The 230,686-nt window shown below is 56.2% G+C and carries 213 protein-coding genes, 5 tRNA genes and 1 pseudogene (1 of these 219 cut by a window edge); 89 read left to right on the top strand and 130 right to left on the bottom strand.

Annotated elements, in window-relative coordinates:
• Nucleotides 1–82: 82 nt before the first annotated feature.
• Genes KP708_RS02070 through fliL form a run of 4 tightly spaced genes read right to left on the bottom strand, consistent with a single transcriptional unit; the run spans nt 83 to nt 2,921 of the window.
• On the bottom strand, nt 83–802 hold the full coding sequence (locus KP708_RS02070; RefSeq protein WP_202207149.1) for a MotE family protein: 720 nt from the start codon (nt 800–802) through the stop codon (nt 83–85).
• A 5-nt stretch (nt 803–807) separates the two neighbouring features.
• A complete protein-coding gene (locus KP708_RS02065) occupies nt 808–1,311 on the bottom strand; it encodes a DUF6468 domain-containing protein (RefSeq protein WP_215750074.1) in 504 nt (167 codons plus the stop codon).
• A gap of 18 nt (nt 1,312–1,329) precedes the next feature.
• Entirely contained in the window at nt 1,330–2,448 is a 1,119-nt protein-coding gene (gene fliM / locus KP708_RS02060) for a flagellar motor switch protein FliM (protein ID WP_252347344.1), read from the bottom strand.
• Nucleotides 2,448–2,921: a flagellar basal body-associated protein FliL gene (gene fliL / locus KP708_RS02055; protein WP_202207147.1), complete on the bottom strand. Its 474-nt coding sequence runs from the start codon at nt 2,919–2,921 to the stop codon at nt 2,448–2,450. The genes fliM and fliL overlap by 1 nt, the downstream gene beginning before the upstream one ends.
• Before the next feature lie 63 nt (nt 2,922–2,984).
• Between fliL and KP708_RS02050 the strand changes: the two genes are divergently transcribed.
• Together KP708_RS02050 and KP708_RS02045 are read left to right on the top strand one after the other, a co-directional pair.
• Nucleotides 2,985–4,226, top strand: a complete 1,242-nt coding sequence (locus KP708_RS02050) for a lytic transglycosylase domain-containing protein (protein WP_215750072.1) — start codon at nt 2,985–2,987, stop codon at nt 4,224–4,226.
• Between the two features lie 169 nt (nt 4,227–4,395).
• Complete coding sequence (locus KP708_RS02045; protein ID WP_215750070.1) at nt 4,396–5,811, top strand: amino acid permease; 1,416 nt, start codon at nt 4,396–4,398, stop codon at nt 5,809–5,811.
• 58 nt (nt 5,812–5,869) lie between these two features.
• Here KP708_RS02045 and KP708_RS02040 read toward each other — a convergent pair whose 3' ends face one another.
• Genes KP708_RS02040 through pstC form a run of 6 tightly spaced genes read right to left on the bottom strand, consistent with a single transcriptional unit; the run spans nt 5,870 to nt 11,199 of the window.
• Nucleotides 5,870–7,129 (bottom strand): cell wall metabolism sensor histidine kinase WalK, encoded by a 1,260-nt coding sequence (locus tag KP708_RS02040; RefSeq protein WP_215750068.1) that lies wholly within the window; start codon nt 7,127–7,129, stop codon nt 5,870–5,872.
• Complete coding sequence (locus KP708_RS02035) at nt 7,126–7,848, bottom strand: response regulator (protein ID WP_202207143.1); 723 nt, start codon at nt 7,846–7,848, stop codon at nt 7,126–7,128. Before KP708_RS02035 ends, KP708_RS02040 begins: the two co-directional genes overlap by 4 nt.
• Entirely contained in the window at nt 7,845–8,567 is a 723-nt protein-coding gene (phoU, locus tag KP708_RS02030; RefSeq protein WP_202207142.1) for a phosphate signaling complex protein PhoU, read from the bottom strand. The genes KP708_RS02035 and phoU overlap by 4 nt, the downstream gene beginning before the upstream one ends.
• 6 nt (nt 8,568–8,573) lie before the next feature.
• Entirely contained in the window at nt 8,574–9,344 is a 771-nt protein-coding gene (pstB, locus tag KP708_RS02025; protein ID WP_371822701.1) for a phosphate ABC transporter ATP-binding protein PstB, read from the bottom strand.
• A 17-nt stretch (nt 9,345–9,361) separates the two neighbouring features.
• A complete protein-coding gene (gene pstA / locus KP708_RS02020) occupies nt 9,362–10,234 on the bottom strand; it encodes a phosphate ABC transporter permease PstA (protein ID WP_215750066.1) in 873 nt (290 codons plus the stop codon).
• Nucleotides 10,231–11,199: a phosphate ABC transporter permease subunit PstC gene (gene pstC / locus KP708_RS02015; protein ID WP_202207139.1), complete on the bottom strand. Its 969-nt coding sequence runs from the start codon at nt 11,197–11,199 to the stop codon at nt 10,231–10,233. Before pstC ends, pstA begins: the two co-directional genes overlap by 4 nt.
• 273 nt (nt 11,200–11,472) lie before the next feature.
• Here pstC and KP708_RS02010 point away from each other — a divergent pair, with 273 nt between their 5' ends.
• The 3 genes from KP708_RS02010 to KP708_RS02000 all read left to right on the top strand — a co-directional run bounded on the left by KP708_RS02010 (nt 11,473) and on the right by KP708_RS02000 (nt 15,987).
• On the top strand, nt 11,473–13,998 hold the full coding sequence (locus KP708_RS02010) for a glycosyltransferase (protein WP_215750064.1): 2,526 nt from the start codon (nt 11,473–11,475) through the stop codon (nt 13,996–13,998).
• Between the two features lie 59 nt (nt 13,999–14,057).
• Nucleotides 14,058–14,597 (top strand): DNA starvation/stationary phase protection protein Dps, encoded by a 540-nt coding sequence (gene dps / locus KP708_RS02005; protein WP_046900719.1) that lies wholly within the window; start codon nt 14,058–14,060, stop codon nt 14,595–14,597.
• 163 nt (nt 14,598–14,760) lie between these two features.
• Complete coding sequence (locus KP708_RS02000; RefSeq protein WP_252347343.1) at nt 14,761–15,987, top strand: hypothetical protein; 1,227 nt, start codon at nt 14,761–14,763, stop codon at nt 15,985–15,987.
• Between the two features lie 45 nt (nt 15,988–16,032).
• On the opposite strand, the gene KP708_RS01995 is transcribed toward KP708_RS02000, so the two are convergent.
• Nucleotides 16,033–16,443, bottom strand: coding sequence for a hypothetical protein (locus KP708_RS01995; protein ID WP_215750062.1), 411 nt, complete (start codon nt 16,441–16,443; stop codon nt 16,033–16,035).
• Between the two features lie 209 nt (nt 16,444–16,652).
• Between KP708_RS01995 and KP708_RS01990 the strand changes: the two genes are divergently transcribed.
• Nucleotides 16,653–17,798, top strand: coding sequence for a hypothetical protein (locus KP708_RS01990; RefSeq protein WP_215757135.1), 1,146 nt, complete (start codon nt 16,653–16,655; stop codon nt 17,796–17,798).
• A 16-nt stretch (nt 17,799–17,814) separates the two neighbouring features.
• Here KP708_RS01990 and KP708_RS01985 read toward each other — a convergent pair whose 3' ends face one another.
• From KP708_RS01985 to KP708_RS01960, 6 genes are all read right to left on the bottom strand, one after another.
• Entirely contained in the window at nt 17,815–19,050 is a 1,236-nt protein-coding gene (locus KP708_RS01985; protein WP_215750058.1) for a glycosyltransferase family 4 protein, read from the bottom strand.
• A 142-nt stretch (nt 19,051–19,192) separates the two neighbouring features.
• Nucleotides 19,193–20,116, bottom strand: coding sequence for a hypothetical protein (locus KP708_RS01980; protein WP_202207133.1), 924 nt, complete (start codon nt 20,114–20,116; stop codon nt 19,193–19,195).
• Between the two features lie 170 nt (nt 20,117–20,286).
• Nucleotides 20,287–23,241 carry a glycosyltransferase gene (locus tag KP708_RS01975; protein WP_215750056.1) on the bottom strand — a complete coding sequence of 985 codons (2,955 nt, stop codon included), beginning with the start codon at nt 23,239–23,241 and terminating at the stop codon, nt 20,287–20,289.
• Nucleotides 23,242–23,247: 6 nt separating this feature from the next.
• A complete protein-coding gene (locus tag KP708_RS01970) occupies nt 23,248–25,020 on the bottom strand; it encodes a tetratricopeptide repeat protein (protein WP_215750054.1) in 1,773 nt (590 codons plus the stop codon).
• 63 nt (nt 25,021–25,083) lie between these two features.
• Nucleotides 25,084–26,547 carry an HlyD family type I secretion periplasmic adaptor subunit gene (locus KP708_RS01965; protein WP_215750052.1) on the bottom strand — a complete coding sequence of 488 codons (1,464 nt, stop codon included), beginning with the start codon at nt 26,545–26,547 and terminating at the stop codon, nt 25,084–25,086.
• Nucleotides 26,548–26,550: 3 nt separating this feature from the next.
• Nucleotides 26,551–28,773, bottom strand: a complete 2,223-nt coding sequence (locus tag KP708_RS01960; protein WP_371822700.1) for a peptidase domain-containing ABC transporter — start codon at nt 28,771–28,773, stop codon at nt 26,551–26,553.
• 343 nt (nt 28,774–29,116) lie between these two features.
• On the opposite strand from KP708_RS01960, the gene KP708_RS01955 reads away from it, so the two are divergent.
• A complete protein-coding gene (locus tag KP708_RS01955) occupies nt 29,117–30,571 on the top strand; it encodes a YdiU family protein (protein WP_215750050.1) in 1,455 nt (484 codons plus the stop codon).
• Between the two features lie 6 nt (nt 30,572–30,577).
• On the opposite strand, the gene KP708_RS01950 is transcribed toward KP708_RS01955, so the two are convergent.
• Nucleotides 30,578–30,781: a hypothetical protein gene (locus KP708_RS01950; RefSeq protein WP_046900711.1), complete on the bottom strand. Its 204-nt coding sequence runs from the start codon at nt 30,779–30,781 to the stop codon at nt 30,578–30,580.
• Between the two features lie 159 nt (nt 30,782–30,940).
• Here KP708_RS01950 and KP708_RS01945 point away from each other — a divergent pair, with 159 nt between their 5' ends.
• From KP708_RS01945 to mdoH, 7 genes are all read left to right on the top strand, one after another.
• The gene (locus tag KP708_RS01945) at nt 30,941–32,260 is read left to right on the top strand and encodes an adenosylmethionine--8-amino-7-oxononanoate transaminase (protein ID WP_371823796.1); all 1,320 of its coding nucleotides are present in this window, start codon (nt 30,941–30,943) and stop codon (nt 32,258–32,260) included.
• Nucleotides 32,257–33,438 (top strand): 8-amino-7-oxononanoate synthase, encoded by a 1,182-nt coding sequence (locus KP708_RS01940; protein ID WP_215750048.1) that lies wholly within the window; start codon nt 32,257–32,259, stop codon nt 33,436–33,438. Before KP708_RS01945 ends, KP708_RS01940 begins: the two co-directional genes overlap by 4 nt.
• Entirely contained in the window at nt 33,435–34,061 is a 627-nt protein-coding gene (locus KP708_RS01935) for an alpha/beta hydrolase (protein ID WP_215750047.1), read from the top strand. Before KP708_RS01940 ends, KP708_RS01935 begins: the two co-directional genes overlap by 4 nt.
• Entirely contained in the window at nt 34,054–34,824 is a 771-nt protein-coding gene (locus KP708_RS15665; protein WP_252347342.1) for a methyltransferase domain-containing protein, read from the top strand. The genes KP708_RS01935 and KP708_RS15665 overlap by 8 nt, the downstream gene beginning before the upstream one ends.
• Complete coding sequence (gene bioD, locus KP708_RS15660) at nt 34,821–35,471, top strand: dethiobiotin synthase (protein WP_244974357.1); 651 nt, start codon at nt 34,821–34,823, stop codon at nt 35,469–35,471. The genes KP708_RS15665 and bioD overlap by 4 nt, the downstream gene beginning before the upstream one ends.
• 168 nt (nt 35,472–35,639) lie before the next feature.
• Nucleotides 35,640–37,187 (top strand): glucan biosynthesis protein, encoded by a 1,548-nt coding sequence (locus tag KP708_RS01925; protein WP_215750045.1) that lies wholly within the window; start codon nt 35,640–35,642, stop codon nt 37,185–37,187.
• Nucleotides 37,163–39,337 carry a glucans biosynthesis glucosyltransferase MdoH gene (gene mdoH / locus KP708_RS01920; protein ID WP_202207125.1) on the top strand — a complete coding sequence of 725 codons (2,175 nt, stop codon included), beginning with the start codon at nt 37,163–37,165 and terminating at the stop codon, nt 39,335–39,337. Before KP708_RS01925 ends, mdoH begins: the two co-directional genes overlap by 25 nt.
• A 36-nt stretch (nt 39,338–39,373) precedes the next feature.
• On the opposite strand, the gene KP708_RS01915 is transcribed toward mdoH, so the two are convergent.
• The gene (locus KP708_RS01915; protein ID WP_202207124.1) at nt 39,374–39,796 is read right to left on the bottom strand and encodes a helix-turn-helix domain-containing protein; all 423 of its coding nucleotides are present in this window, start codon (nt 39,794–39,796) and stop codon (nt 39,374–39,376) included.
• Between the two features lie 106 nt (nt 39,797–39,902).
• Here KP708_RS01915 and KP708_RS01910 point away from each other — a divergent pair, with 106 nt between their 5' ends.
• Entirely contained in the window at nt 39,903–40,667 is a 765-nt protein-coding gene (locus tag KP708_RS01910; RefSeq protein WP_202207123.1) for an SDR family oxidoreductase, read from the top strand.
• A gap of 73 nt (nt 40,668–40,740) precedes the next feature.
• On the opposite strand, the gene KP708_RS01905 is transcribed toward KP708_RS01910, so the two are convergent.
• Complete coding sequence (locus tag KP708_RS01905; RefSeq protein WP_202207122.1) at nt 40,741–41,223, bottom strand: DUF2501 domain-containing protein; 483 nt, start codon at nt 41,221–41,223, stop codon at nt 40,741–40,743.
• Between the two features lie 232 nt (nt 41,224–41,455).
• Here KP708_RS01905 and KP708_RS01900 point away from each other — a divergent pair, with 232 nt between their 5' ends.
• Nucleotides 41,456–43,567 carry a S9 family peptidase gene (locus KP708_RS01900; RefSeq protein WP_252347341.1) on the top strand — a complete coding sequence of 704 codons (2,112 nt, stop codon included), beginning with the start codon at nt 41,456–41,458 and terminating at the stop codon, nt 43,565–43,567.
• A 40-nt stretch (nt 43,568–43,607) separates the two neighbouring features.
• Here the strand turns inward: KP708_RS01900 and KP708_RS01895 are convergent, their stop codons facing one another.
• Nucleotides 43,608–44,921: a lipopolysaccharide biosynthesis protein gene (locus KP708_RS01895; protein WP_215750041.1), complete on the bottom strand. Its 1,314-nt coding sequence runs from the start codon at nt 44,919–44,921 to the stop codon at nt 43,608–43,610.
• Nucleotides 44,922–45,149: 228 nt separating this feature from the next.
• On the opposite strand from KP708_RS01895, the gene KP708_RS01890 reads away from it, so the two are divergent.
• Nucleotides 45,150–46,265, top strand: a complete 1,116-nt coding sequence (locus KP708_RS01890; protein WP_215750040.1) for a hypothetical protein — start codon at nt 45,150–45,152, stop codon at nt 46,263–46,265.
• Between the two features lie 43 nt (nt 46,266–46,308).
• Here KP708_RS01890 and KP708_RS01885 read toward each other — a convergent pair whose 3' ends face one another.
• From KP708_RS01885 to KP708_RS01865, 5 genes are all read right to left on the bottom strand, one after another.
• Nucleotides 46,309–47,496, bottom strand: coding sequence for a lipase family protein (locus tag KP708_RS01885; protein ID WP_371822699.1), 1,188 nt, complete (start codon nt 47,494–47,496; stop codon nt 46,309–46,311).
• A gap of 129 nt (nt 47,497–47,625) precedes the next feature.
• Nucleotides 47,626–48,576 (bottom strand): HlyD family secretion protein, encoded by a 951-nt coding sequence (locus tag KP708_RS01880; RefSeq protein WP_215750038.1) that lies wholly within the window; start codon nt 48,574–48,576, stop codon nt 47,626–47,628.
• Between the two features lie 16 nt (nt 48,577–48,592).
• A complete protein-coding gene (locus KP708_RS01875; protein WP_016737852.1) occupies nt 48,593–48,793 on the bottom strand; it encodes a DUF1656 domain-containing protein in 201 nt (66 codons plus the stop codon).
• Complete coding sequence (locus KP708_RS01870; protein ID WP_215750037.1) at nt 48,787–50,796, bottom strand: FUSC family protein; 2,010 nt, start codon at nt 50,794–50,796, stop codon at nt 48,787–48,789. The genes KP708_RS01875 and KP708_RS01870 overlap by 7 nt, the downstream gene beginning before the upstream one ends.
• A 165-nt stretch (nt 50,797–50,961) precedes the next feature.
• On the bottom strand, nt 50,962–51,450 hold the full coding sequence (locus KP708_RS01865; RefSeq protein ID WP_237389903.1) for a hypothetical protein: 489 nt from the start codon (nt 51,448–51,450) through the stop codon (nt 50,962–50,964).
• A gap of 142 nt (nt 51,451–51,592) precedes the next feature.
• On the opposite strand from KP708_RS01865, the gene ykgO reads away from it, so the two are divergent.
• The 3 genes from ykgO to KP708_RS01850 all read left to right on the top strand — a co-directional run bounded on the left by ykgO (nt 51,593) and on the right by KP708_RS01850 (nt 52,681).
• Nucleotides 51,593–51,718, top strand: a complete 126-nt coding sequence (gene ykgO / locus KP708_RS01860) for a type B 50S ribosomal protein L36 (protein WP_007281615.1) — start codon at nt 51,593–51,595, stop codon at nt 51,716–51,718.
• Nucleotides 51,719–51,759: 41 nt separating this feature from the next.
• Nucleotides 51,760–52,386 carry a M48 family metallopeptidase gene (locus tag KP708_RS01855; RefSeq protein WP_252347340.1) on the top strand — a complete coding sequence of 209 codons (627 nt, stop codon included), beginning with the start codon at nt 51,760–51,762 and terminating at the stop codon, nt 52,384–52,386.
• 64 nt (nt 52,387–52,450) lie between these two features.
• Nucleotides 52,451–52,681 carry a hypothetical protein gene (locus tag KP708_RS01850; RefSeq protein WP_202207116.1) on the top strand — a complete coding sequence of 77 codons (231 nt, stop codon included), beginning with the start codon at nt 52,451–52,453 and terminating at the stop codon, nt 52,679–52,681.
• 48 nt (nt 52,682–52,729) lie between these two features.
• Here KP708_RS01850 and KP708_RS01845 read toward each other — a convergent pair whose 3' ends face one another.
• The gene (locus tag KP708_RS01845; RefSeq protein WP_252347339.1) at nt 52,730–54,931 is read right to left on the bottom strand and encodes a TonB-dependent siderophore receptor; all 2,202 of its coding nucleotides are present in this window, start codon (nt 54,929–54,931) and stop codon (nt 52,730–52,732) included.
• A gap of 109 nt (nt 54,932–55,040) precedes the next feature.
• Nucleotides 55,041–57,281 (bottom strand): primosomal protein N', encoded by a 2,241-nt coding sequence (locus KP708_RS01840; protein WP_215750035.1) that lies wholly within the window; start codon nt 57,279–57,281, stop codon nt 55,041–55,043.
• A 33-nt stretch (nt 57,282–57,314) separates the two neighbouring features.
• Here KP708_RS01840 and KP708_RS01835 point away from each other — a divergent pair, with 33 nt between their 5' ends.
• Entirely contained in the window at nt 57,315–58,265 is a 951-nt protein-coding gene (locus tag KP708_RS01835) for a tyrosine recombinase XerC (RefSeq protein WP_202207114.1), read from the top strand.
• Nucleotides 58,262–59,161: a retroviral-like aspartic protease family protein gene (locus tag KP708_RS01830; protein ID WP_215750034.1), complete on the top strand. Its 900-nt coding sequence runs from the start codon at nt 58,262–58,264 to the stop codon at nt 59,159–59,161. The genes KP708_RS01835 and KP708_RS01830 overlap by 4 nt, the downstream gene beginning before the upstream one ends.
• On the opposite strand, the gene KP708_RS01825 is transcribed toward KP708_RS01830, so the two are convergent.
• On the bottom strand, nt 59,158–59,442 hold the full coding sequence (locus KP708_RS01825; protein WP_215750033.1) for a helix-hairpin-helix domain-containing protein: 285 nt from the start codon (nt 59,440–59,442) through the stop codon (nt 59,158–59,160). The two genes, KP708_RS01830 and KP708_RS01825, sit on opposite strands and share 4 nt — an antisense overlap.
• A 77-nt stretch (nt 59,443–59,519) precedes the next feature.
• On the opposite strand from KP708_RS01825, the gene KP708_RS01820 reads away from it, so the two are divergent.
• Nucleotides 59,520–60,305 carry an SDR family NAD(P)-dependent oxidoreductase gene (locus KP708_RS01820; protein WP_215750032.1) on the top strand — a complete coding sequence of 262 codons (786 nt, stop codon included), beginning with the start codon at nt 59,520–59,522 and terminating at the stop codon, nt 60,303–60,305.
• Nucleotides 60,306–60,316: 11 nt separating this feature from the next.
• Here KP708_RS01820 and KP708_RS01815 read toward each other — a convergent pair whose 3' ends face one another.
• The 6 genes from KP708_RS01815 to KP708_RS01790 all read right to left on the bottom strand — a co-directional run bounded on the left by KP708_RS01815 (nt 60,317) and on the right by KP708_RS01790 (nt 67,414).
• Nucleotides 60,317–61,048, bottom strand: a complete 732-nt coding sequence (locus KP708_RS01815) for a hypothetical protein (protein WP_215750030.1) — start codon at nt 61,046–61,048, stop codon at nt 60,317–60,319.
• 59 nt (nt 61,049–61,107) lie between these two features.
• On the bottom strand, nt 61,108–61,650 hold the full coding sequence (locus KP708_RS01810; protein ID WP_215750028.1) for a hypothetical protein: 543 nt from the start codon (nt 61,648–61,650) through the stop codon (nt 61,108–61,110).
• A gap of 58 nt (nt 61,651–61,708) precedes the next feature.
• Nucleotides 61,709–63,052, bottom strand: coding sequence for an ammonium transporter (locus tag KP708_RS01805; RefSeq protein ID WP_256445246.1), 1,344 nt, complete (start codon nt 63,050–63,052; stop codon nt 61,709–61,711).
• The gene (locus tag KP708_RS01800) at nt 63,052–63,390 is read right to left on the bottom strand and encodes a P-II family nitrogen regulator (protein ID WP_029495718.1); all 339 of its coding nucleotides are present in this window, start codon (nt 63,388–63,390) and stop codon (nt 63,052–63,054) included. The genes KP708_RS01805 and KP708_RS01800 overlap by 1 nt, the downstream gene beginning before the upstream one ends.
• Nucleotides 63,391–63,539: 149 nt before the next feature.
• The gene (locus KP708_RS01795) at nt 63,540–66,065 is read right to left on the bottom strand and encodes a TonB-dependent siderophore receptor (protein WP_215750026.1); all 2,526 of its coding nucleotides are present in this window, start codon (nt 66,063–66,065) and stop codon (nt 63,540–63,542) included.
• Between the two features lie 170 nt (nt 66,066–66,235).
• Nucleotides 66,236–67,414: a mechanosensitive ion channel family protein gene (locus tag KP708_RS01790; RefSeq protein WP_252347338.1), complete on the bottom strand. Its 1,179-nt coding sequence runs from the start codon at nt 67,412–67,414 to the stop codon at nt 66,236–66,238.
• 442 nt (nt 67,415–67,856) lie between these two features.
• Here KP708_RS01790 and KP708_RS01785 point away from each other — a divergent pair, with 442 nt between their 5' ends.
• The 4 genes from KP708_RS01785 to KP708_RS01770 all read left to right on the top strand — a co-directional run bounded on the left by KP708_RS01785 (nt 67,857) and on the right by KP708_RS01770 (nt 75,311).
• Entirely contained in the window at nt 67,857–70,049 is a 2,193-nt protein-coding gene (locus KP708_RS01785; protein WP_215750022.1) for a TonB-dependent siderophore receptor, read from the top strand.
• A 65-nt stretch (nt 70,050–70,114) separates the two neighbouring features.
• The gene (locus tag KP708_RS01780; RefSeq protein WP_215750020.1) at nt 70,115–71,332 is read left to right on the top strand and encodes a UbiH/UbiF/VisC/COQ6 family ubiquinone biosynthesis hydroxylase; all 1,218 of its coding nucleotides are present in this window, start codon (nt 70,115–70,117) and stop codon (nt 71,330–71,332) included.
• Nucleotides 71,329–72,117: a serine O-acetyltransferase gene (gene cysE / locus KP708_RS01775; protein ID WP_202207107.1), complete on the top strand. Its 789-nt coding sequence runs from the start codon at nt 71,329–71,331 to the stop codon at nt 72,115–72,117. The genes KP708_RS01780 and cysE overlap by 4 nt, the downstream gene beginning before the upstream one ends.
• A gap of 245 nt (nt 72,118–72,362) precedes the next feature.
• Complete coding sequence (locus KP708_RS01770) at nt 72,363–75,311, top strand: TonB-dependent receptor domain-containing protein (RefSeq protein WP_215750018.1); 2,949 nt, start codon at nt 72,363–72,365, stop codon at nt 75,309–75,311.
• A 75-nt stretch (nt 75,312–75,386) separates the two neighbouring features.
• On the opposite strand, the gene KP708_RS01765 is transcribed toward KP708_RS01770, so the two are convergent.
• Complete coding sequence (locus KP708_RS01765; protein ID WP_215750016.1) at nt 75,387–76,547, bottom strand: aldose epimerase family protein; 1,161 nt, start codon at nt 76,545–76,547, stop codon at nt 75,387–75,389.
• 317 nt (nt 76,548–76,864) lie between these two features.
• Here KP708_RS01765 and KP708_RS01760 point away from each other — a divergent pair, with 317 nt between their 5' ends.
• Nucleotides 76,865–77,671 (top strand): VacJ family lipoprotein, encoded by an 807-nt coding sequence (locus tag KP708_RS01760; RefSeq protein ID WP_202207104.1) that lies wholly within the window; start codon nt 76,865–76,867, stop codon nt 77,669–77,671.
• A gap of 10 nt (nt 77,672–77,681) precedes the next feature.
• Complete coding sequence (locus KP708_RS01755) at nt 77,682–78,278, top strand: phospholipid-binding protein MlaC (protein ID WP_202207103.1); 597 nt, start codon at nt 77,682–77,684, stop codon at nt 78,276–78,278.
• A gap of 82 nt (nt 78,279–78,360) precedes the next feature.
• On the opposite strand, the gene KP708_RS01750 is transcribed toward KP708_RS01755, so the two are convergent.
• The 4 genes from KP708_RS01750 to KP708_RS01735 all read right to left on the bottom strand — a co-directional run bounded on the left by KP708_RS01750 (nt 78,361) and on the right by KP708_RS01735 (nt 81,204).
• Nucleotides 78,361–78,714: a pilus assembly protein N-terminal domain-containing protein gene (locus KP708_RS01750; RefSeq protein WP_215750014.1), complete on the bottom strand. Its 354-nt coding sequence runs from the start codon at nt 78,712–78,714 to the stop codon at nt 78,361–78,363.
• An 88-nt stretch (nt 78,715–78,802) separates the two neighbouring features.
• Entirely contained in the window at nt 78,803–79,300 is a 498-nt protein-coding gene (locus tag KP708_RS01745; RefSeq protein ID WP_215750012.1) for a GNAT family N-acetyltransferase, read from the bottom strand.
• 74 nt (nt 79,301–79,374) lie between these two features.
• Complete coding sequence (gene ettA, locus KP708_RS01740; RefSeq protein WP_064274625.1) at nt 79,375–81,054, bottom strand: energy-dependent translational throttle protein EttA; 1,680 nt, start codon at nt 81,052–81,054, stop codon at nt 79,375–79,377.
• Between the two features lie 76 nt (nt 81,055–81,130).
• A tRNA-Ile gene (locus KP708_RS01735) sits at nt 81,131–81,204 on the bottom strand.
• A 219-nt stretch (nt 81,205–81,423) separates the two neighbouring features.
• Between KP708_RS01735 and KP708_RS01730 the strand changes: the two genes are divergently transcribed.
• From KP708_RS01730 to KP708_RS01715, 4 genes are all read left to right on the top strand, one after another.
• Nucleotides 81,424–83,562, top strand: coding sequence for an FUSC family protein (locus KP708_RS01730; protein WP_215750124.1), 2,139 nt, complete (start codon nt 81,424–81,426; stop codon nt 83,560–83,562).
• A gap of 115 nt (nt 83,563–83,677) precedes the next feature.
• Nucleotides 83,678–84,079 carry an alcohol dehydrogenase gene (locus tag KP708_RS01725; protein ID WP_202207099.1) on the top strand — a complete coding sequence of 134 codons (402 nt, stop codon included), beginning with the start codon at nt 83,678–83,680 and terminating at the stop codon, nt 84,077–84,079.
• Between the two features lie 203 nt (nt 84,080–84,282).
• Nucleotides 84,283–84,804, top strand: a complete 522-nt coding sequence (ppa, locus tag KP708_RS01720; RefSeq protein ID WP_046900674.1) for an inorganic diphosphatase — start codon at nt 84,283–84,285, stop codon at nt 84,802–84,804.
• A gap of 189 nt (nt 84,805–84,993) precedes the next feature.
• Entirely contained in the window at nt 84,994–86,526 is a 1,533-nt protein-coding gene (locus KP708_RS01715; protein ID WP_215750010.1) for a carbohydrate porin, read from the top strand.
• Nucleotides 86,527–86,928: 402 nt separating this feature from the next.
• Here KP708_RS01715 and KP708_RS01710 read toward each other — a convergent pair.
• Together KP708_RS01710 and KP708_RS01705 are read right to left on the bottom strand one after the other, a co-directional pair.
• Nucleotides 86,929–87,003: transfer RNA gene (locus KP708_RS01710), tRNA-Gly, on the bottom strand.
• A 135-nt stretch (nt 87,004–87,138) separates the two neighbouring features.
• Nucleotides 87,139–87,213: transfer RNA gene (locus KP708_RS01705), tRNA-Gly, on the bottom strand.
• Nucleotides 87,214–87,428: 215 nt separating this feature from the next.
• Here KP708_RS01705 and KP708_RS01700 point away from each other — a divergent pair.
• Genes KP708_RS01700 through KP708_RS01690 form a run of 3 tightly spaced genes read left to right on the top strand, consistent with a single transcriptional unit; the run spans nt 87,429 to nt 89,234 of the window.
• Entirely contained in the window at nt 87,429–88,373 is a 945-nt protein-coding gene (locus tag KP708_RS01700) for a co-chaperone YbbN (protein WP_215750008.1), read from the top strand.
• 4 nt (nt 88,374–88,377) lie between these two features.
• Nucleotides 88,378–89,058 (top strand): LON peptidase substrate-binding domain-containing protein, encoded by a 681-nt coding sequence (locus KP708_RS01695; RefSeq protein ID WP_215750006.1) that lies wholly within the window; start codon nt 88,378–88,380, stop codon nt 89,056–89,058.
• Nucleotides 89,055–89,234, top strand: coding sequence for a Trm112 family protein (locus KP708_RS01690; RefSeq protein ID WP_046900670.1), 180 nt, complete (start codon nt 89,055–89,057; stop codon nt 89,232–89,234). Before KP708_RS01695 ends, KP708_RS01690 begins: the two co-directional genes overlap by 4 nt.
• A 13-nt stretch (nt 89,235–89,247) precedes the next feature.
• On the opposite strand, the gene KP708_RS01685 is transcribed toward KP708_RS01690, so the two are convergent.
• A complete protein-coding gene (locus KP708_RS01685) occupies nt 89,248–90,759 on the bottom strand; it encodes a globin-coupled sensor protein (protein ID WP_215750004.1) in 1,512 nt (503 codons plus the stop codon).
• A gap of 110 nt (nt 90,760–90,869) precedes the next feature.
• Nucleotides 90,870–91,232 carry a hypothetical protein gene (locus KP708_RS01680; RefSeq protein WP_215750003.1) on the bottom strand — a complete coding sequence of 121 codons (363 nt, stop codon included), beginning with the start codon at nt 91,230–91,232 and terminating at the stop codon, nt 90,870–90,872.
• A 104-nt stretch (nt 91,233–91,336) separates the two neighbouring features.
• Between KP708_RS01680 and KP708_RS01675 the strand changes: the two genes are divergently transcribed.
• Nucleotides 91,337–91,999: a tyrosine-protein phosphatase gene (locus tag KP708_RS01675; protein ID WP_211500487.1), complete on the top strand. Its 663-nt coding sequence runs from the start codon at nt 91,337–91,339 to the stop codon at nt 91,997–91,999.
• Nucleotides 92,000–92,007: 8 nt separating this feature from the next.
• On the opposite strand, the gene KP708_RS01670 is transcribed toward KP708_RS01675, so the two are convergent.
• From KP708_RS01670 to KP708_RS01650, 5 genes are all read right to left on the bottom strand, one after another.
• Nucleotides 92,008–92,526, bottom strand: a complete 519-nt coding sequence (locus tag KP708_RS01670) for a helix-turn-helix domain-containing protein (RefSeq protein WP_215750001.1) — start codon at nt 92,524–92,526, stop codon at nt 92,008–92,010.
• 57 nt (nt 92,527–92,583) lie between these two features.
• Complete coding sequence (lnt, locus tag KP708_RS01665) at nt 92,584–94,110, bottom strand: apolipoprotein N-acyltransferase (RefSeq protein WP_252347336.1); 1,527 nt, start codon at nt 94,108–94,110, stop codon at nt 92,584–92,586.
• Between the two features lie 55 nt (nt 94,111–94,165).
• Entirely contained in the window at nt 94,166–94,996 is an 831-nt protein-coding gene (locus tag KP708_RS01660) for a GNAT family N-acetyltransferase (RefSeq protein WP_174694812.1), read from the bottom strand.
• Nucleotides 94,997–95,070: 74 nt separating this feature from the next.
• Complete coding sequence (locus KP708_RS01655; protein ID WP_052750032.1) at nt 95,071–95,604, bottom strand: Fur family transcriptional regulator; 534 nt, start codon at nt 95,602–95,604, stop codon at nt 95,071–95,073.
• A gap of 100 nt (nt 95,605–95,704) precedes the next feature.
• Nucleotides 95,705–96,112, bottom strand: a complete 408-nt coding sequence (locus tag KP708_RS01650) for a MucR family transcriptional regulator (protein ID WP_202207091.1) — start codon at nt 96,110–96,112, stop codon at nt 95,705–95,707.
• A gap of 87 nt (nt 96,113–96,199) precedes the next feature.
• Between KP708_RS01650 and KP708_RS01645 the strand changes: the two genes are divergently transcribed.
• A complete protein-coding gene (locus KP708_RS01645; RefSeq protein WP_215749999.1) occupies nt 96,200–96,442 on the top strand; it encodes a sulfurtransferase TusA family protein in 243 nt (80 codons plus the stop codon).
• Here KP708_RS01645 and KP708_RS01640 read toward each other — a convergent pair.
• From KP708_RS01640 to KP708_RS01615, 6 genes are all read right to left on the bottom strand, one after another.
• Nucleotides 96,426–96,830 (bottom strand): GNAT family N-acetyltransferase, encoded by a 405-nt coding sequence (locus tag KP708_RS01640; RefSeq protein ID WP_371822695.1) that lies wholly within the window; start codon nt 96,828–96,830, stop codon nt 96,426–96,428. The two genes, KP708_RS01645 and KP708_RS01640, sit on opposite strands and share 17 nt — an antisense overlap.
• Before the next feature lie 38 nt (nt 96,831–96,868).
• Nucleotides 96,869–97,501, bottom strand: coding sequence for a tRNA (adenosine(37)-N6)-threonylcarbamoyltransferase complex dimerization subunit type 1 TsaB (gene tsaB, locus KP708_RS01635; protein WP_215757134.1), 633 nt, complete (start codon nt 97,499–97,501; stop codon nt 96,869–96,871).
• Entirely contained in the window at nt 97,486–98,124 is a 639-nt protein-coding gene (locus tag KP708_RS01630; protein WP_064274615.1) for a malonic semialdehyde reductase, read from the bottom strand. Before KP708_RS01630 ends, tsaB begins: the two co-directional genes overlap by 16 nt.
• A gap of 3 nt (nt 98,125–98,127) precedes the next feature.
• A complete protein-coding gene (locus KP708_RS01625; RefSeq protein WP_046900986.1) occupies nt 98,128–98,691 on the bottom strand; it encodes a NifU family protein in 564 nt (187 codons plus the stop codon).
• A 96-nt stretch (nt 98,692–98,787) separates the two neighbouring features.
• On the bottom strand, nt 98,788–100,140 hold the full coding sequence (locus KP708_RS01620) for an ATP-binding protein (RefSeq protein WP_215750120.1): 1,353 nt from the start codon (nt 100,138–100,140) through the stop codon (nt 98,788–98,790).
• 20 nt (nt 100,141–100,160) lie between these two features.
• A complete protein-coding gene (locus tag KP708_RS01615) occupies nt 100,161–100,925 on the bottom strand; it encodes a response regulator (protein ID WP_064274614.1) in 765 nt (254 codons plus the stop codon).
• Nucleotides 100,926–101,086: 161 nt separating this feature from the next.
• On the opposite strand from KP708_RS01615, the gene fbaA reads away from it, so the two are divergent.
• Nucleotides 101,087–102,160 (top strand): class II fructose-bisphosphate aldolase, encoded by a 1,074-nt coding sequence (gene fbaA, locus KP708_RS01610; RefSeq protein ID WP_215749994.1) that lies wholly within the window; start codon nt 101,087–101,089, stop codon nt 102,158–102,160.
• Nucleotides 102,161–102,188: 28 nt separating this feature from the next.
• Here the strand turns inward: fbaA and KP708_RS01605 are convergent, their stop codons facing one another.
• Nucleotides 102,189–103,766, bottom strand: coding sequence for an efflux transporter outer membrane subunit (locus KP708_RS01605; RefSeq protein ID WP_215749992.1), 1,578 nt, complete (start codon nt 103,764–103,766; stop codon nt 102,189–102,191).
• Between the two features lie 98 nt (nt 103,767–103,864).
• Between KP708_RS01605 and KP708_RS01600 the strand changes: the two genes are divergently transcribed.
• Complete coding sequence (locus tag KP708_RS01600) at nt 103,865–104,533, top strand: TetR/AcrR family transcriptional regulator (RefSeq protein ID WP_215749990.1); 669 nt, start codon at nt 103,865–103,867, stop codon at nt 104,531–104,533.
• Here KP708_RS01600 and KP708_RS01595 read toward each other — a convergent pair.
• The 4 genes from KP708_RS01595 to KP708_RS01580 all read right to left on the bottom strand — a co-directional run bounded on the left by KP708_RS01595 (nt 104,527) and on the right by KP708_RS01580 (nt 110,116).
• Complete coding sequence (locus tag KP708_RS01595) at nt 104,527–106,101, bottom strand: DHA2 family efflux MFS transporter permease subunit (protein ID WP_202207083.1); 1,575 nt, start codon at nt 106,099–106,101, stop codon at nt 104,527–104,529. The two genes, KP708_RS01600 and KP708_RS01595, sit on opposite strands and share 7 nt — an antisense overlap.
• A complete protein-coding gene (locus KP708_RS01590) occupies nt 106,098–107,195 on the bottom strand; it encodes an HlyD family secretion protein (protein WP_215749988.1) in 1,098 nt (365 codons plus the stop codon). The genes KP708_RS01595 and KP708_RS01590 overlap by 4 nt, the downstream gene beginning before the upstream one ends.
• Before the next feature lie 245 nt (nt 107,196–107,440).
• Complete coding sequence (locus tag KP708_RS01585; RefSeq protein ID WP_215749986.1) at nt 107,441–108,883, bottom strand: UdgX family uracil-DNA binding protein; 1,443 nt, start codon at nt 108,881–108,883, stop codon at nt 107,441–107,443.
• Nucleotides 108,884–110,116, bottom strand: coding sequence for a putative DNA modification/repair radical SAM protein (locus KP708_RS01580; protein ID WP_099211636.1), 1,233 nt, complete (start codon nt 110,114–110,116; stop codon nt 108,884–108,886).
• Between the two features lie 183 nt (nt 110,117–110,299).
• Here KP708_RS01580 and KP708_RS01575 point away from each other — a divergent pair, with 183 nt between their 5' ends.
• Complete coding sequence (locus KP708_RS01575; protein ID WP_252347335.1) at nt 110,300–111,772, top strand: flagellin; 1,473 nt, start codon at nt 110,300–110,302, stop codon at nt 111,770–111,772.
• Nucleotides 111,773–111,875: 103 nt separating this feature from the next.
• Complete coding sequence (locus KP708_RS01570; RefSeq protein ID WP_249206640.1) at nt 111,876–112,292, top strand: flagellar biosynthesis regulator FlaF; 417 nt, start codon at nt 111,876–111,878, stop codon at nt 112,290–112,292.
• Between the two features lie 83 nt (nt 112,293–112,375).
• Here the strand turns inward: KP708_RS01570 and KP708_RS01565 are convergent, their stop codons facing one another.
• Genes KP708_RS01565 through folD form a run of 3 tightly spaced genes read right to left on the bottom strand, consistent with a single transcriptional unit; the run spans nt 112,376 to nt 116,025 of the window.
• A complete protein-coding gene (locus tag KP708_RS01565) occupies nt 112,376–114,337 on the bottom strand; it encodes a M1 family metallopeptidase (protein WP_215749982.1) in 1,962 nt (653 codons plus the stop codon).
• Nucleotides 114,338–114,367: 30 nt separating this feature from the next.
• Nucleotides 114,368–115,117, bottom strand: coding sequence for a methylenetetrahydrofolate reductase (locus tag KP708_RS01560; RefSeq protein ID WP_215749980.1), 750 nt, complete (start codon nt 115,115–115,117; stop codon nt 114,368–114,370).
• Nucleotides 115,117–116,025: a bifunctional methylenetetrahydrofolate dehydrogenase/methenyltetrahydrofolate cyclohydrolase FolD gene (gene folD / locus KP708_RS01555; protein ID WP_086633491.1), complete on the bottom strand. Its 909-nt coding sequence runs from the start codon at nt 116,023–116,025 to the stop codon at nt 115,117–115,119. Before folD ends, KP708_RS01560 begins: the two co-directional genes overlap by 1 nt.
• A gap of 83 nt (nt 116,026–116,108) precedes the next feature.
• Here folD and KP708_RS01550 point away from each other — a divergent pair, with 83 nt between their 5' ends.
• The gene (locus tag KP708_RS01550) at nt 116,109–117,173 is read left to right on the top strand and encodes a low specificity L-threonine aldolase (RefSeq protein ID WP_215749978.1); all 1,065 of its coding nucleotides are present in this window, start codon (nt 116,109–116,111) and stop codon (nt 117,171–117,173) included.
• A gap of 70 nt (nt 117,174–117,243) precedes the next feature.
• Here KP708_RS01550 and KP708_RS01545 read toward each other — a convergent pair whose 3' ends face one another.
• Nucleotides 117,244–118,272 carry an MYG1 family protein gene (locus KP708_RS01545; protein WP_215749976.1) on the bottom strand — a complete coding sequence of 343 codons (1,029 nt, stop codon included), beginning with the start codon at nt 118,270–118,272 and terminating at the stop codon, nt 117,244–117,246.
• 191 nt (nt 118,273–118,463) lie between these two features.
• Between KP708_RS01545 and hflX the strand changes: the two genes are divergently transcribed.
• Entirely contained in the window at nt 118,464–119,816 is a 1,353-nt protein-coding gene (hflX, locus tag KP708_RS01540) for a GTPase HflX (protein WP_215749975.1), read from the top strand.
• A 112-nt stretch (nt 119,817–119,928) separates the two neighbouring features.
• Here the strand turns inward: hflX and pgm are convergent, their stop codons facing one another.
• From pgm to KP708_RS01525, 3 genes are all read right to left on the bottom strand, one after another.
• Nucleotides 119,929–121,575 (bottom strand): phosphoglucomutase (alpha-D-glucose-1,6-bisphosphate-dependent), encoded by a 1,647-nt coding sequence (gene pgm, locus KP708_RS01535; protein ID WP_215749973.1) that lies wholly within the window; start codon nt 121,573–121,575, stop codon nt 119,929–119,931.
• Nucleotides 121,576–121,765: 190 nt separating this feature from the next.
• A complete protein-coding gene (locus KP708_RS01530; protein ID WP_215749971.1) occupies nt 121,766–123,289 on the bottom strand; it encodes a Do family serine endopeptidase in 1,524 nt (507 codons plus the stop codon).
• A 113-nt stretch (nt 123,290–123,402) separates the two neighbouring features.
• Nucleotides 123,403–123,867 carry a nucleoside deaminase gene (locus KP708_RS01525; protein ID WP_215749969.1) on the bottom strand — a complete coding sequence of 155 codons (465 nt, stop codon included), beginning with the start codon at nt 123,865–123,867 and terminating at the stop codon, nt 123,403–123,405.
• Nucleotides 123,868–123,873: 6 nt separating this feature from the next.
• On the opposite strand from KP708_RS01525, the gene KP708_RS01520 reads away from it, so the two are divergent.
• The 5 genes from KP708_RS01520 to KP708_RS01500 all read left to right on the top strand — a co-directional run bounded on the left by KP708_RS01520 (nt 123,874) and on the right by KP708_RS01500 (nt 129,537).
• A complete protein-coding gene (locus tag KP708_RS01520) occupies nt 123,874–124,614 on the top strand; it encodes a gamma-glutamyl-gamma-aminobutyrate hydrolase family protein (RefSeq protein WP_215749967.1) in 741 nt (246 codons plus the stop codon).
• The gene (locus tag KP708_RS01515; protein WP_046900642.1) at nt 124,611–125,396 is read left to right on the top strand and encodes a pseudouridine synthase; all 786 of its coding nucleotides are present in this window, start codon (nt 124,611–124,613) and stop codon (nt 125,394–125,396) included. Before KP708_RS01520 ends, KP708_RS01515 begins: the two co-directional genes overlap by 4 nt.
• A gap of 3 nt (nt 125,397–125,399) precedes the next feature.
• On the top strand, nt 125,400–125,999 hold the full coding sequence (rsmD, locus tag KP708_RS01510; RefSeq protein ID WP_064274599.1) for a 16S rRNA (guanine(966)-N(2))-methyltransferase RsmD: 600 nt from the start codon (nt 125,400–125,402) through the stop codon (nt 125,997–125,999).
• A gap of 117 nt (nt 126,000–126,116) precedes the next feature.
• Nucleotides 126,117–128,825, top strand: coding sequence for a DNA translocase FtsK (locus KP708_RS01505; protein ID WP_215750118.1), 2,709 nt, complete (start codon nt 126,117–126,119; stop codon nt 128,823–128,825).
• Nucleotides 128,815–129,537 (top strand): RluA family pseudouridine synthase, encoded by a 723-nt coding sequence (locus tag KP708_RS01500; protein WP_215749965.1) that lies wholly within the window; start codon nt 128,815–128,817, stop codon nt 129,535–129,537. Before KP708_RS01505 ends, KP708_RS01500 begins: the two co-directional genes overlap by 11 nt.
• Here KP708_RS01500 and KP708_RS01495 read toward each other — a convergent pair.
• The 12 genes and pseudogenes from KP708_RS01495 to KP708_RS15655 form a co-directional block, all read right to left on the bottom strand.
• Entirely contained in the window at nt 129,528–130,265 is a 738-nt protein-coding gene (locus KP708_RS01495) for a DUF4097 family beta strand repeat-containing protein (protein ID WP_215749963.1), read from the bottom strand. The two genes, KP708_RS01500 and KP708_RS01495, sit on opposite strands and share 10 nt — an antisense overlap.
• Before the next feature lie 20 nt (nt 130,266–130,285).
• Nucleotides 130,286–130,696 carry a hypothetical protein gene (locus KP708_RS01490; RefSeq protein WP_099211614.1) on the bottom strand — a complete coding sequence of 137 codons (411 nt, stop codon included), beginning with the start codon at nt 130,694–130,696 and terminating at the stop codon, nt 130,286–130,288.
• A gap of 130 nt (nt 130,697–130,826) precedes the next feature.
• On the bottom strand, nt 130,827–131,237 hold the full coding sequence (locus KP708_RS01485; protein ID WP_211500470.1) for a hypothetical protein: 411 nt from the start codon (nt 131,235–131,237) through the stop codon (nt 130,827–130,829).
• 88 nt (nt 131,238–131,325) lie between these two features.
• Nucleotides 131,326–132,750, bottom strand: a complete 1,425-nt coding sequence (locus KP708_RS01480; protein WP_252347334.1) for a sugar porter family MFS transporter — start codon at nt 132,748–132,750, stop codon at nt 131,326–131,328.
• Nucleotides 132,751–132,834: 84 nt separating this feature from the next.
• Nucleotides 132,835–133,822: pseudogene (locus tag KP708_RS01475) on the bottom strand (asparaginase).
• A gap of 18 nt (nt 133,823–133,840) precedes the next feature.
• On the bottom strand, nt 133,841–134,302 hold the full coding sequence (locus KP708_RS01470; protein ID WP_215749960.1) for a hypothetical protein: 462 nt from the start codon (nt 134,300–134,302) through the stop codon (nt 133,841–133,843).
• Nucleotides 134,303–134,308: 6 nt separating this feature from the next.
• On the bottom strand, nt 134,309–134,848 hold the full coding sequence (locus tag KP708_RS01465) for a Fur family transcriptional regulator (protein WP_215749958.1): 540 nt from the start codon (nt 134,846–134,848) through the stop codon (nt 134,309–134,311).
• A 63-nt stretch (nt 134,849–134,911) separates the two neighbouring features.
• Nucleotides 134,912–136,789, bottom strand: coding sequence for a phosphoenolpyruvate--protein phosphotransferase (gene ptsP, locus KP708_RS01460; RefSeq protein WP_371822693.1), 1,878 nt, complete (start codon nt 136,787–136,789; stop codon nt 134,912–134,914).
• Nucleotides 136,776–137,060 carry an HPr family phosphocarrier protein gene (locus KP708_RS01455; protein WP_086633508.1) on the bottom strand — a complete coding sequence of 95 codons (285 nt, stop codon included), beginning with the start codon at nt 137,058–137,060 and terminating at the stop codon, nt 136,776–136,778. Before KP708_RS01455 ends, ptsP begins: the two co-directional genes overlap by 14 nt.
• Nucleotide 137,061: 1 nt before the next feature.
• Complete coding sequence (locus KP708_RS01450) at nt 137,062–137,502, bottom strand: PTS sugar transporter subunit IIA (protein ID WP_086633509.1); 441 nt, start codon at nt 137,500–137,502, stop codon at nt 137,062–137,064.
• Entirely contained in the window at nt 137,499–138,467 is a 969-nt protein-coding gene (gene rapZ / locus KP708_RS01445; RefSeq protein ID WP_211495539.1) for an RNase adapter RapZ, read from the bottom strand. Before rapZ ends, KP708_RS01450 begins: the two co-directional genes overlap by 4 nt.
• Nucleotides 138,468–138,516: 49 nt before the next feature.
• Nucleotides 138,517–138,981, bottom strand: coding sequence for an HPr kinase/phosphorylase (locus KP708_RS15655; protein WP_371822692.1), 465 nt, complete (start codon nt 138,979–138,981; stop codon nt 138,517–138,519).
• Nucleotides 138,982–139,107: 126 nt separating this feature from the next.
• Here KP708_RS15655 and KP708_RS15650 point away from each other — a divergent pair, with 126 nt between their 5' ends.
• Together KP708_RS15650 and KP708_RS01430 are read left to right on the top strand one after the other, a co-directional pair.
• A complete protein-coding gene (locus KP708_RS15650) occupies nt 139,108–139,458 on the top strand; it encodes an endoribonuclease L-PSP (protein WP_046900628.1) in 351 nt (116 codons plus the stop codon).
• Between the two features lie 171 nt (nt 139,459–139,629).
• On the top strand, nt 139,630–140,013 hold the full coding sequence (locus KP708_RS01430; RefSeq protein ID WP_215749954.1) for a UrcA family protein: 384 nt from the start codon (nt 139,630–139,632) through the stop codon (nt 140,011–140,013).
• A 154-nt stretch (nt 140,014–140,167) separates the two neighbouring features.
• On the opposite strand, the gene KP708_RS01425 is transcribed toward KP708_RS01430, so the two are convergent.
• Nucleotides 140,168–141,991: a stimulus-sensing domain-containing protein gene (locus tag KP708_RS01425; RefSeq protein WP_215749952.1), complete on the bottom strand. Its 1,824-nt coding sequence runs from the start codon at nt 141,989–141,991 to the stop codon at nt 140,168–140,170.
• 40 nt (nt 141,992–142,031) lie between these two features.
• The gene (locus KP708_RS01420; protein ID WP_086633513.1) at nt 142,032–142,802 is read right to left on the bottom strand and encodes a response regulator transcription factor; all 771 of its coding nucleotides are present in this window, start codon (nt 142,800–142,802) and stop codon (nt 142,032–142,034) included.
• 184 nt (nt 142,803–142,986) lie between these two features.
• Between KP708_RS01420 and KP708_RS01415 the strand changes: the two genes are divergently transcribed.
• The 5 genes from KP708_RS01415 (at nt 142,987) to infC (ending at nt 148,421) form a co-directional block, all read left to right on the top strand.
• Entirely contained in the window at nt 142,987–143,616 is a 630-nt protein-coding gene (locus KP708_RS01415; RefSeq protein WP_064274586.1) for a nucleotide exchange factor GrpE, read from the top strand.
• Nucleotides 143,617–143,698: 82 nt separating this feature from the next.
• Complete coding sequence (locus tag KP708_RS01410; RefSeq protein WP_215749950.1) at nt 143,699–144,607, top strand: glycosyltransferase family 9 protein; 909 nt, start codon at nt 143,699–143,701, stop codon at nt 144,605–144,607.
• The gene (locus tag KP708_RS01405; RefSeq protein WP_215749948.1) at nt 144,604–145,689 is read left to right on the top strand and encodes a glycosyltransferase family 2 protein; all 1,086 of its coding nucleotides are present in this window, start codon (nt 144,604–144,606) and stop codon (nt 145,687–145,689) included. Before KP708_RS01410 ends, KP708_RS01405 begins: the two co-directional genes overlap by 4 nt.
• A 111-nt stretch (nt 145,690–145,800) precedes the next feature.
• Nucleotides 145,801–147,738 carry a threonine--tRNA ligase gene (thrS, locus tag KP708_RS01400; RefSeq protein WP_215749947.1) on the top strand — a complete coding sequence of 646 codons (1,938 nt, stop codon included), beginning with the start codon at nt 145,801–145,803 and terminating at the stop codon, nt 147,736–147,738.
• A 161-nt stretch (nt 147,739–147,899) separates the two neighbouring features.
• Nucleotides 147,900–148,421: a translation initiation factor IF-3 gene (infC, locus tag KP708_RS01395; RefSeq protein WP_046900620.1), complete on the top strand. Its 522-nt coding sequence runs from the start codon at nt 147,900–147,902 to the stop codon at nt 148,419–148,421.
• Nucleotides 148,422–148,503: 82 nt separating this feature from the next.
• Here infC and KP708_RS01390 read toward each other — a convergent pair whose 3' ends face one another.
• On the bottom strand, nt 148,504–150,051 hold the full coding sequence (locus KP708_RS01390; protein ID WP_215749945.1) for a tetratricopeptide repeat protein: 1,548 nt from the start codon (nt 150,049–150,051) through the stop codon (nt 148,504–148,506).
• 349 nt (nt 150,052–150,400) lie between these two features.
• On the opposite strand from KP708_RS01390, the gene putA reads away from it, so the two are divergent.
• Complete coding sequence (gene putA / locus KP708_RS01385) at nt 150,401–154,057, top strand: bifunctional proline dehydrogenase/L-glutamate gamma-semialdehyde dehydrogenase PutA (protein WP_215749943.1); 3,657 nt, start codon at nt 150,401–150,403, stop codon at nt 154,055–154,057.
• 7 nt (nt 154,058–154,064) lie between these two features.
• On the opposite strand, the gene KP708_RS01380 is transcribed toward putA, so the two are convergent.
• The 7 genes from KP708_RS01380 to KP708_RS01350 all read right to left on the bottom strand — a co-directional run bounded on the left by KP708_RS01380 (nt 154,065) and on the right by KP708_RS01350 (nt 159,924).
• The gene (locus KP708_RS01380; protein WP_215749941.1) at nt 154,065–154,940 is read right to left on the bottom strand and encodes a hypothetical protein; all 876 of its coding nucleotides are present in this window, start codon (nt 154,938–154,940) and stop codon (nt 154,065–154,067) included.
• Nucleotides 154,941–155,027: 87 nt separating this feature from the next.
• The gene (locus KP708_RS01375) at nt 155,028–155,384 is read right to left on the bottom strand and encodes a thiol-disulfide oxidoreductase DCC family protein (RefSeq protein WP_215749939.1); all 357 of its coding nucleotides are present in this window, start codon (nt 155,382–155,384) and stop codon (nt 155,028–155,030) included.
• Nucleotide 155,385: 1 nt separating this feature from the next.
• On the bottom strand, nt 155,386–156,087 hold the full coding sequence (locus tag KP708_RS01370) for an SIMPL domain-containing protein (RefSeq protein ID WP_215749937.1): 702 nt from the start codon (nt 156,085–156,087) through the stop codon (nt 155,386–155,388).
• Nucleotides 156,084–156,434, bottom strand: coding sequence for a hypothetical protein (locus KP708_RS01365; RefSeq protein WP_215749935.1), 351 nt, complete (start codon nt 156,432–156,434; stop codon nt 156,084–156,086). Before KP708_RS01365 ends, KP708_RS01370 begins: the two co-directional genes overlap by 4 nt.
• A 58-nt stretch (nt 156,435–156,492) precedes the next feature.
• Entirely contained in the window at nt 156,493–157,905 is a 1,413-nt protein-coding gene (locus tag KP708_RS01360; protein ID WP_215749932.1) for a HAMP domain-containing sensor histidine kinase, read from the bottom strand.
• Between the two features lie 3 nt (nt 157,906–157,908).
• On the bottom strand, nt 157,909–158,589 hold the full coding sequence (locus tag KP708_RS01355) for a response regulator transcription factor (RefSeq protein WP_046900612.1): 681 nt from the start codon (nt 158,587–158,589) through the stop codon (nt 157,909–157,911).
• Between the two features lie 90 nt (nt 158,590–158,679).
• A complete protein-coding gene (locus tag KP708_RS01350) occupies nt 158,680–159,924 on the bottom strand; it encodes a S1C family serine protease (RefSeq protein WP_215749931.1) in 1,245 nt (414 codons plus the stop codon).
• Between the two features lie 221 nt (nt 159,925–160,145).
• Between KP708_RS01350 and KP708_RS01345 the strand changes: the two genes are divergently transcribed.
• Nucleotides 160,146–160,553, top strand: coding sequence for a DoxX family protein (locus KP708_RS01345; RefSeq protein ID WP_211515766.1), 408 nt, complete (start codon nt 160,146–160,148; stop codon nt 160,551–160,553).
• A gap of 68 nt (nt 160,554–160,621) precedes the next feature.
• Entirely contained in the window at nt 160,622–161,665 is a 1,044-nt protein-coding gene (locus KP708_RS01340; RefSeq protein WP_215749928.1) for a nucleoside hydrolase, read from the top strand.
• 6 nt (nt 161,666–161,671) lie between these two features.
• Here the strand turns inward: KP708_RS01340 and hrpB are convergent, their stop codons facing one another.
• The 6 genes from hrpB to KP708_RS01310 all read right to left on the bottom strand — a co-directional run bounded on the left by hrpB (nt 161,672) and on the right by KP708_RS01310 (nt 168,141).
• On the bottom strand, nt 161,672–164,158 hold the full coding sequence (hrpB, locus tag KP708_RS01335; RefSeq protein ID WP_215750116.1) for an ATP-dependent helicase HrpB: 2,487 nt from the start codon (nt 164,156–164,158) through the stop codon (nt 161,672–161,674).
• Between the two features lie 138 nt (nt 164,159–164,296).
• Nucleotides 164,297–165,112: an NADPH-dependent oxidoreductase gene (locus KP708_RS01330; protein ID WP_202207045.1), complete on the bottom strand. Its 816-nt coding sequence runs from the start codon at nt 165,110–165,112 to the stop codon at nt 164,297–164,299.
• A gap of 9 nt (nt 165,113–165,121) precedes the next feature.
• Nucleotides 165,122–165,661, bottom strand: coding sequence for an adenine phosphoribosyltransferase (locus tag KP708_RS01325; protein WP_215750114.1), 540 nt, complete (start codon nt 165,659–165,661; stop codon nt 165,122–165,124).
• Between the two features lie 65 nt (nt 165,662–165,726).
• On the bottom strand, nt 165,727–166,077 hold the full coding sequence (locus KP708_RS01320; protein WP_064275635.1) for a response regulator: 351 nt from the start codon (nt 166,075–166,077) through the stop codon (nt 165,727–165,729).
• 14 nt (nt 166,078–166,091) lie between these two features.
• A complete protein-coding gene (locus tag KP708_RS01315) occupies nt 166,092–167,345 on the bottom strand; it encodes a multidrug effflux MFS transporter (RefSeq protein WP_215749926.1) in 1,254 nt (417 codons plus the stop codon).
• A 103-nt stretch (nt 167,346–167,448) separates the two neighbouring features.
• Entirely contained in the window at nt 167,449–168,141 is a 693-nt protein-coding gene (locus KP708_RS01310) for a TVP38/TMEM64 family protein (protein WP_046900603.1), read from the bottom strand.
• Nucleotides 168,142–168,263: 122 nt separating this feature from the next.
• Between KP708_RS01310 and KP708_RS01305 the strand changes: the two genes are divergently transcribed.
• The 3 genes from KP708_RS01305 to KP708_RS01295 all read left to right on the top strand — a co-directional run bounded on the left by KP708_RS01305 (nt 168,264) and on the right by KP708_RS01295 (nt 169,885).
• Complete coding sequence (locus KP708_RS01305; RefSeq protein ID WP_215749924.1) at nt 168,264–169,088, top strand: PadR family transcriptional regulator; 825 nt, start codon at nt 168,264–168,266, stop codon at nt 169,086–169,088.
• Nucleotides 169,089–169,135: 47 nt separating this feature from the next.
• Nucleotides 169,136–169,513, top strand: coding sequence for a hypothetical protein (locus KP708_RS01300; RefSeq protein WP_215749922.1), 378 nt, complete (start codon nt 169,136–169,138; stop codon nt 169,511–169,513).
• Between the two features lie 78 nt (nt 169,514–169,591).
• Nucleotides 169,592–169,885 carry a putative quinol monooxygenase gene (locus KP708_RS01295; protein WP_215749920.1) on the top strand — a complete coding sequence of 98 codons (294 nt, stop codon included), beginning with the start codon at nt 169,592–169,594 and terminating at the stop codon, nt 169,883–169,885.
• A 7-nt stretch (nt 169,886–169,892) separates the two neighbouring features.
• On the opposite strand, the gene KP708_RS01290 is transcribed toward KP708_RS01295, so the two are convergent.
• Nucleotides 169,893–170,459, bottom strand: coding sequence for an NUDIX hydrolase (locus KP708_RS01290; RefSeq protein WP_064275640.1), 567 nt, complete (start codon nt 170,457–170,459; stop codon nt 169,893–169,895).
• A gap of 49 nt (nt 170,460–170,508) precedes the next feature.
• On the opposite strand from KP708_RS01290, the gene dinB reads away from it, so the two are divergent.
• From dinB to KP708_RS01270, 4 genes are all read left to right on the top strand, one after another.
• Entirely contained in the window at nt 170,509–171,648 is a 1,140-nt protein-coding gene (gene dinB / locus KP708_RS01285) for a DNA polymerase IV (RefSeq protein ID WP_215749918.1), read from the top strand.
• A gap of 65 nt (nt 171,649–171,713) precedes the next feature.
• Nucleotides 171,714–172,199, top strand: a complete 486-nt coding sequence (locus tag KP708_RS01280) for a DUF2501 domain-containing protein (RefSeq protein ID WP_202207038.1) — start codon at nt 171,714–171,716, stop codon at nt 172,197–172,199.
• A 155-nt stretch (nt 172,200–172,354) separates the two neighbouring features.
• Nucleotides 172,355–173,551 (top strand): MFS transporter, encoded by a 1,197-nt coding sequence (locus KP708_RS01275; RefSeq protein WP_215749915.1) that lies wholly within the window; start codon nt 172,355–172,357, stop codon nt 173,549–173,551.
• Between the two features lie 35 nt (nt 173,552–173,586).
• On the top strand, nt 173,587–174,141 hold the full coding sequence (locus tag KP708_RS01270) for a TIGR00730 family Rossman fold protein (protein WP_086633532.1): 555 nt from the start codon (nt 173,587–173,589) through the stop codon (nt 174,139–174,141).
• Between the two features lie 3 nt (nt 174,142–174,144).
• Here the strand turns inward: KP708_RS01270 and KP708_RS01265 are convergent, their stop codons facing one another.
• A complete protein-coding gene (locus KP708_RS01265; RefSeq protein ID WP_215749913.1) occupies nt 174,145–174,615 on the bottom strand; it encodes a GAF domain-containing protein in 471 nt (156 codons plus the stop codon).
• A gap of 105 nt (nt 174,616–174,720) precedes the next feature.
• On the opposite strand from KP708_RS01265, the gene KP708_RS01260 reads away from it, so the two are divergent.
• From KP708_RS01260 to KP708_RS01250, 3 genes are all read left to right on the top strand, one after another.
• A complete protein-coding gene (locus KP708_RS01260; RefSeq protein WP_202207035.1) occupies nt 174,721–175,323 on the top strand; it encodes a glutathione S-transferase family protein in 603 nt (200 codons plus the stop codon).
• A gap of 132 nt (nt 175,324–175,455) precedes the next feature.
• Complete coding sequence (locus KP708_RS01255) at nt 175,456–176,934, top strand: mannitol dehydrogenase family protein (RefSeq protein ID WP_215749911.1); 1,479 nt, start codon at nt 175,456–175,458, stop codon at nt 176,932–176,934.
• A 140-nt stretch (nt 176,935–177,074) separates the two neighbouring features.
• The gene (locus tag KP708_RS01250) at nt 177,075–177,821 is read left to right on the top strand and encodes a dienelactone hydrolase family protein (RefSeq protein WP_215749909.1); all 747 of its coding nucleotides are present in this window, start codon (nt 177,075–177,077) and stop codon (nt 177,819–177,821) included.
• A gap of 39 nt (nt 177,822–177,860) precedes the next feature.
• Here KP708_RS01250 and KP708_RS01245 read toward each other — a convergent pair whose 3' ends face one another.
• The 9 genes from KP708_RS01245 to KP708_RS01205 all read right to left on the bottom strand — a co-directional run bounded on the left by KP708_RS01245 (nt 177,861) and on the right by KP708_RS01205 (nt 187,131).
• The gene (locus KP708_RS01245) at nt 177,861–178,697 is read right to left on the bottom strand and encodes an aldo/keto reductase (RefSeq protein ID WP_202207032.1); all 837 of its coding nucleotides are present in this window, start codon (nt 178,695–178,697) and stop codon (nt 177,861–177,863) included.
• Nucleotides 178,698–178,895: 198 nt separating this feature from the next.
• Nucleotides 178,896–180,152, bottom strand: a complete 1,257-nt coding sequence (gene murA, locus KP708_RS01240) for a UDP-N-acetylglucosamine 1-carboxyvinyltransferase (protein ID WP_046900589.1) — start codon at nt 180,150–180,152, stop codon at nt 178,896–178,898.
• A gap of 14 nt (nt 180,153–180,166) precedes the next feature.
• On the bottom strand, nt 180,167–180,718 hold the full coding sequence (gene dcd / locus KP708_RS01235; protein ID WP_064275649.1) for a dCTP deaminase: 552 nt from the start codon (nt 180,716–180,718) through the stop codon (nt 180,167–180,169).
• A gap of 72 nt (nt 180,719–180,790) precedes the next feature.
• Nucleotides 180,791–181,693 (bottom strand): DMT family transporter, encoded by a 903-nt coding sequence (locus KP708_RS01230; protein WP_215749907.1) that lies wholly within the window; start codon nt 181,691–181,693, stop codon nt 180,791–180,793.
• 6 nt (nt 181,694–181,699) lie between these two features.
• A complete protein-coding gene (locus tag KP708_RS01225) occupies nt 181,700–181,876 on the bottom strand; it encodes a hypothetical protein (RefSeq protein ID WP_215749905.1) in 177 nt (58 codons plus the stop codon).
• Nucleotides 181,866–183,050: a glycosyltransferase family 4 protein gene (locus tag KP708_RS01220; RefSeq protein ID WP_215749903.1), complete on the bottom strand. Its 1,185-nt coding sequence runs from the start codon at nt 183,048–183,050 to the stop codon at nt 181,866–181,868. The genes KP708_RS01225 and KP708_RS01220 overlap by 11 nt, the downstream gene beginning before the upstream one ends.
• A gap of 194 nt (nt 183,051–183,244) precedes the next feature.
• Complete coding sequence (locus tag KP708_RS01215) at nt 183,245–185,464, bottom strand: pyrroloquinoline quinone-dependent dehydrogenase (RefSeq protein ID WP_215749901.1); 2,220 nt, start codon at nt 185,462–185,464, stop codon at nt 183,245–183,247.
• Nucleotides 185,464–185,844, bottom strand: a complete 381-nt coding sequence (locus KP708_RS01210; RefSeq protein ID WP_202207028.1) for a glycerol dehydrogenase — start codon at nt 185,842–185,844, stop codon at nt 185,464–185,466. Before KP708_RS01210 ends, KP708_RS01215 begins: the two co-directional genes overlap by 1 nt.
• 159 nt (nt 185,845–186,003) lie before the next feature.
• On the bottom strand, nt 186,004–187,131 hold the full coding sequence (locus KP708_RS01205; RefSeq protein WP_215749899.1) for a hypothetical protein: 1,128 nt from the start codon (nt 187,129–187,131) through the stop codon (nt 186,004–186,006).
• A 231-nt stretch (nt 187,132–187,362) separates the two neighbouring features.
• Between KP708_RS01205 and dnaK the strand changes: the two genes are divergently transcribed.
• Nucleotides 187,363–189,264 carry a molecular chaperone DnaK gene (gene dnaK, locus KP708_RS01200; RefSeq protein WP_099211549.1) on the top strand — a complete coding sequence of 634 codons (1,902 nt, stop codon included), beginning with the start codon at nt 187,363–187,365 and terminating at the stop codon, nt 189,262–189,264.
• A gap of 118 nt (nt 189,265–189,382) precedes the next feature.
• Nucleotides 189,383–190,525 (top strand): molecular chaperone DnaJ, encoded by a 1,143-nt coding sequence (dnaJ, locus tag KP708_RS01195; protein WP_215749897.1) that lies wholly within the window; start codon nt 189,383–189,385, stop codon nt 190,523–190,525.
• 149 nt (nt 190,526–190,674) lie between these two features.
• Here dnaJ and KP708_RS01190 read toward each other — a convergent pair whose 3' ends face one another.
• The 5 genes from KP708_RS01190 to KP708_RS01170 all read right to left on the bottom strand — a co-directional run bounded on the left by KP708_RS01190 (nt 190,675) and on the right by KP708_RS01170 (nt 197,108).
• On the bottom strand, nt 190,675–193,470 hold the full coding sequence (locus tag KP708_RS01190; protein ID WP_215749895.1) for a DUF4132 domain-containing protein: 2,796 nt from the start codon (nt 193,468–193,470) through the stop codon (nt 190,675–190,677).
• A 147-nt stretch (nt 193,471–193,617) separates the two neighbouring features.
• A complete protein-coding gene (lldD, locus tag KP708_RS01185) occupies nt 193,618–194,769 on the bottom strand; it encodes an FMN-dependent L-lactate dehydrogenase LldD (RefSeq protein WP_215749893.1) in 1,152 nt (383 codons plus the stop codon).
• Nucleotides 194,770–194,917: 148 nt separating this feature from the next.
• Nucleotides 194,918–195,481, bottom strand: a complete 564-nt coding sequence (locus KP708_RS01180; protein WP_215749891.1) for a histidine phosphatase family protein — start codon at nt 195,479–195,481, stop codon at nt 194,918–194,920.
• Nucleotides 195,482–195,605: 124 nt separating this feature from the next.
• Nucleotides 195,606–196,502, bottom strand: a complete 897-nt coding sequence (locus KP708_RS01175; RefSeq protein ID WP_215749889.1) for a fructose bisphosphate aldolase — start codon at nt 196,500–196,502, stop codon at nt 195,606–195,608.
• Nucleotides 196,503–196,637: 135 nt separating this feature from the next.
• The gene (locus KP708_RS01170; protein WP_215749887.1) at nt 196,638–197,108 is read right to left on the bottom strand and encodes an Rrf2 family transcriptional regulator; all 471 of its coding nucleotides are present in this window, start codon (nt 197,106–197,108) and stop codon (nt 196,638–196,640) included.
• 79 nt (nt 197,109–197,187) lie between these two features.
• On the opposite strand from KP708_RS01170, the gene KP708_RS01165 reads away from it, so the two are divergent.
• Entirely contained in the window at nt 197,188–198,366 is a 1,179-nt protein-coding gene (locus KP708_RS01165) for a globin domain-containing protein (RefSeq protein WP_215749885.1), read from the top strand.
• A gap of 4 nt (nt 198,367–198,370) precedes the next feature.
• Here the strand turns inward: KP708_RS01165 and KP708_RS01160 are convergent, their stop codons facing one another.
• Entirely contained in the window at nt 198,371–198,976 is a 606-nt protein-coding gene (locus tag KP708_RS01160; protein WP_202207019.1) for an FMN-dependent NADH-azoreductase, read from the bottom strand.
• A gap of 93 nt (nt 198,977–199,069) precedes the next feature.
• Here KP708_RS01160 and KP708_RS01155 point away from each other — a divergent pair, with 93 nt between their 5' ends.
• Together KP708_RS01155 and dapB are read left to right on the top strand one after the other, a co-directional pair.
• A complete protein-coding gene (locus KP708_RS01155) occupies nt 199,070–199,450 on the top strand; it encodes a helix-turn-helix domain-containing protein (RefSeq protein WP_202207018.1) in 381 nt (126 codons plus the stop codon).
• A 45-nt stretch (nt 199,451–199,495) separates the two neighbouring features.
• The gene (gene dapB, locus KP708_RS01150; protein WP_215749883.1) at nt 199,496–200,242 is read left to right on the top strand and encodes a 4-hydroxy-tetrahydrodipicolinate reductase; all 747 of its coding nucleotides are present in this window, start codon (nt 199,496–199,498) and stop codon (nt 200,240–200,242) included.
• Between the two features lie 24 nt (nt 200,243–200,266).
• Here dapB and KP708_RS01145 read toward each other — a convergent pair whose 3' ends face one another.
• Nucleotides 200,267–201,064 carry an SDR family NAD(P)-dependent oxidoreductase gene (locus KP708_RS01145; protein ID WP_046900570.1) on the bottom strand — a complete coding sequence of 266 codons (798 nt, stop codon included), beginning with the start codon at nt 201,062–201,064 and terminating at the stop codon, nt 200,267–200,269.
• A 287-nt stretch (nt 201,065–201,351) separates the two neighbouring features.
• On the opposite strand from KP708_RS01145, the gene metK reads away from it, so the two are divergent.
• From metK to KP708_RS01105, 8 genes are all read left to right on the top strand, one after another.
• On the top strand, nt 201,352–202,536 hold the full coding sequence (gene metK / locus KP708_RS01140; protein WP_064275660.1) for a methionine adenosyltransferase: 1,185 nt from the start codon (nt 201,352–201,354) through the stop codon (nt 202,534–202,536).
• Nucleotides 202,537–202,540: 4 nt separating this feature from the next.
• A complete protein-coding gene (locus KP708_RS01135; RefSeq protein ID WP_080951434.1) occupies nt 202,541–203,236 on the top strand; it encodes a tRNA (guanosine(46)-N(7))-methyltransferase TrmB in 696 nt (231 codons plus the stop codon).
• A gap of 41 nt (nt 203,237–203,277) precedes the next feature.
• On the top strand, nt 203,278–204,918 hold the full coding sequence (locus tag KP708_RS01130) for an electron transfer flavoprotein-ubiquinone oxidoreductase (RefSeq protein ID WP_202207015.1): 1,641 nt from the start codon (nt 203,278–203,280) through the stop codon (nt 204,916–204,918).
• Between the two features lie 106 nt (nt 204,919–205,024).
• On the top strand, nt 205,025–205,774 hold the full coding sequence (locus KP708_RS01125; RefSeq protein ID WP_202207014.1) for an electron transfer flavoprotein subunit beta/FixA family protein: 750 nt from the start codon (nt 205,025–205,027) through the stop codon (nt 205,772–205,774).
• Entirely contained in the window at nt 205,774–206,679 is a 906-nt protein-coding gene (locus KP708_RS01120; RefSeq protein WP_211502388.1) for an electron transfer flavoprotein subunit alpha/FixB family protein, read from the top strand. Before KP708_RS01125 ends, KP708_RS01120 begins: the two co-directional genes overlap by 1 nt.
• Before the next feature lie 121 nt (nt 206,680–206,800).
• The gene (gene lepB, locus KP708_RS01115; RefSeq protein WP_215749881.1) at nt 206,801–207,496 is read left to right on the top strand and encodes a signal peptidase I; all 696 of its coding nucleotides are present in this window, start codon (nt 206,801–206,803) and stop codon (nt 207,494–207,496) included.
• A gap of 59 nt (nt 207,497–207,555) precedes the next feature.
• Nucleotides 207,556–207,632, top strand: a tRNA-Pro gene (locus KP708_RS01110).
• A gap of 115 nt (nt 207,633–207,747) precedes the next feature.
• Nucleotides 207,748–208,206: an NUDIX hydrolase gene (locus tag KP708_RS01105; protein ID WP_215749879.1), complete on the top strand. Its 459-nt coding sequence runs from the start codon at nt 207,748–207,750 to the stop codon at nt 208,204–208,206.
• Between the two features lie 2 nt (nt 208,207–208,208).
• Here the strand turns inward: KP708_RS01105 and KP708_RS01100 are convergent, their stop codons facing one another.
• From KP708_RS01100 to KP708_RS01085, 4 genes are all read right to left on the bottom strand, one after another.
• Complete coding sequence (locus KP708_RS01100; protein WP_215749877.1) at nt 208,209–208,820, bottom strand: hypothetical protein; 612 nt, start codon at nt 208,818–208,820, stop codon at nt 208,209–208,211.
• Nucleotides 208,817–209,569, bottom strand: a complete 753-nt coding sequence (locus KP708_RS01095) for a hypothetical protein (protein ID WP_215749875.1) — start codon at nt 209,567–209,569, stop codon at nt 208,817–208,819. Before KP708_RS01095 ends, KP708_RS01100 begins: the two co-directional genes overlap by 4 nt.
• A 201-nt stretch (nt 209,570–209,770) precedes the next feature.
• Complete coding sequence (locus tag KP708_RS01090; protein ID WP_252347331.1) at nt 209,771–211,108, bottom strand: glycoside hydrolase family 68 protein; 1,338 nt, start codon at nt 211,106–211,108, stop codon at nt 209,771–209,773.
• A gap of 85 nt (nt 211,109–211,193) precedes the next feature.
• On the bottom strand, nt 211,194–211,472 hold the full coding sequence (locus KP708_RS01085) for a hypothetical protein (protein ID WP_215749873.1): 279 nt from the start codon (nt 211,470–211,472) through the stop codon (nt 211,194–211,196).
• A gap of 269 nt (nt 211,473–211,741) precedes the next feature.
• Between KP708_RS01085 and KP708_RS01080 the strand changes: the two genes are divergently transcribed.
• Nucleotides 211,742–212,113 carry a hypothetical protein gene (locus KP708_RS01080; RefSeq protein WP_215749871.1) on the top strand — a complete coding sequence of 124 codons (372 nt, stop codon included), beginning with the start codon at nt 211,742–211,744 and terminating at the stop codon, nt 212,111–212,113.
• Nucleotides 212,114–212,172: 59 nt separating this feature from the next.
• Here KP708_RS01080 and hemH read toward each other — a convergent pair whose 3' ends face one another.
• Complete coding sequence (hemH, locus tag KP708_RS01075) at nt 212,173–213,204, bottom strand: ferrochelatase (protein WP_215749869.1); 1,032 nt, start codon at nt 213,202–213,204, stop codon at nt 212,173–212,175.
• Here hemH and KP708_RS01070 point away from each other — a divergent pair.
• Both KP708_RS01070 and KP708_RS01065 read left to right on the top strand, forming a co-directional pair.
• Nucleotides 213,175–213,630, top strand: a complete 456-nt coding sequence (locus KP708_RS01070) for a hypothetical protein (protein WP_215749867.1) — start codon at nt 213,175–213,177, stop codon at nt 213,628–213,630. The two genes, hemH and KP708_RS01070, sit on opposite strands and share 30 nt — an antisense overlap.
• 40 nt (nt 213,631–213,670) lie before the next feature.
• Entirely contained in the window at nt 213,671–214,093 is a 423-nt protein-coding gene (locus tag KP708_RS01065) for a host attachment protein (protein WP_046900557.1), read from the top strand.
• 24 nt (nt 214,094–214,117) lie between these two features.
• On the opposite strand, the gene KP708_RS01060 is transcribed toward KP708_RS01065, so the two are convergent.
• From KP708_RS01060 to KP708_RS01040, 5 genes are all read right to left on the bottom strand, one after another.
• Nucleotides 214,118–215,218, bottom strand: coding sequence for an anhydro-N-acetylmuramic acid kinase (locus KP708_RS01060; protein WP_252347330.1), 1,101 nt, complete (start codon nt 215,216–215,218; stop codon nt 214,118–214,120).
• Between the two features lie 13 nt (nt 215,219–215,231).
• Nucleotides 215,232–216,119 (bottom strand): N-acetylmuramic acid 6-phosphate etherase, encoded by an 888-nt coding sequence (locus KP708_RS01055; protein ID WP_215749865.1) that lies wholly within the window; start codon nt 216,117–216,119, stop codon nt 215,232–215,234.
• Nucleotides 216,120–216,198: 79 nt separating this feature from the next.
• Nucleotides 216,199–217,242, bottom strand: a complete 1,044-nt coding sequence (locus tag KP708_RS01050; RefSeq protein ID WP_064275290.1) for an aspartate-semialdehyde dehydrogenase — start codon at nt 217,240–217,242, stop codon at nt 216,199–216,201.
• Between the two features lie 26 nt (nt 217,243–217,268).
• Nucleotides 217,269–217,907 carry a 2OG-Fe(II) oxygenase gene (locus tag KP708_RS01045; protein WP_215749860.1) on the bottom strand — a complete coding sequence of 213 codons (639 nt, stop codon included), beginning with the start codon at nt 217,905–217,907 and terminating at the stop codon, nt 217,269–217,271.
• A gap of 80 nt (nt 217,908–217,987) precedes the next feature.
• Complete coding sequence (locus KP708_RS01040) at nt 217,988–218,305, bottom strand: hypothetical protein (protein ID WP_215749858.1); 318 nt, start codon at nt 218,303–218,305, stop codon at nt 217,988–217,990.
• 203 nt (nt 218,306–218,508) lie between these two features.
• Between KP708_RS01040 and KP708_RS01035 the strand changes: the two genes are divergently transcribed.
• Together KP708_RS01035 and KP708_RS01030 are read left to right on the top strand one after the other, a co-directional pair.
• Nucleotides 218,509–219,483: an alpha/beta hydrolase gene (locus KP708_RS01035; protein WP_215749856.1), complete on the top strand. Its 975-nt coding sequence runs from the start codon at nt 218,509–218,511 to the stop codon at nt 219,481–219,483.
• 84 nt (nt 219,484–219,567) lie between these two features.
• Complete coding sequence (locus KP708_RS01030; RefSeq protein WP_215749854.1) at nt 219,568–222,213, top strand: 2-oxoglutarate dehydrogenase E1 component; 2,646 nt, start codon at nt 219,568–219,570, stop codon at nt 222,211–222,213.
• Between the two features lie 22 nt (nt 222,214–222,235).
• Here the strand turns inward: KP708_RS01030 and KP708_RS01025 are convergent, their stop codons facing one another.
• From KP708_RS01025 to KP708_RS01005, 5 genes are all read right to left on the bottom strand, one after another.
• A complete protein-coding gene (locus KP708_RS01025; RefSeq protein WP_215749852.1) occupies nt 222,236–222,394 on the bottom strand; it encodes a hypothetical protein in 159 nt (52 codons plus the stop codon).
• A 63-nt stretch (nt 222,395–222,457) separates the two neighbouring features.
• A complete protein-coding gene (locus KP708_RS01020) occupies nt 222,458–223,771 on the bottom strand; it encodes an ATP-dependent RecD-like DNA helicase (protein WP_215749850.1) in 1,314 nt (437 codons plus the stop codon).
• 198 nt (nt 223,772–223,969) lie between these two features.
• Nucleotides 223,970–225,013: an Ldh family oxidoreductase gene (locus KP708_RS01015; protein ID WP_215749848.1), complete on the bottom strand. Its 1,044-nt coding sequence runs from the start codon at nt 225,011–225,013 to the stop codon at nt 223,970–223,972.
• Nucleotides 225,010–226,323 carry a cation:dicarboxylate symporter family transporter gene (locus KP708_RS01010; RefSeq protein WP_215749846.1) on the bottom strand — a complete coding sequence of 438 codons (1,314 nt, stop codon included), beginning with the start codon at nt 226,321–226,323 and terminating at the stop codon, nt 225,010–225,012. Before KP708_RS01010 ends, KP708_RS01015 begins: the two co-directional genes overlap by 4 nt.
• A gap of 83 nt (nt 226,324–226,406) precedes the next feature.
• The gene (locus tag KP708_RS01005; RefSeq protein WP_215749844.1) at nt 226,407–228,743 is read right to left on the bottom strand and encodes a TonB-dependent receptor; all 2,337 of its coding nucleotides are present in this window, start codon (nt 228,741–228,743) and stop codon (nt 226,407–226,409) included.
• 38 nt (nt 228,744–228,781) lie between these two features.
• Between KP708_RS01005 and KP708_RS01000 the strand changes: the two genes are divergently transcribed.
• A complete protein-coding gene (locus KP708_RS01000) occupies nt 228,782–229,639 on the top strand; it encodes a GntR family transcriptional regulator (protein ID WP_371822690.1) in 858 nt (285 codons plus the stop codon).
• 119 nt (nt 229,640–229,758) lie between these two features.
• On the opposite strand, the gene KP708_RS00995 is transcribed toward KP708_RS01000, so the two are convergent.
• Nucleotides 229,759–229,834 (bottom strand) — tRNA-Lys (locus KP708_RS00995).
• Between the two features lie 133 nt (nt 229,835–229,967).
• On the opposite strand from KP708_RS00995, the gene KP708_RS00990 reads away from it, so the two are divergent.
• A complete protein-coding gene (locus KP708_RS00990) occupies nt 229,968–230,348 on the top strand; it encodes a DUF6525 family protein (RefSeq protein ID WP_064275282.1) in 381 nt (126 codons plus the stop codon).
• 36 nt (nt 230,349–230,384) lie between these two features.
• Here the strand turns inward: KP708_RS00990 and KP708_RS00985 are convergent, their stop codons facing one another.
• A protein-coding gene (locus tag KP708_RS00985) for a peptidylprolyl isomerase (protein WP_086634607.1) crosses the window boundary here: on the bottom strand, nt 230,385–230,686 show its 3' portion. The gene runs 184 nt beyond the window's last position; the window shows 302 of its 486 coding nt (coding positions 185–486); its start codon lies off the right edge, out of view; the stop codon is at nt 230,385–230,387.

Below are 230,686 nucleotides of genomic sequence, written 5' to 3'. Positions count from 1 at the left end.
GCACTCCCCGTAGACGGTAAAGCTGATGCGCTTTCTGACAGCATCAACACTATCAGCACACACAGGCATCTACGCCCCAGCATTACCCGTTATCCCCAACACGCATCCCAGGATGCGCATGAGCATTTGCGAGCATCTGTGTCGCCAGAATAGCCCTTTGTGGAGACATGGCTTCCATGATCGCTGAAGCCTTCCGCGGGCTCATACGGTTCAGAAGGCCCACGCCAACCCGCAAATCAAGAATATTGAAAATAGCGGCCGCATCGACGGGCTTCATCGCCTCATAAATCCTGACCAGTCTTTCCGCATCCTGGTTCAAAAGCTCGTCCGAATGTCGTGCTGTCTCTTCAAACTGCGAACGGGATGTCTGGAGTGCGGTCATCCGACGTTGCAGTTCTTCTTCTGCCGCATCTACCAGACGTTGCCGATCTTCCAACGCAGCGGCCTTGCGATCCAGTTCCTGCTGCCGTGCAGCCAGCTCTGCTTTCAGCCCGGGATCAGGCGTTATCGGCGCCATTTCATTTGCCGACTGAAGCGCTCCCTGACATCCCCCTGCCTTGCAAAGATCTGGAGAGGCAAGCTTCTGCTGAGCAGGTTTCCCATCCTGCGCCTCAGACGACTTGCTTGCAGTTCCTTCAGCATCAGCGTTCGGTGAGGCTTGTGAGGTGGTCGGCTGCGCCACGGCAGACGACATCAATGACGAATTGGTTGACGCATCAACATACCCAACCAGATCGTAAACTTTCGCGCCCAGCAAGATGATCATCAAACCACAGGCAATATGCAGCAAGCGGAAGAGCATGAGCGTTACACCTGCTTCTGACGAAGAGCACGCAACAGTTCCCGTTCTGCTGCAGTCTTACCGGATGGCGTTTTCAAAGTACTCGCCGCCAGCCATCGTCCTTCATCTGCCCTGACGCGTGCAGAGAAACGAGGGCTATCCATATCCGGCGCCTCTGCCTCCCTGACAGTCGCGGTATTGGCAGGGCGGCCAATTGACGCTGTTTTTTCCAAAATCTGAGCAACGGCTTCTGATCGTTCGCAGAGTATCGTCAGCTCATGTTTGAGGCTCTTTCCGCTCTCCACCGTTTTGCCAAGCGAACGACCAACCATTTCAGTCGTCTGACGCAGATGGTCGATACCGGCTTGAGCCTGCTGACTACTACTATGCAAACTCGCAATTAGGGCATCCAGCTCTCCCCGGTTTCGACGAATGACCGATAGCGCCCGCCCAAGATAGAGGCTGTAGAAAATCGTAATCAGCAGCAGGGCTGACAGAGCAACTTCAAGCACAATCTGGAACCTGTCCATGGAAACTGCTCCGCCTTTTCAGCTGTACGCAGAAGGGCGATCAGCGGCCCCTCCGCCAATAAGATTTTCTTCAATACGAACCGCGACATGACCCTGCTTCTTGCCAACCCGCCCCCGAAAGACCGTCTTTCCGCCACAGCGCAGTTGAACGAGAGCCGTAGGATCACGGCGCAGCACCAGCATCTCGCCCGGCGAAAGAGCCATGATGTCCTGCAAATTCATGCTCTGCTCTTCCAGAACGGCGTCGAGCGTGACGTCAGTATTCCAGAGCTCTTGGGCAAGATGACTTTCCCAGATGCCGTCATGGCCAAATTTTTCACCCATGAACTGTTGCAGCAGGATTTCCCGAACAGGCTCCAGCGTCGCATGCGGCAGAATGAGATCTACATCTCCGCCGCGTCCATCCATATCAATGCCAAACCGTGCCAACACGACGCCATTTGCGGCACGGGAAATGGTCGCAAAACGGGAGTTCAATTCCAGCCGTTCAAAGCGGAAGTTCACAGCGCATAAAGGGCTGAAACTCATGGAGAGATCGGAGAGGATCACACGGATCAGAGGTTCAACTAGCGCCCGCTCAATCGCCGTATGATGCCGTCCTTCTGTCCGCCTCTCGCCATCTCCGTGAGGACGAACACGATCACGCCCTCCCAGCAACGCATCAATGACGCTGTAAACAAGAGAAGAGTTGAGAACGAGAATTCCGTAATTGTCCCACTCCTCCGCCTTGAAGACGGCAAACATGGATTGCCCGGAAACATTCTCCAGATAATCCCCGAACCTCTGGGAAGCCAGACGATCCATTGAGACTTCAACGTTATCGCTGGTGAAGTTGCGTAGGCTGGTCGTGAGAATCCGGACGAGACGGTCAAAAACCACCTCAAGCATAGGGAGCCGCTCGTAAGAGACGAACGACGTGCTCAGCAGTTTTTCCAGACCACTTCCTTCGCCGCCACCGCTCACGTTGGCGTCGCTCCCGAAGAGGCTATCAATCTCGTCCTGGTTCAGAATCCGGTCCGCACCGTCATCTTCTGGAAAACCAAGATCATCCATAGAAAGGGCAAACCGCGGCATCGGCGCATCGTTTACACCGCCCTCCGACATCGGGGCGGCTTCTGCCTTCTGTGCGTCTGGCATCACTGCACCAGAACTTCCACAAAGAAGAGATCCCGCACGACGAGCGGCGCAAGAATGTTAGAAATCTGCGCCAGCATGGTTTCCCGCAGACGATAGATTCCCGCTCCGGTCAGTTCGTCCGGGCGCATCCCATGCAAGCAGGTCTGGAAGGCATCCTGTATCTGGGGCATGAGCGACCCGATTTTTGCCGTATCTTTGCTGTCTTCAACCTGAAGGCGCGCACTGATCCGGACATAACGCGCCCTGCCATCTCCGGTATCAAGGTTGGACACCAGCGTCGGGATGGTAATGAGTGTCAGGGATATCGGTTGAGACGCCGCTTTTACGGGACGGGACGCAGGATGTTGGAAATGTCGCCAAGCGAATACGCCGCCTCCAGCCAGCAGAGCACAGAGCACTGCTGCGATCAGGATAATCCTGCGTTTTCCGCCAGCTTTCGCCGGGATCTCAAGTTCCGGAGTCTCCGTCGTCACTGTCTGTCTGCCTTCTCTTTCGGACAGACGGCATCATTCGAGAAAAAGATTAACATTGGGTTTATGACGCGTCGGAAAAGGCCCCTTGTCCTGTACGCTGGAAGCCTTTGCCTGACAGGACTCCTTCTCGCTGGATGCGCCTCCCAACCCTCTCCCTACAATCGGTATTACGCGGCAAACGGCGCTTACAAAGCCCCCGGCACAGCCAGTGATCCCTGGGGGCCATACATTCAGCAGGCGGCCAATCGCTTCTCGATTCCCGAAGCGTGGATCAGAGCTGTCATTCATCAGGAATCGGGAGGACATCAGTATCTGAACGGCCAGCCCATCACATCCAGCGCCGGAGCCATGGGCCTGATGCAGCTCATGCCGCAAACCTATGCCGAAATGCAGAGCCGGTTCGGGCTTGGTTCTGATCCATATGAACCGCATGACAACATCATGGCAGGAACCGGCTACATCAAAATACTGTCTCGTAAATATGGGGCGCCAGCATTCCTAGCCGCTTATAACGCCGGGCCACAGCGCCTTGAGGACTATCTCTATCAAGGGCGCTCTCTTCCAAACGAGACCGTTAACTACGTCGCAAGCATCACGCCGCATCTGGGTACACAGATCGCTATGACAGGACCATTGGCAGCCTACGCGTCGTCACAGCAACTGAACGCATCTCCTATGGAGGTCGCAGAAGCACCTGATACCAGCACACAACTGGCCATGGCTCAGTCTTCCAGACAGTATGGTTCAACACAGCAGAGCGTTCAGCAGGCATGGTCCAGACGGCGCATTACGTCTGTCCCGTCAGATACAATGCCACCGGAACTGCCGCCTCTTGGCCCCTGTGACCCGGATGCCGCCTATGATCCAAGTATGGCCTGCACTCCCGTCTCCGTCCCCAACCGTCAACTTGCAGCCCCGTCTGCAACTGTCGAGCAATCGACAGTTGCCAGCACGCTCCTGCCTCCGGCTCCTGTCATTCCCACACCACCTCGAACACCTCGCGCCTCTCAGAGTCTGACACCCACAGCCGTCAGCTATCGCGCGCCAGGAACTTACGGAGACTGGGGCATTCAGGTCGGAGCTTTTGCGAATCCCGGACAGGCACGCTTTGCCGCGAACATGGCGCGACAGACGGCATTCTCTCCACTTCAGGCATCGCAAATCCAAATTCAGCCCACAATGTCTCATGGAACGCGCTTCTATAGAGCCCGTCTTGCTGGTATCAGCCGGGCCGGGGCTGCCAGTGCCTGTAGCAGTCTGACAGCGCAGGGCATGGCCTGCATGGCCGTTCCACCTGGACATTAAATGTCTCAAAAGTCTGAATTTTCGTAAGGAAACTCAATGCTCGTTGGCAATGAGAGGACTTTGCCGTATGTTCCCATGCAGATTGGACATACCTGCCACGCATGAAGTGTAGGTGACTCCCGTCCAGACATTGATTCACCCCGCCGATCCCGGCCCTCAGGATGCGCAGATGACGACCAGCCCTGCTCACGATCACACTCCACCATCGGAAGATGTCATCAGCGAGGAAGGGTATCACAAGGATCTTGGTCGTCGACACGTTCAGATGATCGCCATCGGTGGCGCCATCGGAACCGGACTGTTCCTTGGTGCTGGCTCCCGCCTTCAGGTTGCCGGTCCTTCCCTTGCGCTGATCTATGCCGTTTGCGGCGTTTTTTCTTTCTTGATTCTCCGTGCCCTTGGAGAACTGGTCATGTACCGCCCGACCAGCGGTAGTTTCGTGACCTATGCCCGCGAATTTCTTGGCGAAAAAGCCGCCTATGCTGCGGGCTGGCTCTCATTCCTCAACTGGGCCATGACGGGCATCGTCGATATCACCGCCGTCGCCCTTTACATGCACTACTGGGCCGTTTTCGTGGACGTCCCCCAGTGGGTTTTCGCTCTTGGCGCTCTCAGCATCGTTGGCACGATGAACATGATCGGCGTCCGCTATTTCGGTGAGATGGAGTTCTGGTTTTCGCTCATCAAGGTCGTGGCGCTTGCTGCATTTCTCATCGCCGGAACGCTTATTCTCGGCAGCCGGATGCCCGTAGCCGGGCACACCACGGGCCTTCATCTGATCACAGAGAACGGTGGCCTGTTCCCGCATGGAATCATGCCAGTCTTTCTGCTGCTGCAGGGTGTGGTGTTTGCCTATTCCGCCATTGAACTGATTGGCACTGCCGCTGGAGAATGCCACGATGCGCGTGAAATTCTGCCGCGCGCTGTGAACAGCGTCATCTGGCGTATCGGTCTCTTCTATGTTGGCTCGGTTGTCCTGCTCGTCTGCCTGCTGCCATGGACAGCCTATCATGCTGGCGTCAGCCCGTTCGTGACGTTCTTTCAGGCACTTGGAATTCCGGGCGTTGGCACGATCATGAACATCGTTGTCCTGACTGCGGCACTGTCCAGCCTCAATTCAGGCCTGTACTCCACAGGTCGCGTACTGCGTGCCTTGTCCCTTGGTGGATCAGGCCCTCAGGTGCTTTCGAAGATGAACAAAAGCTCCGTACCTTACATGGGTATCCTGACGACGCTTTCTGTTTATCTGGTTGGCGTTGGCCTGAACTACCTGATCCCTTCCCGCGTGTTTGAAGTGGTTCTGAACTTCTCGGCCATCGGAATCATCAGCACATGGGGTTTCATCCTGTTGTGCCAGCTTCGCCTACGAGCCGCTATCAATCGCGGCGAAATTGCTCCGACAACTTTTGCCATGCCTGGCGCCCCCTATACCAACTGGGCAACACTAGGGTTTCTGGCCTTTGTTCTTCTGATGATGGCTTTCGATTACCCGGACGGCACGATCACCATTGGTGCCATTCCTCTGATCGGACTTATCCTTGTAGGCGGATGGCTCCTTCTGGCGCGCACCCGAAAAGCCCACTGAGATACTAATAAAAAAGCACTCCTTATCGGGGCGCTTTTTTTATGAGCTCCTGTCGAAATCAGGAGTTCTCGACAGGCAGGGCGCCAACAGGCGGAAGCCACACAAGGCACGTCGTCCCGCGCCCCGGCGCACTGGCGACCCTGAGTCTTCCACCGTGTCGGTCAAGAATATGCCGAACGATAGACAAGCCAAGACCAGTGCCCTGTTTGGCCGGCTCTACCTTATCCACCACACGATAAAACCGCTCTGTCAGCCTGGGGAGATGATGCGCTTCCATACCGCGCCCATTGTCTTCTACCCCAAGCAGTACGCCTCCCTCTTCAGGCCAGCGGTCATCCCGATCCGGGGCCCGTCGGGCGAACAGAGTTACAGTGAAGGGGCGACCTTCTTCCTGGCCATACCGCAGAGCATTTTCGATAAGGTTCAGAAGCACCTGAACCATCTCATCCTCATCCGCCCGGATTGTCAGCTCGTCCTCAATGGCAATTTTGAGCGTACATCCTGGCTCATCAAACCGAGGAGCGACCTCTCCAAGTACAATCGCCATCAGATCTGCGATTTCAACCAGATCACGGGGCCGCTGATGCTCATGAGCCTGGACACGAGACAGATACAGCAACCGGTCGATCAGGCGTTTCAGCCGGGCAGACTGCTGAGCCATGATCTCCAGAAACTGCTGTCTCGTCCCTTCATTCATGCTGCTCCCCCCAGTTCGGAGGGCATCAATGAAGCCACTCAGAGACGCCAGAGGCGTACGGAGCTCATGACTGGCATGAGCTACGAAATCGACCCGCATCCTGTCCAGAACCTGCGCTTCGCTACGATCCGAGAGCATGACAAGCACGCGTGTATACCGGTCGTGCGGGGCAGAAATTCTTCTCAGTGAGAGATGAAGCGTACGAGGGACTGGAACGTCCAGCGTGAACGTGGTGGAACAGATTGAGGGCAAGCCATCCACATCATTGGGTGCAACGCGTAATGCGGCAGAGAGAGCCGAGCGTGCGGCAGGATGACGGAGGATAGCCCCTACACTATCCCCAAACTGGGTAAGTGCCTCCTCGTTGGCCTGAAGAACTGCCCCGAGCCGGTCCAGCAGAAGAACACTCCCGGGGAAGATCTCGATAGGAAGAATAGTCTCTGAAGCTGGTCCTGCGGAGGCCAGGGCTGAATGTTCGGTATGTGCAGGTAACGGCACAGAAGGACGCCGCAAAGCCAGAAACACACATCCCCATCCGGCAACCGCCACGCCCATAAGAACAAGCCCTGCCCAGAGAGGCAGACCTTCATGGGAGACGGCTACCAGGCTTTCAGCCTTCAAAGCCCGTCCGTGACAGGACCATCATCCAGTGCATAACCAGCGGCCCGGACAGTGCGCACCAGGTCCGGCTCGTTAGGACCATTGATTGCCTTGCGAAGTCGCCGGATATGCACGTCGATCGTGCGGATCTCGACATGGATATTTTGCCCCCAGATCCGCCGCAAAAGATCTTCTCGGGAAAAAACCTTCCGTGGATTACGGATTAGCAGATCCAGAAGACGGTATTCCGTTGGGCCGAGTGACAGCAGACGACCTGCCCGTTCAATCCGATGCGTTTCCGGGTCCAGCGTAATATCTGCAAAAGACAGCACATCGTATGAAGACTGATGTCGGCGCAGAAGGGCCCGCAGACGTGCATCCAGCGTATCGACGCTGCAAGGCTTGATCAGATAGTCATCCGCGCCTGTATCGAGCCCACGAATGGCGTCCTGCTCGCCCGAGCGAGCCGTTAGCAGCAGAACCGGAAGATCCCGCAGGGCCGGATTACTACGAATACGACGACACAGATCAAGCCCCGACATCCCCGGGAGCATCCAGTCCAGTACGGCAGCATCTGGACGGGCCGTCTCAAGAAACAGGAGAGCCGTTTCAGCATCCGCGGCAGTTTCGACACGATAACCCCGCTGTTCGAGGTTATAGCGCATCATCAGGAGCAAAGCGGGATCATCCTCAACAACGAGAATAAGCCCCTTTGCCCTGATCTGGGTGCTTCCGCTCACCGGTCGGGCTGTTCAGCAGCGTTATCAGCAGTTGCAGGCGCGCCCCGCGGACGCACGGCCGGCAGGTTGTCTCCCGTCACGGCATAGAAGACGCGTTCAGCAATATTGGTGGCGTGATCACCAATCCGTTCAAGGTTCTTGGCAATGAACAGAAGCTCCGTGCAGGCACGGATGTTCCGTGGATCTTCCATCATGTAGGTCACGAGCTCACGGAACAACGCCGTGTAATACTCATCCACCGCGCGGTCTGCGTGCCAGACTTCCATGGCCCGGTTGGAATCCTGCTGCGTGATGGCGTCGATGGACCGGCGCAGATTGTCCTGCACCAGACGCCCCATGCTCCGCAGACCGGACAGCGAAATCTGCCCGTCAGCGCCACGAATGCGGAGGGACCGACGCGCGATGGACGAGGCATAATCGCCGATACGTTCCAGATCGCCAGTGATTTTCAGCGCTGCAACGATCTCGCGCAGATCGCTGGCCATCGGGCTTCGCAGAGCCAGGAGGCGAATGGCAAGACTTTCGACGTCCCGCTCCAGCTCATCTACGTCCGGATCCTGACGGGCTGCGGCATCGGCAGCTTCCTCATTCCGGTCTGCGATGGCCGAAAGCGCCAAGGCGACCTGATTCTCTACGATGCCACCCATCTGGGACATCATGGACCGGAGCTGCCCCAGCTCCTGCTCGTAGCTTTTAACGATATGAGATCTGTCAGCCATGGCGGATTATCCAAATCTTCCGGTGATGTAGTCCTGGGTCTGCTGCTGGCGTGGATTGGTGAAGATACGATCTGCCGCATCCACTTCAATCAGCCGCCCCATGTAGAAAAATGCAACCTGATCCGCACAACGCGCAGCCTGCTGCATATTGTGTGTCACGATCGCAATGGTGAACTCTTCCTTGAGTTCGTCCAGAAGCTCTTCAATGCGCGCTGTAGAGATCGGGTCCAATGCGGAAGTCGGTTCGTCCAACAGCAGCACTTCGGGACGTGTTGCGATGGACCGCGCAATGCACAGTCTCTGCTGCTGACCGCCCGAGAGGCCGGCTGCCGGAGCATTCAGGCGATCCCGCACTTCATTCCACAGGGCGACGCGTGTCAGAACGTCCTGCACGCGCACATCCATGTCTGCTTTGCTCAGTCGCTCATGGAGGCGCACACCGAATGCGATGTTGTCATAGATCGACATGGGAAACGGCGTCGGTTTCTGGAACACCATGCCGATCCGCGCGCGCAGGATGTTCAGATCCAGCCCGGTTTCAAGAATGTTGCGACCATCGAAAATCACTTCTCCCGTTGCACGCTGTCCCGGATAGAGATCATACATCCGGTTGAAGATCCGCAGAAGCGTGGACTTGCCACACCCGCTGGGGCCGATCATCGCCGTCACTTTCCGGGCGGGAAAGTCGATGCTGATATCGTGCAGGGCATGGTTTTGCCCGTAGTAGAAGTTCAGATTGCGAACGGCGAGGGCCACTTGCGGCTTGGTCTCGTTCATTTTGAAATCCTGTAAAGTCATCCGCGCCGGGCCGAAAAACGAACGGCAATATTGATGGCCAGAACACCTAGTGTCACCAGAAGAGCACCAGCCCAAGCGAGCTGTACCCAGTCGTCATAGGACGCGCCCGCATACTGGTAGATCGTTACCGGCAGACTGGCCATCGGGTGGTTCAGGCTGAAGGACCAGTTCTGATTACCGAGAGATGTGAAAAGCAGGGGGGCTGTTTCACCACTCACACGAGCCAGAGCCAGAAGAATACCTGTCAGAACGCCGGTCTTCGCTGAGCGCAGACAAAGAAAGAGGGTTACACGCCAACGTGTTGCACCCAGCGCTGCTCCAGCCTCCCGCATTGCGACCGGCACAAGCCGCAACATGTCTTCCGTTGTGCGCACGATGATCGGCACGGCGAGAATGGCAAGAGCAACTGAACCCGCCAATGCAGAGAAATGGCCGAACGGTGCCACCAGAACCTGATAGACGAACAGCCCAACCAGAATGGACGGGACAGACATCAGAACATCAGAAACAAACCGCACACAGGAGGCGAAGCGGTTCTGTCTGGAGCCATACTCGGACAGATAAATGCCACAGCCCAAACCCAGTGGCGTTGCCATCGCGAGCGCCAGTGTCGTCTGGATCACGCTGCCAAGAATAGCGTTTGCCAGCCCTCCCCCAGAACCTGGAGGCCCCATAGGCCTGAAAAGCGCACTTGCCGACAAGCCAACAATGCCACGCGAGAGCAGGGTCCAGAGAATGGACGTCAGAACCAGCACGAGGATCGCAGCCGCAATCATACCCAGAATGGTGGCGACACGATCTTTCCGACGACGACGCGCGCCGCACGGATTGGGAGCCCAGCCGGGAGAATGCGTTGTCATGTTGCTCATTTTCTATCCCCCCGTAGCATCCTTGCGAGAGACAGGCTGGCAAACGACAGCAGCATGAGAATGAAACCAAGAGCCAGCAGAGACGACAAACGAAGCGACCCGGCCGGACTTTCCGGAAACTGGAGAGCAATCAGAGACGCGACCGTGCTTCTCGGAGCAAACAGGGACCATCCTACGGCCGTCACATTTCCGATCACAAATGTGACGGCCATTGTCTCGCCCAAAGCGCGCCCCATGCCCAGAACAACAGCTCCGATCATGCCCGAACGGGACCAAGGCACGACGACTTTCCACATCACGTCCCAGCGCGTCGCTCCCAGCCCATAGGCACTCTCGCGAAGCATACCCGGCATGGCACTGAAGACGTCCCGCATGACTGCTGTCATGAAAGGGGCGATCATCATGGCCAGTACCAGACCTGCCGTCATCAATCCCGTGCCAAAAGGCGCACCATGAATCAGCATATTGATCCCCGGGACATGCCGGAAATGATGCGTCATGAAGGGTTGGACATGTCGTGCCATGAAAGGCACGATCGTGAAGAAGCCCCACATACCAAAAATGATGGATGGCACTGCCGCCAGAAGCTGAACGGCAGTGCCAACAATGGCTGCAATTTTGGGAGGCGCGATGGCGGTCAGCCAGAATGCCGTACCAAAAGCCAGCGGCATTGCAATCAATACACCAATCAGAGTGCTGACGATTGTGCCGAACAGGGGAGCCCAGGCACCGTATTCATTCGAAACAGGATTCCAGACATCCCGGAACGCAAATCCAAGACCAAATGTCCTGAAAGCCTCCTGCCCACCAACACCCATCAGCACGACAAGGCCACCGAGGACAATCAGGACCAGCAGGGAGCATCCACCGACAACCGCCTGAAATGCGGTATCTGCGTTACTCCGTTTTTCCGGATGTTCGGAAACGGAAACCTTTTCGGGTTGCCTGGCTGGGGCAAGTGTCATGCGTCAAAGGCTCTGGCTGTGATAACTGGTGCAGACTGACGACAGGTGCCGCCACTTCCGTGCATTAGCCGTCCCGACCCGGAAGGACAACCGGCGCAGGCAAAGCAAGGCATGAAAGATTTATGTCACGCTCGATCCATTTTTTTTTTGGCACACCTGAGACTGGCTCCCCAAGACACATTTCAGCAATTGATTTAACCTTCCGGAAAACAGTCCTTTTTGCCTTTCAGAGAACACCCAAGGGCAGGAAAGAGGAGCAGGAAACCCGTGACGATGAAACAACCTCCGCTGCCGCCCCAGACGACTTCAGGCTTTTTCATGGGGTATTTCGATCTTTTCGAAGGGGGCAGAGCACGGGGTTGGGCCGTGGACATTCGCGGCCAAGGACCGGTCAGACTTCATATCCTGATTGATCAGCAGGAAGTCATGCAGGTTCTCTGCGACCATCAGCGGTCAGACATTCAGGCTGCCCTGAAGCTTCCGACTTCGAAAGTCGGGTTCGAATTTACGGTTCCTGAAAAATTCATGGATGGCGTCTCTCACGAATTCTCCATTCGCTTTCCGGACCGCTCGATCCTCCCACTCACGAATCCTTCTACTCCTGACGTTCCGCCTCTGCCGATCCTTCAGTTCACGGGAAAGCTGTTACCGGAATATCAGAGCTATATTGACGGCGTGAAACAGGGCGCTCTCCGTGGCTGGGTTCTTTGCTCGGACAAGCCTGGTGCAACAAAACACGGGCGATGCATGATCTCCGTCTTTGCAGACGGTGTTCCAATGGCTCAGGTTCGGGCCGATCGGTATCGCGGAGATGTCGCCGCAGCGCTGGGCTGCGATCCGAACTGTGGCTTCGAAATTCCCATTCCTCAGCACCTTCGTGGCAGTGGACCCCGGAAATTCCGGATCATTACCCTTCCTGATGCCGTAGAACTCAGTGGAAGCCCGCTTGTCACCTCTGTCGCAGACGATGCACTGGAATCACGCCTCGTTGATCTCCTGAGCGTCATCGACGGGCTGCATCGGAAACTTTCTGAATTGCGTCAGGAAGTCAGGGACCTGGTTCCTCGGCGCGGCTACAATCTCGGCGATTACAACCGCTGGGCTCATCGATATTATCCGCTCCTGCGAGAGCGAGTTGCCAAACAGCGTCAGTTGCCAGGCGGAAAAGGGCAAGAGGAGCCCCTGGTTTCCATTCTGTGCCCGACCTATCGCCCGCTCAAAAGCGACTTCGAGGCTGCCCTCAATTCAGTGCTGTCCCAGACCTACGCAAACTGGGAGCTCATCATCGTTGATGATGCGGGTCAATGCGCCCAGACGACCGCCGTAATTGAGCAGTTCTGCAAAACCGATCAACGGATCCGCGCTGTACCACTTGAGAAAAACGCAGGCATCTCTGGCGCAACAAATGCTGCCATGGATGCTGCTCGAGGTCAGTATGTCGTTTTCTTTGACCATGATGACCTCATGGTGGATGTCGCGGTTGAAGTGATGGTCCGTGCGGCTCTGGAGACGGGGGCGAAGCTCCTTTATTCAGACGAAGATAAAATAGACCAGGCTGGCTATTTCTTAGAACCCAATCTCAAGCCCGATTTCAATTACCGCTATCTGCTGGGCTGCAACTACATCTGTCATCTGACGATGGTTGAGGCAGAGACCATGCGTAGAATTGGCCACCTGAAGTCAGACTATGATGGCGCACAGGATCATGACTTTGTTCTACGGGCGACAGAAATCCTGTCTCCGGCGGAAATTCATCATGTTCCCGAAATTCTCTATCACTGGCGCAAAACCCCCAATTCCACTGCCGTCAATGTGGCCAACAAGACCTACGCCATTGAAGCCGGCGTCAGGTGTGTGCATGACCATCTCAAACGCAAGAAGGTCCGGGCCAAAGTCTCGTCCATCCGCGGGCTGACGCTGTATGGCGTGGAGTGGCTGACGAAAAAGGCTCCCAAAGTCACAATTATCATTCCGTTCAAGGATCAGGTTGAAACCACGCGCCAGTGTGTTGATGCCCTCCTTGATAAAACTTCCTACAAGAATTTTGACATCATTCTGGTCAACAACTGGTCGGTCGAGCATGAGACGGCTGACTTCATCGCTGAAATACAGAAGCACCCGAAGGTCTCCGTCCTGACAGTTGAGGAACCCTTCAACTATTCACGCCTCAACAATCTCGCTGTCGATCAGACGAATGCTGACTATCTGATGTTCATGAACAACGATGTCTTCGTTGAACATTCAAACTGGCTTCACATTGCGATTGGAGAGGCTCTGGCTGCACCAGATATCGGAGCAGTTGGCGCAAAACTTCTCTATCCCAATGATACAATTCAGCATGCGGGCGTCGCGGTGGGGCCGACTGGGATAGGCGCTCACGTTCACCGGGGTGATCCACTGACAGAATATGGCTACATCGGACGCACCATGCTTTCGCATGAGGTCACGGCTGTCACGGCAGCGGCCATGCTGGTTCGAGCAGACGTTTTTCGTGAAGTCGGTGGGTTCGACGAGAAAGAACTGACCGTCGCCTACAACGATGTCGATCTTTGCCTGAAAATCCGCGACGCGGGTTATCGGATCATCTTCTGCGCGGAAGTCATCGCCTATCATCATGAAAGTCTATCGCGCGGCAGCGATGATCGTCCGGAACATGAAGCTCGCTTCTTTCATGAAACCCAGACCATGCTGGCCCGTTGGAGTGACAATCCACTTTTCGAACGAGATCCCGCTTACCCGCGCTATTTCACGGTAGACCAGCAGCCATTCTTCGATCTTGTGGATCCGGAAACACTATGAAACCCATTCAGGATTTCTGCGTTTGACCGGATAACGAACCCTGTTGCAGGAGAACCATCATGGCCACGAAATCCAACCGCCATGTCACACAGAACGACACCGCAGACAACACGAAGAGCGTCTCGATTGAAACGCTCAATGCTCGTCTGGCCGATCTGATTGACCTCGCCCTGATCACGAAACAGGCCCACTGGAACCTTAAGGGTCCGCAGTTCATCGGCGTCCACGAAATGCTGGATGGCTTCCGTACGAGCATTGATGACTTTGTGGATACGACAGCAGAACGCGCTACGCAGCTTGGTGGCACGGCATACGGTACGGTGCAGGATGTCTCCAAGAATTCATCTTGCAAGCCATACCCGACCGACATCTATCGCGTCGCAGACCATATCGCGGCTCTGATTGATCGCTATGCCACTGTTGCAAACAACGTGCGTGAGGCCATCAAGATCACGGATGAAGCAGGCGACGATGACACGTCTGACCTTTTCACCGAGGTTTCCCGCGGTCTGGACAAGCACCTGTGGTTCCTGGAAGCCCATGTACAGGAACCGACCGGCCAGATGCGTGACGGTGACCATGAAGGCAAGCGAGCCTAATACGCGCCTGCATTACTAAGCCTGAAAACGGAGCGGTCTTGGGCCGCTCCGTTTTTTATTGTGGCACTTGCCCCTCAACAATATCGCGATTACCAATAAAGGCACAAAAGGCGCCGCCTGAGGTGAGCCTTGATCACGACTTTCCTGAAGCGGGACAACAGGCATGACTTCCGAAGATCAAACGACACACCAAGATAGCGCGGCTTGGGATCTGTCCGAATGGGAAGCCTTGAGAGAAGAAGATACGCCATCTTCTAATGCCGCCGAAGAACCCGCAGCGCCACCAGTGCCCGCTTCACCAGCACTACCGGACCCTCAGGCTGCCGCATATCTCGCACAGCATGGCGCAGACACTGTTGAACATGCTTTTGCGCTTGCCAATATCTTGCACACCAATCGCAGCGTAGCTGAAGCAGCAACATACTACGGCCGTGCGTTTGAACTGCATTCCAAGTCTCCCACGCAATATCCTCTGGCACAGTCACTTTTGCAGGTTAGGCTTCTTTGTCTGCTCAAGGCAGGCCAGCCCATTCCGCAACATGAACTCGCTGAGCTGCGCAGCCTGAACATCCCGTTTGCAAACTATATCGATGGGACATCCCACGCCTGGCGTGGAACGCCACCACGTGATGCCCTGAACATTATGGGTAATGCTTACGACGAATTCCATACGGGCGAAGAAGTTGATTCTGTCGCATTGGAAATCGCGCTTAGAGCCTCCCCCTCTATATTTTCAGCAACTCCGCAGGGCGACGATATCTATAATCGTATTCCACGGAAGATGTTTCTCTATTGGGATAAAAATCCGCCAGCAGAAATCCAGAAGAATTTTGACTATCACAAAGCGATCTCCAGCTTTGAAGTCAAAACCTTCAATAAGGAAGAAGCTGCTGAATGGCTTTACGATAATTACGGGATTGAAGCCCGCACACTGTTTCTGAGTGCCCGACACCCAGCTGAAGCCGCTGATTTTCTGCGGGTCCACGTCATCCAGCTCCTTGGTGGCTGGTGGCTGGATGCCGACATTCGCGTCAAGAGCGATGCAGCGCTCCAGTTCATGGCAGAGCGCAAGGAAGGTTCAGCCTTCTTCCTCACACATAACCAAGTCGTTCATAATGACTTCTTCGGATCGGTTGCTAACAGCGACGTACTGACGGACTGCCTGCTGTCCCTGTATCGAAACTGCTATCTGCACCAAGGGCTCTTCATTGCCTACAAAACGGGTCCTGGCATCTTCAACCGTGCATTGAACCGTATTGCCCATCGGTCCCTCCAGGGCCGGACACCTGCAAAATCCATCGAAATCTTTGACCACCATGTCTTCAACGACATAATTGAAGAATTCGATACACCTTACAAAACCCAGTTGCCTTCCTGGTACACAGCCTAAGAGCTTACTGGCCCCGAAAGCTCTTCTTTCGGGGCCAGATTTTCTTCACAGGCAGCGCTGGAGATGCTCTCTGGCAAAACGAAAAGCGTCCAGAGATGGTGCTTCATCTTCAATAGACACTTCATCGACATCATCGCCCAAAACAGACGCGCCTGAAGACTGCTGAGCCATTCCTTCAAGCGCCAGCATCACAAATTTCCGAAAATCTTCTTTTCCCAGCGAGGTTGGTACTTTGCCTCGCTCGCGCTGCACAACCCAGCCGCTCGTTAATGCCTGCAAGCTGCCCCAGCCATTTTCCACATCGCCCAGAGCGCGCTCTTTCAAGGTTTCGACGGTCGCCTTGGCCAGATCTTCAATATCGTCGCTGGTCATGCGCTGAGGAGCCAGCGTTGCATCTTTCTTGATGACCCAGCCCTCAACCAAGACCGCAAGGCCAGGAAGCATTTCGCCAGACATAAAATTTTCTCCCTGCTGCCTCCGAATCTATCATTTCGGAGGATTGCCGCCATTTTATTGGGTTTGGAAAATAGCATGCCTGAAGATCACAGGAAATGTGAGTTGCACCTCTTAGATATAATCAGCTTGAAGATCCTATTGCACCTGGCTTCAGAGTAGTCCTATCTGCAAAGAGACAAAGCTACGGATTAGCTCACACATTTGCGCAAGTGGTATTGATGACTGAGAATATTGACCATGAATCCGACAATGCTCCGTCCATCACAGCGGCGACCCTCGCAGGTGACGGACAAGCTCTCGCATATTTCGAGAAACATGGCGCTGATACGGTAGAGCATTCATTTGCCATCGCAAATATTCTCCATATCCATAGCAACGTTAAAGAAGCCTCATTTTTCTATAGACGTGCCTTGGATTTGCATGGCAAGAGCCAAACAGAATATCCCTTACCACAATCACTATTACAAGTTCGTCTTCTATGCCTCCTTAAGGCTAGCGAGTCGCTACCAGAAGAAGAAATACTTGAATTAGAAAAATATTCGTTCCCGCAGGCAAATTATATCCGCGGAATTCGGGCGGCCTGGCGTGAAAATAATTTCGATGAAAGCCTGAAACTGATTGGAAACTGCTTTGAGGAGTTTCACTCAGGCGAAGAGATCGATCGCCTTTATCTTGAAATCGCTCTCCGCTGGATCCGCTCTTTCGGTGAAGACGGCTTTCCAAAATCGCAGCCTGAAATACCCCACCACCTCTACATGTACTGGGACGCGAACCCGCCCGTAGAGATCAGCGAGAATATTGAATACCATCAGAACATGCTGGGAGATCGCTTTACGATCTTCACACGGGAAACAGCGACCAAGTGGTTGTACGACCACTATGGAAAGGAAGCATCCGACCTTTTCCAGCAGGTCCGTCATCCGGCAGAAGGCGCTGATCTTTTGCGCTTGCACGTCATTTTGGCAAAAGGCGGCTGGTGGATTGATGCCGACCTGCGCATTAAGTCTGATGAAGAATGGAATGCCCTCGCCACCATTCCAACGACCTGCCAGCTATTCACCACTGACAACTACGTCCTTCACAATGATTTCTTTGGAGCGACTGCTTCGCATCCGGTCATTGCCAATGCCTTGATGACGGCTTGGGCCAACATGTTCCGTCATCCCGGCCTCTACATTGCCTTTAAGACCGGCCCGGGCGTTCTGAATCGTGCCGTAAGTCGAGCGCTGTTCCAGAGCCTGGAACTCAAGGCACAGCTTCCCGTGCTTCGCATAGATGACCAAGCTCGTTTCAATGACTTCGTTGAAGAGTATGAAGTGCATTACAAGGGTAACGCATCCTGGCACAGTCAGTAAGAAACTGGCTTTATCGTCAGCGGTGATGCCCGCTGACGATCTCCTGCACCAGAGCGTCATAGCGCTTCAGATAACCCTGTAGACACAACTCAGCTTCAGCATAGCGACGGGCATCTTGGCCCAGACGTCGCGCCTGTTTGCGGTCTTCCAACAATTCCAGAACAACATCCGCAATACGATCGGGCTCAAGAAACGGCACCAGCCGACCGGTCAGGCCATCTGTAATGAATTCACTTACAGGTGCCGTATCACTGCCAATAATAGGGCATCCCGTTGCCATGGCTTCTCGCAGGGACCACGAGGCAACAAAAGGATACGTCAGATAGAGATGAGCATCTGAACGCTTCAGCAACGCACGGAAGTCATCATACGCAACCTTACCCACAAAATGGACCCGGCTTAGGTCAAGCTGGCCTTCAAGCTCCTTGAGCATAATATCACGCCAGCTACCCCGCCCTGGTGGAGGGGCGCCGTAGCTGACCTGATCTCCGCCCACCATGATGATATGGGCGTCCTTTCGTTCCGCAAGAATGCGCGGGAGAGCACGCATTGCGGAATGAAAGCCACGATACGGCTCCAGATTACGCGCAACATACGTAATAAGAACGTCCTTCGGGCTGATCTTGACGCCATTAATGAGAAGATTGCGCTTCCGAGCCTGCGGCTCCGGCTTGCAAAGATCGAGATTTACACCTTCACGAAGAAGCGAAATTTTTTCCTGAGCCCAGACGGGATAAGTTGATCTCTGGAATTCCGTAGGCGTCTGACCATAGCCATTCGTCAGGGAAAGAGCCTGCAGATTGATCGCATTCTTAATCCGAACTGCAGCGGCGAGGTCAGGACTGGATGGAAATTCGGGGTCGAACCCGACATCATTACGATCTGTATGATAGAAAAATTCGAAATATCCCAGCACCGGACATTTCGGAAAGACATCCACAAGATTGAGCAGTTCGCCCCAGCCATGATGCCCGATAATGATGTCAGGCTCATATCCTAGCTGCTTGAGAGTCTTAGCGGCTGTCGCGACAGCTTCTGCGCGCAGAATTCCGTATTCGAACTCTCGGAGATGGGGATGAGTAGATGATGATGGGAGGCGAGGCACCCGATAAATGACGCGCCTTACCCCAGGAACCTCACCTGCATTGGCCTCGGAAATGAAAACAATCTCATGCCCTCCCTGCTCATGCAGATGACGGACGAAATGCAGAAACTGGCCAGGAAAGTTCTGATGAACAAAAAGGTAGCGCACACCAAGTCCTGGCTGTTGAAGAGTCTCTGAGCCCGAAAATCCAGATACGCAAGATCTCAGGCATCTTAATTAATCGACCCTTGTCATTTCCAAGGATCACTAAAGGCGGCCTACATCGAAGAGTAGTCCGCCCTCATAAAATTCAAACTGCAGAACTCGCCTTACGCTTCGCAGGCGTTTTTGTTGTTTTAGCAGCCTTGCTCGGAGCGGCCTTGGTACGCGCCTTTGTCGGAGCGACCTCCGCGGCATCATTGGGAATGATTTCAAGCAGAAATGCCTCGAGCGGCGCGAGACTGTCTGCTTCAAGCGCATCCGTGCCATCTACCGGCCCCAAACGTGTTCCATCTGTAAAAGTGGAAGAGAGACGCACGTGATGTGTCTGCGCGGATTCACCCTTCAGACGCACCCGAAGCCCAAGAATAGGCAGAGCCATGCCACGGGAGCCGCAATACTGGCCACCTTCAGACCAAGGGGAGAGCCAGCCCTTTCCGAGCACGGCCTGATATTCGATATCCGAAGTCGGGATGCTGTTTTTCGGAGCGATGGCAAAACCTTCGATCCATGCCTGACTTCCCGGCGTGCCCATCCATTCTCCGATCGGAGCGGCGACATCACCACGGCGCTGAACATGAGCCGAAATCTCGGCTACCCCACCAGTGGCCTCGGGTGCAGGAGCGGCAGACTGCGCGGGGGCAACAGCAGCAGGAACTGCTGACGTCGGACCAGCAAGTTGCGCCACCTGAATTTTTGGAGCTTCAGCCTGGCTGTTCGGTTCCTGATATGTCGTGACCAGAACAGCTGCTGGGCCGCGCGTCACCCGGACCAGAGCGGCACCACTGGATGCGCCGATCCAACCATCTTCCTCAAAGGTGCTGACTGTCACGATGCCCGGCGGCGTTCCAGGCGCGCGGGAAATACGGACGCCTGGCAAACCAGCGGGACCTGGTGCAGGTTGCCCGGCGGCATGAAAGATACAGAAAATACCTGCATCCAGCACCATCATGTGAGCACCAGCCTTGAGGTCAATGACCCGATTTTGCGTTGGTGCTTCAGCCGTCTTTGACATTCCCTACTCCACTTGTTCCCGTCTGCCGGGAGAAAAAAATCTTCAGGTTCGCGCTACACCAGACACTCCGTGACTGGAGCCCAGTCTATGAACTGTCTGCAGAAAGAATGCTCTGCTTTTTTCCTGCTCTATATTTTACTCTTTCCAGTCGAAGCGTAAACCCGTTCATCTCAACTTCCCTCACGCCAGCAACGCAAAATAAAAGCCAAGATTAATCCAACGGGCATACCGAGAGGTACGACACCTCCCCGTCTACTCCGTCGCACACGCTCCGACTGGGCACCGATATCGAAACACACAACGGGCAGGCCGCTTTTCCATAATAACCCCAGCGCATAACACCAGGTTTCAGGCGCTACGGAAGGAATAAACCCTATGTCGGCATATTGTTCCCGAACAAGGCCCACAGCCTCATCTTCCCGATATTCTCCTGTAACTTTAACGCCGGCAGCAATCAAAGCATCATCATCTGGCGTGTGCCCGACAAGTATAAGCTCAATCTGAACCGGCATGGTTGAAACATGATGAGCCATTGCCAGCAGAACGTCATAGCCTTTCCATTGGCTCAGCCCACCGACAATACAGATTCGCAATGGCCGTCCCGGCACAATCATTGTTTTGTCAGGCAGGTTGGTCAGCAGGTGAGCATCGTCTTCCAGAGGCGTGACGCAAAAAAACATATCAGGAAAATGGCGTGACATGCGCTGCGCGGTATCCCGTGACGGGACCAGCAACTGCTCCGCCGCACGAAACTCCCGCTCAGAGCGCTCGATCAGTTCGGGAACTGTAATGCTTTCCCCCAGATATCCCCCCCACCGGTCAATACAAGCCTCACATCCGACGACCTCAGGCTCCCCACAATATCGGCCATCCCCATTCAGAAGCGAAATACGGGGACAAAACCAGATATGATCATGAATGAAGATGTCATATGGGACGTTGAGCATGTGATGCAGCGTCCGAATGCAGGGCGCATGCCCCACAAGGTGGTGCCACTCCACTTTCTGCACACTAAGCTGAGACAAGACATCCACAAGGAATGGTAACTCTTCCGGAAGCTTGAACGTGAGATTGGGAAAGAGCGTCTTTCCACCCGGCAGGTACTCCAACAAGCATCCTTGAGCCGTCGGGCGTAACCCGAGGGGTAACAGCCCCTGCCGCTCAAATTCGGCAGCTCTGTGATGAACGGCACGCCCTACACCGCCGCCAGCATCATGTTGGACAAGCAAAATCGAGGGCCTACTGCCGCGTTGGCGTTGCAGACGATCCACATCAAGCGCCCGCCTGAGTTCTAAAAGTGGGTCGGATTTCAAAAAAGCAGCAACTGCAACATCGTATCCTGGATGCAGAGCGTTCAGGATATCCAGGTTCCGCGCCATCAGCGCCTTCCGGCTGCTTCCGAACGACACGGACCCTACATGGGCAACATAGACATCGGGGGCCGGAAAATGCCGAAAGCCCAGAGCGGAAGCCCGTAGGCAAAAGTCGTTTTCTTCTCCATAGCCCTGCCCAAACAGGTCTTCTCGAAAAAAGCCTGTCTCAGCCAGACAGTGCGCCGTGATGGCCATGCAAAAGCCATTCCCCGTCGGGAGATCACTCTTTGCAGCCATCCCTGAAAACTGACGCAGACACAGGCGATCCAACTCTCTGGCTTCAGCCCGGCTGGGTACGTCGTTAACCTGATCCACCGCCGGATAGGACAGAATACTGGCGTCGTTTGAAAATGGCGTCAGTGTCCCAACATCCATTGTATTCATACGAGCGCGCAAGCGCTCAACCCACCCCGGGAATACGAGAGTGTCGCTGTTCAGAAGGATGACATCCCGACCACCCGCCTGCCGCATTCCGTCATTCGCGGACGTAGGAAATCCAAGATTACGTTCGTGACGGAGAAGCGTTATCTGACCTTTTGCTGCAAGGTTATCCAACGCTGCAGCCAAGGCCGGCTCAGGTGTAGCGTCATCCACTACAATGACAGCGACATCTGCAGGTACGGTTTTCAATACGCTCTGCAGACAGGCCAGTGTCCCTGCTTTATCGCGATAAACCGGAATAACAATCGCACATCCGGGACTCACACGATCATCGGCAGGGCGGTGTTTCCACGGCATAACTGGAACGGGACGCAAACGAGACGGAAGAGTGCCATCGCCTGCCAGTAGTTTCCCGATCAGCGGATCAACCGGCGCCCCAGACAAAGGCCTCCCATGGTCATCTGTGACCATCAGAAGACCGTTCCCCTCGGTTGGTAGCTCATTTTTCGGGATGGCAAAGACGCGAGGCCTTGAAAGGGGAACGTCACTATCCACGTTCGTTGCCAAGGCCGGAACCTGAAGGACGTCTCCATCTCCAAGCCTGATTGACGGCACATGATCTGGCTCCGCAGGATACCAGAGCCACCCTTCAAGCCCATTCGCCGTTGCCTGCACAAGCGATTCACAACGCGTCAAAGCCTGAATGTTGATCGGGCTGCCAAGAACATGTTTCCGCCCGGACCGCACCTCCAGACGACAAGCTTTTGGCCACCCAACGGGCAGGAAGTAACGCCCACTGACGCCCCGCCCAATCTCCATCCCGTCTAGCAGAATACGAAAAATGCCGGACGTCTGAACATCCACCCACCCGCCATTGGAAGCCGTACACCAGCCTGCCAATCCCGTCTGCTTTGCAAGATTTGTCGCGAGTTCCTGAAGCTCAGGCAGGATATGAAAGCACGAGAGGGTCTTTCCCAAACGAGCGGCAGCTTCTTCTGTCCGATTTTGCCTGGCCAAACAGACAGCAGATAGAAAAGCAGCCTCTCGTAGCCTGAACACATTATAAAGCTGCTCCATACGGACCAGACATTCGGCAATTCGGCCAACCTTCAGGTACGCGAGCGCCACAGCCCATGTCACGTTCGGGCTCTGGCGCGCCATACGCTCGGCCCGCTCCAGCCAGAAAAGACCGTCCTGCAAACGACCAGTTTGCATCGCTTCCTGACCACGCCGGAAGGCATTCTGCGCCCGGGCATTCATGACTTCCCGCCATTCGGCCCGTTCTTCGTCCGTAACCTCGTGACCATACCCCCCGAATGCCGCACGGGAGGTCGTACCGGTCAGGTCTGGGCGCTCTTTGTCAGAAGACACGTGAAATCAGTCGTCCTCATCAGCGCGGGCATCATCAAGATTGATAAGTTCGGCTTCGGCATCCTGAATGCCCTGGGCTTTGGCACGTTCCAGCCAGCTCCGTCCCTCAACCAGATCCGTTACGCCAGCAAGTCCACGCACAAGATATCGGCCCAGCATGAGCTGAGCCAGGCCGTTACCCCGCTGAGCAGCCTTTCGAAACCATTTCTGTGCATCTGCCCGATTTTCTTCAACATCATGCCCACCGCCATACATTGCAGCCAGTGAGAACATCGCATCCGTATTTCCGCTGTCTGCCGCTGCCTCATAGAGGTTCAGAGCCCGTACGTGATCGCGCCGACCGTTGATCTGCCCCGTCACCAGAAGCTGCGCAACCGCCACCTGAGCTTCAGCCATGCCCGCATCGGCGGCTTTTTCCATCCAATGCATCGCCTGGGTCGGGTCAGGTTGAACGCCGCGCCCTTCCAACAGCATCCGGCCGTACCAGAACTGCGCATTGACGACTCCATCGGTGGCTTTCTGCATCCAACGGGCGGCTTCTGCAGCGTCCTGCGTATCGCCAACACCTTCAGCAAAGCAGACACCCAGATTGAAAGCGCCAACCAAGTCGCCTTTCTCCGCAGCGCGCTCAAAACGCTCTTTCAGAGCCTGCTTCTGGTCATCCGTAGCGGCAGCGCCTGTCAAAATCAGATTGCCGAAATCAGCATCGGCATGATGGTCACCGGATTCCGAAGCCACGCGAAACCAGTGCGTCGCCACATCCGGGTCCCGGTGAACGCCGTTCCCGGTTAGGTAGAGCAGTCCAAGCGCACGTGCAGCACCGCCATGTTTCTGCTCGGCGGCCAACCGATACCAGGTCGCCGCTTCCATGAGATTCGGCGGTAACTCGCCACCTTTGGCATATAGGTCGCCCAAGAGCGCAGCAGATTCTGCATCCCCATTCAGGGCTGCACGCCGTAGCCAGGTTTCAGCACGACCATAATGCTGCTCAACACCGACACCCTCTAACAGGAACAGGCCATACCGTGCTTGCGCTCCGACGATGTTCCGCTCGGCCGCCTGACGATAATAGCGGGCTGCTGCTCCCATATCATGAGGAACACCAGCACCGGCCTCACTCATATGACCAAGAATATCGAATGCCGTCCCGAGGCCACCCTTGGTTGCCTCCTTTAAATGGGATGCAGCAATTTTCCGGGCATCCTCCGTCTCTGCTGAATGCAAAATTGCCAATGCCAGACCCAGATGCCCCTGAGAGCACCCGGCGGCGGCAGATTGTTCATACAAGGCACGAGCCCGAGGAAGATCACGTAGGTCTTCTGGACCGTTTGTTAGAATATAGCCCAACAGGGCCTGAGCATCTGCCGAACCCGCATCTGCGGCGACCTGTGCCCAGTGACGGCCCTGATGAAAATCCGGATGCCTTTTTCCAGAGACGGGACGGGCAGAAAGATCCAGTCCTGCTTTTTGTGCCCGGATTTCAAACCCTTCAGGAAGGCCAACCGTATAAAGCGTAGCCAGCACAAAGGTCGCTTCAACATGACCTGCTTCCGCGGCACTCAGAATCCAGCGAGCACCTTCTTCCAGGCTGGGTGGAACGCCAGCTCCGTCCAGATAGGCACGCCCGACGCGAAAGGACGCCTCCATATCACCTTGAGCCGCCATACGGCTCAACAGAGCGAAACCACGAACGGTTTCTCCCGTCTCCATCAAATGGATCGCCTGCTCCAGCTTTCCTTTGGAAGAGAGGAGAGACGTAATGCGGCGCTTGAATGTCATGTTGCTCAACTCAGGTACGGCAAAAATGTAAAACGCCCGGACTGGCCGGGCGTTTTCTCGGCCTTACGGCTCTCTCATGCCTTCTGTCAGGGTCGGCGTTATCCGACTGAAGAAGTATTGCAGGACTGTCCGTTTTCCGACGTCAATATCCGCTGTCGTCGGGACACCTGGTGCTGGATGGAAGAAACTCGGCTGCCCATGCAACGTGTAACGGTCGATCCGAAGACGGACGCGATAAAAGACGCCTTCACTTGCAGAGCCGGCAGCCCCACTGGCGTCACCACCCCCGCCGCCGGCGGCATCAGATTTATCGAAGGAATCTGCACTGATAACGCGCACCGTTGCTTCAGCACCGCCATACTGCGTGAAAGGAAATGCTGCGAACTTTACGAGGGCATGATCACCGACCTTCACAAAGGCTGCATCAGCCGCCCGCATGACAGATTCCATTTCGACCCCATAACCCGTCGGCACGAGGGTCATGAACTGATTAGCCGACTGAAGCACAGACCCAACGGACGCCTTTGCAATCGTAAGCACAACTCCATCTTCGGGAGCCTTGAGCAAGATCAGATCCTGCCGCAGACGCGCTTTCTCGTAAGAACTACTGTATTCATCGAGATGATGCTGGGTCTCGGTCAGGTTTGTGTAGACCTGCGCTTTCCAGTTTTCGATAAAACTTTCGCGCTCCGCTTTCATGGCGGCAAGCTTGTTCTCAGCGGAATTGGCACTCTGCTGTGCAGAGATTTCAGCCCGCTCCGCTTCCATCATGTCATTCTGTGCGGCCAGCGTGGAGAGACGTGATCCAACCTGATCTGCTTGCTCATGCTGACGCATCTTCAGGACTTCATCAGCCACCCGCATCTTGCTCGCATACATGGCAGCATTCGCGCGATACCCCTGCATGTCACTCTGCAAGCCGGCAATCTGCTGATCATAGTTCTGAATACGAGCGCGATATTCGCTACGACGACGCAGGAAAGCTGCCCCCTGCTGAACCGATGCAGGATTTGATGTGTCAGGATGATAATCCTGATCATCTGCCTCTGCCTTCAGACGATCACGCTCAGCCTGATAGGAATCACGCTGCAGAGCCATATTGGTGATGTCGGCTTTCGTGATGGTCGGATCCAGATGCGCAAGCACCTGACCCTTTTTCACATAATCGCCGACCTGAACATCGATAGACCGAACGATGGAAGTTTCCAGCGGCTGAACGACGATTGTCGGTTCCGTAGAGACCAGCCGACCAGTGGTGCTCACAATCCGATTGAGCGGGAAAAATGCCATTCCTGCCAGACATGCCAGGAAAAGACCGCCAATCAACCAGATCGTATAGCGTGCAGAGGCTGTTGCCGGCAGATTAACCAGACCGGCAGTCGGAGAATGAAACTCCAACAGCGCAATGGGTATGCCTTGCGGAGCGAATGGATCTGTCGCTGTCCGCGGGACATGGCTGGTGAAGCTCTCACTTCCATTGTCCTCAGGGGACTGATCGTTATTTGGAATAATGTCGGAGGAGCTCATGTCTTATTCTCCTTCGGCCAGTTGGTCTGCATCACTGGCAGCGGCAGACGCATTCATATGACGGTTCTGCTGCATCCAGAGGGTGCGATAGATTTCACAGCGTTCCAGAAGAACATGATGCGGCGCAATATCCATCAACTTGCCCCTGTCCATCACAGCGATCTGATGACAGTTGACCAGAGACGACAGACGGTGAGAGACGATCACCATCGTCCGGCCTTTACCAATGCGCTCCAGATTAGCATTCACCAATGCTTCAGATTCTGGATCAAGTGCAGAGGTTGCTTCATCCAGAATCATCAGTTTTGGATCACTGATAACAGCACGGGCAATTGCTAGTCTCTGGCGCTGACCACCGGAAATATTGGTCGAGCCCTCTTCGATCCAGGTATCATACCCGGCTGGCATTCTTTCGATAAACTCTTCAGCACCAGCCAGACGTGCAGCCCGGACGACATCATCAATCGTCAGTCCAGGACGGCCCGCTGTGATATTTTCGCGGATTGTTCCGCGGAAGAGGAAGTTATCCTGTAGAACCACACCGAAAGAACGACGCAGATGAGTCAGGTTGATTTCACGAAGATCAACACCGTCCAAGCGTAAATACCCGGTGTAATTACGGCTCACACCTTGCAAGAGACGGGTAACTGTCGATTTACCAGAGCCAGAACGTCCGACCAATCCGAGCATCGTTCCCGCAGGAATTTCGAACGACACGTCATCCAAGGCTTTGGTAGTCGAGCCAGGATAGGAAAAATTAACACCCATAAAGGACAGAGCGCCCTTGATGCGAGGCCGCATGCCCGTTGTCAGGGCTTTGGTCTCTGTCGGCTGGTTCAGAACTGCACCAGCTTCCCCGAGAGACACGGTCACTTCATTGATGGACTCCATCAACTTTGCCAGCCCCACCAATGGTGCCGCGACACGTCCACCCAACATCATGAAGCCGGCCAGAGCACCGGCCTGCATGTGACTTGCATTGGTGAGCACAAGATAGGCACCCACAAGGATCACGCCACGATTGATAAACGCATCAAACGGCATAACGAGAGTCTGAGGCCAGTTTGACATCCGTCCGGCTGCAAGCTTCCAGCGCACGACTTCAGCAGTTTTCTGGTCCCATTCCTCACGGCGAGTTGCCTCAAGAGCCAGTGTTTTGACAGTCCGGATGCCAGCAATGGTTTCATACAGCGTCGATCCGCGGCTCATTTCCGCACGGATCTGCCGTCCCATGACGCGGGTAACAGCCGGGAGGAACATAACCACAATCAGGCCGATACATCCGGCAGCAGCCAGCGTCATCCAGGCCAGGGTAGAACTGAGCAGAAAGAGAACTGGCAGGATCACGAGGAGTGTGAAGAGGTCCAGCATAGTGGACATCAACTGACCAGTCAGGAAGTCACGGACTTTGAAAATCGCGACAAAACGCCCGAGGATTTCACCGGTCTGTTCCCGCTCATAAAATTCCAGCGGGAGAGCAAGCAACCGATTGAATGCATGCAGCGAAATCCTTGCATCCAGCCGCGACGACAGAACCAGTGACAGTTCACGCCGAGCGTATGTCAGAAGTACTTCATAGAACGTCAGGATCAGCACAAACGACGACAACGATACCAGCGTCGCCATGGAATGATAATTTACGACCCGATCCAGAACCTGCATGACGATCAGGGCTGGGAAGATCTGTAGAATACTGAGCACCATGGAGGCAAAAGCGATATCCCGGAGGATCTTCTTCTCGCGCATTGCCATTTTGGCAAACCAGAGAAGATCAAACCGCGCATCAGACTCAGATTCATCACGACGACGCTTCACAAGAAGCACGTCACCCGTCCAGACCTGCGACAGGCGGAGTTCATCTACCGGGATCGGCGTGTCGCCATCCCCTCCCATCGGATCACGGAGCCAGACAACGCCCTTTTCAGGGTTCGTCGCGACCATGAGGCCGGCCGAGCCATCCTTGAACATCAGAACCACAGGAGGGGTATTCTGAAGCCGAACCAGGTAGCGCCATTTCAAGCGCATTCCCTTGGCAACAGCTCCCTGCTCATTCAACCAGCGCGCAAGAGATGCAGGGGAAGGAGAATCCTCTCCTGGCTCCGCAGCAAAATCTCGGATATCGAGCTCAAGCCCATGAAACCGGGCTGCAGCCAAGGCGGCATATAGTCGGATGACTGCCGGGCTTACGTCCCTTCCGGGGCCAGACACGCGCTGGGTTTGATCCACGAAACGTCCTCTATGCTGTGGTCCCGCACAGGCGGCATCAAAGGCAGAAATGCCCGTTCATACTTCATGAATAGAGAATACTATCTTTTCCGTCACCTCCCCCTTCTCTTCGCGAGGAAAAAATCTTTACAAAATACAGTCAGCCCACGACCGAATCTGCTCGGGTTTCCACAAAGATAAAGCCAATAACTGCACGTAGAGTTGTTATAACCAGACTTCTCCGCGTCCGTTGGGCGCATATTGCAAAGAAATAAGTGACCAGAAAATTTCTTGATTTCTTTTATTTTTCGGGCGGGGAACCTATCTCTCGAAGCTCTGTCCCACGGGCACACAAGGACCTTGCATGCAGATCTCCCGGCACTATGCCTCTCTGCCCGAGCGCTTTTCCAGCGCATTGGCCCCCCGCCCTTTCCGCAATCCACAACTGGTTGCTCTGAACGAACCGCTTGCAGCACGTCTGGGATTGGACAGTCACTGGCTTCGTCAAAAAGAAGGCCTTGCTTTCCTCAGCCAGGGACAGCGCCCTGACGGAGCGGCACCCATCGCTATGGCCTATGCCGGGCATCAATTCGGGCATTTTGTTCCTTCGCTCGGGGACGGCCGCGCAATGCTGGTCGGAGAACTGACGGACAGACAGGGCAAAGTGTGGGATCTGCACCTCAAGGGATCAGGCCCTACGCCATTTTCCCGTCGGGGAGACGGCCATGCGGCTTTGGGGCCTGTTTTACGGGAATACCTGGTCAGCGAAGCCATGACCGCACTCGGCATTCCCACAACACGTGCGCTTGCAGCCCTCACGACAGGTGAGAACGTCATTCGAGAGACGCTTATGCCGGGGGGCGTAATTGCACGGGTCGCCTCTACGCACGTCAGGGTCGGGACATTCCAGTTCTTCGCTGCACGCCAGGATCGGGAGGGCCTGACGCTCCTCGTAGATCATGTCATCGAACGACTCTATCCTGAGCTAGCAGACAGCCCAAACCGGGCCTTGGCGCTTTTAAATGCCGTCGTTGACCGCCAGGCTCGGCTGATTGCCCAATGGATGCTGGTCGGATTTATTCATGGCGTCATGAACACCGACAACATGTCCATTGCGGGAGAAACGATCGACTTTGGCCCCTGCGCCTTCCTTGATAACTACGATCCCGGAAAAGTCTTTAGCTTCATTGATCAGAATGGCCGGTATGCCTACGGGCAACAGCCGGATATGGCGCTCTGGAATTTGGGTCGTCTGGCAGAAGCACTTTTGCCATGCATTGATGCGGATACTGATCAGGCGGTCAGCCTTGCGACAGACACGCTGAGCCGTTTCGATAGCATTTTCAGGGAGGCTTATCTTTCCGGATGGCGTCGAAAGCTCGGCCTGTTCTCGGAAGGTCGGACGGATACGACCCTTATTTCTCGTCTTTTAACCATGATGCATCGTGCCGAGGCGGACTTTACGCTCACGTTCCGACACCTGAATACCGTGGCCCGCACAGACGACGCCACAGGTTTTCTGGCACAGTTCAAAAACAGGGAAGCTGCCACTTCGTGGCTACAAAGCTGGAAAGGAAGACTGGATACGGAAGATCAAACGGCTAACGCGCGTTTTGCGCTCATGCAGGCAAGCAATCCTCGCATTATTCCCCGTAATCACCGGATTGAAGCAGCCATTAAAGCCGCACTAACTGGGGATTATACCCTCTTCCACCAGCTCGCCGCGGCCCTCGCTTGCCCGTTCGAGGACGCCAATGACGGGCTCGATCTGCCACCAGCTTCGAACGAGCATGTCCGCAATACGTTCTGTGGGACCTGAAAATCTTCAGGCTGGCTGGAATGTCAGGCGACTGTTGTTGAACAGGCGTCTGACCTGACAGTACAGAGCCAGAAGATCCGGCATGCAGGTGTTGTGGAGTGCGCGTACACTTTCATGCGTTGCGTAGAACCGGAGAGTATCCATCCCACGATTCATGATGGCCGTGCCCAGAAACACGCCGTTCACATGAATAACCTTGGAATTCAGCATCAGTCTTGACCTCAGTTGCCCTTCCGCCCCAGGAAGAACCTATCTTTCCACGCCACTGACACCAGCCAGGGCGCTGCAATAACGGGGTTCATGCCAGATCGTTTCCCGTTAGAGCGTGACCTTTTTATGATAACCTGTGACAGCATCATGACCGGGGGGATGGACTTGCCTCCAGCCATGCGGGAAAACGCTGGCATGTCCTGCAAATCATCATCCGCCGGGGCGAACCGGTCCGCTGCCGACCTTCCCCACCTCTGGCTGCCCTACACCCAGATGCAGACGGCTCCTTTTCCTGTGGAAGCCATCCGCACGTCCGGAAGCCGGATTACGCTGTCAGACGGGCGCGAACTCGTGGACGGAGTCGCTGCCTGGTGGACCGCCTGCCATGGCTATAGCCACCCTCACATTCAGCAGGCACTCGTTCGGCAGGCCAGCGACATGCCTCATGTGATGTTCGGAGGAATGGTTCACGAACCGGCCCGGCGTCTAGCAGCACGTCTGGCTGAACTTCTGCCCGGCGACCTTGAACGCACGTTTTTTACAGATTCTGGCTCAGTGGCGATGGAAGTCGCCGTCAAGATGGCAGTTCAGTATCACATCAACCGTGGCACGCATGGCCGGACAAAGATGCTGTCGTTCCGGGGCGGCTATCACGGGGACACACTGGGCATGATGTCCATCTGCGACCCGGAAGAGGGCATGCACAGCCTTTTCGCGGGCGTTCTTCCCCGCCAGATCCTTGCGGATCTTCCAGTTGATGATGACAGCATGGCCAGACTTGAAGCCCTGCTGGACGCTGAAGGGCATACAGTAGCCGCTATCGTCACGGAGCCGCTGGTTCAGGGGGCAGGCGGAATGCTGTTCCATAGTCCGGACGTTCAACAGCGCCTTCGCAGCATTTGTGACCGATACGGCATTCTGCTCATTCTGGATGAAATTTTTACCGGTTTTGGCCGAACCGGAACGATGTTCGCCTGCGAGCAGGCCGAGATCGTCCCCGATATCATCGCCCTTTCCAAGGCTCTGACCGGCGGCACGATGGCTCTGGCTGCAACCGTGGCGAGACAAGGCGTTTTCGAAGCGTTTCTCTCCACAGAAGCTGGCAAGGCGCTCATGCACGGGCCAACATTCATGGCCAACCCGCTGGCCTGCGCCGTGGCGAATGCGTCACTGGATCTGTTCGAACAGGAGCCAAGACTGGAACAGGTTGCTCGCATCTCAGTTCAGCTCCAACGGGAGTTGGAACCATGCCGCGGACTTCCCGGCGTGAAAGATGTTCGCGTGCTAGGTGCAATCGGCGTGGTGGAACTGGAAAACATTGCGGACCCTGACGTCCTCCGCCGCGCGTTCGTGAACCAAGGGACATGGATCCGCCCATTCCGGAACATTGTGTATCTGACGCCAGCGTTCACGATTAGCGACGAAGATCTTTCTCTTCTGACAGCCAGCATTGTCACTGTTCTCCGGAACAACGCATGAGCCTGTTTGACGCCCACTTCACATCCGCCCTTCACGACCGCGAAACTGCGGGAACACGGCGAACATTGCGTCCGGTCACTCGGGACGGACAGACCGTCCTGCGAGACAGCCGTCGCATGATTGATGTGTCTTCAAATGATTATCTGGGCCTTGCCGACCACCCACTACTCAAAGAACGTGCCTCTGACTGGGCTTTGCGCTTTGGAACGGGGGCAAGGGCGTCCCGCCTTGTGAGTGGAACGCTGGAAATCCACCAGGCTGTCGAGCAGAAGATGGCGCGCTTCAAAGGATATGAGGCCACGCTGCTTTTTGCATCCGGCTGGCAAGCCAATGCCTCGGTGGTCCCTGCCCTGTGCGCCCTCTCGACTGCTCGGACCGGTCATCCGATGCTGGTTTTTTCCGACCGGCTGAACCATGCCAGCCTCCATCACGGCTGCGCAGCAGCGGGCGTACGACAGCATCGTTTTCGCCACAATGATCTTGCGCATCTGGAGACACTGCTCAAACGGGAAGCCACCAAGCCTGGCTTGCGGATGATCGTAACAGAGAGCGTGTTTTCCATGGATGGGGACCGCGCAGACATTCCCGCCCTGCGCGCTCTGGCCGATCGCTACGATGCGTTCCTGTATGTTGATGAGGCCCATGCCACGGGCGTTCTTGGAGCCCATGGGCATGGGCTTTCCGGCGGTTTGGCTGATCTGACAATGGGCACATGCAGCAAGGCCCTTGGAGGAATGGGGGCTTATATCGCGGGCTCCAGGCCTCTCTGTGACTATCTGCTCAATCACGCTTCAGGCTTTATTTATAGTACGGCCCTTCCGCCCGCTGTCCTAGGAGCCATTGATGCCGCGCTGGACATTATTCCGACGATGAACCGTGAACGGCAGACGTTGCTGGGTCAGGCAGCACACCTTCGAACGGTTTTGAACATGGCTGGTCTTTCGACAGCAGAGTCGTCCACGCAGATTGTGCCGGTCCTGATCGGTGAATCCCAGCGAGCGCTCGATGTTGCCAGCGCACTGGAAAACGAAGGTTTCCTCACCATAGCCATCCGTCCACCAACTGTACCTCAGGGAACAGCACGCTTGCGTCTGGCCCTTCACGCTGGACTGACAGATTCACAGATTACCCAGTTAGGCGAGGCCGTTGTCCGGCTGGTATGTGAGCACACGCCATGACCGTCTCCCTTTATCTCGTGCATGGCTGGGGGTTTGATGCATCTTTCTGGGCCCCAATGCTCCAGCACCTCCCCGATCTCAAAGCGTCCGTCGTGGATAAGGGATATTTCGGATGCCATTACGCAGCCCCCCGACCAGCGCAACCCTATTTGGCAATCGGCCATTCCGCAGGAACACTGGACCTGTTGGGACAGGATCTTCCCGGATGCCGGGGGCTCATCATGTTCAACGGGTTCGGACGGTTTTCTGAAAGCCATGACTTTCCGGAAGGTGTTCCCTTGCGTGTTCTGGAAAGAATGAAGCGCCAGCTACAACGCTCACCTAAAACAGTCCTGAACGATTTCCGGCAAAGATGCGGAACGGACAAGCCCATTCCGTCAGATCCTGTGACGGCCGTTTTGGATCAGGGTCTGGAACATCTGATTCAGAACGATGAACGGCATGAAGCGACCCGCTGGGGAAACCGGCTTCACTGGATGACAGGACTGTCAGATCCATTTCCTCCTGCACAGGCCGGCTTCACTGTTCCGGGGGAAAAGGTTGAAGGGGGGCATCTCCTACCTGTCGAACAGCCCGAACTCTGCGCTGATTTTGTGCTGCGTCAGGTCGAACAGCATGGATGAGCGCAAACGCCAGATCGTCACCCGGTTTGATCAGGCGGAGGACTATGACGCTGCGGCAGATATCCAACGCCGCTGCGCCGCTTTTCTGGCCGAGCGGATTGTCGCTGACCTGACCGAGACTCAGCCTGCCCATATTCTCGAGGTCGGGTGTGGCACGGGTTTCCTCACAGAGCATCTTTCCAGAGGCTTCCCCAACAGCGCTATTCTCGCCACCGATCTCGCCCCGACTATGCTCGCACGCACCAGATCGCGCCTTCACGGGCAGAAGAACATCGCCTTCAAGGTCATGGATGGAGAGCGCCCGGATGCGACGGGACCATTTGACCTGATCGCATCGAGCCTGTGCTTCCAATGGTTTGAAAACCGCAGCAAGGGGCTCGAACGTCTTTGCCGCTTATTGGCGCCGGGTGGCACTCTGATGATTGCAACGCTGCTTGAAGGGAGCCTGAAAGAGTGGCGCTCAGCTTGCCAGAAGACAGACGCCCCGTGCGGCGTTCCATCCTATCCCGGCGCCCCCATGCTTCAGCAGGAATGGCCCTCTGGAGGGCACGGCCAATGGCATACCGCAAACATGCAAGATCCGGTCCCAAACGCCAGAACATTCCTCCGCAGATTGCAACAGATCGGCGCGTCTCTCCCTGGCAAAGGAAGCACTCCTGCGGGAGTACATGCACTCAGGCGCGCCATGTCCTGTTTTGATAAAGAGCACACCAGCGTCACCTACGCCTTGGGGATCGGAATTTTCAGGAAGGATATGCCATGAACAGCTTTCGCGGTGTGTTCGTCACGGGTACGGACACCGAAATCGGTAAGACGCTTGTCAGTGCAATCCTGACGAAAGCCTGGACCGCGACGTACTGGAAACCGCTTCAAACCGGCCTTTCGGACGAAGCAGGCGATACCTCTACCGTCAAAACTCTAGCCGCCCTTCCGCCTGATCGGATTATTCCTCCGGCATATGCGCTTCAGGCCCCTCTCGCACCCTACGCAGCGGCGGCGCTGGAAAACGTTACAATCAATCCCGGACGTCTTGTTCTCCCCGCCGTCAAAGCGCCCCTTGTCGTTGAGGGTGCGGGCGGCCTGATGGTGCCTGTCCGAAGCGACATGATGATGATTGATCTCATGCAGCGACTGGACCTTCCCGTCGTTCTTGTTGCGCGCAGCGGACTGGGAACCATCAACCATACGCTCCTGAGTCTCGAAGCGCTTCGTCGCAGAGGCATTCCCGTTCTGGGGGTCGTCCTCAGCGGGCCTGAAAATCCAGGAAATGCACGCGACATTGCTCATTTCGGGAACGTTCGGATCCTTTTCAGCGTTCCACGTCTAGAGAGCATAAATGAAACCGTCGTTTCTGAAATTTCTGGCCGTGTACCGCCGCTTTGTGTCTTGCAGCAACAGAATTCACAATGATGTGTTCTTTTTGGGATGTGCCATGAAAAGAACACATCCGACCCTTGTGAAATAGCTGCGTAATCATAGAACGTCTCTTCGCAACGAAGTGCATCCGGCGTATCGCTTGATCAAAGACCGCCCTCTGATTTCAGGGGGAGGCATACAACTGGGACTGTTGGGAAAAGTATGAGTATCCTGCGTCGTGATTTGGTAAAGCTTGGGGCAGGCCTGTCCCTGATGGGAACGTCTGGCCGCTTCGCTTATGCCCAGTCCGCGCCGCCTGCCGCCAAGCAGGCTCCAAAGACTGTTCCGTTCGACAATGGAACTGTTCGCGCCATTGCGCAGAAACTGGCCAGATCTCCTTACGCTCCACCTCCGCAAAGTCTGCCCTCTGCCATTTCCAATCTGGATTTTGATCAGTTCCGAGGCATTACTTTCAACCCGGACCGGGCACTCTGGCATGGGCAAAGCCTGGCATTTGAGGTCGAATTTTTCCCGCGTGGCTTTCTCTACAAGCCCAAAATCGCGATGAATGAAGTCATCGGTGGTCAATCGACCCCGATTGCCTATGACCCGGACCTGTTCAGCTACGCCAACCCGATGTTGCGTGTGACAGATGATCTGGGATTTGCCGGTCTTCGTCTACGCTATGCCATCAACACACCAGGTCAAATGGAAGAATGCGCCGTGTTTCTTGGCGCATCCTATTTCCGTGCTGTTGCCAAAGGGCAGAACTACGGACTGTCTGCCCGGGGCTTCGCCAACGGCACGGGGAATTCAAAAGGCGAGGAATTCGCTCTGTTCCGTGAGTTCTGGCTGGAAAAGCCGGAACCTGGCGTTCAATCCGTTGTCATTCATGCCCTTCTGGACAGCCCGTCCGTCACGGGAGCTTTCAGCTTTACCATCCGCCCTGGCGACACGACTGTTTTTGACGTGCAATCCTCGCTCTTCCCGCGGCAGGATATTACCGAAGCCGGCATCGCCGCTCTTACGGGCATGTTCTATTTCGATGCCAACGAGCATAACCACATCGATGACTGGCGCCCGGCTGCTCATGACAGCGAGGCACTTCAGGTCTGGACTGGATCTGGGCAGCAGCTCTATCGCCCTCTGGTCAACCCGACCGACCTTCAGTTTTCGGCCTTCCAGGATAGCAGCCCGCACGGCTTCGGCCTGATGCAGCGCAAGCGCTCCTTCCATGACTACGAGGACCTTGCCCTCAACTACGAGAAGCGCCCATCCCTGTGGATCGAGCCTATTGGCAATTGGGGTGATGGAGCGGTGGATCTCGTCGAAATTCCGACGCCCAATGAGGTCAACGACAACATCGTGACATTCTGGCGGCCGAAAGACGCTCTGAAGGCCGGTCAGGAATACAGTTTCACCTACCGGATGTACTGGGGCTGGGATACGCCGTGGCCTACGGCGCTGGCACGTGTCGCTGGGACTCGGATTGGTGCCGTCACAGACCATGCTGATGCACGCATGTTCGTGATCGACTTTACAGGCGCACCGTTCCAGAACATTCCGCAGGATGCGCATTTCCACCTGATTTCACAGGCTTCACCCGGCACCATCCGGAATGTGGTGGTTGAGCCAAACCCGAACATCAAAGGCTGGAGGACAACCTTTGAATTCGTTCCTGGAGATGCCAAAGCCTCTGAACTCCAGGCTCAGCTTGCCAACGATCAGGGTCCGATCTCAGAAAAATGGATGTACCGTTGGACGCCGTAACCAATATGTCTCCGTCCGAAGCACCGTTCCTGCCTCATGAGGCTCCGCTCAGGATGGAGCCTCAAAACCTCCATCAGCAGCCTGACCGGCATGGTCGCCCTTTCCGGGTTCTGGACACGACGCCGAAGACGCTTTGGCTTCGACGGCTTTTCGTGTTCGGCTCAGCGCTCGCGCTGACCGGGTTTGGCATCTACAGGATCAATCAGGTTTTCAACTCGTTAGGCGTGTCTACGCTTGGCGTGATTGTGCTGATTCTGTTCGCCATTCTCGGTTTCTGGATCGCACTCTCCTTCACCTCAAGTCTTGGTGGGTTCGTCTCCCTGATCACACGCGGAGGCCTTGGGCTCGGCATTCATCGGGACGGTGCTCTTCCAATGCTGAAAGCACGGACTGCCGTGCTGATGCCGACTTATAATGAAGATCCGGAACGCGTTCTGGGCGGCCTGAAGGCCATCTATGACAGCATTCTTGCCACCGGCCAGATTGATGCGTTCGACTTCTTCATTCTGTCTGATACGACCAATCCGGACGTATGGTTACAGGAAGAGCGTGCCTTCCTTGCCCTCCGTCGGGCGACTGGTGATGATCGGCGCATTTTCTATCGCCGCCGCCATCAGAATACAGATCGCAAGGCAGGCAATCTGGGCGACTGGGTGATACGCTTTGGTAACTCGTACCAGCAGATGCTCACCCTTGATGCTGATAGCGTGATGGACGGCAGCCTGATCGTGCGTGTCGTTTCCGCCATGGAAAACCATGAGGGCGTCGGGCTGATCCAGACCCTTCCGGTTATTGTGGGCGGCCGGACATTATTTGCCCGCATGCAGCAGTTTGCAGGCCGCGTATATGGCCCACTCATTGCCCATGGCATTGCCTGGTGGCATGGCTCGGAAGGGAATTACTGGGGCCATAACGCCGTTATCCGGACACGGGCTTTTGCCGAACAGGCGGGCCTGCCGCATCTGAAAGGTAGACCGCCCTTCGGCGGCCATATTCTCAGCCATGACTTCGTCGAAGCAGCGCTCATGCGACGTGGTGGCTGGGCCATTCACATGGTGCCTGGCCTGTTCGGGTCTTATGAGGAAAGCCCACCGTCCCTGACGGATGTGGCCATTCGTGACCGCCGCTGGTGTCAGGGCAACCTCCAACACGCCAAGATCCTTGGAACCAAAGGCCTGCACTGGGTCAGCCGTACACACATGCTGACGGGCATTGGTTCCTACATCATGTCTCCGCTTTGGCTGTTGTTCCTGCTGTTCGGAATCCTGATTTCCCTTCAGTCGCATTTCTATCATCCGGAATATTTCGGCACGAAGCCGACGCTTTATCCGCACTGGCCGCGCGTCGATCCTGTACAGGCAAAGTTCGTTTTCATCGGCACGATGGGCATCCTTCTGGCGCCAAAATTCCTGGCGTTCATTGCCATGATGTTTGATCGCTCTGCCTTACGCGGTTCCGGCGGTGCTATCCGGCTTTTCCTTTCCATCATTCTGGAAACCCTGATTGGTGGCCTGATTGCGCCGATTGCCATGCTGATCCAGACGTCTGGGGTTATCTCCATTCTATTGGGCCGGGATTCTGGCTGGAATGCCCAGAACCGTGAAGACGGGCGGGTTTCACTCCGTGAAGTTGCACGTGGATACTGGGTTTATACAGTGTTCGGCCTTCTGCTGGCCGCAGCCGCCTGGTCCGTTTCACACGCACTCTTTCTGTGGATGACACCAGTGTTGCTTGGGCTTGTGCTGGCTATTCCACTTGCGGCCGTGACAGCCAGCCGCGATGTTGGACTAGGACTCCGTCGGGCTGGATTTCTGCTGATCGAAGAAGAAACGGCCCCCCCGCCTATTCTTCGTCTTGCAGAAGAGAACGAACGTCAGCGCACAGAGGCTCTGCACGCCCCTCATCAGCCGCCCAGCGAGGCATTCGCCCTTCTGCGGACGGATCGGACACTTCTAGACGCCCACCTTGGCGCACTTCCGCCAACCCGCAAGGCTGGCAGTGCGATTGATGCCAACCTGCTGGTTGGACTGGTCAAGCTGAAAGAGGCGCCCTCCATCAAGGCCGCCCTTTCCAAACTGACCCGACAGGAAAAGGCCTCAGTCCTCGGGGCGGCCGAAGGCGTCGCACTCGTCGAGAACCTTCCGGACTAACCCTCTCTGTGGCTGGCAAAGTATGCCAGCCACAGATTATTTGCTGTCAAAAGCATTCCGGGCGGCTTCCACTTCAGACAGATTTTTCTCTGCCCAGATCCACACCCCACAAAACGCTGCGCCCAGGCTTAGTCCCAGCGCTGTAAGACGATAATCCACCCGTGGCGGAATAACCGGGTGAATCGTACGGGTCACCATCCCGTCCCGTTCCATTTGCCGGAGTGTCTGGGTCAGCATCTTCTGGCTGATACCCTCGACTTTTCGTGCCAACTGCGTGAAGCGCAATTCCTTGTGCTCTTCCAAAACCTCCAGAATGATCATCGTCCATTTGTCAGCAACGCGACCAATGAGCTCCGTCACCAACCGCTCAACGCGCGCATCGCACTCCGTAGGTGGCGTTGCTTCGGCCAAACGCTTGGCACGGCGTTCAGGCGAGGCTTCGTAGGGGTTATCCGTCATAGGGGGTCACTCTCTTTTCGGTGCGTATAAATCTTTGAGGTGCCTTCTTTCGAATTGACGATAGCCCGCTAGATAGAGCGTTCCAATTCTCAATGGAGCAACTCCAATGAAACCGAGCGGAAACACAATCCTGATCACTGGTGGTGGCTCAGGCATAGGCCAGGCTCTTGCACAGCGACTGCATGATGCTGGCAACACGGTTGTCGTCGCCGGGCGTCGCCAGAATGCTTTGGATGAAACGATCGCCGGTCGAGCCAACATGCATGCACTAGTGCTGGATATTGAAAGCCCGGAGGGGATTGCTGATTTTACAGAACGGCTTCTAAGCGCATATCCGTCACTTAATGTTCTGATCAACAATGCCGGCATCATGCGATTTGAAGATTTGGCGCAGACGCATGATCTGGCGGATGCCGAAGCGACGATCACGACCAACCTCCTCGGGCCGATCCGCCTGATCAACAGCCTGACGGATCATCTGCTCAAGCAGCCGGATGCCGTCGTGATCAATGTGACATCCGGGTTGGCATTCGTGCCGCTGACGACAACACCCACCTATAATGCCACCAAAGCCGCGATCCATTCCTACACGATTGCCCTCCGAGAGGTTCTGAAAGGGAAAGTCGAGGTTATCGAACTTGCGCCCCCCGCAGTACAGACAGGCCTCACGCCTGGCCAAGAAACGCGCCCCGGCTATCAGCCCCTGACGGACTTTACGGATGAAGTCATGGCGTTGCTGACGCAACAGCCCACGCCACCGGAAATTCTTGTCGAACGCATGCGCTTTCTACGCTTTGCGGAGGCCAATGGTCAGTTCGATGAAACACTGACCAAGCTCAACGCTTTTGCCGCGCAAGCCCGCAACGGTTAAGAGGCCAATGCTCATAAAAAAAGCCCCGGGGCAGTTGCTCCGGGGCTTTTCTCAGGACGAAAACTCAAAAGATTCAGTTGCCGAGGCTCTGAGCCTTCTTGAAGAGATCACGGCAGACCAGAACCTGCTTGTCCTTGGGCAGCGTGGAGATGTCGAACGGCGTGTTGGTGCTGGTCTGGAGCAGACCACGGCCACCCAGTGAGTAGTACTGGTCGTTCTGAACATCAGAGCGCTTGGCAAGCTTGCGGGATGCCGAGCGCGGCCCTGTACCCAGCGAGAGCTTCTTATGGATGCAATAGGACGTCAGGCCTGCCACGTTGCCAGCCTGCGCATTGTCGATGGATGGCATGCCATTTTCACCAAGCGTACCAGGCGTTGATGCAGTTGCAATACCGTTGATACCACCGACGGCCTGCACGTGGTTAGGCGTGATCACAGCCTGAGTTCCTGGTGGAACAATCGGCTGTCCAGGCTGCGGAGCTGTCTGTGCAAAAGCAGCACCAGAGACAGCAAGGCCAAGAGCGGCAACGGCAGCAAAATACTTATTGGTATTCATGGATAGAGTCTTTCCATGTTCGATATTATTACACAGCGGCTATTCAGGAATATAATCACCAGAGCAATACTCTGCTGGCTATCTCACGGCCGTTCTCTAAAAACACTTGAGATCCGACTTAGTTTCTTTTCGAATCATCTTTCCCGATTTTATAACGCCATGAGGCCCCGCATTCAGGCAGTCCATTAACGCTGGATTGAGTCCCCGGCATTTCTGCGCCAAGGTTTCGGATATGTCAGACGCGATGCAATCCCTCCCCGTTCCGCCGGCTCCAAAGCAGGAGCCCCTGTCAACAACGCAGCTTGGCCGGACCAGAACTGACGCCTACGCCTGGATGAAGGACGAGAACTGGCAGCAGGTTCTGCGGGATCCGTCTGTCCTTCGTCAGAACATCACCGATCACCTCAAGGCAGAAAATGCGTACGCCGAAGCGGTGCTCTCTGGCATGGAACCGCTTCGCAAAGAGCTTCTGCAGGAAATGATCGGTCGTATTCCCCTTGCCGAAGAATCCATTCCCGTGCCTGATGGTCCTTGGGCCTATTACAGCCGCTTTGAAGATGGGGCTCAGCATCCTCTCCGGGCACGGCGCCCGCGCGACGGCGGAGAAGAGCAGATCCTTCTGGATGTGGACGCCCGCGCCAAACAGTTTGACTATTATGCGCTCGGCGGGACGGCCCATTCCGCGGATCATCGCTACTTTGTCTATTCCGAAGACGTGCAGGGCTCTGAAGTTTATCGCATTCAGGTCAAGGACCTGGAGACCGGAGAACTCTGCGCCGAAGCGGTTGAGAGCACGACCGGAAGCTTTGCTCTTTCCCCTGACAGTGCGTGGCTGTTCTGGATCTTCCGGGACGACAATGGCCGCCCATCACGGATTTACCGCCGTCCTCTGACCGGCGGGGCGGACGTACTCGTCTTCGATGAAACCGATGCAGGCTTTTTCCTCAGCATCGGCACCAGCGCCTCTCGCAAGTGGATCGTTATCGAACGCGGGGATCACGATACGAATGAGACGCTTCTGATTCCTGCTGCCGAGCCGACAGTAATGCCTGTTGTTGCAGCTCCCCTGGTCCGGGGAGAGCGCTATTCCTTCACGCACTGGAATGATCGTTTCATCATTCTCACCAACGCGGGCGGCGCTGTCGATTTCCAGTTCATGCAAACGCCAGATACGGCAACAGATCGGGAAAACTGGCGCCCATTCGTCCCGTATCTGGAGGGGCACTACCTTCTGGCGGCTACGGCGTCGCGTGATTATCTGGCATGGGCAGAGCGGAAAGACGGAAACGTTTATATCCGCGTCGTAAAGACAGGCGTAACAGGAGATGTTCGTGCGCAGGCCGCCACGATCGGAATGGACGAACCCGCATATGATCTGACCCTTCAGGGCATTCTGGAATATGACGGCTCTGTTCTGCGCTACGTCTATCAATCCCCGACAACGCCAGCGCATTGGTATGACTACAATCTGGCAACAGGCGAGCGAACCCTGAAGAAGGTTCGCGATGTCCCGTCTGGCCATGATCCAGCGCAGTATGAAACGCGGCGTCTGTTCGCGACGGCTGCAGATGGCGAGCAGGTTCCCATCACCGTTCTGATGCGGAAAGGCCAGCCGCTGGATGGCTCTGCCCCCCTTCTGCTCTATGGATATGGCTCCTACGGCATTGCGATGGATGCAGGGTTCTCCACAACAGTCTTCAGTCTCGTTGACCGTGGATGGGTTTATGCCATCGCGCATATCCGTGGTGGGTCCGAGAAAGGCTGGAACTGGTTCCTGCAAGGGCGCGGCAAGACCAAACCCAACACCTTCACGGACTTCATTGCTTCCACAGAGTATCTGGCCAAAGAGGGCTATGGCTCAGCAGGGCGCATCGTTGCTCATGGTGGCTCAGCCGGGGGCCTACTGATGGGCGCCGTGGCCAACATGGCACCCGACCTCTTTGCCGGGATCGCCGCGCAGGTGCCGTTCGTGGATATGCTCAACACCATGTCTGACACGTCCCTGCCACTGACCCCACCAGAATGGCCGGAATGGGGAAACCCACTTGAAGACGAAGAGGCTTACGATCTCATTGCCAGCTATTCACCGTATGACAACATTCAGGCGCGCCCCTACCCGCCCATTCTTGCCATGGGGGGCCTTTCAGATCCGCGAGTGACCTATTGGGAACCTGCAAAATGGATTGCCAAGCTCCGTGAAGTGGCCTCAGGCGGCCCATTCCTGTGCCGCATCAACATGGATGCAGGCCATGGCGGATCATCCGGGCGCTTCAAACGACTGGAAGAAGTTGCGCTGGTGCAGGCTTTCGCCATCTGGGCAATGGATCGCGCGCCTCTACGCTAAAGGGATGACAGTCTGGCCCACGCCTGCAGGGGGCCAGACATCACTCGGGTTTCGGCTTCCCGATCCGTCCGCCAAACATCCAGACCCCGGCAAACCGTGACAGTAAGATAGCCGCGTTACAGGCAGCCGTCGTCAGGCAGGCACCGGCGAGACCAAAATGCATAGTCAGAACATAGAGCGCGGGAAAATAGATCGCCATGATAGCCGTGCGGCTGGTCATCAGGAACTTCACATGCCCGACGACGATCAGCAGGGGCTCCAGCGGAATAACCAGCAGGCTGAAAACGGCGGCCATCAGCATGATGGAAATGTAAAGCGATGTGTGATGCACATGAACATGCAGCATCAGACGGAAAATCTTTGAGCCAAAAAACGCAGACAGCACCAGAAGCAGCAGGGACAGTGCGGTCAGCACGCCAAACATTTTCCATGTAACGCGCTTGAGGCCTTTCCAGTCCTGCTTGTCCCGCATCTTGACCAGTTCGGGGTACAGCACCGGCGAGATGAGCTGGGCAGGCGTAACAATCCCGTCTGCAATCTGGCGACAAACGCGGAAAACAGCAGCTTCCGCCGGGCCAAGGCCGTTACCGACCAGAAGCGTTGCAACATGCCCGGAAATGTTACCGAGTGTCTGGTTCACGCTGGCCGCACGCGTAAACTGCCACATGCCGGGGATCTGCCAGCGCCAACTGCGATAGGCTTGGAAATAGCGGAACCGGAACTTCCTTCGCAGGATATCCATCGCGTAATAGAAGTAGAAACCGTAATCGATGATGATCGCGAGCGCCCACATTGCAAGGAAATATCCAAGCTTCAGATGCAGGGCATATCCGACCAGAACTCCCACCGTCTTTACGAGCGCGGCACAGGTATCAATGATCGGAACAAGGTGAAATTTCCCTGCCATTCGCAGAATACCGTTGGCCCAGCCTGAATACATCAGTGGGCTCACAATCACGTACAAATCCGCCAGAAACCGGACATGCCTGGACCAGTGTGCCGTCACACCATAAATCTGCACGGCGACAAGCCCGAAAATAATGGACCCGGCCGCAGACATCGTATCCAGCCGGATACAGAAATGAACGACCTTCCGCAGCAGGTCCGTTTCGTTCTTGCTGAATGCATCACTGCCAAAGCGGATCAGCGTCTGCCAGGACTGCATCCGTGACAGAACGGATCCGGTCGAAGCCAGAGAATGAATGAGGATCAGCAATCCAAAGTCAGAGAGGCCCAAAGCGCGCACGGTGAACGCGATATAGACAAAGCTGCACAGGGCATTGACCACACGGCCAAGGGTGAGAACACTGACATTTCGGAAAATGGATCTGAAAACAGAGCGCTCGGCGGACATGCGGGCTTTCTGACCACAAAGCCCCGGGAGTGTCCATGCCGGAACATGCATCCCTGCGTTTTGCCGCGTTCTTGACAGCGAAGACCCGAAGACTATGAACAGGGCCCTATTCCGAGCCTCTGAGGTGTTTCAGAGGCACTTCATAACCGGGATGGCGCCCTTCCAGCAGACGGCGTTCCGGACAAGAGCAGCAGGCAGTCTGCTCCGGGCAGGACGCAAAAGACGCTCATGAAAATCGCCTTCATTTATATTGCCGAGCCTTATCAGTGCTACCACACCGCGTCCGTTGCCAGTGCACTTGCGGCAATACCGGGATGTGACGTCACGGAATACTACAGCTTTCCAGAGACCATTGATCATCTGGCCCGCATCAGACGCGCTCTGAATGTTCCGCCGCTTCCGCTGCTGCCATTTCCCAGATCCTGGAAAGCAAACATCCTGAAACGCGCACGCCGTCTGGATCAGGAGCGACTGGTCATTCTTCAGGAGAACGTTGAAGAGCTGAACCAGTACGATGTGGTTGTCGCAACGGAATATACGGCAGGCGTCCTGAAAGACATGGGGCTGAACGGCCCGAAACTCATCCTGCTGATGCATGGCGCCGGAGACCGTTACGTTAACGACGAGCATCTTGTTCGAGAGTTTGATCTGACGCTTGTGCCCGGTCCGAAAGTCGAGACTTACTTCCGGGACAAGGGGCTTATCCAGAATGGTGCATCACGCATCGTGGGTTATCCCAAATTCGACGTATTCGAAGCCGTCCGCCGGGAAAATGCCGTTTCTTTCAGCAACGAACGTCCCTTCGCGCTCTATAATCCGCACTATCAGCGTGTCCTGACATCTGCACCCACGTGTATGGACACCATCATTAAAGGCTTTAAGGCACAGAACGATTACAATCTGGTCGTGGCCCCTCACATCAAGATGTTCCACAAAGGCTTTGGCATCCGGGAGCGTCTGCTTCAACGCCAGCAAAGCCCCGAGGTGCTCGTGGACACTGGCTCAAATGCCATGCTGGACATGACCTACACGTCTCAGGCGGCCCTTTATATTGGGGATGTCAGCAGTCAGGTTTATGAATTTCTGGCCATCCCGCGCCCCTGTATTTTCCTGAATCCTCACAAGCTCCCATGGCGTGACGATCCGTATTTTTTACACTGGACACTCGGAGACGTGGTCGATGCCCCCGCAGACATCATGCCTGCGGTTGCACGGGCGGAAGAACGTCATGCGCTCTATCGGCCAGTGCAGGAAAAACTGTTCCGGGAAACGTTTGGGGAGCCCTTGCTCGGGGCATCGCAAAGAGCGGCTGACGCGATCGTCAGTTTTATGAACAACGTCTGAAAATCCCTGAGGAAGAGTGCTCTCCCTTAGGGTAATCATCTGATTATTGAGGAATCGGCGTGCACTGCGGTGTGACTGGCTCACCGGCCATCACAGCTTTTGTAAAGGCGGCTGAGTTCGGCAGGGACGCATTGACTGTCTGAGAGTGGTCCAGCCCTTTATACAAATGCGCCTGAACTGTTGATCCAGCTGCACAGGCTGCCTTGACCAGGCCTTCCTGCAGCTGTGGCGGAACGTCCTGATCCGCGGTGCCCGTTCCAACAAAAAGTGGCTGGGCCAGTTTCAACGTCGGGTACGTCATTGTTTTAAACGCGGGCGTCATGGCCTTTACAAACGTGGGCTGAAGCGCATTCGCAAGCGTCAGACCGTCTTTCTCCGCCATGTCTGAGAGGCCCGTCAGGCAGGAGGCAGCCGCTGCCTTGAAGGCCGGCATAGCCTTGGACGTAAAGGCATCTTCGGGATGGAAGGTCGGATGCAGACCGGCATAGGACGAACCAATCAGCAGCGTGTAAGCCACCAGCGGGCTATACCCCGATGACTTGCCAGCTTCCTGCAACAGGCCAGACAGTATTTCCGGCGTCATGTACGGGATGCCTGTCGCCACAGTCCCGCGCACATTGATATCCGGAGCGTAAGTCGGTGCAAACGCCGCAGAGGCAAAGGCTGCTCCGCCGCCCTGGGACTGTCCAACGATCATCACTTTGTTCTGGAGGCCCGGCACAGACTTCAGCGCAGCCCGCACAGAGTCCAGCACGCTATAAGCTTCAGCGCGCGTATTCAGATAAGGATGTACACCCGGTGTTCCCAGTCCCTGATAATCCGTTGCGACAATCGCAAAACCGCGCTTCATCCATTCGGACAGGTAATGAGTATTGCGCTCGCTGTAGGGGTTCAGAGACGGTGCGCAGCTGTCATCATTTCCCACCGTACCATGCGCCCAGGCGACAATCGGCCACCCGCCTGCGGGGGCTTCGCCAGCAGGAACAATGACTTCGGCAGTTACGGGGACAAGCCCCTTCCCCGTAACACCATCTGTGGAAAGATAGGTGATGCGCAGGGAACGAGCAGCATTCGGAAGGCTCAGGGTCTCTGCCAACGGAGCAGAGTTCAGCAGAACACCCGGCTTCTGTGCGCTGTTCTGAGGTGCGGCATTCGCCTGCGCTGAGATGGCGGCAATACAAACGCCACCCATAAACAGACTGATCGTCTTACGGGAAAAAGATACGCGCACAATTCTTCCTTACCTGAAATGCTCTGTGGGCCTGACGAAGTAAGGTACGGGTTCTGACGGAAAAAGTTGTATGAAAATCCTGTGCCCACCCCAATCGGGGCATTTTTGCCCCGGATATTGGAATTTCTCTTATTTATGACCAAAGAGATGACGAACATCATCACCGAAATGCTGAAAAGCATCCTGCGTTGAGCGATGGCGACGATTTCCCGTCTCTGAAACGACCGTCACGGTTGCTGTCATGCCAGCAGCCAATGTGAGATCGGACGGGACCTTATCGATTTTCACGCGCACTGGAATACGCTGTGCCAGACGCACCCACGTATAAACTGGATCAACTGTCGGCAGACCCTGCTCATTCACCAGTGCATTGTTACTGGCAATACCGCGCGTAATACTCTCGATGTGACCAAAAAGCGGGTCATGGTAGCCCATCAGATCCATGCGAACGAGATCACCCTCATCCAGATCATGCACCTTGGTTTCTTCGAAATAGCCGTCGATCCAGTATGAGTTGGTATCAATGACGTGCATGTTCACGACGCCGGCTGTTGCAAAGTCACCCGGTCGCATGATCAGGTTTGTGACAATACCGTCTATGGAACTGCGGACTTTTGTACGGTCCAGATTGATTTCTGCCTGACGCAGGTCCGCCTGAGCAGAAGCGTACTGTGCCGCTGCCTGCTGGGACAGTGCAACGTACTGCTTCTTTTCTTCCTGTGAGACCGCCACACCGGGAATGGCCTTACGCCACTCGGCCTGCACTTGCTTGAACTCCATGTCTGCCTTGCGTTCGGCGACCTTGGCCTTGGCCGCATCCACCGCGACCTGGAAATCGAACGGATCAATTTCGTACAGGACATCTCCATGGTGGACAGGCTGATTATCCTGCACATTCACATGAAGGATCTGACCTGAAACGCGCGGCGCGATATTGGCGACCTGAACACGCACCTGCCCGTTCCGGGTCCAGGGAGAGGCTGTGTAGTAATCCCACAGGATAACCACCACGACGGCAGCCACCACAAGGATGGAGATCGTAATGGTCAGGCGGATCAGACGATGGGCACTGGATAGCACTTGAAACGGCCTTGTATCAGAGGATCAGGGTATAGAGCCCGAGCAGGCAGATAAGGATGCCGAATTGGGCAAGCGGCGGATCCCAGACGAAACGCCACAGATCAAACCAGCCCATGAGCCAGCGAAGAATAGCCAGCGTCAGAAGTGACAACGCCAGATTGACGACGAACGCAGACACAAGCAAACCGCCAAGGTCTACGACCTGTCTCATCACCATCGTTTGCGTCCTATTCCATAATGATGAACAGCCGTCCGGTTCCGCAGCAGCATGACGCGCACGGCTTCCAGCCCACCCACACAGTTGAGGATCAGAATCTCCTCACTGGGGGCGCCAAGTCGCAGACGGTCAAGGAATTCCTGGGTCATATCTGCCAGTTCGCGCTCCAGAATACCCAGCCTGTCTCTTGCAAGGGCTTTGCGCGCGGGACGGACGAGATGCCGCAGGGAAGGCATACGAGCGGCCTGATCCAGATAAAGCTGGACGCGCGCAATCGTGCTGGACAGATCCTCAAGCGCTACAAGCCGCTCAAAGACATGCTCTGAAGAGGTGCCTCCCTTGGGTAACCTCCTCGTCCAGAGCAGAAGTTGACTCAGACGGTCATATTTCCGGCTGAGCAACGCAGGCCCCATCGTCTCACCATGGCCGCCGAGCTGTGATTCCAGATCCGAAGAGATGGCCACGGCAATCCGGAAACGATGCCGCCGCGCCGTCGGTGGCCACAGCAGAACCAGAAGAATGAATGAAAGAACCGCTGACAGAAAATAGAACGTATTACGCTCAAGGAAGGCCGCCGGATCGTAACTATGATGATTCCCCAAGCCCACGAAAACGAGAAAGAACGCACCATAGTGGAAGCCCACAGCGGCCGTTTTCGGATTCATCAAAAGAAGGCAGGCAATAACGGTCTGAGGCAGGAGAACAAAGGCCAGGCCCTGAAGGGTATAAACGTAGGGCAGAACCCAGAAGGACAAAAACCCTGCGGCAAAAATCCCGAGAGGCGTGCCAATCATCGCACCTTTACCAAACTGGGCTGTGTCCAAAGAAGACGATGCCAGCACAAGGACCAAAGCACACTGAGAGAGCGCAGTCGCAGAAGCTGGCAGTCCTGTTCCGATGCAGAATGCGGCTACAAAACTGAACCCGAGCAGCACACGCATACTGTTGATAAAGGCCGTAATGTAATCCGGGTTATTTGAAAGTGTTGCCAGCCTGAGCGCTTCTCCCGCCGGGGTCGCCTTCATGAGCGTACTGATACCAGTACGAATATGCAGCCGGTTACTCAGAAGCGTTGCGGCACGTTCCAGAAACCAGGCATCCCGAGGCGTGGGAAAGTACTCAGGGTCTTCTTTCCGGATATTGGACAGGATGGTGCCCATGGTTTCCTGACGGTTCGTGCCATCCTCCACCCGTTCGTGCCACTGACGCACATAACGCACCAGAATGTCCGTGACGCCCCCCTCTTTCAACAGGGCGGAAATGGCTCGGCTACAGGTCAAAACCGTCAGCATACCAATAATACTGAGCTTGGCGCCTGCCATGCGCAGTCGGCTACGATCCAGCTCCGTTCGGGCATAGGAGATCTGCGTCATCAGAGACAGAATTTCGGAGGCCAGTGCCGTGGTACCCTGCGCCGAGGGTGAGGGCTCTCCCATAATGGCAGAGTGACTCAGACCACGGATTCTCTGCCCCAGATTCTGGAGCCCCTTGGCGAGATTGCGCCAGGCCTGTGGTGAGCCAGACAGCAGATTGACGACAGCAATGGAGGCAACACCGATAGCGACCGTTGAGGCACGCGCTACACTGACGTGATAAATATTCTGGGGCGCATCAATGCTGGCAACTGCAACAAGGGCCACCATGTAGCCCGCCAGAAGCGCACCATACGCCCGGAAATCGCGTTCCAGTGTTCCGACGAAAGCACAGCCAGCCATCCAGAGCGCGACACCTCCGAGAAAGAGGCCACGATCCTGGCTGAACATGGAAATCAGAAGGATAGAAACGCCGACACCCAGCAGGGTGCCGAGAAAGCGGTAAAACGCTTTGGAAAGCGCCTGCCCCCGAAGGGGTTGCGCAAGAATCATGACAGTCACGCCAGCACCGGCCGGCGTGTCGACCTGAGCCCAGAACGCCGTGGCGAGAGCCAGAACGAGCGCAATCCAGGTTCGGAGACTGAACTGGATCCATCCCGGGCGAAAGACCGACTGTAACGTGGCGGTCAAGACAGATTATCCCTGCCAGGCAAACGGGTCATTCCGGCGCAGCTTACAGTTCCAGTCATCAACTCAGACTAAAAACCCTACTCCTCCCTTCAGAAGAAGGTTAGCCCCGGATTGGCCGTGACATGATTTGACGGATTTTATCGCCGAAACGTGATGTTCGACTCCTCAATCATCTTCATGAGGGAGAGCATGACAGGCTGCGGCGAGCTTTGGATTACTCTCGGCTGACTCCCTGCACAGCGTCCGTGCATCCGCACCACAGATCGTTGTCACGTCTTCCATGGTGGACGATGTCACGTCCCGCGCCACCTCGACGTCCTGATTATTCTCGTGCCCTTCTTCCTTGCTCAGTTGATCCTGTGCTTCATGCATCTCCTTGAGAGCATTGATACAGGCATCCGTAGCAGAATCGGGGTGAGTCTGCAGGACTTTGAGGACCTGATTGACCCCGATGCCCAACGCATTGATCGATGGGTCGTCATCATTGGTTTTGGCCCCTCCGTCCTCGGCATGAGCCAGGACCGGAAAGGCGAGCGGGACGGCCAGAAGGAGGGTGGCCACAAAGCGACGCTTGATCATGACGGCATGATTAGGGGAAAATAATCTCCGGACAAGCCTCATGGCATGATAGTCACACACCGTTGCAGAACGCATTCTGGCAGCTTTTCCGCGCTCCAGAACGCTGTTGACCTTGACTCCTTAAAGGACGGTCGTTAAGCGAGGCCATCCTTTTGCGGGCGTTCCGGCCCGCTATCCGGTCCATTGTGGGCCATACAGTCGAGAGCCTGGAAACATCATGAAGATCCGCAACAGCCTGAAGTCCGCAAAGGTCCGCGACAAGGACTGCCGCGTTGTCCGCCGTCGTGGACGCGTTTACATCATCAACAAGAAGAACCCGCGCATGAAGGCACGTCAGGGCTAATTGCTTTGATTCGCCGGATATCAAACAGACGGCGCTGGCTGATGGCTGGCGCCGTTCTGCTTTGTGCACCGGCCATTTCCTCTGCCACACCGCCGACCCCTGCCCCGTCCCAAACGTCCGGACCGGCCAGCGCTCCTTCCCCTGCAAAAAACGATTCCAGCAAGGCACATCCACACCACAAGACCGTTCAGGAACGTCTTGCTGAGGCGGAAAAGGCTCTCGCTCTCGCTGGAAATGAAAAAATTGCACGTCAGCTTGCTGATCAGGCTGAAAGCCTCCGCAGCCGCAGCCTGACAGGCGCTGTACGGATGCTTTTATCCGATTCGCAGGATGCACTGGGCAAACACGATTTCCAGAACGCGGAAGACGACCTCACCTCCGCCATCACCATCCAGCCTGACCAATCCATTCTTCGCCGTTATCGTGCTGCCGTGCGCCTTGCCGCGGGCGACAACAATGGTGCGATTTCCGATCTGGGCGTGGTTATTCAGGCAGACCCTGGTGACGCAACGGCATGGGGAATGCTGGCGGATGCAGAGCGGGAAAGGCACGAGCCAGACGCTGCCCTTCGTGCTTACAAACAGATGATGCAGCTTGATCCGCATGCTCCTGATGCAGACAAGCAACTCAAAATCCTTCAGACAGAGAAAGACGGACAGGAAGACTGACGAACACAACCTCTTGTATTCGTCAGCGTTCATTCCCTGATTCACTCTATTCAGGAGGACCTTCATGAAAACCAAAACAGTTCCCACCGATCAGGCTCCCGCAAAACAGGGTTGTTGCAGCAAAGTCAAAGCCTGTTGCAAGCATGCTGGCCGCGCCCGCGAAATCAGCCTGGCTGTCATGACCGGCATGGCGACAATCGGCCCCAAGCGTTTCCGCCCCTATTTCCAGCAGGCACTCGCCGTTATTTCCGTCGTGGCAGCAACAATCCAGTTCTTCCGTAACCGGAAAGGCTGACCATTCCTCTGGCCAGACTCTAACCCGGATCTCTGGCCAGAACCCTCTTCAGAATCGCTTTGTCAGACCACCCATAATCGTTCGTGGGGCTCCAACAACCGTTCGGCTTAAAGAAGCTGACGGGAAATATCGCTTGTCGGCTGCATTCTGAACGTTGACCTGCGCGCTCCAGGACCCTCTTTCATAATACGCAGCCAGATTGACCAGAGCATAGGCAGACGTTTTGTACGTCAGGCCATAGATGGGATCGCGTGGCGTGTAGTTATCGGCTGGGCTGGCCCCCTCAAAGTGCACACCCGCCCCAATACCAAGCCCCTTCAGCATCCCTGACGGGATGGAATACTTTGTCCAGACATTGAAAATATGGTGCGGAACACCCGCAAGCCACAGAGTTCCGCCATTGGGCAGGAGCTGGTTGTCTTTGGTGATTTTGGTATCGAGATAAGTATACGCAATATTGGCAGTCCAGGTCGGGAGAATTCTGAGATTGCCTTCCAGTTCAAACCCTTTGCTCGTCTGCTCACCCTGAGCAATTGAGTAAAGCGGATGAAGTGGATCTGTTGTCGCGACATTTGTCCGCGCCAGATCGAAAAGGGTGGCCATCCCTGTCAGCACACCGTTTCGCGTCTGCGCTTTGAGGCCAACCTCGTAATCCGTTCCTCTCTGTGGTGGCAGGATATTCTGCTGATAATCAACAGACGTCGTTGGCAGAAACGCCTTGGACCAGTTGAAGTATGCAGACATCCAGTCCGTAAAGGCCCAGGTAATGCCTGCGTGCGGACTAAAAGCCGTCGTTGGGGGATTGTTCCCGCCCCGGCCACTGGTCGCACGATCCCAGCGCACACCAAATGTCACCGCAACCTGACGGCCGATCTTCATATGGTCCTGAATATAGGCCCCGAACTGGTCCTGCCGTGTTTTGGAAATGACACCACTGCTCGCATAGTCGGGAACATCTCCATAGACCGGATTTGCGAGATTGAGATTTGTGGTGGTTGCAAAGCCGGTGGTGGAGTTGGTTCCATTCTGACCATAGTCGGTCCCGACCAGAAGGTAATGCGAGATTAGGTGTGTTGTATGGAATTTAAAATTAACGTTCGTATCAATTCGAACGTCAGTTCCGTGGTTATTATACGGTCCATAGTAATACCGACCAACCTGTGAAAGATCGTTCGAGAACCCCGTCGTTGCAAACAGCCATCTGTTATAGGTCTGACGGTACACCTGATACCGAAACCCTTGATGGAAGCCGATGTTCTCATTGAACTTGTGATCGAACATGTAGCCCAGATGAACATAAGTCTGTCGCTGCTGGGCAGGGTTTCCAACATCGTTAATGGCAAAATCCCTGGGTAGTTTTCCCCAGGGAGACGGCAGAACCGTCCCGTATGCCGGGATCGCCGTATAAGGGTGACCGCTCGTGCGATTATAACGGAACAAGAGCGTCAGATCGGTATGATCTGTCGGGCGAATTGAAATGGATGGCGCAACATAGAGCGTCTCCATATCCGAGGCACGAACGAAGTAATCCTGTTTCCGGTAAACGGCATTCAACCGTGCTGTAATCATCCCGTTGGATGTCAGCTTCCTGTTGATATCCGCGCGCCCTTCATAATAGGACCAAGATCCACCCTGAGCCGTGAAGGTGGCAAAATTACTGTCTGTCGGCCTCTTGCTGACCATATTGACCATGCCGGACAGCGGTCCCTGCCCAAACAGACCCGACGCCGGCCCTTTGATGACTTCCATGCGCGACAGGCCCACAGTCTCGTTCATGGAAAGGCTGTCGATGGTTTTCATGCCATCGAGATAGGTCATGCCGGATGTGCTGAAGCCACGCACGCGAATACTGTCATACAGGCCGTAGCTGTCCGCGTGTGACACGCCTGCCACGTTTTGCAGCGCATCCGACAGGCGGATGACATTCTGCTCATCCATCAGCTTGCGGGAAACGACAGAAATGATCTGAGGGTTTTCCAAAAACGGAATGGCCATCTTGGCGGCACTGACAGAAGCGGCCTGCTGCTGCCCAACCACCGTGACAATATCCTGCTTTCTGCGCCTGGCCGCAGAAGAAGGGCTGTTTTTACGAGCGTGGGCCGCAGAAGAGCTTTTCTGCTTTTCCGGTTTCTCTACCAGCGAGCCTGCACTGGCGGAAGAAGACAGCAACAACTGGGAAACGAACATCAACGCCATTGACTGAGTGCAACGAAACACACTCCGACCAAGGCTGGCTGTTGTAGGGCTCATTTGATTCGCATCTCGAAGAGTAAAGGTTTGATGCTAATGCGAGTCATTCTTAACAAATACAAGTGTCCGGACTTTTTTTGTCATAATCCGGATTGTCGTTATCAACGCTTCAGAGAAACGAGATAGGATCGATATCGATATCGATCCTGGCGCTTCCTTTGGGCCTGATGTCTTTCAGCCAGTCCCGCAAAATCGGCTGGACAGCAATTCCCCGCATGGTCCGCAGCAGTAACCGGCGCCGGTGCCGCCCGCGTAAAACAGCCAGAGGCGCAGGGGCTGGGCCTAACACCTGCACCCCTTCCCGTTCCGGTGCTGCAAAGGCTATCTCCTTTGCCAGAGCATCTGCCGCGTCTGCCGTCGCAGCACTGATGATCAGCGCCGCCAGTCGGCCGTATGGTGGCCAGAAAGAAGGGCGTCTCTGCTCGGCTTCCTGCTCCATGAAGGTCTGAAAATCATTGGAAACAAGCGCCGTCATGACAGGGTGCTCACCCACGTAGCTCTGAAGCAGGACACGGCCAGGACGCTCCGCACGACCCGCACGACCCGCGACCTGGTGCAAAAGCTGAACCGTGCGTTCCGCTGCCCGCAGATCGCCGCCACCCAACCCCAGATCCGCATCCACGACACCGACCAGCGTCAGCTTCGGGAAATGCCAGCCTTTGGCGACAATCTGGGTTCCGATGATAAGATTGACCTCGCCATCCGTGATCTTCCGCACAGCCTCCGCCGTAGCCGCCGGCGAGCCCAGTGTATCCGAAGACATGACCAGGATCTTTGCCTCAGGAAAGCGCAGCTTTGCCTCTTCCGTAATGCGCTCAATTCCCGGCCCAATGGGTACGAGCGAGTGTTCGGCGTGGCATTGCGGGCAGTCTGACGGAATACTCTCGGTGTGACCGCAATGATGGCATGTCAGGATACCACGCGCGCGATGTTCCACCAGCCAGGTGGAGCAGTTGGGGCACTGCATTCGGTGCCCGCAGGCACGACAGAGCGTCAGCGGTGCATAGCCACGGCGATTGAGGAACAGCATTGCCTGCTCCTCGTTCTTCAGGGTCTCATCAATGGCAGTGCAGAGCACCGGGGATAAAAAGAGCCCACGCTCTGGCGGATCAGCCCGCATATCGACCAGAGAGACGTCCGGCATCGTCGCTCCGCCATGCCGGGCAGTCAGCAGTTCATGATGGTACCGGCCGCTTTCCACATTCGCCAACGTCTCCAATGACGGCGTGGCAGACACAAGAATGGCAGGAGCGTTCGCCAGACGGGCGCGAACCACAGCCATGTCCCGCCCATGATACATAACGCCTTCTTCCTGCTTGAAGGCGCTCTCATGCTCCTCATCCACCACGACGAGCCCAAGATCTTCAAACGGCAGAAAGAGCGCTGATCGCGCGCCCACAACGACACGGGCCGTCCCGTCCGCTACAGCGCGCCATGTTTCGCGTCGACGCTTGGTTCCGAGGTCGGAGTGCCATACGGCTGGGTCTGCACCGAAACGACGGATAAACCGATCCGTCCACTGAGCTGACAGAGCAATTTCCGGCAACAGGACCAGAACCTGTTTCCCTTGCGCCAGACAGGCCGCGACAGCCTCGAAATAAACTTCGGTCTTTCCTGATCCTGTCACACCCTCCAGCAGAGTGACGTCAAAACGCTGCTCTTTCACCGGGCGGCACAGCTGCTCGGCAACGTCTGCCTGCTCTTCAGAAAGCTGCGGTGCACCGTGAGTTGGGTCCGGCGTTGCGAAAGGAGCCGCGACAGAGATGACGGCTTCCCGAAGGAGCCCCGCAGTCGCGAGCCCTCGGATCACAGCGGAACTGGCACCGCTGGCCGCCGCGAGATCAGACGTCGTCATCGGTGCATCGGAAGCCGCATTGAGGACGGAACGACGGGCCGGAGTGATGCGCAGGCCCTCTTCCGGTTGTTCTGTTCTGACCCAACCCAACGCAGGTTTTGGTGCGTCCTTCAGGTGAATGCGGGTTGCCATCGCCAGTACAAGCCCAGGCGGCGTCAGGGTATATGCAGCAACCCAATCAATAAACCGCCGCAGACTGCCCGGCAGGGGGCGTACGTCCAGCTTTTCGACAACCGGACGCAAACGGGACAGCGGAACCTCGCGCCCCGGAGCCGTCGCGAAGTCAGCAGGGACTGTGCTGGCCGTATCCCAGACACATCCGACCGTCTCCCGCTTTCCCAAGGGAATTGACACCAGATCGCCCGGTTGAAGCGCCATGGGTGCCAGATAGTCTAACGGCCCCGGAAAAGGCAGCGGAACGAGCACCGAGACACGCGTTCCGGTGGGGGGTGGCTTTCGCCAGAGGTCAGGCTTGGGTAGGCTGCTGGATGCCATGCCTGTGTCTAACCTCCCTGAGCCCGAAATGCCATGATGGCCCATGACGCATTGCGCGACTGGACCGAATGGCTGACCCATGAACGGCGCTCCAGCCTGCGAACGGTTGAGGCCTACCGCCATGATATCGTTATGGCCCTCTCCTTCTTTGAGCAGCATCTGGGGGGCGAGGTTGATCTGACTGCTCTGGCAAAGCTCTCCCTAGCCGATCTCCGGGCGTGGCTGGCTCATGAAACCGCCCGGAGCGAAAAACCCACACGTCGCGCCACAAATGCCGATGCGCGTGCTCGTTCCAGAGCACGACATGTTTCGGCCCTGCGATCGTTCTTTCGCTATCTGGCCATGCGTCATGACGTCTCGAATCCTGCACCGGGGCTCCTCGCGACCCCTCGACTGAAAAAGCGCCTTCCACGTCCTCTTGGGCAAGAACAGGCCTTGGCCGCGCCGGAAGGGATTTCCGACGATGCTTTTACGAGCGCTGCTGCCATCCGGGACAAAGCACTCTTTACGCTTCTGTACGGTACAGGCTTGCGGATTGGTGAAGCCTTGGCCCTTGATGTGCGGGACCTGACCAACGCTGGTGAGAACATGCTGCGCGTGGTGGGCAAAGGGGGGAAAGAACGTCTGGTTCCGCTGCTTCCGGCAGTCCGTGACGCGTTGGAGTTATGGAAAGGGGTTCACCCTTCTCCGGCCCCGGACGCTCCGCTGTTCTGTGGTGTGCGGGGGGGCCGCCTGAATCCCGGTGTCGCCCAGCGGGCCATGCGCGAGTGGCGCAAGGGAGAAGGTCTGCCGGATTCCGCCACACCGCATGCTCTTCGCCACTCTTTTGCGACCCATTTGATGGAAGGTGGCGCTGATCTGCGTGCCATTCAGGAACTCATGGGCCATGCCAGTCTTTCCACCACCCAGGCTTATACTCTGGCAGACGAAAAGCACCTGCTGGACGTCTGGCGCAAGGCACACCCACGGGCGGAGCAGGAATGAAAAGACTGACATGGGGCATTTTGGCTGCTCTTATGGCTCTGACCGGCAAGGCTGAAGCAGTGCCATGCCACACAGTACAAGCGGCCGTTCTGCCGCTGCGCGATGATGGTGGATATCTGAGCATTCCAGCCCAGATCAACGGTCATGCGGTCTCCATGATCGTAGACACAGGCTCACAGGGAAGTCTGATGACACCTCAGGGAGTTGCAGCGCTTCATCTGCCTCAGGACCCAGACCGCCACACTGTCATGCAGGGCCCCAACGGCACGCCACACCTCGTTGCCAATATCCGTATTGCAGACCTGCAACTAGGTCGCCTTTCTCTTGGTGCCGGCTCTATGCCCATAGGCTCTCTTCCCGGCTCCCCGATGATTCATCCTCCTATTCTGGGACTCCTCGGAGCAGATGTTCTGGATGGCTATGACCTGGAGTTTGACGTTCCCCATCAGAAGCTCATTTTCTGGAAGGTTTCCTCAAACAGCTCGTCCTGCCAGCTTCTGCCCTCTTGGAAAGGCCAATGGAGCACGGTCCCGGCCCGGCAGGTTGACGGGCGCCTGATGGTAACGTTCACGCTTGATGGGACGCGTGGAACCGCGCTTCTCGACAGCGGTGCGCGCTCCCATATTGTCAGCACTGACTTCGCCTATCGCCTCGGCCTCACGGACGAACTGCTCGCCCTCGATCCTGGGGGTATGACTGCCGGTGTGGACCTGCATGAACGCCGATACCACTGGCATCGCTTCAAGCGCTTTTCCATGGGGGGCACAGTCTGGGTCGATCCAGTTCTGACTGTCGCGCCGGTTCATGATCAGGCCGACATGCTGCTGGGCTCAGACTGGTTCGCAAAACACGACATCTGGCTCTCTTACGCCACAAACCAGATTTTCGTTCGTTAAGGAGTTGGGAGCGTACAGAACGTCCCGGCTTTCATCCGTTCCTTGCGAACAGGCGTGAAAGCCCACCAGTTCAGGGCTTCTCCTGTTTTCGCCTGATGGATGGTGGCCGCAAACACGCCATGCACACAGGGATCATGACGCTGCTGCGTTAATTGACAGAGCTTCAGATAAAGATCGTCCGGCTCACAGGATGCCAGCTGCGCAGTTGAGGTAATCCCCAATATGGCAAAATCCGCGAGTGCTGCTTTACCAACATTCTTCAGCATTGTGAGATCACTCATGCCTGCCCGCTCTTTATTTGAAGCAACCATTATAGCGATCGGCACTTTAAAGTCCTAGCAACAAAAGGACATGATTCATGGCGACGCAGGGACTATCACGTTTCACCGGCCGCAAGGTTCTCGTGACGGGGGCGGCATCGGGTATTGGTCACGCGACAGCCCTTCGTTTCCTTGACGAAGGCGCTCATGTCATTCTTGTGGACCGGGATCAGGAAAAGCTCGACGAGGTCATGAAGAGCCTCGACCCGAACAAAGCTACGGCCTCTCTGACAGACATTTCAAAACCCGACGAAGTTCAGAAACTGCTGGACCTCACCAAACAGACGTTCGGCACACTGGATGTGCTGGTGAACAACGCCGGCGTCACCACAATCGGCACCGTTCTGGACGGCGATCTGGACGCCTGGCAGACCGTGTGCGCCACGACCCTGACCGGAACCCTGAATGTCAGCCGCACCTTTCTGCCCTTGCTGATCCAGAGCAAAGGCAACATCGTCAACACGGCCTCCGTCTCTGGAATGAGGGGAGACTGGAACACGGCCTATTACGATGTTGCCAAAGGCGGCGTTGTGAACCTGACGCGTGTTCTGGCGATGGATCACGGAAAGGACGGCGTTCGCATCAATGCCATCTGCCCGTCGGTCACACGCACTGCCATGACGGCGGACGCCCTTAAAGATCCAGCTTTCGTCAAAAGCGTCGAAGACCGCGTTCCGTTGCGGCGTCTGGGAGAGCCGGAAGATATGGCCGCAGCAATCACATTTCTAGCCAGTGAGGATGCGGCTTACATTACGGGATTGATTATGCCTGTTGATGGCGGCGTGACCGCATCAAACGGGCAGCCACCATTCCCTATGAGCTGATCTACAGAACATTACTGTACGTCTCCGCGCCGGTCCCGCACGGAGACGTTTCCTGAATGTGTGGCGAAGAAATGCAGCCCCTGCCCTTTGGAAAGAGGGCGCATATGGACTGGGATGGCGAAATACATCCGGTTGTTTTCCAGGCTCCAGATGATGATTTTATCCGTGAAGAACGGAAGTCCCAGACTTCCAATTTCTACTTCATCCTGAAAGACAACTTTTTCATTCTCTATCGGCGCGCCGCCCATAAAAAGGTTTTTGACAAGCGCGCCCTGCCCCACACTCAGAAAATCATCATAGTGCGTGAATTTCTTCTGATCCCCCAGACCTTCCAGGTTTTCCTTTAGTGATGAAATCCAGAAAGACGAAAATGTCGTGTATGTCAGATCAGGATCAAGGCTGACGCGCTTCTTCTTTTCGCCAACCCGAATATGAACTGTGAAGTCATCTTCCATGTCCACGGAATGACTGTCATTCCCTAGGAATGTTTTAAACGCCAGCTTGCAGGTTTTCGTATCTTTGACATCAAGATACGCGAACTGTCTTTCCGGAATATCATCCAGAACCAGTTCATTAATTTTGGAATGAAAGGCGCTTTCCTTATAGGTGCCGTTAATGACGACTTTGGCGTCATCATAGCCCTTGGGAAACTGTATTTCTATCGCAGCGGGTTTACCGTTGATTTTCACCGGTATAAGTGGCGCATCTCCCTCGCCTCTCAGTAATGGGAGAATGACCGGCATAAAAACCTCCGTCCCGGTAAAGGAACGGAGGTTTCTGACACCCGCTAAGACGTAGGGGATTATTCGCCTTTGAGGCGGCTGTTGCACTGGGACCAGTACCCGCCACCTTTCTGGATCCATTTCAGGCTACCGTTACCGCCGTTCGCCTTGTTCGCATTGTACTGGGCAACACAGGTCTTCATGCGAGCCTTGCCAGCGGACAGGCTGGAGAACTGGGATGAAACGGCTGTCGGGAACACAACGTTTCCAGACGTGACCGGAGCATTCTTGGACGCAATCGGGGCCTTCGTGCCTGCCACGGACGAATCAGGCGGGTTCGCCTTACCCGTCGTAACAGGCGCCGTCGTTGTTGGTGCTGTGGCAGCCGTTGCCGGGGCAGAAGTTGTCGCAGGTGCGGCTTCAGCCGTTTCGCTACCACAGCTTGCAGCCTTGAAGGCCTTGTAGCTTTGACCGTTCAGGGTGCCGCCCTTCTTGGCGGACTGGAATGCAGCATGGCATTCCTTGGCCGTCATCGCGTGTGCAGGAACCGAGGCAAGACCGGCAGCCAGAACAGCGGCCAGGGAAAGGCGGGACAACATACGGCTGGAAACCATGAAAAACATCCTTGTCTGTCAACCGGGAAGTCGCAGCCTCCCGGTTCAGAAACGCCGGTGACTACGATCAGTTGATGCGTTCACCATGCATGGTCGTGTCGAGGCCTTCAAGTTCCTCTTCTGCAGAAACACGCAGACCCATGACACGATCCAGAACCTTCAGGATCACGAATGTCATGATGACACACCAGACAATCGTCACACAGACGGCCTCCGCCTGAGCCAGAAGCTGTGAAAGGCTTCCGACGGTACCAGCCGGATTAGCGTCCGTTGCAGAGAGCGGCCCATAAGCCAGAACACCTGTCAGCAGAGCGCCAACGATACCACCCGTACCGTGAACACCGAACGCATCGAGACTGTCATCATAGCCAAGAGCGTGCTTGAGCCACGTGGCACTCCAGAAGCAGACTGCACCGGCAATCAGACCAATCACCACAGCGCCACCCGGCAGGACAAAGCCCGCAGCAGGCGTAATGGCGACCAGGCCGGCAACCACGCCGGAAATGATGCCAAGTGCCGTCGGCTTACCCGTCCGTGCCCACTCAACAGCCATCCAGGCGACACCACCAGCGGCGGCAGCAAGCTGCGTTGTCAGCATGGCCATGCCTGCACGACCGTTAGCACCCAGCGCGGAGCCTGCGTTGAAGCCAAACCAACCGACCCAAAGCAGGGACGCACCGATAATGGCGTAGGTCAGGTTGAACGGAGACATATCATCCGTTCCAATGCCCCGACGCTTGCCAAGAACATACGCACAGACAAGGCCAGCCACACCGGAGTTGATGTGCACGACCGTGCCACCGGCAAAGTCCACAGCGCCCAGGCCAGCGACCCAACCCGTTGGGCTCCAGACCCAATGAGCGACAGGCGCATAAACCAGTAGCAGCCAGAAAATCGTGAAGATGCACATGGAAGAGAACTTCATGCGTTCCGCGTAGGCCCCTGTAATCAGGGCTGGCGTGATGACGGCGAACGTCATCTGGAACATCATGTAGACGCTTTCCGGGATCGTCATCGGAACAGCAGCTGCCGTTCCTGCCCCAAGTGTGAAAGCAGAATCAACGCCGTTGTGGAAATTTGCTGCCACACCATTCAGCAACGCGCGGGACAGGTCACCAATCCACGGCGTACCATTCGAGAAGGCCAGACTGTAACCCGCAACCATCCAGACGAGACTGGCGATACAACAGATGGCGAAAGACTGGATCAGGGTTGCAAGAACGTTCTTCTTGCGAACCATGCCGCCGTAGAACAATGCAAGACCAGGCACTGTCATCATCAGAACGAGTGCCGTGCTGATCAGCATCCAGGCCGTATCGCCTGTATCAATAGCCGCAGGTGCATCCGCCGCCATTGCCGAGGCGGGCAGAAGAGCCGCAGCGGCCATAAGTAAAAGACAGGAGCCCTTCATCACAGAGCGCCCTCCCCGGTCTCTCCCGTGCGGATGCGGATAAGCTGATCGAGATTGGAGACCATGATCTTGCCGTCACCGATCTTACCCGTGCGGGCTGCCGTCATGATTGCCTCAATGACGTCTTCCACGACAGAATCCGCCACTGCGATCTCGATCTTGAGCTTCGGAAGAAAACTGACGTGATACTCGGCGCCACGGTAAATTTCCGTCTGGCCTTTTTGACGACCAAAACCTTTGACTTCCGTCACGGTCAGACCTTGCACGCCCAGTGGCGTCAGCGCCTCCCGGACATCGTCAAGCTTGAAGGGTTTTATAATAGCGGTGACGAGCTTCACGAACGGCATATCCTCGTTGGGAATCAGAAGACTGGGGGCCAGTATGGCCCAGATTGTACCAGTTCAACAACAATATACGAAACAGCCCAGAGACAGCGGGAAACCGGCGTCTCTGGGCGTCTTTCTTCCATCCAGCCTCTGAAGGAGGATCAGAACGTGGCGTTGATACGGCCGTAGTAATAGCCACCAGCGATGCCGATACCGGAAGAGTCCGTGTCGTAAGCATTCGCCCCGAGGTAGTTAAGATACTTGGTCAGACGCCGTGGGCGCTGGTTGAAAATGTTATTGGCGCCCACGGCGAAGTGCCACATGTGATTGAGACGGTACCCAACCTCAAGATCCGTCAGCCAGACTGGCGTATTCTTGAACTGCCCCCAGCAGACATTGGAATACTGAAGGCTCTGCCCCTTGCAGGTCAGGCTTGCAGGCGTCTGATCCTGATAGGTCAGCATGGACGTGGTTTCGCCGTAGCGCGTCTGACGCACGTTCACATCCCACTTTCCGATCGTCCAATACGCATTCAGGATGATCTTGCTGCGCGGAGAGGTAGACGTCAGATACGCGATGCTCTGTTCATTCAGGTATGGGTTGCCCTGAGAATTCGTATTGATGTGATTGACGCGCGTCCGGTTCAGGTTGAGCGCCATGGTCAGATCCAGGTTCCCATACTGGTGCATGTGGAACATATAATCGGACTGGATATCGAGACCCTGTGTGCGGGTGCTTCCAACGTTTGCGAAGTAGTTTGCCGAAACGTCCGCATTCGTAATGCCTGTCGGCAGCGTAGCACCCGTCATGTCGATAGCGGAAATGGCCGTATCGCCATAAATGGAACCCGCACCGGAAATACGATCCCGAATATTGATCTGATAAACGTCTGCGGAAATGTGCCAGCCATTGACCGGCTCAAGCACCACACCACCCTCAGCACTTGTAGAGCGTTCTGGCTTCAGGTTTTGAGCGCCAAGACTACGCCCCGCAGCACTGGATGTGGCAAGGAGGCCCGAAGCGCCTGTCGGTGAGACGTTCAATGAGCTGAAGTGTTCTTCGGGGAGAGTTGGGGCGCGGAAACCATTGCTGATCGTGGCCCGAACGGCGATCCGTTTCGTAATGTCATACCGTGTGGAAACTTTACCATTCTCGGTATTCCCAACGTCCGTGTAGTGCTCGAAGCGGCCCGCAAAATCGAGATCCCAGTGCTTCAGCGGATGGAAGTCACCATCGAGGTAGGCGGCCCAGACGTCACGGCTCCACTTGCCAGAGTTTTCCGGCATCAGGCCCGCATAGCCCTGCGTTCCACCCTGGGTATAGGACGCAATTTCGCCCGGCCAGATCTGATAGGTCTCCAGGCGGTGCTCACCACCGAAGGCCACCGTCACAGGAACCAGGTTGGCAATTTTCAGCTGACGGCGGAAATCAAGGTTGTTCGTCCACTGAGACAGGCGATAGGTCTCGGCACGAACCGTCGTTGGGGAGGTTCCGGTTTCCGCAATCAGGTTCGGGTTAGCTGTGTGCTTGTTCCCGATATCATTTTCATCAGCACCATAAGTCGAGCTCAGATCCCAGGAAAACCCAAGGAAATTGTCACCTTTAAGCCCCAGGGTTGCGGCGTAATCGTTCTCCTCGATGGTTTCGAGCGGAGAAAACCCATACGGATACAGCGTCGGAGCCACAGACGGCATACGATAGTTTTCATAAGCCTCGGAATGACGGTGGGCATAGGTAATGAGGCCGTATCCCTTCACACCTTCCGTCAGCGTCTTCCCGAACTCGATGCTGAGGTTTTCACGAGTTTCTTCCGGTGTGCTCAGGATCTTGTTGGAGTTATGCGGAACATCAAATCCCTTGTATTCGGGATTCCCCGGAACCGTCCGAACGTCCGTCGTGTTCGGGACCATATGATCGGTGTGGTACATCTGCCCGCTGATATGGACATAACCGTCCCCCAGGAAACCGAAGCCACCATCAGCACCAAGCTGATACTGCCAGCCATCACCGTTGTAGGCATTCGCGCCAGTCTGGGCGGTCATATTCAGGCCATGCGGCGTCTTTTTCAGGATAATGTTTACAACACCGGCGATTGCGTCCGAGCCATACATGGCCGCCGCGCCGTCGCGCAGAATTTCAATATGATCAATTGCAGAGGCCGGGATCATGTTCAGATCGACCGGCGTTGAGCCCTGCTGCGGACCAGCATCAGCATAGATATTGGCTGTCGTATGACGGCGCTTTCCATCGACGAGAACCAGAACTTCGTTCGGGTTCAGACCACGCATCCGGATGGAGGACGTCAGGGCACCAGCGTCGCTTCCCATCGCGTTGACCGTGATGGACGGGTCAGTACGAACAATCGCGTCTGCGAGGTTCATCTGGCCAGAACGGCGGAGCGTCGCTGCCGTGAGAACACTGATCGGGCTCGTTGAATCCCGGGCGCGGCGGTTGAACGCATGCGTTCCCGTGACGATCATCTGCTCATTTGTATTGCTATCAACTGCATGAGGGCGGCGCGGCGTGGCGGCAGCCTGACGGACGACTGTTTTCTTCCCTGTGGTTTTGGTCGTCACCTTCGCAGGAACTGTGGTGCGGGTTGATTTATGCACGGCAGCAGAGGCCTGATGTACTGGGTGCATGACCGTAACGATTGTTGTAGCGAGAAGAAGTGACTTGAGGCGCATTCAGGCAGTCCTAATCAGATCTGGTGTTCAGTTCAGATTAGAAACGTTTTAAAGTGTGTCTACCGATTATTCCGGCCTTGAATGTATCACAAGATTTCTAGTGCATAAATGCCACACCCCAAGAGACCAAAACGAAACTTTTGGACCCCAGAGGGTGGCATCAGGAAATTTCAGGAAACTGTAGGAGCCTTCAGATCAGGACCGCAATATTGCCCATCGCCCGGGCGATTGACCGGAGGAGACATGAGGCTTTCGGGCCACGGCGTGTCAGACGGAGAATCCGATACGACCGCAGTTCGTCCACGAGGCAGACATTCCGGCATTTCTGCTTGAATGCGACGCAGCATGCGTTCGCGGATATCACAGGACAGGTTCCACATATTTCCTGCATCCGCAGCCCCTGCGATCATGCGGATGGAAATGACCTGAGCATTGCTGTCTGCAATCTGGCAGGCAATGGAGGAACGGTCCTTGTCCCAATCCGGGCAGTGCTCGATTTCTTCCATGAACATCGCCCGCAAACGGTCCATCGGTGTGCGATAATCCAGCCAGAGAAAGATGGAGCCGATCAAAGACTGCGAACTATGAGTCCAGTTCTGGAACGGGTTTTCGAGGAAATAGGAAATGGGCACGATATAACGGCGACGATCCCATGTCCGCAGGACGACATAAGTCGCATTAATCTCCTCGACCCAGGCCCAGTCCCCGTTCAGGATCAGCATATCTTCCATGCGGATCGGCTGGGTGATGGCGATCTGAATACCCGCGATCAAATTGGACAAAGCCGGCCGGGCGGATAGACCCACGATCAGGGAGGCCGCACCGGCAGAAGCAAAGAGCGAAACGCCAAATTTCTGAACGGAATTGAAAACCATCAGAGACGCGGCAACAGTCAGGACCCCAAAAGTGATCTCAATCAGGCGACGGAGCACCCGGATCTGCGTCTGATGAGAGCGGACCGTGATGTCATCCACATTCTCCTTGGAACTGATCCGGTTCAGGTACTGATCAGTCGCCAGGCGAAACGCCCTGATAATGCCGAAGCCAAGATTCATGATGAACAGGCAGGCCAGCACATGAGCGAGAAGCTTTTCTGTCTCGGGAGAGAAGCCTTCCGTCGCTGGCAAAGCTGCACTGGCGGCTATGATCATCAGAAAATAGCGGACATTCATCCTTAACCTGATGGTTAAAGCATGAATGAACTGGATCTTCCTTAGGCCCGGCAGGCGGGGCAGCGCATCCGTGATGATCCGACTGAACAGGAGGGCGAACAGCGCGGCTGCAATCAGCAGAAGAACAGAACCCAGCGGGTCAGGCAGCCAGTCGAACTGGTGACGAAGGCTGGACATTGAGTCCACATAATTCTGTCTGAACATTGGTCTCCCTAGACGATCACCTGTCATCCACCATCAGGTCACGCGGAGGCTGCATCCTGAGCGAATGAAATGCTGTTAGCGGTGTCCATCAGCACGCATTCGGCCAAGAACATCAGACTACAACCCCAGGCGGACCAAACTGTTCCCGAAATACGAACCGCTCTATTTTCACTATTTTAATAAGTTTTAATTTTTTTGAACGATGCATGTTGCCGAAATGAGACACTCACCTGCTGTCTTTTTAACCGTACTGAATACCAAACAGCCACAACAAAATTTTTGACTGAAAATCTATATTTTTCAGACTTTTCAATTCTTTATAACAACAAACCACAAACAGCGATTTATGTTGTTATTTAATGTTTTAAACATATTTTATTGGTTGTTTCATATTATAACTATTTGGTGTAGTTTTATGGCCGCCGCCACTTCCGTTCTGTCATCTGTGTTTTCCTTTGCTCTGCTCATGTCAGGTACCTCGGCCATTGCCCTGGCAGCAGACCTTCAGGACGCGCATTCTCAAGCCGGGCACAAGCCATCAGGGAAGCCCCGTCATAACGGACACTCCAAGCCTGCCCCTTCGCCCCACAAGCAACCCAACGCAAAAAGCGAAAGCGTTACGGTTCTCGGTCATGCCCATCAGGCTGACGGCGGAGCGCTAGGGACACGCCGTGTTCTGGATACGCCATTTTCAATCAAGGTCGTGACGGCAGCAGAACTTCAGGAGCGGCAGGTCAAATCGCTGGCACGCGTTTTCTCACAGGATGCATCGGTCATTTCAAACGGCGACACGTATTCGTTCAATGCCTATTCCGTCACGGTCCGGGGCGTACCGCTTGATGATTACAACGGCTACAAAATCAACGGCACACCCTTCTTCATGACGACCGTGGAACTCCCACTTGAGTCGTTCGAGGCGGTGCAGCTTCTCAAGGGCGCTTCCGGTTTCATGTACGGCTTCAACGCGCCCGGCGGCATCATCGACTTCCAGACCAAGAAGCCAACAGACGCGCGCACATTTTCCTTTGATGCAGGATACAGCTCAGGCGCTGTAGGCAGTCAGCACATCGACACAGGTGGGCGCCTTTTCCGAAACGATATTGTTGGATATCGCCTGAACCTCACCCACGAAAATGGCGAAACCTATAACGGATCGCACGTCACGCGCTTTTCAGGCTCCCTGTCCACGGATGTGCGGCTGGCTCACAACCTGCTGTGGACCGCTGACGCCATTTACCAGGACCGTCAGGTCCGTGGCGGCGTGCAGGACTTCTTTATTGATGATCCGTCAGCCTATGGCAGCAATCGTCTTCCCGATGCCATCAGCGGACACAAGAACCTGACGGCATCTCCGGCAAGCATGTTTACGTCCCACACCCTGTTTGTCTCAACCGGGCTGCATTGGGACATTACAAAGAACTGGACCGCGCGCATCGATTACAGCCACAGCATGGACTATCGCCGCTACCGCGGGGAGTGGATGTCCCTGCAGGATCAGGGTGGCAACTATGACACCTATATGAGCACCAATCCCGGAAGCTGGGCACAATATGATCAAGTTCAAGCCATTCTGGAAGGCAAGTTCCGGACGGGTTTTATCCGGCATGATTTCACGATGGGAGCGGCCTGGCAGGGACTTAGCAAATACCTCCCCTATGATTCCGATTATGTGAATATCGGAGGACAGAACCTCTACTCTCCGATCACAAGCCGCTCTTATAGCGGAAGCTGGGACACCGCGACCTATCGCAATTATCGTTCCGATCAGGTCGGTCTTTTCGGCAGCGACACCCTGACGTTTGATAAACACTGGTCACTCCTCGCCGGCATTCGCTTTACCGATTTTCATCAGCTGACATGGAAGTCTTCCGGAACAAAAACAGCGCTGCGCACTACACCTCTGACACCGACTGCCGCCCTGATGTTTCATCCATGGAAAGACACCACAATTTACGCCAGTTACGTTCAGGCACTGGAAAACGGTGGAACCGTGGGGGACACATACAAGAACGCGCGTGAAACTCTGCCGCCCATCCGTTCCGATCAGGTTGAAGTGGGTGCAAAGATCGCTCGCCAGAACTGGGATCTGACCGGTGCGCTCTATCGCATCACGCGTGGCGCGCAGTATGCAAACTCTGAGAATGTCTATGTCTCGAACGGCACAGTCACATATCAGGGGGCAGAACTCAGCGGCCATGTCGATCTGCCATTCGGCATTACCCTGACGGATAGCCTTGGTGCCGAAGGCGGCAAATACAGCAAGGCAGATGCCAGCGTTAAAGGGAACAAGATCGAGGGCATTCCGCTGTTCCAGAATGTGTTCCAGCTGACGGACCGTATCCCGGGCGTGCCTGGTCTCTCGGCAACTGCGGAAGTCCATTATACCGCGTCAATGTGGGGCGACAGTTCCAACGCCTTCCATGTTCCCAGCTATACGCTGCTCAATCTGCGGGCCAGCTATCGCACCAGCATTGGTCGTCACAAGGTGACCCTGCGTGCTGAACTCGATAACGCCACGAACCTTCATTACTGGGGCTTTCTGGCCTCTGATTACTTCTTTGTTGGCACGCCGCGCGCCGTTTTCCTGAACGCACGCTTCGATCTCTAATCTCTTCTGCCTCTCCCTGCCCTCTTCCGCTCCACACGTCACAGGAGTAGGACAGGGGCAGGGAGATGAGCACGATGACCAAGACACATTACGACCTGTGCATTAACGGAGCCGGTCCTGTTGGCGCGACACTGGCCTGTCGTCTGGCAGCCGAAGGTGTGCGGGTTCTGCTCATTGACCGTGCAGCTCTCCCAGGCATGGAAGACCCTTCTCTTGACGGCCGGGCCTACGCCATTGCGGAAGGCTCACGCCAGATGCTGGAAGCCGCGGGCATCTGGGACAATCTTCCCGGTGTTTCCCAGCCGATCCGTGAAATCCGCGTCTCGGATGGCCGCCCGCACGAGGCTCCCTCACCGCTTTTCCTGCATTTCGGTGTGGACGATGCCCCTGAAGGCATGAATTTCGGATGGATGGCAGAAGCACGCGATCTGCGTCTCGCCATTAACCGGACACTTGAACAATACGAGACGCTGGACGTCCGCGCGCCAGACACAGGAACCTTCACGTTTCACCCGGATCATGTGTCGATCCGTCTGGCATCGGGTTCGACCGTAACGGCCAAACTGGCTGTGGCGGCTGAGGGGCGTCGTTCTCCATTGCGCGACCAGGCCCGCATCGGCCTGACCAAACTTCCTTATCATCAGTGCGGTATCGTTGCGACAATTGCGCATGAAAAGCCTCATGACGGCGTGGCGCTGGAACAGTTCCTGCCCGAAGGACCTTTCGCCCGACTGCCAATGCCAGGAACGGCTGAACATCCGCATCGATCCGCTATTGTCTGGGCGGAAGGCGAAGGTCGCGCCCAGCGCTTCCATGACCTCCCCGATGAGATCTTTGCCCGCGAAATCCGTGCACGCATGGGCGATGAGGATCTGGGCGCCATCACACCTATTGGCCGCCGCTGGATTTATCCGCTGTCGGCGCAGTATGCGCAGACATATATTGCGCCGCGTCTGGCTCTCGTTGGAGATGCGGCTCATGGTATCCACCCGATCGCAGGTCAGGGCCTGAACATCGGTTTTCGGGATGTCATCGCTCTGGCAGACCTGCTGATTGAAGCCCATACGAAACGTACAGATCCGGGAAGCCGGGATCTTCTTGTCCGCTATCAGCGCCGAGCCCGGCCCGGCAATATGGCCATGCTGGCCGCCACGGACATTCTGGAACGTCTCTTTGGCAACGATAATCCGGTTCTGCGGCGCGTGCGTGACCTCGGCATTGCGGGCGTTCATCGCCTGCCCCGCCTGAGACGCGCCTTTGTTCGCAAGGCGATGGGCGTATGAGTTCAACCGTAAATCTCGTTAAACTCTGGCAGGAAATGCAGTCCCAGGCATGCAGTTGCCATGATCCGCTGATTCAGGATGTCTTCGCGACCAACATCGGGGATCATGCCGACTTCAGCTCAGCACTGGCTTCTCTACTAGGGACAAAGCTGGCTGACCGCTCCATTTCGGCCACAGCCATCACGCGTCTTGTTGCGTCAATTCTTCAGGACGTTCCGGCAATTGCAGAAGCCGCAGCGGAAGACATCCTCGCGATCCGGGATCGGGATCCTGCCTGCCCTGACCTTGTCACGCCTTTCCTGTTTTTCAAAGGCTGGCAGGCATTACAGGCTCATAGGGTCTCACACCATCTGTGGCAGAGAAACCGCCGACATCTAGCCTATCACTTTCAGAGCAGGGTAAACGAACTGTTCTCAATAGACATTCATCCCGCCGCCCGACTGGGACGCCGCCTGAGTATCGATCATGGAACGGGAATCGTCATTGGAGAAACCTGCATCATTGAAGATGACGTCTCCCTTTTTCAGGACGTCACGCTTGGCGGAACAGGAAAACTGAGCGGGAACCGCCATCCGATCGTTCGCCGGGGCGCCATGATCGGTTCCGGTGCAAAAGTTCTGGGCCGTCTTGTTATTGGTGAAAATGCCCGGATCGGCGCAGCCTCCGTCGTTCTGGAAGATATTCCAGCCAACGCAACCGCGGTAGGGAATCCAGCCCGGATTATTGGCACGCCAAAGGCAACGTCATTTCCTACGACAACCAACCCTGCTCACCCTGTCGCTTGACGGCGAGGAGCCGCAGGCTGCCTCTTCCTGCCCAGACGATTGTTTCGATATGAAACAGGAATGTATCCTTAATTAACTTTAGTAATCACTAAGAAACAGAGTGTGTATTACTGTTATCTGCGTATGATAATTATGCAACAGCGTGCCTTTATGGCATCCCTGCTGGTTATTTCCGGATAGACAAAGTTCTGAGACAAAAACATTACTAAGGAGATCTCAGAAATATAGTCTGACTGTGAGCCCACATGATTCTTAATCGACGCAGGGAGCTGCTTCTGTGCGCTTCCGTTCTCGCCATGGGACTGGAAGCGACTGCAACAGCGGACGCCCAGACCGCTACGAGCACGCATCACCGTGCGTCCTCTCATCGCACAACAACGCACGCCAAGGCGGCTGCCACGCCCAGGGTTACGACACAGGCACCGGTTCAGACAGCTGCACCAGCTGCGACAACGCCTGCCTTGACCGCTCAGGTAAATCGCCGTCGTGCCGTTACTTCGATCGATTCAGGCCGTTCTGAAAGTGTTGTCGTCACGGGCTCTGCCCTGAGCACGTCCAACAACTCAAACGCGAACCCGGTCCAGATCGTGACCAGCAAGCAGATTGAGCAGACAGGTGCCACCACGATTGGTGATTACCTGCAGCGCCTTCCGTCCATGGGCTCGTCTGGCACAACAAATAGCCAGACCAACGGCACAGGCGGCTCCTCCTGCATGGATCTGCGTAACCTTGGGCAAAACCGCGTTCTGGTTCTGATCGACGGCAAGCGTGCTGCCATCAATGGCAACAACAGCTGCTTCGACATGAACACGATCAACGTTCATCAGGTTGCCAGCATTGAAATCCTGAAGGATGGCGGTTCCGAGCTTTATGGTGCTGACGCTGTTTCCGGCGTTATCAACATCAAGCTTCGCCACGACCTCAACGATGCGAACCTCACGGTTCGTGGGGGTATTGGCACCGATCGCGGCGACGGCCAGACAGGCATGATTTCCGGCTATAAGGGCTGGAACTTCGATCATGGCAAGGGCAACGTGACGCTTTTCGGGTCTTACATGACCTCCAGTGGCATCCAGCAGCGCAACCGCTCATGGGCGAACCCCGTTCAGATCAACAACCCTCTGAGTGCATCTGGACTGTCCTTCGGGTCCGGTTACCCGACCGGTGGCCTGTATCAGACAGACAGCGGCAATTATGTTGGCAGCGAAAGCGGTGCGCTACACACCTATTCCAAGGCTGACCGATACAACTACGGTAACGATCAGTCCCTGACCAACTCCCTTCAGAACGCGACACTGTCGTTTGATGCTCATTACGACATCAACCGTCATTTCACGCCATATCTGAACTTTAACTACGCACACCGTAATTCGTCCACGACGATGGCCCCTATTCCGGTGGCTGGCAGCATTTACCCGTCCTCGCTGCCAACGGCGCTCTACATTCCCGCAAACGACCCCTACAACACGCTCGGTGAAGACGCTTACATGTCCAAGCGTATGGGGGAGTGGGGCAATCGCCGCAGCGAAACTGCCACGGATACCTACACGGGTATTGCGGGTGTGAAGGGTGAAATCACCCATGGATGGAACTACGATCTGTCCTACACCTATGGCTGGAACCAGGTCATGCAGCAGACGTCTGGCGTTGGTAACTACGCCAAGCTGCTGCAGACATACGGCCTGCAGCAGGACACCCCGGGTGATGCTGACAGTACGCTGAGCTACAATCCATCGGTTTGTAATGCTGCCGCCGGTTGCGTTCTGTCCAACCCGTTTGGCAAGCTTTCACCGGAAGCTGCAGCTTACTCCAACTACACATCGCATGATCACTACTATTACCAGCTGCGTGACCTGAACCTGCGCATCAACAACAACCATGTTGTTCACATGCCATGGAATAACGGTGGCGACCTGGGTCTTGCGCTGGGTATGGAGCATCGTGGTGAACAGCTTGCCTATCACCCGGATCCGCTGGTCGAAGCAGGTCAGACGCTGACGAACTCTGCGTCTTACACCGGCGGCGGCTTCAACGTTTCTGAAGGTTACATCGAAGGCAAGGCGACACTGCTGCACAACGCATTCCTCGCCAAAGATCTGACGATCGATGGTCAGGGACGGTACTCGGCCTACAATACGTTTGGTGGCACGAAGAACTGGAAGGTTTCCATCAACTGGGCACCGATTCAGGACATCCGCTTCCGCGCAACGCTCGGTACGTCTTATCGTCAGCCGAACGTTTATGAGCTGTATGGCGGTCAGTCCCTGGGATACGCCTCAGCAACGGATCCGTGTGATTCCGTACAGGCAGCATCCTACGGTGCACAATCTCCTGTCGTAGCAGCCACTTGCGCACGTCAGGGCATCAACAGCAGCACGTTCTCGTCCAACTTCTCCGGACAGTCCCCAACGTTGTATGGCGGCAACTCCAAGCTGCGTCCTGAGACGGGCCGGACCTACACGATCGGTACGGTGATCACGCCGCGCTGGATCCCGGGTCTGTCTGCGTCCGTTGAATACTGGCACTACACGCTCAAGAACATGATCACGTACCTGAGCAGCCAGTACATCATGGATCAGTGCTATACGGGCACGAACACGTCTTACTGTGATCGTATTACCCGTGTTGCAAGCACCGGGCAGCTGAATGCTGTGACGTCCATGTATGACAACATTGGCGGCCTGAAGACAAGCGGTATCGACTTCGACCTCGACTACCGTATCCGTGTCACGCAACACGATGTCCTGACGCTGTCCAACAACTTCCAGCAACTCGTCAGCTATCTGCAGCAGAATGAGGCTGGTGGTCAGTGGTACAACTATGCTGGCCGCATGATGTATCAAACCGGCAACGGCAACCCGCGCGTTCGTGACTATGCAACGGTTGGCTGGCAGCACGGTGCGTTCGGCGTGACGTACATGATGCAGTACATGGGCGGCATGGTCTGGAATGACGGCACGACAGATCTGAAGCGTGCCAACGGTTATGGCCGCACCAGCACCCCAGGCATCTTCTCACATGATGTGACGGTGTCCTATCGCTGGAAGAGTTGGAACTTCGAAGGTGGTGTGAACAACCTCCTCGACAAGAAGCCGCCGTTTGTTGCCAGCGCAACGGACAACAGTGCAGCTGCGCTGTATGGCAACCTCTACATGGGACGTTACGTCTTCCTGCAGGCAGGCGTGAACTTCTGACCCTGATCACTTAATCAGCAAAAAAGGGCGGTCCGAAAGGGCCGCCCTTTTTTTGTTATTGATACGCCCTGGAACTTACTGGTTCGAGAACCTGAACGTCGTTGTGTAGTCGAACGTCTGGCCCGGCTTCAGTTCCGTCGTGGGAAAAGACGGATGGTTTGGACTGTCTGGATAGTGCTCGGCTTCAAACGCGATAGCGTCTGTCTGGCGATAAGCATGGCCGGAAATCCCTGCATACCCACCGTCCAGTGAGTTGGACGTATAGACCTGTAGCCCCGGCTGGTTGGTCAGAACTTCCATGCTGCGGCCCGAGCGTGGGTCATAGACTTTTCCAGCCAGACGCGGAGCCTGTCCGTATGCTCCGTTAACGACCCAGTTCATGTCGTAACCACGTGCATACATCATCTGGATGTCATTGCTGCGGAGGCGTGCGCCCACTTCAGTTGGCTTGCTGAAGTCCAATGGTGTGCCTGCAACGGGGGCAAGCTGGCCCGTCGGGATCGAGGTGCTGTCGGTTGGGGTATAGCTGTCTGCGTTGATCTGAAGGATTTCCGGCTCGATGCTGCCAGAGCCTTCGCCATTCAGATTCCAGTAGCTGTGATTCGTTAGGTTCAGAACCGTCGGCGCATCGGTTGTCGCCACATAATGCAGTGACAGAGCATTGTCGTTGCCCAGCGTGTAGGTCACGCGCGTCGTCAATGTTCCGGGAAAGCCCTGGTCACCGTTCGGACTGACCAGCTTCAGCGTCACATAGGAGCCGCTTGCAGAGACGCCTGTCTTTTCAAGCGTCCAGACGTTTTTGTCGAACCCCTTTTTTCCACCATGCAGAGCATTTGGGGCAGCCGTAATGTCCGTGTGGTAGATTTTCCCGTCTACCGGGAAGCTGCCGCCTGCGAGACGGTTTGCGTAACGGCCGATAATCGCCCCGAAGAACAGTCCACCCTTGGCGCTATCGACGGTGTATCCCTTGAGATCGCCAAACCCGAGGACGATGTCCTGCGGGTGGCCATTACGGTCCGGCGTCTCAACAGATTGAATAATGCCGCCATAGGTAATGACGCGTACCGTCACATTATGGTCATTCTTCAAGGTGATGATACGAACAGGCTTCCCATCGGGCGTGTTACCCCATGGCTGAGAGAGTGAAGTTGGACGCGCCTGAGCAGCCCCAAGAGACAGGCCAACTAGGGCCACGGTGGCAAAAAGCGGTGCTTTGCAGGCAGAAAATCTGGACACTGGAAAATTCCCTGGTGTTGAGTTGCCGCCACACTGCTCTCAAAATATTTCAGCCGTCAAAGTCGCCGGAGTGTCCTTTTGACGTCTGGATCGTTAAAGGATCTCGTCCCTTCCCTGTGTCGTAATTTGGATACATAGAGGGGTGCAGCTTGGCACAGTATAGGCTATGACTACGGCCTTCCGCAGTTTTCCGCGACGGACGGCTCATGGCTCCGCCGGCGGCACACCAATTGAATGGGAACGGATTTCGAAAATTTCCGTTTTCAGATGAAGTCTTTGTGAGCACGCCCGCGGAGTGGGGTTTTTGAGGAATGGTTATGGACTCTCGGCAGGACAGAATCGGTATCAGGGCGACGCGCTCGCGTCGTGGCAGAGCCATTGCAGGCGTTTTGGCACTGCTGACGCTGGGGGCCTGTGGCTCCCTGCATAATCCCCCGCCGAAAGATCCGGACGACCTTGCTGATTACAAGGCTGCCAACGATCCGTACGAGCCGCTGAACCGGAAAATGTATAACGTCCAGATGTGGGCTTATCACGTGGCTTTGCGCCCCGTGGCCAAAGCCTGGATCTGGGCTGTTCCGAAACCGGTGCGGCATAGTATTTCCAACATCAATGAAACCTGGCGTGAGCCTGCGGTGTTCTTCTCTGATGTAGGGGCTGGAAAGCCTCGTCGTGCGGGTGATTCGTTCATGCGCTTCACGATCAACATGAGTGCGGGAGTGGCCGGTTTCTTCGATGTTGCCAGTCTGGTCGGGTACAAACAGCATGAGACTGACCCGGGGATGACCATGGGAACATGGGGCGTAAAGAGCGGCCCATACCTCTTCATTCCGTTCGTTGGTCCCAGCAACTTCCGCGATGGCGCAGGCTATGCGATTGGTCAGGCTCTCACCCCGATCAATTATGTGCCAAGAGGTTATGGCCTGCTGACATTCAACTGGGCCTACAATATTCTTGGAACGGTTGATGGCTTTGCCAACAGTGTGGATCAGATCGATCATCTGGAGCAGGACAGCCTTGATCCGTACTCCTACGTCCGCAGTGCCTGGCAGCAGAACCGCCAGAGCCAGATTGACGCTATGACGAACGATCACCGCGCCACCACCCCAGACTGGTACAACTGAGGACAAACGCATGCTTAAAGCCTTTTCGCGCCGGGCCCTTCTTGGTGCTTTTGCTGCAGCCCTCACTTTCGGGGCTGGCGTCGCTCATGCCAATCCGGCGACCGATTTCGTGAATTCCTTTGGTGGCCAACTGGTCAGCATCGTCAATTCTGGCAAACCACTGGGCGAAAAGAAGCGTGAAGTTCTTCCGCTTCTCCAGTCCAACGTAGATATTCAGGGCATTGCCCGCTACTGCCTCGGCCGCTACTGGCGCACCGCCACCCCGGCACAGCAGCAGAAATACCTTCAGCTGTTCGATCAGGTTCTGGTCAACACAATCACGGACCAGATCGGTAACTACCAGGGCGTGAGTTTCCGCGTGACCGGCACAAGCCCGACACCGGATGGCGAACGCGTCAACGCGCTGATTGACCGTCCGGGCCAGCCAGAAGTCAACATGCAGCTCATCATTGGTGGGAACCCACCGAAGGTGGTGGATATGTATGGTGAAGGTGCTAGCCTGCGCATGAATCAGCGCGGCGATTACAGCTCCTATCTGGCACGTCACGGCGGCGATGTTGGTGCACTCAACGCAGCTCTGGAGCGTCAGCTCAGCAATCATCACTGATTGCCATTCTCTCGAGCATGACGATAAGAAAAAGGCCTCCATAACAGGAGGCCTTTTTTGTGCTTTGTCTTACCAGCGAGTTTTATCGGGCAGGCCGCTGCACAGTGACGTGGAAACGATAGATTGTGTCTTTGCCCGTAAAGAGTACGTCTGTTTGTCCGTCATGATGGGCCAGAATTTCTGCGACCTTCTGGGACACGAGATTCACATGCACAACATCCGGCAAGCTGATGGATGCCGTCTGCAGGTTCGGGGGGAGCGCTACGATCTCTGTGCCTCCCACGGCTAAAACCAGCGTACGATCAATAATGTGCATGCCACCCACGACCGATTCAGGGGCCTTGGGGGCGTCAGCCCGTGCGTTCGACAAGACAGCCAGCCCCATGATGACGGCAGAAAATGCCGCTTTTCCAATGTTTTTCAGAAAATCAACCACACTTTATTCCTTAGGAAAAAAATACCGTATGGCTTCAATCAGTAATACCTGACGCGGCAGGAAACAAACGCTCGGTACCCTTTGCGTATCAAGCAGGGGTAATCTCGTAGAGAAACATCGTGTTGCCATCACGCGTAAAGGTATCAACATGCCGCATGCCGATACTGCCGAGTACGACGCGAGAGGCCAAATTGTCTTCCCGAGCCACAGCTACAATCCGTGGCTCCCCTTCATCCAAGACATACCGAATGGCAGCAGCAGCAGCTTCACGGGCAATGCCCCGGCCAGTAGCCCATGGGAAAATTGAGAATCTCAGTCCGATACCGCGCCCATCAGGGCGTTCGTGAACGCCTGTTATTCCGACGAAACGACCATTTTCACGAATAGCAAAGATACCAATGCGGCGCCTGGCCCAAAACGCAACGTCCTCGGCCATTTCCTTTTCCGTATCGAAGCAGCTTCGCACACCGCCAAGCATTTGCCCAAAAGCACCGGCATCAGCCTTGAGAGCAATCATGTCCTCCAGATCCGGCCAATTGACCGGAGTGAGAACCAGACGTGCAGTGCGGAGTTCACGCCCTAACAAGCGGGCCTCCTCAAACCGTCAGAAACCGGGACAGGCGATCCTGTCCCGGTGACGTGCAGAAGGAACGGTCCGTCTCAGCGGGCCAGCGGGCGATATTTGATACGGCTCGGCTCAGTCGCATCCGGACCAAGGCGACGTCGCTTGTCTTCTTCGTAATCCTGGAAATTACCCTCGAACCACTCGACATGACTGTCGCCTTCGAAGGCGAGGATATGCGTGGCCAGACGGTCAAGGAACCAGCGATCATGGGAGATGACCACAGCACAGCCAGCGAAGTCTGCCAGAGCATCTTCGAGGGCACGCAGCGTATCGACGTCAAGATCGTTGGTCGGCTCATCGAGCAGCAGAACGTTGCTGTCTTCCTTGAGCATCTTGGCAAGATGAACGCGGTTACGCTCACCACCCGACAAGATGCCGACGCGCTTCTGCTGGTCAGAGCCCTTGAAGTTGAACGCTCCGACATAGGCGCGGGACGGAACCGTCCGCTTGCCAAGCTGAATGACGTCCGTACCGCCGGAAATCTCTTCCCAGACGGTCTTGTTGCCATCCAGCGTATCGCGGGACTGATCAACATACCCGAGCTTCACCGTCTCGCCGACCTTCAGAGAGCCACCATCCGGCGTGTCCTGACCTGTGATCATCTTGAACAGCGTGGACTTACCCGCACCGTTCGGACCGATCACACCCACGATGCCACCAGGCGGGAGCTTGAAGTTCAGGCCATCGATCAGCAGACGATCGCCAAAGCCCTTCGTCAGGTTCTCGGCCTCGATCACCGTACCACCGAGGCGCGGACCCGGCGTGATAACGATGTCCGCCGTGCCACCAACCTTCTCTGAGTTGGCTGCCAGCATTTCTTCGTACTTGGTGATACGAGCCTGGCTCTTCGCCTGACGTGCCTTAGGCGAGCTGTTGATCCACTCCTGCTCGGCAGCAAGAGCGCGCTGGCGGGAGCTCTCTTCCTTCTCTTCCTGGGCCAGACGCTTGCGCTTCTGGGTCAGCCAGGACGAGTAGTTGCCTTCGAACGGATAGCCACGGCCACGCTCGAGCTCCAGAATCCAGTTCGTGACGTTATCAAGGAAGTAACGGTCATGGGTAATGACCATGACGGTGCCCTGATAGTCACGCAGCGTCTTTTCGAGCCAGCTGACGCTCTCGGCATCAAGATGGTTGGTTGGCTCATCGAGCAGCAGAATGTCAGGCTTCTCAAGCAGCAGGCGGCACAGCGCAACGCGGCGACGCTCACCACCGGAAAGCTTGTCGACCGGGCTGTCTGCTGGCGGGCAGCGCAGCGCGTCAAGAGCGATCTCAAGCTTCCGATCCAGCTCCCAGCCGTCACCGGCATCGATGATTTCCTGCAATTCAGCCTGTTCCGAGAGAAGATTGGTCATCTCCTCATCGGACATGGGCTCAGCGAACAGCATGGAAATTTCGTTGAAGCGATCGAGTGCGCGCTTGAGTTCACCAAAACCGAGAGCGACGTTCTCACCAACCGTCAGCTTTTCATCAAGCTGCGGCTCCTGCTCGAGGTAGCCGATCTTGACGCCATCAGCCGCCCAGGCTTCACCGCCGAATTCCTTGTCGATCCCGGCCATCACCTTGAGCAGCGTGGACTTACCCGCGCCGTTGACGCCGAGAACACCGATCTTCACACCGGGCAGGAAGGAAAGGGTGATGCCCTTAAAGACCTCACGTCCACCCGGATAGGCCTTCGTAAGATCCTTCATGACGTAGACGTACTGGTAGGCGGCCATGATGAGGTCTCCTGTTCGGTGGTGGAGTGCGGAATGAGCGGCGGCAGACAGGCTCGCCAGACAAAATAGAACACCGTGCGCCCGGAGGGACTCGAACCCCCAACCAAGCCGTTATGAGCGGCCGGCTCTAACCAATTGAGCTACAGGCGCGCGGTAGCTGCACGAAATCGCTCACCTGACGCATTTTTGCAAGGGCTGACATGGTGAAATGTCTTTTTTTGCATTATGTGTCAAAACGCCTCCCGTCCCCGACTGGCCTCAGAAGGCCATTGCCGCCGTTTCGAGAAGGCACCTACCGGTTTTCATTATTCTGGGGGAAGACGTGGCTGGACGCTCATTGAAACACATTACAACGCCGCACATTCGGTGATGCAGGCAAGCGCGACAGCTTTTCTGCAAAAATTCCGCTGGCTCTACAGCCCGGACCCGGTCATGGCCGGCTACGCTCTCCGAACTACTCTGACGTCCCTGCTCGCGCTGGGGATTGCCCTGAAGATGGAGCTTGGTAGCCCTCAATGGGCAGCCCTGACCGTCTGGATGGTCGCGCAGGGCACACGTGGGCGCAGTCTGGCAAAGGCGAAGTGGCATCTGTTCGGCATGGTACTGGGCGTGATCTGCGGCGTGATCCTCGTCGCATCCTGCCCTCAGGCGCCCTTGATGTTCATTCTGCTTCTGGCCGCAGGTATCGGGCTGTTCTGCCTGATTGGCACGTTCATGCCGGGGCCGGCTTCCATGACCAACTACCGCATTCACGGTATGCGGGCGACGGGCTTCACTTACGCCATTGTGTCCCTCGATGGGATCGCGGACCCACACCACATTTTCGAAATTGCCAGTTCGCGCGCGACATACATTGTGCTGGGCATTGTTCTGGAAGCATCAATTTCCGGGCTGTTCCAGCTCGGCCTCACGAAACGAACGCGCCAACAACTCACCAGCACATTTGAAGACACTCTAAAGCCAGCGCTTTCAACCATCGCAGACATTCTTGCAGGCAAGACTGATGCTCTGGAAACCATGCAATCTGTCTTCACCCGCATCACCACTTTGGGGGATCAGGTTGAATTCGCTGAGGTCGAGCTGGGACGACAGGATCATGCGGGCGATCATACGCGCGCCGCGCTTGCGAACATCGCTGTTCTCCTGGCGCGGGCCATGGACCTTGCCACGCTGATGCGTCTTCCCCTCAGTCAGGATGACGCGTTTCTCGAACAGGCTAAAGCGATTCAGCACATGTTTCTCGCCTTACCCGCGAGGCTGGAGAGCACCGAGAGCATGGACGCAATTTTGACCGACCTGCGAGACATCAGGCGGGACTGCCGACGCCGGGTCGTAGAAGATTTCGATACTGTTCTTCCCAAAGCAGAAGACCGCGCTGCCATGCTTCGCCATGGCATGTTGCAGCAGTCTCTGGTCGAACTGATTGATGCGTTGAGAATGGCCCTGCGGCAGTTCGAAGCCAGCCGCAATCCTCAGCCTCACGATCATTTCCATGAGCCCATCCGCTCCTACCGGGACTGGCGGCAGGCCATCGTTAACAGCCTCCGCTCATCGGTGACTGTCTTTGGGGCGGGCGTAATCTGGATTGCAACAGCGTGGCCCAGCGGCCTGACATTCATCATGTTTGTAGCGATTGCGTGCAGCCTGTTCTCAACACTGGAGCGCCCGGCCCTCGCCACACAGGCCTTTTTGCATGGCGCCTGCTGTGCCGTTTTGGCTGGGGGCGTGCTCGATCTGCTCTTGCTGGGAAAACCCACAACATTCGAAATGCTCGGAATGTGGTCTGGCGTTGCCATGATGCTGGGCGGGCTGGCCTTCGCCTACCCGCCACTGACGCTTCCGGCCGTCTCTTACAACCTGTTCCTGCCCATCCTTCTAGGCCCTTCCAATCAGGGCCGAACGGATGAAATCGTCTATTTCAATACGGCCATGCCGCTCGTTCTGGGCCTGCTTTACACATCATGGATGTACCGTGTTTTCCTGCCCTATGACCCAGCGCACCAACGCTGGACCATGCGCGAACACATCCTTCAGGACCTGCATCACATTGCAGAAGGGAAAACGAACGCCACGCTTGATACAGTGGTCTCACGCAACGTGGATCGCTTCGTTCGCCTGATGACCAATTCAGGAAATACACCGTCTCCTGTGGTCCACGCCTATCTGGCGGGAATTCTTTCCGCGATGCGCGTCATGCTGAACCTGCTTCGACTGCGCGCCATCGACCATGATGCGTCTCTCAACCCCCGTGCACATCAGGCGCTTGAACTGGTGCTGGCCCGGATGAGTCATTTCAGTGGTCGTTATCATGGACATTACGGACGGACGCTCCGCGCCACCCTCCTCGCCATTCAAAGACTGCGAGACTGTGAGACAACCGAATCGCGCCCCCGCCAGCGCTTCGTGTTGATTGCCGCCCTCACCGCTCTGGACGTCATTGCGACGGAACTGGACACCAACAAGATATTCTTTGACACAAAAAACCCCTATCTCGACCCGCCGGTTTGAGTGCTCACGAAGAAATGTTCTGAAATAGACTTTTCTTTTCACGAAAAGGGGGGAAATGTTCCGTTTCAACCGCGGAGTGCCGCGGGAAGACAGGGTCTTCAGAAAGGATACCGTCATGTTTCGTCGTATCGTGCCCGCTCTCGGCCTAGCTCTTGGCCTCGGCGTGATGTCCACGGCTGCTATGGCCCAGGAACAGTCGCCACCGCCTCCTGCTGCCGTTCAGGGCACGCCTGGCAAAGATTTCACGGGCGTCTCTCCTGCCAATCTTGCAGGAATCATGAACTACTGCATCGAACTGCAGTATCTCTCTTATGATGAAGGCAACCCGGCTCTTTACGGCCTGAGCGAAAAGTACAAGGCCACCGAACAGACGGTTGGCAATGAAGACTATGCTCTTGGCACCTCTGGTTTCTTCAACAGCAACGGCAAGCGCTATTATCTGGTGGCCTACACCAACGAAGATGACCGTCGCGCAGCCTGCCACAATGCCCTGAAGGCCGCACAGCCGCTTCTCTGACCCTGACTTTCCGAGTTTATCGGCTTCTACGAACGCTCCGGCCCTGTGCTGGAGCGTTTTGCGTTTCTGGCAATCTGCCGAGCCCTCTCAACCCCGCGATCAGCGCATCAGCTCCCCATCATGTTTTTGCTTCCGCTCTGGGCAGAAAGGCGCAGGACAGCTAAGGTTCCGCCGTCTTAAAACCAGTTCAGGACGTGAACATCATGGACGTTTCCAAGATCTCGCCCGGCAAAGACGTGCCGAACGACATTAATGTAGTTATCGAGATCCCGCAGGGCTCTCAGGTCAAGTACGAAGTGGACAAGGATAGCGGCGCGATCTTCGTGGATCGTTTCCTGTTCACGCCCATGGCCTATCCGGCAGCTTACGGCTTCATTCCTGGCACCCTCGCCGCTGACGGCGACCCGGCTGATGCTCTCGTTCTGGCTCCGGCAGCCGTCGTTCCTGGCGCCGTGATCCGTGCACGCCCGATCGGCATGCTGAAGATGGAAGATGAGAGCGGCCAGGATGAGAAAATCATCTGCGTCCCGCACGACAAGATCCATCCGCAGTTCACGGACGTGAAGTCCATCGACGACCTGCCAGAGATCACACGCAAGGCGATTGAGCACTTTTTTGAGCGCTACAAGGATCTTGAACCCAACAAATGGGTTAAGGTAACAGGCTGGGCTGGCAAAGAAGAGGCTGGTAAAGTCATCGAGGCAGCACTCGCAGCAGCCAAATAATACGATGTTGTGATCCGTTTTATACGGATTATAGTTTACATCGCTTGGTATAGGCTTTGTTTTTTCCTAAGAAATGAAGCCTATATCATATGAGCGTGATATTTTCGAAATTTATCTCATAATCTCTGTTCTTCATCCCGGAAAAAGTGTTACGAAGATCTCGCAACCTGATACCCGAGGATAAGAGACTTGTCTCGCCTGCATCTCTATGCCGCAGCCTGTGCGGTTTGTTTTACGCCCGCCATCGCCGCCGCTGAAGGCGCGACCAAGGCTTCCGCACCTGTCACGACCGTCGTTCAGTCAAAGGCTGGCGACAAGGTTACGACCGTGCGCGTTCTCGCGCCCATCACGGTTATGGACTGGCCAGACCAGAACTCGGAAAACCCGAGTGTTCGCGTTAACACCCCGCTTACAATCATGTCGTTCGACAAGGAGCAGGTGCCACCGCTTCCCAAGCCTGAGGCATTGTTGACCAACCCGTTCGGCTGGAACAAATGGCTTCGTGACCGCGGTATTGCGATCATGATGGACAACACCAACGAATACACGGGCGCCATCACCAAGCCGACACCAGGTTACGGGCTTCGTCAGGGTAGCAGCAACGCAGGCCAGTACAGCCTTGAGAACGATATCGACTGGGAAAAGCTTGCTGGTATCCGCGGCTTCTCAACCCATGCCGTTGTTGTCGGTCGTTACGGTATTCCGGCAAGTCGCATGTTTGGTGACAACCTGAACCCCAGCTCCGAAATTTACGGTGCAGGCGGCAACGTGGTGGTGCACCTTGTCTATGCCTATGGTGAAGAAACGCTTGCAAATGGTCATTTTGACGTCGCTGCCGGACGTATTCCGTTCCTGAACGACTTCTCCGCCAACCCGCTGTACTGCAACTTCCAGAACAATGCCTTCTGCGGTAACCCGAAGGCATCGTCTGATAATACCACCCATTCGTCCTACCCTGATGCAGTGTGGGCAGCCCGTATCCGCGTCCGCCCGACAAAAAGCACATACATCCAGACCGGCGTGTATTTCGCGCAGGCAGGCATTTACAACAACGTTCAGTACCGGACGGGCTTCAAGTTCAACGGTGCGGACATCAATGGTGAAGCCGTGCCAGTGGAAGCTGGCTGGGAGCCACTGGTGGGTAAGGATCACCTGCCAGGCCACTACAAGGTCGGCTACGCCATCGACAATGCGCCTCACAAAGACAACTACTATGATGTCAACGGGAACCCGTATGTCATCACGGGCCAGACCCAGCGTACGGTCAATTATTCCTGGGCAGCCTGGTTCCTGGCGGATCAGATGGTCTGGCGCCACCATACGCCCGGAAACCCGGACGCTGGCCTTGTCGTGCTGGGTGGCTTCTACGCCAACAGCCCCCGCACCCAGACGCGTGCCCAGCAGTATGAAATCGGGTTTGTGGACAGCGGATTCTGGAAGGCTCGCCCACTGGACGGCATCGGTGTGAACTTCACCTATGTTCGTGTTGCAGGCAGCGTTTCCGACACCCAGCGCCTACAGCTTGCTCGTGGGATGTCGCTTATGAATGGCTCTTACGGGATTCAGAGCTACGGCGAAGTGCTCGAAGCGAACTACCGTATCCATGTGATGCGCGGCGTGACCTTTGCACCGGACTTCCAGTACTACTTCCGTCCTGGCGGTCAGGCTGCACTGCACAACGCAGCAATGCTGGGCTTCAAGAGCCACATCCAGTTCTTCTAAGCCTACACGGCGGCCAGTAGATTATTCTGACTGGCCGCTTTTATTTTCAGGCGTAACTGCCGGACAGCATTGGCGCGACAGAGGACACGTCTAGTTGGTCAGGTGATGGCTAACGCAGTGGCTTGTGGCCAACCTCCGCTCTCGCGGTCATTCCAAAAACAAACAGCTCTTTTCGTGCTTCGGAAAGCTGACGAAGAGCCTCTTGCGCCCACCTCTTAAGCGTAGAACGGCTTTCCAAATTCAAGATTAATGCAGTTCTCGGGAAAGCTGGATCAGGGCTGAACGACAGCCTGACCGTCGCTGCACTTTCTACGACCGCGCAGTTTTCTCATAACGGGACACCATCTTGTGGCAACGAAAGCCAGAAACGAAAAAAGACGCCCTAAGGCGTCTTTTTCAAACTGGAGCGGGTGATGGGATTCGAACCCACGACCCCAACCTTGGCAAGGTTGTGCTCTACCCCTGAGCTACACCCGCATTCCGTGAGGCGGCTTATGGCGGAAACTTGCAATATCCGCAAGAGGAAAGACGAGCGGAAAAGCATTTTCCTGATCAGGAAACATTTACTAAGCCAGAAACGAAAAAAGACGCCCTAAGGCGTCTTTTTCAAACTGGAGCGGGTGATGGGATTCGAACCCACGACCCCAACCTTGGCAAGGTTGTGCTCTACCCCTGAGCTACACCCGCGTTCCGTGGGCGGTGTTATTACTGAACTTACGAAGACATGCAAGAGAGAAAATGTACCCTCCAATCAATTTTTCAGCGCGCGCCGTTTCTTGCGAAGAAGAAGCCTGATCTTCTGACGAGATCAGGGCGTTCCCACGAAAGCGCCCTTGCACACAGAGCCATCAGGCCCGATCTTCAACGGAACTAGATTTTTCCAGCAGGATGGCTTCCATTCCATGAGCAGCACTTTTGACGAACATCTGATTGGCCAGTCCCCGTCTTCAGGCAAGGCCGCATACATCGTCGAAGCAGATCAGACGACGTTCATGGCGGACGTTGTTGAGGCCAGCCAGCAGATCCCGGTTCTGGTGGATTTCTGGGCCCCCTGGTGCGGCCCCTGCAAACAGCTGACGCCCGTTCTGGAAAAGATCGTCCATACTACCAACGGACGGGTTCGTCTGGTCAAGGTCGATGTAGAGGCCAACAAGTCCCTCGCGGCTCAACTGGCTCAGATGGGGCTTCCGCTTCAATCCATTCCCGTTGTGGTCGCGTTCTGGAAGGGTCAGGTTCTGGATCTTTTCCAGGGTGTGCAACCAGAAAGTGAAATCCGCCACTTTGTCGAATCGCTTTTGAAAGCTGCTGGCGGCACGATGCCCGCAGCAGACATTCTGGCGGCAGCCAAGACAGCTCTGGCAGACAATCAAACTGCGGAAGCTGTCGGCCTCTATGCGCAGGTTCTCGATGCAGAACCTGAAAACCCTGAAGCATGGGGCGGGATGCTGCGTGCACTTCTGGCCCTTGATGAGTTGGAAGGGGCAGAAGAAGCGTCCAGCCAGATCCCTGCCAAGCTTGATAACCATCCTGAAATCACAGGCGCGCGCGCAGCACTAGCCCTCAAGAAAGAAGGTGCCGCAGCGGTTTCCGAACTGGATACTCTCAAACAACAAGCCGCGGCCTCACCTGCTGACTTCGATATCCAGCTCAAACTGGCTGGCGCGCTCAATGCTGCGGGAAATCGCGCGGATGCTGCGGATGTCCTGTTGGGCATTATCCGCCAGGACCGTGACTGGAATGAAGGCGCTGCCAAAACGGAACTGCTGCGTTTCTTCGAAGCATGGGGCCATACGGACCCTGTAACGCTTGCTGCGCGTCGCAAGCTGTCTTCTCTGCTGTTCTCATAAGCCCATGACGAATACGCCCGACACCTTCCTGGATCTCAATGATATCCCGCGCAGGGTTCCAGCTCTTGCGGACCTTACTCTTGCGGATATTCCTCCGCGGGTCGGGCTTTTTCCACTGTCTGGAGCCATGATCCTGCCGGGAGGGCATCTGCCTCTGACGGTCTTTGAACCGCGCTATATCGCCCTTCTGGAAGATGCTCTCGCGGGGCGTCGGCTCATCGGGATGATACAGCCACAGGAAGAAGACGAAACGGATCCCCTTCCCGTCCTGCATAACATTGGGACACTTGGTCGAATCACCAGCTTCACAGAACACTCTGACGGTACATTTTCCATCACACTTCTGGGCATCACTCGTTTCAGACTGCTGATGGAAGGTTTGACACAACGGGGCTGGAGGGAAGGCACTATTGACGCCTCACCTTTCTTTTCAGACCTGCTGGAAAGCGACCCCTCCCCGATCAATCGGGCGCGTCTGCTAAGCCGTTTGAAAAGCTATCTGACAGCACATCAGCTACAGACGGACTGGTCTTTGCTTGATGAAATGGATGATGACATGCTGCTCGTCATTCTGCCGATGCTTGTTCCGTTCAGCTCTGAGCAGAAACAGGCTCTTCTTGAAGCAAGTACACTGGATGACCGCGCCGGGGTCTTGCTGGATCTTCTGGCAAAAGGCATGGAATGACCATGAACACTGAACTTGACCCTCGCCTCCTGTCCCTGCTGGTTTGCCCCCTCACCAAAGGGCCGCTCACCTATGACCGTGACACGCAGGAGCTTATCAGCCCCCGCGCGAAGCTGGCATTTCCAATCCGGGATGGCATCCCCATCATGTTGCCGGAAGAAGCGCGCTCTCTCTGACTGAGGCCCCTCTTCAGACCCGATGCAATGCAGGAAGATCGTTCTGAACCTTGAAGTTCATGACGATCTTCATCAACTGGGCGGCATCCCCCACCAACTCCTGACTGGAGTTGCTCATCTGCCTCACGATCGCCGCGTTAGTCTTGGTCACGGCTTCAAGCTGTGTCGTACTGGTGTTGATATCCATGATCCGCTGCGCCTGAGCCTCTGCACCTGACGCAATTTGTCCCACAGCTTTCCCCAGTCGATTCACGGATGCGCTGATATTACCAAGTGCAGCCCCCGTTTCGTCGACCATCGTCACGCCACGCTCCACGTCTTCCATACTGCTGCTGATCAATTCCTTGATCTCACGGGCCGCTGTCGTAGACCTCTGGGAAAGCGCACGTATCTCTTGAGCAACAACAGCAAAACCTCGCCCCGCATCGCCAGCACGTGCCGCTTCTACGCCTGCGTTCAAAGCCAGAAGATTTGTCTGAAAGGCGATCTCATCAATAACGCCAATAATCTGGACAATCCGTGTGGATGATTCCGAGATCTTGGCCATTGCTTCAACTGTCCGAGCAACAACTTCCGTACTTTGCCCTGTTTCATGGCAGCAGGCTTCGACCGTCTCATCTGCCTGACGCGCTTCCTCAGCCACTTCCTTTACGGATGTCGTCAACTGGGTGATGTTGCGCGATACGGTGCCCAGGGCATCAACCTGCTCCGCAATACGACAGGCAATGTCCTCGGATGAACTGCTGATCGTTCGGGCCCGGTGCTCCACGACACCAGACGTGGAACGTACCCCCTGCACAATCCGCCCCAGTCCACTGCAGGCGCGCTGGAATGCCCCGCTCATCCGCGCTGCCTGACTGGCAAGCTCAGGATCAATGTCCTGTACAAGATCTCCTTCCGCCATACGGTCCAGCGAATCTGCAAGTGCTTCGGAAAGAGCGGACAGGCTTTCGTTGCGCTCTTTCTCGGCGCGCGAACGCTCCTGCCCGTCCAGATTCAGAGTATATGTCTCAAGGCCAAGTTCCATATCCAGAAACGCGGCTTTGACCAAAAGCCCGACCCGCGCGGCAACGTCCTGACTGGTCAGAACAGATCGGCGTTTACCGAACAATCTCGCGAAAAAGCCCTGTTTCTGTTCTGGCCAGGCCTCCTGAATAACACCTGCGACAATACCTTCGACCAGCAGCCCGTAACTGCCGATATACCATTGTGGATCCAGGCCAATACGGGCGTGGGTATTCCCAATCGCACGCGTACTCTGGACATAGTCGGGGCCAAAATCACCCTCGAGAATACGGCTCCAGTGTTTTTCCTGCTGTGTGCGGGCTGTATTCTGCTGGGAGGAGCTCGAGAAAAAACGTGCCAGTTCCGGTGTCTCGTCCACTCGGCGATAAAACCGATCAAGCGCGGGGGGCAAGATCCGGCGGATCTGTTGGCCAATTCGGGATATCAGGGCTTTTTCGCTGGCCCCAATTCCTAAAAAGGCAAGGCGCTCTTTAATATCTGCCGCGACCTGCTCGGTCATTTCTGGTCTCCAAGACGTCAACTCGGCCCACTGGTAAGGACTGCCTCCGCCCTACCACGCCAATAGTTACGCAATCATGAAGACCAGACCGTCAGATGGCCTCGCTGTCCTTAATTCCCGCTATTCTTCCCGTATGACACTTCCGTATCCGGCACGGCAGGGCGCGGGGTGATATCGGCTGTATTGCCACCTACACCACTCGTCCCAAAGGTCATTCCTTCAGAGGACGGAGCTCTGCTTTCCCGGGGACGGTTTTCCTCGCTCATTCCACCCGGCGGCATCGGCATAACGGGGGCATCATCCGCATAGGATACGCCGCTTGGATGCGAGCGACGATGAGAGGTTCTATCCGGAGCGGCTCCCGGCGGGGGAAGTGCGGTCATATCCGCAGCCGGTCCGTCAAACATTGAACCAACACCACATCCCGTCAGGGACAGGCAGGACACCATCAGGGAAAGAGAAAGCCACCGCATAAGCTGACATTACCATTTCCTTGCGGTTGACGCATCCCCATCTCAAGTGGGACACAGCGCTGCCTGAAGCTGCTTCATGCTCTCACAGTCGAGGACGTTTTTTGATGTTTGAAGGCCGGATTACTTCTGCCGCTACGCTGCGACGGGCCTGGTGGGACAGTCTATTTGTGGACCATTCCATCTTCCGCCTCGGCTGGACAAATCTTTCGGAAGTCGTTCCTGGCAAGGTATGGCGCTGCAACCACCCAACACCGTCACGTCTGCGCAGACTGACGAAAAAGCTTCACCTCAAGACGCTCGTAAACCTGCGCGGGCATCGCAAATGTGGGTCAGACGCTCTTTCTCGCAGCACAAGCGAGAAGCTGGGTCTGACGCATCTGGATATGGCGTTTGAGAGCCGGGGCGCACCCCACAAGGATCGCATCCTGCGCTTTCATGCCATGTATCAGACCCTTCAGTTTCCAATGCTGATGCACTGCAAGTCAGGAGCTGACCGCGCAGGACTGGCTTCGGGACTGGTCGTGATGTTTGAGGGGGGAACGGCAACAGATGCTCTCAGGCAACTGCACTGGCGCTTCGGACATTTCAACCGGTCCCGCACGGGCATTCTGGATGCATTTTTCCTGCGCTACCGCGCTGAAGCCGAAGGGCGTCTTTCCTTCATGGATTGGCTTCAGACCGAGTACGATGAAGACCGGCTGCGGGCCGATTTCAAAGCGGGCAAGATTTCATCCTTCCTGAACGATAGCGTCCTGCGCCGCGAATAGGCCCTGGCTTATTCTTCTGCCGGGCCGAGGCTGCGGATAAGGTCCAGCATTCGCTTTCGCACGGAAGGATCTGGAATGCGATAATAGGATCGCACCAGATCAACCGTTTCACGCCGGCTGAAAAGCGCCGCTTCATCGGCTGGCAGATCAAACAACCGTGGCGGTTGAACCGCTTTACGGGGCGGACCGCCGAAAGTGGCCTGCGTTTCTGCAAAGCCGGTCGTGACTGAGGGCTGAAGGGGAACAGGTGCCGTCCTGGAGGCCGCATCCTGCATATCATCGAAGAAAAAACCGATCGGCACATCCAAAACACGCGCCAGATCGTAAAGACGGCTCGCCCCCACGCGGTTGGCACCACGTTCATATTTCTGGATCTGCTGGAACGTCAGCCCCAGCGCCTCTCCAAGCTTTTCCTGAGAAAGCCCCATCAGCGTGCGCCGCAGCCGAATGCGGTTTCCGACATGCACATCGACAGGGCCAGCAGCCGAAGCACTTTTTGGCTCGGCCTTAACGTGACCCCTAGACATGATGATCCTCCCTTGAGACCAAGAGAAGGTAAATAAAACAACCCTAGATTGTCAATATTAACCTTTTTGACGCATTACAACCCGTTCTCTCTTGCGGCGAACCGTTGGCCAGAACGAGAGCACTACGCACAGCAGCGATAGAGCCAACGGAATGGCACGCCCGTATCGGGAGAAGATCGTCGGAGGGAGGGGGGAAGGAATATCACTGACAATCACGTCTGCCCTGCCCCAACCCAGACGAGCCGTTTCGCGTCCGGCCGCATCATAAATCGCAGAAATGCCAGTGTTGTTGGCAAAGACAACGGGAAGACCTTCTTCCACCGCCCGCAGACGGCCCGTAGCAAGATGTTGACGTGGACCAGCACTGTTGCCGAACCAGGCGTCATTAGAAATGGTGACCAGCCAGTCAGGCCGATCATGCCGCGCAACGACAGACCCGGAAAAAATGATCTCGTAGCAAACCATTGGACCGACGCGGCCAATATCGGGAAGATCCCATGTCTTGAGACCGGGCCCGGGTGTCAGAACCCCTGGAAGCACATTAAATGGAATGATCCAAGGCTGGTACTCCCCGAATGGCACCAGGCGGCTCTTGTCATAGATGGATGTGATCTTGCCATCCTGATCCACCAGTTCGAGGCTGTTGTACCAGTGGCCATTTTCCTCACGATCTGACCCGATCATTGCCGAAGCGCCACCGGCTGCATGGGCAATTACCTGCCGGGCCAGTTCATCCTCGTCGAGGAGGCCCGGAAAGCCGGATTCTGGCCAGATGACAACCACAGGCCGGTCATCGCCCATCAATCGGGCCTTCTGCGTGCCCTGAGCCGTCAGGCGGAGGTAGCGTCGGAAATTTTCGACGCTTTGCTGCCGGTTGATGATTTCATTTTCCGAGACATTCCCCTGAACCAGAACCGCACGCGGATTATTGATCGGCAACGGAGTTACTGTGGCAAGCCGCCAGTAGCCGCCACCGAGCCACAGCACGCCGCACACAACAACACTCAGAACGGCAACACGCCCACGGAAAAGAGCCAGAGACGCCAGGACCAGTGCAAGCGTCAGACCATCGACACCCAGAATGGATGCTGGCTGGATCAGTGCATTGCCGACCGAACCGGGCAATTCCAGATCGCTGCCAAGCGGGTTCCAGGGGAAGCCTGAAAAAATCAGAACTCGGGCCATATCAACGACCGTCCAGCTTCCGGCGAACATCAGAATACGCCGCCATCCCGCTGGCACAAGACGACAGAGAACTGCCGGAACAGCCATCAACGGGGCAATAATGAGCGCAACACCCGGAGCCGCGAACGGGATGACCCACCAGAACTGATGGATCCGCGTCAGAATGGCATTGGTCAGCCAATACAGGCCTGCCGTGTGAAATCCCATTCCAAACAGGAAACCGCAAAGAGCAGCCTGCTTCCAGGATGCCGCATCCTCAGAGGCGCGATAGAGAACCAGCAGCCCGAGAGGGAGCACAAAAAGCGCATAAACAGGCGGAAGAGACAGGGCAGAAAACGCCCCTGCCAGCACCATCAGGCCGGCAAGTCGCCAGCCACGCACAGGGAGCGTCGACATCATGAAGATGATTATCCGTTAGAAAGAACGGTCGGACCACAGAGGCCCGAGCCGGAAATCAGTCCAGAGCGTCCCGAAGGCGGCGCTCGTAATGGCGGTAATATTTGTCCGCCAGAAGTTCACTCTTTACCAGAACGGCTACGTCCGTCGTGTTGAACTGCTCATCCACGACAGCGCCGTCTCCAACATATCCCCCAAGGCGGAGATATCCTTTGATGAGAGGCGGCAGCTTGTTCAGGCAGGCCCGGTAATCAAGCGTGTGCGGGTCCGTACGCAGCATTTCCACATAACGATCTGGGAGCGCCCGAATTCTGAGAGCCGGAGGAGCCAGATGATTATGATGCAGATAGGTCAGTTGATCAGAGAGTGCGTCAGGATCTGTACCCGGGAGGCTTCCGCAACCGAACAGCACGTCGATGCGGTGAAGAAAGATATAGGATGCAATGCCACGCCAGAGGAGCTGCATTGCAGAACGTCCACGATGTTCGCGAGCCACACAGGACCGGCCAACCTCAAGCAAACGTCCCGGAAATTCCGTCAGGGTCGAAATATCGTATTCGGAAGCCGTGTAAAAACGACCAATCTTCTCGGCAGCATCGGAACGCAGAAGACGGTAGGTTCCGACAACGCCTTCTGCACCAGAAGAAATGCTGTGGTCGATGACGAGAAGATGGTCGGCAACCTCGTCAAACTCGTCCACATCCCGCTTTGTGCGGAATGCGCGTTCATCCGGGTGTGCGCCAAGTTCTTCAAAAAACACACGATACCGCAGGGCCTGAGCAGCATCCCGCTCAGCCTCAGTTACGGCGATCCGAACACCCAGAGAACCGCCCCGAAGCTCCTGAAAACCACCGTCGCGGTTCAGAGCCAGCGTGGAGAGGGTCTCCATCTGTTTGAGTGTTTCTTCACTACTGATGAGCGAATGGGCTGTCGGTGAGGCTTTTTCCTCGGCCGGATTGGTGCTCATGATCCGCTCTTGTTCCTGTTCTTGGCAACAGTCTGCTTCGGAGTTTCTTTTTCAAGACGATGACCGAAGAGTTCTATGCGGTGTGAGACGAGATCGAATCCGAGACGTTTTGCAATCTGCGTAAGCAGACGGACGGGTTCGTCATCTTCAAATTCGATGACACGGCCGCTGTCCACATCAATCAGATGGTAGTGATGGCCACTGTCGCTGGCCTCATACCGGGCACGCCCACCGCCGAAATCACGGCGTTCGAGAATCCCTTTTTCTTCCAGAAGACGCACGGTCCGATAAACCGTGGCAACGGAAATGCGGCTGTCTATGGCGGATGCGCGCCGATAAAGCTCTTCTACGTCCGGATGGTCGCTGGCTTCAGACAGAACATGGGCAATGACCCGGCGCTGTCCTGTCATCTTCAAACCATTTTCCACGCAGAGGCGTGCAATGGGAGAATCATCGACAACGACGGAACCTTCTGGCTTCCGACCTTGCGTGCGAGCGCGTCTGTCCGCGATTTTCATATCTACGACCATATCAGCGGCCTAGCCGAAAACCGGACCATTTGTCCAATCAGAGATGCAAATAAAAGAACCGGCTTCCTGCGGATGAAGATCAGGAAGCCGGGAAACATCCTCAGTCTTCGCGACGACGGCCGAGGCCGATCTTGCGTGCCAGGGAGGAACGATGGCTTGCGTAGTTCGGAGCAACCATCGGATATTCCGGCGGCAGACCCCAACGCTCGCGGTATTCCTGCGGCGTCATGTTGTAGGCTGTCTTGAGGTGACGACGAAGCAGCTTCAGCTTCTTCCCGTCTTCAAGGCAGATGATGTAGTCAGGGAATACTGATTTGCGGGGCGGAACTGCTGGCACCGGCTTCTCAGCGGGAACCTCTTCCTGCACATCCACCGTTGCAAGCGAATCATGTACCGAGCGGATAAGACCCGGCAGCGCGTCGGCTCCGATGTCATGGCTGGATACGTAAGCGGTAACAATCTGGGCGGTCAGATGGCGCAGATCGAGGTCTGCAGTCTCATGCGGCATAGTGTAATAGTCCTTCATCCGGAAACGACGAGTTCCCTATCAGTAGAAGCCTCCTACCAGCAAGCAAAAACAAGGAAAAACTAGAATATGACAAAATATGAAACATTTCTTCTTGATGTAAGCAACAAGATCTGTCCGATGACGACTGTACATGTCCGCGCCCGTCTCGACACCATGACTTCCGGTCAAAAAATAAAAGTGATTGTTAAAGGCGAAGAGCCCAGAAACAATGTAACTGCATCGGTACTATCACTTGGTCACAAAATAATAGGAAATTTACCACATCAGGAAAACCCTGATCTTTACTGTCTTCTCATTCTGAAAGCGTAGAGACCAGAGCCAGAGCATCGCTTCCATCACGATAATAGCGACGTCGATGGCCAGCCTTTATGAACCCACACCGATCATAAAGTTTTTTTGCTGCATTGTTACTTATTGATACTTCCAGAAATATTTTTCCTTTTGGAAGTATTTGCTCAACCAGAGATTTTCCCAGACCAAGACGCCGGAACGACGGTCGAACAGCCAATGTCAGGACTTCTGTTTCATCCATGACGGTTCTGGTCAGGATAAAACCCGCTGGCTCATTTCCTTTAAGAACAACAAGAGCTTCTGTGCCCGGAAGACCCAGAAGGGATGTAAAGGAGTCCGCGTCCCACACTTCTCCTCCTGCAAACGCTTCTTCATGAAGCGCCGCCAGTAACGGAGCGCTTTCCACGCCCGTGACTTGAAATATCGAATCCGGAAGAGACGGTATCATTGAGGTAAAGGGCGTAATCCAGCAGCGGGAGGCTTGGCTTCGGGAGGGTCGACATACAGAGGCATTAGTGGCCCCGAAGACTGCGCTTCAGCAGCCCGGACAATCCCAAGAGCATCCGGAGCTATACAGGCCACAACACGACATGGCCACGCTTCGCGCTCGGACACTGCATCCCCGGCAACAGACTCAAATGCAGACACATCGAGATCGTCAGCAGAAACTGCGAAAMCCTCGCCCGCCGGTGGGTCCACAAAATACCGACCGCGTCTGGCAACACTGATACAGGTTACATCAGGCTGACTGAGCGTAGCCCGAATGGCAGCCCCCAGAGTGACGCCAATTGTCGGGCATCCCCATCCTGCGGCCAGACCTGCGGCAAGGGAGAGTGACGCTCTTAAGCCGGTGAAAGACCCTGGGCCGATTACAGCAACAACCCTGTCAGGCGAGCCAGACCAACCACCAGCTTCGAGAACAGTCCGTAGTGCCGGAGCAAAGTGCTCGGAAGCCCCCCTCCCCGCCAAATGCTGTTCAGCAACGATACGACCGTCTTCGACGAGCGCTACAAGATTGGTCGATCCCGTTCCGGCACCTGCGCCGTTAAAAACAACGGTCCTCACAGGCACAGACATGCCTCGCCGAAGTCGAGACGTGGCGCACGGGGCTCGGCATGGTCCGGATGAGGCTCGTTTTCAGCAGGGTAACCAAGTCCCACCAGAAAATTCGCCCGCCAGCCCGAGGCGGTCAGCAGCGCATCTTCCACCATGAACGCATCGAACCCGGACATCGGCATGGCTGCCAGTCCTAGCATCCGTGCCGCCAGAATAAGATAACCGCCTTCCAGCGTGCCGTTCCGGAAAGCCGTCTCTTCCGAAAGCCCCACATCCGCCGCAAACCAGTCCCGCAGACCTTCATCTGCGCCCAGCCGCGGCAAAGCCTCGAAGAACAGGGGATCATGGCAGACGACGGCCAGAACCGGTGCCGCCATGGCGCGAGCGACATTTCCCGGTGAAAGGGCCGGGCGTAGGCGCTCTTTAGCGTCCTGCGTTGTCAGAAACACAAAGCGTCCCGGAGAGCAGTTGCCCGACGTGGGGCCAAGCTTCACCAGATCGTAAAGGTGACGCAAAACATCTTCCCCGACCGGACGCGGTGAAAACGCACGCGGTGTTCGGGCCTGCGTGAAAAGCACTTCGGCTCCCGGCACGGGACCGGAAGCCAGATCGTCAGTCACGGGAAGAGGCGTCTGGCCATCCATGGATCAGTCCTCGACCTGCTCGACAGACTGCACTTCCGGCACATAATGACGGAGCATGTTTTCAACACCATGCTTCAGCGTCGCGCGGGAAGACGGACAGCCGGAACAGGCGCCCTGCATCGTGAGGTAAACAATCCCGTCCCGGTAACCACGGAACGCGATGTCACCACCATCTCCAGCAACAGCGGGACGAACACGTGTGTCCAGCAGATCACGGATACGCGTCACGACATCCGCATCTTCCGGCGCGACATCATATTTCAGCGCTTCGTCATCACCGGCCAGAACAGGCTTTCCGCTTTCGAAAAACGTCGTCAGAGCGCTGAGGACAACAGGCTTGAGATCGCCCCAGCTGACGTCCTGCGCCTTGGTGATGGACACAAAGTCACTTCCCAGGAAGACGCGCTTGACGTCTGGCAGGGCAAAGAGGGCTTCAGCAAGCTCGGAGCGCCCTTCGGCAGCAGAAGCTTCGCCAAAATCAACCGTGCGCGTGTCATTCGTAACCGGTCGCCCCGGAAGGAACTTCAGCGTGGCGGGATTCGGAGTATCTTCGGTTTCAATGAACATCGTCATCATGTCCTCAGTGGCCAGTCCGCACCTGACATGTGCCACTTCAGCCGCTGGCGCAAGGGTCTGGACCAACGTAGTCCCACTTCTTGCCCCTCAGCTCTGAGGACGGGCACCAATCGAAGGCTTGCGCGCTGGCGGCAACACAATCGTCGCACACAGACCTCCATAGCCCTTTTCAGCGTCTCCCCGCCCAAGCTTGAGATATCCGCCTTCCCGGGCAATCTCGCGGGTTACGATGGCCAGGCCGAGCCCAATCCCGCCCGTCTGGCGAGAGCGCGATCCTTCAAGCCGATAGAAAGGCGCCAGAACCCGCTCGTATTCGCTCTCAGGAATGCCAGGGCCGTTGTCCTGAATGGAAATTTCTATGGCGCCGTCTTCCTGAACCCTCAGCGTTGCAAGGGCATTTCCCCCGTAGTTCAGGGCGTTTTCAATCAGGTTGGACAGAACGCGTTTGATAGCCAGAGGGCGGACGTGAACCAGAGCACGGTCCGGTCCCTCATAACGGGCGTCCTTGCCGTGATCCGCATGGTCATCAACCAGAGTCGCAAGGGTGGCGACAATATTGATGGTGCGAGGTTTTTCCGGATCATCTGCACCTGCTAGATAGGCAAGAATACCGTTGACCATCCCCTCCATCTCATCGAGGTCCGACTCGATGGCGGCTTGCGCTTCCCCATCATTGAGAAATCCACACCGGAGTCTCAGACGCGTCAGAGGCGTGCGGAGATCGTGTGAAACGGCAGCCAGTGCCTGCGTTCGGTCATTGATGAGACTCTGAATACGGCGCTGCATGGCATTGATGGCTCGGGCAACCCCTCGAACTTCACGCGGGCCCCGTTCCGCCAACGGCACCCAAGTTTCGTTTGAGCCGATCTTGTCCGCTACAGAAGCCAGCGCCCGCAAGGGCATACTCAGCCCCCGGATCAGCATGGTTGCCGCGATCGCAACAGCACCCGCCGCAATCGCTGCGGAAGCGAGTCCGCGCGTAAAATGGTGGTGCCCCAAAAGACCAGGCACACGGAAATGAATGTATGTTCCGTCAGGAAGGCGCTCGGAGCCAAGCACATCAGGCGTGCCGCTTCCAAGCGTGTAAAGATCGAGCTGGGCCTGCGCCAGGATGGGATCATCCTTGATCAGGCGAGCCGTCAGATCCTTGAGGACAGCGGGGCGATATCCCGGCAGGTGCGGCAGAGCCGTCGAAGGTTGCCAGGCAACGCTCAGTTCACTGCCGGACAGCATGACTGCCAGGAAGGAACGCTGCGTCACAGGCGCAGCAGCAAGAACCCTCAGATCTGTACTGAGGGCTTCGCCAAGCTGCGCAATGCGCACGTCATCAACAATGTAGGTTTCAGCCTCGCCGTAAAAAACGGCGTTGGCGAGGAAGACCAGCGTGACCGCTACGGTCAGGACGACGCAGACGCGACCGACCAGCCCGAGCGGCCACAGCAGGATCCGATTCTGAATGTTCAGACCCGTTCAACCTCGGCCACGAAGATATATCCCAGCCCGCGAACCGTACGAATCAGCTGGTCCGCATCTGAACCGAGCTTGCGACGAAGGCGGCTGACTAGAACATCGATGCTACGATCAGACACATCGCCCAGACGGGTCCGGGACAGCTCCAGCAAACGGTCACGCGCAATAACGCGCTGCGGGTTATCGAGGAAGCTGGTCAGAAGGTCGTGTTCTGCGCCTGAAATATCGACAGTCGCCCCACTCGGGTCTGTCAGTTCACGACGACGCAGGTCCAGCATCCAGCCTGCGAATTGCAGTCTTTCACGCCGCACCTTCTCCGGTGCCGCGCTTGGGCTACCACGACGCAGAACTGCCCGAACGCGGGCCAGAAGCTCGCGCTGCCCGAAAGGCTTCGGCACATAGTCATCCGCGCCGGATTCGAGGCCGGTCACACGGTCGCGTTCTTCACCACGGGCAGAAACCATGATGATGGGAACCTGCGAGGGGGGCGTTTCGTCAACATGACTGGCCCCCTGGCCATTGCGCAGAGCACGGCACAGCTCAATGCCGTTCGTGCCTGGCAACATGATGTCAAGGATGATGAGATCAACCGGAGCCACTTCAAGAGCGGCCCACATCTCATCTCCACTTGCCACACCACGGGCGCGGAAACCGCCGCCCTGTAATGCGCGCAGAATGAGGGTCCGCATTCCTGCGTCATCTTCGACAACAAGGATACGGGCGGGAAGATCGGGATCGGAAAGATTTGGCACCATACTTTTCCATAATCGCAGCAGGGCAGATACCACAAGCAACAAATCTGGGCTGAAACTGTTCCCTTATCTTTAGCGCTCATGACGGAAAACATTTTCTGGCTTACAATACACGAAACGCAGGAACAGCCTATCTCGGTTCCTGCACTCGACCGGAGTCTCCCATGACAAGCGTTTCTCCCGGCGTCGTAACGGGCGCCGACTACCAAACTCTTCTTCAGGCGTGCAGGGACGGCGGGTATGCCCTTCCGGCCATCAATGTCGTTGGTACGAACAGCGTCAACGCCGTTCTGGAAGCGGCCGCAGCCAACGGCTCGGACGTGATCATCCAGGTTTCAAACGGTGGAGCACGTTTCTTCGCTGGCGAGGGTCTTCCGGATGCCCATCGCGCCCGCGTTCTTGGCGCAGCATCGATGGCCCATCACGTCCATCTGCTGGCCAAGGAGTACGGAATCGCCGTCATCCTCCACACCGATCATGCTGACCGCAAGCTGATTCCCTGGCTTGAGGACCTGATTTCCCTAAGTGAAGCAGAGTTCAAGACTACCGGACGCCCGCTCTTCTCATCCCACATGCTCGATCTTTCGGCCGAGACACTGGATGATAATCTCGCCCTTTCGGAAAAGCTTCTGACACGCCTCGCCCCGCTGGGCATGGGCCTGGAAATCGAGCTTGGCGTCACAGGCGGTGAAGAAGATGGCGTCGGCCATGATCTGGAAGAAGGTGCGGACAATGCGCATCTCTATACCCAGCCGGAAGACGTGCTGAGAGCCTGGGAACTGCTCTCGCCTATTGGCATGGTCTCCATCGCCGCGTCTTTCGGCAACGTTCATGGCGTCTACAAGCCAGGCAACGTCAAACTTCGACCAGAAATCCTGAAAAATTCTCAGGACGTCGTGCAGAAAGCCACAGGAAGCGGGCCCAAGCCCCTGCCGCTGGTCTTTCATGGTGGGTCAGGGTCAAGCCTGGAAGAAATCCGGGATGCTGTCTCCTACGGGACCTTCAAGATGAACCTGGATACGGACATCCAGTTCGCGTTCGCTCATGGCGTTGGCTCCTATGTGACCGAGCATTCGGTCGCCTTCCAGCACCAGATTGATCCCGCCACGGAAAAACCCATGAAGTCCTTCTACGACCCTCGCAAATGGCTGCGTGCGGGTGAGAAGTCCGTCGTGGAGCGTATGGCGGAGGCTTTTGAGATCCTCGGCTCCAAAGGCAAGTCCATCGCCCGGAGCTGAAACAGCCCCGGTTTAAATGCGCCGGGTCTCAGGGACCCGGCGTTGCGGACGCCAGCTTTGTTTTGGTCACGTCCTGTGCTGCTGGGACAACCTCTTCCCAGCCTCCGCCAAGCGCATTGTAGAGACGCGCCAGATTGGTCGCGACAGTCGCATCACTGTCAGCAAGACTCATTTCAGCGGATTGCAGCTGACCCTGCGCGTTCAGCACGTTCAGGTAGTTCGTCAGGCCACTGCGATACTGGCTCTGGGCCAACTGGAGCGCCTTGCGGTTGTCGTTCACAGCCCGCTCAAGCCCCTGATGACGGAGCTGCTCATCTCGGTAAGCAATCAGCGCGTTATCAACATCATGCCACGCCTGAATGACCGTCTGCTGATAGGAAATTGCCGCAGCTTTCTGGGCATATTTCTTCAGCTCAAGCTGGCCGCGCAGACGTCCTCCCTGAAAAATCGGTAAGGAAATGGATGGGCCAACGTTCCAGGCCCGCGCATTCCAGAATCCGAGATCGCGAAATGACAGGGTCTGGAATCCGAAGTCTGCATTGATGGTAATCTTCGGATAAAAATCGGCCGTTGCTTCACCCACTTCTGCCACAGAAGCACGGAGCTTGGCTTCAGATTCCCGGATATCCGGGCGGCGATGCGCCAGTTCAGACGGCAGTCCGACAGGAACGACAGGCGGCACCACAGGGATGCCTGCGTCCTTGTTCAGTTCGGCATTCAGGCTACCCGGAGGCGCACCGAGCAGCAGTGCCAGTGCATTTTCTTCCTGCGCCACACCCTGCTGAAGCTGAGCAGCCTGAGCTTCGGTGTCATGTTGTCGAGCCTGCGCGGAATCGACATCCACTTCCGTGACCAGGCCACTGCGATAGCGGCTCTGGGAAATATCCACGATCTGCTTCAGCGTACCGAGATTGTCTTGAAGAACCTTCAGGCGCTTCTGGTCCCCGCGGAGCGTCATGTATCCACGCGCCATATCGGCCTGCTGGGCAATCAGAACCGAGCGGCGCTCTTCGTCCGTTGCCTGAAGGTCCGCTTTGGCAGCATCGTACTGGTGGGCCACGCGGCCCCAGAGATCGATTTCGTAGCTGGCGTCAATGGATGTCTTCCACTGGTTCAGCAGAGGGATCGTGGCCCCACTGGCGGCACCACTGAGAATGCTACTGCCCTGATCTCCCAAAAGCCCGTTGTCGGACTTGGCAATATTACCGCCCACACGCTGGATGATTTCCTGCATCTGCTTCGTGCTGAACTGACTGCGTGTATAGGAGCCGGATGCACTCAAGCCTGGGAAACGCTCGGCTCCAGCCATCATAAGCTGCGCACGGCTCTGCGCCAGATTAGCCGTTGCAAGACGGAACGACAGGTTCTGCTGAACCAGGCGGTCTTCCAGGGAAACCAGCTCCGGATCATTGAAGACCGTCCACCATTTGCTGGCAGCTTCAGCTTCGCTCGTCACACTGTCAGGGGCACCTGCCATGTGATCGGCATAGTGTGCCGGAGACCAAGGATGAGGCTCATGATATTCCGGTCCGACCCGCAGGCAGCCGGAAAGAGCAACAAGGGCGCAGCCAGACAGCAGCGCGCGGGATAGAAAGGCTGCGCTCACAAAGAAACTCCTGAAACGGAAATGATCTTGCGGTGACCGACCAGTTCGGTCAGCATATTAGAGACGGTATTTTTTCCGCAAAAGGACCTTGCCCCCTCATGACCAGCACGCCGACTGACCGCCCCGAGAGTATGCCTGACGAGGCCAGTGCATCTCTGTGCCAGCTGCGCGCCAAACGCGAGCAGATTTTGCAGGGAGCGGAAAAAGTCTTTCTCGCAAGCGGTTATGAAGGCGCGTCCATGTCGCAGATTGCACGGGAGGCCGGTGTTTCGAAGGGCACGCTCTACAATCACTTCGATGGTAAGGCGTCGCTCTTCTCCGCATTTTTCGAAGAACGCAGCAAAACCAAGCTGGCGGCCATTGAAGCTATTTCCCGGGAGGACGGGCAGGACATTCATACGAGTCTGCGCCGCCTGACGGAAACTGCCATCAAAATGATGCTCCACTCGACGTCCATGGACCTGTATCGCATCATCGTCGGCGAAGCCGGAAAATTCCCGAACCTTGCCGACGCCTTCTGGCGCTATGGCTTTGGACGAACCCTGTACAACCTTTCCGACTGGCTCCGCCGCCGCAGCGATGCAGGCGAACTCCAGATCGACGACCCGGATTTCGCTGCCGAGCAGTTGATGATCCTGTGTCAGGCCCGCATCGTACATCGCCGTCGGCTCATGCTGCCTGTCGATGACAGCCCGGAGGCCATCAGCCGACTGGCCAACATTACGGCAGATTCCTTCATGAAGATCTACGGCCCGCATCATCAGTGACCCCCCGCCGGCTTCGCTTTCTTCGTGTTGTTCGGTGACAGAAGGAAGCAGAGCGGAACAACGAACATCGCGATGATGCCAATCCAGCGGAACACTTCGTTGTAAGCCAACATTGAGATCTGGGACGTGAAGTCCATGAACAGACGATGGATTGCGAAAGTATGCGCAGCTGCGGGGGTCAGACCATGCGCTTCCCCAACGGTCTGCGCATGGTTGATATAGTTCGTGAACTCCTGCCGCCCGGGCGTCATATTATCGGCCACATAACCCTGGTGCCGCTGACGGGTCTCAATAATTGCCGCAGTTGCCAGCGAGATGGCCATCGACCCCACATAGTTTCGCGCCATACTGAACAGGGCTGATGCGTCCGAGTTCAGCTCACGTGGCAGCGTCGAATACGCGATCGTTGAAATCGGCACAAAAAGGAAAGCCAGAGACGCGGTCTGACTGATTCGATAAAACATCAGGTGTTTGAAATCGATTGCCGCGTACAGATGGGCAGCCTGGAACATCGCCATGCCCATACAGAAAAACCCGAAAGCAATCAGATACCTCAGTTGAATGACCTTCATGAGGCGGCCAACAATCGGTATCAGGCAAATTACCGCGACCCCACCTGGTGCAAGCAGCAGACCAGACGTGGTTGCCGTATAACCAAGCACCTGCTGCGCAAATTGCGGAACGATAATGGCAGACGCGTAGAGGGTCGCCCCCACCATGGAAATCAGGAACATGCCGGTTGCAAAGTTGCGGTCCTTCAGAACCGTCAGCTTCACCAGCGGGTCCTTGGCATAGCAGAGCCACACGATCGCACCGAGCACACCGATCACACCCAGAACAGCCATGGTGATGATGAAGTTCGAGCCGAACCAGTCATCGTCTTCGCCACGGTCGACCATGACCTCAAGGCAGCCCAGCCCCAGCGTAATGAGACTGATGCCGATTACGTCAATCTTTTCGCGTTTTTTCTTCTCCCATGGCGGATCTTCCACAAAGGCCGTAACCGCCATGACCGTCAAAATACCAAAGGGAACGTTGACGAAGAAAATCCAGCGCCAGGAGAAGTTGTCCGTCAGATAGCCACCCAGCATCGGACCGAGAACCGGGCCAACGATGGTTGCAATCGCGGTCATGCCAAAGGCTGCACCACGTTTTTCGGGCGGGAAGGTATCAAGGATGATGGACTGCTGACTTGGTTGCAGGCCACCACCGAAGAAGCCCTGCATCAGTCGGAAGACCACCAGCATGGGCAGCGATGTCGCCAGACCGCATAGGAAGGACGAGACGGTGAACATCGCAATACAGATGAGGAAGTAGCGCTTGCGGCCGAACAGGCGTGAAAGCCAGCCGGAAATCGTCAGAACGATACCGTTTGCCACCAGATAGGACGTCAGCGCCCAGGTGGCATCGTCATAGGAACTGCCGAGCGATCCCGCGATATGCGGTAGCGCCACGTTGACGATGGTGGTGTCCAACACCTCCATGAAGGCCGCCAGCGTGACCGTAATGGCCACAACCCACGGATTATGACTGGGTTTCCAGTCCTGATGCCCGGCAGTATCGCTCATTTCACATAGACCGTAGGAACGACGGAAAGACCAAGAGCGAGTGGCAACTGCGGATCAAGACCGCTGTCGATCAGGATCTTCACCGGAATACGCTGCACCGTTTTCACGAAGTTGCCGGTCGCATTTTCTGGCGGGAAGGTGCTGAAGGATTCACCCGAGCCAAGCTGAATGGAATCCACGTGGCCCTGCAGCTTAAGCTGTGGGTACGCGTCAACTTCGATGTCCACTTTCTGACCCGGACGCATGTGGGTCAGCTGTGTTTCCTTGTAGTTGGCCACAACCCAGACTTCTGGCTGTACGATCGTGAACATCTGCTGGCCGGTCTGGACGAAGTTGCCGCGCTCGACACTACGCTGGGACACCCAACCATCATGAGGGGCGCGAACCTGCGTCCATTCCATGTTGAGCTGAGCCTGTTCCAGGGATGCCTGGGCAGACTTCAGATTAGCTTCTTCCTGCGAGACGCGGGCATCCGCATTCGCAACATTGGCCTTCACCGGCTCAGCCTGCGTCAACTGCCCCTGTGCCTGCATGACACGGGCTCTGGCTTCTTCAAGAGCTGCACGAGCGTAGTCAATGTCCTGCTGGGACGTTGCGGCACGTGAAACACTGCGCTGGCGCTTGTAATCTGCTTCAGCCTTCGTCAGCTGGGCCTGAGCGGCAGAAAGACTACCCTGAGCCGTTACGAGCTGACCCGGGAAGTTCTTGTGCGCCACTTCAACCATCAGCTGATAGGCCTGCATGTTGGCCTGTGCCTGCTGGATTGAAGCCTGTGCCTTGTGCAGGGATGCCGCATAGTCGCGGTCATCAATGGTCAGCAGAAGGTCACCGCGATGCACATACTGGTTATCGTTCACCAGCAGCTGCGTCACATACCCGTTCACGTGCGGCGCAATGGCAATCTTGCGACCAGCCGTATAGGCGTCGTCCGTCTCGATGTTATTGCGGGTCAGGAAGAGGTATGAACCAATCCCTACCAGCACCAGAACAACCAGACAGATCAGGAGCACCCGTACAAGGGGATTACGCTTTTTCTGCGGTTTTCCGGACGCTCCGGACTGCTGTTCGGCCTGCGCTTGGTCGCCCTGCGCCATATCGTCTCTCTCGCTTTAAACGGGTCTGTCCGAAGTGACCGGCTGAATGAAATGGCCTCTGAAAAGGCCGATTGACCGATCGGTTCGGTCATCCATGACATATTGTATGGCCGCCTTCAAGCCGGAAAAAACTGATGCGTTTCCTTTCAGGTGAAGAAGGTTTTTCCTTGCGCGCCCTCATCCGTAAGACGAAATTTTCTTATCCTGAGAGAGCACCTCAGCCATCCTCTGACAGAGGACGGCTATCAGAATGTGGTCTTTATCTTTTTCAAACCGTCAATCAGGCGCTGACGTTCCTGTTCGGCCTGCTGCGTTGGTCCGAGGCGCAGAATCCAAGAGGGATGAGCCAGACTCAGATGGTGCCGTCCCGTCTGTGCATCCTCACGCATGATCCCACGGAAATCTTTCAGTTGGGCGGTAGGCCCCTCCACGGCCCGCAAAGCTATTGCCCCAAGCGTCACGACCAGCTGTGGCCGGATCAGGGCTATTTCCTGCCGTAGCCAAGGCTGACACGCCTGAATATGCTCAGCCCCAGGTGTTTGGTGAATACGCCGCCTGCCACGAGTACTGAAACGGAAATGCTTTACTGCATTCGTCATATAGAGGGAGTGAGGTTCAACGCCTGCTTCCGCCATACACGCCCTTAAAAGGGAGCCCGCAGGCCCAACAAAAGGACGCCCAGCCAGATCTTCCTGATCGCCCGGCTGCTCTCCGACAATCATGACTTTCGCCGCCTCAGGCCCTTCCCCGACGACAGCCTGCGTAGCATGACAGTGAAGAGAGCAAGCCTGACAGGCCCGAATTTGCTGCGTCAGTTCTTCCAGACCACCTAATGAGGGCACGTCAGCCAAAACGGTTTTCTGACGATTCTGGAGAGCCTGATGGAATTTGGGCGCAGGAAGAGCCTCCTGCGCCGCCATTTCGGCCACGCGTTTTTCCGCCTGCGCCACCAGATGGGGAATCAGGTTAGCCTCTGGCAGGTTATGCCAGTAACGACGTGGCATTTCATTGCGCATCGCTTTCGTCCGCACCCGGGCAGGATTGAAAGTCGAGGCGTAATAGGTCTGCCAGAGCTGATCCACGTCATCATCAAGCACCTGCTTTTCACAGGGCTCGAAAGAGCACTGTACCGTCTCGCCATCCCATCGCAGAGAGCCGCGCGACGTCAGGATCATCCAGTCCATATCTGCGAAACGGCCCGCGAAAAAAGAAGAGACTTTTTCCAGCACATGATGGTCCGGCTCGAACCAGGAAAGAAAACGCCGCCGACCCGTCTCCGACGTTCCCTGCTCCCGGAATCTCACAAAAGCCGTCATTTTATGGGCCGCCCGGCGAACCTGATGCACCATGCGACGCGCCTGCGCCACATCCTGATCTGTCACCACCGACAACAGGTTCGGATCACTCTGAAGGCGCCAGAGCAGCCGGTAAGCTAATGCGAACCGATCAGCGCTAGAGTGGCAGAGGACATCTTTCAAAAGGGGCAGGCTCGATGCTTTGAGGCGAACATCCCGCACGACTTCGCCTTCAAACGTCTGATTTTCAGCCGCGTGAAACAGATCCAGGTCGGCCTCAGGATAGCGCCAGAGGATCTGGTCCGGAGGAATATCGCGCTGAAGCGCCATTCTGGCCTTCTCACGCCAGCCTTCAAACGCGCTGGTATCCGCGAGCCTGACAGTAACCGGCATTTACAGAAGCCGCATCTGCTGTGGAGCCGGCAGGAAAAGAGTGCGCAAATCCTGACGATCCGTCAGACGTGCAGGACTCCATCCGGATGCCTTGACGAACGGCCGAACCTTTTTGATGGACACGTTCAGCCGCGCCAGATCTTCCAGACGGATTGTCGTGTGCTTTCGCGCAGACAGCAGCGCGGCAACGGTCCGAACCCCAAGCCCGGGGACCCGCAGCAGCATTTCTTTGGAGGCCAGATTCAGGTCCACAGGAAACTGCGCGCGGTTGTCCAGAGCCCAGGCCAGCTTGGGATCAATTTCCAGATCCAGCATTCCATTGGGCCGTGATGCTGTCAGTTCGCCAAAATCAAAGCCATAGAACCGGAACAGCCAGTCCGCCTGATACAGTCGGTGCTCCCGCTGTAACGGGGGGCTACGCACAGGCAGGATCGCTGAGGCATCCGGAATGGGACTGAAGGCTGAATAGTAAACGCGGCGCAGGCCGTAAGACCCGTAAAGACCTGAGCTACTGGCCAGAACATCCTGATCCGTCGCGGCATCTGCCCCGATGATCATTTGTGTGCTCTGGCCGCCCGGTGAAAAGCGCCCTGCACGCCTGCCTGTATGTGTCTTCTCTTTGGCTGCATCAATCTTGAGACGCATATCCCCCATCGCGCGGCGGATATTTCCCGCGTCCTTCTCCGGCGCGTAATCTTTCAGGCCCGTTTCTGTCGGCATCTCGACGTTGATCGATAAGCGATCCGCATACAGGCCCGCTTCCTCCAGCAATTTGGGAGACGCATCCGGGATCGTCTTCAGATGGATATATCCGCGGAAACCATGCTTGAGCCGCAGGTCCCGCGCGACCTGCACAAGTTGCTCCATCGTATGATCGGACGACCGGATAATCCCCGAAGACAGGAACAGCCCCTCAATGCAGTTCCGACGGTAGAACTCCAGCGTCAGCCAGATCACTTCATCAGGCGTGAACTTCGCCCGCTCAACATTTGAGGACGAGCGGTTGATGCAATAGGCGCAGTCATAAACGCAGAAATTGGTCAGCAGGATCTTGAGCAGCGAAATACAACGCCCATCCGGCGTATAGGCATGACAGATGCCGTTCCCGGTCGTGGAGCCCAGACCTCCTGTTTTGGCAGAGTCCCGGCGCGTCGATCCACTGGACGCGCAGGACGCATCATACTTTGCCGCATCGGACAGAATCGCAAGACGTTCAGACAGAGATTTCTTCATGCATTGTTCTTATTTCGTTCCTGCCTATAAAATGCAAGAACTGCTTAAAATTTACCAGTTGTTTGCCTCTTTCCTGTCAAACCCTGTCACCGTTTTTTAAAGATGAAGATTCAGGTTCCCTTAACCATTCGAGGCCTATCGTGAAGGAGCAAAACTGCACCGACGGAGAATGTCTCGATGTCCATGTCAATCAATACAAATACAGCCGCCATGTCGGCTCTTCAGGTCCTGAACCAGACGACGGACCAGCTGAGCAAGACGCAGAACGCCGTGTCCACGGGCAAGAGCGTCAGCTCCGCCTCTGACAGCCCGGCCATTTACGCCATTTCCCAGACAATGAATTCCCAGATTTCGGCTCTGTCCGGTGTCTCGACAGGTCTTCAGTTCGCAGGGCAGGTTCTCAGCACGGCCTCTTCGCAGGCTGGGTCTATCTCGACCGTCCTGAGCAGCATGTCCGAAACGGTCACGAATGCTGCCAATAACGGTGAAGATCAGGATACCCTGAACACCCAGCTAAGCAGCTACCTGTCTCAGATTGACGTAGCCACGTCGAACTCGACCTTCCAGGGTGTGAACCTGCTGTCAGGCTCAACGAGCAGCAGCGTAAAATATACGCAGATCTCTGCTGCTCAGGACATCAATGGCAACCTGTTTACGCTGAATGGTGCTGATGCCACTTCAACCGGCCTGGGCCTGCAAGGACTGAGCACGGATATGAAGGGTGTCACGATCGACACGAGCGCAGTGACAGCTCTGGCAGGTTCTGGCGCGACCGCCACGACATTGACCCTGAAGAACCTGTCTTCTGCTGACAGCAGCAATGCGACAGCATCAAACCCGGCCATCACCACGTCCTTCGTTCTGGACTCAAAGCCGGGCGATACCACTGATGGTGCTGCAACATCTGTCGGAACAGCCATTGCTTCTGGCCTGACAGACACTGCCACCTCCGTGGCAGTCAACAAGGATGGCACGCTGACAATCGCCGATGCCACATCCAAGAAGGCATCTGATGGTACGACGACGTACTCCCTGACCAATGGCGACACCATCACTGCCAAGGCTGATGCCAGTGGCAACATGACCTATAGCGCTGCCAAGGTTGGTGATCTGGATACCAACGGCAATGCGAAAGTTCTGACGCAGGTTGTGGACGTCAACGTCTCGAACGCCTCCACAACCAAGACCACAAGTGACCAGCTTTCAACGCTGGTGACGGCCCTGGGAAACGCCGGTTTCGGCGCCCAGATGGCAAACGACGGCAAGCTGACGATTGCCGGCGGCAATCTCGACGCAGCCGACGCAACAGCCACGACAGGCGCGTCGGTCAGCCTCACAGGGACGACAGGCGCTGCGACAGTAGCGACCACTTCTGGCACGGACGTTGTCCAACTTGCTGTTTCTGGCGCCATCAACAAGATGAGCCGCATTTCTTCCAGCATCGGTGTGGCTTCCAATACCGTTACACAGCTTCAGACGTCCAACAGCACGCTGTCGGATGCCCTGACGACGGGCGTAGGCGCTCTGACGGATGCTGATCTTGCAGCGGAAAGCGCCAAACTGACGTCCTTGCAAACGAAGCAGCAGCTGGCCATTCAGTCGCTCTCGATTGCGAATTCGCAGTCTTCCAACATCATGTCGCTCTTCCGCGGTTGATATCGGGGGGCGCTGGTGAAAGCCAGCGCCCCTTTCTGGACTATTCCAAAAGTTTCCCGTTTCCCGGGAGCCTTTTGAAACAGTCCTTTTGTAAAGGAGCATCATGTCCGTGACCTATGGCATGTCACAATACCAGAACCAGTCCGGCACCTATCTTCCGCCACGAGAAGTGGAAGCCATGGCGTTCAGACACGTTAACGGGCTGCTTTCGGCCGCAAAAACACGCTCAGATCGGCAGGCCGCATTGTCTGCCAATCTCAAACTCTGGGGCATTTTGATGCAAGGGGTCCAGCGGACGGACTGCCCTTTGGACGCAATTCTGCGCAAAGACCTGACGACCGTTGGAACTTGGTCCATGCGATACGCCAATGTTGCACTGAACTCGGATACATCCCTTCAGGCTCTCATTGATATCAACATGGACATGATTGAAGGTCTGTCAGCTTCTGCTGCCCCTTCACCATATGCGGGACCTGCGGCATCCAACGAAACTCGCGCAGCTATTCAAATGGTCGGGTGAAAACTACTCCTTCCATGCCTTTGGCAGGACATGGGAGGTTTTTTCATTCCTGACATACATTGCCTGTCAGGAATGGCAGAGCATCATTTACGGTTATCGCTGCGGTCAATGTCCGGAATGACATGGTCTGGATCAAGCGTTACGGCCTTCACCGGACCATGGGCTTCAAACGTGACCTTCAAATCGCTGGTCTGCCGCCAAGCTTCCGTCGGGATACGGCGGTCCAGCGTTGTTCCGTCCTGATATTCGACGCGTAGAACAACAGGAAGAGGCAGGGTGCCGTAGTTCAGAACCTGTACAGACACAGGGTCTGTTCCTTTCTGCTCCACAGTTCCAACAGCATAATCAGGCGCGGCGTTAGAGAAATACCATCCGCGCCAGAACCATGAGAGATCTTCACCGGCTTCGCTGCTCATCAAGCGGAAAAAATCCGAGGGCGATGGGTGATGAAAAGCCCAGACGGCAATATAGCGACGGAAGGCAGCGTCAAAACGCACAGGCCCGAGAATCTGCTCTCGCAGAAGCTTCAACCCGTAAGCCCCTTTGAAATAGACAACGCTATGGCGGTAGGTTTCAGAGACCTCGTCTGCCCCTGCCATCAGGTTAGGTGCTTTTGAATCCGTCAGGACAGGAACGATATCCTGTGCGGGATTGCCAGTTTTCGGAGCAAATTCCGGGTCGCGCTTTGGCGCGAATTCCCCGTTGTGAAAATGATCTGACGCATACGCATCGATAAAGGTATTGAACCCTTCATCCATGAACGGATTACGCCGCTCATCAGAACCCACAATCATCGGGAACCAGTCATGGCCCAACTCATGCGTCGTGATCCAGAAGAGCTCCGGGTCCCGGTCACTCATGCCGTCAAACACGATACCCGGATATTCCATTCCGGCTCCGTGCCCGCCCAGATTGACGGCATTTGGCCATGGATATTCGTACCACTGAGACGAAAAATACTCGATGGCGTGTTTGACGTATTCCGTTGATCGGTCCCATCCATGCGGGCCAATGCCTTCGCGGGGATAGACGGACATCGCCAGCCGCGGAACCGGACGATAATTGGCCCAGGGCGCAACCGGCGGCAGGTTAATACGAGCAGCATCCCAGAGGAACGCCGGCGATGCCGTAAAGGCCACGTCGCGGCTATTGCGCATAACATAATGCCAGGACACTTCCCCAGACTGCCTGAGATGGCTTTTCGGGTCTGTCACGTCATCAATGGTCCGGATCATGACGCGATTGTCGCTCTGGGCCGCCTGAGCCAGTCGCGCACGCTCGGTTGTCGTCAGGGTCTGCTCCGGATTCAGGAGTGCCCCGGACCCGACGACCGTGAAGTTCCACGGAACAGTGACTGTGTAATCGAAATTTCCATATTCCAGATAAAACTCCTGCCCGAGATAGGGCAGAGTGTTCCATCCCGCGCGGTCATCATACACGCTCAGGCGCGGGTACCATTGAGCAATCTCGTAAATTTCGCCTTCGCGAGACGGGGTGACAGCTGTACGACCTCCCCACTCTCCGGGGATTGTATAGTGCCATTCGATTTTAATGACTGCGACGCCATGAGCATCCAGAGCTCGGGGCAGTCGAAGCTGCATCCGGGTGTCGGTAATCAGCGGCGTGACATCAACTTCATGGCCGCCCTGCACAATGGAAACACGCTCGATTTCCATGCCGGAAGTATGACCACCCGACGGGAATTTACCCCAGAACGAGGCCCGTGAGTCTGGACGATAGAGGTTCTGTTCAAGCTGAACCCACAGAACGTCCAGCGTTTCCGGGCTGTTGTTGCTGTATGTGACGGTTTCGGCCCCATGCAGGACATGCGCCTGCGTGTCGATACGGGATCGGATGACGTAATCCGTTCGGTTCTGCCAGTATTGTGGTCCGGGCAGACCAGAGCCTGAACGATAAACGTTCGGGGCATCAGGCAGTGTCAGTGGAGCAAAAACCGGAGCCGGATCAGAGAGGGTTTTGGCCGAAAGAGCGGCCGGAACCAGCGCGCCTCCCAGAAGGGGTAAGAGAAAAAGGCGTACGCGCATCCGGGCTATGATCTCCGCTCTCGTTAGTTCCTACCCCGTTATAATATCACCTAGGCCACCCAGATAAGATGCCAGATCCACTTTCAGAGGCATAAGATAGGCATTGTCGTTCTTTTCGCGCACCAGCGTCAGCATCTGGCGCGCAAGATGGACGTTGCCTTCAAGAGTATCGTCATAGTCTTTGGGGAACACCACATGGTTAACGCGCTCCCAGTATCGGCGGGATCGTTCGCCCAAGACGGGTGAAACGCCCCAGAACACCGTATCGTCCCGCAACCAGTCCATGGAGAGCTGGAGCATGTGCAGATCAAACAGCGGTTGAGTAAAGAAACCGCAGGCCCCGGCGTCTTTCTTCCGGGCGATATCTTCTAGCTCCAGCCAGGGAGCCCGGCGGTAAGGGTCAAATACCGCGTAAATATCCAGATGCGGCGCTTCCTTGCGATACCGCGTAATGATTTCCGCAGAAGTGTTAGGATAGGAAACTCGATCACTTCCCGCCGGCAGTGGATCGCCTGCCACCACAAGCACGGATTTCAATTCTGGACGATCTGCACCCGGAAGAGGTGCTCCAGGAGCAATATCGATTGCCCGAATATGCGGAATCACATCCATGCCTGACCGACGGTTAACCTGTGCAGCAGCATCGTCACTGCGCAGGTCGAAACGGATCAGGTCCGGAATATTCAGAAGACCAACCTGCGGAAGCACTTTCTGTACCACCGCAACATCATCAAACAGCGCGTCTTCCGAGCGGGGAACAAGTTCAACAGAGACACGCATCAGAGGGCTTCACCCTTGCTTTGCCCCTGTGTAACGCGCGCAGCCTGAAGCGTATTGTGCAGGAGGCAGGCGATGGTCATTGGGCCAACGCCACCCGGAACAGGCGTAATATGGCCTGCAATCGGGAGCGCCTCCTCAAAAGCAACATCTCCCACAAGTCGTGTCCGGCCTTCAGGCGTCGGGACGCGCGTAATACCAACGTCAATGACGGTGGCGCCCGGCTTGATCCAGTCTCCGCGAACAAGACCATGCTTGCCAGTTGCCACAACCAGAATGTCTGCCTCACGTGCCAGTGCTCGTGTGTCCCGCGTATGGATATGCGCGACCGAGACCGTGCAGTTCTGCTTCAACAGAAGCTGCGCCATGGGCTTTCCAACCAGACTGGACGCCCCGATCACCACAGCATGCTTGCCCGTCATGTCCTTATGGACAGACTGTAGCAGCATAAGACATCCCAGCGGCGTGCAGGGGACGAGCCCGTCAATGCCCAGAGACAGGCGCCCGGCATTTACTTCACCCAGCCCGTCGACATCCTTATGCGGCGCGATCGCATTCGTCACGACAACCGGATCAATCTGGGGCGGCAACGGAAGCTGGACGAGAATACCGTGAATCTGCGGGTTCGCGTTCAGCTGTGCAAGGAGCTCCAGAAGCTCTTCCTGCTTCGTGCTTTGCGGCAGCATATGCATGAAGGAGCGCATGCCTGCACGGTGCGTCTGAATGGCTTTGTTCTTCACATAGACTTCAGATGCAGGATCGTTGCCGACCAGAACAACCGCCAGACCCGGCACTGCATTGCCCTGCTCGATAAAGCTGGAAACTTCACGGCCGATACGGTCTGTCAGAGACCGGGCAATACCTTTGCCATCTATGAGTTTGCCGGCCAGTTCAGGGGGAAACGTGCTCATGGGCTCTCCGGATGGCAACAGGCTGCAGTTTCAGTTACGATTCAGGCTACAGCCCGCGTCGTGCGCAGGAAAAGGATGGTTTTATGTCCGAGGAAATACGCAAGAACTTCGCCAGTGACAATGTTACCCCCATCTGCCCTGAAGTCATGGCAGCCTTGCTGGCCGCCAATGAGGGCAGTGTTGGATCTTATGGAGCGGATGATCTTACCCAATCTTTGAACAAACGGTTTGGGGACCTCTTCGAGACGGAAGTGGCTGTTTTCCCGATCGCGACTGGAACTGCCGCCAACAGTATCGCGCTTTCCGCGCTGGTCTTACCTTACGGAGCCGTGCTGTGCGACCAGAGCGCCCATATCAACACGGACGAAGGTGGCGCTCCGGAATTCTACATGCACGGCGCCAAGCTCGTCTGCATACCGTCCGCAGAAGGAAAGCTGGACCCGGCGACACTGCCTGCCGTTCTCAGAAATAATGAGGAAAGCGGTATTCTCAGCCCTGTCATTCAGGCCCTGTCACTCACACAGGCGAACGAATGGGGACTTGTCTATAGTCTGGAGGAGTTGGCCGCACTGACGCGCATCGCACACGACCATGGCCTGAGTGTGCATCTTGATGGCGCGCGCCTGGGGAATGCCGTGGCCCATCTTGGCTGCTCTCCAGCAGACGTGACGTGGAAAGCAGGTGTGGATGTTCTGAGCTTCGGGGGCACCAAGGCTGGCGCAATGGCGGCTGAAGCCGTGGTTTTTTTCCTCAATGACCGGACGCGTCCACTGGTTAAAGAGTTCCTGCGGCGCATCAAACGCAGTGGCAATCTGTGGTCCAAGCATCGTTTCCTGAGTGCGCAGCTTCACGCATTGCTGGAAAACGATGTGTGGCTCCGGAACGCTGCGCATGCCAACCAGATGGCCCAGCGCCTCGTCGATGGGCTTCGTCGCCATCCGGCAGCCCAGATGCCTTATGAACGGCAGAGCAACGAGGTTTTCGTCATTCTGCCAGATCTGGTTCTGAAAGATCTGGAAGCTGTGGGCTACACATTCTACCGCTGGCCTACACCCGAAGACGTCTCTGGCACACTGATCCGTCTGGTCACGAGTTACTACACCCGGCCAGAAGATGTGGACGCGCTGCTTGCCGAAATTGCAGCCTGAACCAGCATTTACAGATTAGACATTGATCCGGGCGTTGTTGTCCGGATCAATGTCCTTCTAGTGAAGACGATCAGCCAGCTTTGGATTTCAGGGCCGCATCGATTTCTAACGCCAGGCGCGCCATGGTGATGGCCCCGTCCCGGCTTCCCGCGCCACAGATGAAACGAGCCGGATGTGCAAAAACTGCATCCGGAACGCCCGAAACGGCCGCTAGCGCAGTTTTTTCCAGCCCACCCCAGGCTTCCGGCAAAGAAACGCGCTGCCCGAAATCGCCGCGCACAGGGGGAATGGCCTTCACGTTCCATTGCTCCGGGCCTGCTGGAGAGACAACATAAACAACCGGAAGATCCCGCTCGAAAATGACCTTTTCCGTGGGCATTCCCGTTTCCATGACAAGGATGCGCTTGTCTTCCGCAGCCTCGTAAGCTTCCACAACGCGGTTAGCGGCCTTGAGGCTGGCCCGTACACGGTCAACCATATTGACCAGATGGGATGCGACGGCCGTTGCCGCATTCGCAAACCCTAAAGCTTCACGCTTTTTGGCTTCCTGCGCTCCGTACAACTCCGCAGTATCCCATGCCGGGCTGCACGCAGAAACAATGTCCGCAAGAGACAACTTGCCCATCTTGGCCACGCCATTGTCATCCTGATCAACAGGAATGATCAGGGACTTGTCGAGCGACTGCCAGATGGCGGCAACCATGTCCTCGGTCACCGGTGTGGTGACGATATTGCGGATGGCAGCGTGACCGTAGTCCTTCCACAACAGACCCGCAGCGCTATACGGCGTCCCGTCATCACGCAGGGGCTTGTCCTTCATGTGATGGTCATACCGCCCGATGGACGGATCAAAGATACCGCCGACATCAAAAACGATATCGGCTTCTGCAATACGCTCCGGCGACCGGGTGCGAACAAACTGCAGGCGGTCGTCTGCGTCCTCACCAAGCACACGGCCACGCAGGCTGCCTTCCGGCGAAAGAGCGTAGTGAAGAATGGCGTAACCCAGCGTCTCGTCGGCATGGAAATTGCCCGAATGGGTCAATGCCTTGACGGTTCTGGCTTCTTTTCCGAGACCAATTGGGGTGTGTTCTGACATCTGTACGGACCTGCTGACGGCAAAGGGGTGGTTTCTGATTGTGCCTTCTCATGCCGCACCCCCCAGCCCCAGACAACAAACTTCGTCAGAAACATGCAGAAAATGCGTTGTTTTCCACTCCATCGAAACAGTGAATCACGCCGTCCATGCATTTCGATGGCGTTGCCATAATCCGTGCTATGTAAGGCCGAATGGAAACAAAGCTCCCCATTCCGCTCGCCGTTCTCGTCGGCATCCAGACCCCTGACGTCGATGACGTCGCACACGAAGCCAGCCTGGAAGAACTGGGGAGACTGGTCAAAACGCTTGGCTATGACGTCATCGGGTCCGTCTCGCAAAAGCGCGAAGGTACGGGTGCTGCGTCGCTCCTTGGTGCTGGCAAGCTGGAAGAGCTCGCAGACATTACCGGCGGCCGCGGGATCATCACACCGATGGTCAAGACCCCGATGACAAAAGCCCGCAAACGCTTTGAGGGCACCGTTGAAGCATCAGAGCCTGATGAAGAAGACTCAGATGGCCCCCGCAAGCCAGAATTCGTCATTGTTGACCACGAACTGACGCCCAGTCAGATCCGCAATCTCGAACGCGCTACCGGCGCGCAGGTGCTGGATCGTACGGGTGTCATTGTTGAAATTTTCCATCGTCACGCCAACACCCGCGAAGCAAAGCTTCAGGTGGAGATGGCGCGGCTGAAATACGTTGCTCCACGTCTGCGGGAATCTTCGAATGGCGGCGGCAGACAGCAGGGGCCTGGCGCTGGTGAAACCAATCTGTCGCTTGATCGTCGCAAGATCCGGGACCGCCTTGCCGAGCTGAAAACCCAGCTTGAAGCCGTGCAACGCGATAGCGATAACCGGCGTTCTGCACGGCGGGATCAGCTCCGCGTCGCTCTGGTGGGGTACACCAATGCTGGCAAGTCCTCCCTGATGCGCGCGCTCACCGGTAGCGAAGTTCTGGTACAGGACAAGCTCTTCGCCACCCTCGATACGACAGTCCGGACGCTTCAGCCCGAGACACGTCCGCGTATTCTTGTGTCCGACACGGTGGGCTTCATCAAACAGCTCCCCCATGATCTGGTCGCCTCGTTCCGCTCCACGCTGTCTGAAGCGCTGGAAGCGTCCCTACTGCTATTTGTCGTAGATGCCTCGGACCCGACTTATGAAGCACAGCTTGAGGTTAGCCGCAGCGTTCTGCATGAAATCGGGGCGGATGTTGTGCCGTCCCGGCTTGTTCTGAACAAAATGGATAAGGTGGATGAGGCCCGGCGCGCTGAACTGCTGGAAAAGCATCCCGACGCCATTCCCTTGTCTGCCCATCGACCAGATGACGTCAGCGCTTTACGGGAAAGCCTGATTGCCTTCTTCGAGACAAAGATGGTCGATGATGTTCTGGTACTGCCCTACTCGAAACAGGGACTGATCGGCGAGATTTACGAAAGCGCCCGCGTCCTGTCCGAAGATCATGACGAGACAGGTCGTATTCTGAAAATCCGGGGCCTGCCAGGTGCCATTGCACGGTTGCACCGAAGTCTCTCGGGAAAATAAAGGCCCGTACTGCCCATACTTACCGAGCAGGAAAGACATTCCACAAAAAAGGCCACCATCTCGTTAAAGATGGTGGCCCAATGTTGTTACTGCGCTTTTGAGGGCAACAGCTTCAAGACGCAAAGACTTTGGAAATTGCAGCCTGAGCCTCGTCCTGAATGGCCTTCAGGTGCTCTGGGCTTTTGAAGCTCTCGGCATAGATTTTGTAAACATCTTCCGTGCCGGACGGACGGGCTGCGAACCAGCCGTTTTCCGTCACAACCTTTAGGCCGCCGATCGCCGCGCCATTGCCCGGTGCTTTCGTCAGCTTGGCAATGATCTTGTCACCAGCCAGTTCTTCAAGCGGGAACTGCTCAGGCGCCAGCTTGCTGAGCTTGGCCTTCTGCTCCGGGTTTGCCGCTGCGTCGATCCGCGCATAGTACGGCGTTCCGAGGCGAGCGATGATCTCATGGTAGTGCTGGCTTGGATTCTTGCCCGTCTTGGCTGTGATTTCCGCAGCAAGAAGGCCGAGAATGAGACCGTCCTTGTCGGTCGTCCAGACTGAGCCATCACGACGCAGGAAGGTTGCGCCTGCGCTTTCCTCGCCGCCGAAGCCCAGCGAGCCATCCATCAGGCCCGGTACGAACCATTTCAGACCCACTGGCACTTCAACCAGCTTGCGACCCATATCCGCGACAACGCGATCAATCAGACCACTGCTCACCAGCGTCTTGCCGACACCGAGATCAGGCTTCCAGTCCGGGCGGTTCTGGAACAGGTACGAAACCGCCACAGCCAGATAATGGTTTGGGTTCATGAGGCCATCCGGCATGGCAACGATGCCATGACGGTCTGCATCCGTGTCATTGGCGAACGCGACGTCGAAATCCTGGCCCATCTTGATGAGACGCGCCATGGCGTAGGGCGAAGAACAGTCCATACGGATCTGCCCGTCCCAGTCTGCCGTCATGAACGCAAACTGCGGGTCCACGACATCACTGACGATCGTAGCATTCAGGCCGTACTTCTCAACAATCGGCTTCCAGTAGCCAACGGCAGCGCCACCCAGCGGATCAATACCAATCTTCACGCCCGCATCACGGATGGCCGCCATGTCGATGACGTTTTCCAGATCAGCCACATACGGCGTGACGTAATCATAACGCTTGATGGACGGTGCGTTCTTGGCTTCGTCGTAAGGCAGGCGCTTTACGTCCTTCAGGCCGTTCGCCAGCAGCTCATTCGCCATGTCCTGAATGGCTTTCGTCACGGCTGTATCCGCCGGGCCACCATTCGTCGGATTGTACTTGAAGCCACCATCCGTCGGCGGGTTATGGGATGGCGTGACAACCACACCATCTGCCAGGCCCGTTGTGCGGCCTTTGTTGTAGGTCAGAATGGCGTGGGAAATGACGGGCGTCGGCGTGTAGCCATCGTTCTGGTCAATGCGGACATCAATGCCGTGGGCCGCGAAAACCTCAATGGCCGAGCGCTGTGCCGGGGCCGACAGGGCGTGCGAGTCAATGCCAATGAAGAGCGGTCCATCAATCCCCTCCGCCTTACGATACCGACAGATTGCTTCACAGATCGCGAGGATATGACCTTCGTTGAAGCTGGTATGGAAAGACGAACCACGATGTCCGGAAGTCCCGAACGAAACACGCTGGGTCGGGATGGAGACGTCCGGCTTACGATCATAATAAGCGGCAACCAGGGCCGATATATCCGTCAACTGCGACTGATCGAGCGTTTTTCCGGCGAGGGGGCTGATATTGGCCATTAATCCAAAATCCTTAACAGATCCGCGTTTTAAGCGACCGTAACGCACGAACGCCAATTGCGGCTGAGAAAAACTTATCTCGGGCCTTCTGTCCAGTTACAGAACTCTCACGCCCTGCCCTGTGGCGAGCATAAAAAAAGCGGGGAGACACCTGTCCCCCCGCTCTGTTTCGTAAAACCGGATACGAGAATTACTGGAGATCGTCGCCGGAGCTGCCATCATCCGAACCATCAGGCGAGACAGCAACAAAGAGCTGCTGCCCGTCACGCAGGATGCGTAGCAGAGGGGGCTGCTTGCGAGACAGAGCGTCACGCACCTGGGCCACCACAGCCTTCGGAGACGGCGTGACGTGATTTCCCACGGCCACAATAATGTCGCCGGGGCGAATGCCAGACTGGTCAGCCGGAGAACCCTGAACAACGTCAGCAACGACGGCGCCCTGCACGCTGTCATCCAGGCCCAGTTCCTGTCGCGCGCGCGGCGTCAGGGATGCCAGAGACACACCAAGCTTGCCCGCACCGGCGGACTGGCTGCTATCCGTCCCCCCACTGCCATGGTCCTGATTGGCGAGGTTGCCCACCGTGAACTTCACATCCATCGGCTTACCATCACGCAGCAGGTTCACTGTAGCGTCTGTTCCGGGCGCAATGGAGACGACCTTCACAGCCAGATCATGACCATTCTTCACCGGATGGCCATTCAGCGTAAGGATCACGTCACCGCTCTTGATGCCGGCTTTTTCAGCCGGGCTTCCCTTGGACACGGAAGCCACCAGCGTTCCATGCGGGGGAGCGCCCGGCTCCGGGGACTTCAGGTTCAGGGCCTGTGCCATCGTCGGAGAGATGTCCTGCCCTTCGATGCCGAAATAGCCACGCGTCACATGACCGGTCTTTTCAAGCTGATCAACAACGGAGCGCACGGTGTTGGACGGGATGGCGAAGCCGATACCGATTGAACCACCACCGTTCGGCGAAATGATCATGGAATTGATGCCCACGACCTTGCCGTCCTGCGTGAACAGCGGGCCACCGGAGTTGCCGTGATTGATCGGCGCATCAACCTGGATGAAGTCGTTATACGCGCCGGAATGCAGATCACGGCCCAGAGCCGAGACGATACCTGCCGTCACGGTTCCGCCAAGACCGTAGGGATTGCCGACGGCAACGACCCATTCGCCCGGCTGGACATCGTCAGAATCACCGAGGTCAATGAACGGCAGTTTGCCTGTTGGCTTTACACGCAGAAGAGCCACGTCCGTCTTCGGATCACGGCCAATGATCTTGGCCTGCAATGTGGTCCCGTCATCCAGCGTGACCGTCACCTTCGTGGCGCCATTCACAACATGGTTGTTGGTCACGACATAACCATCAGCCGAGATGATGAAGCCTGATCCGCGAGCTTCCACCGTGCGGTTCTGCTGCTGTTGCTGCGGCATCATCTGGAACGGGAAGGGAAACGGGAAAGGCGAGCCCTGCATTCCGCCGCCATCACCGCCTGGGCCATTCTCTTCCTGCTCGGCAACATCGGCCTTGATGTGTGCCGTGATGGAAACAACGGCAGGCTTCACCTGCTTCACAAGAGTGACGAAGTTGGGCAGCGCCTGAACATTGGTTTGCGGCTTGATGGCTCCGTTATCCGCCATGGCAGCGGGAGCGGCGACCAGAAAGGTCGTGGCAGCGAGGGCAGCAAGGGAAGCGCGGAAGCGTGTGGTCATGTCAGTCCCGATTGTTACAGAAGAACGGTTCGGTCGTTATAAGTCCGCACTATGCACTGCGTTCCCATTCACCAAGCTGACCGGGAGGTGAAACATCCGTAAGTCTTTGTTTGTCACCCTTTCCGCAGCCGCTGGAAGAATGTTCTGAGCTGAAGAGCAGCTTCCCGTTCGCGTAGTCCGCCGATCACTTCCGGCCTGTGCAAACAGGTCGGCCGTTCAAACACACGCGGACCATGTTCGACCCCGCCACCTTTGGGATCATAAGCACCGAACACGACACGCTCGCACCTGAAATGCACAATGGCGCCCGCGCACATCGGGCAGGGTTCCAGCGTGACAACAAGCGTACATCCTGTCAGTCGCGGAGAACCAAGCTTCACTGCTGCGGCACGCATGGCCAACAGTTCAGCATGGGCCGAGGCGTCATACAGTTCCTCTACGCGGTTACGCGCCACGGACACGACATCTCCCGACGCATCCAGCACCACTGCCCCCACAGGAACTTCACCCTGTCGGGCCGCTTCGTCTGCGGCATCAAGAGCCATCTGCATGGCGCGGCTTGTAACGGCCTGAATCATGATGCGATGATGGGGTGTATGACCACCGCCCGTCCATCCCCTTCCCGGAACACAGCTCCGCTCATTGGTCTTACACTCGATCATGAGCCTGGCGGTCCGGGGCAATTTTCTCGATATCCTTATCATGCCTTGCGAGAAAATTATCTCACGGCCCTCAGTGACGCTGGCGGCTTACCAGTCTGCCTGGGGTATGTGGGTAACGCGGACGCGATGGTAGAGCGCCTGGACGCCCTCGTTATTACTGGCGGCGCGTTTGACGTTGATCCTGCGCTGTATGGGGAAGAGCCTCATCCTCTGACCACCCCCCGCCCTGTGAGAACGTCCGCTGAGCTTGCCCTTCTGCGTGCTGCGCTCAAGCAGGACATTCCTGTTCTGGGAATCTGCGGCGGCATGCAACTTATGGCCGTGAATGCGGGGGGGACGCTGATCCAGCATCTTCCACCCGAACTGGAACACGAGCAGCCCAACCCGCGCCATGAACCCGGACATACGGTTTCCCTGGTGGCTGGCACCCGCCTAGCCCGCATTGCTGACACCGAGATCATGCATGTCAATTCCTCCCACCATCAGGCTGTGCGGACGGCAGGAAGGGCAAAAATCTCGGCTGTTGCGGCGGACGGTGTGATCGAAGCAATCGAACTGGACGACGCAAAATTCGCCATTGGTGTACAGTGGCATCCTGAATTCACCCTCGACCCCGGCGACCGTCGCCTGTATGCGGCGCTGGTGGAGGCAGCAGCACGATGACCGAAGAACTTAACCCGACCCCTGAAACATCCGACGGCCCAAGAGGCGAACGCATCGCGAAGTTCCTTGCGCGCGCTGGCGTTGCCAGCCGTCGTGACGTGGAACGCATGATCGAAGACGGCCGGATCAAGATGGACGGCCAGCCCGTCACGCATCCCGCAACATTTGTTCAGCCGGGTGATATCGTGCTGGTTGACGGTAAGCCCGTGGATAATCCCGAGCGTACCCGTCTGTGGCGTTATCACAAGCCTGACGGCCTTCTGACCACGCATCGTGACCCGCAGGAACGCCGGACAGTTTTTGACTCACTGCCTGAGGGAATGCCGCGGGTTATCAGCGTCGGCCGACTGGATATCAATTCCGAAGGTCTGCTGCTGCTGACAAACGATGGCGAACTGGCACGTCGTCTGGAGCTGCCCGGCAATGCCTGGGTCCGCCGTTACCGTGTGCGCGTCTTTGGCATGGTGGACGAGAGACGTCTGGCCTCTCTGGTCGATGGTTTTGAATTTGAAGGCATCCGTTACGGCTCGATCGAAGCCGAACTGGATTCCGTCAAGGGTGACAACTCCTGGCTGACCGTCTCTTTGCGTGAAGGCAAAAACCGTGAAATCCGTCAGGTCATGCGCGGCCTGAACCTGCATGTGAGCCGTCTGATCCGTCTGTCGTATGGTCCGTTTCAGCTCGGCTCCCTGAAGGCGCGTGAGCTTGAGGAAGTCAACGGTAAGACGCTGCGTGAGCAGATCCCCGATCTACCTGCTCCGACCCGCAAGCGGACCCGCTGATTCATGCGGATTGTTGGCGGAGAGAACAAGGGCCGTGCACTTATGGCCCCACGGGGAGAAGGGACGCGCCCTACATCTGATCGGACGCGGCAGGCCATCTTTGACATGCTGGCTCATGCCCCGTGGTACGGGCATGATGAGCTTGAAGAGGCCATTGTTCTGGACGGTTATGCCGGGACAGGGGCGATGGGCCTGGAAGCCCTGTCTCGAGGGGCTCAGCGCGCATCTTTCATCGAGCGGGACCGCAATGCCCTGAACGCCCTGCGCGCCAATCTCGATATCTGTCGCGCTCGGGACATCTCCCGTGTGCTGAGTTGCAGCGTGACGCATCCGCCCCGCGCGACAGAGCCGCATACGCTGATTTTCCTGGATCCACCTTACGGGAAAACACTGGTCGAATCGGGTCTGCGCGCTCTGGCACGAGGGGGCTGGATTGCTGAAGGTGCACTGATCGTTGCAGAGACGGGAGCGACTGAAGATTTTGCCCCGTTTGTGCCACCTTCTGAACACTTTTCCCCCACACTTCCTGCCGAGCCACTCGTGATCCGGAAATTCGGCGCGGCAAAGGTGACCATCTGGCGACATTCATCCACTGTTCCTTAATTTTCCTACTGTATTCAGTGGCCTGTCAGGTATAATTCAGTCTTGATCTGAAAGCCGTAATCCAGAAAACCGACGGGGTGACGAGACTTGGCCGTGTTCAGCCGTTCGACCAGCACAGTGCGCAACATCGTTCGTGAAGCACACGACCGTCACATGACACCAAAGCTCCGGAGTGCGCTGAACGCCCGCCTCATGGAGCTTCTGGGACTGGGCTTTCTGATTGCGGCTGTTGCCATCGGCATCGCGCTGTGGAGCTTCAACCCGCACGATCCGTCGTTTAACACGTCCACGGGAACAGAACCGACGAACCTTCTGGGCCGGACCGGCGCCACTATTTCGGATGGTCTGGTGCAGTGGCTGGGCCTAGGAAGCGGTCTGCCGATTGTCGTGCTGCTGGCCTGGGCCTGGCGTATGGTCCGCCATCACGGCATGAGCGCACCCATCGTCCGGATTATTGCTGCACTTCTGCTTCTTCCAGCCGGCGCCACGTTCATTGGCACGCTCCAACTGCTTATTCCTGGGCTTGAAGTGGCCTGGCCGACAGCGGCTGGTCTGGGCGGCGAAATGGGCGTGTCCTGTGCTCATCGTCTGCTTGACGCCGCACATGCTGAAGCCGGCTCAGCAGGCAGTGCACTGGCAGTGTTTCTTGTTCTGCTCCTGATGGGCATTCTGATGCCACTTGCCATGGGGCTTCAGTGGCGCGAATGGCGCGCCATGGGACAGGGCGCCGCATTGCTGGCCCGCCAGCCCGTGGCCCTCGCCCGACGCATGAACGGCCCGCAGACATCCGATCGTCCTGCTCCGGACCCGCGTCAGTACGAATTCCAGCGCGGCAATACGGGAAGCAGCCCTGCACCAGATGCAGCGCCCCTGTCTTTTCTGCGTCGCAGCTTTGGCAAGAGCGACCCAAGCACGCGCCCGTCTCCTTTCGTGCCGCAGAATACGGGCTGGATGCAGCCTCCCATGGAAACGGCGGAGGATCCTTACGAGCATCCGGCAGTCATGCGGAAAGAAGCTGCCAGTGCCGCGGCCCCAGATCCGCAGGTGCCGGAAGAGGAAGAAGCGCCGTCCAACCCTTATGCGGAACGACTGGCGCAGATTGCCCGCCAGAGGAATGTTCAAACGATCCAGCGTTCGCATGTTGAAGACGATGCGGATGAAGATGGACCGCAGAGCAGCATCGAGCCGCCTGCACCAGAGCCGGAACAGCGCCGCAGCCTCTTTGGAATGCGTCGTCCTGAGCGCCCGGCTCAGCCACAACCTGCTGCCCGCCCGATGCCACCGCGCACCCCCGCAGCAACAGGCTGGGAACTTCCCCCGCTGTCTCTGCTGAACCCACCGCCTGCACACGCCTCCACAGGCCCCTCGCAGGAAACACTTCAGTCCAATGCACGACTGCTGGAAAGCGTTCTGGCGGATTACGGCGTTCAGGGCACGATTGGCGACATTCACGCAGGCCCGGTTGTCACGCTTTATGAGCTTGAACCTGCTCCGGGTATCCGATCTTCACGTGTGATCGGTCTGGCGGATGACGTGGCGCGGTCCCTCTCCGTTCTCAGTGTTCGTATCGCGACGGTGCCGGGCCGGAATGTCATTGGTATCGAGGTTCCGAACGCCAAGCGCGAGATGGTGTTCTTCTCAGAACTGCTTACGACGCCGGAATGGACCAATGGCGTGGGCCGCCTCCAGATTGCGCTGGGCAAGGATATTGCTGGCGTTCCGGTCTATACGGACCTGGCAAAAATGCCGCACCTTCTGGTCGCTGGTACGACTGGATCGGGTAAGTCTGTCGGTATTAACTCCATGATCCTGTCACTGCTCTATCGGCTTAGCCCGGAAGAGTGCCGTCTGATCATGATTGATCCCAAGATCTTGGAACTGTCGATTTACGACGGAATTCCGCATCTTCTGACCCCAGTGGTGACGGAACCGGCAAAGGCTGTCAGTGCTCTCAAGTGGACCGTGCAGGAGATGGACCGTCGCTATCGTCTGATGGCGCAGCTTCAGGTTCGTAATATCAACGGCTACAACGAACGCGTCAGCCAGCTTCGGGCATCCGGGGAGATGGTGACCCGCCGCGTTCAGACCGGCTTTGACCCTGAGACAGGCAAACCCGTCTTTGACGAACAGCAGGTTCCGCTGGAAAACCTGCCGTATATCGTTGTGGTGATTGACGAAATGGCTGACCTGATGATGGTCGCTGGCAAGGAAATCGAGACGGCGGTGCAGCGTCTTGCGCAGAAGGCGCGTGCTGCTGGTATTCACGTCATCATGGCAACGCAGCGTCCGTCTGTTGACGTGATTACCGGCACCATCAAGGCCAACTTCCCAACCCGTATTTCCTTCCAGGTCATTAGCAAGTTCGACAGTCGCACCATTCTGCAGGAACAGGGTGCCGAGCAGCTTCTTGGTCAGGGTGACATGCTATTCATGCAGGGCGGCGGCCGCATTACGCGTGTCCATGGCCCGTTTGTGGCGGATGATGAGGTCGAAGAAGTCGTGGCAGATCTGCGCTCCAAGGGCGATCCGATCTACAACGATGACGTTGTCTCCGGGGAAGATGAAGAAGGTGGCTCCTCCGGTGGCGGCATGAGCAGCGGCGGAAGCGGTGGAGATGGAGAGGGCAGCCTGTTCGAACAGGCCGTAGACATTGTCATGACGGAAGGTCGCGCCTCGACCAGCTTTATCCAGCGCCATCTTTCGATCGGGTATAACCGCGCAGCGAAGCTGATTGACCAGATGGAAAAGGAAGGCATCATCGGGCCAGCCAACCATGTGGGCAAACGTGAAATTCTAGCCCGTCGTCCGGCATCCCATGAGGACTGACAAACGCAGGAGCCGCGGTGAAACTCCCCCCTCCCCTGCCCCGCGTGGTATTTTTTATCTGGGGCAGGATCTTCCTGTTCTGCTGGAAACATCGCGCTTCCTGATCCTGAACAAACCCGCCGGGCTGGCTGTTCACCCCGGCCCATCCACTCAGGATTCCGTAGAGACACGCCTCGTGACCCATCCACGCGGAGGGCCTTGGCTGGCCCACCGCCTTGATGCGGATACATCCGGCTGCCTGCTGATTGCACGCCGCAAGACAGCTCTGATCGAAGCCCAGAATGCTTTTCAGGCGCGCCAGGTCCGCAAACTGTACTGGACCGTTGTTGAAGGCGTCCCAACTCAGCAGGAAGGCGAAATTTCCGCCCCCCTACTCAGACATTCGATGCCCTCAGGCTGGCGTATGATTGTGGACCCGAAAGGCGATGCTGCCACCACACGGTGGCGCGTTCTGGGCCAAGCAGGCAGCCGAAGCTGGCTGGAGCTGGAACTTCTGACAGGACGTACCCATCAGGCCCGCATCCATTGTGCCCATCTCGGGACACCGATTGTGGGTGACCGGGTTTACGGCTCAGAAAATGCAGGAGGCCTGCATCTTCTGGCTCGTAGCCTTCACGTACCGCTCGCTGAAGAAACCCTCGACGCTGTTGCGCCGCCCGCCCCAGCCATGGCCGAGGCGCTGCGCCATTTAGGATGGGACGGTCAGTCCTGAACGATACGGATGGTTCCGGAGACATCCCGGAGCGTGACATGGTCTTTCCCGTCACCGACCTTTCCACTTGCTGTAATCTTCCGGGATTCACTTGAGACAAGGCTCGGTTTCTCCCACGGACCAACATTCACAGCCAGACCCAGTGACTGCTCAAGGGGAAAGTCTTTCTGCGAACGTCCCTGACGAAGCTGGATGTCGAAGGTACCACCAAAACCCTTCGGCAAGTGAAGCGTGATATCGCCGGACGCAGATTCCAAAAGCACAGTGCGCGCATTGGGTGCTGAGGTCAGGGTGATGTCCTGATCGCCGCTGGAGCTCTTGGCCGTGACGTCCCCGGCTGCTTTCTCAAGATGTGCGTCACCGCTCACGGTCATCAGCATCGCAGCCCCAGCTGCCCCGGCAACAGTGATATCGCCGCTAACGGACTTGATCTGAAGCGCCCCCTGAATCTGACCAATCTGGGTATCGCCACTAACCGTTGTGACGGATACGGGGCCATTGGATGATGAAACGTCCGTATCACCACTGACACTTCGGATGGACAGTGGCCCGGAAGAGGTTTTGACTTCTACATCCCCACTGATGGTGGAAATGATCCCCCCTTCCGGCAGGGTTGCGTAGGATAGATCTTCGCTGGATGTGCTCTGACTGAGCGGAGCAGCGAGCGCGCTGGAAGTCAGGCAGGTTGCAGCAAGCAGCACAGGGAAAACGGTACGGAAAACAGGCATTGTATTCGCTTTCTTTGGCATCAGAAGGAGTTGGATGATGCAACCGGGCGGTTCATCAATGCTGCATACATTCCACGCACGACGGCCCAGGCGGTGAGAATACCCCATGTCAGGGTCAGTCCCCACGGCACGACCATGAAGACCAGACCAAGGCCACCCGTGATGGCACCAAGCCCTGCGACCATCAGGTGAATCAGGCCAATAACTGTCAGCGCAAATGCACCGTACCAGAACAGTCTGATCTGCCAGTCCAGCTGGGCACGTTTCAGGCCAGTTGCGGAGCGGCGCGCTACATGGGCGAGTGTTACGCCCACGAATGCCGTAATTCCTGTAAAGAAGCCGGCGAGATACAGCGCATAAATCAGCAGGACGTAGTCACGGCCCGTATCCTGTCGGGCGGCTCCATAACCGGACATCGTCGTGGTGTACATGAATGAACTCCTCTGGAGGATGATCCTCAACAGAATAGCTCATGCAGAAACTGTGCCAGTTCCTGATTTTCCTACCAGCCTGCCTTACCACTCAATGCAAGACAGGCTGAGAATGGCGTAATTCGCCAGTTTATTCGCCAAGCGCCCGGAAGCGATCAGGCAGCGGCCCCTGGCCCTGCGTCAGGGACCGTACGCCATAAAACAGCGACACGAGCAGAGCGATGTTCCACAGAGCAAAAATACCAATCGGAATCAGGAACAGGAGCTGTCCTGGCCCGGAGCTTCCCGGAGGTTCAGTAATGAAGCAGGCGCCGAAAAGAGCAGCGCACCCAATAATAAAGGCAACGTCATACCAGAACAAACGAATAAGCCAGCTCAGATGGGTTCGGACCACCCCGTGGCTGGAACCTTTCAGGACATAAGCGAGGATTACTCCTGCCAGAAGGGAGATACCTGTGAAAAACCGGGCGATATACAGCCCATAAACAAGGAGAACGCCTCCACGACCCGGACCTTCGGACGAGAGAGAAAAATTGGTCATGACAGCCTCCTTCAGCTGATCCCCTTTATAGCAGAAACGTCCGACCAAAGGCCGAACGTTTCTATCGGGCAGAATATGTTTTGGGAAATTAGCGGCCGAGCTTGCGCAGCTTTGTGCCCTGCATCAGTCGCTTCTCGATAACGGCCAGAGACATGCCCTTTGTTTCTGGCACGAACAGGATTGTCAGCAGCAAAAACAGCGCATTCAGGCCTGCGAAGAGCCAGAATGTTCCGCCCGTTCCAATGGCCTTCATAAGCGACAGGAAGCTCACACCCACCAGAAGATTGGTCATCCAGTTTGTGAATGTTGACATCGCAATACCGAAATCGCGACCGCCAAGAGGCTGAATTTCCGCACAGAGAACCCACATCAGCGGGCCAGCAGACATCGCAAATCCGGCACAGAAGATCATCAGCAGGAACACGGCTGCAATCTGGGAAGACTGCGTTGTCATGCCGCCCTGAAGCAGCATGGCAAGCACGCCCATTCCAATCGCCATGACCGTGAAGCCAGCATACAGGATTGGCTTACGGCCCCAGCGATCCACAAGACCAACTGCCACAAATGTTGCCAGCATGTTGACCAGGCCGATAATGGCCGTGCACCACATCTGGGAATGCGCATCGAAATGAGCCGCCGCCAGGATATTCGGGGCGTAATACATCACGATATTGATGCCCGCGAGCTGCTGCATCGCCTGCAACATGATGCCAAGAGCGACAGAACGACGGAAATTGCTGTTCGTGCGGAAAAGCTTGAAGCCTTCCTGCTTGGTTTCAAGCTGTTCACGAATGGCGCGAATTTCCTTGGCAGCCTCCAGCGGGTCATTCCGCAGGTCCACGAGGATCTCGCGGGCTTCCTTGTGACGTCCCTGCATAATCAGCCAGCGCGGGCTGTATGGCAGAAACAGAACGCCAATCAGAAACAGGACCGCAGGAATACCTGCGACACCGAACATCCAGCGCCAGTTTTCACTGTAGGAAAAATAGGTGTCTGACAGGAAGGCAACGAAAATACCGACTGTCACCATCAGCTGGTAGGTCGAGACCATGGCGCCACGAGACTCTTCGCTGGCGATTTCCGACAGGTATAACGGCGCCGTAAAGGCTGAAATACCCACCGCAATTCCCATGATGACGCGGAAGACAATGATGGATGGCAGAGACCATCCCATCGCACAGCCCAGTGTTCCAACCACGAACACTGCTGCGCCAAGAATAAGGGATCGCTTGCGGCCAAGATGATGGGAAAGCCAGCCTGCACCAAGAGCACCAGCGGCGGCACCTGCCATCATGGAACTTACGACCCATTCCAGCGCCAGCGTAGACGCATGGAATTCCTGACCGATCAGATCCAGAGCACCCGCAACAACACCGATATCCAGACCGGACATTAACCCTGCGAGGGCGGCAATCACTCCAATGGCGATGATCTTGAACCGTGTTGGATCAAAAACAGATGTTCCACTGTTATCTGGCTGGATGATCTCTTCGGTCCTGGCCTGATCCGTCATGCTTGGCGGGTATCCTTCGCAAAAAAATGACACCCACCAGTTCTGGTGGATGCCTGAATTGTCATCTTTATAGCACGATCTCGCTTAGATCGTGAGGGCGGCCCTGATTTCACCGACCGTAACGCCCTGCCAGTTGCGCAGTGTCTGCGTCTTGGTCTCAGCGAAAATCGCATGATCTTTTGCCGTCCGGCACAGCGATTCACCACCGAAATGATGCAGCAGAGCCGACATGGCCACTTCTGCCGCCCTGTTGGCACCGTCATCCGTCTTGATGGCGAAACCCAGTCCCTGTTCCGGCAATGCTGCGATCATGACATCTTCAGCGCCCGTTTGATGAACGCACGAGTTTCGAAATTGTTCATGACCGTTGTGTCGTATCGTCCGATTCCGGCCATCATGAACAGATGGGCTGCCACAGCCTACCTAAGCCGCTGTGTCGCTTTGGCTCTCTCAGCTGAAAGGCCGACACAACTCCCGAACCGGGCAAAACCATGGGCAAGAGCCTTCAGAGGCACTGCATATGTTGGCATTGAACAGCCATCCGTTCCCCGGTTGGCAGCTGTATGAGGCGTCTGGGTCATGGAGGCCAGAACATCTGTCACGCGGCGCTGGATCTCGTGGACAGGATCAATATAGCCCAGCGGGTCTACGCCCTGATCACAAGCCAGACAGATAAGCCCGGCATGCTTGCCGGAACAGTTGTTGTGAAGCGGACATGCGGATTGATGAGCAGCTGCCAGAGAGCGCGCGGCGGGCTCATAGGTTGGCCAATGAGTTCCACATTCCAGAGCAGTCACATCCCGCCCCGCAGCGGCGAGCATGGAGGCGGCGACCCTGACAGGGGCTTCTTCGCCATTGTGAGAGGCACAGGCGAGGGCAAGAGCTTCGTCGGTAAGGCCCAGCCGGTCAGCCGCTCCACTTTCGACGAGTTCAATTACCAGAAGAGACTTGACGGTTGAGCGCGGGAAAACAGCCGCATTCACGTCACCGCAGCCCGACCGAGAGGCCGTGACTCAGCCTGTTTTCCACGCGTGACGTCCGCGAGCAATCCTGAGCCCGTCTGTCCTGTCATGTCCCTGAACCTCTGTTGTCAGCTATGGGATGGATCTTTGGCAACCAGTACATAGCAGGGCCCGTGGCCCTGTTGAGCCACCTCCAGCCAGGACTGGATTAGTCGACGTCGCACACGCAGGATGCCGATTTCCTGCTCTGGCGGAATGTCAGCCAGAGCCAATACTGCCTGAGGGCCTTCGAGAAAAACCAGCCGATCTGCGAGGGACAATCCGTCTTTGAAAATAGCTTGTCCCTGAGCAAAATCCATCAAGGCATACAGAAAAGTCTCGCCTGCCGGAGGACGGAACGCCACAGCATCAAGCATGATAGCGCCCACGTTCTCAGCAGTGAGATGCGTTACCGGAGGCTGCCAATCCAGAAGGTCAGGCTGAGGGATATCCGGGGTCTTCTTAACCCGGCGGACCTGGGGCGAAGGTGATGAGCTCTCTAGAAGAGTATCAAACGGCAGGGCGGGCGGTGGAGAACGTCGCACGCCCATGATGGGTCAGGTCCCGCTTCGAGAGCCGGTTTTCTGACAGGCGGCGCAAACGCCTTCAATTTCTACAGTCGCGGCCTCAGCCCGGAAGCCAACGTCTTTGGCTGCCAGCATCAGGGCAGGAACAATCGTTTCCTGTTCCAGCTCCCACGCCCGCCCGCAGGATTTGCAGATCAGGAACTGAGCACGATGAACGCCCCATTCTCCATGATCGCACCCATGGTGGCAGTCTGTCGCATGGGAGCAGGCAACGAAAGCACTCAGCCTTTCAAGCCGATGGATCAGCCCCTGTTCCAGAAGGAAATCCAGTGCACGGTAAACGGTCGGAGGGGCGGCATTGGGGTGCGCTGGCCGCAAACGCGCCAGCAAATCGTAAGCACCGGACGGCTTATCGGAAGACAGGATCAGCCCCAGAACCTGACGTCGCGTCTCCGTCAGGCGTTGCCCACGGTGACGGCACCAGTCCCCAGCCCGCTCAAGACGGGAGGTGATGGATGGGGAAAAGGACAGGTCCTCCGCAGAGGAGGTCTCAAAAGACGAATCCGGCATGGTCTCTCCTATATGGCATCATGCCGACTGTTTTTCGATAGAGAGCCTTGAAGCGCGCCAGAATCAGAGTGCGAAATCACGGATCAGCGACTGAATGGAGGCCAGATCAGTCTCCATCATCACATGGCGCCTGAGGTGATCACAGTCTTCCATCTTCAGCGTTCTGATCAGGCGTTTCACGCGTGGAAGAGAGGCAGAATTCATCGAAAATGACCGCAGGCCAAGTCCGATCAGCAGCGCGACAACCCGCGGGTCCGATGCCATTTCTCCACATACCGAGATAGGACGATGAGCCCGCAGGGCAGACTCTGCTGTCAGGGCAATCAGCTGAAGTACGGCAGGGTGCAGCGGACTGTAGCGGTCTGCCACCATGGAATCGGCCCGATCCACAGCCAGCGTGTACATCGTCAGATCGTTGGTCCCGAGGGCCATAAAGTCCGCATGCTGGGCCATGGTATTGGCCGTCAGAGCTGCTGCGGGCGTTTCAACCATGATACCCAGGGGCGGCAGCGGGTCCGGCAGAACGATCTGACGGCGCTTGAGGCGGCGAGCGACTTTGTCATAAATTTCCCGCGCTTCAATCACCTCATCCGCCGATGTTACCATCGGAAGGAGAATGCGGACCGGGCCAATGGCCGTATTGCCGTCAGCAGGCGAAGCCGCCCGCAGAATGGCGGCAAACTGCGTCTCCAGCACATCCGGAACGCGCAGAAGAAGACGAATACCCCGCAAACCGAGCGCGGGGTTGTCTCCATCCGCCACCTGTTCCGCGAGACCCAGGCGACGCATGCAGGCCCGCCCTTTTTCACCGCCCCAGTCCAAAACGCGGATTGTGACCGGTCGGCCGTCCATGCCTTCAATGATGGAGCGATACGTTGCTGTCTGCCCGTCTTCGTCAGGCAGATCGTCCCGCTCTCCGAACAGAAATTCACTACGCAGAAGGCCAATTCCCTTGGCACCATTGCGCAACAGCATGGGCAATTCGGCCGGGAGCTCCAGATTGGCCAGAAGCTCGATGGGTTCGCCACCCTGAAGCTGGGCAGGAAGCTTTTTCAGGCGACCGAAAGTCCGCTTTTCCTTGGCCTCTTTCTGGGCAGCTTCCCGTGCCAGACGCAGCTCTGTTTCATTGGGAGACAACGTGATAGTGCCAAGATGCCCATCGACGACAAGCATGTCGCCTTCCGTGACCTGCGCCATAAGGTTTGGCACGGCCAGAATGGCTGGAATATCGAGCGCCCGCAGCAAGATGGCCGTATGATCCGCACCGCCACCGCCTTCTGTCACGACGGCGGCAATCCGGGCAGGATCAATCATCGCGACATCAGCCGGACGAAGCTGTTCCGCCACCAGCACTGACCCAGGAGGGAGGCTGGAAAACGCACGGTAAGAGACGCCCGTGAGGTTACGGATCAACCTGCGGCCAATTTCCTCAAACTCGCCAGCCAGCCTCAGATTGGCGTCCTGTTCCTGCCCACCGTTCTCTCCAGCCATGGCTTCGGCAGTTCTTAGAACCTGAAGCGCCAAGGCTTCGCTGACATCTGCGACGGCAGCTTCAGCGCAGAGCCCCTCTTCCTCGATCCGCATCCTGACCTGCCGCGTCAGGCGAGAGGGGCCAAGCATGCGCTCATAAACCGTCAGAAGAGTCGCAATTTCTTCGCGCCCTTCTTCCGGAAGTCCAACGAGCCTGTCCCGCATTTTCTCGATCTGGCGAAGTGCGCGGGTAATCGCACCCTGAAGCCTTGTCAGCTCTGCCTCAGAACCAATCTGGCTGTATCGCTCGACGATTTCCGGAAGGGGCAGTTCTTCCACACGCCCTGCCGGGCCAAGGCCAATTGCCTGAGTAATGGCTTTACCCTGAAGGGTCAGGGAGATGTTGGACACCTTGCGGGAACGGCTTACTCTGGGGCGTGGTGCCCGAAGTGGCGTTTCAGTCACGCTCACCAAATCCGTCAGAAATCAGCGCTTCCACCGCATCCAGCGCTTCAGCAGCCTGCCGCCCGTGCGACCTGAGGGTCACAGTCTCGCCTTCTCCAGCACCCAGCATCATGAGCCCCATGATGGACAGAGCCGAGACAACGTTGCCGCCACGCTCCACCGTAGTTTCCGCATCAAATCGCTCAGCCGTGGTTACGAGCTTGGCGGCAGCCCGGGCATGAAGCCCCAGCCGATTGACGATGGTCAAAGTGCGGGGCGAGAGAGTTGTTTCGCTCATTTTACGGGACCGGCATGACACAGGGGCGCGGCCCCCCGTGCAGACAGGGGTCAGGGAGCTGGGAAGCCACCGCGATATACTTACGCCCAGCCATGGTTGCTTTTTCGATACAGCCTTCAAGATCCAGACCAACACGGGTCTTGGCCAGCTTGACCAGCATGGGAACATTCACACCGGACACAACTTCAACATGCCCCGGTTCCCGAAGGGACAGAGCCAGATTGGACGGCGAACTTCCAAAAATATCCGTCAGGACAAGAACACCCTCGCCTGTATCAAGCTGATGCAAAAGCTTGTCCGCTTCCGGCCGCAGAAGTGCTGGGTCATCGTCATCGCCGACACCGACAATGCCAATCTGGGCCTGAGGCCCGACCACGTGCACCATCGTTTCAAGCAAAACTTCGCCCAGCCTGCCGTGCGTCACCAGCATCAGACCAATCATGCAGACTTGTCCTGGACCGACGCATCATGAGGGGGAACAGCCCAGCGCCATGAGGACAGTCCTTTTCGGGCGAGTTCCCTGTGCAGGACCATCATCGGGCCAACAGGGGCGGTTCTGGGCAAAAGACGGGCCAGCTCTTCAATGATGGTTACTGAACGATGGCGGCCACCGCTGCATCCGACAGCAATAGTGGCATATTTCTTGCCCTCTTCAACAAAGCGCGGGAGCACCAGATCGAGCAGGCCGTGCACATGACTGAAGAAGGCACCGTAGGCGGGATCGGCCTTAACGTGCTGCACAACAGCCTGATCCAGCCCCGTCATGGGTTGAAGCGTGGCGTCATAATGAGGGTTACGTAGAAAGCGGGCGTCGAACACCATATCGGCTTCGCGCGGCAAACCGGATGGATATGCAAAAGACATGAGAGCCACGGTCAGGCCATCTTTTGCGTCATTTCCAAAGCGTGTTTCGATGAGCTGACGCAATTCCGGAGCGGGCAGATCAGAGGTATCGATCACAAAATCCGCATGCGCACGCAGCGGTGCCAGCAGACGCGTTTCCTGTTCGATACCCGGAAGAACCGTTCCGCTACTGACCAGCGGATGACGACGACGGGTGGCTGTAAAACGACGCAGCAGGATTTCGGGCTCTGCTGTTGCATAAAGGAGCTGGACCTGACTTCCCGGTAAGGCTTTCAGCTTGTCGATTTCATCCAGAACACCAGCGGCTTCAAAACCGCGGCTTCGAACGTCAATGCCAATGGCCAGACGTTCGCCACTTCGCGAAGCCAAAGCCTCGAGCAGATGCAATGGCGGATTGTCCACAACTTCGTGGCCCAGATCTTCCAGCACACGTAAAATGGATGATTTTCCGGCACCGGAAAGCCCTGTGACAATCAGGATCTGTCTGGAACCAGGACCATATCCTGCCGAAGGTTCGGACTCGGGAATATTCGCCGGTGTCATGTGCCCTACTCTAGCCCTTTTTCAAAAGAGAAGGAACTATTTCGCAGCTTCAGATTCCCGCAGTGTCGCCCCCTGCCCCCGTAACCCAGTCATACGTTCCCCGACAGGCCTGAAATGCGGCCATCACACGGGATGAATCCCCCGGCAGACAGCCGTTTATGTGCAGGACAACAGCTCCGGTTTGTGGGTCTTTTTCCGGGGTCGGCAGACGGTCCCCCTGCATCCCGAGCAGTACTTTGAGAATCACTCTCGCATTTGTGACAAAAGGTGTCCTGAGAATCCCCACTCCGCGCACCTCAAGCAGTCCTTCCAACGCAGATGGGGGGCTAACCAGCGGTCCATCCAACAGAACACGATCATCAGACACAAGCGAGAAACCGCGTTCCATCAGTTGCAGGGCGAGCATCGATTTTCCGGAGCCTGATGGACCGCACAGAAGGATCGCATCTCCGTCGTGTACCACGCAGGACGCATAAAATGTTTCGCTTTCAGGAAACCGTTTCTGAGATGACACTGATTGCGGCCTTTTCAAGACGGGGCTAGAAGCGTTTGCGATAGATCGAGCTGTATCGCCATCAGCTCATCAAGAGTCTGGGGAGGCAACCGCAGCCTCCGATGATGAATCGGAAATACGGATCTTATGGGCGATTTTTCCAGGAATGATATTGTTACCGTTCACGGTGACGAAGTGACCTGCACGGACTTTGACGGCCTTGGACCGCAGGGAGAACGCCCGCAGCGCCTTGCCGAAGAATGCCAGGCCGCATTGAATGCGATCTCCGGCGCTCTGGCGGAACATGGATTGACCCTTGACCAGACGCGCCACGTCGCTGCGATGCTGCGTGAAGGAGATGGCTTCAGTCAGTGTCAAAGCGCGCTTGGAGAAGCCCTCGCCTCAGCCAGACCGGCCCTGACGCTACGAATTGTTCAGGGCTTTCCCGATACCAATCAGCGGATCGCTCTCAGCCTGATTGCCAGCCCATCACCTTAAATGGTGTAACACACCACAAAATAGCTCCACAAACCATTTTTTCGGACGCACTCTCGTTTCTTGTGCTTTTTAGATAATTTTTATCGCTGAAAATCATGTTTGGCACGCCTTCTGCATAGTGAAAATTGAGCGAAATAATCGCTTCCTCTTTCACGCAGAAAGGCCCTCGTCATGTCTCGTATTCCCTTCTCCGCCTGCACTGTCCTTGTAGCTGCACTTTCGCTTGTTCCTTTCTCCCAGAGCATGGCAGCTCCCCTTCTGCCCGCTGTCGTGCCTACGACGTCCAGCCAGACAATCAGCATCTCCGGTCTGGATCTGACATCCAAACAGGGGTGGCGAACCGCAGAAAATCGAATTGACGATGCATCCCGAGCCGTATGTAACATCTCGAATCCGATGGATATGGCGACGCCGGACGATGTTGCGTCCTGCGCGGCAGAAGCCCGTAAAGGCGCTTTAGAGACTCTTCGGGACATCAGATCCGAACAAAGAAACAACCATCGGATTGGTCACGTTCTGCTTGCTGCCAAGCCCGACGTCTACCCGCATGGCTAAGGATATTATTCCGCCTTTGTGCATCCTTACGCTGGCGATTCCGTTTGCCGCTACACTCCTTTTGCAGGAAGGCAGCACGGAACAGCAGACGGGGATTATCGTCAGCGGAAATCAATTTGGACACGCAGCGTATCAGCATGTTTCGCTGCGCAGATCAGGAAGCGCGCGGCAACCTGACCACGAAACATGCACCGGAGATTGCGCCAGAAGCATCCATAATGTTCTCGGCAAACAGGCTTCCCCGCAGAGCGTGAATGATCTGCCGGCTGATCGCCAAACCAAGGCCGGAATGCTGCCCGAAATTCTCCGTCTGCGGCCGCTCTGAATAAAAGCGGTCAAAGACGCTTTCGAGCTTGCCCGGCGGAATTCCAGGTCCTTGATCGCTGATGGTGATTTCCACCACGCTACCAGTCCCGGGGCCATTGCCGGCCACTTCGCGCGCACTGGCATGAAGCGCGATGATCCCATTGGGAGGCGAAAACGAAACGGCATTGCCAATCAGATTTCGCAACACCTGAACAAGACGGTCCTCGACAGCAAAAGCCCTGAGGGGTGGCTCTTGTTCTCTCACGTCAAGACGCAGAATTGGCGCATCTTCCTTACGCGTGGTCTGGTGCATCTCGGCCAGAATGGCGAGCAGCGCCACAACCGTTACGGGTTCAGGCCGCACACGTGAAAGCTCGGCGTCGATCCGGCTTGCATCCGAAATATCCGTAATCAAACGATCCAGCCGTTTGACGTCACTGTTGATGATCCCCAACAGACGATCCCGACGCTCCGGAATGGCAATTCTGGGAAGTGTTTCAATGGCTGACCGGATAGATGAAAGCGGGTTCTTGATTTCGTGACTGACGTCCGCAGCAAAGCGTTCGATGTCATCCATACGCGCCCACAGAGCCAAAGCACTTCCACGCAGGGACCGCGCCAAAACACCGATTTCGTCACGTCTAGCCAAGAGGCGCTCCGGGACAAGGTCCTTTCGCCCGTCAGATTCCCTCATTTCATGTGAGGCACGCGCCAGCGTCAGCAGCGGGCGAGCAATTGTCAGGGACAGATACCAGGACAGCAGGACCGTTACGATCAACGCCGCCAGCACAAGCGACAGGATGGAAGAGCGAACCGCAAACAAAGATCGATCTACTTCCGGAGCATGCCGGGTCAGCTGGATTTCCCCGACCGTCAGCCCATCATGCACCACAGGCTCCACGACCGTCACAACCAGCTGATGATCCTTGGTTCGACGGATGAAGGGCGGCAGTTCAGACTGCGCTCTGAGCGGCTGTGCATCATGGGGGCCGTCAGTTGCTGCATCTGGCGTATCGAGTGTGACAATGCCTTCGCTGGATGTGAGCGGCAGCAGCGACAGGAGCCAGTCATAAAAGGTTTCCAGCGCGTTGTTTCGCGGTGGATGCCATGTTTCTCCCTCAGGAACTGCGTCGGGTGCCACAGCTTTAGGGGGAAGTTTGGGTTCCGTCCGGCTGTCCGCAACCAGCTTGCCATCCGGATCAAACAGCAAAGCATGAGCATTGGGGCTGGGTTCTGTCAGGCGCGCAAGAAGCGGCCTCGCGCGGGAATCCAGAACATAATCACCGCCTGGCGCAGGCTTTCCACCTGTTTTGGGAGCAGCACTGACCGCTGACTGCCCGATAGCAGCGGCATAAATGTGAGCCTGCTCGCGCAGGGCATTGACGTCCGTTTCGAGCAAGCCGTTCTGAAACTGGTCCAGAAACAGCAATGTCACAGCCAAAAGAGCCAAGGGCAGTATGTTCAGAAGAAGAATACGCCCCAGCAGAGGTGAGGCGAGCCTACGCCGTTGACTGCGATCCCCGTCTCCCCCCGTTCCCGCATTGACCACACGACGGATAGACTGCCAGACTCCTGCTCTGACGATAGCCGCGCGGCGGCGGTCACGCCCTTGTTCGAGGCGATCCGAATCCAGATCGTAAGGGAGTGCATGGGCCGGCTCTCTACGACCCATGACGTACCTTCTGCCTAACAAGAAAACCCGTCACAGCGCCTCACTCATCCTTGTAACGGTATCCAATGCCGTAGAGCGTTTCGATCTGATTGAAGCTGTCATCCACCTGCCGGAATTTCTTGCGAACGCGCTTGATGTGACTGTCGATCGTCCGGTCATCGACGTAAATGTTGTCGCCGTATGCCGCATCAATCAGCTGATCGCGGGACTTCACCATTCCCGGGCGCATGGCCAGCGCCTTCACCAGAAGAAACTCTGTGACCGTCAGGGCAATGTCCTGACCACCCCACAGACACTGATGTCGTGTTTCATCCAGAGAAAGCTGACCACGGACGATGGCTGAGCCCACAGTTGTGGCTCCTGCTGCTTCGGCGCGGCTGGCATCCTGGCGGCGCAGCAATGCACGAATGCGTTCGATCAGCAGACGCTGGGAAAACGGCTTGGTGATGTAATCGTCAGCCCCGAGGCGCAGCCCCATGAGCTGATCCAGCTCCTCGTCTTTCGACGTCAGGAAAATGACAGGAAGGTTGGATCGGGCGCGCAGGCGCTGAAGCAGCTCCATACCGTCCATGCGCGGCATCTTGACGTCCAGCACCGCCAGGCTGACCGGGCGGCTGGTGATTCCCTGAAGCGCACTTTCACCATCCGTATAGGTGTGAACGGTGAACCCTTCGGATTCGAGGGTCATCTGGACGGAAGCAAGAATGTTCCGATCGTCATCCACAAGCGCGATAATCGGTGCTGCAGCGATGCCAGAAGGCGTCTGACAGTTGGCCGATTGAGGCGGAAAGGAAGTGTGTGGCGTCTCCATATGGGGTCCGTCTGCTAAAATCTGATGCGTAGATTATCTATAACGCATGGCGCACTGTGGCGGGAAATAGGCATTTCAATGACATCCTACCACGTTGCAACCCTTGTCTTTGAGACAATCCGCGTTATCTCCTGAAGAAGAACGGGGCCATGAGTTGGCCCGTCCCACAAGATAAGGTCGTGACATGACAGACCAGAAGACTACGCCGGAAACTGTAAACGACGTGCCTGAGCAGGGCGTCGAGACCCCCGGCATGAACGAAACCGGCGGCGAAACGCTGGAAGAAACCACGCCGGAAGCGCGCATTGAGGCTCTTGAAGCCGAAGTGGCAGAACTCAAGGATCGCTGGGTCCGTTCTGAAGCAGAGAACCAGAACATCCGCGCCCGCGCCAAGCGGGATGTGGAAGACGCTCGTCAGTACGCCATCCAGAAATTTGCGCGTGACGTTGTCGAGGCAGCCGAAAATCTTCAGCGCGGCCTCGCCTCCCTTCCGACAAAGACCGAAGGCGAAGACAGCCTCATCACAAAGCTGCGTGAAGGAATTGAAGGCACGGAACGGTCCTTCATCAACATTCTGGAACGTCACGGCATCACCTGTGAAGACCCGACCGGCAAGCCGTTTGATGCCAACCTGCATCAGGCCATGGCGGAACAGCCCTCTGATCAGCATACGCCCGGCCACGTCATGCAGTCCTGGACGCCAGCATGGCTTCTGAAGGGCCGTTTGCTGAAGCCAGCCATGGTTGTTGTCGCTAAGGGAACGCCGGAAGCTGATGCAGCAAAGGCGTCTCCGGGTCTCGACACGACCGCCTGATCCCGCTCACGCAGGATTTCTTTTTGCGGAACGTCAGCTCTAATGGTTGGCGTTCCGTCAGACCCTGTTAGAAAATAGGGTCATGAGTCGCATTCTTGTCATCAAGCTCGGTGCTCTGGGCGATTTCGTTCAGGCGTTTGGGGCCTTCGCTTCGATCCGGGCTGCGTTCCCGCACGACAGCATCACCCTGCTGACGACCCCTCCCTTCGTGGAACTGGCAAAAGCCGCCCCCTGGTTCGATGATGTCACGACGGATCGTCGCCCGTCTCTGGCACACCCAGTCGCTCTGCTTCGCCTGTCGCGTGCGCTGCGCGGATTTGACCGCATTTTTGATCTCCAGACCTCCGGGCGGTCTCGCACCTATTTCCGGCTGGCAGGCAGACCACGCAACTGGTCCGGCATCTCTGACGGCTGCTGCCATCCGCATGCCAATCCGTCGCGCAATGAAATGCACACCCTGACCCGCCTTGAAGACCAGCTCCGTGCCGCCGGTCTTCAGCCCATTCCGCGTGAGGTTCCGGAATGGCTGAAAGGACATGGGCCAGAGATTTCCGGTCGATCTGTCGTGCTTATTCCCGGAGCGGCCCCGCATCGGCCACAGAAACGCTGGCCCGTCACGCGGTTTTCAGAGGTCGCTCAAGCTGTTGCTGCCCGCGGCCTGACTCCCGTCATTGTAGGCTGTGCGGCCGAAAAGCCTCTTGCTGAACAGATTTTGCAGGACTGCCCGAGCGCCCTGGACCTCACAGGACAGACCAGTCTGGTTGAGCTGGCGGGCGTTCTCCACAGAGCTGACCTTGTCATTGGCAACGATACCGGTCCGATCCATCTGGCCGCAGCTATGGATCGTCCTATCATCGCCCTGTTTTCCCAAGACAGTGATCCGCGCCTGACGGCTCCACTTTCGCTCACATCGGGACGCACAACCATTCTGGATGTTCCAGATCTGGCTCTGTTACCTGCATCACGCATAGAGGCTCTCCTCCCCGCATGACAGTTATCCGTTGCGTCACGATGCAGAAAAACGAGGCCGCGCTTCTTGAGCCATGGATCCTCTGGCACGGGGCCATTTTCGGTCTCTCCAATCTGACCGTTGTCGACAACGGCTCTACAGACCCACACGTCCAGGATGTGCAGAAGCGTTATGAAGCGCAGGGTGTGCAGATCATCCGCAAATATCGGTCCCAAAAGGATTTTTTGCGGAAGGGGGAAATCTTCACGGACATTATCCGGGGCTGGGATGCAGAGAATGCCTGTGATTTCGCACTCCCCATGGATTGCGATGAATTTCTTGCGTTCTTCCTCGACCGCCTATCGGTGGACCCGACGGAAATCCGTGCGCAGTTCGAGCTTCTGAAAGACGAACAGGCGACCCTGATTACCGATCGCCTTCTCCTGAACGTGCCGAATGCTCCCAATTACTACCGCCCCCAGTCGGTTCCGAGGGCACTGTTTAAGGCTCATACGATTGTGGGACTGGATCGGGGCCTGCATGCCCCGCAGACCATCTACCCAGAGCGCTGCGTGCGGACGCCCTTTGTGCATCTTCACCTGCACAATCGACCTGACTACGAAGACATACGCCGCTTTGCCCGTCAGAAGCTCGCTCATATCGCTGGCGCAATCCCTGGCGAAAAGCCAAGAGCGGGCCAGATCACACCTGAGAACCCCAAAGAGGGATATCATCTTCGGTACTATTTTCAGGCCAGCCAGGAAGATTTCCTCCGCAGCTACCTGCACACGCCCGATATTTATGCGCCCGTCATCGCAGACCATTTCCGGACGTTAGGCGTAGATCCTGCGCCAATCCTCGGAGATACGGCCGCGCCGCAGTTCCCGGTGCATGTTCCGCAGAATTTTCTGGCCCATCGTCGACTGCAAGACGGATCACAGCACGAATACGTTCTGTTTGACCCCCTCTCCTATGCCCACGAGAATGAAGATGTGGTGAAAGACGCCTTTTATGGCATCTGGCCGCTGATCCATTACATGGACGCCGGGTGGCGCGAAGGACGGCGCCCGAATGTCAGCGGAATGGAGCCATTTCTGCTTCAGGCGACAGTTCCTACCGTATAAATCCGCTTTCCGGCCGGTGCAGGGCTTGCGGCCAATCCCCGATTGGGGCCATTTACGCGTGTCTTTTTCCCGGCAGAGGGCTGCCGGGAGCAATCGCAGAGGAGCGATCCCATGCCCGCCATCACACTCCCCGACGGAAGCGTCCGCACGTTCGACGGGACCGTGACGGGCACGACTATCGCGGCCTCCATCGGTCCGGGGCTGGCAAAAGCTGCCCTGGCCATGGAGGTGAACGGCAAGCTCGTCGATCTTTCAACCGAGATTACGGACGATGCGGCCGTCAAGTTCGTCACCAAGAAGGACGATGCCTCACTTGAGATGATCCGCCATGATGCGGCGCATGTTCTGGCAGAAGCCGTGCAGTCGCTCTGGCCGGAAACGCAGGTCACGATCGGTCCGAGCATCAAGGACGGCTTCTATTACGACTTCTCCCGCGAGAAGCCGTTCACGCCGGATGACTTCGAAGCCATCGAAGCCAGGATGCGCGAAATTGTTGCTGCCAATGCCCCTTTCACCCGTGAAGTGTGGGACCGGGACGAAGCCATTCGCTTCTTCGAAGAGAAGGGTGAGGACTTCAAGGCCGAACTGATCCGCGATCTGCCTGAAAGCGAGCAGATTTCGATCTACCGTCAGGGCGAATGGCTCGATCTCTGCCGCGGCCCGCATCTTCGCGGCACAGCAGACGTTGGCACGGCCTTCAAGCTTATGCGCGTGGCCGGTGCTTACTGGCGTGGTGACCATCGCAACCCCATGCTGACCCGCATTTACGGCACAGCCTGGCGCGACAAGAAGGAACTGGACGCTCATCTGATGCGTCTGGAAGAAGCCGAGAAGCGCGATCATCGCCGCATTGGCCGCGAGATGGACCTCTTCCACATTCAGGAAGAAGCCGTCGGGCAGATCTTCTGGCACCACAAGGGCTGGCGTCTGTACACGGTCCTTCAGGACTACATGCGCCGCGCACAGTCCCGGAATGGTTACGAAGAAGTCCGCACGCCACAGCTTGTGGACCGTGCACTCTGGGAAGCCTCTGGTCACTGGGACAAGTACCGCGAGAACATGTTCATCGCGCAGGTCGAGGATGAGGACAAAACCCTCGCCCTGAAACCGATGAACTGCCCGTGCCATGTGCAGATCTTCCGCCATGGCCTGCGGTCTTACCGTGAACTGCCGTTGCGTATGGCAGAGTTCGGCGCGTGCCATCGTTATGAGCCGTCCGGCTCGCTGCATGGCATCATGCGCGTTCGTGGCTTCACGCAGGATGATGCTCATATCTTCTGCACGGACGATCAGATTGCGGATGAAACCGCAAAGTTCGTGAGGATGTTGGCCGAGGTTTATACGGATCTGGGCTTCGAGAGCTTCCGCGTGAAGTTTTCGGACCGTCCGGAGACGCGCGCCGGCTCTGACGAAGTCTGGGATCGGGCCGAAGGCTCGCTCAAGACGGCCTGTGAAATCGCTGGTGTTGAGTACGAGTACAACCCTGGCGAAGGCGCCTTCTATGGCCCGAAGCTGGAGTTCGTTCTAACGGATGCCATCGGGCGTGACTGGCAGTGCGGTACGCTTCAGGTGGACTATGTACTGCCGGAACGTCTGGATGCGTCCTATATTGGTGAAGACAGCCAGCGTCATCGCCCGGTCATGCTGCACCGCGCCATTCTGGGCAGCTTCGAGCGCTTCATCGGCATTTTGATCGAGCAGTATGCTGGCAAGTTCCCGCTCTGGCTGGCACCGACGCAGGTTGTGGTGGCGTCCATCGTCTCCGATGCTGCTGATTACGCCAATGAGGTTGCTGCCGAACTGAAGGCAGCCGGGCTTCAGGTTGTAACCGACGTTCGCAACGACAAGATTAACGCCAAGATCCGCGAACACAGCCTTGCGCGCGTTCCCGTTATTCTGGTGGTTGGACGCCGTGAAGCAGAAGAGCGCAAAGTGGCGATGCGTCGCCTTGGCGGCGCCAATCAGGAAATCCTGGGACTCGAAGAAGCTGTAAAAACTCTCACAGCCGAGGCCACCCCACCTGATATTGCCCGGTTTTCGAAGGATTGAGCGTAATACCCTTGCGCCCGGAAGGGCGCAGGACTATGTGCAAAAGGAATGGGATCGGCAAAGATCGAAACCCGCCCCTCTTTGACGAGGCGCGGGCGTTCGGGTCGGGGCTGGTCCTTGTATGAAAATTACGACAGGAGCTGACCATAGCTAGACCGCCGATGCAGGCCGCGCCCACACGTGAGGGGCCGCGCGTCAACGAGGAAATCCGTGTTCCGCAGGTTCGTCTGATTGACGAAGAAGGCGAAATGCAAGGCGTCATGACGACCCGGGATGCTCTGATGCGTGCTTTCTCGGTTGGCCTTGACCTCCTGGAAATCAGCCCGACCGCTGTTCCCCCTGTTGTGAAGATTTTGGACTACGGCAAGTTCAAGTACGAGCAGCAGAAGAAGAAGAACGAAGCCCGCAAGAAGCAGAAGGTCGTTGAGATCAAGGAAGTGAAGGTTCGTCCCGGCACGGGCGAGCATGACTTCCAGACGAAGCTCAAGGCCATCAACTCGTTCCTGGATGACGGCGACAAGGTAAAGGTATCCCTTCGCTTCAAGGGCCGTGAAATGGCTCACCAGGAGTTGGGTGCAAAGATGATGGAGCGCATCCGCATCGAGGTCGAAGAAAAGGCCAAGGTTGAGCAGATGCCCCGTATGGAAAACCGTCAGATGCTCATGGTTATAGCTCCGCGCTAAAACCGGGTTCCTACGCGATCCACAGGAAAAGCAGCCTTCTTCGGAAGGCTGCTTTTTTTATGCCTTTAGTCTTGGAGCTCGCCTATTCGCCGGACTCATGCTGATAGCCGCGATACAAATCCATGAGCTGGACAAGAGTGAGCCGGACATCGTCAACCACACTCCCCCAATCTCCTGCCACAGGCTGACGGAAAATTCGCATATCCGGATACCAGGTGGTCTGAGTTCCTGCATCTCCCCAACGCCAGCAAGCATCAGAGCGTGACAGCATCCAGACGGGTTTACACAGCCCACCCGCCAGATGAGCCATGGACGTATCCACCGTAATCAGAAGATCCACACCTGAGAGTCTGGCAGCGGTATCAGCGAAATCGAGAATATTTTCCGTCCCATCAACCAGTGGTAGTCCGGTTTCAGCAACTTGATGGCGGGCTGCTCCGATTTGGAAACTTACGAAACGCACGCCTTTTACTGAAAACAAAGGCCTCAATGTCTCCAGCGACATGCTGCGGCGGCGATCCGTCTGCGTTGCACGCAGATCATGAGGTCTTGGATCTCCGCTCCAGACAAGCCCGACGATAAAATCCGGAGGCTGGCAGGAACCTTGAACCTGGGCGCTGAGCTTGCCTCCCTGAGTTGTCATGTCTTCTTCTGACACAGACAGATAGGGAAACTGTCCAACAAACTCTGCCGTCAGTCCGAGCCTCACGGGAAGGCTCAGCATCGGGCAATGATAGTCGAAGCTGTCGGCAGGATCGAGAACCGAGACTACCCGGGATACGCCCGCTACACGCTGAACCAGTCGTACCAATGGAACTGGAACCTGCACCACAACTTCTGCCCCCCTCTGGGCCAGTATCGGCATCAGGCGGATGAAATGCAGAGTGTCTCCATATCCCTGTTCGTGATGAACAAGAATGGTGCATCCCTTCAGGGATTCCCCTTCCCAGACTGGCGCGTCGATATCAGCCCTGACTGTTCTCGAAGAGAGCCAACGACTTTCGTATTCCTGCCATCCTAAAAGAAAATCACCCGATTTCAGCAAAGCCGTCGCACGGCCGAAACGGATAACGGGATGATCAGGAGACCGTTGAAGCGCAGCATCGTAGAACTGCAAGGCTTCTGCAGAGCGGTTCAAACATTGGAGAATATGCCCGGCGTTATTGAGAGCGTTTGCATCATCCGGTTGCATTTTCAAAGCAGACTGTGCGAAACCCAGCGCCGCTTCAAACTGTCCATCGCGTGACAGAACCATACTCAGGTCGGTAGCGTATTCAGGAATAGCCGGGTCCTGCTGCACGGCAGTGTCCAGGGCTTTGATAGACCCTCCCAGATCATCCTGATGCAGCAGGGCAATGCCCAGTCGATGCCAGACCCTTGCCGCATGAGGCCTTGCTTCGAGGGCTTTGCCATAGAACAGGGATGCCCTTTCCCAGCACTCAAGACGCTCATAAACGCCACCAAGAAGAAAAATGCTCTCAGGCCTTTCTGGCAAAAGCGTTTCTGCCTCTCGCAGAACGTCGATAGCACTCTCACGCTGCCCCACTTCTTCCAGGCCGACTGCTACTCGCAAATATTCTGTGAAGGTACGACGTGTAAGCAGACAGGGGCTGGGGGAAAGTGTGGTCATTCCGACTCCTCGTCCTTTGTCTGTAAGAGGAAATTCTTAAGAATTCCTCAAACTCCATTCGTTCATCACATCGTTTCTGAGACCATATCTTTGATACGAATGAAATAAATTAATAATTTAAAAGAAATTCTCTTTTAAAATTGGACATTACAAGTCCGAAAATATTTCCAATATTTATAAAATGAGCCTCTCAGTGCATCTTATGGGCGTTTGAAAAAGAGGCTGTGATCAGAAATAAATCCGATTTCAGATCAATCATTGGGTGTCTTGGCTACGATGTTGCGCTAAGAGCGCTTTCTATTTTGTTTTCAAGGCCTCCCCGGGCTTTAACCCGCCTGGAATGGACTCCATGACCCATCCGACGACGAACCCGGCTTCACGCCCCGCCGCGCCATTTGCGGAATTTCTACTCTCACGCGCACCACGCTCACCGCTCCGTAACGCTGTTTCCGCTGCTCACTACCGCCCCGAGGCGGAATGTGTGGACGCGCTGCTGCCGCGTGCTGACCTGACACCTGAGCAGGATCGTCAAGCTACCAGAATAGCCCACGGCCTTGCTGAGGCCGCACGAGACTCCTCGCCCGATATTGTGGGGAGCCTTTTGCAGGCATTCCCTCTGTCTTCACCTGAAGGGCAATCTGTTCTGGCTCTGGAAGAGGCACTCCTGCGCATTCCGGATTCTGCGACTCAGGATGCGCTGATCCGTTCTCTCGTGGGAGCTACCGACTGGGGACGGCATATCAGTAAACGCCGTGTGTCGGTTGTGAACTCGATTGCGTTGAACCTGTCCCTTGCAGGACGTTTCAACCAGAGCAAGGGGTTCAGCCTTCGTCGGCTAACCCTTCAGACATCTACTCCCATGGTTCGTCGCAGTCTGGAAAAAGCTATTCGTGCCGTAGGGAACGGATTCATTCTGGGCTCTACGCTGGCTCAGGCTCTGAGACTGTCCGCCCCTGCAGAAAAATACGGGCTGACATATGCATATGATCCGCAGGTCAACACCGCTCTGACGGCTCATCAAGCCCTCGATGCCCTTACCGTCTATGAAGACGCACTGGAAGATATCAGCCAACACGCGGGCATCACCGGCGACTTTCATGACCGCCCGATGCTGTATGTACGTCTGCCCGCATTGAGCGCGCGATTCAGCCGTTTCAGACGCGAGCGGATCATGACAGAGCTGTTGCCGATCCTGCAAAGGCTTACCATCCGGGCACGGCAACTGGATGTCGGCATCCTGCTCTCCAGCGAAGACAGCACACATCTTGAGCTGACGCTGGATCTGCTTGAGGCTCTCTGTGTGTTGCCTGAACTGGGGAACTGGAACGGGCTTGGCATGACCGTCCAGACCTATGATCGTCGTGCTTCAGCTGTCGTAGATTTTCTTATTGATCTGGGACGGCGCACCGGGCGCCGCGTTCTTGTCAGACTGGTCAAAGGCTCCTGCTGGAATTCGGAAATTCGACAAGCCCAGAAAACCGGACTGGCTGACTTCCCTGTTTTCACGCGCCGTTGCCACACGGATGTGAGTTATCTCGCCTGCGCACGACAGCTTCTTGAATCGCTGGATGCCACCTACCCGCAGTTTGCCACCCATAACCCGCGGACTATTGGTCATATTCTGGCGCTCGCAGGGCAGGTTCGGCCGGGAGATTTTGAGTTCGCATGCCTGCATGGGCTGGGGCTGGCTCTCGCGCAGCATCTGCGAAACCAACAGGGCATGAACCTGCCCTGCCGGGTTCATGCTCCCATTGGAGAAGTCGCGGCACTCATGCCCAGTTTCGTCAGACAGCTACTGGAAAATGGAGCTGCCTCGCTTGTTGTCAGCCGCGACGAAGATCCGGCCATTACGATCGAAGCGTTAACGGCTGACCCCGTCGAGGCAACACGCGCCATTCTGAGAACCGAGCGCCCTAATCGTGCGGTTCGTGCACCGTCAGATATTTTCCAGCCTGGGCGACGCAACGCGGCAGGTCTGGATCTTTTCAACGAGCTGACACTTCGTGTCCTCCATGAAACCCTTGATGGAGATGCGCCCTTCCTCCACGCCCGAGCTCTGACGCCGGGTGTCACCAGTCAGCACGACCGCTCCCGTCTGCTCTACAACCCCGCAGACCGACATGACCCGATCGGAGACGTTGTCGAGACTGATGGAAAGACACTGCTGTCTGCACTGGAGACAGCGGAGCGTGCGCTTGCCAGTTGGGCAGGCAGCAGCCCTGAAGTGCGGATTGCCTGTCTGGGGAAAGCTGCTGATCTGATTGAGGCCCACCGGATTGAGCTAATGGCGCTTCTGGTACGGGAAGCTGGAAAGACCCTTCCAGCTGCTCAGGATGAAGTCCGTGAGGCCGTCAGTATTCTTCGCCATGATGCGGAACGCCTGCAAGGGCGAGATTATCATTTGCAGGCCTCACCGCTCGGCCTTGTTGCGTGTATCAGCCCCTGGAGCAGCCCACTGGCGGCGTTCGTGCAACAGATTTCCGTCTCTCTTGCCGCGGGAAACGTTGTTCTGGCCAAGCCAGCCGAGCAAACCCCGTTTATTGCAAGCCGCACCGTTCAGCTTCTGCATGATGCTGGGATTCCACCTGAAGTTCTGCACCTTTTACCCGGCGACGGATCGGTGGGAGAGCGTCTGGTAGCTGATCACCGGGTCGATGCCGTGATGTTCACCGGCTCAACGCCCGTTGGCAAAGCCGTTTCACGCCAGATCTTTGATCGGCAGGGGCGCACGGGCACACCTGTTCCTCTTGTGGCGCGCACGGGTGGACAGAATGCAATGCTGGTCGATAGCTCCGCGCATGCAGAACAGGTCGTGCAGGATATTCTGAGCTCTGCTTTTGACCGTGCGGGGCAACGCTGTTCGTCTCTTCGTATCCTGTTGATCCAAGAAGACTGTGCAGACCATGTTCTTGAGCTTCTGAAGGGCGCAATTCAGGATCTGGCTATTGGGAATCCGGCACGCCTTTCAACGGATATCGGGCCAATTATTTCTCCGGAAGCCCGGACAGAAGCGATGGATCATATTGAAATGATGCGTCGGGCAGGCCGAACGGTCTGGTCCCCCGAACTGGGTGAAAACTGTCGATACGGCCATTTCCTTCCCCCGACGCTGATTGAAATCGGCCGCGTTGCCGATATTCCGCATGAAGTGTTCGGGCCGGTCCTGCATGTGCGTCGCTTCAATCGCAACGAAATGGACGGCGTGATCGACGCTGTAAACTCCATGGGGTACGGCCTGACTTTTGGCGTTCATTCGCGTGTCGCCATGACAGTGGATCGCACGACTAACCGCATTCAGGCGGGGAACATCTACGTCAATCGGGCCATAACAGGGGCAGTTATTGGCTCACAACCTTTTGGTGGGTCCGGACTTTCCGGTTGTGGCCCCAAGGCAGGCGGTCCTTTTGCCCTCCGCCGCATGAGTGCCAGCACATCCCCATGGTTTGCGCCTAAAGATGCAAATCCGGGTAGTATCCCGCGCCATGCGCAGAGTTTGGTGACGTTTCTTGAAAGCCGGGATGCCGTCTCAGCCCGCCAGATCCGACAGGATATTGCGCATGCCATGACGGGCTTCTCAATGACACTGCCCGGCCCCGCTGGAGAGACCAACACACTGACACTCAAGCCCTGTGGCCCGGTACTCTGCGCAGGTGAAAGCTGGCCTGCCATTCTCAGGGCTGTCGGTATGGCTCTGGGAACCGGCAACCCTGCTCTGGTTCTTGGCCCAGATCATGCACTGGACTGGATGCAGCGCCTCTCTCCCGGTTTGGCCGACCGTATCCAGCGCGTTGATCCAGGGGCCTTGCCGGAATGTGCTGTCATGATCATGGAAAGACACTCCCCCCGCGCGCTGCAGGCTGCCTCAACCCTGACAGCACGCGAAGGGCGCATTGTTCCCATTCATGTGTTGGATTGTCTGCGCCCCGAATGGCTTCTGGAAGAGCACGTCGTGACCGTTAATACAGCTGCCCTTTGCGGCGATCTGACCACGATGGCTCTGTCCTGAAAGCACTTCAGTGATGAAGACTGGCCGTAACGTCCCACGTAATTTTCTGCGTCTCTGAGCGGCCATCTTCAGCAGGGTCCAGGGAATAGACCTGATGAACAATCGCGTCATCCAGGTTGGTCATGGAAAAACTACCCTGCTGTGGCTGCTTCTTCTGTACGAAGCTGCCCAGAATGCTCTCGGTGGTGTCGTAATCCTTAAGCGCCGGATTTGTGAGAGCGATCATGGAGACATACTCGTAAAGAGACGGCCATGAGACGCCATCCATCTTCGAAAGATCTACCGTCACAGCCATATACTTGATCGTTTCGACCGTCTGTGATCCGAGGAAAGACGTCATTAACGGCTCATGTACATAAGCTGGGGCCATAAGTGTGGGACCAACATGCATGGGCATGTGGTAAGTGTCCTCAATCCCGACATCCGCAAACCAGCGAACAGGATAACTTTCCTGCAGGGCTTTCTTCACGCGTGGAGACGGAAGACGAATGTTGTCATTAAAGACGGGCGATGTGTCGAGACCCTGCATGAGATAGGGATCACGATCCAGAATATGGGAAATGAGATCATCTTCATGGACAGTCGCGAGAATGAAAAGACGGGGTATCCTGCAATTCGCCCGCAGGTGAACACCATATTTCGCAAAACGCTCCGCCAGATGGGTCTGAAAATTCTCTTCCACCCCGGCTGGAAAACCAATGAACTGCGAACAGACCCTTCGGTCCCAACGAGCAATCTGACGACCACTGGCAGGCTGAACGATTTCTTCCACGGCATGTCGGGTCTGATCGGCAGAGTAACCCTGTACGACCAGTTTCTCCTGAGCGTGAAGAGAGGGCGCGAAGGCAAACAATGCGGCAATAAGAGGCATCCAGACTTTCATGAAACAGCCCTTCACAACGCTTCATGTCAAAACATGTCTGAACTTTTCTATTTACACAACTATTTCGAATAAAAAATGAAGGTTATCTTATCGGCTGGCCTTGCGAACCAGCCGCTGGAGTACGGGCCGCACCTTCAAAAACTGCCCATACAGGGCCTCCAGGCCTTTAAGCACTAGCGGGTAACGGGCAATTTCTCCCAAAGGCTGGAGAATTGGGATGGCACGCCACATGGCCGCAAAAGCGGCCGCACCGTCATAAAGCTGCTCGCCCTCTCTGGCATGAAACCGGGCGAGCAAGGCCTCCCGATCCAGCGGGCAATCCGTAATGTCGCCAGAAGCATCAATGAAATCAATGTTCCCGCGCCAGTCGAGCCGACGCATAAGGGCGATTTCCCGCTGGCATAAAGGACAATTTCCATCATGCCAGACCGTCAAACGTGACATGTCAGGGAGCCAGTTCGGCTTCAACACTCACTGTGACGCGAAGAGTTTGTTCCTGCGGAGTGCCTTGTGGCGGTGTGAACGAATCGCTGGCAGCCCGGGCCGCCATCAGCATAACGGGACGTGGCCCTGGCTCTATGGAGGACACACGGATCTGCTTCAACCGGACCACATGCAAGCCGAGCGTTTTGGCACTTTCTTCAGCTTCCTGGCGAACTTTCTGAAGCGCCTGAGTGCGGGCCTGACGCAGGAGCGTTTCCCGTGTTTCGGAGTCCAAAGACCAGTCCAGCCCATCCATCATCAGGCCATGACTTTGCAACTTGCCTGACAGAGCAAGAAGCGACACAGCATCCTTACCGCTCAAACTCAGATCCTGACGAGCGGTCCAGCGCGTTGGGCCGTGTTCCGGCGTCTGGTCTGACAGGGAATAACTGCCAGCCTGAGCTTCAATCCCTGAGAGCCCGGATGCCGTTTTCATGGCTTCCGCCATATGGGCATTCAGGGCTTTCTGAGCCTCAATTGCAGAGGCACTCTCCGCCCGCCCGAAAAGACGTACCGTCAGAAGCGTTGGCGCTGCATGGGCTTCACCCGTGACTGTAAAATCAAGCTCTGTTCCAGTTGTCTGGGGTTCCGCTGCCCGTGCCTGACAGAAAATCGCCAGAGACAGGACAGCTAGCGGCGTGGCCAGACGGAAAAGACGCTTCATGAATGCTCCTCACTATGTTCCAGAAGCACCAACGCACGACGCAGCCTTGCGATCCCTGCGCGCAAATGGTGATGCTTGCAGAGTGTATCGCCCTCTGTGCGCAGGCGGCGCGCATCATCCATGGCTCCTACAGGAATGCCATGTGGCGTCGCCAGAAGATGGTCCACATTTTGTGTAAGCTGCGTGCAGTATTCCGCACTGTCAGAGGTCACGGAAATGACGCCCTCTTCTTTCCCGCTAACAGGTCGGGCAGGCGCATTCTGCGATGGCGTATGCCCAACGGGGGCAGCCGCGAGGCTTCCCACCAGACCCAGAAGACAGACAGACATTGGAGGCAGAAGACGCATTCGGCCTTCTTTACATGGTCTCACCTAAGCCACGTGTGAGGGAGGAATGAAACTTCCGTCATGCGGTGAGGGTCTTTGTATTCTGAATGGCGGGCAGAAGCAGCGTTACCCGTAGCCCTGGCTTTCCAGCAGCAAGCTCCATAGTTCCACCGTGCAATTGAACGACAGCCTGCACCAACGAAAGGCCCAGCCCTGCGCCTGGAGTGTTTCGTGCTGTTTCGGCGCGGAAAAACCGCTCTGAAGCACGGGCCATATCCTGTTCGCTCATACCTGGCCCCTGATCCGAGACACTGATGGCAACACGCCCTTTCTGCATCACAGCGGCAAGTGTGATTGTCGTGTTCTCCGGCGCAAACTTGATGGCGTTATCCAGAAGATTGGCAACGGCCTGCTGGAGAAGATGCGGGTCTCCATTGACCCGCGCCAATGCCCCGATCCGGAAATCGAGTTTCAGGCCAGCATCTTCCATGGATGCTTCATAAAGCTCGCTCAGACCTTCCAGCAAAGGCGGAATGTCCAGCACTGTAAACGCCGCCCGCTGCGCGCCCGCTTCAAGTTGGGCGATACGCAGAAGAGCTTCGAAAATGGACGTCACATGGTCCAGATCCAGAACGGCACGATCAATCGCCGCACGGAGCTCGTCTTCAGACGTGGCAGTCAGGCTCGCATCTTCCAGACGCGCGCGTGCTCGTGCAATGGGTGTTCTCAGGTCATGGGCAATGGCATTCGAGACCTGCCGCACGCCATCCATCAAACGGTTGATACGTTCGAGCATGGTGTTGACCGTCTGAGCGACAAGATCGGTTTCATTGCCGGTCAGCGGTATACGACGACTGAGGTCTCCCTGCGCCACAGCAGACGTCGTGCGGGCAATGGAGCGCACGACCTGCCGGAAAATCCGCCGAATGGCGAGCGTCCCACCCGCCGCCAGCAGCGACACCATGACCCAGGCCCAGATAAGCGTATCGGTCAGAACGTGCCGGACGACCTGACGGCCGCGAACATCCCGCCCAACAATCAGGCGAAAGCCTTCCGACAGCGGAAAGGCGTGCATCTTGGCTTGAGTGCGAAAACCATCGCGGCGGATGGAGAGTTCATAAAACTCATCCATCTGGGTGATGACCACAGGCCAGCCCGGTAGATTTCCAGCATATTTGCGACCGTCAGGCCCAACGAGCAAATACAGCTCGTCATCCTCGACGTTCTGATCCAGTCGGTCCTGAATGGCGAGCGCCAGAGCTGCCGGGCCACCATGAACCCAGCGTTGTGCCAGATCGTGAGCATCCACCTGCACGGCAGCTTCGACCTGACGGTCAAGCTGGCCAGTCGTGTTCCACCAGATGAACGACAGGAATACGCCCGCAGAAATGATGAACACCAACCCGTAGGCGAGCGCAAAATTCAGCCCTGCAGACCGGATCGGCCAGCGCAAACGCTTCCCCAGACGGCGGAACCCGCGCCAGATTTTCACAGGTCAGTCCGCGCGCAGGATATATCCGGCGTTACGGATCGTATGGATGAGGGGCGTTGCAAACGGCTTGTCCACTTTCTGGCGCAGGCGTGAGACGTGCACGTCAATCACGTTAGTCTGTGGGTCAAAATGATAGTCCCACACGCGCTCCAGCAGCATGGTCCGCGTGACGACCTGCCCCGCATGACGAATCAGAAATTCCAGCAGACGAAATTCGCGGGGCTGAAGATCAATCTTCTCGTTCCCGCGCTTCACAGTCCGGGAAAGCAGATCCATCTCCAGGTCGCCCACAGTCAAACGTGTCTGAGGAGCAGATTCAGGCCGACCACGGCGGCCGAGCGCCTCAATCCGGGCCAGAAGCTCTGAGAAGGCAAATGGCTTGGTCATGTAGTCATCGCCACCGGCCTTCAGGCCAGCCACGCGTTCATCAACATCTGCCAGAGCGGACAGCAACAGAACCGGCGTCGCATTCTGCTGTCCACGCAGCGTTTCCAGAATGCGCAGGCCGTCAATCCCGCCGGGCAGCATGCGGTCCAGGATCACAACGTCATAATTTTCACTGACAGCCAGAAACAGACCATCCTTGCCGTTATCCGCCTCATCCACGACGTGCCCGGCTTCACGCAATCCCTTGAGCACAAAGGCGCGGACTGTGGAATCGTCCTCAACGAGCAGGATACGCATTGATTTTACTCTCTTCCTTCCGGGCGACTGGGCGCCGTATCAGGGCCTCAGAATACCGGCTTGTGTCCACGGGTCAAAGTGGAGGCTCGATCAGTTATCCGCATTCTTGGGGCGTGGTCCGATATGAACGGGAAGCGTCAGGTCCGTGCCGCCACGCCTGACGCCAAAATTCAGAACCATGCCCGGTCTAGCCGCAGCGATGCTTCGCAACAGCATACGGGCGCTGATGACGGGCGCTCCATCTACCTGCCGCACGATGTCGCCACGGCGCAGACCGCTTTTCTGGGCCGGTCCACCGTTATCGACACCCGCAATACCGACGTCCGTGTCCCCGTCATCAAGAGTAATACCGAGCCAGCCGTGCTCGACATGTCCAGTTGCTTCGATTTCAGCCACGATCGGGGCGACGATTTCGGACGGAATACCGAAGCCAATGCCTACGGAGCCCCCAGCAGGCGTCACGATGGCAGCATTCACCGCCACAACCTGTCCCCGCATATTGAAGGCCGGACCGCCAGAATTCCCTGGATTAATGGGGGCGTCGAGCTGAATGAAATCGTCCAGAGAGCCGATCCCCAAGTCACGCCCTACGGCAGAGACGATGCCCGCCGTCACGGACGAACCAAACCCGAACGGGTTCCCTGCCACCAGAATCCAGTCTCCGATATCCGTCTGGCGGCTGTCGCCCCAGGTGACGTGCGGCAGCGGCTCAGGACTATCGACCTTGATGACGGCAATATCCGTCAGCGGGTCAGCTCCCAGAAGGCGTGCCGGCATTTCATGACCGTTGGAAAGGGAGACGACCACCTTGTCCGCTCCACCGACAACGTGCCGGTTAGTCACAATGATTCCGGTCGCATCCACGATGAAGCCCGAGCCTGCTCCAACCATTTCGTCCTGCTGGCGCTTCATGCGGTCATGATAGCGCTTCTCCAGCGGGGTTCCCTTGATTTGCGGGGGAACGTGATCATGCCCGTCCGGGCTGCTCTGGGTAATGGCAATGTTCACAACGGCCGGAATGACCTGACGCACAAGCGGCGCAAAACTCAGAGGACCGTATTTAACCAACAAGGGAGGAAGTGCCGGTGCCGCGGCCGGAACCGGCGGCTGCGTCGGAATCCCGTGTGCGTCCGTGCTTTCTCCTGCCAGATGGCTGTCCGGACTAACGGACGAAAGCGGTTTGACGGCCTGCTGTTGAATGGTCGTTGTAGCAGGCTGAGATGTGGGAGCGTGTTGCTCTCCGTGGCTGTGCAGACGCAATGCCAGCATCAGGCCTACTGTCACGACAGTCGCTGTTCCGGCCCCGATTGCAGCGGCCTGAAAAGAGCGATTCATGGGAAACAGGTCACGAACATCGTCATGTTTCAGCTGCTAACACAAAACCGTCAAAGCTCCTAAAAGAAGCCGCAGACAGGGGTTTCCTGCCACGCCGGAGGGAAATGTAAAAACCCGATAATAATCATTTTGGAAATCATACCATTCCATCATTTCTATTTTTTAAAATATCTACTTTTCATACTTTCTAGGCAGTTCTTCTGCTTCGAAAGATTTTCCCGATGCTCACCAATCTTCTGCCTCGCGATGCCCTTCTTCTCACAGGTCGCGTATTGCTCGCCGGTCTCTTCCTCGTCATGGGATGGGGCAAACTCGCGGACTTCCCCGCAGCAGTCTCTTACATGGTTCAAACCGGCGCGCCTGTTCCAACCCTGTCAGCCATCCTCGCTATCGTCGTGGAACTGGGGGCAGGACTGGCTTTGCTGGGCGGGATTTTAGTGGAGCCCATCGCGATTGTTCTTGCCCTCTACACCATCGTGACAGGGCTGATCGGCCATCATTTCTGGACGATGTCCGGAATGCTCCGCTACGACATGATGATCCATTTCTATAAGAACATCAGCATTGCAGGGGGCCTGCTCGCTCTTGCCGCCGCTGGTCCAGGACGCTTCGCAATCAGGCTCCGCTAAAAGCTTGCCGCAGACAGGTCATTCCTTGATGGTAACGGTAACTTCGTTTTCTCAAGGAATAACCTGTCATGCGCATGTCCCGTCGCTCCCTGCTCGCTCAGTCCGCCGGGTTTGCATCCTTGTCTCTGCTCCCGAATATGACCCTCGCTGCACCTGCCCAACGAAAAGTCATTTTCGATACAGATCCCGGCATCGATGACGCAATGGCGCTTCTCTTGCTGCATGGCACGCCAAACATCGAGCTGATGGGCATTACGACTGCGGCCGGCAATGGGTTGATCGACACCACAACACGCAATGCACTCTATCTGGCCGAACGCTTCCGGATCCATGTCCCGGTTTCAAAAGGCCAGGGCGCGTCTCTGGATGGTGTGACGTCGTCCCCTCCTGTCACCATTCATGGACGAAACGCTCTGGGAGATATTCCTCTCTCGACAGTCCACAAAAAACTCGATCCTCGCCCCGCGCATGATCTCATCATTGATCTGGTGCGCGCCAACCCACACGAGATCACTCTCGTCGCGACAGGACACATGACAAATCTCGCGCTTGCTCTGCGCAAGGCGCCAGACATTGCCAGTCTGGTGAAGGATGTTGTGCTGATGGGCGGCGCATTCGGGCATCACGATGCACGGGGAAATGTGACACCCGCGGCGGAAGCCAATTTCCATGGGGACCCCCGAGCTGCCGATGAGATCTGTGCCGCTCCTTGGCCTGTGACAATCGTAGGGCTCGATGTCACGACACAAACTCTGATGACAGACGCCTACTTCGAAAACCTGCGCCAGCATGGAGGCCAGTCAGGCCGTTTCCTGTGGGATATCACGCGGGTCTACATGACGTTTCATCGAGGACTTGGTCTGGACGGCATTTATGTCAACGATGCCTCTGCCGCAGCGTACGTGATTGCGCCGGAATTGTTCAAAACCCAGAAAGGTGCCGTTCGCGTCTCGACGGAAGGCGTTACCCGTGGTGAATCTGTTCAGAAAGCAGACGGTCGGGTTTATCCATCCGGAGACTGGGACAATCGCCCATATGTTCAGATCTGCACGGAGGTGGACGCCGAGGGCGTGCGTTCCCTGTTCCGTAAGGCAGTTTTCCAGGTGGCCTGATGGAACCTAGCGTTTGGGACGTGGCTTTGGCGGTTCAGCCGTTGCCGGATCTTCTGGCCAGTCATGCCTTGGGTAGCGCCCGCGCATGTCCTTGCGCATATCTGACCAGCTCCCTTTCCAGAAACCGGCAAGATCAGCAGTAATGGCCTGTGGACGGCCAGCTGGTGAGAGCAATGCACACTGAAGCGGCACGGCGCCATCAGCGAGCAACGGCGTTCCGACCGTGCCATAGAATGCCTGTGCTCGTGCAGACACTGTTGGCACGGCCCCGGTATAATCAATGTCGTGGGTGCTGGCTTTGAGCGTCAGGCGAGGCGGCAGCTTTCGATCAAGTGCGGAAAGGTCGCTATAGTCCATACGGGCCCGAAGAATGGACAGAAGATCGAGAGCTTTCACCTGAGTCAGACGATCGCAGCCTGCGAGATATGGCTCCAGCCATGCCAGATCATCAGCAAGAGCAGCCATCGACAGGTCCGGCAGATGAGGCGCGTAGGTCGCGCGTGCATGCGCCACACGGGCCTGGAACTGAAACGCCGGGTCAGACCAGTTCAGAGCACGGGCAAGATCAGCCGCGATTTGCTGTAGAAGAAGTGCCTGTGCCTCCTCAAACGTCACTTCCGTATTGCGATCACGCAGGATCAACGCACCCAGACGCAGCCTGCGTCGCGCGATGATCCGACCTGACGCCCCATCCAGACTGGTTTCAACCTGCTCGGTTGTTCGATCCAGAAGCGTCTGGGGTAAATTTTCTGCGTCCAGAGGCGCCGCAAGCGTGATTTCCGTCGAAGTCCGCGTGTGAAAAGCTGCGGCAGCCAAAAGCTTTTCCCGCGCAAGACCATCATTAGCCTGCACACGGGCACTCCCGCCGCCGGCAAGCCGAAATCGTCCAATTTCTCCCGCAGCCTGAGCCACACGATCAGGAAAACCGGCGGCCAGAAGCGGCCCTGCATGAGACGGCATCGGGCTTAGTGGAAGGTCTTTGCCACCCATGCGACGCAGAAAGCGCTTCGCCGCCTGACGCATATGGAACAGGCTGGCCCTGTCCGCTCGTGGATCATCCCGCTCAAACAAAGCCAGACGTGTGCGGATGTCCGCTCCCGCAGATGCCCCGGAAGGCATATTCGGTCTGGGGCGCAAAGGATCACGCTCTTCCATAAGCGCGGCCAGGCAGGCTGCCGTCACACGCTCTGGAATGTTTTTCGCCGCACAGAGCATGGCCGCAAGACGCGGGTGAGTTCCGAGCCCCACCATCCGTTTTCCAAGAGCGGTAATCTGGTCGGCTTCATTCAGGGCACCCAAGTCACGCAACAACTCACGCCCACCCGCAAGCACTCCGGCAGGAGGCGCATCAAGGAGTGGCAACATGTCGGGCGCTGTTCCCATGACGTCCTGCCAGGCTGCCGTCACGAGAGCGAAGTCCGTTAAATCCGCAACAAGGATTTCGGGCGCGTCCTGTGGCCGCAAAGAGCGTTGCGTCGCCTCGGACCACAGACGGATCGCGACACCAGGAGACTGACGCCCGGCACGCCCCGCGCGCTGAGTGGCCGTTGCACGCGAAATCTTCAGTGTTTCCAGTCTAGATAGCCCTGTGTTGGAATCCAGACGTGGTGCCCGGCGCAGACCACCATCGACAACAATCCGAACCCCGGAAACCGTCACGGAAGTCTCGGCAATGGAGGTTGCCAGCACAACACGCCGTCTGTCGGAGGGCGCAATCGCGCGATCCTGATCTTCTGTCGTCTGTTCTCCATGAAGAAGAAAAACAGGAACAGCATCTCCAAGCAGAGCCTGTGTTCGGCGAATTTCCCCAACGCCGGGAAGGAACGCAAGAATATCGCCCTCTTCCTCTGTAAAAGCCTGCCGGATAGCGCGTGCGCAAGCCTCTGGCAGGTCACGCGGGTGCATTACATCCCGGGTGTGGCGTATATCGATGGGATACTGTCGGCCTTCACTCTCGATCAGGGTGGCCTTCATAAGATCTGTAAACGCGCGCCCATCAGGCGTTGCAGACATAGCCAGGATGCGAAGATCCGGCCTGAGTTCACGCTGGAGGTCCAGACAGAACCCCAAAGCCGCATCCAGATCCAGCGAGCGCTCATGCACCTCATCAAACAGAACAGCACCAACCCCATCCAATGTTGGGTCTGCTAACAGGCGTCGTACAAGCAACCCTTCCGTCACAACTTCAATACGCGTTCGGCCTGAGACTGCACTGTCGGTGCGCGTACGAAAGCCTACAGTTTCACCCGGTCGCTCTCCCAGCGTGGAGGCCATCCGTGCCGCGGCCCCTCGCACAGCAACACGACGAGGTTCGACCAGAATGATTTTCTGCCCCCCAAGCCATGATGCCTCAAGCAGCGCCAGTGGCGTCAGGGTTGTCTTACCCGCACCGGGAGGAGCAACGAGAACAGCATTCGGCTGTTGCTCTAATGTTTTCAGAAGATCAGGAAGAACAGCCGCAACCGGAAGGTCCGAAGAAAGGAAATCGCTCAGGACAAAACTCCGGAATTAGGGGCTCGACGTGGAACAGCAACACTGAGCGTAATTGGAGACAGATGTCTCAAAACCCGACTCTCTTCAATGGGTGCTCAGATGTGCAAGCGTCCACGTCCAGCTTCCGTCACCACCATCTTATTTCAGAGCAAACCCAAGCCGGTTGAGCACAGCTTTCATGACATGGCGGCCGCTCAACCCATGGTAGCTATCCACACGACTTGCCACGGTTTCAGACCATGCTCGCGGTGCAAGGCCCTGCTCCTGCTGATAGGCATCGGCAACGCGGTCATAAGCTGCGACACCTTCGGCTTCATTTGCGGAAGTGTAGCGTTCACGGTGCACCACGACATCCTGCCCCAGACGCGGCTTGTAACCGTTCTGAGCCGACGGATCAGGACGTCCCACACAGAGACCAACAACTGCAACGGTTTTGGGCGGCAGGTTGAGCAGCTTGGCAACGTCTTCCGGATGATTCCGCAGACCACCGATGTAAACAGTCCCAAGCCCCATGGACTCGAACGCCGTCACAGCATTCTGGGCAGCAATACCGACATCCAGCGTGCTCATGAGGAAGATTTCCTCATAATCCAGCGCTTCACTACCCTTGCCTGCCCGTTCCGCAATCCGTTCCAGACGCGCCAGATCGACGATCCAGGCCAGAAACAACGGTGCAACTTCGATATGCTTCTGATTACCGCAGAGTTCGGCAAGCTTTGCCCGCGTCTCCGGATTTTCGACCGCAACAACGGACCATACCTGCAGATTACTAGACGTTGCCGCAGAAGAGGATGCCGCGATTCCAGCTTCCAGCGTTCCGGGAGGCAGCGCATCCGGGAGATAGGCCCGGACAGAATGGTGTTTCAGAAGAGTCTGGAGAACCGGATTGTCCGGCAGGTCTTTTGGGGCGTCAGTGCGATAGCGGGTCTGCCACAGGGAAGAAATGCCGGACATGGTGGTTCCTCAGTCTTCGTAAGTGATGAGTGCGTTCAGCGGAACGTCCAGTTTGTCACGTCCCTTGAGACCTGCAAGCTCGATCAGCACGCTTGCACCCACAACTTCTGCCCCAACCTTACGCAACAGGTCGATGGACGCAGCAAGTGTGCCACCCGTAGCCAGAAGGTCATCAAGCACGACAACGCGCTGACCCGGCTTGATGGCGTCTACCTGGATATGGAGTTCGTCTTCACCGTATTCGAGGCCGTATTTCAGGGAAATCGTCTCGCCCGGCAGCTTGCCCGGCTTGCGCAACATGGTGAAGCCGCAGCCGAGGCGCTGTGCCAGAGGAGCTGCTGTCAGGAAGCCGCGGCTTTCGATGCCAGCCAGCAGGTCCGGCTGCCAGGCAGAGATGATACGTGCCAGACGGCCCGTAGCAACCTGCCAGGCTTCGGCAGAGCGGATCAGCGTGGAAATATCGTAAAACAGGATGCCCGGCTTCGGAAAATCGGGAACCTCACGGATGTAGTTCTTGAGGTTGAGCGGCTGGGGTTCCTGAAACGACATGGCGGCACTGCTTTCTTCTGGGCATGGCAAACAGCGGGCCATGTAGGGGACTCTTCCCCTTTAACTCAAGCCCGGATTGCGTTCCGGGCCTGATCGATGGCTTCAAGCAGTGCATTCCTGCGAAACGGCTTGGGCAAAACCGCCACGCTTTCTCCCATGAGTTGTCCCTCCTCAAAGTCTCCTGACATGAGAACAACGGCAAGGCTGGCATTCTGCTCCCGCAGTTTCCGGGCAAGGAGCAGGCCATTGAGCACACCTGGAAGATTGTAGTCCGTCACCAGCAGGTCTGCCGACCCGTCCCACGCCAAGGCACTTTCAGCATCCTCAACCAGATGAACGTCCCATCCTTCCCGCGTCAGAACCGTCTTCACCACAAGGGCCACGGCCACATCGTCTTCAACAAGAAGTACCTGCATCACTCTCAACTCCTTCAGGGCGCTGATGATGGCAGTCTGGGCCTCAGCAGAGCAAACACGGTTGCCGCGCAGAAGGCGAACACCAGAAAGCCCGCAAATGGAATGGCCGTCCCGGGGGACATCAGACCGAACAGCGCACTTGCTACCGCTCCGAACAGGTACTGCATTGTTCCTGCCAGAGCAGAAGCCGAGCCTGCACGTTCGGACTGTTCAGACAGAATGCCAACCATTGAATTGGGTCCAATGATGCCTGTTGGCGCCATTGTGATGACAAGCGAGATGATCAGCGGCCAGAGGAAGAAGGATCGAAGCTGTCCGCCCGCTGTCAGATCAACAGCGGAAATGACGGCCAGCGCCAGGAAAAGGATACTGCCTGTCAGGCTGATCCCCAACGCACTGAAAAGCATATGGGTCGTACTGACCTTCCCCACCACAAGCCCATTGATGGCGGAAGCCCCGATCATACAGACCGCGAACAGACCAAACAGCATTCCATAATGGAACGGAGACATGCCGAAGCGCTCTTCGAACAGCGTGGGAGCGCCTGTCAGATAGGTGAAGGTTACGAAGCCCAGAAAGCTCCAGACGAGGCCATTCGTAATGAAGCTGCGGGTCCGCAGAATATAGATATAGCGTTCGATGATGGAGAGAGGCCGCATGTCCCGGCGTTCCTGCGAGGGGAGCGTTTCCGGGAAGACTGTCAGGAGCATCAGGGTACAGAGCCCGCCATACACGGCCGTGGCCCAGAAAATGACCCGCCAGTCCACAAACTTCAGCGCAAAGCCACCCAGCATGGGCGCGAGAATCGGAACAACACCCTGCACGACGATCAGGCGCGACATGAGGCGGGATGCTTCATCACCTTCCGTCAGATCCCGAAGACATGCATTGGGAATCACCAGTCCGGCCGAGGCCATCAGAGCTGAAAAAACCCGACAGATGCACATGATGGTCATGGTCGGGGCCAGTGCGCAGCCGATCTCGCCGATTGTGTATCCGATCATACCAATCAGAAGCGGCAGCCGGCGGCCGAACCTGTCTGACACCGGGCCAATCGTGATCTGACCAATGGCCAGTCCGATAACCCAGGCAGCCATGGTGATACTGCCTGAACCGGGAGCAGAATGAAGCTGGCGTTCCATTTCAGGGAGGGCCGGGAGATAGATATCTGTGGAGACAGGTCCGACTGCCGTGAAGATACCCAGCATAAGCGGCAACCATCCCGGAATGGTGTCTCCACGCCGGAACGCCATGCTCTGTTCTGTCATTCGTTTCTGCCTGTGAAAAAGCAATGTTCAGAAGATGAGAAAGGACCCGTCCCTCACGAACGGATCAAACCAGTGAATCGTTCAGAACAAGATGTTCGAACGGTTATTCATCTGCCTGACGCAGGAGCAACGCTCCCAGAACGCCAGAAACCACAAACAGGCCACCCGCGAGACCAAGCTGGATCATATGACCAATACGTGTGCCAGCCCCTACCAGAACAAACACCAGGTTCTGAGGCAAACCGCCAAGGCAGGTTGCCAACGCAAAGGCTGGAAGCGGAAGTTCAAATAATCCGGCTGCCATGGAGACCAGCAGAGCAGACCCAACAGGCATAAGCCGCAAGGTCAGAACAGCACGGAAGGGTTTGCGATGAAGGATTCTTGCCAGCGCTGCATAATTCCTTTGCAGGCGGTCATGCAACCTTTGTCGAAATTTTACCGGTGCAAGCACTCTAGCCCAGCCATAAGCCGCCATCGCCCCCAGCATATACGCCAGAGAACACAGGCCCAGCCCACCCCAGACTCCAAACGCCAGCCCCGCGGCAATGCACAACGCCTGTCGCGGCAGACCGCAGGCACAATACGGAATGGCCAGTAGCAGGAACCAGACTGCTGCATAGGGAGTTTCGTGCCAATGCGGCGCGTTTTCCAGCAGACGATGAATGAAGGGCAACCGCTGCAACAGCGCCACACACAACAACATCGCACCAATCGTCAGAGCAGCACGCCAGGGCACAAGCTGACGAAACGTGCGCCGTAGTTCGGGATCAGGAGGGGAAGAGATCGGGCTGCCCATCTCCGCCGGATACCAGCGGAAACGGCACGCGGCTATGGCACGAGCAGATTTTGGAAAAGATATCCTTGTAGATATATCTTAAGATACTATATCGTACGACATATCGAATGAAGGAAAATACGATGTTCAAACATGATACCCATCGCGCTGAGCGCGGTTTCTCAAGGTTCTCCCAGGGTTTTGGTTTCGGCGGGCACAAGCATCGCAAGGGCGGTCGAAGCCGCAGCGACGCATCAAACAGCGAAGGAGAAAAAATGCAGGATCGTCCGGACTGCCGTGAAGGCGGATTTCCTCCAGAGCGTGGCGAACACGCAGGGCGCCGATTTGGAGGCCGAGGTGGCGAAGGTCGTGGCGGACGCGGCTTTGGTGGTCGGGGACCACGCGGCGGCGGCCGGTTCGGTAGCGGCGGCTTTGGTGACGACACTTTCGGGCGTGGTCGCAAACTGACAGCTGAGGAACTTCAGATTGTCATTGAAGCCCTTCTCCATGATCAGCCTGCACATGGTTACGAGCTGATCCGCCGCCTCGAAGAGCACTCCGGTGGGTTCTACAAACCGAGCCCTGGCGTCATTTATCCTTCCCTCACCTATCTTGAAGAAGCCGGTCTCACCGCCGTCACGCAGGAGGGCAACCGTAAACATTACAGTCTCACGGATGAGGGACGCACCCATTATGAAGCGAACCGGGAGACGGCGAATCGTATTCTCGAAGTTCTCGCCCGGATTGGTGCCCGAATGTCGGAAGTTCGGGATGCCTTCAGTGGAGTGAATGATCTTGATCCAAGCCTGGGTCAGGACCTGCATGAGGCACGTCTGGCTCTGAAGCTGGCTCTGAAATCCCGTCGCGGAGCGAATGCAGAGGAACTGCGCCGGGTGGTGCAGATCCTGCGGCAGGCTGCAGCCGACATCAGCGGTGAAACACCAGAAGACAAGCCATCCGCCGACTGAAGATCACGCCTCTTCGTCTATGAGAATGAATGGAGTAAAGGGTGGTCATGATTGTTCAGGACCACCCTTACTTCTGCAATATGCCCGAAGACATGCAGTACTATCGGTCTGAAGTCTTTCCAGCCGGTTTCATTGAAAAATCAATGATCTTTGCGCTTCCTGACCGGCTTAAGAAATTCCGGCGCAATCTGTGGCACGTCCGGCGCAATCCTGGGGAAGATGCAGTTTATATGCCGCTGTTCCGGGTGGACTGTATTTTAAGGTCAGAGCCGCGCCCTGCAGGGTTGCAGGGACCGCTGGATATTTATCCATTCTATACCCGCACGACAAAGACCCGCAGCCGTGAGCTGGACTACTATGTCCTGTTCATTTTTCGCGAAAAACTGTCATTCATGCGATGTCAGGAACTCATCGGGAAAGGTTAGGCACTGCCCCACTTGATGTAGATCGTCAGGACGCCCAATGATGACATGCTTTTCAGACCATTAATGCGGATAAGATCGATGTCCAAATCCCTGTACGCCACGATGAAAGCCCTGCCGGGCTGCCGTGAGAAGGTCCGTGACCTTCTGATTGCTTTAGCTGCCGATGTGCGCGCTGAGCCCGGCTGTGAGCGCTTCGTTGTGCACACACTGGCAGAAGACCCTGATTTTTTCCATGTGGAAGAAAGCTACCGTGATGAAGCCGCTTTCAGAACGCATATTTCCAACGAGCACGGCCGCGTCTTCAACAAGGCCATAGAAACACTGGTTGAAGACGGCGGCTCGAAAGTTGTGTTTCTCGATACGGTAATCTGAACAAACGTCAGATCAGGCCCTTTGCGCGAATCAGCGCAAAGGCAGCCAGAGACACCATGCATTTAAGTTCGCCACGGGCGATCAGGTCTTCAAATTCGCCCAGCGTCATGTCCTGCGTCGTGATGTCCTGCTCGGTGTCTTCCAGCTCGGTCTCACCGCGCGTGAGGTTACGCGCCAGAAAGACGTGGCCTTTCTGGTTCGAGTATCCGGCCCCCTGATACATCGTTCCCACATGAATCATCTCGCCAGCGCGCAGGCCCGTTTCCTCGCGGAGTTCACCGAGAGCCAGTTCGACAGGATCGACGTTCTCTTTGGTCTCCCACATTCCCATTGGCAGTTCGAGCAGGCGCTCCCCAACCGGGTACCGAAACTGCTGGATCAGGGTCACGCGGCCATCAGCGTGCATGGGCAGGATCACCACAAACTCTCCACGCTCGACAATGCCATAAAGGCCTTTCTTGCCGTTGGGATGAATGATGATGTCCTCTCGCAGGGCCGTCCACGGATTGCTGTAAGCCAGACGGGTTGAGACTGTCTGGAAACCAGCGGCGCGACGGGCGTCTTCGATGCTCATGGACTGATCCGATCTTGTTTCGTTCCTGTTGATCGGCGACACTGTACAGATGGAGTCCCGCCGGATCGTGCATATCGACATGGACGCTTTTTATGCGTCTGTCGAACAGCGAGATAACCCGTCCTTACGTGGCCGCCCCCTCGCGGTTGGACGGGGCGAGGCCCGTGGTGTTGTCGCCGCTGCCAGTTATGAAGCGCGTCCTTTTGGTGTTCGCTCTGCGATGCCCTCCCTGAAAGCCAAGCGCCTTTGTCCGGACCTTGTATTCGTACCGGCCAGGTTTGACGTCTATCGCGCTATTTCCATGCAGATCCACGAGATCTTTGCCCGATATACGCCCCTCATCCAGCCTCTTTCCCTTGATGAGGCCTACCTGGATCTCACGGATTATCTGGGCGCCTATGGTTCGGCCACGTTGGTTGCGGAACGCATTCGTGCAGACATCCGCAAGGAAACCGGCCTTACAGCTTCCGCTGGGGTCTCTTACAACCGGTTTCTGGCCAAACTGGCATCCGATTACCGCAAACCTGACGGGCTTTTTGTCATCACGCCGCGAATGGGACCAGATTTTGTGCTGAACTTGTCCGTAGACCAGTTCCATGGAATTGGCCCGGCGACTGCTCGAAAAATGAATGCTCTGGGCATTAAAACCGGCGCAGACCTCCGGAAAATGGATCTACTCACGCTCACACGCCACTTTGGGAAGGCCGCTTCCTTTTATCATGGCATTTCCCGCGGGATTGATGACCGCCCCGTCGTTGTTAATCGCGAGCGCAAGTCTTTGGGAACGGAACAGACCTATCTGACAGACCTGCGAGATGAAGCCGCTGCACGCAATGCTCTGGGGATGATTGCCACCAAACTCTGGCTCCAGGCCCAGCGTAAACAGATCACAGGCCGAACCGTAACCCTCAAGGTCAAATATGCCGATTTCCGGCAGATTACGCGGGCCCGAAGTCTGCCTGTCTCCGTTGAGTCCGAGGCGAGTCTGGCTGAAATCGGCCAGTCCCTTCTGACGCCGCTTTTCCCGTTAATGCCCGGCGTACGTCTTCTTGGCCTCACGTTGTCAGCTCTTGCGAGCCCCACGCTGGACGAGCGGGACAACAACTCACAGATGCAGCTTGCTTTCGATCAGCCAGAAACAACGCTCCCCGAAAATCGACAGGTTTTTCGCTCACTTTCTCTCTTTTGAGCGTTGTTAGGACACAAAAGAGGCATATCGCGCCTCTTGGTTGTCTTCACAGGAGATGAAATTCCATGGTTCCGTTCCGCCTGCCAGCCCTTTTCTCAACCGGTGCAATTGCCACCATTGCCGCCCTCTCCCTTGGAGGCTGCACGTCCGGTGTATCGGCTGCACAGAACCCGGAAACTCAAGCTGCCGCGACATCCGCTGCAACGGCCGCAGCCCAGAGCACGGCTTCACAGCTGACCAGTGGCCTGACGGGTGCCCTCGGCCTGCCAAATCTTTCGTCCACATCCACCAGCAATCTGGCAGGCGTGCTGAACTATTGTGTGACGAACAACCTGGCCACGGGCACGAATGCCACAGGTCTTCTCTCCACAGCCACACAGGCAGCAGGCGTGACCAACAGCCCCGCATACAGTGCTGGCCAGCAGGGCATTCTTCAGGCCGTCAGCAACCAGACGAACACGTCCCAGCAATACTCCCTGTCCTCACTGGCAGAGCCGTTGCGCCAGAAAGTATGCTCAGCGGTTTCAAGCCGCCTGCAGAACATGCTTTAAGGCCACCTTCTCTCGGGATGTTCATTCCCGAGAGATCACATACTGTTGTTTTTTGGACCTGAGGGGTCCATTGACCGTGACGGATCGTTCAAACTGTCCTATGCCTGACAGGACGTAACCAATTAGTTACTTATAAGAGACGGGAGACTGAAGACATGACTGCGGAAGAAACGCCGGTGAGTTCACCGACGAAGCGGGTTCTTACCGTCGTTCTGTTCAATCTTCTGGTTTACATCGTTATCGGGCTTCCCAATGCCGTCCTGACGATCTTCGTGCACCATACGCTGGGCTATAGCACGACGATCGCCGGTCTGGCCTTTTCGTTGCAATATCTCGCGACATTTGCAGCCCGGCCTTCTGCCGGACGGCTGGTCGATAGCATAGGCCCCAAACCGGTTGTTTTAGGCGGATTGGTGACATGCCTCATCTCAGGTCTGCTGATGATCGGTGCGGGTTGGTCAGGCGAGACACCAGCCGTTTCCCTTGGAATTTTGCTCTTAAGTCGTCTGTTTCTAGGCTGGGCAGAAAGCTGGGCCGCCACGGGCGTCATTGTCTGGAATATCCGCCGGGCCGGAGCTGAAAACACAGCTATTGCCATTTCGTGGAACGGTATCTGTTCTTATGGAGGCATTGCTCTTGGTGCACCGATTGGCGCCAAGCTCTCACAGCTTCCTCATCCTTATGGCGGCATTGTCTCGGTCGGCATCCTGTCTGCCCTTCTCCCGCTTTTTGGCCTTGCCCTGATCGGCTTTTACAAAGGGATCAAGCCTCTCCCGGCCACGGAAAAGCCTGTTCCGTTTGCACGCGCGCTTCGGTTGGTTCTGCCGCATGGCATGGCGCTGGCGGCTGGCTCCATCGGATTCGGTGCCATCTCGTCCTTTCTTGCTTTGTATTATGCCGTTCTGCACTGGGAGGGCGCTGCAACAGCCCTGTCCGTCTTCGGAATTGTATTTGTTGTCATCCGGTTCTTTTTCGCCTCACAGATTGCCCGGCGTGGCGGCGTCTTCGTGGCAATTGTTTCTCTGCTGATCGAAGCTGTCGGGCTGGCCTGTCTGGCAATTTTTCCCTCACAAGGGGCCGCTCTGATCGGTGCGGCGCTGACTGGCGCAGGTTTCTCCCTGCTGTTCCCTGCCCTTGGTGTGCTGGCCGTCAACAGTGCTGGCCCACAGAACCGTGGGGCCGCTTTGGGCGCCTATTCGATCTTCATTGATCTGGCGATTGCATGTTCGGGTCTTGTGCTCGGGCAGGTCATCGAGTTTGCTGGCTACAAGACCATGTTCGGCACGACTGCGGTGTGCTGTCTGGTCGGTGTGCTCATCAGCCGTTCGCTTGGGCGGAAGCCTGCCGTCTAAGCGTTCTGCCCGCTTCCTTACAGGACCTGCTTCCCATGACCATTCGTTCCTGCGCTGTTTTCTGCGGCTCCCGCTTCGGCAACTCCCCTGTGTATGCAGAAGGTGCATCCGAACTTGGAACAGCTCTGGCCCAGAACGGAATTACGCTTGTTTACGGCGGTGGTCATGTGGGTCTGATGGGAACCGTCGCAGATGCCGCGCTGACTGCGGGGGGGCAGGTTATTGGCGTTATTCCCGGGTTCCTGCATGATCGCGAAGTCATGCATAAAGGCGTGACAGAGCTTGAAGTGACACCCAACATGCATAGCCGCAAAGCCCGCATGTTCGAGCTTTCAGATGCTTATGCCATCATCCCAGGCGGATTCGGCACCTTTGATGAACTGATGGAAATTCTGACCTGGAAGCAGCTCGGTCTGCACCAGGACCCGATTTACATCGTCAATATTGGTGGCTGGGCAAAGTCCCTTGTCCGCACCCTGACCGATGCCGTTGAGCAGGGCTTTGCCTCCCCCAACACGCTTAAGCTGTTCACCGTTGTGGAAGACGTTCCCGCGCTGATGAACCATCTGCGCGAAAACGTTCCTGCCTGAAATTCAGCCTGTCAGCGTCTTTTCAAAGGCGCTGACAATCTTCTCGATCATGGCCTGATCTTCCGCATCGAAGCGGTTCTTCACAGGGCTATCAATATCCAGAACTCCGATCAGGTTTCCATCATGCAGGATGGGAACCACGATTTCGGAAGCCGAGGCAGCATCACAGGCAATATGCCCTGGAAACGCATGCACATCCGGAACGACGAGCGTGGTTTTCTGCTGGGCAACAGTTCCACAGACGCCTTTCCCAAGCGGAATGCGCGTGCAGGCCAGACGCCCCTGAAACGGGCCGAGGACCAGTTGATCATCCTTGAAAAGATAGAACCCGGCCCAGTTAATATCTGGCAGGGCCTCGAACAGCAGGGCCGCGATATTGGCCATGTTCGCAATCTGATCCGTTTCAGACGCGACAACCGATTCAACGGTTTCCACCAGATCTTCTACGGTCAGACGATGGATAGGCGCACTCATGCCGGATGATCCTGAGTTAAAATGAGATGAAACAGGACCATAAAGCCGTTGCGTGTCTCCGTCACGATGGCCACTCTGTCCTTTTCACCATTACCGGACCAGATCATGGCTAGACGTCTTTATGGAATTCCTCTGTCCGGCCATGTGCATCGCGTCCGGCTTTTCCTGTCGATCCTGAAGCTGGATTACAGCTTTGTAGAAGCCTCCATGCAGTCCCCTGCGGTGCTGAAGCTCAATCCGCTGGGGCAAATCCCGATCCTGGAAGATGGTGATATCGTCCTGACGGACAGCAATGCCATCCTGGTCTATCTCGCGAAAACCTATGCATCCGACAGTTCATGGCTGCCAGAGGATGCACTCGGCGCGGCTCGGGTTCAGAAGTGGTTTTCCATTGCAGCGGGTGAATTGCGCTATGGGCCAGCCATGGCGCGTGCCGCGACACTCTGGAAACGCCCGGAAGATATTGCCCCGGCTCAAGCCAAAGCTGCGAAGCTGCTTCCCTTCATGAATGATGAGCTGAAACAGCGGCTGTTTCTTGCAGGTGAAACACCGACACTCGCCGATCTGGCCTGTTACGCCTACATCAAGCGCGCACCTGAAGGAGGCGTTTCCCTGGAGCCCTATTCCGCCATTCAGCAATGGCTGGAGCGTATAGAAGCATTGCCGGACTTTATTGCCATGGCGGAAGCATCTGATTTCAGGTTATGAATATTTTCGTTTTCCTAATCAATCCTCTCATTGATGCGAGGAATATTAGAAAAAATTTATATTCCATAAAAAGAGTTTCCTCATCACAGCTTCTTCTTAAAAGGGTCGGGCCTTTCGTTCGGAAGAACCATTATGAAACTGACCCCGGAAACTCTGGCCCATCTTCCAGAGACCATCCTCACCTCCCCTTATGACCGCCAGAAGGTGACTGCGGGGATTGCCCATCTCAGTGTCGGCAACTTCCATCGCGCCCATCAGGCCGTCTATACGGACCGCACACTGGCTCTTCCAGGCCAGGAAAGCTGGGGCATTGTTGGCCTTGGCCTGATGGATGTGCCCTCTGAAGTGCAGAAAGCCGAGGCCCTTCAGGCTCAGGATGGTCTTTACACCCTTCGGGAATGTCCCTCGGGGCGCCCGGATGTCGTCCGGGTTGTGAAGTCTCTGGTGGAATACATCCATGCTCCCGCAGACCGTCTGGCAGCTCTGAAGCGCCTGACCGATCCAGCAATCCGCATCGTCACCATGACGATTACGGAAGGTGGATATTACATGGATGAGGCAGGCCACTTCATGGCTGACCATCCGACCATCGTTGCGGACCTCAAGCGGGAAGTGCCGGAAACAGCGTTTGGTATCCTCACCGAAGCCCTTCGTCTGCGTCGTGAAGCCGGTGTGAATGCCTTCACAATCCTCTCCTGCGACAATGTTCCGTCAAATGGAGAGGTTGCGCGCCACGCCGTCCTGTCCTTCGCACGCCTGCGAGACGACGAACTGGCAGACTGGATTTCCCGGAACGTCTCATTCCCGGCCTGCATGGTTGATCGCATTACCCCAGCGGTTGGACCGGCGGACATTGCTCGTCTCAATAGTGAGAGCGGCATTGAAGACCGTGCCCCGCTGTTCTGCGAAGACTTCATCCAATGGGTTGTGGAAGATAAATTCCCGGAAGGCCGGCCGGCCTGGGAGCAGGCGGGTGTTCTGTTCACGAACAATGTTGAGCCGTACGAACAGGTCAAGCTGCGCATGCTCAATGCCTCTCATTCCATGTTGGCCCTCCCCGCGGTTCTGATGGGGTACCGCTTCGTCAGCGAAGCCATGGAAGATGAGAACCTTTTCCGTCTGCTTCAGCAGTTTCTGGGTTTTGACTCAGAACCGCACCTGACCGCTCCTCCGGGCATCAGCCTTCCGGAATATGGAGCCCTTCTGCTCCAGCGTTTCCGGAACAAGGCTGTCAGTGATCAGCTTCTGCGCATTGCGTCGGACAGCACATCCAAACTGCCGGTCTTTATTCGCCCGACAGCCGAGATCGTGGTGAAAGACAATAGCGACATGCGCCGGATCGCATTCCTGCTGGCGTGCTACTGCGCCTACATGAACGGCCGGGACGACACGGACGCGGACTTCCCTGTCACAGAGCCTCGTCTCAGCAAGGAAGATCGTGCACTGGTGACGGACACCGATCCGGCTCGCGCTTTGGATATGGGCGTCTTTGCGGGCTGGGGCCTCACTGACAATCCTGCCTTCGTCCAGCTTTTCACTGAAATGCGGCAGAGCTTGCAGGACCGTGGAACAGCCGCAACGCTCGCTGACGTCATCGCGCCAAAGGGCTGATCAGGGTATCCTGTGCCGGTTGAAATTAACCACCGGTACAAAACCCTTTCTTCAGACGAAGTCGTTGCGGCACGCCAGTGGGCCGCCTACAAACAGAGCCAGATGCGTTACTTGCAAACTCTCGCAGGGTGGATCGTCTCATGATCATCAGAACTGACGAAAAAATCGATCTCCAAACGCCTACTGGCTCAATGCGTGTTCACATCTTCCGTCCGGTTCAGGATGGACGTTTCCCGGCTGTCATGCTGTTTTCGGAAATCTATCAGGTCACGGCACCTATCGAACGATTAGGCGCCATGATTGCGGGACAGGGATATCTCGTCGCAATCCCCGAAGTGTATCATGAGTACGAACCTGCCGGGACTGTCCTTGCTTATGACACGGATGGGACCGACCGCGGAAATGACCTGAAATACACCAAGCCTGTCTCAGCCTTTGACTCTGACACGGCAGCGTTGGTCGAATGGCTACAGGGCAGCAGTTTTTGCACAGGCGCCATTGGTGCTTTCGGTGTATGCCTTGGGGGGCATCTCGCCTATCGGGCTGCTCTTCATCCGGCCGTTAAGGCGACTGCGTGTTTCTACGCCACCGACCTCCATTCAGCGACACTCGGTGAAGGCAAATCCGATGACTCTCTCGTGCGGGCCACAGACATCACTGGTGAACTGATGATGGTCTGGGGCCAGTCAGACCCGCACATTCCCTATGCGGGACGGCGTATAATCCGGGACAGACTTGAGGACACGGGCGTCACGCTGGAGTGGCATGAAGTTAACGCTCAACACGCATTCCTGCGTGATGGAGCACCACGATTTGACGCCGCTCTCTTCCTGCAGGCCATGAACTGGACGAATGCCCTGTTTCAGCGGGCTTTGACACGCGGGTAAGGAAAAAGGGAGCTTCCGGTTCAGAAGCCCCGACCTGCCTCAGAACTCCTCATAAGTGGCAGGATCCTGGTTTTCGAGGCGTCCATCCGGACGCGCCAGAGAGGCGATCTTTTTCATATCGTCTTCTGTCAGGGCAAAGTCGAAGATGGACCTGTTTTTAATCTGGCGCTCAGGCGTGGCAGACTTGGGGATAGGCACAGAACCAACTTGATGATGCCAGCGGAGAATAACCTGCCCGACTTCCTTGCCTAACCGCTCAGCGATCGTTTTTAAAAGCGGGTTTGTCAGAAGATCATTGGCGCGCCCCAGCGGGCTCCAAGCCTGCGTAATGATTCCATGACTATGGTTCCACTTCCGCATATCGTCCTGCGGGAAATAGGGATGCAGTTCAATCTGGTTTATCGATGGAAGAACGCCTGTTTCGGCTTTCAGCCGCTCAAGATGTTCTGGCAGAAAATTGCATACGGCAATTGATCGGATATAGCCGCGCTTCTTTGCCTCAATCAGGGCTTTCCAAGCTTCAACATACTTGCCCTGCTTGGGGTTAGGCCAGTGAATGTAATACAGGTCAAAGTAGTCAAGCTGCGTGCGATAGAGGGATTCCTCGATCGTTGTCAGCGCAGCATCATAGTCATGATGGCGGCCTGGCAGCTTTGAGGCGACGCGCAGTTCTTCCCGGGGGCGGCCGCTCTCACGCACAGCACGGCCAACTGCCCCTTCATTTTCATAATTGAACGCACTGTCCAGAGCGTCATAGCCCACGTTAAGGGCACTGTTCATGGCTTCAACGCCCGCAGCGCCATTGAGCTTATAGGTTCCGAACGTGATCGCCGGAATGGTTGTGCCGTCATTCAGCGTGACTGTCGGAATCGTCATTCTCTGCTTCTCCTGACTCTGCCGCATTCAATCCCTTGAGGATTTATCAAATGCCTAAGGAAGACTTTTCGGGTTTGACGTATTACGCCCGACAGAGAGGAAGCGTTTCATAACGGATGGCTTCAGATGCACGAGCCACAAAAAAAGCGGTGAACCAAAATGGCTCACCGCTTGCCTCAAAAGAAGCCTGAACAGTCTTCAGTCTGAAACGCGTTCGATATCAGCACCACATGCTGCAAGCTTGCGATCTACGCCCTCATACCCACGATCCAGATGATAAATCCGGCTGAGTTGCGTCTCGCCTTCAGCAGCAAGTCCAGCCAGGATGAGCGAGAAAGATGCCCGAAGATCAGTTGCCATGACCGGAGCACCGGACAGCTTCGGAACGCCACGGATAATTGCCGAGCGACCATGCGGATTGATGCGCGCACCCATCCGGTTCAGTTCAGGAACATGCATGAAACGATTTTCGAAAATCGTCTCGGTAATCATGGACGCACCATCCGCAACAGAGAGCATCGCCATGAACTGGGCCTGCATGTCCGTCGGGAAACCCGGATATGGCTCCGTCATGATGTCCACGCCTGTCAGCTTGCCCGTGCGACGGACACGCAGACCACGCGGATCTTCCTCAACTTCAACACCCGTTTCCTGAAGAGTGCGGATTACAGCTCCCAGATCATCGGCACGACCACCGACGAGCAGAAGGTCACCGCCCGTGATGCCCGCAGCGCAAGCATAGGTGCCGCACTCGATGCGATCTGGCATGACGGCGTAGTTAGCACCATGCAGGCGCTCTACGCCTTCAATGATCAGTGTACCGGAGCCCTCACCCGTGATCTGTGCGCCCATTGCGTTGAGGCAGTGCACCAGATCGCTGATCTCGGGCTCACGCGCTGCGTTGACGATTTCGGTACGGCCTTTGGCGAGCGTGGACGCCATCAGCAGATTTTCCGTCGCACCGACACTGGCGAACGGCAGGATAATCCGGTCGCCCTTCAGGCCTTCGGGCGCACGGGCATTGATGTATCCGTTCTCAAGGCGGATTTCAGCACCCAGAGCTTCAAGCCCTTTGAGATGCATGTCCACAGGGCGCGTGCCAATAGCGCAGCCACCCGGCAGCGAAACCTTGGCTTCACGGGCACGCGCCAGAAGCGGGCCAAGAACAAGAATGGAAGCGCGCATCTTGGAAACGATGTCGTACGGGGCTTCCACCGATCCGATTTCGCCTCCGATAGAGAGGGTACGCTCCCCCACAGCCTCGACGGCGATACCCAGCCCCTTGAGAAGATCGCGCATCGTCTTGATGTCGGCAATCTGCGGAACGTTGGACAGCACCAGACGATCAGAGGTCAGCAGCCCTGCGACCATGAGCTTGAGGCCGGAGTTCTTTGCGCCCCCAATCTCGATTTCGCCCGTCAGGCGATGGCCACCACGAATAATGAAACGGTCCATGAGTGATGCGCTCCTTACAGCCGAGGCGTGGTTACGCCGGACTGGCGCATGTATTTACCGGCACGATCCGCGTAGCTGACTTCGCAAGGGCTGGCGCCCTGAAAGAACAGAAACTGGCAGATGCCTTCGTTCGCATAGATGCGCGCAGGCAGCGGCGTCGTGTTACTGATTTCGATGGTGACCTGCCCTTCCCACTCCGGCTCAAGCGGCGTCACATTCACGATGATACCGCAGCGCGCATAAGTGGACTTGCCAAGGCATACGACCAACGTGTCCCGCGGAATACGGAAATATTCGATCGTGTGCGCCAGTGCGAAGCTGTTCGGGGGAATCGTGATGTCGCCCGTCCGCGTCACGAAGCTATTCGCGGCAAAGTTCTTCGGATCGACGACGGCACTATCCACATCGGTAAAGATTTTGAAGTCTTCCGCGACACGCGCGTCATAGCCGTATGACGACAGACCATAGGAAATAACGCCTTCCCGTTTCTGGTTTTCCACAAACGGTTCAATCATGCCGTGTTCTTTGGCCATCTGGCGGATCCAGGTATCAGGCATGATTGGCATGGATGCATTAACTCCTACACGGGGGGATCGATCTGCTCTAGCGACAGCCGCCCGATCACGCAATGTGTCGGTTTAGCCATTTTCCGTGAGGTGCTGTTGCCTTTTGACAAGCCAGCGCGGTCTCATCTCACTGGCAAGAACACCACAGACAATCAAAGCAGCGCCAAGAAGCGTGGTGGCCTGCAGCTGGTCGCCCGCCAGCCAGCCGACCAGACCACCCCACACAGGCTCTCCTGCATAAATCACAGCAGCTTTTGAAGGGGGGACAGATTTCTGCGCCCAGTTCATCACGAGCTGAACCAGAGCGCTCAGGCTTCCCAGGGCCGCAGCACAGGCAACCCAGATCCATGAAAACGTTGGCACATGCTCCCCGGCGACAGGCATGAGCAAAAGTGCAAAAAGGCCGCCTCCAACAAGCTGACAGACCGTGATTCTACGACTGTCCACGCCTTGGGCAAACAGGCTGATCAAAACAATTTCGGCAGCAATGGCGCATGCTGACAGCACCGTCAGCAAATCACCATGGCTAAAGGTCAGGGTCAGGGCTGCCGGCCCTGCCAGCGCAATCAAGCCGGCAAACGCCAGGCCGATTCCGACCCAGCTCATGATGTGCGGCGATTTACGCAGAATGGCCCACTGAAACAGTGGCACCAATGGCACATAGAGAGCCGTGATGAATGCAGAACGGCTGCTGGTCACCTCACGCAACCCTGCACTTTGCAGAACATACCCGATTGAAAGGGCAATCCCGATCAAAATACCCGATCGCACTTCTTTCCGTGTCAGCCCCGTCATGTGACGACCTGCCAGACATGCCACCATGGCTGCTGCCATCAGAAACCGCACACCAACGAAGAACATCGGTCCGCAATGCTGCACGGCCAGATGCAGGATCAGAAAAGTGCCTCCCCAAAGCGCCGTAACGCCCGCCAACGCCAGTTCCTGTGGCGATGGCGTTGGCACACGAATTTTCATGATGCCTTAGCTTTCGGAAGACGGTGTGGGCGCTGGGGGCCTGATGCGCTGCTGCTGTTTGCGGCGCAGAAGATTGGCCCGGAGCGCCTTGGCTTCACGAGCCGCGCGTGCCTCTTTGGCAGCCTGCGCCTTGTCAGTCAGGTGAGCCGTAGCTTTGCCGTTTTCCGTCTTGTCAGTTGTCATCAGTCTGTCCGTCGAAAGATGCTCGAAGATGCGTTCCAAGCAGCTCGTCATATACACCGAGTGTCGCCGACTGCATCTGTCGGATCGTATAATTTCGCAAGACATGCTCACGGGCATTTTCCGCCAGATAGGCAAGCGTTTCATCATCGGCCGACAGAATGCCGACGAGTGCTTCTGCCAATGCCTGAGGATTATCGGGAGGAATAACGAGACCGGTCTGTCCGGGCAATACCGTCTCCATCATGGCGCCCTGTGCCGTTCCGATAACGGGTTTACCCATCATCTGCGCCTCTACAAGCGTGCGCCCGAATGGTTCAGGCCGCAAAGACGGTGCAACGACAACGGACGCCAAAGCGCAGGCCGCTGGCATGTCCCGGCATGTCCCTGCGAAGCGAACCCTGTCTTCCAGACCCAGCTCCTGAATTCTCCGGCCAAGAGAGAGCGCAAATTTATGATCCGTTTCTGGACCAACCAAAACACAGACCCAGGGAGCAACAGAGGCCTGTTTGAGAAACTTCAGCGCTTCGATCAGGACCCTCTGTCCTTTCCACGCCGTTAGACGTGCAGGCATCAGGATCACGCGGGCGCCGTGAGGGACTGACCAAGCTTCGGCAAGACACTGGATCCGCTCGCCGGAGACCTTTTCCGGGTCAAAAAGAGAGGGGTCGGCGCCACGAGGAATGGTCCGTAGACGATCTGACTGAACACCGTATTGCCCGGACAGACGGCCGGCGATGAAATTCGAAATGGCAATCACGCGCGTGCCACGGGCCAGAACAGAATTATAAAGCTTCTTGCCCCACCAACCAGCGCCATGAACACCATGCCATGTCGTGACCAGAGGTATCCCTTCACGACGACAGGCCAGCCAGGCCGCCCATGCAGGAATACGGGAGCGGGCATGCACCAGATCCACCCCCTGCTGGCGGATCAGTTTCTGAAGATCACGCGCCCGGCGCAGTACAGCAACAGGTGACTTGGATTTCAGGTTGAGCGGAACATGAAGTGCGCCAGCATGCCTCAGCTGGATCAACAGCGGGCCCGGCTTTGAAGCAACAATGGCTTTCCCGCCTGCCTGAGTGATGGCAGCGGCGATTTCGATGGCACCGCGTTCAAGCCCCCCAGTACTGAGTGCAGGAAGGACCTGGAGGATCACGGGAGAACGGTCAGTCATGAGCGTTTCGGCGGGCCATTCTGAAAATTTGATCCGAACGAGAAGCCTTCCTGATCGGTCTCGCCTGACGCTTTCAGAATGACAAACAGGCAGAAACGAAAAAGGGAGACGTCCATGCCCTGCTAGCACAGAAGTCCCCCCTTGACGATGGAGTGTAGCGAATGTGCACAGCACATCCGCCACAGTCGTCGGCTTTACTTAACGGCGTCAGGCAAAGCGTAAACCACGAGCTGATCGCTGACTGGCGTCATCATGAAGTGATGACCACCTGCCATGATGGCAACGTACTGATGACCATTCGCTTCGTAGGTCATCGGGTTAGCCTGACCACCACCCGGCAGTACTGCGCTCCACACGACCTTGCCGGTGTGTTCGTCAATGGCGCGGATCTGGTTATCCGTAGCCGCTGCAATGAACACCAGACCGCCGCCTGTCACAACGGAACCGCCGTTGTTAGGTGTTCCGATCTCCCAGGGAAGACCTGTCGGCAGACCCCATGGACCATTGGCACGAGCCGTTCCCAGCGGGTGCTGCCACAGCACCTTCTGACCGTGCTTCATGTCGATGGCCGTGATCATGCCGTAAGGCGGACGGTTGCACATCATGCCCGTGTACTGATCCCAGAACGGCGTCACGACGATGCCATAAGGCGTTCCGTCCATGGCACCATTACCTTCGGCGCCCCCGCCACCTGGCTTGAAGTTAGGATCGTCGATCGGCATCAGACCAAGCGTGTCGGCCTTCTTGCGGGTGACGAGCTGGTCGTACATCGGGGTGATGTTCCAGTTCGCGATCAGGATTCCGCTCTTCTCGTCATAGGACATGGAACCCCAGTCGCTGCCACCATTGTAGCCTGGGTATTCAATCCATGGCTTATCAACGCTCGGCGGCGTGAATTCACCAACGTAGTTCGCGCGACGGAACTTGATCCGGCAGAAGAGCTGATCAATGGGAGACATGCCCCACATATCCGTCTCTTTCAGATCGGGCACGCGCAGAGCAGGCATCCCGACAGACCAGGGCTGCGTCGGGGTCCGTGGGTCCCCAGGAATAACACCTGGTGAGGGAGCTGGACGTTCTTCGACAGGAAGAACCGGCTTGCCTGTCCGGCGATCCAGCACGAAGGTCTGACCGCGCTTCGTCGGCATGATAAGGGCCGGAACCATCTGGCCGTCAGGGCCAGGCATATCCATCAGAGTTGCCTGAGAGCCGATATCGTAATCCCAGACGTCCTTATGAGCGGTCTGGAAAACCCACTTTTCTTCACCTGTCTTGACGTCAATCGCCACGACTGCGGAAGAAACCTTGTTTTCGGCATCGCTACGCAGGGCGCTGTAGTAGTCGGCTGCGGAGTTTCCGGTTGGAACGTACACCAGACCAAGAGCATTATCGCCCGTCAGGGCAGCCCAGGAGTTCGGAGTACCGCGGCTATAGTGACGGTTGCCCGTTGGCTGGCTGTGATCGGTCGGGTTGTTGACGTCCCAAGCCCAGACAAACTTGCCGCTTTCAGCATCGTACCCACGGATCACACCAGATGGTGCCCAGCGACGCTGACCGTCCAGCACTTCGTGATTGACGACAATAACGCCATCGACAACCGGCGGCGGTACGGTCATGGAGACGAACCCCGGAACGGACTCGCCAAGACCCTGCATCAGGTTGACCTGACCACCGTGACCGAAGTTCGGACAGAACTCACCTGTTGCCGCATCAACAGCAATCAGGCGCATATCCAGCGTGCCTTCGATAAGCCGATTGTGGCAGGGCTGACCCTCAGGCACGACGGACGACGTGAAATACGTCACGCCCTTACAGGCTGCCGTGTACGGAATGGAGTGGTATTTCACGTCCACATTCCGACGCCAGATCTGCTTCCCCGTGACCGGGTCCAGCTTCATGATGTCGTTCATGGCCGAACACATGTAGAGGCCGTCACCCACCTTGATCGGTGTGGTTTCAGCCGCCCATTTGTTGGTCTGACCCGGACGGGGATAGCTGCCCGTATGATAGGTAAACGCGACCTTCAGGTTGCCAGCATTTTCAGGCGTGATTTCAGACAGCGGTGAATAGCGTGTCTGGTGATCATCACGGCCATAAGCAACCCAGTCTCCAGGAGCAGGATTTGCGCTCTGCTGCGGAGCCATCGCTGGAATTTCTGACGGATCGATCGAATCAATATCCGGCAGGTTGGCAGCATTTACGCCTGGAGCCTGCGGAGCATAGGGAGACGGACCAGCAAAATAGCTCTGCTCTTTCGGAGCACTTTCCGTAGGCTCATTCGCGTTCCCTGGCCCAGGAACTGCCGCAGTCGGTGAGCCACCGGAACCTGCGGGAGCGAACTGAGCGTGGGCGGCGAGAGGTGAACAGGCGAGCGCGAGGCCTGCGGCTGTTGCGAGAAGGTGAGACCGACGCATCAGACGGCTCCTCTGAGTGTACGGCGGGATTCCAGGCGGCGAAGAACCGGAATGGTCAGGACCACGAGAATGCCGAGAATGGTCGGACCGAAAGCACGCGGCAGAAGATCAACGGGGCTGAACCCGACTTCCCACAAGGACCACACCCATGTGTAGGCCAGCGCGCCAAGGTACAGGAACCCGCCAAGCGTGCGTCCCATCACCATGAACACCCCGCTGGCAACCAACACGATGCCGCAAATGACATAGTAAACAGAGCCACCCAGCATCGCGAGGTCTGCCCCCATGATGACAAAGATCAGGCCCACAAGAAGAATAACGACCCCCAGAAGCAGCGTCAGCCACTCCGTCAGAGTCTTCGTGCCGTTAATATTCGGCATAACCGGATGCCTCCCAGACTGAATACCCGGGACGGTATGTCGATTATCCAGCGAGGTCCATTAGAGTTCTTCTGAATATCCTTTAACAAAGGCGTGTTTGCGGTAACAAAAACGTGCTTGGAACTATTTGAAAAATGAATATTTCAGCAGATATTGGGATTATCCCGCTGGAATTGTGACCACTGCTCCGCCTGTATGGTTGGTGGCGGCCAAGGCACTGAGGACCTGAACCATTGTAAAGGCAAGCTTGCTCTGGAAATCTTTCTCATCAATCCAGAACCACATGTCGTTATATTCTACCGCAGCATATCGGCGGTCGGGGACCTTGTGTCCTGAATGAATAACAACTTCCGGGCGGTTCTCGATACCCACCTGCCCGATCGTCGGCGGTGTCCGGCCCACCTTGATGTCTTCTTCCGGAACCTCAACCTCATAAGCCAACTGTGTCAGCATCGCGAGCATCGAGCGCGTCAGAATGGCAATCTGCCCGGGATGCTTAGGATAGGGGCCGTAAACGATTTCCGCTTCTTCAGCCTGAGCATCCAGATGCAGAAGGCGACGCACTTCTGCCTGCGTCGAAAGAAGGCTGCTATCGGACGTTGAAGAGAGCACCAGATAGGAATGCTCTTGGCCGTTACCGTTTTCCGGCTTGGAAGAACTCTTCTTGTTATTGTTGTCATCGGTCGGAGGCGGCGCATCGGTCGTGATACGGATGGTCATGGCGCCATTAATCTGAAGCTGACGCAGATCATGCAGCAGAAGATAAAAGCGGACAGAACCTCCACCAAATGGCCCGGCTCCCAGCCCTCGCACGTTGGACAGCCCATCGATCGACTGCGCTGTCAGGCGCAAGAGGGTGTCAATGGGAAGACCACCGAGACTAAGGGGCATGATAACGGTGGGAGAAATCGGCCGCACGATATTCTCGGCGTATTGCTGCCCCGTCACCGGCTGATAGGTGAAGGTCGGGCTCTCACCCGACGTCATCGTCCCCGTTCCAAAGAGATAATTGCCGACAGCAGTGGCAGGATAGGCATAGAACCCGCCACTCACGCTCTTGGATACGCTATATCCGGCAATGACCTGCGTCGTATCCAGGAAGGTTGGCGGATCAGCATAACGCAGGCGAACGATATTCAGGAGCATCTCATGCTTCTGGGATTCGCCCAGAGCGCGCGAGTACTCAAGCTCGTCATGCTGAAGCCTGGATGGCCCTATCGGCCCACAGGCAGCAAGACAGGTAAGTGCAGCCAATGGCGCGGCCCGGAATATCAGATTAATTTTCATGACTTACCTCAAAGTGGACCATTCCGTGGCCAAGCGGAAGTCACAACCGTTTCCTGAATGAGGCGAACGCATATTTTTCATGAAAGATGTTACTGCCAAGGCTTGAAACACTTTGCTGCCCCGCCTAAATCTGGTCTCGGAAACACGATCCCTTGATGGATCGGATTTTACGTCACAAGGGCTCGCCCCGGTGCCTGACAGGGCCGAAGCGAGCCGCTGAAAGGACATATTATGAGCAAAGTCATCGGTATTGACCTCGGCACGACCAACTCCTGCGTTGCAGTGCGTGAAGGCGACGAGACCCGCGTTATTGAAAATAGCGAAGGCGCACGTACGACGCCGTCCATGGTCGCATTCACCGAAAACGGTGAGCGTCTGGTTGGACAGGCCGCGAAGCGTCAGGCTGTCACGAACCCGACCAACACCCTGTATGCCGTCAAGCGTCTGATCGGTCGTCGTTACGATGACCCGACCGTCGCCAAGGACAAAGGCATGGTCCCTTACGAAATCGTCAAGGGCGACAATGGCGATGCATGGGTTCGCGCCCGTGGCGAAGATTACGCCCCGTCCCAGATCGCTGCATTCGTTCTTGGCAAGATGAAGGAAACGGCCGAGTCCTACCTAGGTGAAACGGTTACACAGGCCGTCATCACGGTTCCGGCTTACTTCAACGACGCACAGCGTCAGGCAACTCGTGACGCTGGCAAGATTGCCGGCCTCGAAGTCCTGCGTATCATTAACGAGCCGACCGCAGCTGCACTGGCTTATGGCCTTGGCAAGCGCGATTCCGGCACGGTAGCTGTGTATGACCTTGGTGGTGGTACGTTCGACGTTTCCATTCTCGAGATCTCTGACGGCGTGATCGAAGTGAAGTCCACGAACGGTGATACGTTCCTGGGTGGTGAAGACTTCGATAACCGCGTCATCGACTTCCTGGCTGATGAGTTCAAGAAGGACCAGGGCATTGACCTGCGTGGCGACAAGCTTGCTCTGCAGCGTCTGAAGGAAGCCGCTGAAAAGGCCAAGATCGAGCTTTCCTCCTCCAAGGAAACCGAGATTAACCTGCCGTTCATCACGGCTGATGCGTCTGGCCCGAAGCACCTTGTCGTCAAGCTGTCCCGTGCCAAGCTGGAGAGCCTGGTTGACGATCTGGTTCAGCGTACGCTTGGCCCATGCCGTTCGGCCATCAAGGATGCTGGCGTATCCACGAGCGAGATTGACGAAGTCATCCTCGTTGGCGGCATGACCCGTATGCCGAAGGTCATCGAGACGGTTAAGGAATTCTTCGGCAAGGATCCGGCACGCAACGTCAACCCTGACGAAGTGGTCGCTATCGGTGCAGCCGTTCAGGGCGCCGTCCTGAAGGGTGACGTGAAGGACGTTCTGCTCCTCGACGTGACGCCGCTGTCGCTGGGTATCGAAACGCTGGGTGGCGTGTTCACCCGTCTGATCGACCGCAACACGACGATCCCGACCAAGAAGAGCCAGACCTTCTCCACGGCTGAAGACAACCAAAACGCCGTGACCATCAAGGTCTATCAGGGCGAACGTGAGATGGCAGCGGACAACAAGCTGCTTGGTAACTTCGACCTGCAGGGCATTGCTCCGGCACCGCGTGGCGTTCCGCAGATTGAAGTTACGTTCGACATCGATGCCAACGGTATCGTCAACGTGTCCGCCAAGGACAAGGCGACGAACAAGGAACAGCAGATCAAGATCCAGGCTTCTGGTGGTCTGTCCGACGGTGACATCGATCGCATGGTCAAGGAAGCTGAAGCGAATGCTTCCGCTGACAAGGCCAAGCGCGAGCTGGTCGAGCTGCGCAACAGCACCGAGAGCATGATCCACCAGACCGAAAAGTCCCTCACGGAAGGTGGCGACAAGGTTCCGGCTGCAGATAAGTCTGAAGCAGAAGCCGCTATCGCAGCAGCCCGTGAAGCTCTGGGTGGCGAGAATGTCGAAACGCTGAAGAGCGCAAGCGAGCGTCTGACGCAGGCTGCCATGAAGGTTGGTCAGGCCATGTATCAGGCAGATCAGGCCCAGCAGGGTGGTGAAGCTGCGGGTGCGGAAGCCAAGGACGAAAACGTTGTCGACGCCGACTTTGAAGACGTCGACGACAGCAAGAAGCACTGATCGGGTGACTTCTCCAGGTGGGGCTTCCCGCCCCGCCTGACCTGTTTTCCGAAGGGCGCCCGTTCCCGCAAGGGGGTGGGCGCCATTCTTGTTTCCGGCCCTCAGACAAGGACCGATCATGGCCACGAAGATCGATTACTACGAAAGCCTCGAAGTTTCGCGTACTGCTTCCGGAGATGAGCTGAAGAAAGCTTTCCGCAAGCAGGCCATGCGTTATCACCCGGATCGTAACCCTGGTGATGATGCAGCCGAGCAGAAATTCAAGGAAATCAACGAAGCCTATGACGTCCTGAAGGACGAGCAGAAGCGCGCAGCCTACGACCAGTACGGACACGCAGCCTTTGACGGCGGCATGGGTGGAATGGGCGGCGGCGGAGGCTTTGGTGGTTTCGGCGCTGGTGGTCTTGGGGACATCTTTGACCAGATGTTCGGAGACATGATGGGTGGCCGCCGTGGCGGCGGACGTCGTACAGGTGCTGACGTTCAGGTTCAGGTTGAAATCAGTCTGACTGAAGCCTTCTCCGGCGTGACCAAGAGCGTTGAAGTCCGCACGCGCGTTGCCTGTGAATCCTGTCATGGTTCTGGCTCCGCGGATGCCGGTGGTGGCAGCACGACCTGCGCTACCTGCCACGGTGCGGGTAAAGTCCGCGCGCAGCAGGGTTTCTTCCTTGTTGAGCGTCCCTGCCCCACCTGTCATGGGTCAGGCCGTACGGTTCGCAATCCGTGCAAGGTCTGTCAGGGTACAGGCACGCAGGCAAAGACTGAGACCCTCCAGATCGAAATCCCGGCTGGCGTTGAGGATGACACACGCATCCGCATGGCAGGCCGCGGTGAAGCTGGGGGAGAAGGTGTACAGCCCGGCGATCTGTACGTGCACGTCTCGGTCCTGTCGCATGACATCTTCCAGCGTGACGGCGCCAATATCTACTGCCGCGTTCCGCTGCGCATGACGCAGGCTGCGCTGGGGACAGAGGTTGAGGTTCCTGTCATTGACGGCAGTCGCACCCGTGTCCGCATTCCTGCAGGGACGCAGACAGGTGAAACCTTCCGCCTGCGCGGCAAGGGCTTCTCCGTATTGCGGTCTTCGGCCCGTGGGGACATGTACATTCAGGTCTCGGTGGAAACACCGCATCACCTGACCAAGCGCCAGCGCGAACTTCTTGAAGAGTTCGAGAAAGAAGCGGGTGACGATCACGCCAAGGCAAGCCCTGAAAACAGCGGCTTCTTTGCCAAGGTCCGTGATTTCTTCGAAGGTCGCTGATAACAGAAAAACCCCTCCTGAAACGGAGGGGTTTTTTTATGCTTTTTTCATAGCTGTCCACGACAGTTGTCTTCCATTAAAAAACTAACGGTCGCTTTGAAGAGTTGAAATAATACCAGACCAGTTTCAGATTAAACGCAGTGTCAAATTCAATCCGACAGTGACGCCAACTGGGCCAGAATATCCTGATCACGAATACGATTATCTTTTAAAAGCATCGTGATTCTATTAAGAATTAAATCCAACTGATCGTCATCATGCAGTGGTATATACTCAGAACTTTCATCATATGAAAATTTCCCAATATCAGACCGCAGGACAAGATGACGATTATAGGGAATAACCATTACATCACCGGTTCCGATATTAATTTTATAATTATGCCGAACGCCGTTTATAAATACATAATTTCCGTCAACACTAATCGCGTCCCTAGCTTTGAACGACGGCAATAAAGAGACAATTGCCTCACGGCGACTTTGAGCGAGGCCGCCGAAGTGTGATTCATTTGATATGGAGATGTTCGCCAGACCCGACTGGCGGCGCCATACCCCGAGATCTGGAATGGACGAGATCGTTTCCAGGTCAAAGGAAAGATTGCTCGCAGCCGTGCTGACCATCAGATCAACATCACGCATGATCTCGGAAAACACGACTTGAGAGATATCGCCAAGACGAAGCGGCGTTTTCATCTCAGTCAGTTTACGGCCTCCGTCATAGAGCCAGTTTCCTTGATCTTTCAGAACACAGAACCTGATTCTGTCGGTCATGACGTGAGTAAAAGTCCCGGCACCATGTTCAAGATCGTTGATCCCTACACCTCCGGTTCTTATTTCAGCATAAATACCATGCGCAGGGAGCCCGAACGTCCAGGGAGCGCTTTCGGATGATGGTATATGAGGAGAAAGGTTGCGGATACGCCATCCTCTTTTGCGCCCGACTTCGACCACCTGAGCCTGATTTAAAATTCGTCCAGCATAGCGATAGGATGCCGGAGAGCTTTCACGCTCTGCCTGAGTAAGTGTGTATGTTTCCCGCCAGGCTTGGCGAATTGGCTGGCTGATTTTCAATCGTTCCAGAGTTTCTTTCCAGCGTGCAACAATAGATTTTCCGTCAGCATCTTTTCCTTCACCATGAAGAGGATGCCACAAGCTCAGAAGTACTCCGGCCTTAAGGGGAAGGTGCTTATTTCCATCGGGGTCGTATACTTCCCCATTGTCCCCAAACAGGCAGGTGAAAACCACCGTCCCGTCTGGTTCAGCAACAAGCCATATCTGGCGCCGCGCGAGCCATCCGAGAACGGGATGAGAAAGCCAACGCTCCTGAAACACGGAGTAAAGCCAAGTTTGCCCCGTCAGCCACGACCGCTCCAACCTCAGACGGTGAATGGACATATCGACTGTCAGCATTTTTGCGTCTGCTCTTGCCGCGCGAAAAATCGCTTCAACTCCCGGGGCTTTACGCACCATAACGGGAAGCCTGCTTAAATGTTTACCTTCTGCATCTTCGTAGTGGATCACACCTTGACCTGAACCCGTTAGGCTCAAAACCACTTTGAGGCCATCAGATAATTCATCCATGCGACAATGAGATTCATTCAACCCATATTGCAGCGCAATAAGTTCCTCTGCTTCAACTGTCGTCAGCCCGGATGCCGACGCCGCATATGCAAGAGCCGCGTTCAACTGACCTAACATCGTCGAATGCCGGACTTGGAATCGAAGTCGTGCAAGTCCACGAATGGCATCAATCGTGGCAAGTTCTCCAACAGTTGCTACAAGGCGATTAAACTTCGCAACATCCTCTTTTTTCAAAGCTTGTGTACACAGAGACAATAACCATGAGACATCGGATGACTCTTTCGCTGCAGCAACCATACAAAGACAGCCAGGAAAGATGGATATTGTAATATCCGGCTTGTCAGAAAAACTCTCACAACATGACGACTTTGCCGGGAGTCGCTTCTTGGCAGGAAGCTTTGTTCGCAGGCGATGGAATTGTCCAAACGACATGACACCCGTATTTTCCGGATGTCCAGGACGAAAAATATAAAGATCGGGATTTTGGATGAGTGCTTCAGCCGCCTTAATGACTGAACCGGTTTTCGAAAAAACCAGATTAATCAGTTGTACAAAGCGTGGGAAAATAGCGGCACGATACAGGGGCGGTACACTAAGTACATTATAATGCCTTCGATAAATTTCAGAAATCTTTCCATATTCCTGCAAAAAAAATCTCGCAAAATCGAGATCTAGATCTCCGCCTGGTTCACTTAATCGAGTAGAAAACCGTGCCAGTGTTTTCTCGGAAGGCTTTGGTGAATCGGGAACCTGAAAAAGCTCAAGCCGACTATTCATATCATTGACTGAAGAAGCCGGATCTTCTCGAATTACCCCCTCACGCGCAACCCACAGAAGATGTGGAAAGTCCCGGCTCATATCTTCAATATCAAGAAGAGCCTGATCGAACCATCGTTCATTAGGAAGGCTACGCCCCGAACTCCTGAACAAACGCATATAACTGGCCATTCCACGCTTCGCCGCATGAAGCGGAGCAGCTTCCGATAATCTATACTTTGATGGAAATAACCGTGACGTTTCTATTCCAAGCGTATGGCTAGTTTCCTGTTTCGCGTATCGCCGGAACCAGTTTGGAGGACGAGGAAGACTTCCAATTCCCAAGAGTTCTCCCGCCATACATGTTGTTAGGGGAACATGATGAATGGTTATATTATCGAGAAGTGGCTGCTTAATAATTCCGTAATACGATGCGATTTTTGATTTATGGCGTTCGACCCATGCATTATTGAGTTTCCAGAAAATTTGCCCATCAATTTTTTCCATCTCCGTCATCCAGAGGATCAATTGATTTTCGAGAATTCCGACCTCGGTCAGAACCATCCGTGCTAGTGCGACGTCTGTGTCGAGAAGGTCAGTCTGGGGCATTGTCTTTCCCGGGCATGGATTTCAATTAGTATAAATTTTTAAATGTATAGAGATCTATTTCGATCCAACTCTTTAATTAGACAGTAATACATATTTATGGATCGTACCAACAACGCCGCAAGTTATGCGGCGCCTGCCAGCAAAAATTCAGAAAAATTCCGGAACCAAACGCGCTAGGCTTTCTGATGTCAGGTCCGAAACAGCGCTCGCACCCGTGAGGGTCATTGCAACGCGCAGTTCCTTTTCCATGACGTCGAGCACATTCTCCACACCTTTCTGGCCCCCGGCAGCAAGCGCGTAGACGAAGGCGCGCCCCAGCAGAACAGCATCCGCCCCCATCGCAACCATCCGGGCGATATCGAGGCCGGATCGAATGCCTGAATCTGCCAGGATTTTCAGGTCGCCCTTCACGGCATCCACAATCGGCGGAAGTGCCCGGGCACTGGAAAGAACACCGTCAAGCTGACGGCCCCCATGGTTGGAAACAACAATGCCATCCGCACCAAAACGGACAGCATCTTTGGCGTCTTCAGGATCGAGAATACCCTTGATAATCATGGGGCCATCCCAGTACTCGCGGATCCATTCCAGATCTTTCCAGCTAATGGACGGATCAAAATTATTAGCGAGCCAGCCGATATAATCTTCCAGCTTGGTTGGATTTCCGCGATAGCGCGAAATATTGCCCCAATCGTGTGGTCTGCCACGAAGACCCACATCCCAAGCCCACATAGGATGGGTCACGGCCTGAAGGTAACGCCGGATGTTGGCATGGGAGCCGGACATTCCCGAATGAGCATCGCGATAACGCGCACCCGGCGTCGGCATATCTACGGTAAACACCAAAGTTGTAATGCCAGCAGCTTTCGCGCGCTCCAGGGCATTCTTCATGAATCCCCTGTCTTTGAGAACATAAAGCTGGAACCAGATGGGCACCGGGCTTCTACCCTGCACCTCCTCGATGGGACACAGAGATACTGTGGACAACGTGAAAGGAATGCCCTTACGCGCCGCAGCCCTTGCTGCCTGCACTTCCCCGCGACGAGCATACATGCCCGTCAGTCCAACAGGGGCAAGAACCGCAGGAATATTCAGTTTGCGCCCGAACAACTCAGTCCCGGTCGTCAAACCGGACACGTTTTTCAAGATGCGTTGCCGTAGGGAAATATCTGCAAGGTCTGTGATGTTCCGCCGCATTGTCTGCTCTGCATAGGAACCGCCATCAATATACTGGAACAGAAAAGGCGGCAGACGGCGTCGGGCTGCCTCACGATAATCAGTGGCTGAGGAAATAATCATCTGGCAGCTCCCATGAGTGTTCATCGTCTTCAATGAACGGGAGACTGCCAGCCTGTTTGATGACAACCAAGGCACTATCGTCTGCCCTGACGTTATGTTGCACAAAACTCCCGGCAGGAACGCGGCACTGGCTCCTCATCCTTGCCGATCAGGCATTCAGCCTGCGTAAAACGCGTGCGCCCCGATGAACATCAAGAACAGACACTGATGCCGTATCCAGGGCCAGATTTTCACCAAGCCGCACATCATTATGAATCCACACACCAATCAAGCTGCGAAGAATATGACCGTGCGCAAACAGGGCAATCGTTCCTCCCTGTGCCGTCAGCCGCTCCAGCAAGCCACTGACCCGTTTCTGAACCTGGGCGGCCGTTTCGCCATTTTCCACGTCAGACGTCCACAAAGACCAGTCGGGCTCGGCTTTCAAAATTTCCGGCGTGGTGAGCCCTTCGTACACGCCATAGTTCCATTCCATGAGATCAGGCTCGATCTGAGCCTGCTCGCCCAGCCCGGCAAGAACGCAGGTTTCATGCGCCCGCTGAAGCGGACTGGTGAACACCCGATCAAAGTTCTGGTGTTCCAGACGGCCCTTCAAAGACAGCGCCTGCTTACGTCCGTTTTCTGTCAGGGCAATATCCGTACGCCCCGTATGCTGGCCGCTGATGGTCCATTCTGTTTCGCCGTGGCGAATTAGCCAGAGGGTGGTGCTCATGACGCATGCCTTCCCTATGGGCTTTCAGTAACTAAAAGCCCTTTGCCAGCCCGAAGCTGGATTGCTGAAATTTCTGGATCAGAGGCGAATGATTCGTATGCTCACCCGCCTCTCAAGCCGCTGTTCAGACCTTGTGAACAGAAGCGTCGTAAATCTTGTCCACGACCTTGCTCAGGGTTTCATTGAACGCCTGATCGGACTGTGAAACGCGCAGATCATCCACGAGAGCCCGCGAGAAGCTGGCGATCATGCCATGATTGGCTTTGAGCTTCTGGCACGCTTCATCGAGAGGATAACCGCCTGAAAGCGCGACAACACGCTGCATGCGCGGATGCTTCATCACGCGGGCATACAGGTCCGGCTTTTCAGGCAACGTCACCTTCAGCATAACCGGATAATCTCCCGGAAGTGCTTCCAGTCCACTCAGAACAGCGTCTTCAAGGAGCGCTTCAGCCTCAGCCTTTTCCGAGCTCTTCACCAGGACTTCCGGCTCAAGGATGGGGACGAGTCCGTGCGATGCCACCTGCGCTGCAATATCGAACTGCTGCTGAACAATGCTCTTAATGGCAGCAGGATTGGCCAGACGGATCACTGACCGTTCCTTGGTACCGTAAATGCCAAGCTTCGCCGCTCGTTCCAGCAGTTCATCCAGGCCTGGAATGGGCTTCATGAGCTGAACGCCGTCCTTTTCGTCTTCCAGACCTTTATCGATCTTCAGAAACGGGACGATCCCACAGGTTTTCCAGAGATAGGACGGCACTGGCGTGCCCTCGACCGTGCCATCCATTGTTTTCTCAAACAGGATTGCAGCAAGGACCTCGTGGCTCTGGAAAGCAGGAGAGGAAATGATGCGAACGCGCATTTCGTGCATCAGACGGAACATGTCCGCGTCGTTCGAGTAGGCATCCGGCCCGATGCCATAGTGTGCCAGAGCCTTGGGAGTCGATCCGCCGCTTTGATCAAGAGCCGCGATAAATCCGGGAGTTTTTGACACCTGCTCGGCCATTTTTGCATCAGGCATGAACACTACATCCTTTTCTTCAGTCACATGACCAGAAGTAACGACTGACCTTCGCGCGGGATTGGAGACTCTTCCAATCACATTGCACGGATCACCCAAAGGACGCGGTTCAACCCTGCTGGAGCGGCAGGGAAATCAGTTTTTTTCAATATTGTTGGACGGGGGTTCGGCTAATTCTGGAAACAGTCTGGCCAGATCCGCAGGCTGAAGAAGATCTGCCAGAGTGTAGCGATCGAGCACGGCCAGAAATGCGGAAAGCGCCTCCCCCAGCACGCCACGCAAGCGGCAGGAGGGAGACAGAACACAGGCGCGGCTTCCATCTGCCCGGCCCTCACAGTCCACGAGCATCATATCGTCTTCCGTAAACCGGACGACCTCTCCCACACCAATGTCCTGTGCCGGGTGGCCCAACGTCAGGCCACCGCCACGACCTCGTACGGTGGTGATGAAACGCCCCTGCCCCAGACGATGCACAACCTTCACCAGATGGTTTTCCGAGATGCCGTATGCCTCGGCAATTTCGCGAATGGAGACGCGCACGGTCGGGCGTGCCCCGATGTAGAGCAGGGTCCGCAAGGCATAGTCGGTATGCAGGGTCAGGCGCATACGAGTCCTCTGGCAGATTGACAGTCAGAAGTCACGCGCTTAAAGATGTATTTATTATACACCTTTAAGAAGACCCATCATGTCCTCTTCCGACCGCAGCCTCACGCCAGACGTCATTGCCACCATCAAGGCGACCATTCCGGCCCTCGAAGCGCATGGTCTCGACATCACCAGTGAGATGTACCGCCGCCTTCTGGCTGATCCGGCCATTGCTGAGATGTTTGACCCAACCCATCAATCCAAAGGAACGCAGCCACGCGCGCTCGCCATGGCCGTCCTGGCCTATGCCCGGAACATCGATAATCTCGGAGTGATGGGTGGAGCGGTTGAGCGCATTGCCCAGAAGCATGTCAGCCTGGAAATTCTCCCAGAACATTACCCACATGTTGCCACGGCTCTGATCGGTGCGATCCAGCATGTTCTGGGAGATGCGGCGACCCCTGCAATTCTGGATGCATGGGGCCGTGCTTACTGGGCTCTGGCTGACATTCTGATAGGCCGGGAAGGCCAGCTTTATGACGCCAGCACACATGCCGAAGGCGGCTGGACCGGCTGGCGCGACTTCACGATCATCAATGCAACGCGCGAATGCGACAATGTCACGACGCTGGAACTGAAGCCTACAGACGGCAAAACCATCATTCAGGCTATCCCCGGCCAATATCTGGGTGTGGATCTGAATATTCCGGGACATGGGCAGACCAGACGTAACTACAGCATCACATCGCGCCCCAACCACGATTCCTACACCATCAGCGTGCGCCACGTTCCGAACGGTGTGGTTTCCACATGGCTCAACAGTCCGGACTGCAAAGGTCATCAGGTTCGACTATCGCCGCCGGCAGGTGAGTTTGTCTTACCGGAGAAAAACGATGCGCCGATTGCCTTCATCTGTGCAGGGATTGGGATCACGCCCATGATTGGAATGATCGAGTCTTTGGCCGCGCAGTTAGGCTCGCCCGCCGTCAGCGTTATTCAGATTGCCCATTCCGAAACGGCCGCACCGTTTTCAGGGAAACTGAACAGCCTCGCCAAGGAAGCGAAAAACCCGATTACGCTTCATACGCGTCTGACCTCTGTTGAGGGTCGCCCGGATGCGGCATGGGTCGCAGCCCGCATTCCGGAGAAAGCCATCTGCTATCTGTGCGGTCCGACCGGGTTCATGCGCGATATGATTCAGGATCTTTCAAAGGCCGGCATCCCAGCCAATCGTCTGCGTTATGAGACGTTTGGACCGGATACCGGCGTAACAGACTGATCTGTCAGAGGGCGGCGATGGCGCTTTCCGCTTCCGCAAGGATGCGAGGGCGATCATTGCCGCTATTGACTGCAAGACCTTCTGCTTCAATGACCTTCACGTCCGTGACACCAAGGAAGCCGAGGACGGCCTTGAGATAGGCCACCTGATGCTCGAAGGCTGCCTGCGGCGTACCCTCCGAATAGATGCCCCCACGAGCAACAGCGAGAATGACGGTCTTACCGCCAGCAAGCCCTTCAACACCATCCGCACCATAGCGGAATGTCTGTCCGGCAATGGCAATGCGATCAATCCAGGCTTTAAGCTGGCTTGGAATGCCAAAGTTGTACATCGGCACACCGAGTACGAGAATGTCGGCCTCTTTAAAATCGGAGAGAGCTTTCGCGCCCGCTACCAGATCCTTGTTGGAGGCAGCGTCTTCCGTAAGGTCCTTGCCCAGAAAAGACAGAGCTTCGCCGTCCAGGTGAGGAAGCGGGTTCACCGCCAGATCAAGGGGCGTAACCTCCAGATCCGGATGCTTCTGACGGTAGCGGTCCACAATCGCCACACTCAGCTGGCGGGTTGCGGAATATCCGCCAAGAATGCTGGAATCGATATGCAGCAGTTTCATTGGAGTTTCTTTCGGTTCCTGATCGTAACTAGCACATGATAAGAAACCTTTTCTGCACCTCCGCAAGACGGCACATTCAGGGATCATAGGCACATGGATGTTAGTACCCTTCCCCCTCCGGAAGCTCATGAAAGCGACACATGCGCCGTTGTCCGTGCCATTCTGGCGCGTATTGGAGACAAGTGGAGCATCTTGATCGTGCGGATGCTGGGAGACGGCTCCATGCGCTTTAGTGAACTCCGACGATCCATCGAAGGCATTTCGCAACGCATGCTTACGCTGACCCTGCGAAATCTGGAACGCGATGGACTGGTCGCCCGAACCGTCACCCCCACTACTCCGCCCCGCGTGGATTACGAATTGACGGATCTTGGCCACTCCCTGCAAAGCATCACAGAAGCCTTTGGGCGCTGGGCTGTCACACACCGGGATCAGATTGAAAATGCCCGCCTCCGTTTTGACGCACGCCAATAATCCCTTAGGTTGCGCCCAATAGTTTCTGACGGTCAGGCACGGATTATGACGACTTCTCCCCGCATCGGTATTGCTGGCATCACTGGACGTCTGGGCGCTCTCTGCGCCGAAGAAGCGGGAGACTCCCTGGCTGGCGGGCTGTCCCGTCACGCAGATGCAGCACGCAGCATCACCACTAACCCGGCAGAACTAGCGACGCGCTGCGACGTCATTATCGACGTCAGCCATGCTTCAACCGCAGCAACCCACGCAGAAGCCTTCACAGCGGCAAAGTGCCCATGGGTTCTTGGAACGACCGGCCTTGACGCTACGGCGCAAGCTGCCGTGAGCGAGGCTGCAAAACATATTCCGGTTTTACAGGCTGCCAACTTCTCCCCGGCCCTAACGCTCTTTCTGGAGCTCGCGAAGCAGCTTGGCGCAGGGCTGCCGGGCTATGATGCAGAAATTGTAGAAATCCATCACCGTCAGAAAGTCGATGCACCTTCTGGCACCGCTCTCGCCATCGGACGCGCGGTTGCCGAGGGACGAAACGTAGCGTTCGAGGATGTCGCTCGTCTGGATCAGAATGGGGCACGACCAGATAACGCTATCGGGTTTGCGTCACTGCGGGGGGGACAGATTGTGGGTGAGCACGATCTTCTCTTCATGGCAGCCGACGAGCAGATCACTTTGTCTCATCGTGCGCTGGATCGACGGGTTTTCGCCCGCGGTGCACTGATGGCTGCACGCTGGCTGGCCCATCAGCCTCCTGGCCTTTACGGCATGGCAGATGTTCTTCGCCGGAAAGACTGATCTTTTCGGCGAAGTATTTAGTGGTTAGCCGCCCGAGATTTCGAGGTTCACACCCGTCATAAAGCTGGAGTCGTCGCCCAGAAGGAACGCCACCACACCTGGGATTTCGCTGATATCGCCATAACGACGCATCGGCACACTACCGATCATCTGCTTGGAAACTTCTTCAGGATTGGTGGAGAAGTACTGCGTGTTGGCCTTGGCCTGCAACTCCACCTGTCGATCCCACATGAAACCAGGGCCCATATAACCTGGACTGATGGCGTTAACGCGGATGTTGTAGGGCGCCAGATCCTGGGCTGCAGTTTCCGTCAGGGCGATGATGGCACCTTTGGATGCCCCGTAAGCCGCCATGTTCGGCGGTCCTTTTACACCGGCCATGCTAGCAGTATTCACAATGCTACCGTAACCGTTCTCGATCATGTGCCGTGAGACAGCCTTCATCACATGGAAGGCGCCTGTGACATTGATGCTCAGAACACGCGGGAAATCTTCGGACGGATAATCCTGAACTGGGGCAAAGGCACCCTGATATCCGGCATTGTTGAAGAGGAAATCGATTTTTCCAAACTCTTCGACAACGCGGCCGACGACATCGATCACTGACTGCTCGGATGTGACGTCACAGACATAGGACGCAGCTTTCACGCCCTTCTCCCGCACAGCGGCTTCCGCCTTGGCCAGAGCGTCCGGATTCATGTCGAGCAGAGCAATTTCCGTGCCCATTTCTGCCAGCCGAAGTGCAGTCGCGAGGCCAATATTGCCCCCGGCCCCCGTAACAAGACAGACTTTACCGCTAAAGAAACTTACGACGTACGCCATTGGTGCCTCATGAAAATACGGTGCTTTCACCTGCGGCCCACAATATCGAGATCGAAGGCGGTCGTCTCCCCCTGATTTCGCACCATGAGAAAACGTGAATACTCCTGTCGGTTTTCCTGATTTTCCAAAGACTTCCCTTTGGATTTCACAGAAAAAATGTCCAAGTTTTCCTAAGCCCCTTGACCCCTGCGTTCAATTCCGCCAAGCCGTGCCTCTCCTGAATGCTGCATCCGTTCGTCATGACGTCTGCAGCCCTTCTCACCACTCATTCCCTGCGAGGTCCCTGAGTGCGCAATCACGGCGATTTCCTGTTCACCTCTGAATCTGTTTCCGAGGGCCATCCCGATAAGGTGGCAGACCGTATCTCCGACACAGTTCTGGACGCTTATCTTGAAGCCGATCCGGAAGCCCGCGTTGCCTGTGAAACGCTGGTCACCACGAACCGTGTCATTCTGGCCGGTGAAGTCCGTGGCCCCGAGGCCGTCGAAGACACGCTGATCGACCGCGTCCGTGAGGCCATCAAGGACATCGGCTACGACCAGGCTGGCTTCTCTTGGAAGACGGCTGACATCACGTCTTACCTTCACGCACAGTCTGCTGACATTGCCCAGGGCGTGGACAGCGGCAGCGACAAGGACGAAGGCGCTGGCGATCAGGGCATCATGTTTGGCTTCGCCACGCGCGAAACCGAAAACCTAATGCCGGCTCCGCTGTTCTACGCCCAGACGATCCTTGAGCGTATCCGCGACTACCGCAAGAACGGCGACGCCCGCGGCGCTGGCCTTCTTCCGGATGCGAAGAGCCAGGTCACGCTGCGTTATGTCGATGGCAAGCCGGTTGGCGTCACGTCTGTCGTGATTTCCACGCAGCACGCTGAAGGCATGAGCCAGAACACGATCCGCGAAACGCTTCGCGGCGTGGTCAATGACGTTCTGCCGAATGGCTGGAGCTGCCCGGAAGACGAGTTCTATGTGAACCCGACGGGCAACTTCGTCATCGGTGGCCCGGATGGCGATGCAGGCCTGACCGGCCGCAAAATCATCGTGGACACCTACGGCGGTGCAGCCCCTCATGGTGGTGGTGCATTCTCCGGCAAGGATCCCACGAAGGTTGATCGTTCGGCTGCCTATGCTGCGCGTTATCTTGCCAAGAACGTTGTAGCTGCTGGCCTTGCAGATCGCTGCACGATCCAGCTCAGCTACGCCATCGGCGTCTCCAAGCCTCTTTCGGTCTATGTGGACCTCGATGGCACGGGCAAGGACATCGACGAAGCACGCCTTGGCCTGCTCCTCAATGAAGTTGTGGATCTGTCTCCGCGCGGCATTCGCAAGCACCTGCGCCTGAACCGTCCGATCTACGTTCCGACGTCTGCCTATGGTCACTTCGGTCGTGTACCGAACGAGGCTCTGGACAACTTCACGTGGGAAAAGACAGATCTGGTCGACACCCTCCGTAACGCACTGAACAGGTAAGACCCTGACACAGTCTCTTAAACCCCAGCCGGAGCGGCTTTACGGCCGCCAACGCGGCCATCCGCTCCGGGCCAGACAGCAGCGCCTTCTCGAAGACGTGCTGCCGCGCTTTACATTTGCGTCTGCTGAAAATCCGACAGCCGGATTTTCTACGCCTGTATCGCGCGTTTTTCTCGAAATCGGATTTGGTGGCGGCGAGCATGCCGCTGCCCAGTCTGAAATGAACCCGGATGTCGGGTACATTGCTTCTGAAGTTTTCGAGAACGGCTTATGCTCGCTTATGTCGCGTCTTGTCCCAGAAGGACAGGACGAGACAGCCGAGCCTCCGCCTCATTTCCGGATCTGGCCAGAAGACGCTCGGCAACTCCTGAAGGATATGCCGGACAATTGCCTGGATCGGGCCTATTTGATGTTTCCGGATCCATGGCCCAAGTCACGCCATGCGAAGCGCCGTTTCATCCACCCGGAAAACCTCAAGGAGGTTCACCGCGTTCTGAAACCTGGAGCCATCTGGCGCGTCGCCAGCGATCATCCGGTCTATCAGGAGTGGGTGACGGAAGTGATGGGCAAACAGGATCTGTTTGATGCACCGCCTCCGGAAACGGAACGTCCCGAAGGATGGTCCCCAACCCGATATGAGGCCAAAGCCTTCCGGGAAGGTCGACAGCCTTTCTACTGGACATTTACCCGGCGCCCTTGAGGCGCCGTCCCTTTATCTGACTACAGTGAGTTCCTGACATCATGACCCAGATCGAACGCGAAGAAATGGAATTCGATGTCGTGGTGGTCGGTGGTGGCCCCGCCGGTCTGTCCGCGGCTATCCGGCTGCGACAGGTGGCTCCGGACGCCTCGGTCTGCCTGATCGAAAAGGGTAGCGAAATCGGTGCGCACATCGTGTCTGGTGCGGTCATTGAGCCTCGCTCTCTTGAGGAACTCCTGCCAGACTGGCGCTCACTCGGTGCGCCCCTGAACACGGAAGTCACGGAAGAGCGCATGCTTTTCCTGACGGAAAAGCGCGCCATTCAGATTCCCTATCTGGATCGTGTCATGCCCCATATGGCGAACCACGGAAATTATGTGGTGTCTCTGGGGGAAGTCTGTCGCTGGCTGGGTGAAAAGGCAGAAGCGCTTGGCGTTGAGATCTACCCCGGTTTTGCGGGCGCTGAACTGTTCATTGAGAACAATCGCGTTGCTGGCGTCATTACGGGCGACATGGGCATCGAACGCGATGGCACGCATGGTTCCAACTTCACGCCCGGCATGATCCTGCGTGCCAAACAGACAATCCTGACCGAAGGCGCACGCGGATCCCTGAGCGCTCATGCCATGAAGCGTTTTGGCCTACGCAAGGATGTCGATACCCAGACTTACGGCCTTGGCATCAAGGAAGTCTGGGAGATCCCGAAGGAAAAGCATCGTCCCGGCCTCGTCCAGCACAGCTTTGGCTGGCCACTGGACGACCACACCTACGGTGGCGCATGGCTCTATCATTTCGGGGAAAATCTGGTCAGCTACGGCTTCGTGACAGGCCTCGACTACAGTAACACCTACCTTTCCCCCTTCGAGGAAATGCAGCGCACGAAGCTGCACCCGGCATTCCGGGAACATTTTGAAGGTGGAAAGCGCCTGATCTACGGCGCCCGTGCGCTCTCGGAAGGTGGGCTTCAGTCCATTCCCCGCCTGACATTCCCCGGCGGTGTTCTGGCTGGCGATTCGGCAGGCTTCCTGAATGTTCCCAAAATCAAGGGAACGCACACAGCAATGAAGTCCGGCATGCTGGCCGCCGAGGCTGTAGCCGAAGCGCTCCAGACCGAGCGTACTGAAGCTTCAAGCCTGACAGAGCGCGTCCGCAATTCCTGGCTCTGGTCCGAATTGCGCGATGTCCGCAATATCCGTCCGGCTTTCGCCAAGTGGGGCATGAAGGCTGGCGCGCTCTATGCTGGCATCGACAGCATGATTCTGCGCGGCCGCGCACCTTGGACGCTACATCATCCGCACGCAGACAATGAGACTTTACGTCCAGCGGCGCTGTGCGAGCAGATCGACTATCCGAAGCCAGACAATGTCCTGACCTTTGATCGTGTTAGCTCGGTTTTCCTAAGTGCGACAAATCACGAAGAAAACCAGCCTGTCCATCTGAAGCTGCGTAACGAAGCCATCTGGCGCACCGTCAATCATGACGTGTTTGACGCACCGGAAAGCCGTTACTGCCCCGCAGGTGTGTATGAGCAGGAAAAGAGTGGAGACAATGACTGGTCGCTGCGCATCAATGCGCAGAACTGCGTCCACTGCAAAACCTGCGATATCAAGGACCCGACGCAGAATATTGAATGGTGCACGCCAGAAGGCAGTGGCGGCCCAAACTACCCTGTCGGGATGTAAATCCTCTAAACAGACGGGCCGCTTCCTGACCGGAATGTGACTTCCTGATCCATTTCCGCTACGGTGGCGGCCGTTTTTCCAGCGGCGTCAGCAGCGAAAGATCACGATGAAAATTCTGGTCCCAGTCAAAAGGGTGGTCGATTACAACGTCAAGGTACGTGTAGCGGCCGATGGTAGTGGTGTCGAAACGCAGGGACTGAAAATGTCCCTGAATCCGTTCGATGAAATTGCGGTGGAAGAAGCCATCCGCCTACGCGAAAAAGGCGTGGCAACCGAAGTGGTTGTGGTGACCATTGGTGTTCAAGCAGCGCAGGACATTCTGCGTACCTCAATGGCCATGGGTGCAGACCGGGCCATTCTGGTCAAAACAGATGACACCCTTGAGCCTCGCGCCGTCGCCAATGCGCTGAAAGCCATTGTCGAACGTGAACAGCCGGGTCTTGTCTGCATGGGCAAGCAGGCCATTGATGATGACATGAACGCAACCGGCCAGATTCTGGCTGCAAAGCTCGGCTGGCCTCAAGGCACGTTCGCTAGTGCAGTCACTGTGGCGGACGGTCGTATTGAAGTCGCTCGTGAGATCGACGGTGGTACGGAAGTTGTCTCCCTGATGCTTCCCGCCGTGGTGACGGCCGATCTGCGCCTAAACGAGCCGCGCTATGCGTCCCTCCCGAACATCATGAAAGCTCGCAAGAAGCCACTTGAAACGCTTGAGGCTGCCGATCTCGGTGTTGATTTGGCCTCCCGCCTGACCGTCATATCTGTCGCAGAGCCGGCAGAACGTAAGGAAGGTATCAAGCTTGAGAGCGCGGCCGAACTGGTCGAAAAGCTCAAGACAGAAGCGAAGGTGATCTGATGACCGCTCTTGTTCTGCTCGAAGTCGAGAATGGTGAAGTTCGTCAGGCGTCACGTTCAGCCCTGACAGCCGCCGCACGCTTTGGCGATGTAGACGCCATCGTTTTTGGTGAAGGTGCCAGCGCAGCCGCAGCCCTTCCTGGGGTAAAGCGGGTTCTGTCCGTGCCGGCTCTGGCCACGGATCTTGCTGAGCCTGCCGCCGACCTTCTGGCGTCCATTGCAAAGGACTACAGCCACATCGTGGCATCGGCCTCAGCAAGTGGAAAGAATATCCTGCCACGCTTGGCGGGCCTGCTTGACGTGCAGCCTGTTCCGGACGTTGTGGAGATCAAGGACGCCGAGACGTTCGTGCGTCCGATCTACGCCGGCAATGCACTGGCAACCGTTCGTTCTGCCGACAGCATCAAGGTTCTGACAATTCGCAGCTCCAGCTTTGATCCTGCTCCAAAGGATGGCGGTTCTGCTGCGGTCGAAACACTGGAAGCCCCAGCCAGCGAAAAGTCAGTTTTCGTGAAGGTTGAGTTGTCAGCGTCCGATCGTCCGGAACTGGAATCCGCGCGGGTGGTAATTTCTGGCGGCAAAGGCATGAAGGATGCAGCCAACTTCAAGCTGCTTGAGCCGATTGCTGACAAGCTGAATGCCGCAATTGGTGCGTCCCGTTCGGCGGTGGACTCTGGTTTTGCACCGAACGAAATGCAGGTCGGACAGACCGGCAAGATCGTGGCACCAGAACTCTACATCGCTGTCGGATTGTCTGGCGCAATCCAGCATCTGGCTGGCATGAAGGACAGCCGCGTGATCGTGGCCATCAACACAGACCCTGAAGCCCCGATCTTCCGCGTTGCCGATTACGGTATCGTGGGCGACCTGTTCGAAGTGCTTCCAGCACTTGAAAAAGCTCTCTAACACGTCTTTGCAGGTGACCCTCTTATGACGGGTCACCTGCAATTTTCCTGACATAGCCTGTCCAAGGCTTAAGTTGCGGAACGCCTGCCGTATGGCACTCTCCGGCCATGGAGAGACCGCAATGAAATACCGTCAGATCTTCCAAAAAATTCTAGCTGCGCTGCCCCCAATTATGGGTGTGCTATTTATCCATACCGCGCTCGGTGCAGCTTACATTGTTCCATCAGCGTCGATGGAACCGACCCTGAGGATCGGTGACGAAATTATTGTTTCTGCACCCTCTTATGGCCTGAGCACAGCATCCCTACCCTTTGGCTCCTCATTCGCCCAAGTTACGCAAAGACGCATCTTTGGTCACTTGCCGCACCGGGGCGACATTGTTGTCTTTAGAGCCCCTGCAACTCTTCATGAAACATGGGTCAAACGCGTCATCGGCCTGCCTGGAGACAGAATAGCACTAACAGACGGTCGAATTGTATTGAATGGGAAAATATTGGCTTGGAAAGACGAGGGCCCTGATCAGGAAGATCGTGCTCAAGCGCATTCCGGCGAACGTTATGAAGAAACGATTCCTGACGGACTACGCCATGACATCATCAAATTGGCCGCCCATGGGCCACTTGATAACATGCCCGAATTTGCGGTCCCGGCAGAAAGATTGTTCGTCATGGGGGACAATCGGGATAATTCAGCTGACTCTCGTGTTCCCGTAACAGAAGGTGGTGTAGGGCTGCTCCCAGTCTGGAATCTTCAGGGTCACGCAATCACTGTTCTATTCTCGTGGAGAAGCATCAAGAGAATATTGCTTCCCATCTGATTTTTCACTCCATCCTCTTGCCACGAAAGCAAATTCCCGGTAGGAGAAGCGCCGTCGGCCGGAGTGTAGCTCAGCCTGGTAGAGCACTGTGTTCGGGACGCAGGGGCCGGAGGTTCGAATCCTCTCACTCCGACCAGCCGATAAACGGATTATCAGAAAAATCTGATCAGAGCGTAGTTACTTGACGCTCTAGCCGTGCGCTCATTTCATATACAAAAATCATGGCCCGAACAGTTCTCGGGAGACTTGCTATGCGTCAACGCCCCGAGGCCCGATTACTGGTTCTGGATCAGCAGGATCGCGTCCTTCTCTTCAGGTTTTTTCACTCCTCAGGCGCATTGGCTGGGCGAAGTTATTGGTCCACGCCTGGCGGAAGCCTGAAGGATGGAGAAAATTTTGTTCAGGCGGCAAAACGCGAACTGCACGAAGAAACAGGATTAAACGCGCCCTTTCTCAGCTCTGAGATTGGTCAGAGAACATTCGTCCTGACGCTCGCGAATGGTGAAACTGTTTTAGCTGACGAGCACTTTTTTGCCCTTCGTGCGCCAGAGACCACGCTCTCCTCTTCCGGCTGGACGCCCAACGAAAAGAACGTTCTCAAGGGCCACTGCTGGTGGTCTAGACGTGAGTTGGAACAGACGACCGAAATCATTTTTCCGGAACGTCTGCTCGATCTCCTGACTACGGCGCTGTCAGGCCACCTCCCCTGATTTCAAAGAGGTTTCAGCCCGACAAAGGGATGCAAAGGTTGGTTCGGCTGACATTCCGCTAGAATTTCCGGAGCCTGAAGACCGTGAATATGCGTGTACAAGGCCTGCCGCGCATTGAGAATTCTGCCAGCCTCTTTATCGCGAACATCGCCGGGTTGCCCGAGCAGAGCGCCGGCATATTCGACTTCACGCTGCATCTCCGCGTCCGGAAGAGCAGACAATGGCACGAACTGAACAGGCAAACTCAACTGCTGCGTCTTTGAACGGCTGGCATCTGCGGCAATGCCAATGACAGGCACAGTTGTCAGTGCAGATACAGAAAATGAACCAGACTGCGTCAGACTACCATTTAGCTGCATTGTCACTGGCCCGGAAACAAGCGCAACAACCGGGTCCAGAGTGTGTTGCGAACATTGTAGGGCACGCACGTTCCCATCAAAGCGGTGAGACTGCTCTGCAGACCAGTCCTGAACCTCGGAAACACTCACGACACCAGCTTTAGCCAGATCCTTCTGAACACCGGCCAAAGCTGCACTCACCGAAGTCTGTTCACCAGAACCAAAGACACATCCTGAAAGCATCAACCATACAGGCAAAAAATATATCGGCTTCATGCTGCGCTCATTTCAGCAACAAGGGCCTGTACGTCTTCAGATTTTGGCGAAAGACCTTGCACCGTGAGCCAGTTCTGTCTGCTCACGAGCCCATAGGCCTCATCACAAATCTTCAGGAACGTATTCCACGGCATGAAGGTCCGGCTGCCCCATGTATTGAAAAATACACCGTCAGGTGTGTACCCCGTCAGCGCGATAGCATGTCCTCCGACAAAAACGTGATCCTGCACAGCATCCCAATCCCAATCGGTACCTAATGGGAGACTCATGAACCCGCGCGGAACCTGCACCCCTGCCAAGACGCCGCCCAGATAGGAAATACCGCGCTTGATGCCGCTCACTGAATGGGAATCAATAATACCGTAAGCCGTCAGATAATCTCGTGTCTGTCCCGGACGAACAAATCCATTGCTCTTCCAATATTTCAGCTGCTCCAGCAAAATCGTGCCATTATCATTTTGACCCGTTACTGGATTAAATCCCGTGACAGCGCCATAGTTCTGAAGAACCTGTTCGCTAGAGAGCAATACCAGCCCCTGGGCCACTTTTGTCCAGGTTGCTGTCAAAGCCGCATGAGCTGCAAAAGCACAGCATCCGAACTGATCATTACCCCACATCTGATAGGGTACCCCCTGGGACCAGTCCTGGTGCTCTGGAACGTCTGGAACCCGCGCCGTCAGAACAGGCGAAAGCCGATAGGTTCGTACATCATGACGCGGAGGCAACTTGCCCAGTCTACGCTCAATCACTCATCAACACTCCACGAACAGAGAATGAAGAAACCAGAGCGGCATGCCGTATTTGCAGGGAGTTCTTCGTTCCGATCGAAGCAAAGCCAAGGCACATGCCAAAACGCTCCGAAAAAAATGAAAGCCACCCCCATAAAGGAGTGGCTTTCATCAACGCCTTATCAAAAAATCTCAGGTCTTTTTAACCTGAGCCTCTGACAATCAGGCTCTGACGTCATATGCCAGCGAGGCCGGCCACGCAGCTTGGGCAAAAACCTGCGCGTAATCATGGACTTCTGTCAGGAATGTCCGATCACCATCCAGAACCAGACGAACCGTCGGTGCCAGTGTACCGCCAATCCGGTAAATATCTGGATTTTCTGCATTCTGACCGGCAGCCGGAATGGTATCGATAAAGGACTGAACATAGCCCTCCGCATCCACAAAGTGCGAATACGTCGAATACGGCTGCGAAGACGGATTACCAAGTACAAGCCCTGAGCTATTCAGGGGCTTGTATGGGCCGAAAATACCCTTCTCGGACACAAAGCCATAAACGCCATCAGGCCCCGTGCTCTTGCCCGTGTACGTGGAATGATGGCTGATCGTGAACAGATAGGTCAGACCGTCCTTGAAAACGAAATGGGGACGTTCGGTCTGATCGTTCACGCCAAGAGCCGTTACCAGAGCAGGCATCAGTTCCCACCGGGAATAATCCCCCTTGCGCCAGCCGGAGACACACCGGGCCAGACCGATCGCTGCTGCACCATATTGTGCGCCGGCATCCACCGCATATCCAGGCGGAACAGCACCCATTTCATCCGTGCCGATAACAAACTGACCACGCGCACCGGGGACGTTGCCTTCAAACAGCGTATAGAGCTGGCCATCGCCCGGATTGATGAACGGCTGCGGATCACGGAAATCAAAATATGGATCTTCAGACGCATTGGCGTAATGAACACCATCTGCCTTGAACATTTCCGTGCTTGTGGCGAAGCCGTCGAACCAGACACCCTTATCATCTGCATGAATAGTGCCGGAGCTGACCGCCGGAACAGAGTTGCCATCAGGCGCACCGACGGACGTGTAGAACATGTCCACCTTGTTCTCGGTGTCCTCACGCATTACCAGAGAACCGGACCATTCCCACGGGCGCAGATCGGCAGAGATCTGGAACAGTCGGCCGCCCCAGGTCCACTCCACACCATCGCGGCTATACCAGTACCCGATATAAGCGCGGTCATTGCGGGAGTGCCATTCGTCGTAAATCTTGGCGTTGGTCTTGTCGATCTTGTCCACGGCAAGCGACCACAGGACGAACCAGCCTTTAAACGTGACGGTACGCATGTGCATGTCACGCAGCGCCCCACTGTCCCAGATCATCACGTCATTGGACATAAGTGGAAACTGGTAATCGATCAGCGGCATGGTCGTCGTCGGATCGTCTGTACGAACCTTCAGCGCATCCGCAATCGTCCAGCGAGAAACAGGATATTTGGCAGGAACAGGACGCGAAAAATTGGCCTGCACCAGAGACTGGGAGGAAATAGCATTCATAATTTTACTGATCCATACTGAATAAGTATTTGAAAATTCCTGGCTCTCAGGAAAAAATTCCTAGTAATTCAGGAGCCAGAGTATTTTACGCTTTAGGAGAAGCGTCCTTCTTCACGCTTTCTCCACTCCCAGAAGCTGAAGTCACTTTACCGACCTGCCGCTCGAGACGATTGGCAGCCCAACCAAAGTTCAGCCCCAGAAGGGTAATGACGCGGTAAATTCCGCCGAACCGTGATGTATTTTGTGGAGGAGGCAAGAAAACCGTTATCAGCTTGCAGCCAATAATCAGCAGAGCCACCCAAAGTTCATAGCGGGCCGGAATGTCAGCAAGCAGACCCGAAAGATCAAAACCCGAAATATCCACGCCTGAAATCCTAATAGGCTCATAAAAAAAGAGGCTGCCCCGTCGTGGAGTCAGCCTCTTATGAAAATCATTTTCTGATATTGATAATTGAACCATCTGCCTAACGATTTATGGCTCAATGCCACAGTTATATGAAAAACCTGGCCGCAACACAACCCTAAAAACCATCTCTGCTCGCCAGAGAGTTGAAACCTTCCCCCCACATACCTAGTTTCGACATTCAGAAAGTCTCTTTCTCCCAAGAGACCGATAAGAGAGACGAAACTTCCATGACACGCTCAATGCGTTCTGCTCTGGCTCTGGCCGCCCTCCTCACCGCTACCCCGGCCCTCGCCGAACCGGGCGGCTGCATCAAGTACGGTGCAGCCGGTGCCGTAGGCGGACATCTGGCCAACCACCATGGTGTTATTGGCGCCGTTGGTGGGTGCGCCGCTGGCATGTATCGCCGCCATCTGTATCGCAAGGATCTGCGCGAAAAGGCTGCTCTGTGGGATAAAGAGCATCCAGCTGCCCCGAATACCGGTGGCTGGTGGCAAAGCCACCACGATGCGACGTCCGTGAACCAGAAGGCTCAGTGGTACGACGCAGAACACCCCGAGCCAAGCACGAATGCGCCAGCTCCTCAGGGGCCGCAGCACTAAAAACAAAAAAAGGCCCGGCTGTTACCAGCCGGGCCTTTTTCATAAGTATCGAAACAGTCTCAACCCACTCCAAACCCTCTCAGGGCTGTACGAGACAATGCTTCCAGAAGGTCAATCGACTCGTCTGAATCATTCAGACAGGGCACCAGAGCAAATTCTTCGCCGCCCGCTTCCATGAACTCTTCTCGAAGCTCATTCCCAATTTCATCCAGTGTTTCAATACAGTCCGCCATAAAGCCCGGCATGATAACTGCAATTTTCGTGATGCCCTGCTTCGGTAGAGCACTCACATAAGGAGCCGTATAAGGCTGAATCCATTCAAGCGGCCCAAAGCGCGACTGGAACGTCAGCGGCATCTGCTCTTCAGAAAGCCCTAAGGCCTGACGCAAGGCAACGATCGTACGAACACATTCGTCCTGATACGAGTCTCCCTTTTCGATGCAGACTTTTGGCAATCCATGAAACGACGCCACAATTCGTTGTGGCTTGAAGGAAAGGCTTTCCAGCGTCTTCAACACAGATGTTTCCAAGGCCCGCACAAAGGCCGGATGATCCGGAAAAGACGGAACCGTCAGAACAGCAGGTTGCTTTCTCAGCTTCATCAATGCCCGGAAAAGCTGATCGTTAGCCGTGGCGGTCGTTGCTGAGGAGTATTGCGGATATAGCGGAATACTGACGATACGGTCACATCCCTGGTCCATCAGGCTCTCAACAGCCTGCGCAACAGATGGGCGGCCATAGCGCATGCCCCACTCAACAGGGACACCGTCTGCTTTTAACCGAAGGCGAAGCTTCTCAGCCTGACGCTGGGTATAGACCCGTAACGGAGAGGCATTCTCGTCCCGATCCCAGATTCGTGCATAGTTTGCACCGCTGACGAAAGGTCGTTTGGTAAGGATGATGCCCTGCAGGATGGGCTGCCAAATCAGCGGCGAACTTTCGATAACGCGCCGATCGGAGAGAAACTCACTCAGGTACCGACGCACCGCCAAATAGCTGGTGTCATCAGGTGTGCCGAGATTGAGAAGTAGGATGCCTGTCCGTCCCTGAGGAGGAGAGGCATGTTGGGGTTTTTTGAAAAAGAAGGCCATAGTACCCTTCAGTGTGAAACAGGGCTACAAATGGCGAAAGAGAAAAAACACATTAACCGAGGGATGCGCGTCCCTTTCGGGACGCTATCGTCGGCGCTTTACACGTGCATAGGAAAGACTTGGCTGTTCAACCCGGCGGGAAGCATTGTAAAAGATCACCGCCATTACAGCACCGATCGATCCGATATACGGCATGAAAGTATTCATCAGAGCCATATTTGCCTCCTTGAACCCTCTGGGAAAGTTTTCCGTGGGTTCAATACTGAGAGTGATCATATCGCCGTCGGTATTCAAGAGAAAAATTCATCCAAACGTCAAAAAAATAATCAATTCCAAAAATTATTCTTTTTTATCAAAATCTTAGGTTCCGAAGAATCGCGAAATCCTCTTTCGACGGGGCAACCCCTGCCTCTCAGTCACGTTTAAGTTCCGACCAATCTGATTGATCGGGAAAGGATCTGATACAATGGCAACCCAAGACCCCGTCATCTACGTCGTCGCCGATGGTGAGAAGGCCCGTTTCCTTCGTCTGGAAGGCTCACAGCTCAGAACCATCGAAAACTTCGATATCCATAAGGGCTCAGACGCAGCCAAGGATGTAGGTTCGCTCAAGGCTGCTCATACAAGCCCGAAGGAGCAGCTCAAGACGCACTTCGCGAAAGATCTGGCGGCTCACATCAACAAGGCTGCACAGGACAGCAATGTTGAGGGAATCCTTCTTATAGCTCCGGCACAGTCTCTTCACGACATCCGTGAAAGCCTAGACAAGCCGACGTCCAAGAAGCTTTTCAAAAGCCTGACAAAAGATCTTACGAATACCCCGGATCATGAACTGCTGAAGCATCTGGACCGTCCGGAAACGGGCTGGCCGGAACTTGCATCAGTCTAAAATCCGAGCAGACAGGCAGACCGCTCAGCGTGCTGATCGGCCTGCCACACAAGGCTTTTCCGTCCCAGTCGTCTGTGGCCACGACGAAGGAAGATTACGTACATAACGGACGGCCAGAAGTGCAAAGCACTGGGCCTCCAGTGCGTCTCCGTCCCATCCAAGATCATCGACGGATCCCAGACATCCCAAACGTGAGCGCAAACGCTCCATCAAAACCGGATTGTGGCGTCCCCCTCCAGCGACAAACCACTTTGCTGATTTGACCGGCATGGGTGTTCGAGCAATCGCTTCAACCGTAAACTCCAGCAGTGTCGCAGCGCCGTCTTCAGCAGAAAGCGTTTCAACGGCCTGCATGGCAGAAGCGTGAAAGCTCAAACGGTCCAACGACTTTGGCATTTCACGCTGAAAATATGGCACTGCCAGCAAGCTTTCTAAAACAGCTCGGTCTACCTTTCCTTTTCTCGCTAACGCGCCATCGACGTCACACGCAACGCCAGTGTGGCGCTCCGCCCAGTCGTCCAGAAGAGCATTTCCCGGCCCGGTATCGCACGCCCAGACCTGACGCTGCCCTTCTATATTTGGCCCGAGCAAGGTGACATTTGCCACGCCACCAATATTCAGAACAGCGACAGACTGCATCTCGCTTTCCAAAAGTGCGGCATGCAGAACGGGCACCAATGGCGCGCCCTCACCACCACATTCCAAATCCCGAGCACGGAAATCATAAACAACCGGGACGCCACACTCCGCCTGAAGAAGCGCTCCATCACCAATCTGCCAGCTTCGCCCTTTTTCGGGTTGATGCAGGACAGTTTGCCCATGAAAGCCAATAATATCAGGGCGAATATTTGGAGCCAGCTTCATAAGCTCCCGAACAGCATCCACATGCCGTAGCGTTACGTCCCGTTCGGCAGCCAGAATATCCGGATCCTCTTCTGCCAGATGTGCAGCATGATCCAGCAAATGGCGCAGCCGAGCCCGCAAAGCAGAGTCGTAGGGAACCGTCACGGCTGGCCCATACTGAGCAATCCGCTCCCCATCCGTCTGCACCAGAGCCGCATCCACCCCATCAAGAGACGTGCCGCTCATGAGACCAATGGCCCACTGCATATTCTCGAAAGACATCAGGTTTTTACCTTCAGAGAGAGGCCAGAACCGTATGCAGATTGCCGTTATGCGCCTGAAGAAGCGTCTCAATCTTCTCGACAGACACACCCTTTCTCACAAGAACTGCCCGCTTTACATTACCGCCAACCGACCGCAACGCATCACGAACTTCCTCGTCTGTGCCCCCAGCCAGCTCAAACACCATACGCTCGGCACGCAACTGCAACTTGTCATTGCTAATCCGCATGTCGACCATACGCCCACGATAGACATGCCCAAGGCGTGTCATCAAAGCGGTAGAAAACAGGTTAAGCGCAACCTTCTGAGCCGTCCCTGCTGCCATCCGCGTGGAGCCAGCCAGCACTTCAGCGCCCGTCGGAATACTGATCCCGATTTCAGCACTGCGTAAAAGACGTGAATGCGCGTTCCCACTCACCCCAATTGTCAAAGCCCCGACCTCACGCCCGGCTTCAACAACAGCACAGGTGTAAGGCGTATTGCCACTCGCCGCGACACCAATGACCACGTCATTCGGCGTGGGCCCGTATGCTCCAAGATCAACGCGCGCCTGATCTTCCCTGTCTTCTGCACCTTCGACAGCCTGCGTCCCTGCACCGGCGCCACCAGCCAGTAGCAAAACCAGCCGCTCAGGGGGCAGTCCAAACGTTGGTGTCAGTTCCACCCCATCCTGAACCCCGATACGACCAGACGTTCCAGCCCCAGCATAAATCAACCGACCGCCACCCTGAAGACGGGGCACACTCGCCTCAACTGCGGCTTCAATGGACGGGAGTGCCTCTCCGACCCGCTCTAAAGCCTCTTTCTGAGAGTCCAACAGCCGCCCCAGAAGCGAATTCAAAGGCAGAAGTTCAATAGTCTGATTGGCTTCAAGAACCGTTTCTGTGCGGGGAACAGTCACGAATGACCCTTTTCATCTCGACATAAAAAACGCGTCTGAAAGTTTCCCTTCAGACGCGCCAGAACTTCAGAAAACTCCCTTATTCCTTTACAGGAAACAAGGCTCCGTTCTTCAAAAGACCCTGTTCAACCAGACTTTCCGCAATTTGCACGGCATTCAGTGCTGCACCCTTGCGAAGATTGTCCGAGACACACCAGAGTGCCAGACCATTCTCGACTGTCGGATCAATGCGCAGGCGAGACACATACGTTGCATCCTCCCCGACACATTCAATCGGCGTTACATAACCGCCGTCTTCGCGTACATCGCGCAGAATGACGCCAGGAGCCTTGCGCAGAGCCTCACGAGCTTTCTTCAGGTCAATCGGCTTCTCGCACTCAATGCTGATCGCTTCGGAATGGCCGATAAAAACCGGAACACGGACACAGGTCGCCAGAACCTGAATGTCCGGATCCAGAATCTTGCGGGTTTCAACCGCCATTTTCCACTCTTCCTTTGTCGCTCCATCTTCCATGAAACGATCAATGTGCGGAATGACGTTAAAGGCGATCTGCTTGGTAAACTGAGCCACCGTCGGTGGGTCGTTCACGAAGGTGCCCTTGGTCTGCCCAAACAGTTCGTCCATTCCGTCTTTGCCCGCACCGGACACGGCCTGATAAGTCGAGACGACAATCCGCTTGATCTTGAACAGATCATGAAGCGGCTTCAGCGCTACAAGCATCTGCGCCGTTGAGCAGTTCGGGTTGGCGATGATGCCACGGCGCGCCTTTTTCAGCGCAGACGCATTCACTTCTGGCACCACCAGAGGAATACCAGGCTCCATACGGAAATGGGACGTGTTGTCGATCACAACACAACCTGCAGCAGCGGCCTTCGGCGCATAAATAGCCGACACTTCCCCGCCCGGCGAAAACAGCGCCAGATCCCACCCCTTGAAATCAAACGTCTCAAGGTTCTGAACCTTCAGAACTGCCTTGTCGCCAAAGGAAATTTCCCGTCCCACAGAGCGCGGCGACGCGAGTGCCACGACCTCGTCCACAGGGAAATTACGTTCTGCCAAAATCCGCAGCAGCTCGCGCCCCACCGCTCCCGTGGCGCCCGCAACCGCAACCCGATAACCCATGATGTTTTCCGTTCCCTTGTAAAAAATCAGCCTACGAAAGGCAGGCGCTTGACCAGCGCAGAAAGACGATGCCGCCCCAGTTCGTACCGAGCCTTCCGGCCCGTCGCCATATAATTGAGCTGGATCGCATACCGCGTCCCGACAAACTGCCGATGCCCGTGCCACGTTGTCGGACCATTGGGAAACACCAGCAGCGTTCCCTCAGCCGGCGTGACTTCGACGTCATAGTCCTCGACATCATCCGGGCCATTCAGCAGGCGCAGGCACCCATCCCGGGAAGACCAGTCTTCTCCACGCGGATTGAGATACAACAGCACAGTCACCAGCTTTGCTTCGGAATCCCGGTGAATACGTCCGTCTTTTTCGCGTGTTCGGCCACGAACCGTCAGCATGGTCGGTGCATCTACCAGATCCAGCCCAAACTTTTCCGCTATCAGGTCCTTGAGCAAAGGCCCCTGCAATTCCTCGATCATACCTTTCACACGAGGCGTCAGATTCAATGCCTCTGGTGGGAACGACCCGCCGGACTGCATCTCCGGCAGATCAGCCACAATGGACTGAAGATCATCATTGCTGATGAAATGCGGCACAACCACATGCGGGAAAGGCTTCTCCGCAATCGGCGTATGCGCCAAAGCATCATAATCGAGAGAAATGTCGGACATAGTGATCGAGGCTAGCCCTGCCCCAACGGCCCGGCAAGACCTATTCCACATAGGCCAGCGCCAACTCCGACGAAAGAAACTTACCCACGAAGTGGTTTCTGCGCTTTGGAAACGCGGCTGGTTGACAGATAGCGGACATATCCTGCCCCAAGCCGGTTAGCCCCACCCGTGCAAAGCTGCGGCTGGCGCGGTTCCTTCACGTTCGGAATCCAGACCGTATGCAACAGGCGCGGATTGATCCGACAGACAATCAATCGCCTGTCCACACCAGACATCCCTGCATCTTCAGCAAGTCTCATCCGTACGGACAGCATACCGCTTTCCGGCCCCTGAGCGGAGGCATCAGGCGTTATCAAAGCTGTAACAGCTAAAAAAAGACAGACAAGCAGAGCACGCATGAGCTGAACTCCTCGACACGTCCTTCGCAATTTCGAGAAACTGCCAGAAGGCACTGTGTCTATGACGCTACGCGGCGCTTAAAAGTTGCGGCAATTTTATGGCAAACTTTGCTTCACCTGAAAACATGGTCTCTTAAACCTCCTCTTCAGGCAAACGTTGAAGCCACCACTGATTAGGTTTCCCATTTTCCAGGAATGCTCTCATGAATACAGCGCGACTTGTCCTTCCGGAACTCCTTCCGACCCTAAGCCAGTTTCCTGCCACTGACCTGACACCAGAAACACTTCCGGATCTGAGAAACGCCCTTGAGAACCGCGCCGCGCAAGCATTTCAGAAAGCTGAAGATTTTCAGGTTACTGTTGAACAACGTCACATCCCTGCAACCCCTGAGGGCGACAGAACCATCCGCCTTCTGACCGTTCAACCTAAAGAGACAAGCTCTACACCCCGTCCGGTTTTGCTGCACTTCCATGGTGGAGGTCACTGCGCTGGACGCCCCGAACAGAACACTGCCGAGCTGTGCCGCTTCGCCCAGGATCTTAACTGCCTTGTCATCTCCCCGGATTACCGCCTCACACCAGAAACACCTTTCCCAGGTGGCATTGAAGATGCCTACGCGACGCTCTGCTGGATTCATGACAACGCCGACGCCCTGCATATCCGCCGCGATCAGATCGCCGTTACCGGAGAAAGCGCAGGCGGCAATCTTGCGGCGGCTATCTGCCTGCTGGCCAGAGACCGCAACGGGCCAGCCATTCTCTTTCAAAACCTGATTTATCCGATGCTGGATGACCGGACGATCGACAGAGAGGTAAACCCATCTCCCGTCGCGGGCGAATTCGTCTGGACGCGTGCCAGTAACACTTACGCCTGGGGAATTCTTCTCGCACCCTCCCTGCCCGGCGCTGACGATATTTCTCCCTATGCCGCGCCCTCCCGCGCCAGCGATCTTTCTGGGCTACCTCCTGTCATTATGATGATCGGCTCATTGGATCTGTTTCTCGAAGAAGACCTGCTCTACGCCCAACGACTAATCCGAAGCGGGGTCTCCGTGGAACTGGAGATCGTCCCTGGGGCCTTCCATGCCTTTGATGTGACAGAAACTCCTGTGGCAAAACGTACCCTCGACAGACGAATCACTTCCATGAAGCGGTTCTTCACCCCATCTAGAGACTGACACGGAATGCATTATCCAAATGCATTCCCCCACCTGCTCTGATGGGCTAGAGTTCGCGCCCCTGTGACTGGAGATTGATTTTTCATGGGCGATCACCGCGACGACCGCGATGCCATCAACGGCGCAAACACTGTCTATCTGGCCGAGCTTCATGCCCGCTGGCAGACCGATCCTGCGTCCGTGGACCCAGCTTTCGCCGCCCTGTTCGAAACCCTTGGTGCTGAACGTCCGACGACTGACACGTCGGACAGTAGCGCTGAGGCCCTGAAAAACGCCTATCGTCTGCGCGGCCACGCTCTCGCACGCCTGGATCCACTCAGGCTCGCACCAACACCGCACATCCCTGAGCTTAGCCCACCCGACGCAGACCGTGATCTGCTTGCTCGCCTGCGCCGCGCCTATTCAGGCACCTTAAGTGCCGAATTCATGCACATTCAGGACCCGCAGCAGAGACAATGGTGGATTGACCGGCTTGAGACGTCATCTTCGACGCCAGCGATGGAGCCGGAACGCATTCTTCTGGCTCTGACCCGTGCAGAAGGTTTTGAAGGGTTTTGTCAAAAGCGCTTCATGGGAATGCGCCGCTTTGGTCTGGAAGGTGGAGAGAGTGTTATCGTCGCCCTCCGGACCCTGATCGATGCCGCTGCACGCGATGGGGCAAAATCTGTATCGCTGGGCATGCCACATCGCGGCCGACTGAACGTTATGGCCAATATCCTGCGGAAGCCCTTTGCGGCAATCTTCAGCGAATTTGCCGGTGCCTCCTTCAAGCCAGATGACATCCAAGGGTCTGGGGACGTCAAATACCATCTCGGCACCGCGACCACGATGGAACACGCAGGCCACACGTTGCGTATTTCCCTCCTGCCAAACCCGTCTCACCTTGAAGCCGTGGACCCTGTTGTTCTCGGTCGCGTCCGGGCTGATCAGGATCGTGAGAAAGACAAGAACCGCGATCGCCATCTTGGTATTCTTGTTCATGGAGACGCTGCGTTCGCCGGGCAGGGCGTTGTTTATGAAACGCTGGGCCTTTCCAAGCTTGAAGGCTACCGCACAGGCGGAACCGTCCACGTCATCATCAACAATCAGATCGGCTTCACGACCGTTCAATCCGACGCTCATTCCGGTGTCTACAACACGGACATCGCCAAATCCGTTCAGGCTCCCATCCTGCACGTCAATGGCGATGACCCGGACGCTGTCGCGCGGGCAGCCTTGCTGGCACATGAATGGCGCCGCGATTTTCATGCGGACGTCGTACTGGATGTCGTCTGCTACCGTCGCCATGGCCACAATGAAACTGACGAACCCGCCTTCACCCAGCCTGCCATGGTCCATGCCATCCAGTCCCGACCCACGACGCGTCGCCTCTATGCCGATACCCTGATCCGTAAAGGCATTCTGACGTCGGATCAGGTTGAGGAGATGTGGCAGCACTTCCAGAGAAGACTGGAAGAGCAATTCGCAGCCTCCGAGCATTACCGGCCAAACGCAACTGACTGGCTGGACGGACCGCAGGATTCCACCCGCCTCCAGGATGAGCCCGAACGCATCCAACCCATGACCGGTGTTCCGATGGAACGTCTGCGCATGATCGGAGAGGCCATCGGTACTATTCCAGAGGGCCTGAACGTTCACCCCCGCCTTGCACGGCAGATTATCGCCCGCGGTAAGGCCGTCGCGGACGGTGGCCCTCTCGATTGGGCCACAGCCGAAGCCCTTGCGTTTGGCACCCTCTCAATGGACGGGCATCCTGTGCGCCTGTCAGGTCAGGATAGCCGACGCGGCACCTTCAGCCAGCGGCATGCTGTCCTGTTTGATCAGGAAACGGGACGGGAAGAAACGCTCCTCGCCCATATCGCCCCCCATCAGGCCCCACTGCACCTCTGGAATTCTCCCCTCTCCGAGTTTGGCGTCTTGGGATTCGAATACGGCTACTCTCTAGGCGATCCAGACACACTGGTTCTCTGGGAAGCCCAGTTCGGAGACTTCGCCAACGGTGCACAGGTCATTCTGGATCAGTTCATCGCCTCAGGGGAAACCAAGTGGCTTCGTACATCCAGCCTGACGCTCCTTCTTCCTCATGGATATGAAGGTGGCGGACCTGAACATTCATCTGCCCGACCAGAGCGCATTCTTCAGTTGTGTGCAGAAAACAATCTGCGCGTCTGCAACATCACAAGCCCGGCCAATTATTTCCATGCTCTGCGCCGCCAGATCGCGCGCCGCTGCCGCAAGCCGCTGATCATCTTCACGCCCAAGTCTCTGCTTCGCCATAAAGAAGCCGTTTCTGCGCTTGCTGAGATGGGGCCACACACGCGTTTCCAGCCAGTCCTGGCGGACCCGCAAACCATTACCAATCCTAGAAAAATTATCCTGTGTTCCGGTAAGGTCTTCTATGACCTGACTGCCGAGCGAGCGCGGAAGTCCTGCACGGACGTGGCCATCATCCGACTGGAGCAGCTCTATCCGTTCCCTCATCACGCCCTGATCCAGCAACTGGAGCTTTATCCGGATGCCGAACAGATTGTCTGGTGCCAGGAAGAGCCCCAGAATAATGGTGCCTGGATTTTTGTTGATCGTCGGATCGAGCGCGCTCTGCGCGAGTGCGGTCACAAGGTGCAGCGCCCTGATTATATGGGCCGTGAAAGTGCTGCCTCTCCTGCAACAGGTCTTCCTGGTGCACATGCGGCGCAGCAGGAAAAACTGGTGCAGGAGGCGCTGGCCTGACTCTCAGGCCAGCAAACACCTCTCAGGTCGGGCCGCCTTGATATCCATAGCTGCTTCGACCTGCACCCGTATTACCGAACCCATCTCCCCGATATTGGCGTGAACCCTGTCCACCATAATCCGGCCCGCAAGCAGCCAAAGCCACTAGAAGTGCCAGAGCCAGACCAACTTTTACCCGCATCGCCCTATTCCTTGTTTCGTTCGAGCTCACCAACGGAAATCTCAGTAAATCAACCGTTAGTCTTCAGTTCGCAGAGCCAGTATTGACGAGAAAGACCATATCCGTCGCGCGGGTCAGGGCTACATAACAAAGCTGCTGGGTCTCAAGAGGGTTTCCTCCTGCCCGACGTCGGATGTCACCCAGATCCACAAAAACATTCCGGAACGTACTGCCCTGCGACGTATGCACCGTCATGGCATAAATGGCCTGCAAATTCAGCAGCGCACTCTGAAACGCAAACCGCTGCTGCCAGCGTTTGCGCTCCTGTTTGGCTTCCTGAACAAGCCGACGGTCCACACTCTGAAGATCCCGCGGATCCTGCACCAGATGCGCGGTAATTTCTTCTCCTGCCAGCGTGAGCACAGTCAGCTCCCAAGCTGGCAGATCCGTTGTCCATGCCGCCAGATATCCACAGGCTTCAAAGCGGTACGACAAACGAGACGCCTGAATATCCATGACCAGAACTTCTTCATTGGTCGCAATCTGCTGTCGGCTCTTGTCTTCATTCTGCCGACTGAAAGGCGCGCGTGCGACGGCACGTTCTCCCGGCATAAAGGGACGATCAATCGTCTCCCCATACCGCCATTGTCGAACCATCTGGTTCACCTGATGAACCCGGTCATTCGTCCAGCACAGGTAACGAAAGCTATCATTATCTGCGTCAAATGCATCAGATGTGAAGGCCTTGCGAACCCAGCTTTCCACATCCTTAGGAACGAATAGCCCGGAGGAGCCTTTCCGGGCATCCTGAACCCAGCTCCAGTCCACATCGCCACCCTGACTCTGCCTGATGATCGTAGCAGCTTCCAGAATGGGATTACCCGCCGCCTGCCGAACCACTGTCTCAAGATGCGATGTCGACGGGACAGAAAAAGACGGAGAAGCGTCTTCCCCCACCGGCGGAAGCTGCGCTGGATCACCGACAAACAGCACGAAGCAGTATTTGAGCAGATCCCGGATCCACCCCATCAGCTCACGCGAAATCATGGAACACTCATCCACAATCACCACGCCATCCGGAATGGTTTGCGGGCGCTTCGCGCGTACAAGAGTGGTTTTACCGCCCTGAGAAGACGGCTGAAGGCTCAAATGGCTCTGGATAGTCCGGCACTCGACGGTCTTGTCCACCTTGCTTCGCAGTACAGCCGTTGCCTTGTGTGTCGGCGCCGTAATCACGGTCACCACGTTCAGACGAAGGAAATGCCTGGCCACTTCCTGCATCAGGGTCGTCTTACCGCTCCCGGCATACCCCGTCAGTAAATGGGTAGGCCGCTTTTCAGCATGCGCCTTGATGATTTCATCGAGAGCCGTTTTCTGAGAAGGAGTGAGCGCAACCATGGTGTCTCCTTCTCACAATCTCGTCCCCTTCTCCACCAAAAGGACAAATGTACGAGGAAAAAAGCAGCCCGGGTACAAGCTGATAACATGGGAAAAGGTTTGCGTTTCGGTTTGATTGCCTCCTCTCCGAACCAAAAAAAAACGGCACATCTTAACCAAGACGTGCCGATCACTTTTCTTCGGAAATAAATTATACCCTCAAATCAAACCGAGAATTCGCTGTGTATCGGGATCAACCGGAATCCCTGTCTCGGAACGCTTTCGAGCTTCCAGCCACTCCCGGTCACCCGGCGCCATGACAGGATTATGCGAATTAACGGACGGACCATTTCTTAAAAGATCGAGATAAGAGCCCATCGCAAGATCATAGGCCGCTTGGCCAATAAACCTTGCTGGATCTATGGCGATTGCAAAGTGGCCAACGTTCTGTCGCTTCCGGTCGCTCTGCTCTTCATCAGTGCCAACCATAACCGGGTCCAGTGCCGCACCCGTCAGAACGCCTGCCAGTATGGTAACAAGCCCAGCCAGTGCAGCCCCCTTGAAACCAAACTCTTCCCCACCGAGTGGCTGAAGAAACGCAGCTGACTGTGCATCCCGTGTGGGTAGTCCGTCATCACTCGCAGCCACACCTGATGGTAACGACAAGCCAAGGGAGCGGTAGAGTTTAACCCGGTTGAATGGAATTGACGACGTCGCAATGTCCATAAGCCACGGATCAGAACCACTGGTCGGGGCGGCCATCGCAATAGGGTTTGTTCCGTGAAATGGCCTGGCGCCCCCGAACAAGGATACGGCTGCGTCAGAGTTGCTCATGATCAAACCGATCATTCCCTGCCTCGCAGCCTCAACGACATACGCGCCAGCGGCTCCGAAATGCGAGGAATGATGCACTCCAACCGCGCCAATTCCAGCGCCCCGAGCTAACGACACAGCTTCATCCATGGCGCGATAGGCCGCAGAATGAGCCAGCCCGCCGTCAGCATTCAACTGCCCAGTTGCCGGCCCTGTTCGGGTGAAGACAGGAACAGGCTGGGAATTCACACCACCAGACCGCAGAAGCCTTACATAATGGCCTACCAGCCGAACACCATGACTATCGACCCCGATACGAGATGCATGAAGCAAGGCCCGGGTCGTGGCTTCGGCGTCTGCATCCTGCGCTCCGGCTTCCACCAGACACGCGTGAACACGCTCAGACAGCAACGCTTCCGGATAATACAAAAGCTTTGTCATGCTGCTCATGACTGAAGCTCCATTTTCGCACGGGGAGCCAGAATATGTCGGGCCTGCTCACGATCCAGCGCCCCAGTCCAGGCCGCCATAACAACAGGAGCAACACAGTTTCCTGCAAGGTTACCAACAGCCCGTGCAATTCCGATAAACCAGTCTACCGCCAAAAGAAGCACAAGACTGGAGAGCGGAATGGAAGGAGCCGCAGCCAACGTGGCAGCCAGAACGACAATCGCAATCCCCGGAACCCCATGAGCCCCTTTGGACGTAATCAGTGCCGTCGCCAACATGGAGAGCATTTGCGTCAGCGTCAGAGGCGTTCCAGTCACATCGGCCAAGAACACAATGGCAAAGCCGAGATAGATCGATAGTGCATCCAGATTGAGCGAATACCCCGCAGGAACGACCAACCCGACCACCTGCCTGGAAACGCCCATGGCTTCGAGCTTTGCCATGATGCTTGGCAGAACTGAATCAGAGCTGGTCGTCGCCGTGACAATAAGGATCTCTTCACGGAAATAACGGGCAAAGCGCCACGGATGAACACCGCACGCCAAAAGGCAGCCACCCAGAAGCACAACGATAAAAACTGCAATAGCCGCAAAATAGAGCACGACGAACGACGCAAGCCGGCCGATGGCATCCAGTCCGTACTCTGCTACCGTCGTCGCAACAGCCCCGAAAACTCCTAGCGGTGCCAGAGCGATAATCAGGCGCATCATTCTTGAAAAAAGCGTCGAAAGACTTTCAATCAGGCGTGTAACAGGTGCACCAGCGTCTCCAATCCGGCTCAGGCAACATCCTGTCAGAATGGCGAAAAACAGGATCTGGAGAATGTTCCCTTCGGCGAAAGCCGCAACCGGAGACCGTGGGACAAGACTCAGTATAAACCCGGTAAAACCCTGCCCGTGCAAAAGGTGAGCATTCGCAGCGTAGGATGCCACGATATGGGCATCCTCAGGGCTGGGCGTAAAAGTCAGTCCTTGTCCGGGCCGGATAAGCATTGCTGCCCCAACCGACAGCAGAAGGACGAGCGTGGTCATACCCTCGAAATAAATCAGGGACCGAAACCCCAGTCGTCCCACAGCACCTAGCGATCCCGCGCCCGTAATACCCGTCACGACAATACAGAACAGCAGCGGGCCGACCGCCATCAGAATCAGACGAAGGAACAGATCAGTGAGCCATCGGAATTGCCCTGCCACATGCGGGGCGAACAGACCAACCAGAATCCCGATCAGAGTTGCAATCACAACCTGAGAGAAAATCCCTGGACGAAACCTGCGTTTCGCATCCTTCGAAAGGCTCGTATTGCTCGTCATCCAGACCTTCTTCCCGTCGTTCCTTCAGGAAACCTGACGCCGGCTAGAGGTTCTGCGCTCCGGCTCAGGTCCTGACTATTCGTTCAGTACGTTACGTTCATTTTTGCGCCTACGAAACGTGGCAGACCCGGCATGACACCATAGAAAGTGGCCTGCGTCCCGCCAGAAAGCCAGTAACGGCGATCAGCAAGATTTTGCCCATAAACCGATACAGACCAATGCTGTTTCGGTGCCGCAAACGTCAGGAACGAGTTCACAAGGAAATAGGCTGGAGCACGGTAGAACCCACCATCTCCGATGTGCTGCGGCTGTGTCTGTGCGCCACGATAATTATAATCGACGTCAAAAGTCATCTTGTAATCATGGAACATGGACCAGGTGTAGGTAGCCGCTCCGGAAAGGGTCAGATTGGCCAGCCCCATGTTGTAGCCATTATAATTCGTATTCACAGGCGACCAGACACCTGTTGAGGCAAACTGAGCGGTTGTGGCACTGCGATTTAGGCTCTGGAACTGAGAGTAAGAGCCGTTCTGGTATCCAAAATTCTGTGTCAGCACGAGCCCATGAAACGGATGTGCTTCCATATCGAACTCAGCGCCATAAATGTTGGAGCGCGGCGCATTCACGTAGCCACCCAGTACACCATACGGTGGCACAAGGATGGTCCCGAGCAACTGCTGGTCCCGATAATCATAATAGAAACCGGCTGCATTAAAGCGCAGACGCCGGTTGAACAGCATCGTTTTAAAACCACCCTCATACGTCAGAACCTGCTCGGCCTTGAACGGCTTTAGCTGGCTGGCCTGCTGGGTAATGTTGGCCGAGAATCCTCCTGGCTTGAAGCCACGCGAGAACATGACATAGCCCATCACGCTGGGATTGAACTGGTATTGTGCCCCGACACGTCCAGCGAACTGATTTGTCAGTGCACCTGAATTGCCGAAGTTCTGTACGTGTGTTCTGGCACCCGTATTCAGATCGTAATCAGCACTGACAACATTCAGCATCTGCCGGTCGTCCGACTCATGGCTGATCGCTCCAATCAGGGTCAGCTTCGGCAGAATGCGATATGAAAGTTGAACATACTGATTGAAGTTCTGCTGATTCTGACGATAGGACGTCTCATTCAGCGGCGTCGTCCCTGGGCGGTCTGATGAATCATACCAGAAATTCTGCGCCATCCGTGCACGGCTGTAATACATGCCGACTTCCCAGTGGAAGCGAGCATGCGGATCACGGGATTCCAGCTTAACTTCCTGAGAGAAGACATTCGTCTGGTTATTGCGGAACATATTGCCATAGGACGCAACCGAATTCGTCTGGTTGGTCAGTTCATGCTCGTCAACAGCTTCAAAAGCGCTCAGCGTCCATAACCGGCCCCAGCTGAAGTCCTTCGTATAGCGGACATTCGCTCCCCAGAAGATATTGTCTTCCCTTGGCTTCTGATTGGCTCCGTTGATACCGATAATTTTCGCAAACCGCGGATCAAGTCCCCATTCGGTCTGCATGATATCCGACGTCACAGGAACGCCGTAGCTGTTATAGAAATTATGCCCCGAAGACGTCTCGGACTGGTCAGTCGTCCAGTGCCCACCAATGTCCAGTGTCGATGTTGCGTCAATTTTCCAGCGAAGCTTGCCGCGAAGCGCTCCGATATTGGAGTTGCCGTACCCTTCGCCCAGAGAATTGTGCTGAAAGCCGCCCCCCGTCATGGACTGCCCTGCCAAACGGAACGAAACCGACTTGGAAATTGGCCCGGAGACAAACCCCTCGACCCGGTTGCGACCATAGCTGGCAATGTCTTCCGTCAGGCCCGCATGAAACTCGGGGGTAGGATCACCCGTGTGGAAATTAATCTCACCACCGGTGGTGGACTGCCCATGCGTAAAACCCGACGCACCAGGCGCAACAGAAATGTCATCCATGTCAAACAGCATACCCGACGTCATGATACTCACCGGATAGGCCACACCATCGACATACGGCATGACGGACGGGGTGTTGTTTTGGGTGAAATCCATCAACCCGACGCCGCGCAATGCAAAGTTCAGTGCAGAGCTTCCAAAAGATGGCTGAATAGTCAGATTTGGCGCAACACGAACGATGTCTGTCAACTGACGGACGTTGCGGTTCTGAAGCTCTTGACGGGACAGTACCGTTTCAGAATGCGCCTCGTGCTGACCTGCGCCCGTCACACCGCGTCGGGCATTAACGTGAACGACCTCATTACTCGCCGCTGAAGCATCAACTGTACGATGCCTTGCTGCTCCAGCCCCATGCTTGGCGATCGGATGCACGTTCCGCTTCGCTGCCACTGCAGCGGCATCAGCGCTTCCAACACAAGACAGAAGAGCGGTGGACAGCAGCGTCACGCGCAGAGAGAGAATAAAACGGGGTCGACAGGGCGAAACAGGGGACATCGGGCATTTCCAGATCAGCGATGTGAAGCAGTCAGGATGTGTCGCAATTCACCATGTTGGCGAATCTTGTATACCAGATAGAATACAAAGCATGTTTGTTCCACATTAAAAATGATCGAATCCGGAATATTCCTTTTCCATATCTTATGCCACGCTTGTCCCTCAAAAGAAGGAGGCGCATAAAAGCTGACATGGAAGAACGGAAAAAATCGATGCAGCCCGCCAGCAGCAATGTCATCGAAAACAAAATTATTCAGGCCGTTCTTTCCGAACAGATCTCCCCCGGAGAGCGGCTCGGAGAAAAAGATCTGGGAGAGATCTTCGGGGTTTCACGAACACTGGTCCGGGAGGCAATGATGCGCCTCAGCAGTCGGGGCATCGTTGCGGTTTCCCCTCGGAGGGGGTGGTTCGTCATTGAACCCACCGTTGAACAGGCTCGCGAAACAATTGAAGCACGCCGATCCGTAGAAATCGGTCTTCTCATGACACAGAAAAATATCAGTGCCGAGACGATCAAACAGCTTGAAGCACACGTTCTGGAGCAACAGCGCGCCATTGATGAGAATGATCTGGGTCGTCGCAGCTACCTTCTAGGCCACTTTCACGTCCACCTAGCCGCAGCACTCGGCAATTCTATTCTGGCCAACATTCTTGAAGAATTAACAACCCGAATCGTCCTGATCGCTACCTTGTATCAATCCAAGGCGGACGCGCAGCAATCCTGCGACAATCACAGGCGGCTGGTGAATGCCCTGCGTAAGAATAGGGTAAAGGATGCCGTAAAAATCATGGATGCGCATCTTACGCACCTCGACAAAGCCCTGAGTATTCGAAAAAAGATGAAACCACGCTCTGCAAACCTGCTCCGTGACAAATCTTCGATTTTCGTTCCGTAAGGTAGCCAGCCCATATCGGCATAGGGCGATCATATTAGCTTGACGGCTTTCCGCGCTAATGATGCGGATCTGCCTCGCCCTAGGCGAAGTTTCCAAACACATTCGATCTCTGGGGAAAATGGTGAACCGGCTGGGACTCGAACCCAGGACCATTCGATTAAAAGTCGAATGCTCTACCAACTGAGCTACCGGTTCATCCGAGCGGATGGCTACCCCACAACCACTAGGGAGGTCAACCTCCAGCAGCCGGAAAACAGCACTAGAATTTTTTTAGTTATGTTATAACGTATTAAATACTACCGATTCAGAGCCTGAAAAAGCCCCCCGTATGCGCTCCAAAAATAACAACCTGACCAATCACTCCGCCTTAAACGATCGCACTGTACGGCATGAAATCTGGCAACGCTTTGAGGGGAACGAGTGGGATGCATTCGACCAGCTTCCAGCATCCATTCGCAGACGCCTGAACGAACACGTCTATGATGCCTGGTCCGTCAACGCCTTGATCCTGTGGAAGCACTACAAGCGCATTTACGGCCGCACTCCGCGTGCCGAGCGGGCCCTGATCAAATATCTGGATTATTGTGAACGCCTAGAACGCGAGGCTTTTTCAGAGCGCTACACCGCTCAATGCGGCTCTCCCTACCCTCATGATGCCGCAGGAGTGACAGTCCTGCGCACACCAGAGAACAAGCAGCAAGCTGCCTGAGGGTCCTTTAAGACACTCAGAACAGCCCAAACAGCTTCAGGCTTCTACATAAGCCTTAACGATGGTGTCCGGATCCTTGACGACGCCTGACGAGCCAGCGCCACGCTTGATCTGATCGACATACTCCATGCCTTCAACAACCTTGCCAGCGATCGTGTACTGACCGTTCAGAGATGGCACGTCTTGGAACATGATGAAGAACTGGCTGTTTGCAGAGTGCGGAGCCATCGTACGGGCCATGCCAAGTGTGCCACGCTCGAACTTTGCCTTATCCGTGAACTCGGCCTTCAGGTCCGGGTAGCTGCTACCGCTGGTGCCTGTGCCAGTCGGATCGCCGC

Source organism: Gluconobacter sp. P5H9_a, from assembly GCF_018812085.1.
Taxonomy (GTDB): domain Bacteria; phylum Pseudomonadota; class Alphaproteobacteria; order Acetobacterales; family Acetobacteraceae; genus Gluconobacter.
Note: the sequence above shows the minus strand (reverse complement) of the source record. Positions and strands in the feature narration are given on the sequence as shown.

Bases quoted from the DNA above. Each gene is read 5' to 3' on its own strand.
- KP708_RS02070 (WP_202207149.1), bottom strand. From the start codon at position 802: ATGCTCTTCCGCTTGCTGCATATTGCCTGTGGTTTGATGATCATCTTG.
- KP708_RS02065 (WP_215750074.1), bottom strand. From the start codon at position 1,311: ATGGACAGGTTCCAGATTGTGCTTGAAGTTGCTCTGTCAGCCCTGCTG.
- fliM (WP_252347344.1), bottom strand. From the start codon at position 2,448: ATGCCAGACGCACAGAAGGCAGAAGCCGCCCCGATGTCGGAGGGCGGT.
- KP708_RS02050 (WP_215750072.1), top strand. From the start codon at position 2,985: ATGACGCGTCGGAAAAGGCCCCTTGTCCTGTACGCTGGAAGCCTTTGC.
- KP708_RS02045 (WP_215750070.1), top strand. From the start codon at position 4,396: ATGACGACCAGCCCTGCTCACGATCACACTCCACCATCGGAAGATGTC.
- phoU (WP_202207142.1), bottom strand. From the start codon at position 8,567: ATGGCTGACAGATCTCATATCGTTAAAAGCTACGAGCAGGAGCTGGGG.
- pstB (WP_371822701.1), bottom strand. From the start codon at position 9,344: ATGAACGAGACCAAGCCGCAAGTGGCCCTCGCCGTTCGCAATCTGAAC.
- pstA (WP_215750066.1), bottom strand. From the start codon at position 10,234: ATGAGCAACATGACAACGCATTCTCCCGGCTGGGCTCCCAATCCGTGC.
- pstC (WP_202207139.1), bottom strand. From the start codon at position 11,199: ATGACACTTGCCCCAGCCAGGCAACCCGAAAAGGTTTCCGTTTCCGAA.
- KP708_RS02010 (WP_215750064.1), top strand. From the start codon at position 11,473: ATGAAACAACCTCCGCTGCCGCCCCAGACGACTTCAGGCTTTTTCATG.
- dps (WP_046900719.1), top strand. From the start codon at position 14,058: ATGGCCACGAAATCCAACCGCCATGTCACACAGAACGACACCGCAGAC.
- KP708_RS02000 (WP_252347343.1), top strand. From the start codon at position 14,761: ATGACTTCCGAAGATCAAACGACACACCAAGATAGCGCGGCTTGGGAT.
- KP708_RS01995 (WP_215750062.1), bottom strand. From the start codon at position 16,443: ATGTCTGGCGAAATGCTTCCTGGCCTTGCGGTCTTGGTTGAGGGCTGG.
- KP708_RS01980 (WP_202207133.1), bottom strand. From the start codon at position 20,116: ATGTCAAAGACGGCTGAAGCACCAACGCAAAATCGGGTCATTGACCTC.
- KP708_RS01970 (WP_215750054.1), bottom strand. From the start codon at position 25,020: ATGACATTCAAGCGCCGCATTACGTCTCTCCTCTCTTCCAAAGGAAAG.
- KP708_RS01965 (WP_215750052.1), bottom strand. From the start codon at position 26,547: ATGAGCTCCTCCGACATTATTCCAAATAACGATCAGTCCCCTGAGGAC.
- KP708_RS01955 (WP_215750050.1), top strand. From the start codon at position 29,117: ATGCAGATCTCCCGGCACTATGCCTCTCTGCCCGAGCGCTTTTCCAGC.
- KP708_RS01950 (WP_046900711.1), bottom strand. From the start codon at position 30,781: ATGCTGAATTCCAAGGTTATTCATGTGAACGGCGTGTTTCTGGGCACG.
- KP708_RS01945 (WP_371823796.1), top strand. From the start codon at position 30,941: ATGGACTTGCCTCCAGCCATGCGGGAAAACGCTGGCATGTCCTGCAAA.
- KP708_RS01940 (WP_215750048.1), top strand. From the start codon at position 32,257: ATGAGCCTGTTTGACGCCCACTTCACATCCGCCCTTCACGACCGCGAA.
- KP708_RS01935 (WP_215750047.1), top strand. From the start codon at position 33,435: ATGACCGTCTCCCTTTATCTCGTGCATGGCTGGGGGTTTGATGCATCT.
- KP708_RS15665 (WP_252347342.1), top strand. From the start codon at position 34,054: ATGGATGAGCGCAAACGCCAGATCGTCACCCGGTTTGATCAGGCGGAG.
- bioD (WP_244974357.1), top strand. From the start codon at position 34,821: ATGAACAGCTTTCGCGGTGTGTTCGTCACGGGTACGGACACCGAAATC.
- KP708_RS01925 (WP_215750045.1), top strand. From the start codon at position 35,640: ATGAGTATCCTGCGTCGTGATTTGGTAAAGCTTGGGGCAGGCCTGTCC.
- mdoH (WP_202207125.1), top strand. From the start codon at position 37,163: ATGGATGTACCGTTGGACGCCGTAACCAATATGTCTCCGTCCGAAGCA.
- KP708_RS01915 (WP_202207124.1), bottom strand. From the start codon at position 39,796: ATGACGGATAACCCCTACGAAGCCTCGCCTGAACGCCGTGCCAAGCGT.
- KP708_RS01910 (WP_202207123.1), top strand. From the start codon at position 39,903: ATGAAACCGAGCGGAAACACAATCCTGATCACTGGTGGTGGCTCAGGC.
- KP708_RS01905 (WP_202207122.1), bottom strand. From the start codon at position 41,223: ATGAATACCAATAAGTATTTTGCTGCCGTTGCCGCTCTTGGCCTTGCT.
- KP708_RS01900 (WP_252347341.1), top strand. From the start codon at position 41,456: ATGTCAGACGCGATGCAATCCCTCCCCGTTCCGCCGGCTCCAAAGCAG.
- KP708_RS01895 (WP_215750041.1), bottom strand. From the start codon at position 44,921: ATGTCCGCCGAGCGCTCTGTTTTCAGATCCATTTTCCGAAATGTCAGT.
- KP708_RS01890 (WP_215750040.1), top strand. From the start codon at position 45,150: ATGAAAATCGCCTTCATTTATATTGCCGAGCCTTATCAGTGCTACCAC.
- KP708_RS01875 (WP_016737852.1), bottom strand. From the start codon at position 48,793: ATGGTGATGAGACAGGTCGTAGACCTTGGCGGTTTGCTTGTGTCTGCG.
- KP708_RS01865 (WP_237389903.1), bottom strand. From the start codon at position 51,450: ATGCGTTCTGCAACGGTGTGTGACTATCATGCCATGAGGCTTGTCCGG.
- ykgO (WP_007281615.1), top strand. From the start codon at position 51,593: ATGAAGATCCGCAACAGCCTGAAGTCCGCAAAGGTCCGCGACAAGGAC.
- KP708_RS01855 (WP_252347340.1), top strand. From the start codon at position 51,760: ATGGCTGGCGCCGTTCTGCTTTGTGCACCGGCCATTTCCTCTGCCACA.
- KP708_RS01850 (WP_202207116.1), top strand. From the start codon at position 52,451: ATGAAAACCAAAACAGTTCCCACCGATCAGGCTCCCGCAAAACAGGGT.
- KP708_RS01845 (WP_252347339.1), bottom strand. From the start codon at position 54,931: ATGAGCCCTACAACAGCCAGCCTTGGTCGGAGTGTGTTTCGTTGCACT.
- KP708_RS01840 (WP_215750035.1), bottom strand. From the start codon at position 57,281: ATGGCATCCAGCAGCCTACCCAAGCCTGACCTCTGGCGAAAGCCACCC.
- KP708_RS01835 (WP_202207114.1), top strand. From the start codon at position 57,315: ATGATGGCCCATGACGCATTGCGCGACTGGACCGAATGGCTGACCCAT.
- KP708_RS01830 (WP_215750034.1), top strand. From the start codon at position 58,262: ATGAAAAGACTGACATGGGGCATTTTGGCTGCTCTTATGGCTCTGACC.
- KP708_RS01825 (WP_215750033.1), bottom strand. From the start codon at position 59,442: ATGAGTGATCTCACAATGCTGAAGAATGTTGGTAAAGCAGCACTCGCG.
- KP708_RS01820 (WP_215750032.1), top strand. From the start codon at position 59,520: ATGGCGACGCAGGGACTATCACGTTTCACCGGCCGCAAGGTTCTCGTG.
- KP708_RS01815 (WP_215750030.1), bottom strand. From the start codon at position 61,048: ATGCCGGTCATTCTCCCATTACTGAGAGGCGAGGGAGATGCGCCACTT.
- KP708_RS01810 (WP_215750028.1), bottom strand. From the start codon at position 61,650: ATGTTTTTCATGGTTTCCAGCCGTATGTTGTCCCGCCTTTCCCTGGCC.
- KP708_RS01805 (WP_256445246.1), bottom strand. From the start codon at position 63,052: ATGAAGGGCTCCTGTCTTTTACTTATGGCCGCTGCGGCTCTTCTGCCC.
- KP708_RS01795 (WP_215750026.1), bottom strand. From the start codon at position 66,065: ATGCGCCTCAAGTCACTTCTTCTCGCTACAACAATCGTTACGGTCATG.
- KP708_RS01790 (WP_252347338.1), bottom strand. From the start codon at position 67,414: ATGTCCAGCCTTCGTCACCAGTTCGACTGGCTGCCTGACCCGCTGGGT.
- KP708_RS01785 (WP_215750022.1), top strand. From the start codon at position 67,857: ATGGCCGCCGCCACTTCCGTTCTGTCATCTGTGTTTTCCTTTGCTCTG.
- KP708_RS01780 (WP_215750020.1), top strand. From the start codon at position 70,115: ATGAGCACGATGACCAAGACACATTACGACCTGTGCATTAACGGAGCC.
- cysE (WP_202207107.1), top strand. From the start codon at position 71,329: ATGAGTTCAACCGTAAATCTCGTTAAACTCTGGCAGGAAATGCAGTCC.
- KP708_RS01770 (WP_215750018.1), top strand. From the start codon at position 72,363: ATGATTCTTAATCGACGCAGGGAGCTGCTTCTGTGCGCTTCCGTTCTC.
- KP708_RS01760 (WP_202207104.1), top strand. From the start codon at position 76,865: ATGGACTCTCGGCAGGACAGAATCGGTATCAGGGCGACGCGCTCGCGT.
- KP708_RS01755 (WP_202207103.1), top strand. From the start codon at position 77,682: ATGCTTAAAGCCTTTTCGCGCCGGGCCCTTCTTGGTGCTTTTGCTGCA.
- ettA (WP_064274625.1), bottom strand. From the start codon at position 81,054: ATGGCCGCCTACCAGTACGTCTACGTCATGAAGGATCTTACGAAGGCC.
- KP708_RS01730 (WP_215750124.1), top strand. From the start codon at position 81,424: ATGCAGGCAAGCGCGACAGCTTTTCTGCAAAAATTCCGCTGGCTCTAC.
- KP708_RS01725 (WP_202207099.1), top strand. From the start codon at position 83,678: ATGTTTCGTCGTATCGTGCCCGCTCTCGGCCTAGCTCTTGGCCTCGGC.
- ppa (WP_046900674.1), top strand. From the start codon at position 84,283: ATGGACGTTTCCAAGATCTCGCCCGGCAAAGACGTGCCGAACGACATT.
- KP708_RS01700 (WP_215750008.1), top strand. From the start codon at position 87,429: ATGAGCAGCACTTTTGACGAACATCTGATTGGCCAGTCCCCGTCTTCA.
- KP708_RS01695 (WP_215750006.1), top strand. From the start codon at position 88,378: ATGACGAATACGCCCGACACCTTCCTGGATCTCAATGATATCCCGCGC.
- KP708_RS01690 (WP_046900670.1), top strand. From the start codon at position 89,055: ATGACCATGAACACTGAACTTGACCCTCGCCTCCTGTCCCTGCTGGTT.
- KP708_RS01685 (WP_215750004.1), bottom strand. From the start codon at position 90,759: ATGACCGAGCAGGTCGCGGCAGATATTAAAGAGCGCCTTGCCTTTTTA.
- KP708_RS01680 (WP_215750003.1), bottom strand. From the start codon at position 91,232: ATGCGGTGGCTTTCTCTTTCCCTGATGGTGTCCTGCCTGTCCCTGACG.
- KP708_RS01675 (WP_211500487.1), top strand. From the start codon at position 91,337: ATGTTTGAAGGCCGGATTACTTCTGCCGCTACGCTGCGACGGGCCTGG.
- KP708_RS01670 (WP_215750001.1), bottom strand. From the start codon at position 92,526: ATGTCTAGGGGTCACGTTAAGGCCGAGCCAAAAAGTGCTTCGGCTGCT.
- lnt (WP_252347336.1), bottom strand. From the start codon at position 94,110: ATGATGTCGACGCTCCCTGTGCGTGGCTGGCGACTTGCCGGCCTGATG.
- KP708_RS01660 (WP_174694812.1), bottom strand. From the start codon at position 94,996: ATGGAGACCCTCTCCACGCTGGCTCTGAACCGCGACGGTGGTTTTCAG.
- KP708_RS01655 (WP_052750032.1), bottom strand. From the start codon at position 95,604: ATGGTCGTAGATATGAAAATCGCGGACAGACGCGCTCGCACGCAAGGT.
- KP708_RS01650 (WP_202207091.1), bottom strand. From the start codon at position 96,112: ATGCCGCATGAGACTGCAGACCTCGATCTGCGCCATCTGACCGCCCAG.
- KP708_RS01645 (WP_215749999.1), top strand. From the start codon at position 96,200: ATGACAAAATATGAAACATTTCTTCTTGATGTAAGCAACAAGATCTGT.
- KP708_RS01630 (WP_064274615.1), bottom strand. From the start codon at position 98,124: ATGGATGGCCAGACGCCTCTTCCCGTGACTGACGATCTGGCTTCCGGT.
- KP708_RS01625 (WP_046900986.1), bottom strand. From the start codon at position 98,691: ATGTTCATTGAAACCGAAGATACTCCGAATCCCGCCACGCTGAAGTTC.
- KP708_RS01615 (WP_064274614.1), bottom strand. From the start codon at position 100,925: ATGGTGCCAAATCTTTCCGATCCCGATCTTCCCGCCCGTATCCTTGTT.
- fbaA (WP_215749994.1), top strand. From the start codon at position 101,087: ATGACAAGCGTTTCTCCCGGCGTCGTAACGGGCGCCGACTACCAAACT.
- KP708_RS01600 (WP_215749990.1), top strand. From the start codon at position 103,865: ATGACCAGCACGCCGACTGACCGCCCCGAGAGTATGCCTGACGAGGCC.
- KP708_RS01595 (WP_202207083.1), bottom strand. From the start codon at position 106,101: ATGAGCGATACTGCCGGGCATCAGGACTGGAAACCCAGTCATAATCCG.
- KP708_RS01590 (WP_215749988.1), bottom strand. From the start codon at position 107,195: ATGGCGCAGGGCGACCAAGCGCAGGCCGAACAGCAGTCCGGAGCGTCC.
- KP708_RS01585 (WP_215749986.1), bottom strand. From the start codon at position 108,883: ATGCCGGTTACTGTCAGGCTCGCGGATACCAGCGCGTTTGAAGGCTGG.
- KP708_RS01580 (WP_099211636.1), bottom strand. From the start codon at position 110,116: ATGAAGAAATCTCTGTCTGAACGTCTTGCGATTCTGTCCGATGCGGCA.
- KP708_RS01575 (WP_252347335.1), top strand. From the start codon at position 110,300: ATGTCAATCAATACAAATACAGCCGCCATGTCGGCTCTTCAGGTCCTG.
- KP708_RS01570 (WP_249206640.1), top strand. From the start codon at position 111,876: ATGTCCGTGACCTATGGCATGTCACAATACCAGAACCAGTCCGGCACC.
- KP708_RS01565 (WP_215749982.1), bottom strand. From the start codon at position 114,337: ATGCGCGTACGCCTTTTTCTCTTACCCCTTCTGGGAGGCGCGCTGGTT.
- KP708_RS01560 (WP_215749980.1), bottom strand. From the start codon at position 115,117: ATGCGTGTCTCTGTTGAACTTGTTCCCCGCTCGGAAGACGCGCTGTTT.
- folD (WP_086633491.1), bottom strand. From the start codon at position 116,025: ATGAGCACGTTTCCCCCTGAACTGGCCGGCAAACTCATAGATGGCAAA.
- KP708_RS01550 (WP_215749978.1), top strand. From the start codon at position 116,109: ATGTCCGAGGAAATACGCAAGAACTTCGCCAGTGACAATGTTACCCCC.
- KP708_RS01545 (WP_215749976.1), bottom strand. From the start codon at position 118,272: ATGTCAGAACACACCCCAATTGGTCTCGGAAAAGAAGCCAGAACCGTC.
- hflX (WP_215749975.1), top strand. From the start codon at position 118,464: ATGGAAACAAAGCTCCCCATTCCGCTCGCCGTTCTCGTCGGCATCCAG.
- pgm (WP_215749973.1), bottom strand. From the start codon at position 121,575: ATGGCCAATATCAGCCCCCTCGCCGGAAAAACGCTCGATCAGTCGCAG.
- KP708_RS01530 (WP_215749971.1), bottom strand. From the start codon at position 123,289: ATGACCACACGCTTCCGCGCTTCCCTTGCTGCCCTCGCTGCCACGACC.
- KP708_RS01525 (WP_215749969.1), bottom strand. From the start codon at position 123,867: ATGATTCAGGCCGTTACAAGCCGCGCCATGCAGATGGCTCTTGATGCC.
- KP708_RS01520 (WP_215749967.1), top strand. From the start codon at position 123,874: ATGATGGGGTGTATGACCACCGCCCGTCCATCCCCTTCCCGGAACACA.
- KP708_RS01515 (WP_046900642.1), top strand. From the start codon at position 124,611: ATGACCGAAGAACTTAACCCGACCCCTGAAACATCCGACGGCCCAAGA.
- rsmD (WP_064274599.1), top strand. From the start codon at position 125,400: ATGCGGATTGTTGGCGGAGAGAACAAGGGCCGTGCACTTATGGCCCCA.
- KP708_RS01500 (WP_215749965.1), top strand. From the start codon at position 128,815: ATGAGGACTGACAAACGCAGGAGCCGCGGTGAAACTCCCCCCTCCCCT.
- KP708_RS01495 (WP_215749963.1), bottom strand. From the start codon at position 130,265: ATGCCTGTTTTCCGTACCGTTTTCCCTGTGCTGCTTGCTGCAACCTGC.
- KP708_RS01490 (WP_099211614.1), bottom strand. From the start codon at position 130,696: ATGTACACCACGACGATGTCCGGTTATGGAGCCGCCCGACAGGATACG.
- KP708_RS01485 (WP_211500470.1), bottom strand. From the start codon at position 131,237: ATGACCAATTTTTCTCTCTCGTCCGAAGGTCCGGGTCGTGGAGGCGTT.
- KP708_RS01480 (WP_252347334.1), bottom strand. From the start codon at position 132,750: ATGACGGATCAGGCCAGGACCGAAGAGATCATCCAGCCAGATAACAGT.
- KP708_RS01470 (WP_215749960.1), bottom strand. From the start codon at position 134,302: ATGGGCGTGCGACGTTCTCCACCGCCCGCCCTGCCGTTTGATACTCTT.
- KP708_RS01465 (WP_215749958.1), bottom strand. From the start codon at position 134,848: ATGCCGGATTCGTCTTTTGAGACCTCCTCTGCGGAGGACCTGTCCTTT.
- KP708_RS01455 (WP_086633508.1), bottom strand. From the start codon at position 137,060: ATGAGCGAAACAACTCTCTCGCCCCGCACTTTGACCATCGTCAATCGG.
- KP708_RS01450 (WP_086633509.1), bottom strand. From the start codon at position 137,502: ATGATTGGTCTGATGCTGGTGACGCACGGCAGGCTGGGCGAAGTTTTG.
- rapZ (WP_211495539.1), bottom strand. From the start codon at position 138,467: ATGACACCGGCGAATATTCCCGAGTCCGAACCTTCGGCAGGATATGGT.
- KP708_RS15650 (WP_046900628.1), top strand. From the start codon at position 139,108: ATGGGCGATTTTTCCAGGAATGATATTGTTACCGTTCACGGTGACGAA.
- KP708_RS01430 (WP_215749954.1), top strand. From the start codon at position 139,630: ATGTCTCGTATTCCCTTCTCCGCCTGCACTGTCCTTGTAGCTGCACTT.
- KP708_RS01425 (WP_215749952.1), bottom strand. From the start codon at position 141,991: ATGGGTCGTAGAGAGCCGGCCCATGCACTCCCTTACGATCTGGATTCG.
- KP708_RS01420 (WP_086633513.1), bottom strand. From the start codon at position 142,802: ATGGAGACGCCACACACTTCCTTTCCGCCTCAATCGGCCAACTGTCAG.
- KP708_RS01415 (WP_064274586.1), top strand. From the start codon at position 142,987: ATGACAGACCAGAAGACTACGCCGGAAACTGTAAACGACGTGCCTGAG.
- KP708_RS01410 (WP_215749950.1), top strand. From the start codon at position 143,699: ATGAGTCGCATTCTTGTCATCAAGCTCGGTGCTCTGGGCGATTTCGTT.
- KP708_RS01405 (WP_215749948.1), top strand. From the start codon at position 144,604: ATGACAGTTATCCGTTGCGTCACGATGCAGAAAAACGAGGCCGCGCTT.
- thrS (WP_215749947.1), top strand. From the start codon at position 145,801: ATGCCCGCCATCACACTCCCCGACGGAAGCGTCCGCACGTTCGACGGG.
- infC (WP_046900620.1), top strand. From the start codon at position 147,900: ATGCAGGCCGCGCCCACACGTGAGGGGCCGCGCGTCAACGAGGAAATC.
- KP708_RS01390 (WP_215749945.1), bottom strand. From the start codon at position 150,051: ATGACCACACTTTCCCCCAGCCCCTGTCTGCTTACACGTCGTACCTTC.
- putA (WP_215749943.1), top strand. From the start codon at position 150,401: ATGACCCATCCGACGACGAACCCGGCTTCACGCCCCGCCGCGCCATTT.
- KP708_RS01380 (WP_215749941.1), bottom strand. From the start codon at position 154,940: ATGAAAGTCTGGATGCCTCTTATTGCCGCATTGTTTGCCTTCGCGCCC.
- KP708_RS01375 (WP_215749939.1), bottom strand. From the start codon at position 155,384: ATGTCACGTTTGACGGTCTGGCATGATGGAAATTGTCCTTTATGCCAG.
- KP708_RS01370 (WP_215749937.1), bottom strand. From the start codon at position 156,087: ATGAAGCGTCTTTTCCGTCTGGCCACGCCGCTAGCTGTCCTGTCTCTG.
- KP708_RS01365 (WP_215749935.1), bottom strand. From the start codon at position 156,434: ATGCGTCTTCTGCCTCCAATGTCTGTCTGTCTTCTGGGTCTGGTGGGA.
- KP708_RS01355 (WP_046900612.1), bottom strand. From the start codon at position 158,589: ATGCGTATCCTGCTCGTTGAGGACGATTCCACAGTCCGCGCCTTTGTG.
- KP708_RS01350 (WP_215749931.1), bottom strand. From the start codon at position 159,924: ATGAATCGCTCTTTTCAGGCCGCTGCAATCGGGGCCGGAACAGCGACT.
- KP708_RS01345 (WP_211515766.1), top strand. From the start codon at position 160,146: ATGCTCACCAATCTTCTGCCTCGCGATGCCCTTCTTCTCACAGGTCGC.
- KP708_RS01340 (WP_215749928.1), top strand. From the start codon at position 160,622: ATGCGCATGTCCCGTCGCTCCCTGCTCGCTCAGTCCGCCGGGTTTGCA.
- KP708_RS01330 (WP_202207045.1), bottom strand. From the start codon at position 165,112: ATGTCCGGCATTTCTTCCCTGTGGCAGACCCGCTATCGCACTGACGCC.
- KP708_RS01325 (WP_215750114.1), bottom strand. From the start codon at position 165,661: ATGTCGTTTCAGGAACCCCAGCCGCTCAACCTCAAGAACTACATCCGT.
- KP708_RS01320 (WP_064275635.1), bottom strand. From the start codon at position 166,077: ATGCAGGTACTTCTTGTTGAAGACGATGTGGCCGTGGCCCTTGTGGTG.
- KP708_RS01315 (WP_215749926.1), bottom strand. From the start codon at position 167,345: ATGACAGAACAGAGCATGGCGTTCCGGCGTGGAGACACCATTCCGGGA.
- KP708_RS01310 (WP_046900603.1), bottom strand. From the start codon at position 168,141: ATGGGCAGCCCGATCTCTTCCCCTCCTGATCCCGAACTACGGCGCACG.
- KP708_RS01305 (WP_215749924.1), top strand. From the start codon at position 168,264: ATGTTCAAACATGATACCCATCGCGCTGAGCGCGGTTTCTCAAGGTTC.
- KP708_RS01300 (WP_215749922.1), top strand. From the start codon at position 169,136: ATGATTGTTCAGGACCACCCTTACTTCTGCAATATGCCCGAAGACATG.
- KP708_RS01295 (WP_215749920.1), top strand. From the start codon at position 169,592: ATGTCCAAATCCCTGTACGCCACGATGAAAGCCCTGCCGGGCTGCCGT.
- KP708_RS01290 (WP_064275640.1), bottom strand. From the start codon at position 170,459: ATGAGCATCGAAGACGCCCGTCGCGCCGCTGGTTTCCAGACAGTCTCA.
- dinB (WP_215749918.1), top strand. From the start codon at position 170,509: ATGGAGTCCCGCCGGATCGTGCATATCGACATGGACGCTTTTTATGCG.
- KP708_RS01280 (WP_202207038.1), top strand. From the start codon at position 171,714: ATGGTTCCGTTCCGCCTGCCAGCCCTTTTCTCAACCGGTGCAATTGCC.
- KP708_RS01275 (WP_215749915.1), top strand. From the start codon at position 172,355: ATGACTGCGGAAGAAACGCCGGTGAGTTCACCGACGAAGCGGGTTCTT.
- KP708_RS01270 (WP_086633532.1), top strand. From the start codon at position 173,587: ATGACCATTCGTTCCTGCGCTGTTTTCTGCGGCTCCCGCTTCGGCAAC.
- KP708_RS01265 (WP_215749913.1), bottom strand. From the start codon at position 174,615: ATGAGTGCGCCTATCCATCGTCTGACCGTAGAAGATCTGGTGGAAACC.
- KP708_RS01260 (WP_202207035.1), top strand. From the start codon at position 174,721: ATGGCTAGACGTCTTTATGGAATTCCTCTGTCCGGCCATGTGCATCGC.
- KP708_RS01255 (WP_215749911.1), top strand. From the start codon at position 175,456: ATGAAACTGACCCCGGAAACTCTGGCCCATCTTCCAGAGACCATCCTC.
- KP708_RS01250 (WP_215749909.1), top strand. From the start codon at position 177,075: ATGATCATCAGAACTGACGAAAAAATCGATCTCCAAACGCCTACTGGC.
- KP708_RS01245 (WP_202207032.1), bottom strand. From the start codon at position 178,697: ATGACGATTCCGACAGTCACGCTGAATGACGGCACAACCATTCCGGCG.
- murA (WP_046900589.1), bottom strand. From the start codon at position 180,152: ATGGACCGTTTCATTATTCGTGGTGGCCATCGCCTGACGGGCGAAATC.
- dcd (WP_064275649.1), bottom strand. From the start codon at position 180,718: ATGCCAATCATGCCTGATACCTGGATCCGCCAGATGGCCAAAGAACAC.
- KP708_RS01230 (WP_215749907.1), bottom strand. From the start codon at position 181,693: ATGAAAATTCGTGTGCCAACGCCATCGCCACAGGAACTGGCGTTGGCG.
- KP708_RS01225 (WP_215749905.1), bottom strand. From the start codon at position 181,876: ATGACAACTGACAAGACGGAAAACGGCAAAGCTACGGCTCACCTGACT.
- KP708_RS01220 (WP_215749903.1), bottom strand. From the start codon at position 183,050: ATGACTGACCGTTCTCCCGTGATCCTCCAGGTCCTTCCTGCACTCAGT.
- KP708_RS01215 (WP_215749901.1), bottom strand. From the start codon at position 185,464: ATGCGTCGGTCTCACCTTCTCGCAACAGCCGCAGGCCTCGCGCTCGCC.
- KP708_RS01210 (WP_202207028.1), bottom strand. From the start codon at position 185,844: ATGCCGAATATTAACGGCACGAAGACTCTGACGGAGTGGCTGACGCTG.
- KP708_RS01205 (WP_215749899.1), bottom strand. From the start codon at position 187,131: ATGAAAATTAATCTGATATTCCGGGCCGCGCCATTGGCTGCACTTACC.
- dnaK (WP_099211549.1), top strand. From the start codon at position 187,363: ATGAGCAAAGTCATCGGTATTGACCTCGGCACGACCAACTCCTGCGTT.
- dnaJ (WP_215749897.1), top strand. From the start codon at position 189,383: ATGGCCACGAAGATCGATTACTACGAAAGCCTCGAAGTTTCGCGTACT.
- KP708_RS01190 (WP_215749895.1), bottom strand. From the start codon at position 193,470: ATGCCCCAGACTGACCTTCTCGACACAGACGTCGCACTAGCACGGATG.
- lldD (WP_215749893.1), bottom strand. From the start codon at position 194,769: ATGATTATTTCCTCAGCCACTGATTATCGTGAGGCAGCCCGACGCCGT.
- KP708_RS01180 (WP_215749891.1), bottom strand. From the start codon at position 195,481: ATGAGCACCACCCTCTGGCTAATTCGCCACGGCGAAACAGAATGGACC.
- KP708_RS01175 (WP_215749889.1), bottom strand. From the start codon at position 196,502: ATGCCTGATGCAAAAATGGCCGAGCAGGTGTCAAAAACTCCCGGATTT.
- KP708_RS01170 (WP_215749887.1), bottom strand. From the start codon at position 197,108: ATGCGCCTGACCCTGCATACCGACTATGCCTTGCGGACCCTGCTCTAC.
- KP708_RS01165 (WP_215749885.1), top strand. From the start codon at position 197,188: ATGTCCTCTTCCGACCGCAGCCTCACGCCAGACGTCATTGCCACCATC.
- KP708_RS01160 (WP_202207019.1), bottom strand. From the start codon at position 198,976: ATGAAACTGCTGCATATCGATTCCAGCATTCTTGGCGGATATTCCGCA.
- KP708_RS01155 (WP_202207018.1), top strand. From the start codon at position 199,070: ATGGATGTTAGTACCCTTCCCCCTCCGGAAGCTCATGAAAGCGACACA.
- dapB (WP_215749883.1), top strand. From the start codon at position 199,496: ATGACGACTTCTCCCCGCATCGGTATTGCTGGCATCACTGGACGTCTG.
- KP708_RS01145 (WP_046900570.1), bottom strand. From the start codon at position 201,064: ATGGCGTACGTCGTAAGTTTCTTTAGCGGTAAAGTCTGTCTTGTTACG.
- KP708_RS01130 (WP_202207015.1), top strand. From the start codon at position 203,278: ATGACCCAGATCGAACGCGAAGAAATGGAATTCGATGTCGTGGTGGTC.
- KP708_RS01125 (WP_202207014.1), top strand. From the start codon at position 205,025: ATGAAAATTCTGGTCCCAGTCAAAAGGGTGGTCGATTACAACGTCAAG.
- KP708_RS01120 (WP_211502388.1), top strand. From the start codon at position 205,774: ATGACCGCTCTTGTTCTGCTCGAAGTCGAGAATGGTGAAGTTCGTCAG.
- lepB (WP_215749881.1), top strand. From the start codon at position 206,801: ATGAAATACCGTCAGATCTTCCAAAAAATTCTAGCTGCGCTGCCCCCA.
- KP708_RS01105 (WP_215749879.1), top strand. From the start codon at position 207,748: ATGCGTCAACGCCCCGAGGCCCGATTACTGGTTCTGGATCAGCAGGAT.
- KP708_RS01100 (WP_215749877.1), bottom strand. From the start codon at position 208,820: ATGAAGCCGATATATTTTTTGCCTGTATGGTTGATGCTTTCAGGATGT.
- KP708_RS01090 (WP_252347331.1), bottom strand. From the start codon at position 211,108: ATGAATGCTATTTCCTCCCAGTCTCTGGTGCAGGCCAATTTTTCGCGT.
- KP708_RS01080 (WP_215749871.1), top strand. From the start codon at position 211,742: ATGACACGCTCAATGCGTTCTGCTCTGGCTCTGGCCGCCCTCCTCACC.
- KP708_RS01070 (WP_215749867.1), top strand. From the start codon at position 213,175: ATGTTGGGGTTTTTTGAAAAAGAAGGCCATAGTACCCTTCAGTGTGAA.
- hemH (WP_215749869.1), bottom strand. From the start codon at position 213,204: ATGGCCTTCTTTTTCAAAAAACCCCAACATGCCTCTCCTCCTCAGGGA.
- KP708_RS01065 (WP_046900557.1), top strand. From the start codon at position 213,671: ATGGCAACCCAAGACCCCGTCATCTACGTCGTCGCCGATGGTGAGAAG.
- KP708_RS01060 (WP_252347330.1), bottom strand. From the start codon at position 215,218: ATGTCTTTCGAGAATATGCAGTGGGCCATTGGTCTCATGAGCGGCACG.
- KP708_RS01050 (WP_064275290.1), bottom strand. From the start codon at position 217,242: ATGGGTTATCGGGTTGCGGTTGCGGGCGCCACGGGAGCGGTGGGGCGC.
- KP708_RS01045 (WP_215749860.1), bottom strand. From the start codon at position 217,907: ATGTCCGACATTTCTCTCGATTATGATGCTTTGGCGCATACGCCGATT.
- KP708_RS01040 (WP_215749858.1), bottom strand. From the start codon at position 218,305: ATGCGTGCTCTGCTTGTCTGTCTTTTTTTAGCTGTTACAGCTTTGATA.
- KP708_RS01035 (WP_215749856.1), top strand. From the start codon at position 218,509: ATGAATACAGCGCGACTTGTCCTTCCGGAACTCCTTCCGACCCTAAGC.
- KP708_RS01030 (WP_215749854.1), top strand. From the start codon at position 219,568: ATGGGCGATCACCGCGACGACCGCGATGCCATCAACGGCGCAAACACT.
- KP708_RS01025 (WP_215749852.1), bottom strand. From the start codon at position 222,394: ATGCGGGTAAAAGTTGGTCTGGCTCTGGCACTTCTAGTGGCTTTGGCT.
- KP708_RS01020 (WP_215749850.1), bottom strand. From the start codon at position 223,771: ATGGTTGCGCTCACTCCTTCTCAGAAAACGGCTCTCGATGAAATCATC.
- KP708_RS01015 (WP_215749848.1), bottom strand. From the start codon at position 225,013: ATGAGCAGCATGACAAAGCTTTTGTATTATCCGGAAGCGTTGCTGTCT.
- KP708_RS01010 (WP_215749846.1), bottom strand. From the start codon at position 226,323: ATGACGAGCAATACGAGCCTTTCGAAGGATGCGAAACGCAGGTTTCGT.
- KP708_RS01005 (WP_215749844.1), bottom strand. From the start codon at position 228,743: ATGTCCCCTGTTTCGCCCTGTCGACCCCGTTTTATTCTCTCTCTGCGC.
- KP708_RS00990 (WP_064275282.1), top strand. From the start codon at position 229,968: ATGCGCTCCAAAAATAACAACCTGACCAATCACTCCGCCTTAAACGAT.